The organism is Algoriphagus marincola DSM 16067 (assembly GCF_000429405.1).
Taxonomy (GTDB): domain Bacteria; phylum Bacteroidota; class Bacteroidia; order Cytophagales; family Cyclobacteriaceae; genus Algoriphagus; species Algoriphagus marincola.
The window spans coordinates 1,296-231,981 of record NZ_KE386899.1 but is presented as its reverse complement, the minus strand read 5'-3'; the positions used below and the strand labels follow the sequence as shown (position 1 = coordinate 231,981).

211 protein-coding genes and 2 tRNA genes (1 of these 213 running past the window's edge) are annotated in these 230,686 nt (G+C 42.9%); 90 read left to right on the top strand and 123 right to left on the bottom strand.

Annotation, left to right across the window (positions count from 1 at the left end):
• Window positions 1-510, top strand: the 3' portion of a protein-coding gene (locus G457_RS0119965; RefSeq protein WP_026948039.1) for a response regulator. Its footprint begins 123 nt before the window's first position; 510 of the gene's 633 nt are visible here — the last part of the coding sequence; its start codon lies off the left edge, out of view; its stop codon occupies window positions 508-510.
• 148 nt (window positions 511-658) lie between these two features.
• Window positions 659-934, top strand: coding sequence for a hypothetical protein (locus tag G457_RS0119960; protein ID WP_026948038.1), 276 nt, complete (start codon window positions 659-661; stop codon window positions 932-934).
• 13 nt (window positions 935-947) lie between these two features.
• Here the strand turns inward: G457_RS0119960 and G457_RS0119955 are convergent, their stop codons facing one another.
• The 5 genes from G457_RS0119955 to pyrF all read right to left on the bottom strand — a co-directional run bounded on the left by G457_RS0119955 (window position 948) and on the right by pyrF (window position 5,943).
• Window positions 948-1,811 carry a nucleoside phosphorylase gene (locus tag G457_RS0119955; RefSeq protein WP_026948037.1) on the bottom strand — a complete coding sequence of 288 codons (864 nt, stop codon included), beginning with the start codon at window positions 1,809-1,811 and terminating at the stop codon, window positions 948-950.
• A complete protein-coding gene (gene trhO / locus G457_RS0119950; protein WP_026948036.1) occupies window positions 1,783-2,787 on the bottom strand; it encodes an oxygen-dependent tRNA uridine(34) hydroxylase TrhO in 1,005 nt (334 codons plus the stop codon). The genes G457_RS0119955 and trhO overlap by 29 nt, the downstream gene beginning before the upstream one ends.
• 156 nt (window positions 2,788-2,943) lie before the next feature.
• Entirely contained in the window at window positions 2,944-3,579 is a 636-nt protein-coding gene (locus G457_RS0119945) for an acetyltransferase (protein WP_026948035.1), read from the bottom strand.
• A 54-nt stretch (window positions 3,580-3,633) separates the two neighbouring features.
• Entirely contained in the window at window positions 3,634-4,929 is a 1,296-nt protein-coding gene (locus G457_RS0119940) for a DUF2851 family protein (protein ID WP_026948034.1), read from the bottom strand.
• A gap of 198 nt (window positions 4,930-5,127) precedes the next feature.
• Entirely contained in the window at window positions 5,128-5,943 is an 816-nt protein-coding gene (gene pyrF / locus G457_RS0119935; protein ID WP_026948033.1) for an orotidine-5'-phosphate decarboxylase, read from the bottom strand.
• 226 nt (window positions 5,944-6,169) lie between these two features.
• On the opposite strand from pyrF, the gene G457_RS0119930 reads away from it, so the two are divergent.
• The 3 genes from G457_RS0119930 to G457_RS0119920 are packed head-to-tail and all read left to right on the top strand — an operon-like array spanning window position 6,170 to window position 8,014.
• A complete protein-coding gene (locus G457_RS0119930) occupies window positions 6,170-6,394 on the top strand; it encodes a hypothetical protein (protein WP_026948032.1) in 225 nt (74 codons plus the stop codon).
• Between the two features lie 50 nt (window positions 6,395-6,444).
• The gene (locus G457_RS0119925; RefSeq protein WP_026948031.1) at window positions 6,445-7,611 is read left to right on the top strand and encodes a hypothetical protein; all 1,167 of its coding nucleotides are present in this window, start codon (window positions 6,445-6,447) and stop codon (window positions 7,609-7,611) included.
• Between the two features lie 22 nt (window positions 7,612-7,633).
• Window positions 7,634-8,014 (top strand): hypothetical protein, encoded by a 381-nt coding sequence (locus tag G457_RS0119920; RefSeq protein WP_155847202.1) that lies wholly within the window; start codon window positions 7,634-7,636, stop codon window positions 8,012-8,014.
• On the opposite strand, the gene G457_RS22015 is transcribed toward G457_RS0119920, so the two are convergent.
• Both G457_RS22015 and G457_RS22010 read right to left on the bottom strand, forming a co-directional pair.
• Window positions 8,007-8,885: a lysylphosphatidylglycerol synthase transmembrane domain-containing protein gene (locus tag G457_RS22015; RefSeq protein ID WP_035484404.1), complete on the bottom strand. Its 879-nt coding sequence runs from the start codon at window positions 8,883-8,885 to the stop codon at window positions 8,007-8,009. The genes G457_RS0119920 and G457_RS22015 overlap by 8 nt on opposite strands.
• A gap of 132 nt (window positions 8,886-9,017) precedes the next feature.
• Window positions 9,018-10,016 carry a glycosyltransferase family 2 protein gene (locus tag G457_RS22010; RefSeq protein WP_051260930.1) on the bottom strand — a complete coding sequence of 333 codons (999 nt, stop codon included), beginning with the start codon at window positions 10,014-10,016 and terminating at the stop codon, window positions 9,018-9,020.
• 118 nt (window positions 10,017-10,134) lie between these two features.
• Here G457_RS22010 and G457_RS0119905 point away from each other — a divergent pair, with 118 nt between their 5' ends.
• The gene (locus tag G457_RS0119905; RefSeq protein ID WP_026948029.1) at window positions 10,135-11,793 is read left to right on the top strand and encodes an ArnT family glycosyltransferase; all 1,659 of its coding nucleotides are present in this window, start codon (window positions 10,135-10,137) and stop codon (window positions 11,791-11,793) included.
• Between the two features lie 46 nt (window positions 11,794-11,839).
• Here the strand turns inward: G457_RS0119905 and hpf are convergent, their stop codons facing one another.
• The 5 genes from hpf to atpD form a co-directional block, all read right to left on the bottom strand.
• Window positions 11,840-12,145: a ribosome hibernation-promoting factor, HPF/YfiA family gene (gene hpf, locus G457_RS0119900; RefSeq protein ID WP_024284692.1), complete on the bottom strand. Its 306-nt coding sequence runs from the start codon at window positions 12,143-12,145 to the stop codon at window positions 11,840-11,842.
• A gap of 35 nt (window positions 12,146-12,180) precedes the next feature.
• Window positions 12,181-13,065: a tyrosine-type recombinase/integrase gene (locus G457_RS0119895; protein ID WP_026948028.1), complete on the bottom strand. Its 885-nt coding sequence runs from the start codon at window positions 13,063-13,065 to the stop codon at window positions 12,181-12,183.
• A gap of 153 nt (window positions 13,066-13,218) precedes the next feature.
• On the bottom strand, window positions 13,219-13,413 hold the full coding sequence (gene rpsU, locus G457_RS0119890; RefSeq protein WP_024284690.1) for a 30S ribosomal protein S21: 195 nt from the start codon (window positions 13,411-13,413) through the stop codon (window positions 13,219-13,221).
• 190 nt (window positions 13,414-13,603) lie between these two features.
• On the bottom strand, window positions 13,604-13,849 hold the full coding sequence (gene atpC, locus G457_RS0119885) for an ATP synthase F1 subunit epsilon (RefSeq protein ID WP_026948027.1): 246 nt from the start codon (window positions 13,847-13,849) through the stop codon (window positions 13,604-13,606).
• Between the two features lie 83 nt (window positions 13,850-13,932).
• Window positions 13,933-15,435, bottom strand: coding sequence for a F0F1 ATP synthase subunit beta (atpD, locus tag G457_RS0119880; RefSeq protein WP_026948026.1), 1,503 nt, complete (start codon window positions 15,433-15,435; stop codon window positions 13,933-13,935).
• Window positions 15,436-15,825: 390 nt separating this feature from the next.
• Between atpD and G457_RS0119875 the strand changes: the two genes are divergently transcribed.
• The 6 genes from G457_RS0119875 to G457_RS0119850 are packed head-to-tail and all read left to right on the top strand — an operon-like array spanning window position 15,826 to window position 22,584.
• Entirely contained in the window at window positions 15,826-16,698 is an 873-nt protein-coding gene (locus tag G457_RS0119875; protein ID WP_026948025.1) for a heme/hemin ABC transporter substrate-binding protein, read from the top strand.
• Window positions 16,695-17,756 carry a FecCD family ABC transporter permease gene (locus tag G457_RS0119870; protein ID WP_026948024.1) on the top strand — a complete coding sequence of 354 codons (1,062 nt, stop codon included), beginning with the start codon at window positions 16,695-16,697 and terminating at the stop codon, window positions 17,754-17,756. Before G457_RS0119875 ends, G457_RS0119870 begins: the two co-directional genes overlap by 4 nt.
• A complete protein-coding gene (locus G457_RS0119865) occupies window positions 17,756-18,565 on the top strand; it encodes a heme ABC transporter ATP-binding protein (RefSeq protein WP_026948023.1) in 810 nt (269 codons plus the stop codon). The genes G457_RS0119870 and G457_RS0119865 overlap by 1 nt, the downstream gene beginning before the upstream one ends.
• Window positions 18,562-19,608 carry a hemin-degrading factor gene (locus G457_RS0119860; protein ID WP_026948022.1) on the top strand — a complete coding sequence of 349 codons (1,047 nt, stop codon included), beginning with the start codon at window positions 18,562-18,564 and terminating at the stop codon, window positions 19,606-19,608. The genes G457_RS0119865 and G457_RS0119860 overlap by 4 nt, the downstream gene beginning before the upstream one ends.
• 42 nt (window positions 19,609-19,650) lie before the next feature.
• Entirely contained in the window at window positions 19,651-21,948 is a 2,298-nt protein-coding gene (locus tag G457_RS0119855; RefSeq protein ID WP_026948021.1) for a TonB-dependent receptor, read from the top strand.
• 27 nt (window positions 21,949-21,975) lie between these two features.
• Window positions 21,976-22,584 (top strand): HmuY family protein, encoded by a 609-nt coding sequence (locus G457_RS0119850; protein WP_026948020.1) that lies wholly within the window; start codon window positions 21,976-21,978, stop codon window positions 22,582-22,584.
• Window positions 22,585-22,638: 54 nt separating this feature from the next.
• Here G457_RS0119850 and G457_RS0119845 read toward each other — a convergent pair whose 3' ends face one another.
• Entirely contained in the window at window positions 22,639-23,136 is a 498-nt protein-coding gene (locus G457_RS0119845) for a C40 family peptidase (RefSeq protein ID WP_051260929.1), read from the bottom strand.
• Window positions 23,137-23,303: 167 nt separating this feature from the next.
• Here G457_RS0119845 and G457_RS0119840 point away from each other — a divergent pair, with 167 nt between their 5' ends.
• Both G457_RS0119840 and G457_RS0119835 read left to right on the top strand, forming a co-directional pair.
• Window positions 23,304-24,650, top strand: coding sequence for an MBL fold metallo-hydrolase (locus G457_RS0119840; RefSeq protein ID WP_026948018.1), 1,347 nt, complete (start codon window positions 23,304-23,306; stop codon window positions 24,648-24,650).
• A gap of 142 nt (window positions 24,651-24,792) precedes the next feature.
• On the top strand, window positions 24,793-25,032 hold the full coding sequence (locus G457_RS0119835) for a hypothetical protein (RefSeq protein WP_026948017.1): 240 nt from the start codon (window positions 24,793-24,795) through the stop codon (window positions 25,030-25,032).
• 92 nt (window positions 25,033-25,124) lie between these two features.
• On the opposite strand, the gene G457_RS0119830 is transcribed toward G457_RS0119835, so the two are convergent.
• Window positions 25,125-27,284: a S9 family peptidase gene (locus tag G457_RS0119830; protein WP_155847204.1), complete on the bottom strand. Its 2,160-nt coding sequence runs from the start codon at window positions 27,282-27,284 to the stop codon at window positions 25,125-25,127.
• A 157-nt stretch (window positions 27,285-27,441) separates the two neighbouring features.
• Here G457_RS0119830 and G457_RS0119825 point away from each other — a divergent pair, with 157 nt between their 5' ends.
• From G457_RS0119825 to G457_RS0119810, 3 genes are all read left to right on the top strand, one after another.
• Window positions 27,442-28,428, top strand: a complete 987-nt coding sequence (locus tag G457_RS0119825) for a D-alanine--D-alanine ligase (RefSeq protein ID WP_026948015.1) — start codon at window positions 27,442-27,444, stop codon at window positions 28,426-28,428.
• 416 nt (window positions 28,429-28,844) lie between these two features.
• Window positions 28,845-30,008: an AIR synthase related protein gene (locus G457_RS0119815; RefSeq protein ID WP_026948014.1), complete on the top strand. Its 1,164-nt coding sequence runs from the start codon at window positions 28,845-28,847 to the stop codon at window positions 30,006-30,008.
• 3 nt (window positions 30,009-30,011) lie between these two features.
• The gene (locus G457_RS0119810) at window positions 30,012-31,361 is read left to right on the top strand and encodes a neutral/alkaline non-lysosomal ceramidase N-terminal domain-containing protein (RefSeq protein ID WP_026948013.1); all 1,350 of its coding nucleotides are present in this window, start codon (window positions 30,012-30,014) and stop codon (window positions 31,359-31,361) included.
• On the opposite strand, the gene G457_RS0119805 is transcribed toward G457_RS0119810, so the two are convergent.
• Together G457_RS0119805 and G457_RS0119800 are read right to left on the bottom strand one after the other, a co-directional pair.
• Complete coding sequence (locus tag G457_RS0119805) at window positions 31,358-31,951, bottom strand: class I SAM-dependent methyltransferase (protein ID WP_026948012.1); 594 nt, start codon at window positions 31,949-31,951, stop codon at window positions 31,358-31,360. The genes G457_RS0119810 and G457_RS0119805 overlap by 4 nt on opposite strands.
• 4 nt (window positions 31,952-31,955) lie before the next feature.
• Entirely contained in the window at window positions 31,956-32,786 is an 831-nt protein-coding gene (locus tag G457_RS0119800; RefSeq protein ID WP_026948011.1) for a UbiA prenyltransferase family protein, read from the bottom strand.
• A gap of 90 nt (window positions 32,787-32,876) precedes the next feature.
• Between G457_RS0119800 and G457_RS0119795 the strand changes: the two genes are divergently transcribed.
• The 3 genes from G457_RS0119795 to G457_RS23120 all read left to right on the top strand — a co-directional run bounded on the left by G457_RS0119795 (window position 32,877) and on the right by G457_RS23120 (window position 34,961).
• Entirely contained in the window at window positions 32,877-33,512 is a 636-nt protein-coding gene (locus G457_RS0119795) for a GDSL-type esterase/lipase family protein (protein ID WP_081701488.1), read from the top strand.
• A gap of 91 nt (window positions 33,513-33,603) precedes the next feature.
• Window positions 33,604-34,818 carry a 6-bladed beta-propeller gene (locus G457_RS0119790; protein ID WP_026948009.1) on the top strand — a complete coding sequence of 405 codons (1,215 nt, stop codon included), beginning with the start codon at window positions 33,604-33,606 and terminating at the stop codon, window positions 34,816-34,818.
• A 20-nt stretch (window positions 34,819-34,838) separates the two neighbouring features.
• On the top strand, window positions 34,839-34,961 hold the full coding sequence (locus G457_RS23120; protein WP_262900077.1) for a hypothetical protein: 123 nt from the start codon (window positions 34,839-34,841) through the stop codon (window positions 34,959-34,961).
• A 159-nt stretch (window positions 34,962-35,120) separates the two neighbouring features.
• On the opposite strand, the gene G457_RS0119780 is transcribed toward G457_RS23120, so the two are convergent.
• Window positions 35,121-35,372 (bottom strand): hypothetical protein, encoded by a 252-nt coding sequence (locus G457_RS0119780; RefSeq protein WP_026948008.1) that lies wholly within the window; start codon window positions 35,370-35,372, stop codon window positions 35,121-35,123.
• A 105-nt stretch (window positions 35,373-35,477) separates the two neighbouring features.
• On the bottom strand, window positions 35,478-36,440 hold the full coding sequence (locus G457_RS0119775; protein ID WP_155847201.1) for a sugar-transfer associated ATP-grasp domain-containing protein: 963 nt from the start codon (window positions 36,438-36,440) through the stop codon (window positions 35,478-35,480).
• A gap of 373 nt (window positions 36,441-36,813) precedes the next feature.
• Here G457_RS0119775 and G457_RS0119770 point away from each other — a divergent pair, with 373 nt between their 5' ends.
• Window positions 36,814-37,305, top strand: a complete 492-nt coding sequence (locus tag G457_RS0119770; RefSeq protein ID WP_035484396.1) for a thermonuclease family protein — start codon at window positions 36,814-36,816, stop codon at window positions 37,303-37,305.
• 84 nt (window positions 37,306-37,389) lie between these two features.
• Here the strand turns inward: G457_RS0119770 and leuB are convergent, their stop codons facing one another.
• From leuB to ilvD, 9 genes are all read right to left on the bottom strand, one after another.
• Entirely contained in the window at window positions 37,390-38,457 is a 1,068-nt protein-coding gene (leuB, locus tag G457_RS0119765) for a 3-isopropylmalate dehydrogenase (RefSeq protein ID WP_026948005.1), read from the bottom strand.
• Window positions 38,426-40,012: an alpha-isopropylmalate synthase regulatory domain-containing protein gene (locus G457_RS0119760; protein WP_026948004.1), complete on the bottom strand. Its 1,587-nt coding sequence runs from the start codon at window positions 40,010-40,012 to the stop codon at window positions 38,426-38,428. Before G457_RS0119760 ends, leuB begins: the two co-directional genes overlap by 32 nt.
• 8 nt (window positions 40,013-40,020) lie before the next feature.
• Window positions 40,021-40,611: a 3-isopropylmalate dehydratase small subunit gene (gene leuD, locus G457_RS0119755; protein WP_026948003.1), complete on the bottom strand. Its 591-nt coding sequence runs from the start codon at window positions 40,609-40,611 to the stop codon at window positions 40,021-40,023.
• A 106-nt stretch (window positions 40,612-40,717) separates the two neighbouring features.
• The gene (gene leuC, locus G457_RS0119750) at window positions 40,718-42,124 is read right to left on the bottom strand and encodes a 3-isopropylmalate dehydratase large subunit (RefSeq protein ID WP_026948002.1); all 1,407 of its coding nucleotides are present in this window, start codon (window positions 42,122-42,124) and stop codon (window positions 40,718-40,720) included.
• 2 nt (window positions 42,125-42,126) lie between these two features.
• A complete protein-coding gene (locus G457_RS0119745; protein WP_026948001.1) occupies window positions 42,127-43,635 on the bottom strand; it encodes a 2-isopropylmalate synthase in 1,509 nt (502 codons plus the stop codon).
• Window positions 43,636-43,659: 24 nt separating this feature from the next.
• Window positions 43,660-44,703, bottom strand: a complete 1,044-nt coding sequence (gene ilvC / locus G457_RS0119740; protein ID WP_035484392.1) for a ketol-acid reductoisomerase — start codon at window positions 44,701-44,703, stop codon at window positions 43,660-43,662.
• Between the two features lie 39 nt (window positions 44,704-44,742).
• Window positions 44,743-45,243: an acetolactate synthase small subunit gene (gene ilvN / locus G457_RS0119735; protein WP_026947999.1), complete on the bottom strand. Its 501-nt coding sequence runs from the start codon at window positions 45,241-45,243 to the stop codon at window positions 44,743-44,745.
• Window positions 45,244-45,255: 12 nt separating this feature from the next.
• Window positions 45,256-46,938 carry a biosynthetic-type acetolactate synthase large subunit gene (gene ilvB / locus G457_RS0119730; protein ID WP_026947998.1) on the bottom strand — a complete coding sequence of 561 codons (1,683 nt, stop codon included), beginning with the start codon at window positions 46,936-46,938 and terminating at the stop codon, window positions 45,256-45,258.
• A 20-nt stretch (window positions 46,939-46,958) separates the two neighbouring features.
• Window positions 46,959-48,641: a dihydroxy-acid dehydratase gene (gene ilvD, locus G457_RS0119725; RefSeq protein WP_026947997.1), complete on the bottom strand. Its 1,683-nt coding sequence runs from the start codon at window positions 48,639-48,641 to the stop codon at window positions 46,959-46,961.
• Window positions 48,642-49,150: 509 nt separating this feature from the next.
• On the opposite strand from ilvD, the gene ispE reads away from it, so the two are divergent.
• The 3 genes from ispE to G457_RS0119710 are packed head-to-tail and all read left to right on the top strand — an operon-like array spanning window position 49,151 to window position 50,563.
• Entirely contained in the window at window positions 49,151-49,957 is an 807-nt protein-coding gene (gene ispE, locus G457_RS0119720; RefSeq protein ID WP_026947996.1) for a 4-(cytidine 5'-diphospho)-2-C-methyl-D-erythritol kinase, read from the top strand.
• Between the two features lie 41 nt (window positions 49,958-49,998).
• Window positions 49,999-50,244: a ribbon-helix-helix domain-containing protein gene (locus G457_RS0119715; protein ID WP_026947995.1), complete on the top strand. Its 246-nt coding sequence runs from the start codon at window positions 49,999-50,001 to the stop codon at window positions 50,242-50,244.
• Window positions 50,231-50,563, top strand: a complete 333-nt coding sequence (locus tag G457_RS0119710; protein WP_026947994.1) for a type II toxin-antitoxin system PemK/MazF family toxin — start codon at window positions 50,231-50,233, stop codon at window positions 50,561-50,563. Before G457_RS0119715 ends, G457_RS0119710 begins: the two co-directional genes overlap by 14 nt.
• On the opposite strand, the gene G457_RS0119705 is transcribed toward G457_RS0119710, so the two are convergent.
• Genes G457_RS0119705 through tgt form a run of 3 tightly spaced genes read right to left on the bottom strand, consistent with a single transcriptional unit; the run spans window position 50,560 to window position 53,677 of the window.
• Entirely contained in the window at window positions 50,560-51,471 is a 912-nt protein-coding gene (locus tag G457_RS0119705; RefSeq protein WP_026947993.1) for a DMT family transporter, read from the bottom strand. The genes G457_RS0119710 and G457_RS0119705 overlap by 4 nt on opposite strands.
• Complete coding sequence (locus tag G457_RS0119700) at window positions 51,472-52,545, bottom strand: LptF/LptG family permease (RefSeq protein WP_026947992.1); 1,074 nt, start codon at window positions 52,543-52,545, stop codon at window positions 51,472-51,474.
• A gap of 1 nt (window position 52,546) precedes the next feature.
• Window positions 52,547-53,677 (bottom strand): tRNA guanosine(34) transglycosylase Tgt, encoded by a 1,131-nt coding sequence (gene tgt / locus G457_RS0119695; protein ID WP_026947991.1) that lies wholly within the window; start codon window positions 53,675-53,677, stop codon window positions 52,547-52,549.
• Between the two features lie 108 nt (window positions 53,678-53,785).
• Between tgt and G457_RS0119690 the strand changes: the two genes are divergently transcribed.
• The 8 genes from G457_RS0119690 to G457_RS0119655 all read left to right on the top strand — a co-directional run bounded on the left by G457_RS0119690 (window position 53,786) and on the right by G457_RS0119655 (window position 64,189).
• Window positions 53,786-54,919: a glycosyltransferase gene (locus G457_RS0119690; RefSeq protein WP_026947990.1), complete on the top strand. Its 1,134-nt coding sequence runs from the start codon at window positions 53,786-53,788 to the stop codon at window positions 54,917-54,919.
• Window positions 54,910-55,521, top strand: coding sequence for a sigma-70 family RNA polymerase sigma factor (locus tag G457_RS0119685; protein WP_026947989.1), 612 nt, complete (start codon window positions 54,910-54,912; stop codon window positions 55,519-55,521). Before G457_RS0119690 ends, G457_RS0119685 begins: the two co-directional genes overlap by 10 nt.
• A complete protein-coding gene (gene rsmG / locus G457_RS0119680; RefSeq protein ID WP_026947988.1) occupies window positions 55,521-56,165 on the top strand; it encodes a 16S rRNA (guanine(527)-N(7))-methyltransferase RsmG in 645 nt (214 codons plus the stop codon). The genes G457_RS0119685 and rsmG overlap by 1 nt, the downstream gene beginning before the upstream one ends.
• Window positions 56,166-56,363: 198 nt before the next feature.
• Window positions 56,364-60,656 (top strand): DNA polymerase III subunit alpha, encoded by a 4,293-nt coding sequence (gene dnaE, locus G457_RS0119675; RefSeq protein ID WP_026947987.1) that lies wholly within the window; start codon window positions 56,364-56,366, stop codon window positions 60,654-60,656.
• A 119-nt stretch (window positions 60,657-60,775) separates the two neighbouring features.
• Window positions 60,776-61,096, top strand: a complete 321-nt coding sequence (gene trxA / locus G457_RS0119670) for a thioredoxin (protein ID WP_026947986.1) — start codon at window positions 60,776-60,778, stop codon at window positions 61,094-61,096.
• 67 nt (window positions 61,097-61,163) lie between these two features.
• Window positions 61,164-62,198, top strand: coding sequence for a tRNA 2-selenouridine(34) synthase MnmH (mnmH, locus tag G457_RS0119665; protein WP_026947985.1), 1,035 nt, complete (start codon window positions 61,164-61,166; stop codon window positions 62,196-62,198).
• Window positions 62,191-63,231: a selenide, water dikinase SelD gene (gene selD, locus G457_RS22005; RefSeq protein ID WP_051260927.1), complete on the top strand. Its 1,041-nt coding sequence runs from the start codon at window positions 62,191-62,193 to the stop codon at window positions 63,229-63,231. The genes mnmH and selD overlap by 8 nt, the downstream gene beginning before the upstream one ends.
• Before the next feature lie 46 nt (window positions 63,232-63,277).
• The gene (locus G457_RS0119655; RefSeq protein ID WP_026947984.1) at window positions 63,278-64,189 is read left to right on the top strand and encodes a TolB family protein; all 912 of its coding nucleotides are present in this window, start codon (window positions 63,278-63,280) and stop codon (window positions 64,187-64,189) included.
• Here the strand turns inward: G457_RS0119655 and G457_RS0119650 are convergent, their stop codons facing one another.
• The 9 genes from G457_RS0119650 to cmk all read right to left on the bottom strand — a co-directional run bounded on the left by G457_RS0119650 (window position 64,190) and on the right by cmk (window position 72,376).
• On the bottom strand, window positions 64,190-64,744 hold the full coding sequence (locus G457_RS0119650) for a DUF502 domain-containing protein (RefSeq protein ID WP_026947983.1): 555 nt from the start codon (window positions 64,742-64,744) through the stop codon (window positions 64,190-64,192).
• A gap of 178 nt (window positions 64,745-64,922) precedes the next feature.
• On the bottom strand, window positions 64,923-65,543 hold the full coding sequence (locus tag G457_RS0119645; RefSeq protein WP_026947982.1) for a 3-keto-disaccharide hydrolase: 621 nt from the start codon (window positions 65,541-65,543) through the stop codon (window positions 64,923-64,925).
• Window positions 65,544-66,009: 466 nt separating this feature from the next.
• Complete coding sequence (nqrE, locus tag G457_RS0119640) at window positions 66,010-66,621, bottom strand: NADH:ubiquinone reductase (Na(+)-transporting) subunit E (RefSeq protein ID WP_026947981.1); 612 nt, start codon at window positions 66,619-66,621, stop codon at window positions 66,010-66,012.
• 15 nt (window positions 66,622-66,636) lie between these two features.
• Entirely contained in the window at window positions 66,637-67,320 is a 684-nt protein-coding gene (locus G457_RS0119635) for an NADH:ubiquinone reductase (Na(+)-transporting) subunit D (protein WP_026947980.1), read from the bottom strand.
• A gap of 29 nt (window positions 67,321-67,349) precedes the next feature.
• Window positions 67,350-68,117 (bottom strand): NADH:ubiquinone reductase (Na(+)-transporting) subunit C, encoded by a 768-nt coding sequence (gene nqrC, locus G457_RS0119630; protein ID WP_026947979.1) that lies wholly within the window; start codon window positions 68,115-68,117, stop codon window positions 67,350-67,352.
• A complete protein-coding gene (locus tag G457_RS0119625; protein ID WP_026947978.1) occupies window positions 68,104-69,303 on the bottom strand; it encodes an NADH:ubiquinone reductase (Na(+)-transporting) subunit B in 1,200 nt (399 codons plus the stop codon). The genes nqrC and G457_RS0119625 overlap by 14 nt, the downstream gene beginning before the upstream one ends.
• Window positions 69,304-69,306: 3 nt before the next feature.
• A complete protein-coding gene (locus G457_RS0119620; protein ID WP_026947977.1) occupies window positions 69,307-70,659 on the bottom strand; it encodes a Na(+)-translocating NADH-quinone reductase subunit A in 1,353 nt (450 codons plus the stop codon).
• Between the two features lie 132 nt (window positions 70,660-70,791).
• Window positions 70,792-71,688, bottom strand: coding sequence for a 4-hydroxy-3-methylbut-2-enyl diphosphate reductase (locus G457_RS0119615; protein WP_026947976.1), 897 nt, complete (start codon window positions 71,686-71,688; stop codon window positions 70,792-70,794).
• Complete coding sequence (cmk, locus tag G457_RS0119610; protein ID WP_026947975.1) at window positions 71,669-72,376, bottom strand: (d)CMP kinase; 708 nt, start codon at window positions 72,374-72,376, stop codon at window positions 71,669-71,671. The genes G457_RS0119615 and cmk overlap by 20 nt, the downstream gene beginning before the upstream one ends.
• A 119-nt stretch (window positions 72,377-72,495) precedes the next feature.
• On the opposite strand from cmk, the gene ade reads away from it, so the two are divergent.
• The 3 genes from ade to G457_RS0119595 all read left to right on the top strand — a co-directional run bounded on the left by ade (window position 72,496) and on the right by G457_RS0119595 (window position 75,756).
• Window positions 72,496-74,124 (top strand): adenine deaminase, encoded by a 1,629-nt coding sequence (gene ade, locus G457_RS0119605; RefSeq protein WP_026947974.1) that lies wholly within the window; start codon window positions 72,496-72,498, stop codon window positions 74,122-74,124.
• A 145-nt stretch (window positions 74,125-74,269) separates the two neighbouring features.
• The gene (locus G457_RS0119600) at window positions 74,270-74,509 is read left to right on the top strand and encodes a hypothetical protein (protein ID WP_026947973.1); all 240 of its coding nucleotides are present in this window, start codon (window positions 74,270-74,272) and stop codon (window positions 74,507-74,509) included.
• A 62-nt stretch (window positions 74,510-74,571) separates the two neighbouring features.
• Window positions 74,572-75,756, top strand: coding sequence for a DUF4221 family protein (locus tag G457_RS0119595; protein ID WP_026947972.1), 1,185 nt, complete (start codon window positions 74,572-74,574; stop codon window positions 75,754-75,756).
• Window positions 75,757-75,894: 138 nt separating this feature from the next.
• On the opposite strand, the gene G457_RS0119585 is transcribed toward G457_RS0119595, so the two are convergent.
• Both G457_RS0119585 and G457_RS0119575 read right to left on the bottom strand, forming a co-directional pair.
• Window positions 75,895-77,475, bottom strand: a complete 1,581-nt coding sequence (locus tag G457_RS0119585; protein ID WP_026947971.1) for a peptide chain release factor 3 — start codon at window positions 77,473-77,475, stop codon at window positions 75,895-75,897.
• A 164-nt stretch (window positions 77,476-77,639) separates the two neighbouring features.
• Window positions 77,640-78,875 (bottom strand): sensor histidine kinase, encoded by a 1,236-nt coding sequence (locus G457_RS0119575; RefSeq protein WP_026947970.1) that lies wholly within the window; start codon window positions 78,873-78,875, stop codon window positions 77,640-77,642.
• Window positions 78,876-79,022: 147 nt separating this feature from the next.
• Between G457_RS0119575 and G457_RS0119570 the strand changes: the two genes are divergently transcribed.
• Window positions 79,023-79,493, top strand: a complete 471-nt coding sequence (locus G457_RS0119570) for a Dps family protein (protein WP_026947969.1) — start codon at window positions 79,023-79,025, stop codon at window positions 79,491-79,493.
• A gap of 117 nt (window positions 79,494-79,610) precedes the next feature.
• Here G457_RS0119570 and G457_RS0119565 read toward each other — a convergent pair whose 3' ends face one another.
• The 9 genes from G457_RS0119565 to G457_RS0119525 form a co-directional block, all read right to left on the bottom strand.
• The gene (locus G457_RS0119565) at window positions 79,611-80,918 is read right to left on the bottom strand and encodes an ABC transporter permease (protein WP_026947968.1); all 1,308 of its coding nucleotides are present in this window, start codon (window positions 80,916-80,918) and stop codon (window positions 79,611-79,613) included.
• Window positions 80,911-81,804, bottom strand: a complete 894-nt coding sequence (locus tag G457_RS0119560) for an ABC transporter ATP-binding protein (protein WP_026947967.1) — start codon at window positions 81,802-81,804, stop codon at window positions 80,911-80,913. The genes G457_RS0119565 and G457_RS0119560 overlap by 8 nt, the downstream gene beginning before the upstream one ends.
• 7 nt (window positions 81,805-81,811) lie before the next feature.
• Window positions 81,812-82,699, bottom strand: a complete 888-nt coding sequence (locus G457_RS0119555; RefSeq protein ID WP_026947966.1) for a hypothetical protein — start codon at window positions 82,697-82,699, stop codon at window positions 81,812-81,814.
• An 81-nt stretch (window positions 82,700-82,780) separates the two neighbouring features.
• The gene (gene dnaJ / locus G457_RS0119550) at window positions 82,781-83,890 is read right to left on the bottom strand and encodes a molecular chaperone DnaJ (RefSeq protein ID WP_026947965.1); all 1,110 of its coding nucleotides are present in this window, start codon (window positions 83,888-83,890) and stop codon (window positions 82,781-82,783) included.
• A gap of 5 nt (window positions 83,891-83,895) precedes the next feature.
• Window positions 83,896-84,474, bottom strand: a complete 579-nt coding sequence (locus tag G457_RS0119545) for a nucleotide exchange factor GrpE (protein ID WP_035484387.1) — start codon at window positions 84,472-84,474, stop codon at window positions 83,896-83,898.
• Between the two features lie 77 nt (window positions 84,475-84,551).
• Window positions 84,552-85,547: a GTPase ObgE gene (obgE, locus tag G457_RS0119540; protein WP_026947963.1), complete on the bottom strand. Its 996-nt coding sequence runs from the start codon at window positions 85,545-85,547 to the stop codon at window positions 84,552-84,554.
• A 69-nt stretch (window positions 85,548-85,616) separates the two neighbouring features.
• Complete coding sequence (locus G457_RS0119535) at window positions 85,617-86,189, bottom strand: adenylate kinase (protein WP_026947962.1); 573 nt, start codon at window positions 86,187-86,189, stop codon at window positions 85,617-85,619.
• Window positions 86,190-86,207: 18 nt separating this feature from the next.
• Window positions 86,208-86,741 carry a hypoxanthine phosphoribosyltransferase gene (hpt, locus tag G457_RS0119530; protein WP_026947961.1) on the bottom strand — a complete coding sequence of 178 codons (534 nt, stop codon included), beginning with the start codon at window positions 86,739-86,741 and terminating at the stop codon, window positions 86,208-86,210.
• Between the two features lie 3 nt (window positions 86,742-86,744).
• Window positions 86,745-87,653: a M20/M25/M40 family metallo-hydrolase gene (locus G457_RS0119525; RefSeq protein WP_026947960.1), complete on the bottom strand. Its 909-nt coding sequence runs from the start codon at window positions 87,651-87,653 to the stop codon at window positions 86,745-86,747.
• 170 nt (window positions 87,654-87,823) lie between these two features.
• Between G457_RS0119525 and G457_RS0119520 the strand changes: the two genes are divergently transcribed.
• From G457_RS0119520 to G457_RS0119500, 5 genes are all read left to right on the top strand, one after another.
• The gene (locus G457_RS0119520; RefSeq protein WP_026947959.1) at window positions 87,824-89,110 is read left to right on the top strand and encodes an OmpA family protein; all 1,287 of its coding nucleotides are present in this window, start codon (window positions 87,824-87,826) and stop codon (window positions 89,108-89,110) included.
• 115 nt (window positions 89,111-89,225) lie between these two features.
• On the top strand, window positions 89,226-90,518 hold the full coding sequence (locus tag G457_RS0119515; RefSeq protein ID WP_026947958.1) for an OmpA family protein: 1,293 nt from the start codon (window positions 89,226-89,228) through the stop codon (window positions 90,516-90,518).
• 65 nt (window positions 90,519-90,583) lie between these two features.
• On the top strand, window positions 90,584-91,228 hold the full coding sequence (upp, locus tag G457_RS0119510; protein WP_026947957.1) for a uracil phosphoribosyltransferase: 645 nt from the start codon (window positions 90,584-90,586) through the stop codon (window positions 91,226-91,228).
• Window positions 91,229-91,232: 4 nt separating this feature from the next.
• Complete coding sequence (locus tag G457_RS0119505; protein ID WP_026947956.1) at window positions 91,233-92,174, top strand: calcium/sodium antiporter; 942 nt, start codon at window positions 91,233-91,235, stop codon at window positions 92,172-92,174.
• An 87-nt stretch (window positions 92,175-92,261) separates the two neighbouring features.
• The gene (locus G457_RS0119500; protein ID WP_026947955.1) at window positions 92,262-92,720 is read left to right on the top strand and encodes a hypothetical protein; all 459 of its coding nucleotides are present in this window, start codon (window positions 92,262-92,264) and stop codon (window positions 92,718-92,720) included.
• Here G457_RS0119500 and sdaAA read toward each other — a convergent pair.
• A complete protein-coding gene (gene sdaAA, locus G457_RS0119495) occupies window positions 92,709-93,617 on the bottom strand; it encodes an L-serine ammonia-lyase, iron-sulfur-dependent, subunit alpha (RefSeq protein WP_026947954.1) in 909 nt (302 codons plus the stop codon). The genes G457_RS0119500 and sdaAA overlap by 12 nt on opposite strands.
• Before the next feature lie 152 nt (window positions 93,618-93,769).
• Between sdaAA and G457_RS0119490 the strand changes: the two genes are divergently transcribed.
• The gene (locus G457_RS0119490; protein WP_035484384.1) at window positions 93,770-94,504 is read left to right on the top strand and encodes a hypothetical protein; all 735 of its coding nucleotides are present in this window, start codon (window positions 93,770-93,772) and stop codon (window positions 94,502-94,504) included.
• Between the two features lie 54 nt (window positions 94,505-94,558).
• Window positions 94,559-95,437, top strand: coding sequence for a lipoyl synthase (gene lipA, locus G457_RS0119485; RefSeq protein WP_026947952.1), 879 nt, complete (start codon window positions 94,559-94,561; stop codon window positions 95,435-95,437).
• Between the two features lie 55 nt (window positions 95,438-95,492).
• On the opposite strand, the gene panB is transcribed toward lipA, so the two are convergent.
• The 4 genes from panB to G457_RS0119465 are packed head-to-tail and all read right to left on the bottom strand — an operon-like array spanning window position 95,493 to window position 99,029.
• Window positions 95,493-96,314, bottom strand: coding sequence for a 3-methyl-2-oxobutanoate hydroxymethyltransferase (gene panB, locus G457_RS0119480; RefSeq protein ID WP_026947951.1), 822 nt, complete (start codon window positions 96,312-96,314; stop codon window positions 95,493-95,495).
• Between the two features lie 4 nt (window positions 96,315-96,318).
• Complete coding sequence (locus G457_RS0119475; protein ID WP_026947950.1) at window positions 96,319-96,810, bottom strand: phosphoribosyltransferase family protein; 492 nt, start codon at window positions 96,808-96,810, stop codon at window positions 96,319-96,321.
• 56 nt (window positions 96,811-96,866) lie between these two features.
• Window positions 96,867-97,793 carry a ribosome small subunit-dependent GTPase A gene (gene rsgA, locus G457_RS0119470; RefSeq protein ID WP_026947949.1) on the bottom strand — a complete coding sequence of 309 codons (927 nt, stop codon included), beginning with the start codon at window positions 97,791-97,793 and terminating at the stop codon, window positions 96,867-96,869.
• Window positions 97,794-99,029, bottom strand: a complete 1,236-nt coding sequence (locus tag G457_RS0119465; protein ID WP_026947948.1) for a 3-deoxy-D-manno-octulosonic acid transferase — start codon at window positions 99,027-99,029, stop codon at window positions 97,794-97,796. It abuts the gene before it with no gap.
• 157 nt (window positions 99,030-99,186) lie between these two features.
• On the opposite strand from G457_RS0119465, the gene G457_RS0119460 reads away from it, so the two are divergent.
• Together G457_RS0119460 and G457_RS0119455 are read left to right on the top strand one after the other, a co-directional pair.
• Window positions 99,187-99,672, top strand: coding sequence for a low molecular weight protein-tyrosine-phosphatase (locus G457_RS0119460; RefSeq protein WP_026947947.1), 486 nt, complete (start codon window positions 99,187-99,189; stop codon window positions 99,670-99,672).
• Window positions 99,665-100,537, top strand: a complete 873-nt coding sequence (locus G457_RS0119455) for a fructosamine kinase family protein (protein ID WP_026947946.1) — start codon at window positions 99,665-99,667, stop codon at window positions 100,535-100,537. Before G457_RS0119460 ends, G457_RS0119455 begins: the two co-directional genes overlap by 8 nt.
• Window positions 100,538-100,564: 27 nt before the next feature.
• Here G457_RS0119455 and G457_RS0119450 read toward each other — a convergent pair whose 3' ends face one another.
• Together G457_RS0119450 and G457_RS0119445 are read right to left on the bottom strand one after the other, a co-directional pair.
• The gene (locus G457_RS0119450; RefSeq protein WP_026947945.1) at window positions 100,565-101,692 is read right to left on the bottom strand and encodes a Gfo/Idh/MocA family protein; all 1,128 of its coding nucleotides are present in this window, start codon (window positions 101,690-101,692) and stop codon (window positions 100,565-100,567) included.
• A 122-nt stretch (window positions 101,693-101,814) separates the two neighbouring features.
• Window positions 101,815-103,077, bottom strand: a complete 1,263-nt coding sequence (locus tag G457_RS0119445) for an aspartate kinase (protein WP_026947944.1) — start codon at window positions 103,075-103,077, stop codon at window positions 101,815-101,817.
• A 58-nt stretch (window positions 103,078-103,135) separates the two neighbouring features.
• On the opposite strand from G457_RS0119445, the gene fbp reads away from it, so the two are divergent.
• Window positions 103,136-104,173 carry a class 1 fructose-bisphosphatase gene (fbp, locus tag G457_RS0119440; RefSeq protein ID WP_026947943.1) on the top strand — a complete coding sequence of 346 codons (1,038 nt, stop codon included), beginning with the start codon at window positions 103,136-103,138 and terminating at the stop codon, window positions 104,171-104,173.
• Window positions 104,174-104,233: 60 nt separating this feature from the next.
• The gene (locus G457_RS0119435) at window positions 104,234-105,400 is read left to right on the top strand and encodes a PQQ-dependent sugar dehydrogenase (protein ID WP_026947942.1); all 1,167 of its coding nucleotides are present in this window, start codon (window positions 104,234-104,236) and stop codon (window positions 105,398-105,400) included.
• A 43-nt stretch (window positions 105,401-105,443) separates the two neighbouring features.
• Here the strand turns inward: G457_RS0119435 and G457_RS0119430 are convergent, their stop codons facing one another.
• From G457_RS0119430 to G457_RS0119420, 3 genes are read right to left on the bottom strand one after another with little or no spacing between them, the layout of a single operon-like run.
• The gene (locus G457_RS0119430; protein WP_026947941.1) at window positions 105,444-106,502 is read right to left on the bottom strand and encodes an NAD(P)H-dependent glycerol-3-phosphate dehydrogenase; all 1,059 of its coding nucleotides are present in this window, start codon (window positions 106,500-106,502) and stop codon (window positions 105,444-105,446) included.
• Window positions 106,480-108,177 carry a 1-acyl-sn-glycerol-3-phosphate acyltransferase gene (locus G457_RS0119425; RefSeq protein ID WP_026947940.1) on the bottom strand — a complete coding sequence of 566 codons (1,698 nt, stop codon included), beginning with the start codon at window positions 108,175-108,177 and terminating at the stop codon, window positions 106,480-106,482. Before G457_RS0119425 ends, G457_RS0119430 begins: the two co-directional genes overlap by 23 nt.
• Before the next feature lie 56 nt (window positions 108,178-108,233).
• The gene (locus tag G457_RS0119420) at window positions 108,234-108,737 is read right to left on the bottom strand and encodes a DUF4199 domain-containing protein (RefSeq protein ID WP_026947939.1); all 504 of its coding nucleotides are present in this window, start codon (window positions 108,735-108,737) and stop codon (window positions 108,234-108,236) included.
• A gap of 142 nt (window positions 108,738-108,879) precedes the next feature.
• On the opposite strand from G457_RS0119420, the gene G457_RS0119415 reads away from it, so the two are divergent.
• Window positions 108,880-109,854: a polyprenyl synthetase family protein gene (locus G457_RS0119415; RefSeq protein ID WP_026947938.1), complete on the top strand. Its 975-nt coding sequence runs from the start codon at window positions 108,880-108,882 to the stop codon at window positions 109,852-109,854.
• A gap of 24 nt (window positions 109,855-109,878) precedes the next feature.
• On the opposite strand, the gene G457_RS0119410 is transcribed toward G457_RS0119415, so the two are convergent.
• The 5 genes from G457_RS0119410 to G457_RS23005 form a co-directional block, all read right to left on the bottom strand.
• Entirely contained in the window at window positions 109,879-110,961 is a 1,083-nt protein-coding gene (locus G457_RS0119410) for a glycoside hydrolase family 43 protein (RefSeq protein ID WP_026947937.1), read from the bottom strand.
• 109 nt (window positions 110,962-111,070) lie between these two features.
• A complete protein-coding gene (gene thrC, locus G457_RS0119405; RefSeq protein WP_026947936.1) occupies window positions 111,071-112,369 on the bottom strand; it encodes a threonine synthase in 1,299 nt (432 codons plus the stop codon).
• Between the two features lie 8 nt (window positions 112,370-112,377).
• A complete protein-coding gene (locus G457_RS0119400) occupies window positions 112,378-113,307 on the bottom strand; it encodes a homoserine kinase (RefSeq protein ID WP_026947935.1) in 930 nt (309 codons plus the stop codon).
• Entirely contained in the window at window positions 113,307-115,754 is a 2,448-nt protein-coding gene (gene thrA / locus G457_RS0119395; protein ID WP_026947934.1) for a bifunctional aspartate kinase/homoserine dehydrogenase I, read from the bottom strand. The genes G457_RS0119400 and thrA overlap by 1 nt, the downstream gene beginning before the upstream one ends.
• A gap of 71 nt (window positions 115,755-115,825) precedes the next feature.
• Window positions 115,826-115,999, bottom strand: coding sequence for a hypothetical protein (locus G457_RS23005; protein ID WP_211230244.1), 174 nt, complete (start codon window positions 115,997-115,999; stop codon window positions 115,826-115,828).
• A gap of 155 nt (window positions 116,000-116,154) precedes the next feature.
• Here G457_RS23005 and G457_RS0119385 point away from each other — a divergent pair, with 155 nt between their 5' ends.
• Complete coding sequence (locus G457_RS0119385; RefSeq protein WP_026947933.1) at window positions 116,155-116,574, top strand: META domain-containing protein; 420 nt, start codon at window positions 116,155-116,157, stop codon at window positions 116,572-116,574.
• A gap of 1 nt (window position 116,575) precedes the next feature.
• On the opposite strand, the gene G457_RS0119380 is transcribed toward G457_RS0119385, so the two are convergent.
• Genes G457_RS0119380 through G457_RS0119370 form a run of 3 tightly spaced genes read right to left on the bottom strand, consistent with a single transcriptional unit; the run spans window position 116,576 to window position 118,171 of the window.
• Window positions 116,576-117,031 carry a hypothetical protein gene (locus tag G457_RS0119380; protein ID WP_026947932.1) on the bottom strand — a complete coding sequence of 152 codons (456 nt, stop codon included), beginning with the start codon at window positions 117,029-117,031 and terminating at the stop codon, window positions 116,576-116,578.
• The gene (locus G457_RS0119375; RefSeq protein WP_322786351.1) at window positions 117,028-117,507 is read right to left on the bottom strand and encodes a nuclear transport factor 2 family protein; all 480 of its coding nucleotides are present in this window, start codon (window positions 117,505-117,507) and stop codon (window positions 117,028-117,030) included. Before G457_RS0119375 ends, G457_RS0119380 begins: the two co-directional genes overlap by 4 nt.
• Window positions 117,494-118,171: an SDR family NAD(P)-dependent oxidoreductase gene (locus tag G457_RS0119370; protein WP_026947930.1), complete on the bottom strand. Its 678-nt coding sequence runs from the start codon at window positions 118,169-118,171 to the stop codon at window positions 117,494-117,496. Before G457_RS0119370 ends, G457_RS0119375 begins: the two co-directional genes overlap by 14 nt.
• 55 nt (window positions 118,172-118,226) lie before the next feature.
• On the opposite strand from G457_RS0119370, the gene G457_RS0119365 reads away from it, so the two are divergent.
• The gene (locus tag G457_RS0119365; protein ID WP_026947929.1) at window positions 118,227-119,120 is read left to right on the top strand and encodes a mechanosensitive ion channel family protein; all 894 of its coding nucleotides are present in this window, start codon (window positions 118,227-118,229) and stop codon (window positions 119,118-119,120) included.
• On the top strand, window positions 119,101-119,439 hold the full coding sequence (locus tag G457_RS0119360) for an MGMT family protein (RefSeq protein WP_026947928.1): 339 nt from the start codon (window positions 119,101-119,103) through the stop codon (window positions 119,437-119,439). Before G457_RS0119365 ends, G457_RS0119360 begins: the two co-directional genes overlap by 20 nt.
• On the opposite strand, the gene G457_RS0119355 is transcribed toward G457_RS0119360, so the two are convergent.
• Window positions 119,436-120,881: a sodium:solute symporter gene (locus G457_RS0119355; protein WP_026947927.1), complete on the bottom strand. Its 1,446-nt coding sequence runs from the start codon at window positions 120,879-120,881 to the stop codon at window positions 119,436-119,438. The genes G457_RS0119360 and G457_RS0119355 overlap by 4 nt on opposite strands.
• Window positions 120,882-120,934: 53 nt before the next feature.
• Here G457_RS0119355 and G457_RS0119350 point away from each other — a divergent pair, with 53 nt between their 5' ends.
• From G457_RS0119350 to G457_RS0119315, 7 genes are all read left to right on the top strand, one after another.
• The gene (locus tag G457_RS0119350; protein WP_026947926.1) at window positions 120,935-121,228 is read left to right on the top strand and encodes an ATP-dependent Clp protease adaptor ClpS; all 294 of its coding nucleotides are present in this window, start codon (window positions 120,935-120,937) and stop codon (window positions 121,226-121,228) included.
• Between the two features lie 11 nt (window positions 121,229-121,239).
• Complete coding sequence (recR, locus tag G457_RS0119345) at window positions 121,240-121,860, top strand: recombination mediator RecR (RefSeq protein ID WP_026947925.1); 621 nt, start codon at window positions 121,240-121,242, stop codon at window positions 121,858-121,860.
• Window positions 121,861-122,002: 142 nt separating this feature from the next.
• Window positions 122,003-122,079 (top strand) — tRNA-Ala (locus G457_RS0119340).
• 172 nt (window positions 122,080-122,251) lie between these two features.
• Entirely contained in the window at window positions 122,252-122,503 is a 252-nt protein-coding gene (locus G457_RS0119335) for a GIY-YIG nuclease family protein (RefSeq protein WP_026947924.1), read from the top strand.
• A 467-nt stretch (window positions 122,504-122,970) separates the two neighbouring features.
• The gene (locus tag G457_RS0119325) at window positions 122,971-124,542 is read left to right on the top strand and encodes a PKD domain-containing protein (RefSeq protein ID WP_026947923.1); all 1,572 of its coding nucleotides are present in this window, start codon (window positions 122,971-122,973) and stop codon (window positions 124,540-124,542) included.
• A gap of 5 nt (window positions 124,543-124,547) precedes the next feature.
• The gene (locus G457_RS0119320; RefSeq protein ID WP_035484379.1) at window positions 124,548-124,970 is read left to right on the top strand and encodes a hypothetical protein; all 423 of its coding nucleotides are present in this window, start codon (window positions 124,548-124,550) and stop codon (window positions 124,968-124,970) included.
• Between the two features lie 20 nt (window positions 124,971-124,990).
• The gene (locus tag G457_RS0119315) at window positions 124,991-125,263 is read left to right on the top strand and encodes a hypothetical protein (protein WP_026947921.1); all 273 of its coding nucleotides are present in this window, start codon (window positions 124,991-124,993) and stop codon (window positions 125,261-125,263) included.
• An 11-nt stretch (window positions 125,264-125,274) separates the two neighbouring features.
• Here G457_RS0119315 and G457_RS0119310 read toward each other — a convergent pair whose 3' ends face one another.
• Together G457_RS0119310 and G457_RS0119305 are read right to left on the bottom strand one after the other, a co-directional pair.
• Window positions 125,275-125,952, bottom strand: coding sequence for a DUF2461 domain-containing protein (locus G457_RS0119310; RefSeq protein ID WP_035484376.1), 678 nt, complete (start codon window positions 125,950-125,952; stop codon window positions 125,275-125,277).
• Between the two features lie 54 nt (window positions 125,953-126,006).
• The gene (locus G457_RS0119305; RefSeq protein WP_026947919.1) at window positions 126,007-127,302 is read right to left on the bottom strand and encodes a UDP-N-acetylmuramoyl-tripeptide--D-alanyl-D-alanine ligase; all 1,296 of its coding nucleotides are present in this window, start codon (window positions 127,300-127,302) and stop codon (window positions 126,007-126,009) included.
• Between the two features lie 91 nt (window positions 127,303-127,393).
• Between G457_RS0119305 and G457_RS0119300 the strand changes: the two genes are divergently transcribed.
• The 8 genes from G457_RS0119300 (at window position 127,394) to G457_RS0119265 (ending at window position 137,321) form a co-directional block, all read left to right on the top strand.
• Window positions 127,394-129,463: a T9SS type A sorting domain-containing protein gene (locus G457_RS0119300; RefSeq protein WP_026947918.1), complete on the top strand. Its 2,070-nt coding sequence runs from the start codon at window positions 127,394-127,396 to the stop codon at window positions 129,461-129,463.
• Between the two features lie 65 nt (window positions 129,464-129,528).
• Window positions 129,529-131,235: an amidohydrolase gene (locus G457_RS0119295; protein WP_026947917.1), complete on the top strand. Its 1,707-nt coding sequence runs from the start codon at window positions 129,529-129,531 to the stop codon at window positions 131,233-131,235.
• Window positions 131,236-131,315: 80 nt separating this feature from the next.
• On the top strand, window positions 131,316-131,609 hold the full coding sequence (locus G457_RS0119290) for a type II toxin-antitoxin system HigB family toxin (protein ID WP_026947916.1): 294 nt from the start codon (window positions 131,316-131,318) through the stop codon (window positions 131,607-131,609).
• Between the two features lies 1 nt (window position 131,610).
• On the top strand, window positions 131,611-131,967 hold the full coding sequence (locus tag G457_RS0119285; protein ID WP_026947915.1) for a helix-turn-helix domain-containing protein: 357 nt from the start codon (window positions 131,611-131,613) through the stop codon (window positions 131,965-131,967).
• Window positions 131,968-132,449: 482 nt separating this feature from the next.
• Complete coding sequence (locus G457_RS23000) at window positions 132,450-132,599, top strand: hypothetical protein (protein WP_211230243.1); 150 nt, start codon at window positions 132,450-132,452, stop codon at window positions 132,597-132,599.
• Window positions 132,596-133,453, top strand: coding sequence for a hypothetical protein (locus tag G457_RS0119275; RefSeq protein WP_026947914.1), 858 nt, complete (start codon window positions 132,596-132,598; stop codon window positions 133,451-133,453). Before G457_RS23000 ends, G457_RS0119275 begins: the two co-directional genes overlap by 4 nt.
• A gap of 187 nt (window positions 133,454-133,640) precedes the next feature.
• Window positions 133,641-136,571, top strand: coding sequence for a S9 family peptidase (locus tag G457_RS0119270; protein ID WP_026947913.1), 2,931 nt, complete (start codon window positions 133,641-133,643; stop codon window positions 136,569-136,571).
• 90 nt (window positions 136,572-136,661) lie between these two features.
• Complete coding sequence (locus G457_RS0119265) at window positions 136,662-137,321, top strand: DUF3575 domain-containing protein (protein ID WP_026947912.1); 660 nt, start codon at window positions 136,662-136,664, stop codon at window positions 137,319-137,321.
• Window positions 137,322-137,424: 103 nt separating this feature from the next.
• On the opposite strand, the gene G457_RS0119260 is transcribed toward G457_RS0119265, so the two are convergent.
• From G457_RS0119260 to G457_RS0119250, 3 genes are read right to left on the bottom strand one after another with little or no spacing between them, the layout of a single operon-like run.
• Window positions 137,425-137,709 (bottom strand): hypothetical protein, encoded by a 285-nt coding sequence (locus G457_RS0119260; protein WP_026947911.1) that lies wholly within the window; start codon window positions 137,707-137,709, stop codon window positions 137,425-137,427.
• 55 nt (window positions 137,710-137,764) lie between these two features.
• A complete protein-coding gene (locus tag G457_RS0119255; RefSeq protein ID WP_026947910.1) occupies window positions 137,765-138,511 on the bottom strand; it encodes a P-loop NTPase family protein in 747 nt (248 codons plus the stop codon).
• 5 nt (window positions 138,512-138,516) lie between these two features.
• Window positions 138,517-138,840: a hypothetical protein gene (locus G457_RS0119250; protein WP_051260925.1), complete on the bottom strand. Its 324-nt coding sequence runs from the start codon at window positions 138,838-138,840 to the stop codon at window positions 138,517-138,519.
• 234 nt (window positions 138,841-139,074) lie between these two features.
• Between G457_RS0119250 and G457_RS22000 the strand changes: the two genes are divergently transcribed.
• Together G457_RS22000 and G457_RS0119240 are read left to right on the top strand one after the other, a co-directional pair.
• Window positions 139,075-141,459, top strand: a complete 2,385-nt coding sequence (locus G457_RS22000) for an outer membrane beta-barrel family protein (protein WP_051260924.1) — start codon at window positions 139,075-139,077, stop codon at window positions 141,457-141,459.
• A gap of 70 nt (window positions 141,460-141,529) precedes the next feature.
• Complete coding sequence (locus G457_RS0119240; protein WP_026947908.1) at window positions 141,530-143,710, top strand: DUF5916 domain-containing protein; 2,181 nt, start codon at window positions 141,530-141,532, stop codon at window positions 143,708-143,710.
• Here G457_RS0119240 and G457_RS0119235 read toward each other — a convergent pair.
• The 3 genes from G457_RS0119235 to G457_RS21990 form a co-directional block, all read right to left on the bottom strand.
• Complete coding sequence (locus G457_RS0119235; RefSeq protein WP_026947907.1) at window positions 143,707-144,273, bottom strand: pyridoxamine 5'-phosphate oxidase family protein; 567 nt, start codon at window positions 144,271-144,273, stop codon at window positions 143,707-143,709. The genes G457_RS0119240 and G457_RS0119235 overlap by 4 nt on opposite strands.
• Entirely contained in the window at window positions 144,273-144,455 is a 183-nt protein-coding gene (locus G457_RS22635) for a CPXCG motif-containing cysteine-rich protein (protein ID WP_026947906.1), read from the bottom strand. Before G457_RS22635 ends, G457_RS0119235 begins: the two co-directional genes overlap by 1 nt.
• A gap of 219 nt (window positions 144,456-144,674) precedes the next feature.
• A complete protein-coding gene (locus tag G457_RS21990; RefSeq protein ID WP_035484370.1) occupies window positions 144,675-147,791 on the bottom strand; it encodes a WD40/YVTN/BNR-like repeat-containing protein in 3,117 nt (1,038 codons plus the stop codon).
• A gap of 250 nt (window positions 147,792-148,041) precedes the next feature.
• Between G457_RS21990 and G457_RS0119220 the strand changes: the two genes are divergently transcribed.
• A complete protein-coding gene (locus tag G457_RS0119220; RefSeq protein ID WP_026947905.1) occupies window positions 148,042-149,184 on the top strand; it encodes an ATP-binding protein in 1,143 nt (380 codons plus the stop codon).
• Between the two features lie 204 nt (window positions 149,185-149,388).
• On the opposite strand, the gene G457_RS0119210 is transcribed toward G457_RS0119220, so the two are convergent.
• The 4 genes from G457_RS0119210 to clpB form a co-directional block, all read right to left on the bottom strand.
• Window positions 149,389-150,501 carry a hypothetical protein gene (locus tag G457_RS0119210; protein ID WP_026947903.1) on the bottom strand — a complete coding sequence of 371 codons (1,113 nt, stop codon included), beginning with the start codon at window positions 150,499-150,501 and terminating at the stop codon, window positions 149,389-149,391.
• The gene (locus G457_RS0119205; protein ID WP_026947902.1) at window positions 150,494-151,153 is read right to left on the bottom strand and encodes a hypothetical protein; all 660 of its coding nucleotides are present in this window, start codon (window positions 151,151-151,153) and stop codon (window positions 150,494-150,496) included. The genes G457_RS0119210 and G457_RS0119205 overlap by 8 nt, the downstream gene beginning before the upstream one ends.
• Window positions 151,143-151,700 (bottom strand): RNA polymerase sigma factor, encoded by a 558-nt coding sequence (locus tag G457_RS0119200; protein WP_026947901.1) that lies wholly within the window; start codon window positions 151,698-151,700, stop codon window positions 151,143-151,145. Before G457_RS0119200 ends, G457_RS0119205 begins: the two co-directional genes overlap by 11 nt.
• Before the next feature lie 123 nt (window positions 151,701-151,823).
• The gene (gene clpB / locus G457_RS0119195; protein WP_026947900.1) at window positions 151,824-154,448 is read right to left on the bottom strand and encodes an ATP-dependent chaperone ClpB; all 2,625 of its coding nucleotides are present in this window, start codon (window positions 154,446-154,448) and stop codon (window positions 151,824-151,826) included.
• A 218-nt stretch (window positions 154,449-154,666) separates the two neighbouring features.
• Here clpB and G457_RS0119190 point away from each other — a divergent pair, with 218 nt between their 5' ends.
• A complete protein-coding gene (locus tag G457_RS0119190) occupies window positions 154,667-154,927 on the top strand; it encodes a DUF6364 family protein (protein ID WP_026947899.1) in 261 nt (86 codons plus the stop codon).
• Window positions 154,924-155,343 (top strand): type II toxin-antitoxin system VapC family toxin, encoded by a 420-nt coding sequence (locus G457_RS0119185; RefSeq protein ID WP_026947898.1) that lies wholly within the window; start codon window positions 154,924-154,926, stop codon window positions 155,341-155,343. Before G457_RS0119190 ends, G457_RS0119185 begins: the two co-directional genes overlap by 4 nt.
• Window positions 155,344-155,390: 47 nt before the next feature.
• On the opposite strand, the gene G457_RS0119180 is transcribed toward G457_RS0119185, so the two are convergent.
• Window positions 155,391-156,641, bottom strand: a complete 1,251-nt coding sequence (locus G457_RS0119180; protein WP_026947897.1) for a dipeptidase — start codon at window positions 156,639-156,641, stop codon at window positions 155,391-155,393.
• A gap of 170 nt (window positions 156,642-156,811) precedes the next feature.
• Here G457_RS0119180 and G457_RS0119175 point away from each other — a divergent pair, with 170 nt between their 5' ends.
• The 3 genes from G457_RS0119175 to G457_RS23115 all read left to right on the top strand — a co-directional run bounded on the left by G457_RS0119175 (window position 156,812) and on the right by G457_RS23115 (window position 159,727).
• Window positions 156,812-158,542: an alpha/beta hydrolase-fold protein gene (locus G457_RS0119175; protein ID WP_026947896.1), complete on the top strand. Its 1,731-nt coding sequence runs from the start codon at window positions 156,812-156,814 to the stop codon at window positions 158,540-158,542.
• Between the two features lie 2 nt (window positions 158,543-158,544).
• On the top strand, window positions 158,545-159,429 hold the full coding sequence (locus tag G457_RS0119170; RefSeq protein ID WP_026947895.1) for an SMP-30/gluconolactonase/LRE family protein: 885 nt from the start codon (window positions 158,545-158,547) through the stop codon (window positions 159,427-159,429).
• A gap of 169 nt (window positions 159,430-159,598) precedes the next feature.
• A complete protein-coding gene (locus G457_RS23115) occupies window positions 159,599-159,727 on the top strand; it encodes a hypothetical protein (protein WP_282705558.1) in 129 nt (42 codons plus the stop codon).
• Here the strand turns inward: G457_RS23115 and G457_RS0119160 are convergent.
• Together G457_RS0119160 and rbsK are read right to left on the bottom strand one after the other, a co-directional pair.
• Window positions 159,724-160,728, bottom strand: a complete 1,005-nt coding sequence (locus G457_RS0119160; RefSeq protein ID WP_026947894.1) for a multidrug DMT transporter permease — start codon at window positions 160,726-160,728, stop codon at window positions 159,724-159,726. The two genes, G457_RS23115 and G457_RS0119160, sit on opposite strands and share 4 nt — an antisense overlap.
• 18 nt (window positions 160,729-160,746) lie before the next feature.
• Window positions 160,747-161,649, bottom strand: a complete 903-nt coding sequence (gene rbsK, locus G457_RS0119155; protein ID WP_026947893.1) for a ribokinase — start codon at window positions 161,647-161,649, stop codon at window positions 160,747-160,749.
• Window positions 161,650-161,866: 217 nt separating this feature from the next.
• Here rbsK and G457_RS0119145 point away from each other — a divergent pair, with 217 nt between their 5' ends.
• From G457_RS0119145 to G457_RS0119135, 3 genes are all read left to right on the top strand, one after another.
• Window positions 161,867-162,868 (top strand): acyl-ACP desaturase, encoded by a 1,002-nt coding sequence (locus G457_RS0119145; RefSeq protein ID WP_026947892.1) that lies wholly within the window; start codon window positions 161,867-161,869, stop codon window positions 162,866-162,868.
• An 85-nt stretch (window positions 162,869-162,953) separates the two neighbouring features.
• Window positions 162,954-164,249, top strand: a complete 1,296-nt coding sequence (locus G457_RS0119140) for a Zn-dependent hydrolase (protein ID WP_026947891.1) — start codon at window positions 162,954-162,956, stop codon at window positions 164,247-164,249.
• Between the two features lie 71 nt (window positions 164,250-164,320).
• Complete coding sequence (locus G457_RS0119135) at window positions 164,321-165,181, top strand: pirin family protein (RefSeq protein ID WP_026947890.1); 861 nt, start codon at window positions 164,321-164,323, stop codon at window positions 165,179-165,181.
• On the opposite strand, the gene G457_RS0119130 is transcribed toward G457_RS0119135, so the two are convergent.
• From G457_RS0119130 to bshC, 10 genes are all read right to left on the bottom strand, one after another.
• Entirely contained in the window at window positions 165,178-165,951 is a 774-nt protein-coding gene (locus tag G457_RS0119130) for a Rossmann-like and DUF2520 domain-containing protein (RefSeq protein ID WP_026947889.1), read from the bottom strand. The two genes, G457_RS0119135 and G457_RS0119130, sit on opposite strands and share 4 nt — an antisense overlap.
• A 78-nt stretch (window positions 165,952-166,029) precedes the next feature.
• Window positions 166,030-167,427, bottom strand: coding sequence for a dihydrolipoyl dehydrogenase (gene lpdA / locus G457_RS0119125; protein WP_026947888.1), 1,398 nt, complete (start codon window positions 167,425-167,427; stop codon window positions 166,030-166,032).
• A gap of 114 nt (window positions 167,428-167,541) precedes the next feature.
• On the bottom strand, window positions 167,542-169,074 hold the full coding sequence (gene odhB, locus G457_RS0119120; RefSeq protein WP_026947887.1) for a 2-oxoglutarate dehydrogenase complex dihydrolipoyllysine-residue succinyltransferase: 1,533 nt from the start codon (window positions 169,072-169,074) through the stop codon (window positions 167,542-167,544).
• A gap of 64 nt (window positions 169,075-169,138) precedes the next feature.
• Entirely contained in the window at window positions 169,139-171,928 is a 2,790-nt protein-coding gene (locus tag G457_RS0119115; RefSeq protein ID WP_026947886.1) for a 2-oxoglutarate dehydrogenase E1 component, read from the bottom strand.
• A gap of 133 nt (window positions 171,929-172,061) precedes the next feature.
• A complete protein-coding gene (locus G457_RS0119110; RefSeq protein ID WP_026947885.1) occupies window positions 172,062-173,015 on the bottom strand; it encodes a hypothetical protein in 954 nt (317 codons plus the stop codon).
• 18 nt (window positions 173,016-173,033) lie between these two features.
• A complete protein-coding gene (locus G457_RS0119105; RefSeq protein ID WP_248602885.1) occupies window positions 173,034-174,656 on the bottom strand; it encodes a SusD/RagB family nutrient-binding outer membrane lipoprotein in 1,623 nt (540 codons plus the stop codon).
• Window positions 174,657-174,698: 42 nt separating this feature from the next.
• Window positions 174,699-177,914: a SusC/RagA family TonB-linked outer membrane protein gene (locus G457_RS0119100; RefSeq protein WP_026947883.1), complete on the bottom strand. Its 3,216-nt coding sequence runs from the start codon at window positions 177,912-177,914 to the stop codon at window positions 174,699-174,701.
• Window positions 177,915-178,488: 574 nt separating this feature from the next.
• A complete protein-coding gene (locus tag G457_RS0119095; RefSeq protein ID WP_051260923.1) occupies window positions 178,489-178,995 on the bottom strand; it encodes a hypothetical protein in 507 nt (168 codons plus the stop codon).
• Window positions 178,992-179,564, bottom strand: a complete 573-nt coding sequence (locus G457_RS21985) for a 5-formyltetrahydrofolate cyclo-ligase (RefSeq protein ID WP_035484365.1) — start codon at window positions 179,562-179,564, stop codon at window positions 178,992-178,994. Before G457_RS21985 ends, G457_RS0119095 begins: the two co-directional genes overlap by 4 nt.
• Window positions 179,561-181,165 carry a bacillithiol biosynthesis cysteine-adding enzyme BshC gene (bshC, locus tag G457_RS0119085; RefSeq protein ID WP_248602884.1) on the bottom strand — a complete coding sequence of 535 codons (1,605 nt, stop codon included), beginning with the start codon at window positions 181,163-181,165 and terminating at the stop codon, window positions 179,561-179,563. The genes G457_RS21985 and bshC overlap by 4 nt, the downstream gene beginning before the upstream one ends.
• Window positions 181,166-181,312: 147 nt before the next feature.
• On the opposite strand from bshC, the gene G457_RS0119080 reads away from it, so the two are divergent.
• From G457_RS0119080 to mnmD, 3 genes are read left to right on the top strand one after another with little or no spacing between them, the layout of a single operon-like run.
• The gene (locus tag G457_RS0119080) at window positions 181,313-182,557 is read left to right on the top strand and encodes a M16 family metallopeptidase (protein WP_035484363.1); all 1,245 of its coding nucleotides are present in this window, start codon (window positions 181,313-181,315) and stop codon (window positions 182,555-182,557) included.
• On the top strand, window positions 182,554-183,036 hold the full coding sequence (ispF, locus tag G457_RS0119075) for a 2-C-methyl-D-erythritol 2,4-cyclodiphosphate synthase (protein ID WP_026947879.1): 483 nt from the start codon (window positions 182,554-182,556) through the stop codon (window positions 183,034-183,036). Before G457_RS0119080 ends, ispF begins: the two co-directional genes overlap by 4 nt.
• Window positions 183,033-183,722: a tRNA (5-methylaminomethyl-2-thiouridine)(34)-methyltransferase MnmD gene (gene mnmD, locus G457_RS0119070; protein ID WP_026947878.1), complete on the top strand. Its 690-nt coding sequence runs from the start codon at window positions 183,033-183,035 to the stop codon at window positions 183,720-183,722. The genes ispF and mnmD overlap by 4 nt, the downstream gene beginning before the upstream one ends.
• 13 nt (window positions 183,723-183,735) lie before the next feature.
• Here the strand turns inward: mnmD and G457_RS0119065 are convergent, their stop codons facing one another.
• Window positions 183,736-184,434 (bottom strand): SDR family oxidoreductase, encoded by a 699-nt coding sequence (locus G457_RS0119065; RefSeq protein ID WP_026947877.1) that lies wholly within the window; start codon window positions 184,432-184,434, stop codon window positions 183,736-183,738.
• Between the two features lie 133 nt (window positions 184,435-184,567).
• On the opposite strand from G457_RS0119065, the gene G457_RS0119060 reads away from it, so the two are divergent.
• A complete protein-coding gene (locus tag G457_RS0119060) occupies window positions 184,568-185,857 on the top strand; it encodes an amidohydrolase (RefSeq protein ID WP_026947876.1) in 1,290 nt (429 codons plus the stop codon).
• A gap of 54 nt (window positions 185,858-185,911) precedes the next feature.
• Here the strand turns inward: G457_RS0119060 and G457_RS0119055 are convergent, their stop codons facing one another.
• The 12 genes from G457_RS0119055 to G457_RS0119000 form a co-directional block, all read right to left on the bottom strand.
• The gene (locus G457_RS0119055; RefSeq protein WP_026947875.1) at window positions 185,912-186,670 is read right to left on the bottom strand and encodes a Spy/CpxP family protein refolding chaperone; all 759 of its coding nucleotides are present in this window, start codon (window positions 186,668-186,670) and stop codon (window positions 185,912-185,914) included.
• Between the two features lie 122 nt (window positions 186,671-186,792).
• On the bottom strand, window positions 186,793-187,107 hold the full coding sequence (locus G457_RS0119050) for a hypothetical protein (protein WP_026947874.1): 315 nt from the start codon (window positions 187,105-187,107) through the stop codon (window positions 186,793-186,795).
• Entirely contained in the window at window positions 187,094-187,597 is a 504-nt protein-coding gene (locus G457_RS0119045) for an RNA polymerase sigma factor (RefSeq protein WP_248602883.1), read from the bottom strand. Before G457_RS0119045 ends, G457_RS0119050 begins: the two co-directional genes overlap by 14 nt.
• Window positions 187,598-187,646: 49 nt before the next feature.
• The gene (locus tag G457_RS0119040; RefSeq protein WP_026947872.1) at window positions 187,647-188,303 is read right to left on the bottom strand and encodes an outer membrane beta-barrel protein; all 657 of its coding nucleotides are present in this window, start codon (window positions 188,301-188,303) and stop codon (window positions 187,647-187,649) included.
• A 121-nt stretch (window positions 188,304-188,424) separates the two neighbouring features.
• Window positions 188,425-191,247 (bottom strand): carboxypeptidase-like regulatory domain-containing protein, encoded by a 2,823-nt coding sequence (locus G457_RS21980; RefSeq protein ID WP_051260920.1) that lies wholly within the window; start codon window positions 191,245-191,247, stop codon window positions 188,425-188,427.
• On the bottom strand, window positions 191,237-193,843 hold the full coding sequence (locus G457_RS0119030) for a carboxypeptidase-like regulatory domain-containing protein (protein WP_026947871.1): 2,607 nt from the start codon (window positions 193,841-193,843) through the stop codon (window positions 191,237-191,239). Before G457_RS0119030 ends, G457_RS21980 begins: the two co-directional genes overlap by 11 nt.
• A 214-nt stretch (window positions 193,844-194,057) precedes the next feature.
• Window positions 194,058-194,270: a hypothetical protein gene (locus G457_RS0119025; RefSeq protein WP_024284501.1), complete on the bottom strand. Its 213-nt coding sequence runs from the start codon at window positions 194,268-194,270 to the stop codon at window positions 194,058-194,060.
• 11 nt (window positions 194,271-194,281) lie between these two features.
• Window positions 194,282-195,820 (bottom strand): glutamate--tRNA ligase, encoded by a 1,539-nt coding sequence (gltX, locus tag G457_RS0119020; protein WP_026947869.1) that lies wholly within the window; start codon window positions 195,818-195,820, stop codon window positions 194,282-194,284.
• Window positions 195,821-196,128: 308 nt separating this feature from the next.
• Entirely contained in the window at window positions 196,129-196,494 is a 366-nt protein-coding gene (rplS, locus tag G457_RS0119015) for a 50S ribosomal protein L19 (RefSeq protein WP_026947868.1), read from the bottom strand.
• 50 nt (window positions 196,495-196,544) lie between these two features.
• Window positions 196,545-197,261 carry a tRNA (guanosine(37)-N1)-methyltransferase TrmD gene (trmD, locus tag G457_RS0119010; protein ID WP_026947867.1) on the bottom strand — a complete coding sequence of 239 codons (717 nt, stop codon included), beginning with the start codon at window positions 197,259-197,261 and terminating at the stop codon, window positions 196,545-196,547.
• A gap of 3 nt (window positions 197,262-197,264) precedes the next feature.
• On the bottom strand, window positions 197,265-197,795 hold the full coding sequence (gene rimM, locus G457_RS0119005) for a ribosome maturation factor RimM (RefSeq protein WP_026947866.1): 531 nt from the start codon (window positions 197,793-197,795) through the stop codon (window positions 197,265-197,267).
• A gap of 14 nt (window positions 197,796-197,809) precedes the next feature.
• Complete coding sequence (locus G457_RS0119000) at window positions 197,810-198,379, bottom strand: 30S ribosomal protein S16 (RefSeq protein WP_026947865.1); 570 nt, start codon at window positions 198,377-198,379, stop codon at window positions 197,810-197,812.
• A 144-nt stretch (window positions 198,380-198,523) separates the two neighbouring features.
• Here G457_RS0119000 and G457_RS0118995 point away from each other — a divergent pair.
• Window positions 198,524-198,595: transfer RNA gene (locus G457_RS0118995), tRNA-Arg, on the top strand.
• Window positions 198,596-198,716: 121 nt separating this feature from the next.
• On the opposite strand, the gene G457_RS0118990 is transcribed toward G457_RS0118995, so the two are convergent.
• From G457_RS0118990 to G457_RS22430, 3 genes are read right to left on the bottom strand one after another with little or no spacing between them, the layout of a single operon-like run.
• Window positions 198,717-199,112 (bottom strand): response regulator, encoded by a 396-nt coding sequence (locus G457_RS0118990; protein ID WP_026947864.1) that lies wholly within the window; start codon window positions 199,110-199,112, stop codon window positions 198,717-198,719.
• A 1-nt stretch (window position 199,113) separates the two neighbouring features.
• Window positions 199,114-200,238 carry a response regulator gene (locus tag G457_RS22435; RefSeq protein WP_051260918.1) on the bottom strand — a complete coding sequence of 375 codons (1,125 nt, stop codon included), beginning with the start codon at window positions 200,236-200,238 and terminating at the stop codon, window positions 199,114-199,116.
• A gap of 4 nt (window positions 200,239-200,242) precedes the next feature.
• A complete protein-coding gene (locus G457_RS22430) occupies window positions 200,243-203,938 on the bottom strand; it encodes a PAS domain S-box protein (protein WP_026947863.1) in 3,696 nt (1,231 codons plus the stop codon).
• A 306-nt stretch (window positions 203,939-204,244) separates the two neighbouring features.
• Here G457_RS22430 and G457_RS0118975 point away from each other — a divergent pair, with 306 nt between their 5' ends.
• Complete coding sequence (locus G457_RS0118975; protein ID WP_026947862.1) at window positions 204,245-205,912, top strand: formate--tetrahydrofolate ligase; 1,668 nt, start codon at window positions 204,245-204,247, stop codon at window positions 205,910-205,912.
• Between the two features lie 72 nt (window positions 205,913-205,984).
• Here the strand turns inward: G457_RS0118975 and G457_RS0118970 are convergent, their stop codons facing one another.
• The 10 genes from G457_RS0118970 to G457_RS0118925 all read right to left on the bottom strand — a co-directional run bounded on the left by G457_RS0118970 (window position 205,985) and on the right by G457_RS0118925 (window position 217,024).
• On the bottom strand, window positions 205,985-206,638 hold the full coding sequence (locus G457_RS0118970) for a hypothetical protein (RefSeq protein ID WP_026947861.1): 654 nt from the start codon (window positions 206,636-206,638) through the stop codon (window positions 205,985-205,987).
• 26 nt (window positions 206,639-206,664) lie between these two features.
• Window positions 206,665-207,447, bottom strand: a complete 783-nt coding sequence (locus tag G457_RS0118965; protein ID WP_026947860.1) for an SDR family NAD(P)-dependent oxidoreductase — start codon at window positions 207,445-207,447, stop codon at window positions 206,665-206,667.
• On the bottom strand, window positions 207,440-208,099 hold the full coding sequence (locus G457_RS21965; RefSeq protein WP_051260917.1) for an acetoacetate decarboxylase family protein: 660 nt from the start codon (window positions 208,097-208,099) through the stop codon (window positions 207,440-207,442). The genes G457_RS0118965 and G457_RS21965 overlap by 8 nt, the downstream gene beginning before the upstream one ends.
• A gap of 6 nt (window positions 208,100-208,105) precedes the next feature.
• Window positions 208,106-208,867, bottom strand: a complete 762-nt coding sequence (locus G457_RS0118955; RefSeq protein ID WP_026947859.1) for an SDR family NAD(P)-dependent oxidoreductase — start codon at window positions 208,865-208,867, stop codon at window positions 208,106-208,108.
• Window positions 208,868-208,917: 50 nt separating this feature from the next.
• Window positions 208,918-210,636, bottom strand: coding sequence for an IlvD/Edd family dehydratase (locus tag G457_RS0118950; RefSeq protein ID WP_026947858.1), 1,719 nt, complete (start codon window positions 210,634-210,636; stop codon window positions 208,918-208,920).
• A gap of 78 nt (window positions 210,637-210,714) precedes the next feature.
• Complete coding sequence (locus G457_RS0118945) at window positions 210,715-211,716, bottom strand: glycosyltransferase family 61 protein (RefSeq protein WP_026947857.1); 1,002 nt, start codon at window positions 211,714-211,716, stop codon at window positions 210,715-210,717.
• A 10-nt stretch (window positions 211,717-211,726) separates the two neighbouring features.
• On the bottom strand, window positions 211,727-213,031 hold the full coding sequence (murA, locus tag G457_RS0118940) for a UDP-N-acetylglucosamine 1-carboxyvinyltransferase (protein ID WP_026947856.1): 1,305 nt from the start codon (window positions 213,029-213,031) through the stop codon (window positions 211,727-211,729).
• On the bottom strand, window positions 213,032-213,655 hold the full coding sequence (locus tag G457_RS0118935) for a DUF4290 domain-containing protein (protein WP_232724789.1): 624 nt from the start codon (window positions 213,653-213,655) through the stop codon (window positions 213,032-213,034).
• A gap of 97 nt (window positions 213,656-213,752) precedes the next feature.
• The gene (locus G457_RS0118930; RefSeq protein ID WP_026947854.1) at window positions 213,753-216,011 is read right to left on the bottom strand and encodes an ATP-dependent helicase; all 2,259 of its coding nucleotides are present in this window, start codon (window positions 216,009-216,011) and stop codon (window positions 213,753-213,755) included.
• 140 nt (window positions 216,012-216,151) lie between these two features.
• Entirely contained in the window at window positions 216,152-217,024 is an 873-nt protein-coding gene (locus G457_RS0118925; RefSeq protein ID WP_282705557.1) for a lysophospholipid acyltransferase family protein, read from the bottom strand.
• Between the two features lie 73 nt (window positions 217,025-217,097).
• On the opposite strand from G457_RS0118925, the gene G457_RS0118920 reads away from it, so the two are divergent.
• From G457_RS0118920 to G457_RS0118885, 7 genes are all read left to right on the top strand, one after another.
• Window positions 217,098-217,691 (top strand): sigma-70 family RNA polymerase sigma factor, encoded by a 594-nt coding sequence (locus G457_RS0118920; protein ID WP_026947852.1) that lies wholly within the window; start codon window positions 217,098-217,100, stop codon window positions 217,689-217,691.
• Between the two features lie 12 nt (window positions 217,692-217,703).
• Entirely contained in the window at window positions 217,704-217,979 is a 276-nt protein-coding gene (locus tag G457_RS0118915) for a mycothiol system anti-sigma-R factor (protein ID WP_024284483.1), read from the top strand.
• Between the two features lies 1 nt (window position 217,980).
• Window positions 217,981-218,553 (top strand): guanylate kinase, encoded by a 573-nt coding sequence (gene gmk / locus G457_RS0118910; protein ID WP_026947851.1) that lies wholly within the window; start codon window positions 217,981-217,983, stop codon window positions 218,551-218,553.
• A gap of 3 nt (window positions 218,554-218,556) precedes the next feature.
• Window positions 218,557-219,123: a nicotinate (nicotinamide) nucleotide adenylyltransferase gene (gene nadD / locus G457_RS0118905; protein WP_026947850.1), complete on the top strand. Its 567-nt coding sequence runs from the start codon at window positions 218,557-218,559 to the stop codon at window positions 219,121-219,123.
• Between the two features lie 520 nt (window positions 219,124-219,643).
• Window positions 219,644-220,342 carry a 6-bladed beta-propeller gene (locus G457_RS0118895; RefSeq protein ID WP_026947848.1) on the top strand — a complete coding sequence of 233 codons (699 nt, stop codon included), beginning with the start codon at window positions 219,644-219,646 and terminating at the stop codon, window positions 220,340-220,342.
• Between the two features lie 54 nt (window positions 220,343-220,396).
• On the top strand, window positions 220,397-220,702 hold the full coding sequence (locus G457_RS0118890; protein ID WP_026947847.1) for a hypothetical protein: 306 nt from the start codon (window positions 220,397-220,399) through the stop codon (window positions 220,700-220,702).
• Between the two features lie 189 nt (window positions 220,703-220,891).
• Entirely contained in the window at window positions 220,892-222,673 is a 1,782-nt protein-coding gene (locus tag G457_RS0118885; RefSeq protein WP_026947846.1) for a glycoside hydrolase family 15 protein, read from the top strand.
• A 112-nt stretch (window positions 222,674-222,785) separates the two neighbouring features.
• On the opposite strand, the gene G457_RS21960 is transcribed toward G457_RS0118885, so the two are convergent.
• From G457_RS21960 to G457_RS22425, 3 genes are all read right to left on the bottom strand, one after another.
• Complete coding sequence (locus G457_RS21960; protein WP_248602882.1) at window positions 222,786-225,188, bottom strand: OmpA family protein; 2,403 nt, start codon at window positions 225,186-225,188, stop codon at window positions 222,786-222,788.
• A 2-nt stretch (window positions 225,189-225,190) separates the two neighbouring features.
• The gene (locus G457_RS0118875) at window positions 225,191-226,165 is read right to left on the bottom strand and encodes a PorP/SprF family type IX secretion system membrane protein (protein ID WP_026947845.1); all 975 of its coding nucleotides are present in this window, start codon (window positions 226,163-226,165) and stop codon (window positions 225,191-225,193) included.
• 132 nt (window positions 226,166-226,297) lie between these two features.
• Window positions 226,298-230,686: DUF7507 domain-containing protein (locus tag G457_RS22425; protein ID WP_155847200.1), on the bottom strand; the 4,389-nt coding region annotated here is incomplete at its 5' end.

Here is a 230,686-nt window from a genome sequence, read left to right as displayed (position 1 = left end):
GCATTAGATGCCATCGTAGACAGTCAGCCTCCGCTTGCTATTCTAGACTTGGAAATGCCCGAAATGACCGGTCTGGAGGTAGCAGCGGATTGTAAAAAGTTAGGCTTAAAAACCCGAGTAATTCTACTGACCCTTCACAAAGAATTGAAATTTTATCAGCAAGCGAAGGAACTCAACATCAGTGGATATATCCTTAAGGAATTTGCTCTCAATGACCTTCGAAAAGCCATTGACACCGTTCTATCTGGACAGGAGTTTTTCAGTGAAAAACTATTTGAAGGTCTGAAAAAGGAAGATTGTCTCTCTGACCATTCTTTGACCCCTTCTGAACTCAAAATTCTCCGCTTGATTGCAGATGGTCATTCGACCAAGGAAATTGCCGAGCAGCTTTTTATTTCTGAGCGAACGGTTGACAAGCATCGTTCAAATATTATTTCCAAGCTTAATCTGGAGAAAAAGCACAACTCCCTATTGATCTGGGCACAAAACAACAAGGATAACCTGTACTAAGCATAGCGCTTATATTTTATTTTTTAAAGCAGTTTTCTGACTCTCAAAAGCAGTTTCTACGCTGTAAGACTGAAAAATAGGTATTTCTACGTATTGTTAGATGTACGGTGATTTCATAGGTTTGAATATCATTAATCATTTTTAAGCTATGAAAATTTCAAGTCAACTTGGAAATTTTAAGATAATTCAAACTATCAAGGATAGAGACGAATTATTGATTTTGGGCAGTTGGGCGGACTTGGTCAAACTCTTTGATAGCAAGCGGACCTTTCGAGTTAATGAGAATCAAAACTTGTTTGGTATATATGTTTGCAAGCAAGAGTGTGCTGAGTTTTTGACTAGGATTCTACAAGACATTGATTACCACGAATGGGAAGATTTTCAATTGGAAAAATCTTCCCTCTCTCGTCGGTATCTCGCGTAAGGGTGATCACTTTTTAAGCAACGAATAATTCTAAGGCTGTGTGGATCAACGTATCCACGGTTTTTGCAGCATTTTTATCAAATTCATTTTTGGGACGATTCGCTACGATAGCATTCAGGCTTAGCATCTCATGTCCAAGAAGTCTTCCCATGGCATAATAGCCCGCCGTTTCCATTTCGAAATTGGTTAGCCTTTTACCCTTTGATTCGATAGATGACAAGCTAGAAATCATATCTTCAAATCGAGGTTTTAATCGAACTTCCCTTCCCTGGGGAGCATAAAATCCGGGACAAGTCAGGGTGACACCTCTAAAAAATCGTTTATCGAGCTTACCAAGCAAATCTGATGAAGCCGATGCCTGATAAGGCAAAAAACCAAGCCCCAACTCCTGTCTAATCAGCTCTGCTATGGATTGATCTTCGGCTAAAAATGGGTAAAACTGCATCAAGGTATCCATTCCTATCCCTATTTCAGAGGCCAGTAGACTTCCTACCGGGATATCCGCCTGCATACTACCTGATGTTCCTAAACGGACGATTTTCAAAGCAGTCTTTTCATCCTTGATAATTCGATTTTCAAGGTCTACATTGACTAAAGCATCCAATTCTGTCATGAGAATTTCGATATTATCCGTACCCATTCCCGTACTCATGACTGTCACCCTCTGCCCCCGGAGATAACCCGTATGCGTCACAAATTCACGCTTTTGCTTTTTGATTTCTATCCGATCAAAATACTGGGAAACCTGAGCAACCCGATCCGGATCGCCCACTGTAAAAACAAGTGAAGCCAGGTCTTCTGGCTTCAAATGCAAATGATAAATACTTCCATCCGGATTGATAATCAACTCAGATGCAGGAATCCTGTGTTTCTCCATGTAGTTTTAAGATCTGATCCTTATTTGGCTTTCGGTGAAGTCCTTTATAAGGATTGTAACCGTTGGTGTTTTTTTGATAGTATCCTGTACCATCATAGGGACGCTTCTCGGGATGCTCTTTGCACTCAGGAGAGCAAGCACCTTCCAATTCCCATCCGCATGATTCACAGATAGGCACATGGATATTGCAGACCGAGTTGGCACAATTGACCATGCGGTCGGAGGCAGTACCACAGACATGACACTTGGATACGATGGTCGGATTCACTTTGTTGACATCTACAGCGATCCGATTGTCAAAGACATAGCATTTACCTTCGAAATCCTCCCCGCCTGCTTCCATTCCGTATTTGATAATGCCACCATGAAGCTGGTAGACATCTTCAAAACCCTGCTCCAAAAGAAATGCGGATGCCTTTTCACACTTGATTCCTCCAGTGCAATAGGTCAGGACTTTCTTGTTTTTCAAATGCTCCAGTTCCTTCACTTTTTCTGGGAAATCCCTGAAATTGTCAATATCCAAAGTGAGTGCATTTTTGAAGTGCCCTAACTCATGCTCGTAGTTTGAGCGGACATCCAAAATGACCACGTCTTCCTGATCTTTGAGCATTTTAAACTCTTCCGGCTCCAAATGTTTCCCAGTGCGGACATTGGGATCCAAATGTCGAAGGGAAGAATGCACAATTTCCGGCTTATACCTTACGTGGATTTTAGTGAAGGCATGCTTATCATGATTATCTATCTTGAACTCAGTCTTGGCAAATCGAGGATCGGCATGGACATAGGCCATGTACTTTTCACAATCCTCTTTCAGCCCGGAGACCGTTCCATTCAAGCCCTCATCTGAAATGATGATTCGACCCCGGATGTTGTTTTCCACGCAAAATAGGTGGTGCTGCTCCCTGTACTCTTCGGGGTTTTCGATTTTTGCATAACAATAGTACAGGAGAATTTGGTAATCGTTGTTTTGTTCCATAACTGAAGCCCTGTTTCGGCAGGGTGTTTGGTTTTTGTTTGATGTCCGATGCCGGATGTCCGATCATTCACTTCATTGTTCAGTATTCGACATTCAGCATTCGATTTTTATTTCCTCTTAAATTTCCTCGACAAGGGAAATGGCCTAGGTCCTTTCTTACTTAATTTTTGCTGCTGGATTACCAAAGACCGTCTCATTAGCTCCAACAGAAGAAATCACGACCGAACCGGCTCCAATTCGCGCATTTTTTCCAATGGTCACTCCCGAGACAATGGTTGCTCCAGTACCGATAAAAGCACCTTCTTCGATCGTTACCTCCGAATTGATAATGCTTCCTGCACCTACTTGTACGTAGTCACCCATCTTCACATGATGATCTATGATCGCTCCGGTATGCAAAATACAATGCTGGCCGATTTCAGTACCTGTACCGAGGGTAACCCGCGCATTGATAAAATTGCCATGGCCAATCGCTGCATCACTGGAAATAAATGCTGTACTATGAATCGCATTGACCGGCTGTACCTTGCGTCGCTCATTCAAAAGCTCCACAATAAACTTCCGGTACTTGGCATCGTCGACCGCGACAAAAGCCTCGGTTTTCTTTCCAATCAGTTTCAGAAACCCATCATCTTCCGGATGTCCCAAGACAGGAACGGTATTGATTTCAGAGCCATGCAACTTTTCATCCTCCTCGAGAAAGCCATAGACCACCGCTTCATTGCTATTGAAAATCTCCAAAGCGGGCTGAGCTATTCCTTTTGCTCCAAATATGATGACTGGTTTATCCATTTTTCTTGATTTTGGAATGCAAAAGTACAGCAATTCATCTCGACCGCCAAAAAATCAGCCCTTTGTCGACTTGATCAAACTTTGGGCGATTTTGCATTGGAGGCATTTCTTAGGCGAACAATAGGTCCGGAAAAGACCTATCATCCCTTGGGAATCGAAGGCGTTTGCCGCTTTCCAGTCAGCTGACTCAAACTTTCGAATGATAAAATTCCGCTCTGCGGGAATCTCTTGAAGCAGATCAAAACATCGCTCCTTCCAGTCTGGATTTTGAAAATAGCGACCGTAGGCAAACCACAGCGGCATCACAAAATTGATTGTAAGTAACTGCAAGACAGTACCAGAGATGCCTCTAGAGGCCATTTTTTCAGAAGACTTACCAAAAGAATAATGATATAACCAATAATCTGAAGTCTGGACTTGCAATAGTTTTTTGAAGGAAGCAAAGTCACGGGAATCTTCCATCACAGCCTGAAGTAAATTGGGAGCTTTGGCTAAGATTGCTGCGAGTTGGGCAATTCGGAGAGTAGGGAAATTACTGGGACGAACTCCCATAAAATTCCAGTGCTGCCGGAGCAGCTGATCTTGCCAACCGAACTTTTTCTGATAAAAATCATACTCCCGAATCAGGTACTGCACGTAGGGTTCTTCCGTTTTTTCGGGCAGTAGCCCCGCCAAGCCAAAAAGCATGGCTTCCACTGCTGACAATTGGTTTCTGTGCTTTTGAAGTGTCTTATAGGGTAATAAGCCCGCCAATTGCAACATGGGCTCCGCGTTGGTTTTGAATCCAAAGCATTGAAACAGCCACCGATAAGCCGTCTCTTCCCAGTCTCCTTTTGTTTGATCCAGAATTTGTAAAATCTGTTCTGATTTTTGATGCAAGCGTTCTACCAGAGCCTTTTCCAAAGCTGAAAATCGGATGATTTCGGGCACCTGAGACAAAGCGTGACTACAAGGCAAGTCCTGATCATAATGCAGTAGCTGCTCGTAATTCCGCCAGATTTCCAGAAAGATCCTTCCGTCGAGTTCCAAAGTCGGTATCGATGTGCCGTCTTTTCGTAGTGCAGGCTTGTCATCTTTCCAGACCACATGGAGGATGACCGAATTGTAGGCTGAATCTCCGTTGTGTGCATGCTGCTTCCACTCCGAAGCCAAGCGATGCACCTCCACGTGCCCATGGAATGTCACACCGTCTAATATTACCGTGGCATCTTTAAAATCCGGACCTTCTCCTAGATTGTGAATTCCTACGTTCAGAATTTGGACCGATTGTCCATCTGTGATTTGGAGGCCTTTCCGGTCAAAGTATTGATACTTCCAGACGAGTTGTAAAAAATCTTCTTTAAAATTCATAAGCCTGAGGGCTAAAAGCTTATGAAAATAAATATTTCAAACTAAAGACGCAAATATTCCTTTTAGAAAGTGCTTGTGCCGCTGTGAGTGTCCGCACTCACAGCTAGTCAAAAAAATCAAAATTAGAACACAAAGCATCTATTTCAGCCTTTTAAAAACGTGAGTGATGAAACTCATATTGGCAAGCAATAAATTTTCTTAGATATACTTTTGAAGCAAGTTTTTCATTTCCTCCTGAAGCTTTTTTGCTTCCCTTCGTGCTGCTTTCGCAAAGTCTTTTTCACCCGAAGCGTAAATAATCCCCCGACTGGAATTGACCAAAATCCCACAAGAAGAATTCATTCCATATTTGGCAACTTCGGAAAGACTTCCACCTTGAGCCCCTACACCCGGTACCAGAAAGAAATGATCTGGAGCTGATTTGCGGACCTCGCCAATCAGCTCGCCACGAGTTGCCCCGACCACAAACATGAGGTTTTCCGGGCTTCCCCAATCCTGGCTTTTTTCTAAGACGGATTGATAAAGTGGCTTTCCAGCCTTGTCTTCGATCAACTGAAAATCCATCGAACCGGCATTGGAAGTCAAGGCGAGCAAGATTACCCACTTATTATCAAACTCCAGAAATGGCGAAACTGAGTCTTTTCCCATGTAAGGTGCTACTGTGACAGAGTCAAAATCCATGGACTCAAAAAAGGCCTTGGCATAAAGTTTTGATGTATTCCCGATATCCCCACGCTTGGCGTCAGCAATGGTAAAAATATCATCTGGGATCAATTCTTCTACCCTGGCTAGCGTATCCCAACCCTTTGCCCCTAGCGCTTCAAAGAAGGCAATATTTGGCTTGTAAGCCACTGCAAAATCAGCTGTCTCCTCAATAATTGCTTGGCAAAAACTAAAAATCGGATCAGGCTCAGCAAGTAAATGACGAGGAATCTTCTCCAAATCCGGATCAAGACCTACACAGAGAAAGGAAGATTTTTGCTGGATTTGGGCGAATAATTCGGATCGGGTCATGGTGCTATTTAGGATTTGGACAAAAGTAAGGAATCCGAGCGAGTTCGAAAACCCCCGAAAAATACCCACTTTTGGGTATTGACTTTTAAAAAAACAGTTTTTATAGAACTAAGTTTTGGATAATAATAATAATAATAATAATATGTTGTGTTGTCTTTAGTTATCAGGAAGGTCCTGAGGATGAGAGATAACCTTGGCCAGGGTGTTACATTTAAACTGAAACATCATGAAAAAAACAATTTTAATTTTCGGTCTTGCATTGGTTGGCTCAATCCCCATTTCCAATGGACAATCTTGTAACGTAACTCCCATAGCAGGGAAAACTTATGTTGCAGGGTTTTGTATAGAATTAATCAATCAATGTATTCAGCTACCTGCACCTCCTCCAGGCGAGGAAGGACTGCCTGGAGACTGCTTCGTTGAAGTGGAAACACCATCTATAGGTGGATAATTAATTGTAATTGTTCCTCCCTGTTCTTGGGAGGAACTTACCTATTAAATATGAAATTCAAATCACTTAGTCTCTTTCTTTATTTCGTATTAGCTGCTAGTATTCTTTCGTGTCAAACAGATAAATCCAATGAAAGCAAGCTTGCCGAGTCAGAAAAATTACAAATACGCCTTGAAAAGACGATTTCATTAGATATTTCCGGCGGGTTCCCTAAGCTGCAAGGAAACCCGATTTTTTTTTCTGACGAGAATGGGTCCTACTTCTATATTCAGACCAATGATGGAATAGGCACATTTGATCTTAGCAAGGGAGGATTACCTGTATCTAATCTTAAATTAGAGGAACTAGAAGATTATAGAGGAGATAGAACAACTGGTCAAAACAGCTTTATTCCTTACGAGAAAAACAGCTTTCTCTATTTTGACAAAAAGGCAAGAGAAATTTCAATTTTCGAAGAGGGAAAATTTACCAAGAGCCAAAAGCTAGCTCGAATCGCAATGGAAAGCCCGAATCCCCTTATAGGTGTTCTCCGCTTTGCTTTGAAAACAGACAAAATCGTATCCGCACTCAATATGCTCGAGCTATATGGAAAGCCTCCTTTCGAATATTCTAAATCGGAAAACACGATTGGTGTATTTTCAAAAAATCTAGATGAATTCCAATCAGCTCTTCCTTTACCCGAAGAATATTTGGGAAAGAAAGTTAATGCCTATGACTTATTGATTTCGATGGACTTTGACCCAAGAGCAGGTGAGTACATCCTGAATTTTCCAATTTTGGATGACTTAATCATTACAAAAGATTTTGAGAATTATCGAAAACTAAATGCTAGCCCAAAAGAGAACTTTGTGAGCTTAACCAATCGATCTGGGATAAACTTTGGAGAATGGAAAAAGGAATACTATACAGAAAACAGTTTCTTTACAACTTATTTTGATCCTTTTAGAGATCTTTATATTCGGCATTATCGGGAAGGGTTGTCAGAGGAAGATTATGAATCTTTGGCTGCAAACTCCTATAAAATGTTTGACCCAAAGAATAAAAACTTTCTTTTGTTTATCGACAAGAACGGGCAGCATTTGCATAAAATGGATGTTTCGGAATACAATCATTTGTATATTCATTTTGGAAAAGAAGGAATGTATATCTTAAATGATACTGAATTAGAAAATGAAGATTCGCTTACCTTTAGCCTTTTTACTATTGAAAAAAATTAAAGTGAAATTCCCGCTCTTCTTCATGCCAGTCTTTGTTTTTTTGTCGGCTTCATGCTATTCCCAAGATATTTCTGGGTCTTGGAGATGGTTTGAAAAAGAAGACCAGTCTTTCTCCATCAATTTAGAAAAGCCGACATCAGAGTTTCGCGATTTCGATTATATCGGTGAGCATTGTGGAGTTGCCTTCAATGGCGATCGCATGGATTGTACTTATGAATCTTATTCTATATTCTTAAAAAAAATAGACCAAAATATCTTTGCGGGAAGAATTACAAGTGCCTATTCCTTGACCGATTTTGAAATTCGACTAACCTATTTGGAAGAAGACAAAAAGATACTTTGGGAAGTGACGAAGGAAAGCGAAGGACTTTTTTATTTTCCGACAAAAGTTGTACTTAAATAATACCGTTTTCTTTCAAATCTACTTTTACCAAAGCCCCCACCAAAGAAACCACGGCTGTAATCAAAAAAAAGATCAGACTGAAAGCCACTGCTGTGGCCTCCTCGATTCCTGCATACTGATGGGCATAGACAAAGACCAATTCACGGGCTCCTACACCCCCAATCGTCAGCGGAAGAACCGCCACGATGGAAGAAAGCAAAAAGACCAATTGGTAAGCCAGAATCTTCTCATCGATCCCCAAAGCCATCAAAATAAACCAAGCACAAATCAACTGGGTGATTTGTCCTGCAAAGGACCATAGATTAGCTGACCAAAAAGAAGGAAGAAAATCCTTGAATCCCAGCTTCTGCACCAACCAAAACACTGGAATAGTCAAAATCAATCCTGCGATCATCAGGCCATTCCAGAGCCCACTTTCCAAAAAATCCAATTTCACATCAACAAGCAGAAAGAACCCGAAAAGTAAAAACACAATGGCTACCAAGCCTCCCAAGCGATCCAACAAAGCGGCCTGCACGAGCTTTTTGATAGATACCTGATAGTGCCTATTCAGCAAATACACTTTATATCCATCCCCTCCGATTCCTCCCGGCAGAAATAAATTGTAAAACATTCCAATTTGGTAGAGTTTCCAGTTTTTCCATTCTGAAAGCTGAAGGCCGATGTTTTTGAAATAGTGATTGAGGCGAAAAGCCGTAGCGACTTTGCTCAATACAAAAAGTATCACAGCAGGAATCAACCAGATCCACTGAATCGTTTTCAGGATTTCAAAAAGTTGGGTTGTATCAATCTTTCGAAAAACCAGATACAAAGCCAATCCGGTGAGGATGAGTTTGAGGAGTGTTTTCAGCTGGTTTTTGTATTGTTGCAACGTATATTGGATTATTTCGTCACTGCGAACCCCGAAGGGTGAAGCCCGCCTACCGGAGGACAAGTAGTCTCATTGGTTTTCTTTTTACAAAAAAGATTGCTTCGTCGTACCTCCTCGCAATGACGCTCTTCTTTAATCATCTATTTTTCCAGAAGCAGGATCAAAAAGTTCTTCACCTTTCACTTCCTGCTTTTTCCCTTCAAAAACCGACCTCACCGTGTAGGTCTTCTTATCCTGGGATTCGAAATAGGTTCTTACAATAATCTCCGCGATGATCCCAGTCGTGATCAACTGAATTCCCCCCAAAATCAGAATAAAACCCAAAATCATGATCGGTCTGCCCCAGATATCCTCACCCAGTAGTTTCAACACCAAGAGATAAAAACTTATCATGGATCCAACCAAAAAGGACAAAAGGCCAATTCCTCCGAAAAGATGAATCGGGCGTTGAAGGTATTTTTGGAAAAAGAGCATCAGAATCAGATCTGACAATACCTTGAAAGTCCGACTCAATCCATATTTGGATGTTCCATGGATTCGTGGATGATGCTTGACGTCCATTTCCGTCATTCGAGCTCCCTGCTCCTTTGCTAGGACAGGAATGAAGCGGTGAAGCTCTCCATACAATCCCATATTTTGAGCGATCTCTGCCTTGTAAACGCGGAGTGTACAGCCGTAGTCACTCAGGTAAACCTTGGTAGAATTCCGGATGATCCAGTTGGCGATTTTGGATGGAATCTTTCTTAGGACAAATCCGTCCTTACGCTTGGCGCGAACTCCGGCCACTACATCCCAGTCCTCATCGATAGCTTTTTGGAGCATTGCAGGGATATCCGTCGGGTCATTCTGAAGATCCCCATCCATGGTGACAATGTACTCACCCTTGGCATGATCAATTCCTGCTGCCAAAGCTGTAGTTTGCCCAAAATTCCGGTTGAAGATGATGAGTTTCGTCCGCTCATTGGCATACTTTTTCACCTCCGAGACGGTCCCATCCGTAGAGCCATCCTCGACAAGGATCAATTCGTAATCCAAGTCTTGAAGTGCTCGGTAGCATTGGTCAAGAAGGGGTTGAATATTTTCTTCTTCATTGTAGACCGTCACGACTACGGACAAAAGTGGCTGGCTCATAGGATAAAATTTGGTCAAAAATACTCCAAAAAGCCTGCCTTGACAAAAAAGCCTTGTCCCAATTCCAATATCCAAAGAAAATTCTGAAACTGCTACGTTTGAAAACTTATCTTTGCGCATGCTTTTGTCCTCTTCCAGCGAGCTAAAAATCAACCCATGGATTCTGATGGCAGCCTATTGCTTGTTGGTTGGTCCGTTTGTTCTGAATTTTCACATGCATTACCCAGATGAGATTTACTATCGGGATGCTGCGGTCAAAATGCTTCAAAATGGAGACTATCTGACGACCTATCTGGGAAGTGGAGAACTCCGATTCAAGAAGCCCATTCTTACTTATTGGGCGGTTTTTGCCGGGTTCAAGCTATTTGGGGTAAATGAGTTTGGATCTAGGATATTCTTCTTGCTTGCCGGTGCAGGGACCGTGGGACTCACTTTCCTACTCTCAAAAATTCTTTTTGCTGACAGAAAGATCGCTGGACTCTCGGCCTTGATTATGGTTGCTAACCCGGTGTTGATTCTTTCCTCAGGACGATCGATTCCTGATGTATTGCTGGTTTTGACTATGACTTTGAGTGCTGTTGGCTTTGTAGGCTTACTTCGTGATGGGGAAAAAGCTCATTCAAAATTCATTTGGGCGATGTATTTGGGATTGGCTTTGGCCTTTGAGGTGAAAGGACTTCCTGCGGCCGCTTTAGGATTTCTTGGGATTCTCGTACTGCTATTCAATCCCTGGAACCGAGTATCATTGAAAAAGCTATTCCACCTGCCTGCTCTCCTACTAAGCATGGCGATCGCGCTTTTTTGGTTTGTCGCCATGTGGAAAATCCACGGCCCTACCTATCTGGACAGTTTCTTGGAGGACCAAGTAGGGATCCGCGTTGCTTCCCGCTTTCTCTTGATTTTACAAAATGGACTTTTAGCACTCCTGCTACTCCTGGTAATGTTTATTCCTTGGATCCTACTTATCGCTCCTAAGTTTAGACAAACAATCAAAAAGGCTTGGAAAGAAAACCCTCAGTTTTTCCTGTTTGCAATTGTGTGGGGCTTGGCGATTTTGGGAATGGGTGCTCTGACCAGTAAATTTTATGAAAGATACTTGCTTCCAGTAGCACCAGTATTGGCTGTTTGGATTGCTTGGATTGGAATCAAAAGCGGGATTTTGGAAAGAATAAAGTCGCTAAAGGTGGCTTCTGTATTTTTCTTGTTCCTGATTTTAGTTTTGACAGGAGTCAGTCTTTGGATCAACTTCGGATTGGTGGGTAATTTTTGGCTTCGGCTTCAAGCAGGTCTTGGTGTTATTTTCTTGATTTATGCCATTTATACAGGCTTGAAAACCTCGGAGAAGCTTCCAAAAATTATTTCTTACACCTTCTTAATGATTTTTTTCCTATTGAGCTCAATCACCTATCATATCTCTCTCCCGCATCAAGGAACTCAAGCTGCAAGCCTAATCCAAGCTGAAAATATTCGAGAGCCAATTGCTTTTTATGGAAATCTCCATGCCGGAAGCAAAATCCGCATGAGCCTAGGCCCGGATTATAAATTGATCGATCTCCCTAAAAGCCAATGGCAGGCTGATGTGACAAAGTACCAATTTATAATTTTGGAAGATCGCTGGCTTGAAGAGATGGATTTGACAGTATACGAGGTAAAAACCGCCTCTCGGAATTGGGACTCCAAGGCTATCCCCAATCTACTTTCTCAGATCCACAGGGCTGATTTTGAGGAATTGCTGGAAGCCAACAGTAAAAAGTATTATTTGCTGCGCAAAAAATAACCCCGGAGGGTGAATCCGGGGTTAGAGTTAAATCTGATTTTTGGGTTTATTGCTTGGCCAAGACTACTTTTTCCTTGTACTTCTTGATCTGTCTTCTCAAGCCTTCCACCGCCTCATCGGCAGCCGCTTCGAAAGAGTCTGTTTGATGCTTTGCAAAAAACTGCTTGCCAGGAACATTCAGTTTTATTTCAACGATTTTATTTTCATTTTTTTCGTTTTTGTCCAATCTCATGAATACTTCCCCGTCAATAATCCGGTCATAATAGGTGTCCAGTTTGTCAGCTTTTCTCTGGATAAAATCAATCAACTTCTGATCTGCATCGAAGTGAATAGAGTGCATTTGCAGTTTCATAGCATTTAGCATTTTAGGTTGAACAATTAATTACATTATGCTTTAGGATGTGCCTGTTCAAACACAGCCTTCAGTTTTTCCATGGAGTTGTGGGTGTAGACTTGGGTAGCCGCCAGATTGGCATGTCCCAATAGATCTTTCACCGCATTCAGATCTGCCCCCTTATTGAGCAGGTGTGTCGCAAATGTGTGTCTCAGCACGTGTGGGCTGCGTTTGCTAGTCTGAGCAAAGCGATCAAGATACTGCCGAACCGTGCGATAGACCATCATGGGATAGCTTTGTTTACCTGAATTTGTTACGATAAAATAGGGATTTTGGCCCAAATCCGAAAACCTTTCCTCAAATACTTTTCGGTAAGAAATAATATTCTGAATAAGGCCTTTAGAAAGCGGGATTACCCGTTCTTTCTTTCGTTTCCCGAGTACCCGCACCTGCATTTGCGGTAAATCCAAGTCAGACCATCGAAGGCCCATCAACTCAGACAATCTCACTCCGGTCAAGTACAGAAATTCCAAAATCATCTTGTCCCGCAATCCTTCAAATCCTGGCTCGTAAACGTCCGATTCTAAAACGTCCTGAATGCTGGATTCCTGTACAAATTCGGGGAGTTTTTTCGGGTTTTTAAGACTCTTTAACTTATAGGTAGGATCTTGACTGATACGCTCCTGTCGAAGTAGAAATTTATAGAAAGAGCGAAGGGTTGCAATTTTCCGATTGACTGAAGTGGTGCTAAGTCCCTGCTCCACCAAATCAATTATCCATGCCCGAATCTCCGAATGGCCTGCCAAACTCAAATCAGATTGCTCAAAGGAAAGTGAAAGGAATTCCTGAAACTGAAGTAGATCCCGCTCATAGGCCTCCACCGTATGGGGACTGCTACGTTTTTCGTATTGGAGGTAACTGACAAAAGAGTCGATCATCTGGCCTGAAATTGAATTTTAAGATAGCAGAAAAAAAGGAGACTATCTTCTGACAAAAGTCACAAATCGAAAAAGCATATTAGAAAGTGATAACCAAAAAAAACAGCTATCCGAATGGATAGCTGTCTCTGTTTTTTATGATAAGGAATACAATTACTTGTTTGCTTCCTCCTGCATCCGCTGTTTGTAGGCAGCTTTGATGACTTGATCTCTTCTTTTGACGGAAGGTTTGGTGAAAGCCTGACGGGCTCTAAGCTCGCGAACCGCACCGGTTTTGTCAAACTTCTTTTTAAAACGCTTTAGCGCTTTCTCGATGGATTCGTTTTCTTTTACGTTTACTATGATCATATGTGTACACCCCCTTTCGTGGGGCAAAGGTAAGAGAATAATTTAAAAATTGGAAGATTGTTGAATTTTAAAACAAATTAGGCAAAGACCTTTTCGAAAACTACTTTGATCCTTTTGCCAACCAAACCTTTATATAAAAAAAAGTCCAACCCTTGAGAGTTGGACTTTTTTTCTATCTAAACATAGCAGCTCAACCAATTACTTTTTCGGCTAGAACCACGATGACATTGTTTTTCACTTCTACCACACCACCATCTACGATCAGCGACTGCTTTCCTTCAGGAGTGGTAAAGGAAACCGCGCCTTTGGCCAAAGCAGAAACAATAGGAGCGTGACTATTCAATACCTGAAATGCACCCGATGCTCCAGGGAAGCTCGCTTCAGATACTTCTCCTTCGAAGACTTTCTTATCCGGTGTGACAATTTCTAACTGCATATCTTTTTCGTTTGATATAAACACGAAAAGTAATCGGAACAGATCTAAATTCTTACCGATTACTTTTCATCATTTGCAAATTCTTATTTGGTCTCAGCAAGCATTTTCTCACCCTTAGCAATTGCATCTTCAATGCTACCTACTAAGTTGAAGGCTGCTTCTGGAAGATGATCTAATTCACCATCCATGATCATGTTAAAGCCTTTGATGGTGTCTTTGATATCTACCAATACACCTTTCAGACCTGTAAACTGCTCAGCTACGTGGAATGGCTGAGAAAGGAAACGCTGAACTCGACGAGCTCTGTGTACGACTTGCTTATCTTCTTCAGAAAGTTCTTCCATACCCAAGATCGCAATGATATCCTGCAATTCTTTGTATCGCTGAAGAATCTCCTTCACACGCTGTGCACATCCGTAGTGCTCTTCTCCCAAAATATCTGGAGAAAGAATTCGCGACGTAGAATCCAAAGGATCCACAGCTGGATAGATACCCAACTCGGCAATCTTTCTTGACAATACCGTAGTAGCATCCAAGTGAGCGAAAGTCGTCGCCGGAGCCGGGTCAGTCAAGTCATCCGCAGGTACATAAACCGCCTGTACGGAAGTAATGGAACCGTTCTTGGTAGATGTAATTCTTTCCTGCATGGCACCCATTTCGGTAGCCAAAGTAGGCTGATAACCTACCGCTGATGGCATACGACCAAGAAGTGCGGACACCTCGGAACCAGCTTGCGTAAATCGGAAGATATTGTCGATAAAGAATAGAATATCCTTACCAGCTCCATCACCTTCACCGTCACGATAATATTCAGCCAAAGTCAATCCAGTCAAGGCTACTCGAGCACGTGCCCCAGGAGGCTCATTCATCTGACCGAATACGAAGGTTGCTTTAGAATCTTCAAGTTTCTTCAAGTCAACTTTAGAAAGATCCCATCCACCTTCTTCTTCTAGGCTATGTACGAAGTCTTCACCGTATGTCACGATACCAGACTCGATCATTTCTCTCAAAAGGTCATTTCCTTCACGGGTTCTTTCACCCACACCGGCAAATACAGATAGACCTGAGTATGCTTTCGCGATGTTATTGATCAATTCCTGAATCAATACTGTCTTACCTACACCGGCACCACCAAACAAACCAATCTTACCACCTTTAGCATAAGGCTCGATCAAGTCGATTACTTTGATACCCGTATAAAGTACCTCGGTAGAAGTAGAAAGATCTTCAAATCTTGGTGCAGATCGGTGAATAGGAAGACGCTTGCCCGCAGGTACCTGAGGAAGACCGTCAATCGCTTCACCTACCACATTGAAAAGACGACCTTTGATCGCTTCTCCGGTAGGAACAGAGATAGGCTGACCCATATCTTTCACTTCCATGCCACGAACCATCCCTTCGGATGAGTCCATCGCGATCGTTCTTACTCGGTCCTCACCTAGGTGCTGCTGTACCTCCATGACGACCACTTGGCCGTTCTCTTTGGTCACTTCCAGCGCGTCTAGGATGTTTGGTAGCTTACCGCCTTCGAAGGAAACGTCCACTACGGGGCCGATTACCTGCGTTATCTTTCCAATATTTGCCATTTGATTTGATGAAATGTAAAAAGGATGTGCTTTTTGAATTCGTGCGCAAAATTAATCAATAAAGACTAATACCAAAGGATATTTGGAAAATTAATCCTTTCAAATTCAAAGACATTTAGAGCCACCGACTTTCGAGTCCCAAATGAAATTTCCTTTTATTTCGGACACATGATATAATAATAGTATCTATTGAATCTCTTACCCTCTTTTCGCTTAGATTTTTTCCAGTCAATGAATGCTTTAATATAAAAGAAAAACCGATCCAATTGCAATACAGGCAAATGCATAAATAATTTTTGCTTTTCGATAAGGATATTCTATTATTTTTTATTTGGATTGAATCTAATTAGCAATTACTTTTGAGTCGTTATTTCAATTCAATCTAAATAAATGAGAAAGCTATTTGCTTCTTTGACCATCCTTCTAGCGGCTTTTGCCTGTGGTAGTCCAGAAAAGACTGAAGTGTCTTCAGAGACAACAACGCCAAAAATCATTACTGCCGGGGGGACTATCAGTGAAATTGTGGTTGGTCTGGGACTCGGTGACCAAATCATTGCTACAGATCGCACTTCTACGTATCCTGAATCGCTTCAAAGCCTGCCTAGCATTGGATACCGAAATCAAATCAAAGCAGAAGGGATTCTTTCCTTGGGCCCCGATATGATTCTGGTGGAAGAAGGCTACCTCAATGAAGAAGTAATCGCTCAGATTCAAAGTATCTCTACGATCAAATTGGAAGTCTTCCCTAAGACACAATCTAAAGAGGAAACCATTGTCCTGATCCAAAAGATTGCTGCTTTTTTTGAATTGGATCAAAAAGGTCAAGAAATGATCGCTGAGCTGGAAGAAGATCTACAAAATCTGAATGATTTTCTTTCTACTTCTGAACCAAATGGAAAAGCCGCTTTCGTTATGGCCAGAGGTCCTGAGTCTTTATTCATCGCTGGTGATGGAAGTTTTTCTGAGACCATGTTCTCCATTGCTGGTTTGGAGCAGGTGGAAACAAATTTTGAAGACTTTATTCCTTTGACGCCTGAGGCTTTGATTAGCCTAAATCCGGATTACTTAATACTATTCGAATCAGGTCTCGAAAGCCTGGGAGGAAAATCCGGCTTGACCAAAATACCCGGAATCACCGAAACTACGGCTTTTCAAAAAGATCAAATCATCGCGATGGATGGATTATATCTATCGGGCTTTGGTCCGCGAATGGGAAAAGCAGCAATTGAACTCGCAAAAGCAACAAGAACGCTAAAGAATTGATCGCCGGACTATCCATATCGAAGAATTCCTATCAGGCCTTGGTGCTTTCAGTACTTGGAATAGCATTGGTTTTAATTATGCTGCTTTCTCTGTCTCTCGGAGCATATGCCATTCCTTTTTCTTCGGTATTGGCTATTCTAGGAGAGCAATTTGGATTAAGCTTGGAAGGAGTAGACCGAAGTGCAGCTAACGTACTCCTGCAAATCCGACTTCCCCGAATCATCATTGCTTTATTAATAGGTGGTGGATTGGGCATAGCCGGAGCAGCACTTCAGGGATTATTCAGAAATCCTTTGGTAGAACCTGGACTAATCGGGGTAAGCAGCGGAAGTGCTCTCTTCGCAGTAGTCTTTATTGTCTTGATCCCCGGTCTGGCGGGTAGCAGTAATTTGATTCAAAATCTAGGTATGCCGCTTTTTGCCTTCTTGGGTGGATTGACACATGTTTGGGCTGTCTATCAATTGGCCAGAACTCAAGGAAGGACAGATACAGCAACTCTGATTTTAGCAGGCGTTGCAATTAATGCCCTTGCCGGTGCATTGATTGGCCTCACGCTATTCTTTGCTGATGATTCCGCATTGCGAAGCTTTACCTTCTGGAGTTTGGGAGATTTGGGAGCCTCCTCTTGGAGCAAATTCCCCGTAGCGATTTCCCTCATTGGCATTCCTTCGATCATGCTGATGCTGGAATATCGAAATCTGAATGCCCTTTCTCTCGGCGAGCGGGAAGCCTTTCACATGGGAATTTCCGTACAGCGTGTCAAAATAAAAATATTGATCCTCTCCGCACTGATTGTGGGCGTCGGGGTATCCCTTGCGGGAATGATAGGCTTCGTCGGCCTAGTAGTACCACATTTGATTCGAATTGGATTTGGAGCTAATCACCGCTTGGTATTACCCGCCTCTTTTCTGCTGGGAGCCATCTTATTAAATGTTGCTGACCTAATGGCTAGAACCGTCGTCTCACCGGCTGAATTACCTATTGGGGTTTTGACGGCACTGATTGGTGCTCCTTTCTTTATTTATCTGATTTTCAAACTCAACAAAATTAACTCCTAATGCTGCAAGCCGAGGACATTCACTTTTGTATCAGACAGTGGCCTATCGTCAAGAAGGCAAGCATATCCGTCAATCCAGGTGAGATTTTGGCTGTCTTAGGTCCCAATGGAGCCGGAAAATCTACCCTATTCAAAATCCTTGCAGGGGAAATCTCCTGCACCCGAGGACAGGTAGATTACAATGGCCAAAACCTCCGGGCTCTAAAAACCCAACAATTGGCCAGTGTCCGAGCAGTGATGCCACAGCATTCTACGGTAAGTTTTCCATTCACCGCCCGAGAGGTGGTTGAATTAGGCCTGCCTAAAGATTCCAAGAAGAATTCAGAAAAGAATATCCGTGAAGTCATGGAGCTGACAAAAGTCCAACACTTGGAAGACCGGCTCTATCAACAGCTTTCTGGAGGGGAAAAGCAGCGCGTGCAGCTGGCCAGAGTGCTAATCCAGATTTGGGAGAAAAAGCCCTTCCCACGTTACTTGCTTTTGGACGAACCAACTTCAAGCCTAGACATTTCCCAGCAGCACATTGTCTTGGATATTCTTAAAAAACTAAAATCTCAAAATATAGGCGTATTGATCGTACTGCATGACCTGAATCTAGCAGCACATTACGCAGATCGAATTGCCATTGTAAAAGATGGCTTAATCGCCGGAGTAGGCAAAGTGGAGGAAGTCTATTCCGAAGCCCTCCTTTCTGAAGTATTTGATCATCCGATCCGACTAGTCAAAGATCAGGAAACCCAGCAGATCTTGGTCAGTAGCAATTCCACCTTTCATTCAGATCTAAAAATCTCAAAACAAGCACAAGCATGAACACCGCAATCGAAACTTCCACTCTCAAGCAAGCTTGGGAAAACTTAAAAGAGCAAGAGCCAAAACTTCGAATTCGTGACGCTGCCAAAAAATTAGGCGTTTCTGAAGCCGAATTGTTAGCAACAGGAGTCGGTGAAAATGTGATCCGACTATCCGAGGACTTTGTGGAACAGCTTGAAAAATTTCCAAAACTGGGTCGGGTGATGTCCTTGACACGAAATGAAGGCTGTGTATTGGAGCATAAAGGCACTTTCCAAAAGATCGAGATACATCAAGCTGGCCCTCAGAAAATCGCTACGGTAATCGGACCAATTGAGCAGCGAGTATTCTTCGGAGGATGGAAATTTGGCTTTGCGGTAGTTTCAGATACTCCACGTGGCCCGATGTTTAGTCTTCAGTATTTTGACAAAGCAGGTGATGCGGTGATGAAGGTGTTTTTGCAAGAGGATTCTGATTTTGACTTCTCTGAAGAATTGGTCAAAGCACATACCCACGCTGACCAGTCCTCTGATTTGGTAACTGAGACATTCGAAAAAGCAGAATATGTCAACAAGGAAGATTTGGATTTTGAAAGCTTCAGTTCCGATTGGGAAAATATGAAAGACACCCATGATTTCTTCGGAATGCTTCGCAAATATAAATTGAACCGACTCAATGCAGTCGAATGGATCGATGATAAGTGGGCTTATGAAGTGGATCGGCTTTCTGTAAGAAAAGTGGTTGAAGTTGCTGCGGAAACTAAGTTGCCCATTATGATTTTTGCAGGTAATAAGGGAAATATTCAAATCCACCAAGGAAAGGTAAAAACCATCAAGCAATTGGGAGATTGGCTCAATGTCATGGATCCTGAATTTAATATGCACCTCAATGAATCCGTTGTGGACCGTGCCTTCGTAGTTCATAAAAATACGACTGAAGGATTGGTCTCTGCTCTCGAGCTTTTTGATATGGAAGGAGAAATGGTGGCTCAGTTCTTTGGATTGCGCAAACCTGGAATTCCTCAAAAGCCCGAATGGAAAGCAATTCTCGACAGTTTGAACTAAATCAAACAAGCGGAGCTACAACTCCGCTTAAATTTTAAACCTATGTTTAGAATTAATCTAATTAAAATAACAGCTATTTTTCTTCTAATTCCCCAACTTGTATTCGGGGCTTTTCAAGAGGGGGAAAAGATTATTCTGGATGAAAAGGGTAATCCAATTCCCTTCGCCCTAGTCAAAGTGGACGGCCAAAAACCTTTATCTGTGGATGAAAATGGGCAAGTAGATTCTCCTTCGAAAGGTTATCGTGTGGTGGTTTTTGCACTCGGCTATGAAACCCAGCAACTCACTTGGGAAGAGTGGCTAGCATCCGAGAAAATTATTCTTCAAGAGAAAACAGGAAATCTTCAAGAAGTGGTAGTGGCAGCCACACGAACTGAGCGAAGTGTGGAAGACCTTCCCATGCCGGTGACTGTCTTGAATACAGAGAAAATTCAGGAAACAGGGGGAATGCGCCTTTCGGAAATTTTGCGTGAGCAAACTGGCCTCCAAATCGCCTCCGACCATGGCGCAGGACTGCAGATGCAAGGGCTCGACTCTGATTACATCCTGATTCTTTTAGATGGCGAACCATTGATCGGTCGTACAGCAGGCACCTTTGATTTAGACCGCATCTCCGTTTCCAATATTGAGCGAATCGAGATTCTAAGAGGCCCCTCCAGTGCCCTTTATGGAAGTGAGGCAATGGCCGGAGTCGTAAACATCATCACCAAAAATAACTCGGGACAGCGCAAAGCGGATATTGCTCTACGCCATCGATCTTTCAACAGTTGGAACCCATCGCTCGAACTCGGTACCGGAGGAGAAAAGTGGGATGCAAATGTATTCTTGGATCACTTCCAAACAGAGGGTTTTGACTTGACTCCAGAAACTATCGGACAAACTCAAAACCCCTACAAGGCTACTACTGCTCAGGTGAAAATTAATGGAGAGCTAGCTCCAAAATGGGATTTGAGTCTATTCGCCCGAGGCTATTCAGAAACTTCAGACGGTCTGATGCAAACAGGCGGCGCAGCCAATCCTGAGCTTTTGGAAATGGACAATGCCCGCCGGGACATCAACCTCAACCCTACTCTTCGATTCAAGCCCAATGAAAAGTGGCTTTTTACACTCAGAGGGATGAGCTCTTGGTTTGGTACGAATTCAAACACCCGATTTCAATCCAACGGAGAAGTTTTCGATTTGCAGGACTTCCAGCAGTTTTATCATCGGACCGAACTTCAGACAGACTATCAAATCAAACCCAATCAGCTCTTGACACTAGGCTTGGGGCAGTTGATCGAGACGGTAGAAGCGACTCGATACGATGATTTGAATCGTTTCGATGCAGGCTACTTTTTCCTACAGCATCAGTGGGACCCAGGGCAGCGGGTGAATGTAGTCTCTGGCCTACGGGCGGACTTCCATAGCCAATATGGCAATCGACTCAGCCCAAAAGTTTCTGGACAGTACAAGATTTCTGAAAAACTCAGTTGGCAGGCATCTGTCGGGGCAGGCTTCAAAGCTCCTGATTTCCGCCAACTCCTCTTGAACTTCAACAATGCTGCCTCGGGATACTATGTTTTTGGAGCCACTTTAGCACAAGAAGGAATTGCAAGACTTCAAGAGCAAGGCTTGGTGGCCCAAATTTTATTCGACCCATCTACCTTGGGGGATTTGCAGGCCGAGACTTCCTGGGCATTCAATACAGGATTTCGATGGAAAGCTAGCGAAAGAGCCAACCTGCAGGTAAACGCCTTCAGAAATGCCATTGACAATCTGATTGAAACGGCGCCAATTGCACAGCTAAACACGGGTCAGAATGCATTCTCCTATTTCAATGTGCGAAGTGTCATCACCCAGGGAGTAGAAATAGACGCCTCCTATCAAGTACTCGAAAACTTATCTCTGAGTGCAGGTTATGCCTTTTTGGATACTCGTGATTTGGATGTGGTGGACCGAATTAATAATGGGGAAATTTTCAAGCGAAATAGCCAAAATCAAACCCGAAGAGTCACTCTGGCGGATTACGGTGGCCTGTTCAACCGAAGTCGCCACAGCGGAAACTTCAAGATCAATTACCGAGAGTTGAAAACCGGAATTGACTGGGCCTTGCGCGCCATTTACCGAGGTAAGTTTGGCTTTGCTGATCGCAACGGCAACCTCATCCTAGACGATGAGAGCGAATATGCCGATGGTTGGGTTTCGGTCAATCTTACTGCCTCCAAAACCCTTTCGAACGGGATATTCTTAGAAGCAGGCGGAACCAATTTATTGAATACAGCCACCCCTGCACAACCCAATAATCCCGGCCGAGTGCTTTTCCTAGGGATTAAAATTCCAGTATTAAACCTTAAAAACTAATAAATTATTTTAAACCGAGTAAAACAAATGAAAACTATCCAAAAACTCCTCTTTACAGCAGCTATTTCAGGCTTCTTGTTTTCTTGCGACAGCAATGATGATCCACTACCAATTGTTCCTTTGGAAGCAACTTTGGTAGAGGATTTAGCTGCACCCAATGATGTCATTGACAGGACTACTGGAGAAGTGACTGAAGAGCGACCTTTCCAGTTTTTCAGCCTAGAACAGAATGCCCTAGTATCTGAAAACGAAGATTGGGATTTAGCATTCAAAGGAACGACCATTCGGGTTAACAGCAGTAAAAATGTAAGTGCAGCTGTGGTCAATGGTATCTTTGAAGAAATCACCGAAGTGCCTGCAAATGCCACTTTTGCTACCGATACAGAGAATAGTTTTGCGATCCCAACGGGAAGCGGTAATGGCTGGTATAACTACAATCCGGCTACTTTCACCGTGACACCTATTCCAGGTCGAGTTATTTTGGTGCAAACCACAGCTGGCAACTACAGTAAGATCGAAATTCTCAGCTATTACAAAGGAAACCCACCTGCAGATCAGATCAATCCAATGACCACTCCGAGTGCTCATTACACCTTCCGGTTTGTGTTGAGGCCTGATGGCACTACAAATCTTTAATTTTAATTCATGGGGCTATTTTATAAACAGGAGCGCTTAGTAAGTGCTCCTTTTTTATTCCAGCAATCTTCTTGCAAATAAAAAAGCCTTGTTCCAATAGCGATTGCTTAGATAATCCTCCGATACGCCGAGTGAAGTAGATGCATGGATAAAGCGAATATCTCCCTTATTCACTTCTGTGACAATTCCTGCGTGGGTCACTCTTTTTTTCCGCCTGCTTGTTGCAAAAAATAATACATCTCCGGGTTTTAAGTCTCTTGTATTGACTTTTACTCCCTGTTTGGCCTGATCTGCCGACATGCGAGGCAAATTGATCCCCACTGAATAAAATGAGTGGAAAAGTAAGGCCGAACAATCCATTCCTGCCCTTGTCGTCCCGCCAAACTTATAGGGGGTGCCGTAAAAGGATTTTGCTGTACTGATGACCTTGAAAGCCGGGTCATCTTTTGCTACTTTTGAAGACTTGCAGGAGGCAAATACAAAAACGAATAAAAAAATTAAGGCCCAATTGATTCCGAGGCGATTCTGAATAGAAAAATTCCGATAGTTCATGGAACCAATTTTAAAGACTAATCCTTTGTGATGCAATGCTTTTTCAGAAATATTATCGAATAGAAATCGCAACCTGATTAGAAGGATGTTACGTGACATGCATCACCAAAACTGACTTTTGTCAGGTTTTACCTTTGTGGTATCAATTCAGAAAAAACTTATACAACATGAATATCCAACAATTTTATGACGAAGGATTGGCCCATGCCAGCTATGCCATTTTAAGTGAAGGAAAAGTAGCACTCGTAGATCCAGGGAGAAATCCTCAGCAGTACTACGATTTTGCGGAAGCAAATAATGCAAAAATCGTTGCGGTAATCGAAACGCACCCGCATGCTGACTTCGTAAGCTCTCATCTTGAATTTCATCAAAATGAGGATGCAACAATCTATGTTTCTAAGCTTGTAGGAGCAGAATACCCACATACAGGATTTGACGAGGGAGATTCTTTTCAGATGGGTAAGGTTACTTTCCACTCCATTCATACTCCAGGTCACTCTCCAGATTCTATCAGTATCTTATTGAAGGATGAAAATGGGAAAGACCATGCATTATTCTCAGGAGATACCCTTTTCATCGGAGACGTAGGACGACCTGACTTGCGTGAAAAAGCTGGAAACATGAAAGCTCAGCGTGAGGAATTGGCGAAAATGATGTTCCACACGGTACAAGACAAATTGAAGCCTTTGGCGGACGATGTCATTGTATATCCAGCACATGGTGCAGGTTCGCTTTGTGGTAAAAACCTCAGTGATGCCCGTCAGTCAACCATCGGTGAGCAGCGAGCAACTAACTGGGCATTTGGAGATGTAGACGAGCAGACTTTTGTGAGTTCTCTTCTAGAAGGACAGCCGCACATCCCAAAATACTTTGGCTACGATGTAGATATGAACAAAAAAGGTGCTCCTGCCTACCAGCGATCAATTTCTCAGGTGAGCATTTGGCAAGCAGGTTCTGCCATTCCAGAAGGATCCTTGGTTATTGATAGCCGTGAGCAGGATAAGTTCCGTGCAGGACATGTACCAGGAGCTATCAATATCATGAACGGAGGAAAATTTGAAACTTGGTTGGGATCCATCGTAGGACCTGAGGAGAAGTTTTTCTTGGTAGCAGATACAGAAGCTGAGTTGGAGATTTTGATCTTCAAAGCTGCAAAAATCGGCTACGAGCAATTGATCAAAGGTGCAGTAGTCAATCCAGCAGGAATGACTGCCACCGGAGAAGAATTTGATGTAGAAGCATTCAAGATGAACCCAGATGCGTACACCATCGTGGATATCAGAAGCGCTGACGAGCACAAAAACACACCGATTTTCGAGTCTAGTATCAATATTCCTCTTCATGAATTGCGTGAGCGAGCAAATGAAATTCCAGCTGATAAGCCAGTTTTGGTACATTGTGCAGGTGGATACCGCTCGGCTGCTGGATCAAGCATCGTATCAGGCGAAATGAATAATACGGAAGTATTGGACTTTAGTGAGGCTATCAAGGACTTCCAAGAAGCCGTTCACTAAGTACAGCTAAACCAACAATCAAAGCCCCAAGAAAACTATCTTGGGGCTTTTTGTTTTTGGAGTATTTCACGGACTAATTCAAAAAATCACGCATTCCCCGAACCATTTTGATTAATTTGGAGTCAGAAGTAAAAACAAGTTCATGAGCCGAGAAGAATTCAGCGATATGCCTCTACACCAAAAGATCAAGACCCTCTACCTAGAGGGTACCTTCGTGGTGGCTATTCGCTATTACCGGCACAAGGTGAATCTGTATCTGTTGGAAAATGATTACGTAGAGGTTTTTTATAATCACAAGGAAGACAAGATTGATAAAATTGACTTTTTACCCCGGGACCACAGCCGGATGAAATTTTATCTTGATCAGATTAAGTTGGCTTGATTTCTCGCGAAGGTGCCACGGCGCAAAGTGTTTTTCACAAAAAAAACCGCAGAACTCAGGCCCTGCGGTTTTCTGTCTTTTTTTAAAATCAATTACAGTTTTCGCTTCAAGAAATCCGTCATTTGGGTGTACAAATGCCAAGTGGTATTGCCTCCGTAGATTCCGTGGTTTCGGTTTGGATAATAGAAGGTCTCAAACTGCTTATCCGCCGTAATTAAGGCATCAACCAAATCCACCGTGTTTTGGAAATGAACATTATCATCACCCGTACCATGAATCAGTAGAAAATTCCCTTTTAACTTGTTCACATGAGTGATCGGGCTATTGTCATCATAGCCTGCAGGATTGAGTTGCGGTGTCTGAAGATAGCGCTCAGTGTAAATCGTATCGTAGTATCTCCAAGTGGTTACCGGGGCAACGGCAATAGCTGCTTTAAACACATCATTACCGATCATTAAGGAAAGGGAAGACATGTATCCTCCATAAGACCAACCCCAGATGCCGATTCGGCCCGGATCTACGAAGGATTGCTTCGCAAAATATTTCGCTCCTTCTATCTGATCTATAGTTTCTAATTTCCCAAGGTTCGCATAGGTAGCATGCTTGAAGTCACGACCCCGGGCTCCTGTGCCACGGTTGTCTACACAAGCTACGATATAACCCTCAGCCACCAAAGCCTGATGCCAAAAGTCACGGGTACCACCCCAAGAGTTCAATACATTCTGAGATCCTGGACCTCCATAGACATACATCAATACTGGATATTTTTTATTCGGGTCAAAATCTGCCGGCTTGATCATATAGCCGTTCAGTGAAGTACCATCCACAGTAGGAAAAGTGAAAAACTCCTTCTTTCCAAGAGCATAATCTTTCAGGGTTTCCTCCAACTCGGCATTTTCTTCCAACGTTTTTACAGGCATACCGTTCGCCTCGCAAAGCACTACTTTTTGCGGGATCTTAGTAGTAGAGAAATAATCGATAAAGAAACGATGATCCGGACTCATATTGATTCGGTGCGTACCGGATAGTGGAGTTAGGGATTTTTTACTTTTCCCATTCAAATCCACCACATAAAAGTTTCGCTCAAGCGGAGAAGCTTCAGTGGACACAAAGTAGATCTTCTTCCCTTTTTCATCTACTCCTACCAACTCAGTAACTTCCCAGTTACCTGTAGTAATTTGCTTGATCAAGCTTCCATCCATAGCATGATGATAGATATGCTTGAAGCCATCCTGCTCCGATGTTCGAATAAAGCTTTTTCCATCACTTAGATATTGGAGATTATCATTGTAATTCAGATCCACATAGGTCTCTGATTTCTCCGAAAGAATCAATTTACTTTCTCCAGTTCTGGCATTAGCATGAAAAAGATCCAATTGGTTTTGAAGACGGTTTAGCCGAATAAATGCCAATTGGTTGGGATCTTGTGTCCAGTAGATTCGGGGAAGGTAAATATCAGTCTCTGAACCAGCATCCATTTTCTGGATATTACCAGATATCAAATCATAGACATGAATACTAACCTCCGCATTCTTTTCTCCTGCTTTGGGGTATTTGAATCGGTAGTCTGCCGGATAAAGCGGCCCCCAGAGTTGCATATTAAACTCAGGAACACTGGTCTCATCAAAGCGGATAAATGCGATTTTCTTCCCATCTGGAGACCATTTGAAAGCCTGTGCCATGGAAAACTCCTCTTCATAGACCCAATCTGCGGCTCCATTGATAATCTTGTTCCATTCGCCGTCTTGAGTGATCTGAGTCGTCTCATTACTTGACAAATCGACCATGAATAGGTCATTGTCCTTGACGAAAGCGACCTTGTTATTGTCAGGTGAAAGTGTTGCGTAAGAGATTTTCTCTCCATCTGCGAGTTGCTGCTTTTCGCCAGTAGCCATATCAACCACATAGAATATCCCCTTGCTCGATCTTCGGTAGATAGACTCCACATCAGATGCAATCAGCGCTTTGGACTCATCCGTATTGAAGGAATAGGAAGTAAATTTGACTCCAAGCGCCCTACCATCTAATAGGACTGCTTCTTCCTCTCCAGTTGCAAGATTGATCTTGACTACCATGGGAGAGCCAGCCCGATTCACCAAACTACTGTAAAATTGCCCGTCTTTCATCCAGTTGATGCCATAGACAGATTTTTGGGAGAAGGTGCCTTTTTTAAAAACATCCTCAAGCGTTACTTTTTTTAAAGCCTGTGCTTGTAGCAAGGAGGCTGTGCTGATCAAAACCAGTAAAAGCATACCGGTCTTTTTCAAACTTTTAATCATATCAGAATAAATTTGGGGTAAATGCGTGAATTAACAGGGACGAATATAAGAAAATAAGGCGCTGAAGGGGCATTATCTTTGGAGGGTTTGGATAAATTAAGCTACTTCGCATATTCATTTTACTCCAGCTATGAAGAAAAAAATCGCCCTCGTTACAGGCGGATTTACCGGTGAGTCGGTGATCTCCTTGAAAAGTGCAGCAGTCGTGGAAAAAACCATTGACCGAACTCGATACGATGTCTATAAAATCCTAATTTATCCGAGTGATTGGCATTTTATCTGCGATTCTGGAGAAAAAATTCCAGTAGACCTGAATGATTTTTCTATCACTATTGGCGATGAAAAAATCACCTTTGACGGGGTGTTCAACATTCTTCATGGTTCACCAGGGGAGGACGGAAAGCTTGCCGGATATTTTGACATGTTGGGAATTCCCTACACGACCTGCGACCAACTCACCTCTGCCATCACGATGAACAAGGGCTACACCAAAGCGATTGTAGACGATATTCCTGAGCTTCACATCGCCAAATCGCTTCAATTATTTGCGAATACTGCTGAAAACAAAAAACGAATAGAATCTGAATTGACGCTCCCACTTTTTATCAAACCGAATAATGGAGGAAGTTCGATAGGGATGAGCAAGGTGAAAACTTGGGAGGAACTTCCGAAGGCTTTGGAAAGTGCCTTTGCAGAAGACAAACAGGTCTTGGTGGAGGAATTTGTATCCGGTAGAGAATTTTCGATTGGGGTTTTTCGGGGAAAAGGTACAATTACAGTTCTTCCAGCCACCGAAATCGTTAGCAGCAAGGAGTATTTTGACTTTGAGGCCAAGTATACCGCAGGAGTCACGGAGGAAATCACTCCAGGTCGAATGAACGAAGAAGAGGCTACGCGTGTCAGCCGAATCGTCGAGAAAGTCTACGAAAAGCTCAACTGCAAAGGAGCTGTGCGAATTGATTACTTTTTAGAGAAAGAAAGCGGGAAATTTTACTTTATCGAGATCAATACTGTTCCCGGGCAAACAGAAACAAGTTTGATCTCCCAACAAGTCCGAGCTGTAGGCATGGAAGTGAAAGACTTTTACACCCAATTGATTGAGGAGATGTTTGAGTGAGGGGGAGGGTGAGTTGGAAGATGGAAGTTGGAAGTTGGGAGCTCGAAGTGCAAAGTCGGGAGTAATAAGTAAATAGTGAGTGGTAAGCAGCAAGTAGTGGATTATGATCATGGGGCAGCTCAAAATATCTCGTGGAGCTTATCTTAACTTATCTTACTGAACGAAGTGAAGCATATCTTTCAGCATGCCTTTTTCATAGAGCGAAGCGAGATATATTTCTGCCTTATTTCGTGAAGCCTATTTCATCGAGCGTAGTGCAAAATATCTTGTGAGGCGGAGCCGAACCTATCTTGCTGAACGAAGTGAAGCATATCTTGCCGCAGGCCTATTTCACCATATACATATTTCCCACAAATTCCTTCCTCAATGAATCGGAATACTTAACTTTGTTTATTGGTAACCAATCCCAAATCTCCATGAACGAGCGCTATATGCAGCGCGGTGTTTCCGCCTCCAAAGAAGATGTGCATCAGGCCATCGCAAACCTTGACAAAGGCCTTTTTCCAAAAGCATTCTGCAAAATCGTCGAAGACACCCTGGGCAATGACCCGGAATACTGCAATATCATGCATGCAGATGGCGCAGGAACCAAGTCTTCCCTTGCATATCTCTATTGGAAAGAAACAGGAGACTTAAGCGTCTGGAAAGGAATTGCTCAGGATGCCATCATCATGAATACCGATGACCTGCTTTGTGTGGGTGCGATCAATAATATTCTTGTCTCCTCTACTATCGGAAGAAATAAAAACTTAATCCCAGGAGAAGTCATTTCAGCCATTATCGAAGGCACAGAAGAAGTACTTCAAATGCTTCGTGACAAAGGAGTCAACGCAATACTTACCGGAGGAGAAACAGCCGATGTGGGCGACTTGGTGCGTACCGTAATTGTAGACAGTACGGTCACATGTCGCATGCGAAGAGAGGATATCATTGCCAATGACAAAATTCAGGCAGGAGACGTCATTGTTGGTTTAGCTTCTTTTGGCAAATCCAACTATGAAACTGAATACAATGGTGGAATGGGAAGTAATGGACTAACCTCTGCCAGACATGATGTTTTCAATAAACTTTTGAAGACGAAGTATCCGGAATCTTATGACCCTGCAGTGCCGGAAGACTTAATTTACACAGGGAAATACAACCTGACTGATCCAGCTCCTGGAGCTCCTTTGGATATGGGCAAGCTCGTGCTTTCCCCTACCCGGACTTACGCCCCCATCATGGTGGATGTGCTCAATTACTTAAGACCGCATATTCACGGATTGGTCCATTGTTCTGGAGGCGCACAAACCAAAGTGCTTCACTTCATCGAAAATCTCCATGTGATTAAAGACAACCTCTTTGAGACCCCTCCACTTTTCAGAATCATTCAGGAAGAAAGCGGCACGGACTGGAAAGAAATGTACAAGGTTTTCAATATGGGACACCGAATGGAAGTTTACCTAGACGAGCGCTATGCCGAAGAAATCATCGATATCGCAGAATCCCACGGCGTAGAAGCTCAAATCATTGGTCGGGTCGAGGCATCTACCGAGAAAAAGGTAAGCATCCATAGCCCTTATGGGACTTATGAATACTAATTCATGAACTGGAAATCTATTTTTATCACTTTTGGAAAGGTCCTTCTCGGGATCTTTCTGTTTTTGTTGCTGGTAGCAATTTTCACCCTTACTCGTGTAGATCGATCGCCAATCGAGGAGCAAGAATTTTATCAAAAAACCCTCCAAAGCCTTCAAGACTTACCTATTAAATCTACCCAAGGAAACCTTTGGATAGCAGGATGGGCCAAGGCAAATATGACGCCCGCTAAGCCGATTGACTTAGTAGGATATGCACCAAGGGGACCTTATGATTTTGTTCAGGATAGCAGCTTTGTCAAGAGTATCTTCCTCAGCAATGGAAAAAGCAGCATTGCTTGGATAAATCTGGAGCTTTTGATTGTCCACCCTCACTTGGCAAAATCCATAGAAAGCGCAGTCAAAAAAGACTTTCCGGAGATTTCCCAGGTGATTTTCACTGCTACCCATACACACTCTGGAATGGGGGGCTACATGCCGGGACCGGCCGGCGAACTGGCTTTTGGAGGATTCAAAGAAGAGATCGTGCAAATGATGACTGAGAAAAGTTTAGAAGCTATTTCTAAGGCAAAAATGGAAATGGATACTGTCTCCATCACCTACCGGAAAGCAGATGCCGGCGAGTTGCTTGCCAACCGATTCATCAAAGATGGCCCGACAGACCCCTTTACCCGTCAGCTGATTTTCACCCAAAAATCTGGTCAAAAAGCCACCTTGATCACCTACTCGGCTCATGCCACTTGTCTCAGTTCGAAATTCATGGGGCTTTCTGGGGACTATCCTTTCTACCTCATGAAAACCCTGGAAGAAAAAGAGTTTGACTTTGCACTTTTTGCTTCCGGGACAGTTGGTTCTCACCGCCCGATTGCCCCGGGAAATCAGGTAAAGGATATTCAGGAATACGCCTTTCAACTAGATTCTGTCAATCGCTTGAAAATGACTCGGTACGCTACGATTCGAAATACAAGCATGAAAAATGCCCGGTTGGATATTCAACTTCGGGAACCGCACCTTCGGATTTCGGACAATTGGAGAATTCGTCCCTGGCTTTTTGACTGGCTGGTAGGAGACACCAATGCACATTTCGATATCACACAAATTGGGAATACACTTCTGATCTCTTCTAGCGGTGAAATATCTGGGGTATTTTATGAAAAGTGGGAAAAACTAGCCGAATCAAAAGGTCTTAACTTGATCATCACAACTTTCAATGGAGGCTACATTGGCTACATCACGCCCGATGAACTCTATGACAAACACTTTCACGAAGTGCGGGAAATGAATTGGTATGGGCCTGGGAATGGAAAGTATTTCGACGATATGATCACAAAAATCATCGAACAAAGCGGTATTTAATCCTTTACCCAAACTTGCGCCCGAATCCAGCCATTTTTCCAAACTTTTTCCTCTTTCAAAATCCAGCCCTGAGCACTCAGCCAGGATATGTGATCCGGAAGATCCTTTCGACAATGTCCTGCCACCAGTCGAAAAAAAGCTATCATCAAAGCAGTGATAATGGACTGCCGGACTGAATCTGTTTTGAAAAAATCAGATAGGATCACCATTCCTCCGGACTTGAGATTTTGATCCACTCGATGAAGAAATTTGGAAATTTGTTCATCTGTAAGCGTGTCCAAAACAAAAGGCAATAGAACTAGATCAAAGGGTCCAGAACTTCGGAAACTCCCTAAATGAAAAGAAAGCTCACTGGATTGAAGGTTTTCTTTTGCCTTGTTCAACATGGATTCGGAAAGCTCCCAGTATTCACCAGAAAGTCGATCTTGAAATTCCCGGTAGTCAAACCCATCACCTCCACCAATTATTAGTGTTTTCCCAGAAAGATATTGACTCAAAAAATGGGCATTTGCATGAGATAGTTTCTTCCCAAAAACCAATCTTGAAAGTGGTCTGTAAACCCTTCCCACCAAACGGTAGTTATCTTTCATCCCGCTAGAGTAAAATGAGCAATAAAAGCGGAAGTGAAAAAGCCCATTCCATACTTAGCCGCTTTTCTTCCAAAGTCCAATGAGATTTACGGAAAGTGAGCCAGTGAATCAAAGTCATCGCGAGGAGAAAAACACCAAAAATTTTGAAAAACGATGGGGCAAACACCAATGTCAAAAAATTTCCTCCCAGAAGCACCGCACTGATAGCATAAATGATCCTTTCCAACCGATCAGCCCCGAAAGACCTTGCAGCAGAAAAAAAGCCAGCCTGCTGATCTTCTTCCAGATCCAAAAAAGACAAAATAAACAAGTTGTAAATAGCTAAGAGTAAATAAAGCGTGAAAAACACCCAAAACCAAAGCGTCCTATCTAAGGCATTCGCAGTCAGTAAGGGTAAAAATGAAATCCCCAATACGTAAAAGAATGCAATAGAGACCTCTTTCATCCATCCCATCCCAAACTTCCAAATCACCACCCGAGCAAACAAAATAACAAGGCCAAGCGCCAAAACAGACTTCATTTCACTCCCCCATCCAAACAACCAAAATCCTCCGATAAGACCCATAAAACCAAGGGACAATACTCCGAATATCAACACCTTTTTAGCCTTTTGATGAAAAAACCTTCTTGAAGAAAATAGTCGGTTTTCCTGAGCGTCGAGTACATGATCTAAATTATAGATACACCAAACGGCAATTCCCAATAGTATATAAGAGGGGAGTTCTATGGATACATGCAAGAGCTCTGAAAAAAACAGCATTCCAGCCATAGCGCCGGACACCACATCCAAGGAGAGCCACGAAATCCACAAAAGCACTTTATTGAAAAATTGCATTCCGTAAAAATACAGGGACAAAGACCAGAAACAAGGAATTTTGATTGGCCAAAATTTCCTATTTTTCAAAAACCAAACCCATTAAACCTTATGATGAAATTAGTTTTATTCTTTCTATCCTTTGCCTTCTCAAGTGCTCTTCTTGCTCAAGAGCCAATCAAAATCGCCTGCGTGGGCAACTCTATCACACAAGGACCCGGAAGAGATCATCCGGACAGTTACCCCCTTCAAATGCAGGCTATTCTTGGTGATACCTATGAAGTCAAAAACTTTGGAGTCAGCGGAAGAACGCTTCTTCGAAAGGGGGACTTCCCTTATTGGAACGAACCGCAATTTCAGGAGGTAAAGGACTTTGCTCCGGACATTTTGGTCATCATGCTAGGCACCAATGATTCCAAGCCCCAAAACTGGGCCCACAGTTCAGAGTTTAGACAGGATTATTTGGATATGATCTCGGAATTCAAGGCGAATATGCCGAAAGACGGAAAAGTCTACGTGATCATGCCCGTGCCTGTGACTAAGGATAATTTTGGAATTACAGCTGATGTAATGAATAATGAACAGCGAATGATGATCATCGATATCGTCAAGTCCAGCGGTTCTGAAATGATCGATTTGTACACTCCTTTGATGGATAAGGCAGATTTGCTTCCAGATGGAGTCCATCCAAACACAGAAGGTTTGGGCATTATGGCAGCCACAGTCGCCCGAGCGATTAGACTATAAAATTCTTGAGAAAAAAGCCGGAAAATTTGAAACCTTCACCGGCTTTTTTACTTTTATGTTTTTAGTATTTATTCTTCTAACTATTATTTAAATGAAGGTATATCCAATCTTACTTCTAGCTGTATTAATCGGTATTTCTTCCTGCAGTTCAAATTCTGAAAACGAACCAACCGACGAATTTCCAACTTTCGAGATTAATGATAAAATAGTCCAGAGCCCAGAAGAGACTTTGGCTGAAGTGGAATTTATCCCACTGAAAATACCGGAAGGGACACCGATCCAGTTTTTTGGCTTTGATCCGAATATGGCTGTCTCTGAAGATCGGATATTCTTGAACACAGATCCTTATATGAATCCTTCCCTTCATGAATTTGACCTGAAAGGCAATCACATCCAATCGATCGCCAGAAAAGGTGGAGGACCAAATGAATATGAGAGTATAGACAAATTAGGATTGAATGCCGAGGGGAACTTAATGGTGGTTTCCAGGGCTTCGCTTTTGGAGTTTGATGAGAAACTAGATATTCAAAAAAGATTCAATCTCCGTCAAGTCGGCTCCTATTTCCTAATTGATTTTCATCCTCTCGATGAAAAAAAGTGGCTCGTTGCTTTAAGAGGAACAGACCCAGAGGAGGACGACTTTTTCAAAAATTTTGCAGTTTTTAATAGTGACTCATTGACCTATGACTTCCTAGACCTGAAATCCTACCCAGCTTCAGGAAGTGGAGAAGCGGGTTCACTGGTACCCTATGAAGAAGGGTTTTTGTTGAATTTCGGTGCTTCTGACACAATATTTTATTATTCAAAAGGTGACATTCAGCCAATCTTAAGTTTCAATTCGGGAGATAGGAGTATGCCACATGAAAGCCGGCTTCAACCAGAAGACAAGGCAGATGAAGAACTGGAGCGAATGATTGCCACGCAGACTTATGATTTTTACTTCGGCAATGTGGAAGTAGCCGGAGAGACCATCAATACGCAAGTTTTTGGAATTACACCAAAGCCATTAAGTCCTTCTGAACTGGAGGAAATGGAAGAAATACCGGCAGATTTTCCGGTTTATGAGCTTTTTTTCCATCCAAAAAAGCAGCAAATCAAAGCTTCGAAGATAGTACCTGGTCTGGGAGGATTCCCTTTTTCAGATGGAGAGTATTTTTACCGACTGCTCTACACTGAAACTTGGAATTCAATGCTGGAGTCAAAACATTTAGGAGAGAAACACACGCAGGCACTTCAGCTTGCTTCAGAGCAACTCGCCGACATGGAAGATCCAATTGTGATCCGATATAAAATCAAATGGGACTAAGCATTTTGAGGTGAAAAAGTATGAATATATGGAATCTTGCCAGTACCCAATTTACTTTGCTGATTTTGCTGGAAGCCGGAAGAATGAAGATCGAAGTAGCCGGAAGCGAAACCTTGTGGCTTATTTCACTCCGTATTCTGTAATGTTTTCATATGTCTAAAATTGATTTTCAAAGGTCATATGGAATCTCGCGGGGTTGATAGTGATACCAGTGTGTGATGCCCACATCATGCCTGCCTGCGGAAGGCAGGCTCGATTTCATATCGGCAGAAAGGCGGATAATCATAGAAAAAGTCAACTGATCATAAAACTCTCGACTCTGAAAACAGGTCATAAGCAGCTACCAGCAATTGCCTTTCAGGCGAGGTCCCATATCGTGAATAGGAATGTATCTGTGATCGCTCCTCTACATATATTGGCACATAGGTATTTTCGATTTCATCCCAAATTACTAGTAAATAGGCATACGGAATCGGCTTTTCCCGGCCGATTTCAAGCCATTGCTCGAAGAGGTCTTCAGAAAGTGATTGGGGATATTCGGGACTATCAAACATGAATTTTATTCTAAAAGCTGATTAAGAATATTTTATCAGGAAACTTTTTCAAAACCTAAAAGCCCCCTATAGGAGAGCTGTCATCTAGGTGAGGCAAATACAGCATCACATCTTTTTCCAGAGATTTTCCCAACCTAAGCCCTTGAAATGAGGCCCTGTACTTGCTTCTGAATAGATAATTCCGGGATAATCTGTATTCCACTCCATAATTTTGATTTCTCCGGTATCAGTTACCGCAACATCCCAGGCTATCAATTGAAGGTGTGGAATTTTATCGTGTAGTTTTTCGCAGCATTCAACCATTTTCCTGTAGTATGGAACCGCACTGTCTGAAAAAGGAAGTCCACTTTCGGGATGTGAGGAATAGCTTTCCCAACCTGAAGTGATCCCCACTCCAATAAACTCACCATTCTCCAAATTAATAGGAACTCGAATGGAGTCTTTACTATCGATGACATCTACCCCTTTTTGCCCTACTCTCAGACCAGATAGTATATTCCGGGCAGGATTTGCATTGCGCTTAAGCGTCGTAATACGTATGGTGGCAACAGCACTTGGACTCAATTCCTGCAAAAAGGAATGCTGGATAATGGGTGCTTGGATTACCGAATTTCCAAAGGCCTTAAAATCAAAAGCATCAAACTCTTTCGACGTTAATTTAATAACTCCCTGTCCCTGAAAAGAGAGATCTTGCTTGATAAAAATATAGGGATAATCTTTGAAGCAGGCTGTCTTAACTTCTTCTAAAGAGACCTGTTCTCCAGAAAGCAAAACCCAAGTTCCATTGACAAAATAGGCTAAGTCAGGAATTAAGTCTGTTTCTATGATGCGTTTGGATAAGGTTTTATAAAGCGAAATACTCCTGAGGTCACCATTTACAGCCCGAGGAATGATCCTACCCATGTAATTATCAGGAATCCACCCTTCTAAAAATTCCCCGCGAAAAGAAGTGTAAACCTGAAGCCACGGAGAAAAGGATTTCGATCCTAGCACATCTTGGGAATACTCATCACATTGTCTCACCAAGTCATCAGAAAGTCCTTTACCCTGTTTAGCCAGTGAATCCAAGGCAAGTATTGCTTTATCATTAATTTTCTTGTCGAAAAGAGCATTCCATCTCTTTTGCCTTGACTTTCTATATTCTCTCTTTATGAGCTGTATGAGTTTCAAAATGAAATGCCTTTAGGTTGGATCTGAAGATTTATTATTCTTTCTCAAACATAGAGAAAATCTAATTTATCACATCTCTAAATCTTTTAATTGGACTTATTCCTCTCGATTGATTCATTTGAAGAAAACAACACTATCCAGATGACAACTATCAATACAAACCTTATTTCATCTATCGACACTCATCTTTAATTTGGCTTGATTGTATGACATTTAATGACCAATTCCAGGGAATATTTTTATTCAAAAACCCAGATTAGTAATTTTCAGCATGCAAGAAAACCGACGAATATTTAACCTTCTCTACCTCCTACTTTTTATAGGTTTATTCTTTTCAAATGAGTTAAACGCCCAGCAAAAAACCGGACTGCTCCGGGTGAGCAAGGTAGTGGATGGAGATACTTTTTGGCTGATCAATGCCCGGGGAGAGGAGGAAAAAATCCGGCTTATCGGAGTGGATAGTCCTGAGGCTCGGAATGCAGGCCGGGCGAAAAAAGAGTATTTCGGTGCCGAGAGTTCTGCCTTTGCCAAGCGGATGCTAGATGGAAAAAGGGTTCGACTGGAATATGACGCACAACGTAAAGATCGCTATCAGCGAACTTTAGCCTATGTCTATCTGGAGGATGGCACTTTTTTCAATGCGCTTCTCGTTCGTGAAGGCTATGCGACAGTGGCCACCTTTCCTCCCAATGTGAAATATGAGAAGCTATTCATTCGTCTACAACGGGAAGCTCGCTCGAAAAAGAAAGGTCTTTGGAAGTGAAAAAACCACCCCATTTCTGAGGTGGTTTTCAATGAGACTCGAGACAGCAAATTTCGAACAGCTACACTTTTGCAAGAATTGGAATTACCCCAAAATCTTCGCTGCCAGCCAGTCACCCACTTGGGAGGTTTTATAGGCAGTTCCTCCGTCAGCAATATCCTCGGTCACATAGCCCTCAGCCAAGGAAAGATTCACCACATCAGAAATCGCATCTGCCTCAGCTTTCATATCAAAGGCATACTCAAACATCATCGCAGCGGACAATACAGTAGCCAATGGATTGGCGATATCCTTGCCAGCTGCCTGTGGATAGGAACCGTGAATCGGCTCAAACAACTTAACCTTCGATCCTAAAGAAGCTGATGGCATCAAGCCCATAGAGCCGGAAATCACAGAAGCTTCGTCAGTCAAAATATCTCCAAATAAGTTTTCCGTGATCAAGACATCATAGGCTTTGGGCCACTGAATCAGGCGCATAGCCACCGCATCTACAAATTCATATTCGACTTTCACATCAGGATACTCAGCTGCCAATTCTTGCACGGTTTCCCTCCACAATCTGGAAGTGGCCATGACATTGGCTTTGTCCACACAAGTCAGCAATTTTCTCCGTTTTTGTGCAGCTTCAAAACCCATTCTGGCCAAGCGTACAATCTCTTCTTTGCTATACACATTGGTATCGAAAGCCTTGGTACCTTGCTCATTCCGGCCTCTCGGCTCACCGAAGTAAACCCCACCGGTCAATTCTCTAAAGAAAACAAAATCCACTCCATCCACGCGCTCCAATTTCAATGGAGACTTATGAACCAAGGAAGGAAAAGTAAAGGTCGGTCGGACATTGGCAAAAAGCCCTAATTTCTGTCTCATTCGAAGCAAGCCTTGCTCTGGACGAACCTTTGCTTTCGGGTCATTGTCGTACTTCGGATCGCCAATGGCTCCAAAAAGGACAGCATCTGATGCTGCACAAATCTCATGCGTAGCATCCGGATAAGGGTCACCCGTCGCATCGATAGCGCAAGCGCCTACCAGACCTTCCTTGAAGGTGATTTGATGTCCAAATTTTTGGCCAACAGCCTTCACAACTTTGACAGCCTGAGCAATCACCTCAGGTCCGATGCCGTCACCCGGCAACAGCGCGATATTCATTTCCATAATAAGTGGATTCTTCTTTTTTGGGTTGGTAATTCATGTTTTCGATGATGTTGAGCATTTTTTCAGTAGCCATCATCGCCGCTACGGTTTGGTCAGGGTCAAGTCCCTTGGTCTTAAATATTTTTCCATAATCCCAGGTGACTACCGTCTCCACAAAGGCGTCGGTCTTTCCTCCCGGAGGAATAGAAACATGGTAGTCGATCAATCTTGGAAGTTCCCGACCGAGGGATTTATAGATTTTTTTGAGGGCCTTCATAAAGGAATCATACTGGCCATCCCCGGTAGCACTTTCATCGTAAAACTTCCCGTGGATATTCATCCGAAGTTGTACCGTGGGCTTTAATCCCTTCGAATGAGTCATGTGATAGCCCTCGATACTGATGTGCTTGGAAATAGAGTTATTTTGTAGGACATCCGAAATGATATAAGGCAAATCCTCCGTGGTCACTCGCTCCTTTTTGTCGCCGAGTTCAATAATTCGCTGGGTTACCTTGGTGAGTTCATCTTTCTCTAAAGAAATACCCAGCTCCTCCAAATTCTTCAGAATATTTGCCTTCCCGGAAGTTTTGCCCAAAGCATATTTCCGCTGCCTTCCGAATCGCTCCGGCATCAGGTCATTGAAATAGAGGTTCTTTTTATTGTCTCCGTCAGCGTGGATTCCGGCAGTTTGAGTGAAGACATTTTCACCCACGACAGGCTTATTTGCAGGAATATGCTGCCCTGAAAACTGCTCTACCAGCTTGGATACACGGAAAATCTTTTGCTCCTGAATACCGATTTCTAACTCAGTAAAATCCTTGATAACAGCCACTACAGACTCCAAAGGCGCATTTCCTGCTCTTTCCCCTAATCCATTGACCGTCGTGTGAATTCCGGCTGCACCATGAAGAATAGCCTCCATGACATTGGCCACAGAAAGATCGTAATCGTTGTGTGCATGAAAGTCAAAATGTGAATCAGGAAAGCGGGAAACGATTAGCTGGAAATAATCTTTGACCTCTTCCGGAGAAAGCAGTCCCAAGGTATCAGGAAGCATGATTCGCTTCACCGGCTGATGATCAAGAAAATCGATCAGATCTAAGGTGTATTCCTGGGAATTCCGCATCCCATTTGACCAGTCCTCGAGGTACACATTAACTTCAATCCCCTTCTCCTGGGCATAGTTAATGCAATCCTCGATTTCTGAAAAATGCTGCTCAGGAGTCTTTTTCAGCTGATGAACCAAATGATTGAGTGATCCTTTCGTGAGTAAATTCAGCACTTTGGCGCCAGCTTCCTCGATCCAATCTACTGAAACCGGTGTATCTACAAAGCCCAAAACTTCCACCTGATGGAGATATCCTTTTTGACCAGCCCATTGAGTGATTTTTTGCACTCCTTCCAACTCACCTTCAGAAACTCTGGCAGAAGCGACTTCAATCCGATCTACTTTGAGTTCTTCCAACAGCAACTTGGCTATTTGGAGTTTTTCTGAAGGCAAAAAGGAAACCCCTGAGGTCTGTTCGCCATCCCTCAGCGTGGTATCCATGATCTCTATTCGTCTATTTGCCTTCATAGGTACTTTTATCTTGAAGCTTCGAATGCTTCGATTTCAGAAGACATGTTTAGCAGGTAGTCGATATCATCGAAGCCATTCTGCATGTTGGCTTTCTTGTATTCATTGATGTCGAAGGACTCAGATTCTCCTGTGGAAAGCAAAGTGATTTTTTGCTCAGGCAGGCTGACTTCGATCTCGGTCTTGGGATCTGCCTCAATCGCATTGAATAGTTTATCAGCAAATTCGGGAGAAATTGTCACCGGGAGGACTCCAATATTCAGACAGTTATTTTTGAAGATATCTGCGAAAAAGCTGGAAACCACACAGCGAAAGCCATAGTCATATAGTGCCCAAACGGCATGCTCCCGGCTGGAACCGGAGCCGAAGTTTTTACCAGCAACCAGAATTTTACCAGAATAGGTAGGATCATTGAGTACAAAATCCTTTTTGGGATTTCCCTCCACATCATATCGCCAGTCTCGGAAAAGGTTGTCTCCAAATCCCTCCCGTTCGGTCGCCTTCAAAAAGCGAGCAGGGATGATTTGGTCAGTATCCACGTTTTCGGTCGGCAATGGAACTGCCGTATCACGGAGTATGGTGAATTTATCGTAAGCCATTTTTTGATAGTTCAAAGGTGATAAAGTTGGAAGGTGGAAAGGTTAGCTTAGGCTTTAGGTAAAACCTTAGCTCAATCCCGTATTTCGTTTTTCCAACCTCGTATTTTCAATTTGTAAAGACTTCCCGGGGATCAGTAATTCGGCCAGTAACCGCCACAGCCGCCACGGTCAATGGAGAGGCAAGCATCGTTCGCGCTCCTGGACCTTGACGACCTTCGAAGTTTCGATTAGATGTAGAAACCGCATATTTTCCAGCAGGAATCTTATCATCGTTCATGGCTAGGCAGGCAGAGCATCCCGGCTGACGAAGTTCGAAACCAGCTTCTTCCAAGATTTTTACCAAGCCTTCCTCATGAGCGAGCTTTTCCACTTCTCTGGAGCCGGGTACAATCCAAGCGGTGATATTATCCGCTTTTTTCTTACCCTTGACGAATTGTGCTACTGCGCGTATATCTTCAATTCGTCCATTGGTGCAGGATCCAACAAATACATAATCGACTTGCTTTCCTTGGACCGGTTCACCCGGCTGGAATCCCATGTAATCCAGAGATTTGAGATAGGATTTTTTATTGGAGCCTTCCATCCCATCTGTAGTCGGAATAGAGTCTTTGACCTTGATCCCCATTCCCGGATTGGTTCCGTAGGTGATCATCGGCTCAATATCTGCTGCATCAAAGGTCAGTTCCTTGTCAAAAACCGCTCCTTCATCCGTTTTGAGTGTTTTCCAATAAGATACTGCTCTATCCCAGTCATCTCCTTTAGGGGCGTATTGTTTCCCTTTAAGAAAAGCAAAAGTGGTCTCATCCGGAGCAATCAAACCTCCTCTGGCGCCCATTTCGATGGACATGTTGCAAATGGTCATCCGAGCTTCCATGGATAGATTTCGGATCGCCGAACCTGCATATTCCACAAAATAGCCGGTAGCCCCAGCTGCTGAGATTTTAGAAATAATGTAGAGAATGATGTCTTTGGAGGTTACTCCTTTTCCAAGTTCCCCCTCCACAGAAATCCGCATTTTCTTTGGCTTGGACTGCATGATGCATTGAGTAGCTAGGACCATTTCCACCTCGGAAGTACCGATACCAAAGGCTATCGCTCCAAAGGCTCCATGCGTAGAAGTATGTGAGTCTCCACAAACGATAGTCATCCCGGGTTGGGTAACTCCCAGTTCCGGTCCGATTACATGGACAATTCCGTGATGAGCAGACCCCAAATCATGAAGCTCAATGCCGTATTTTGCGCAATTCTGACGAAGTTTCTCCACCTGCATTCGAGAAAGCTTGTCTTTGATCGTCTGATCCTGATCGATTGTCGGGACATTGTGATCTGGAGTTGCTATTGTCCTATGCGGATATTTTACCCCGATCCCTCTTTTCTCCAAATTCAAGAAAGCTACAGGGGAAGTCACTTCATGGATAAAATGCTTATCAATGAAGAACACATCTGGCCCGGCTGGCACCGATTTGACCACGTGGGAATCCCAGATTTTATCAAATAATGTTGTCTTTTCCATAATTAGGCAGTCACGTATTCTTTGACTGGTATTTTGTTTAATGCATCCACAAACGCTTGAGCAGATGCCAATACAATGTCTTGGTTTGAAGCAAAGCCATAGTAAGGCTTTTCGGATTTGATGACCCTCATGTGAACTTTTGCCACGTCATTGGAGCCATGGGTCATGGCTTGAATCAGGAATTCTTCCAAATCAACTTGTGGCTGAACTACCTTCTCGATAGCTGTCAATACAGCATCTACCGGACCAACCCCGGTTGCAGAAGCTTCATGGGATTCATTACCGATTTTCACTTTTACTTGAGCATTGATCTCACCATTGGAGGAATAAGTCACCTCTTCCAATTCGATGAAATTGGATTCATCCATATACTTTCCAACGAGCTCGAGTAAGTCCTTTCTTCCAATGTCACGTTTGGAATCTGCCAATAGCAAAAACTCTTCGTACACTTTGCGAAGCTCTTCTCCTTCCAGTTCGACTCCCAATGCATCCAAGTGATGCTTCAAGGCAGCTCTTCCGGATCTTGCAGTCAAGACAATCGAAGACTCCTCCACCCCGACCTCTTTTGGATCAATGATTTCGTAGTTTTCTCTGTTCTTCAAGACACCGTCCTGATGAATCCCTGAGGAGTGAGCAAAGGCATTTCTACCGACAATTGCCTTATTGGGCTGCACAGGCATATTCATCAGTTTGGATACCAATCGGCTGGTATGGTAGATTTTCTGCGTCACGATATCCGTGTGTACCGGAATGGACTGATGACATTTGATGGCCATGACCACCTCTTCCATGGAAGTATTTCCGGCACGCTCGCCAATTCCGTTGATCGTCACTTCGACTTGCCGAGCGCCATTTTGGACACCGGCCACAGTATTGGCCGTAGCCATTCCCAAATCATTGTGACAATGGGTGGCTATGATAGCCTTGTCGATATTGGGTACCCGATTTTTGAGATTTGCAATGAAACCCCCATACTGCTCTGGCAAACAATAGCCCGTGGTATCCGGAATATTCACTACAGTAGCTCCGGCTTTGATGACCTCCTCGATGATTTTACAAAGAAAATCAGGCTCCGAACGCCCAGCATCTTCTGCGTAAAACTCCACATCCTCCACAAACTGCTTGGCAAATTTCACAGCTGCTACTCCACGGCGGATGATCTCCTCCGGAGTGGAGCGGAGCTTGTACTGAATATGATAGGGAGAAACCCCAATACCTGTGTGAATTCGGCCTTTTTTGGCATACTTGAGTGCCGCTGCAGCTACTTCGATATCCTTTTCTACCGCACGTGAGAGGGCACAAATGATCGGATTGGAAACAGCTTTCGAAATCTCCTGTACAGAATTGAAATCACCTGGGCTAGAGATGGGAAATCCTGCCTCAATTATATCAACTCCTAGTTCTTCTAGAGCCTTTGCCACGATAATTTTCTCCTGGGTATTCAGCTGACACCCTGGCACTTGCTCCCCGTCTCGCAGGGTCGTATCAAATATCCACAGCTTCTCACTCATGATCTTTGGGTTTAGGTTTGGGGTTTAATTATTTTCTGGTCTCAACTGTCGGACGACCGCACCGGCCTGCCACATTTCTGACTCACGCAATTCTTTCAATTCGGCCTCCAGCTTTTCTCTATAATCTGACTTCGAATTAGAGTCGATGGATTTTTGAGCTTCTTGTCCTGTTTTGACAGAATCATACAGGGCCTCAAAAACAGGCTTGGTAGCATCCCGGAAAGGCTTCCACCAATCCAATGCACCTCGTTGAGCCGTGGTGGAGCAGTTGGCATACATCCAATCCATTCCATTTTCTGCTACCAAAGGCATCAAAGACTGTGTCAACTCCTCTACTGTCTCATTGAAAGCTTCGGATGGAGTATGACCATTTGCTCTCAAAACCTCATATTGGGCTGCGAAAATCCCTTGGATCGCTCCCATCAAAGTTCCTCTTTCGCCAGTGAGGTCAGAAGTAACTTCACGGTAAAAATCTGTTTCGAAAAGGTATCCTGATCCTACCCCAATACCCAAGGCTACGACACGGTCCTTAGCCTTGCCAGTTGCGTCTTGGTAAATTGCATAGGAGGAGTTTAATCCACGACCTTCTACAAACATCCTTCTCAAAGAGGTCCCAGATCCTTTTGGAGCAACCAAAATCACATCCACATCTCCTGGAGGTATGATACCTGTTTTATCCTTATAAGTCACACCAAATCCATGCGAGAAGTATAATGCCTTTCCAGGAGTCAGGTGTTTTTTGACAGTTGGCCAAAGGGCAATCTGTCCTGCATCTGACAGCAAAAACTGAATGATCGTACCTTTTTCACAGGCCTCTTCGATCTCAAAAAGCGTCTCGCCAGGAACCCACCCGTCCGACACGGCTTTATCCCAAGTTTTGGAATTTTTACGCTGACCTACGATGACGTTGAATCCATTGTCTTTAAGGTTCAAAGCCTGTCCTGGGCCTTGGACACCATAGCCAATGACTGCGATCACCTCATCCTTGAGTACTTCTCTGGCTTTCTCCAGTGGGAATTCCTCGCGGGTCACCACATTTTCTTCAACATTGCCGAATTTTAATTTCATGATTCTAAAATTAGGTTTAATAGATTGATTTTTAATGTTTTATGATAAATACTGATCAATTGTTCGCATTCGTTTCGCGACAGCAACTCTGCCTGATCTTGCAAATTCGAGGAGGCCATAGCCCTTCAGAATTTCCAGCAACTCCTGGGTTTGTTCTTTATGTCCAGCTACTTCCAGCACGACGAATTCCTGCTCTGCCGAAATGATTTTTGCATGATGCTGTCGAATGATTTTCTCTAAGCTTCCATCCAAGCGAGCAACAGGGATCTTGTAAAGTGCAATCTCCTGATAGACCACGCCGGAATCTTCATGATAAAATGCCTTGATGACATCGATGATTTTCTCGATTTGATTGACGAGATGAACTACCATTTCTTCGGAAGTAGTCACTTCAATCGTAATCCGATGAATCCCATCCACACTGCTTTCAGAAGCAGTCAAGGCATCGATATTGATCCCTCTTCGAGTGAAGATGATAGTGATCCGATTGAGAATTCCGATGAAATTCTCCGTAATGACGAAAATAGTATAGCGTTTCATAGGGGGATTCTTTTAAGAAAGTCGGACTTCTTCTACCGAGCATCCGGTAGCGATCATCGGGAATACATTATCTTCTTTCTCAACCACCACTTCCAAGAAATAGGGGCCGTCATGAATCAACATATCTTCAATAGATTCCGTGAGTGTATTTCTTTCGGTTACCTTCTGGGCTTTAATTCCGTAGGCTTCTGCCAGTTTGATGAAATCCGGATTGTCCAATTCAGTGAATGAGTAGCGTTTATCAAAAAACATTTGCTGCCACTGACGGACCATTCCCAGGTAATTATTATTGAGCAGGACAATTTTGACGGGCGCCTTGGTCTGCATGATAGCACCCAACTCCTGAATGGTCATCTGAATACCTCCATCACCAACTACACAGATTACCTGTCTGGAATAGTCATGAAGCTGTGCTCCTAAAGCCGCTGGAAGTGCAAAACCCATAGTCCCTAAACCTCCTGAAGTAATCTGGGTCCGTGTCTTCTTATAGTGAAAATAGCGCCAAGCAATCATTTGGTGCTGTCCCACATCGGTTACCAAAACAGCATCATCTGCCTTGTAGCGATTGATTTGACTGATTACCTCACCCATGGTAAGGCCCACTTTGGTCGGTGTGATATCATGCTGCATCACAGCTTCCTTTTCCATCTGCTCCAACTCACGAAACTTCCCCAGCCATTCCGGATGGGACCCTTGCTCTACTGCTTCGGTTAGCATGGAAAGACTTTCCTTACAATCTCCTAATACTCCTACTTCCACCTTGACGTTTTTATTAATCTCAGCGGCGTCCAGTTCCAGATGAATGACTTTTGCCTGTTTGGCGTAGCGCTTCAGGTCTCCGGTTACCCGATCGTCAAATCGCATCCCGACCGCAATGAGAACATCACATTGATTGGTCAGGAGGTTGGGAGCGTAATTACCATGCATACCCAGCTTGCCCACGTAATTTGGATGATCCTCTGAAAGTGCCCCTGATCCCAAAAGGGTAGATGCAGCAGGAATACCTGTTTTATCCAAGAAAAACTTCAACTCTGTCTCAGCTTTCCCCAAAACCACGCCCTGTCCAAAAAGTAAATAGGGCCGCTTAGCCTCTTTGATCAATTCTGCAGCTTTCTGAATTGCATTTGGGTCTATTGGCTGATGAACTTTGTAAGACCTGAAGCCCAAGCAAGGAGTGTAATTCATCTGCCCGAAGTCTACTTGAGCATTTTTTGTAATATCAATCAATACAGGTCCGGGACGTCCAGACCGAGCTATATAAAATCCTTTTGCAATCGCAGGTGCAATATCCTCCACTCTTCTCACCTGAATATTCCATTTCGTCCCAGGCATAGAAATACCGACCACATCTGTCTCCTGAAAGGCATCTGTACCCAAAAGATGTGCGGCAACTTGCCCAGTAATACAAACCAAGGGTGTGCTGTCGATCTGCGCATCAGCCAGCCCCGTGATCAAATTAGTCGCTCCGGGGCCTGAAGTAGCCAAGCAAACTCCTACTTTTCCTGAAACCCGGGCATAGCCTTGTGCTGCGTGAATAGCTCCCTGTTCATGACGAGTCAAGACGTGCTTGATCTGCTCATGATAATCGTACAGGGCATCGTATACAGGCATGATTGCACCTCCAGGATACCCAAAGATAATTTCTGCCTGCTCTGCGATTAGGGACTGCACAACTATGTCTGCCCCACGAATCATGGATTCTTCCTTCATAGACTTTAGAATTTATCGGTTACGCAGCCTTCTGATGCAGTTGCCACGAGTTGATTGTATTTTTTAAGGGTACCCTGCAGTCCTTCAATTTTCTTGGGTGACCAGGATTTTTTGCGTTCCGCAAACTCTTCTTCACTCACTTGCACTGAAAGCTCAAAATTATTCGCATCGATTGTGATGATATCTCCGTCTTTCAATAGTCCAATGGGACCTCCGCACCAAGCCTCAGGGGTAACGTGTCCCACTACAAAGCCATGCGTTCCACCGGAAAATCTTCCGTCAGTAATTAGAGCTACATCTGAACCGAGGCCCGCTCCAATGATCATGGAGGTTGGTTTAAGCATTTCTGGCATTCCAGGAGCTCCTTTTGGACCGACATTTCGAACTACCACTACATCTCCAGCCTGCACCTTGTGATCCCGTATGGCATTATTGGCCTCCAATTCAGAATCGAAAACTTTGGCTGGACCTGTGAATGAAACCCCTTCCTTTCCAGTGATCTTCGAAACTGCCCCTTCAGGAGCAAGATTTCCCTTGAGAATGCATAGATGACCTGTTTTCTTAATGGGCTGATCGATTGGCCGAATACAATTGACCAAGGATGGTATGATAGGGTCGATATTTTCCAGATTTTCGGCTAAAGTCTTCCCGGTGACGGTCATACAATCTCCATGGAGCATTCCTTGATCTAGCATAAATTTCATGAAAGCTGGAAGCCCACCTTGTTCATGCAAATCTTCCATCAGGAATTTTCCGGAAGGTTTGAAGTCACCTAACAATGGGGTGATATCATTTACAGCTTTAAAGTCTTCAAGTGTAAAGTCTACTCCAGCCGTACGCGCAATCGCCAGGATATGCATCACTGCATTGGTACTGCCTCCTAGCGCTACGATAACCCTTACAGCATTTTCAATGCTTTTTCGAGTGACGATATCTTTGGGCTTAATGTCTTTTTCAAGTAGGATTTTGATGTATTTGCTGACCTCTCTACACTCTCGGAGTTTCTCAGGGGAGTTGGCAGGATAAGAAGCAGAGTAAGGAAGAGACATCCCCATAGCTTCTGCAGCAGATGACATGGTATTGGCAGTATACATCCCTCCACAGGCACCTGCACCGGGGCAGGCATTTCGGATCACTCCATCATAGTCTTGTTCTGAGATGGTTCCTTGAATCTTTTTCCCAAATGCCTCAAATGCAGAGACGATGTTCAGTTTCTCACCTTTATAATTGCCCGAGGCAATCGTCCCACCATAAACCATAATCGATGGGCGGTTGATGCGAAGCATTCCCATGATCGCCCCGGGCATATTTTTATCACATCCTGCAACTGCCACACAGGCATCAAAGGAGTGACCTAAAATGAATGACTCAATCGAATCTGCAATGATCTCTCTGGAAACCAAGGAATAACGCATCCCCAGTGTCCCCATGGAAGTACCATCCGAAATCCCAATGGTATTGAAAACCAAACCGGTCAAATCATGCTCTTGAGTAGTTGATTTGATCTCGGCAGCAAAGTCATTGAGGTGCATGTTGCAGGGATTGCTTTCATAGCCACAGCTTGCAATTCCTACAAAAGGCTGCATTAACTTCTTATCAGATAGACCAGTGGCATATAGCATAGCTTTGCCTGCCGGATGCTCGGGATTATCAGAGATTTCCCAACTATATTTTTTAAGGTTTTTCATAGGGATATAAAAAAAGTGCCTTCATGTAATGAGGCACTTACAGATTTTTTATTTTGATATAGTCTAGTGCCTCACCTTAGTATCCTAGGAGAATAATAATGCTAAGCAAAAAGACCACTCGATTCATAGATTTTGGGTTGAACTGCTGTGAATTCGAAATTTTGTCAAATTTAAGTTTCATGGAGGAGACTAACAATATTTAATTCGCTTAAAAATCTTTAACGCAGAATATAAATTATCGCAATATGATTTTTTATAGAATTTTATTCTTATATAAGAACTTTTTATGCTTATTATTCTATTTGAAATATATTTTTTTTCAAAAAACAGAATTTTATACTGAATTGACTTTTTTTTAATAAAAAGTGAAAAAGATTCCATTTTTATCAACCGAAGGGATCAATCGCCTTATTTTTCCTAATCTTTCCAAGATTAACTTAAAAATATTCAAAGATCGAATTGTAAACTTTTCAGTCCAAAATCCACTTAATTTGCGGAAAGCTCTCGACATGATCACTTTCCCTAATGCAAAAATCAACCTCGGACTGCATATCCTAGGAAAAAGAAAGGATGGATACCACGAAATCGAAACTTGCATGGTTCCAATCCCACTTCTGGATGCTTTAGAAATCATCTTGGATAAAAAAGGCGGCTGGGAAAGCACCGGAATCCCAATCCCAGGTGAGGCCAAAGATAATTTGATTCTAAAGGCTGAGAAGCTTCTTCGAAAGGACTTTCAAGGACTCCCCAATCTCAAAATCCACCTTCATAAAAATATACCAATGGGTGCTGGTCTTGGCGGGGGTTCGGCTGACGGAGCTTTCGCCTTGAAATTGATGAATAATCTTTTTGACCTCCATCTCGATGACTACTTTCTAGAAGAATATGCCGCACAGCTCGGAAGCGATTGTCCTTTTTTTATCGAGAATACACCAAAAATCGCCCGTGGTCGGGGTGAAATCCTCAGTACAGCAGAGGTATCTCTTGCAGGAAGCTATCTAGTCTTAATCAATCCGGGAATTCACATCGGCACCAAAGAGGCCTACTCAGGCGTCCACCCTACTGCTCCCAAAGCGAAGATTGAGGAAGTGTTAGCAGACCGAAGTAGATGGAAAAATGAATTGGTCAATGATTTTGAACAAAGTATTTTTAGAAATCACCCTGAAATAGCGGCCATCAAAAACCAACTGTATCAAGCTGGTGCCTACTATGCAGCTATGTCCGGTTCCGGTTCCAGTGTATTTGGTCTTTTTGAAACTAAGCCAAGTAGAATTGATTATCCTGGTAATTATTTTTGCCTTGAAAAAGAACTTTAAAAACGTATTTATTATTATATTTACAATAAACTTCAAATAAAATGGCTACGTTCACAAGTTCTCTCCCAGACGATCTCCTTGAAAAAATTTCTTCAGAAGCTTCAAAACTATCAATTCCAAAAAATAAGCTGATCGAAAAAGCCTTACGGGCATATTTGGATTATTTGAAGCGTATTGAATATGCTAAATCTTACAAAATGGCCTCTAAAGATCCAGATATTCTAGAAATGGCAGAAGAAGACATGGGGGAATACTTCAAGCAAATAGAAGAAGATGAAGCAAGGTGAAATCTGGTATGCAAGATTAGACCCTGTAATTGGATCAGAACAAGCCGGGTATCGACCTGTGGTCATTTTGAGTGGAAACCTGTTAAACACTCATCTCCAAGTCGTTTTGGCAGCGCCTTTAACAAGTAAAATCAAAGGATTCAAAGGGAACCCAATTTTACAACCCACTGAAAAAAATGGATTAAAAGTAGATTCAGAGATTATGATTTTTCATTTAAGGTCAATATCCAAACAAAGACTCAAGACAAAAATTGGAGAGGTTGAAAAAAAACAAATCAAACTTGCTATTGAGACTTTAAATGATATCCTCCATTTCTAACCCAAAGTCCTGACAGCCTTTCTCCGCTTATTCCAGTAATTCAGCACAGGATAAATCAAAACCGAAACCAGAATGATCAAGGTCCCCAGATAAAACTCAGGGGTCATTTTTTCCTTTTCTCCAAAGATCAAAACCGCCAAAACAATTCCATAAACAGGTTCCAGATTGATCGTCAAATTGATTGAAAATACGGTCAGTCGCTTCATCAAATCCACCGAAACGGAAAAGGCATAGACAGTACACACCCCTCCTAAAACCAGCAACCAAAACCAATCCATCCCCTGCCAAGTCCATTGAATACCAGCTCCATCAGTCAGCCAAATCGAATAAACAGGCATGAATAATAAAATTGCCAAACAGGCCCCCGTCATCTCGTAAAAGGTAATTTGATAGGGATCGTGACGCTTGGTCAGTCGGCCATTAATCACAGAAAAGCAAGCCGCCAAAAAGGCCGAAGCCAAAGCCATCGATAGGCCAAGCCAATAGCCTGTTTCAAATTTGAAAATGACCAAGAGCCCGGAGATCACCAGTAAACCCAATGCCACCTCATACCACTTGATTTTTGCTTTATTGAAAAAAGGCTCAACAAACGCCGTCCAAAGCGAGGTCGTAGCCATTCCAGCTAAGCAAACGGAAACTGTGGAAACTCTTGCTGACCAAAAAAACAGAATCCAGTGCAAAGCAATCAGCACCCCGGTACCCAATACCTTCCACATTTGATGTGGGGGAATCCAAATATTTTTCTTTTTCCATACAAAAAGCAAGGCCACTCCAACCGAGGCGATGAGGGTTCGGTAAAAAACCAATTCCAGAGCTGGAAGCGAAATCAACACTCCGAGAATAGCTGTAAAACCCCATATCAAGACAATGAGGTGGAGTAAAAGATAATCTTTCAGGGAAGCCTGCATTTATCGCGGGACGGTTTTATAAAGCACTAGACCTACCGAAGCAAAAATGATATTGGGAAGCCAAACCGCAAAAATAGGGTACTCCGAACCATTTTCGGCAAAGGTTCTAGATAGAATAAATAAGAGAATGTAGATGAACGCCATCAAGAAACCCATAGCAATTTGAAAGCCTGAGCCACCCCGTGTCTTGCGCGCAGACATAATTACCCCTATAAAAGTCAAAATCAAGGCAGCAAAAGGAGACATAAAACGGACGTAGCGCTCAATCTTGTAATAAGCGACATTATCCGCTCCACGATCCTCCAATATCCGGATTTGACGGCTGAGCTGTGGTAGTTTGAGTGTCTCGTGATGATTTTCCGGTACGCCAAAGTCTTGAGGAACGATCGAAAGGACCGTGTCCAACTCAGTACCCACCGTCCACTCCTCTCCTTCCTCTTTCAATTCCCGAAGTCTCCAATTTTTCAGCGTCCAGGCATTCTTAGCCGTATCCCATTCGATTCGGTCAGAAGAGAGCTTGGCCAGCATCTCTCCGTCTCGGATCGTTTCTAAGGTGAAATTATAGCCAGTGTTGTTGGTTTTGAAGAATCGACTCAAATAAGCATAGCTATCCTCCCCTACTTTGATGTGAATATTTTGCTCACTTTGAGCGGCACCCTTTTCAAGATAGACCAAGCGAAAAACGGTCAGATTCTCAGTGGCCGTGGGGAGCACCCAGCCATTCAGAAGAAAACTGGCTCCGCCAATCAGCGCTGCAGAAAATAGAAAAGGAAATAGTAACCTGACAAAACTAACTCCACTCCCTAAAATGGCGATAATTTCCGTACGCCCGGCCATTTTGGAGGTAATGAAAATCACCGAAATAAAGACCGTAATGGGTGTCAGGAGATTATTCAAATAGAGCCCATAGTTTCCCATGTATCTGAGTATCTCCCCGGTTGGCACTTGATTTTGGATGTATTTGTCATTTTTTTCCGTAAAATCCAACACCAAGACCACCAAAATCAACATCAAGACCACAAAGAAATAGGTCTTCAAAAAATCCTTGATGATGAGTCGATCGATCAGTTTCATGTCAGAGACGGGTACTTACTTTTTTGACCATCTGGTTTTTCCAGCTAGCAAAATCACCGGCTAAAATATGATTTCTTGCCTCTTTTACTAACCACAGATAGAAGGCCAAGTTATGTACGCTGGCGATTTGTGCAGCCAAAATTTCCTTAGAAATTGTTAAATGCCGCAAATAAGCCTTGGAATAAAAAGTACTCGCATAATTTCCTATGGCTGGATCGATAGGAGTGAAATCATCTTTCCACTTTTCATTTCGAATATTGATTATCCCTTCTGAGGTAAAGAGCATCCCGTTTCGGGCATTTCGCGTCGGCATTACGCAGTCGAACATATCGACCCCAAGTGCGATGCATTCCAGAATATTCGCCGGAGTTCCCACCCCCATCAGGTAGCGGGGTTTATCCCTCGGCAAAAGGTCTGTGACGATCTCGGTCATTTCGTACATCATTTCAGCAGGTTCTCCTACAGAAAGACCACCTATTGCATTTCCTTCACGACCTTGCTCGGCGATGAATTCGGCACTTTGCTTTCGCAAATCCTTGTAAACAGATCCCTGTACAATGGGAAATAGTGTCTGATTGTAGCCGTATTTTCCTTCCGTAGAGTCAAATCGTTCGGTACAGCGCTTAAGCCAGCGATGCGTCATTTCCATGGACTTGCGAGCATAGCCATACTCGCAAGGATAGGGCGTGCATTCATCAAAAGCCATGATGATATCCGCTCCGATAGTCCGCTGAATATCCATCACATTTTCTGGAGTGAAATTGTGCTTTGATCCATCAATATGGGATTTGAAGGTTACCCCTTCTTCTTTAATCTTTCGTGTCCCAGCAAGCGAAAAAACCTGATACCCTCCCGAGTCCGTCAAAATCGGCCGATCCCAGCCATTGAATTTGTGAAGACCTCCGGCTTTTTCCAAAATATCCAATCCTGGCCGCAGATAAAGATGATAGGTGTTCCCTAGAATAATCTGAGCTTGAATATCCTCTTTGAGTTCCCGCTGATGGACTGCCTTGACAGTACCTGCCGTTCCGACTGGCATAAAAATGGGTGTCTCGATCTTCCCATGGTCTGTATCCACCAATCCTGCCCGGGCTTTGGATTGAGGATCTTCCTGTGCTAAAGTGAACTTCATCGAAGGATTATTTTGATTCGTCGGCCAAACAAGAGCCTAGACAAAATTATCTCTTTATTCCTAAACGAATGCTGAAATTGATTTTATATTTGCCGAGCACAAAAAACTATGGCCCTTCTTTTACTCTGGATTTTATTTGGACTTGGCTTTTTTATTCAGCTGATTTATTTGTTACCCATATTTGGGAAGGTCGCTTTCTTCAAGGCAAAACCAGACAGTAATTCTGAAAATACTGAAGGTGTCACAGTTGTGATCGCCGCACACAATGAATTCAAAAATCTAAAACGGCTCATCCCCATACTATTTGAGCAGGATTACCCCAACTTTGATGTCTTGGTGATCAATGATCGAAGTAGGGATAGAACAGGGCGTCTTTTGGAAGACCTGATGAGTCAGTATCCCAAACTCCGTACGGTCACAGTAAAGTATACTCCCGATCATGTCACCTCTAAAAAATATGCGCTTACTCTCGGTATCAAAGTGGCCAAAAACGACGTCATCTTATTGACCGATGCAGATTGTATACCTACCTCCGATCAGTGGATTCGTAAAATGACCCAGCCCGTTAGAAATCAAAATATGACCTTTTCGATTGGGTATGCCGGCTATGAGCAGCAAAAGGGATTCCTAAACCGATGGATACAATTCGAAACGCTCAAAACTGCGCTTTTGTATCTATCCTTTGCCAAGTGGAAAAGCCCATTTATGGGAGTAGGGAGAAATCTTTGCTACCGGCGTAGTTTTTTCATGGAAATCAAAGCTTTCAAAGACCTTTGGCATTTCGAAGGCGGTGACGATGACCTATTGATAAACCGTTATGCCACCGGAAAAAACACCCGTGCGGTTTTGGATGCTGATGCAAGGACTATTTCTATTCCCAAAGAGAACTGGAAAGATTACTTTTCTCAGAAAAAAAGACATTTAAATATCGGAAAGCACTATTTGACGCAACACAAGCTAAAAATCGGTTGGTATGCCTTTTCCCACCTTTTATTCTGGGTTGGGGCCATAGGTTTATTTATTTATTTGGCTTTGGAGCAGAAATGGGAACAAATTGCGATCGTTTTCGGTATATTTCTCATGAGGCTTCTGTTACTCGCTTGGGTATTTTCCAAGGCCAACAGAAATCTCAATGGTCAAAAAAATCCATCAAACACCTTAATCAATGACTTTTTGTATTTAGGTTATTTTTGGATTTTGGGACCAATATCCCATCAGTCAAAGGACATCAAATGGAACTAAACCAACGTGGATTTTCTAAGAAAGCGCTCGAAGACTTCGATCTAATCGATCAAGCCGTAGAGGAAAAGGATCAGCAAGCTTATGCAGCTTTGATGAAGCGGTACAAGAAGGCTGTTTACTTCATGATCCTCAAGATGATCCGAGATGCCGATGATGCTGAAGATTTGACCATGGAGGCATTTGCCAAAGCCTTCAAAAACCTACATCGATTTAAGAAAGACTATACTTTTTCCACCTGGCTTTTCAGGATTGCCACCAATAATGCCATCGATTTTATCCGTAAGAAAAAGCTCAAAACCATGAGCCTCAATACCACCATGTCCGATGACAGCGGCAACTCAGTAACCATCGATGTGGAAGATGATGACAACAATCCTCAAGACGAATTCATCAAGTCTCAGCGGATCGAAATGGTCAGGATTTTTGTCGATAAGCTACCTGCGAAATACCGAAAACTCGTACAACTTCGGTACTTTGATGAGCTTTCCTATGAAGAGATCGCCCAAGAACTCGAAAAGCCACTCGGAACGGTCAAGGCACAATTGCACCGCTCCCGGGAACTATTATATGAAATCGCCTCAGGCAAGCAAAAACACATCTAATGAACTCCGGCACCCAGCTGATTCTTTCCTACTTTCCTAACCTGACCGAAAAGCAAATCGAGCAATTCGATCGCTTACAAGAGCTATACGAAGATTGGAATTCCAAAATCAATGTAATCAGCCGAAAGGACATGGATCAGTTTTACATCCATCATGTCCTACACTCATTGGGGATTGCAAAAGTGATGGGATTTCAGCCAGGCACGAAAGTGCTTGATATCGGTACGGGCGGAGGGTTTCCTGGAATCCCATTAGCCATTCTTTTCCCTGACACCCATTTTCATTTGGTGGATTCCATCGGAAAGAAAATTACCGTGGTCAAAGAGATTGTCCGAGCTCTCAAACTGAGTAATGTAGAAGCCCAACAAGCCCGGGCGGAGACATTAGTAAGGAAATATGATTTTGTGATCAGCCGTGCCGTCACTCGTATGGTCAATTTTTATCCTTGGGTCAAAGGAAAAATCAAGCGAGAGGATTTTAATGAATTCCCCAATGGTATCCTTTACCTCAAAGGAGGCGATGTGGATGAGGAAATGGAGGAAACAGGCAAATCCTATGTAACCTACCACTTAAGCGACTATTTCAAGGAAGATTTTTTTGAGACCAAAAAGGTGGTCTATATGCCTTGGGAGGATAAAAGGTAGGTTTATGTATTGTTGAAAGTTTAAAAAATAGACCCTGCTTTTGTTTCTTAAGCACACTTGAATTTTCTCAAATTTCGATTAGAGAGTAAATTCTGATTCACTGTCTATTTAATACAATCTTTCCCTGACAATTCCCGCCGCATCACTTTTTTGCATCCTTCAAATGACCTAATTTGAAGCCTCAATTCTCTGTGCTGTATGTATATTATTTTCGATACCGAAACCACCGGTTTACCCCGCGATTACAATGCTCCCATGTCCGATTTGGACAACTGGCCCCGCCTGGTCCAGTTGGCTTGGCAACTGCATGATGCTAAGGGTAAACTGATATCCAATCACAATTACATTGTCAAGCCAGAGGGCTTTACTATACCTTATAATGCTGAGAAAGTTCACGGGATTTCGACCAAGCGAGCTCTCGCTGAAGGACATGACCTGAAAGAGGTTTTGGCGATTTTTGAGAAGGATGTAGCTGAGGCCAAGCATCTGGTCGGTCATAATATCGAATTTGATATTAACGTGGTCGGGTCTGAATTTATCCGTGCTGAGCTTGGCATGCCTTTGACAGCCAATCAGTTGGACACGAAGGATATTTCTACCGAATTCTGTGCGATTCCTGGAGGTAAAGGCGGAAAATTCAAATGGCCTACCCTCACTGAATTGCATCAAAAACTATTTGGAAAAGGCTTTGGCGATGCGCACGATGCCGCCTATGATGTAGATGCTACGGCACGCTGTTTCTTTGGCTTGATAACCCATGGAGTACAAAAGCCCGAGGAAGGTATCAGCATCCAGGAAGTCGTCTATGAAGCGCCCGATCTGGCCGAAGCAAATTTCGCTCAGGCTAAAGACGAACAGAAAGTTGCAGCCAAGGAAGTTCTGAAGCAAGCCGGCAAAGCGGATATCTCTGAATTGGTCGATGTACCTTTTACACATCTCCATGTTCATACCCAGTATTCAGTTCTACAGGCTACGTCGGAAATCCCCGCCCTGATCGCCAAGGCAAAGTCCATGAATATGCCTGCCATCGCTATGACTGATCATGGCAATATGATGGGAGCCTTCAATTTTGTGAAATCTGCCATGGCCGCAGATATTAAACCCATTATCGGCTGTGAATTCAACCTATGTCGGGATCGAAAAAACAAATCCAACAAGGATGATGGATACCAAACGGTCCTACTAGCCAAAAATAAGGCTGGTTATCACAATCTCGCCAAACTAGCCTCATACGCCAATATTGAGGGTTTTTATTACCTCCCAAGAATTGACAAAGAAGTACTTGTGCAGTACAAAAGCGATCTCATCGCGACCACTGGCGGTCTCTGGGGAGAGATTCCTTTTTTGATTTTGAATGTGGGCGAGACGCAGGCTGAGGAAGCTTTCATCTGGTGGAAAGAGCAGTTTGGAGAGGATTTCTACGTCGAGCTCAACCGACACGGGATTCCTGAGGAGGAAAAAGTCAATGAAGTACTTTTAGAATTTGCCCGCAAATACAATGTGAAGTATTTCGCAGCAAACAACACCTATTACAATGACAAAGCAGATGCTAAAGCGCATGATATTTTGCTTTGTGTGAAAGACGGTGAATTGGTGGAAAAGCCGAAGAAATACATCGGAAAGCGAGGAAGGGAATATCGATATGGACTTCCCAACGATGAATTTTACCTTAAGTCTCCTGAGGAGATGAAAAAGCTTTTCGCCGATCTTCCAGAAGCCATCGAATGTACGCACGAGATTGTCGAAAAAATAGAAGCCTACAAGCTTGCCCGAGAAGTACTACTTCCAAAATTTGACATCCCTGAGGAATTCAAAGACCCTCAGGATGAAGTGGACGGTGGCAAGCGAGGAGAAAATGCTTTTCTTCGTCACCTGACTTATGAAGGAGCTAAAAAACGATATAGTGAAATCACGCCGGAAATTCAAGAGCGCCTGGATTTCGAATTGGAGACTATCGAGCGAACAGGCTATCCGGGTTACTTTTTGATTGTGCAGGACTTTACCCGAGCAGCTCGGGATATGGGCGTATCAGTCGGTCCAGGTCGGGGTTCGGCAGCAGGATCAGCCGTTGCTTATTGTATTGGAATCACGAATGTGGATCCCATCGAGTATGATCTCCTTTTTGAGAGATTCCTAAATCCGGATCGGGTATCCCTTCCCGATATTGATATTGACTTTGATGATGAAGGTCGTGGACGGGTCATCGACTATGTGATCAAAAAATACGGTTCCAATCAGGTAGCCCAAATCATCACCTACGGTACCATGGCCGCCAAATCAGCCATCCGAGACACGGCGAGAGTTTTGAACTTGCCCCTCCAGGAAGCAGGCCGACTGGCAAACTTAGTCCCTGACTTGAAATTGAAAGTGCTTTTTGAGTTGGCTAAAAATAAATCTGCCTTGGCGGATAAACTGAAGGGCCAGGGTGAACTGATCCAAAAAGCCGAAGAACTACTGAAAATCGCGCAGGGTCAGGATGATTCTGCCAAAACAGTGAATCAAGCTACCGTATTGGAAGGCTCTGTCCGAAATGTAGGAATTCACGCCTGTGGTGTCATCATCACGCCGGACGACATCACCAATTTTGTTCCGGTAGCCTTGGCCAAGGATTCTGAGATGGTTTGTACCCAGTTTGACAACTCCGTAGTAGAGTCAGCTGGCTTGCTCAAAATGGACTTTTTGGGACTCAAAACTCTCACGCTGATCAAGGATGCGATCAAAATCGTGAAGGAACGGCATGGGATTCAGCTTGATGCAGATGCTTTTCCGATAGACGACCAGAAGACTTATGAGCTTTTTCAGCGGGGTGAAACAGTCGGGATTTTCCAGTACGAATCCGCTGGTATGCAAAAGTATATGCGGGAACTGAAACCAACTGCATTTGCCGATTTGATCGCGATGAACGCCCTCTATCGTCCCGGACCTTTGGCCTACATTCCCGAATTTATCGATCGAAAGCATGGCAAAAAAGAAATCAGCTATGACCTCGATGATATGCAAGAGTATCTCGAGGAGACCTACGGAATTACAGTCTACCAAGAGCAAGTGATGTTGCTTTCGCAAAAATTGGCTGATTTCACCAAAGGTGAGGCCGACGTACTTCGAAAGGCCATGGGTAAGAAGCAGAAAGATGTCCTCGATAAAATGAAACCCAAATTTATCGAGCAGGCAGCTGCAAAAGGCCATGAGCCTAAAAAGTTGGAGAAAATCTGGACAGACTGGGAAGCTTTTGCCTCCTATGCCTTCAATAAATCCCACTCGACCTGCTATGCTTGGGTAGCCTATCAGACGGCCTATCTCAAGGCGCACTATCCGGCAGAATACATGGCTTCTGTCCTCAGCAACAACATGAACGATATCACGCAGGTGACTTTCTTCATGGAGGAGTGTAAGCGGATGGGAATTCCTGTTTTGGGACCAGATGTCAACGAATCCAAAGGTGGCTTTACGGTAAACAAAGATGGTGAAATCCGATTTGGAATGGCTGCGATCAAGGGGGCTGGTGGTGCTGCGGTAGAAGAAATCATTCTTGAGCGTGAAAAGAATGGACTTTATACTTCCTTCTTTGAATTTGCGAAGCGGGTGAACCCAAAAGTGCTTAACAAGAAAACGATGGAAGCTTTGGCAATGGCAGGAAGCTTTGATTGCTTTCCGGAGTACCATCGCCGCCAATACCTCGAGGCTCCTGAAGGCGACATCACCCTGATCGAGAAAGCAACCAAGTATGCCCAACGCCTACAACAGGAAAAAGAAAGCTCGCAAGTAAGTCTTTTCGGCGGAGCAGGCGGAGGAATGGACGTGCCTGTGCCTTCGGTTTCTCCGATGGAGCCTTTCTCCCAGCTTCAGCAGCTGAATATCGAAAAAGAAGTGGTCGGGCTTTACATTTCAGGTCACCCACTCGATCAGTACAAATTGGAGATTGAGTCTTTCACCAACTGTAGTCTGTCGGAACTCAACGATCTCCCTGCTTTGCAAAGCAAAAAGGATATCAACCTTGCCGGTGCAGTCACTGACTTTGCCCATCGTACTACCAAAAATGGGAAGCCTTTTGGGACACTAACCTTGGAAGACTATCAGGGAGGCTTTACTTTCTACCTTTTCGGAGAGGATTATGTGAAATTCAAAGAGTATTTCATGAAAGGCTGGTACCTCTTTGTGAAGGGCGGAGTCAGTCCGAAGAAGTGGAATCCCGACGAATTGGAGTTTAAGATTTCATCCGTCATGTTACTCTCTGAGGTTCGGTCCAAAATGGTCAAAGGGCTTCGCGTCAACATTGACTTGGATGACCTGAATTATGATCTAATGGAAAAGCTAGAATCCATTACCCAAAAGTACAAAGGGGAAGCAAAGCTTTATTTCAACGTCATTGACCGACGAGAAAATATCAGTCTGGAGCTCTTTTCGAAGCGCTTCCTAATCGACCCTAGTGAAGAGCTGATTAAGGAACTACAAACGATCCCTGACATCGTCTATAAGATCATGAGTGAGTAATTGTAAAAGTCTGACTATGACTCATAGAGAATTTTTTAAACACAATTTGAACTTATTGAAGATACATAGACTTTCTCTGATATATTTGAAAGATTGAACCGAACTAAACACATCAAATAATGGCAAAAGCAATAGAAATTACTGACGCAAATTTTGAAGAAGTCATCAAATCAGAAAAACCAATCCTAGTGGATTTCTGGGCAGAGTGGTGCGGACCTTGTAAAATGATCGGACCTATCGTAGAAGAGCTCGCAGGAGACTACGAAGGCAAAGCTGTCATTGGAAAAGTGGATGTAGATTCCAATCCAAGCGTAGCACAGGCATTTGGCATTCGCTCTATTCCTACCCTTCTATTCTTCAAAGACGGGCAGATTGTAGACAAGCAAGTAGGCGCAGTACCTAAAGCTATCCTTAGTCAGAAATTAGAAGCTCAACTCTAATTTCTACTTCAAGTATTTGAGATGCCACCGGAGTGATTCGGTGGCATTTTTTTATCTTCGTAGGTCTATGAACGAAACGCTGATTACGCTTTCTGATTTTTTTGAGCTTCGCAAAAGCCTACCCATTGTCGATGCTAGAAGCGAGGGGGAGTTTGCGCAAAGCCATATTCCCAGAGCTATCAATCTACCCATTCTGAATGATCAAGAGCGAAAAATCGTCGGAACACTTTACAAGGAAAAGGGCAGTGAGGCTGCAACACTGAAAGGTTTTGAGTTGGTGGGACCTCGATTTCATCAAATTCAAAAAGCTGCGATTGAAAAATTTCCCGAAAGAAAGATAATCCTTTACTGTTGGCGGGGCGGAATGCGCAGTCAGATTTTATCCTGGCTATTAGAAATGGTCGGATTTGAAATTTTCCGTATCAAAGGAGGATACAAAACCTACCGGACCTTTACTTTCGAAGAAGTCCGAAAAAGCAGAAAGCTCATCGTTTTGGGTGGCAAAACCGGAACCGCAAAAACCCTTTTACTTCAATTGCTCAAATCATCTCAAGAGCAAGTAGTCGACTTGGAGGACTTGGCCAATCATAAAGGTTCTTCCTTTGGCGGAATCGGACAGCCTCCCCAGCCTACCGTAGAGCAATTTGAAAATTTACTGGCTGAAGAACTCCTGCCTTTTGTTGGGGAAAAAGCCATTTGGGTAGAAAACGAAAGCCGAAGAATCGGCCGGATTATCCTTCCGGATGCATTTTTCGAAGAGATGAAAAGCAGCCCACACATCGATATTCAAAAATCGCTGGAAGAGCGGACCACTCACATTGCAAGTGAGTATGCAGAGCTACCTCAGGATTCCCTGAAAAAGGCCGTCCTGAGACTGCAAAAGAAACTGGGAGGACTTCGAACGCAGGAAGCTTTGGATGCAATAGATGCAGGAGAACACACAAAATGGATCCAAAATCTTTTGATCTACTATGACAAAACCTACGAATTTGAGTTGGATAAGCACCCGAAGGATCGAACGGTTTCTCTGGATCTCTCCGGCCTAAGCTTGGACCAACAGTGCAAACTTTTACTAAAAGCAAAAGAAAAATTCTATGAATGATACCCCTATCAGATTGACCGAATGGAGTGAAGGCTCTGGCTGCGGCTGCAAAATCGCACCTGCCATCCTGGATCAAATTCTTTCAGCCAGCAACTCTTTCAGCCAAGCTGACCCCAACTTACTCGTCGGTAATTCCGGCAAAGACGATGCGGCGGTGTATCAAGTGAGTGAGGATATTGCTATGGTCAACACCGTTGACTTTTTCACTCCAATTGTGGACGACCCTTTTGATTTTGGACAGATCGCCGCTGCCAATGCGATCTCGGATGTCTATGCCATGGGTGGAAAACCCCTATTTGCGAATGCGATTCTGAGTTGGCCGGTGGAAAAACTTGCACCCGAACTGGCAGCCAAAGTCATGAAAGGGGCAAAAAGTATCTGTAGCAAGGCTGGTATCGAACTCGCAGGAGGTCATAGCATCGCTGCCAAGGACCCGATTTTCGGACTTTCAGTGAATGGAACCGTACATCCCCGTAAGATCAAAACCAATCAGGGAGCTAAAGAAGGTGACCTGATTTTTCTGACCAAGCCGCTCGGAATCGGGGTATTGGCTACGGCATTGAAACGTCAAAAAATCCAAGACCAGGATTATGAGAAGCTGGTAAATACAGCCTGCCAATTAAATAAAATCGGGGCTGTCTTAGGAAATCATGAGGAAGTACATGCCATGACAGATGTGACGGGATTTGGGCTGTTGGGACATTTGATCGAAATGGCAGAGGGAGCTGGACTTTCAGCAGAACTAGCGATTGGTCAATTACCATTGATTGAGGGAATTCAGGGCTATATCGATCAGTTTATTTTTCCAGATAACACCTACCGAAACTGGAACGCTTACAATACCAAAACAGAAGGAGTCAAGGGCATGGATCTGGTCAAACTCTGTGATCCACAGACCAGCGGAGGGCTCTTGATTGCTGTTTCTCCAGATAATAAAACTTGGTTTGAAGACACGCTAAAACAAGCCAATCAAGGAGCTTGGCAAATCGGAAGCTTCACCGGAAAAAAGGAATTTACAGTAAAGGTAGGTTAGGTCAGGATTGGGTTTTGTAAATTAAAAGCAACAAACCTAGCCTAAAATGAACCTAAGAATCAGCAATCTCCTGTTTTCAATATCCCTTTTCTTTACTTTCTTATCAGCCATGGCCCAAGTTCCAGCATCTATCGAAAGCGAATTAGTCATTTTGAATGTAGAAACACTGGAGCAAAAAGTGATTTTGAGAGAAAAACGACACTTCGAAGCTCCAAACTGGACTCGGGATGGAGATTATCTCTTGATTAATCCCGCTGGAAAACTTGAAAAAATTGATTTGGAAGGGAATAATTTGGGGCCGATTTTCCCAGGTCAAATCACTCGGATCAACAATGACCATGGCTTGAGTTTTGATGGGAAGACCATCGTTTTCAGCAAAAATGAGGAAGGAATGGGTTCGCGTATTTACACCATTCCCACAGCAGGCGGAACGGCCAAACTCATCACCCCTAAGTATCCCAGCTACTGGCATGGAATCAGTCCGGATGGAAAGACACTGGTATATTGTGCAGAAAGAAATGGTGCTTGGGATATCTGGGCAATCTCGACCCAAGGTGGCGAGGAAGTTCGATTGACCGATGCGGAAGGGTTGGACGACGGCCCGGAATATTCTTACGACGGAAAGTGGATCTACTTCAACAGTCATCGGACGGGCAGGATGCAAACTTATCGGATGAAAACCGATGGAAGCGGGCAAGAGCAACTGACTTTTGATGACTTGGACAACTGGTTTCCCCACCCATCGCCGGACAATAAAAGTGCTGTGATAATATCCTACCTCAAAGATCAAAAAGGTGCCCATCCCTTCGGAAAAGACGTGAAGCTTCGACTACTCAATGTAGAAACCAAAGAAATCAGAGACCTTACCGATGTTTTTTATGGAGGCCAAGGCACCATCAATGTGCATTCTTGGTCACCAGATGGAGATTGGATTGCTTTTGTGAGGTATTATAGATAATTACCTCAAACTCGACACTCCTCCCGAAACCATAAATTTCATCACATCGGTACTTTTGACTCCTTTGAGTGGTTTGATTTTGTCTTTGGGCACCAAAAAAACATTGCCGGATACGTTGTAGCTATGTGGAAAATACACAGCCACTAATTCAGGCTCACCGATATTGGACATGTCTTCCTGTGTGATAAAGCCCAATCGGGATAAGTTCTCCGAAATTTGTACAATTACCGGGCTGCTAAACTTCTTCTTTTCACCTACAAAAGCACCCATCAGGTCTTTAATCGAGGTATAGAGCAAATTCACCAAAGGAATCTTAAACACTCCCCGCTCAAACCACTCAAAAAATGGCTTAGTAAAGAACAAACTCGCCAGATAGCCGATAAAAGTAATCAAGGCAAGAACCATCAGAATCCCTATTCCGGGAATAGGCACAGGAATCAGACCATCCAAAAAGATAAAAATCGCATAAATCACATAGACTGTCACTGCCAATGGAGTCAGAAACAGTAAGCCTCTCAGAAAGTAGGATAGGATTCTTTTATAGGTAAATGCCATAAGGGACGGAATTCAAAATATCATATTAGTCTAATGACTTTTTTGTCAGGCTGAGCGAAGTCGAAGCCTATTCTCTATTTTTTTTGTTTTTCAATCTAAGTTCTTATCAAAAGGAGCATTAAAAACAAAATAGGTACCATGGATGAACTGATCCTATTCAACACCTCAACTCAATTTTTTATTCCAAAACCCTAATCTTCACACTGCGGTAATAAATCACGGATTCTGGATCATGTGCCTGCAAAGCAATGGTCCCCGAGCTGAGCTTTTTGGTTCCCAAATCACCGCTTCTCACCTCCGACTCATCATACTCATTGATAGTCTCTCCGTTGATTTTCACAGTGATTTGATCTCCTTGGACGATCACATGCTCCGTGTACCATTCCCCATCCTCCACGTAGACTTCACGTACGTCTTGGAAGGAGTACACACTCCCAGTTTTTCTCCAGTCGGAATGAGATTGATTGACCTGAATTTCATAACCTACATTGGGCCAGCCATTTTCTTGATATTCTGTATGAATAAATATTCCCGAATTTGCCTTGGGCATGGTTTTCACTTCCACCATCAACTCAAAATTCTTAAAATCATGATTTCCTACTGGACCCATATAGAAAGCATGGGCACGCGGACCGTCCACTTTGATCACTCCATCTACAACTTGGAATGATTCAGGGTTTTCGGAAACCTTCCAACCATCCAGATTTTCTCCATTAAACAACTCAATCCATTCTCCGGATTGAGCAAAAGAAAGCTGGGAAATGAGAAAGAGGATTAAAAATGATATGGGCGTTTTCATATGTTTATGATTGTTTTTTTATGGTCATATGGAATGCCCTACCCCGATGTATCGGAGCATTACCCTGTGTGAGTTCTCATGGGCATTTGATAGCGTGAGATAAGGTTTGAAACAGTAAGATACTACCTGTAGCGGTAGCATTCCAAACCTCTGAAAAATAAATAGTCCTCGGGATGCAAATAAAAAATTCGTCATTGCGAGGCTTAACATTTAGGATAATGTACAAAACCAGATGACAGAAGTTTAAAATTAAGCAGCTGTTTTAGTCACCCTGAGCGGAGTCGAAGGGTCCTCGACTCCGCTCGGACTGACATGAACTTAATTTGCACAATATTATTTGTCATCGGTAAGGAAGTGAAGCCTTCCAATTTTTACAATTAAGATCACCTGCCCTCCGGGAGGCGGGCTTCGTTTCTCTCGCGATGACGAATCAATAATGTGTATCCTATAAAAGGAATTCTAATCCTTAAAGGTCAATGCCCATAAAGGACATAAATGCGATTCCCATCAAACCGGTCAAAAGCATGGTAATACCCAAACCTTTCAAACCATTAGGAACTGCAGAATACTTTAATTTCTCTCGAATAGCAGCCAAAGCTACAATGGCCAAGAAGAATCCAGTACCGGAACCGAATCCGTAGACAGCAGATTCAGCCAGAGTATAGTCTCGCTGAGCCATGAAAAGAGATCCACCCAAAATCGCACAGTTCACAGCGATCAAAGGCAAGAAGATCCCCAATGCACCGTAAAGAGCAGGAGCGAACTTTTCAACGACCATTTCCACCAACTGAACCATCGCAGCAATAATAGCGATAAACATGATGAATCGAAGGAAAGTCAAATCAACAGAAGCCAAATCTGCAGTAACCCATGTCAATGCACCTTCTTTCAAAACATACTCATTCAAAAGCCAGTTAACCGGAACCGTGACGGTCAATACGAAAATAACTGCAGCTCCTAGTCCAAGGGCAGTACTTACTTTTTTGGATACAGCAAGGAAAGAACACATGCCGAGGAAGTAAGCGAAAACCATGTTGTCGATAAAGATCGACCGAATACCTAAATTGAATAATTCCATTTCTTCTACCGGGTTTTAGTGTTCTACATAGCCTGTCTTGGTACGCTGTACCCAGATGATCAATCCAAGGATGACGAAAGCTCCCACCGGAGAAACCATCAGACCATTGGTGGCTAATTTGAAATCAGGACCAAAGATGCTAGAAACATAATCGAAAATAGGAAGTCCAAATACAGAACCTGAACCCCACAACTCTCTGAAGAATGCTACTGTCAAAATGATCCAAGAGTATCCAAGAGCAGAACCAAAGCCATCCAAAACAGAATCGTAAGGCTTGTTACCGAGTGCAAATGCCTCTAGACGACCCATTACAATACAGTTGGTAATGATCAGACCTACGAAAACTGAAAGCTCCTTGTACATATCAAAAGCAAAAGCTTTCAAAACCTCATTTACAAGAGTTACTAGAGATGCTACTACTGCAAGCTGTACGATGATTCGTACTCGGCTTGGGATGGTATTTCTCATCAATGAGATGACCAAGTTGGACATAACCATTACGAATATTACCGAGATAGCCATTACCAATGTTGGCTTCATCTGGGTCGTCACTGCCAAGGCAGAACAGATTCCCAATACCTGAATGGTGATGGGATTATCATCCACTAATGGGTCACTAATCAGTCTTTTTCTACGCTTCGAAAGTAAAGCCTCAGCCGGCTTTTTTTCGATTGCTTTTTCTACAGTTTCTGTACTCATATCAATTAGATTCAGTGAAGTGGAGAATATTAATTTACGACCGCTAGGGTTGTAGATGATTTTTTAGAATCGATGAATGCTTTGTAATGACCTAAGTAATTACTCAACATATCGTTGACACCATTTGCAGTAATGGTAGCTCCAGACATTCCGTCTACTTTATGAGGTTCACCAGTGTAATCTTTTCCTTCACCCTTTTGCATACTAACGGCGACTAGCTCGCCTTGCTCATTGAAGATCTCTTTGCCTACAAATCGCTGCTGTACACCAGACTCGGTGATTCTAGCTCCCAAGCCTGGAGTCTCTCCAGCATGGGCGAAAGTCACACCACCAATGGTATTCATATCAGTATCTAGGGCTACGAAACCCCAAATAGCATCCCAAAGTCCAGCTCCATAAACAGGGAAGATGTAAGATTGTACCGCTTCCGCATTTCCTTCTTCATGGAAGATGAATACTGGAAAGAGTCTTTCTTCTACTGGCTTCTTGTAGTTTTTACCGATATCCACGCTCTCAGCGGTAACAGGAGTTCCACCCTGTTCGGTTACTTCATTTCCCTCGATATCAACTACTACAGTAGCGATATGAGAGTTGTAGAAAGCATTGATTTCCTCAGCTTTCATAGAGCCAATTTCCTCTGCGGAAATTACAGCACCTAGAATTTGCTTCTTTTTATCCAAAGCCTCTGCTTCTTTCTGAAGTGGACCCAGGACTTGGGAAGTCCCAGATAGCAGAAGACCCAATACAACGGTCAAAATGACCGAAAATGTGATGATATATGCGTTAGACTGTTGCACGTTGTAACCTCCTTGTTTTGTTTGCTTTCACTACGTAATAGTCAATCAATGGTGCGAAGACGTTCATCAAGAGAACGGCTAGCATAATTCCTTCTGGATAAGCTGGATTGGTCACTCGGATGATAATGGTCAAAGCACCAATCAAAAATCCATAAATCCATTTACCAGTTTCAGTTTGTGATGCTGATACGGGATCAGTAGCCATGAATACAACACCAAAGGCCAAACCACCCATCACCAAGTGCAAGTGTGGAGCCATTGCCATAAATTCATTAGCTGCAAAGAGATTCATTACTAATCCCATTACATAAGCACCCCCAAATCCAGATACGATGATTTTCCAGCTAGCTACACCTGTACCGATCAGAATCACAGCTCCGATCAAAGCCATCAGAGTAGAAGTCTCACCAATTGATCCTGGAATCCAGCCCATGAACATATTCATAAAGCTAAAGTCGGCTCCGATCGATGCATTGTGCTGTGCCAAAGCCTGACCTGCGTCTACACCTTCCACACCGGCATTGTATGCAACTGCCAAAGCTGTCGCTCCAGAATAACCATCAACAGCAGTCTTGTCTGCCAAGTAAGTCCAAACTTGATCTCCGGAGATTTGGGCAGGATAAGCAAAATACAAGAATGCTCGCGCAGTCATAGCGACGTTCAAAATATTCATGCCTGTACCACCAAACACTTCCTTACCAATCACCACAGCGAAAATTGTCGCTAGCGCTACTTGCCAAAGCGGAATGTATGGAGGCATGACTAGGGCAATCAACATTCCTGTCACCAAGTAACCCTCTGAGATAGGGTGGTTTCGGATGACACAAAACGTGAATTCTGTCAAAAGTCCTACTGCGTAGGAAACGATCAGAATAGGAAGAACTGAAATTGCGCCAAATACTGCTTTATCGATCCAAGTAGCTGCTTCACCACTCGCCAGAAAATGCTGGTGTCCGATATTCAGGATACCAAAAAGCAAAGCTGGAACCATAGCGATCACTACGGTGATCATCACTCGCTTTAGGTCGGTCGCATCTTTGATCTGAGCACCTTTGGCCTTGGTAGTCAAGTCCGGTGCAAAGGCAATCGTGCGGTGACCTTCATAAAGCGTGTAAAACTTTTCCCATTTGCCGCCCTTTTCAAAGTTCGGCTTAATACTATCGAAGAGATTTTGTAATGCCTTCATATTTTAGCTATACATTAATAATTCTATCCCACTTCTTACCAACTCCTGCAAATCATTCTTAGAAGGATCTACAAATTCACATAAAGCCACATCTTCCTCTATGATCTCATAAAGACCAAGTTGCTCCATCTCGTCAAAGTCCTCCGCGTGGATTGCTTTGAATAGGTAGGTTGGAAGAATGTCCATTGGAAGCACTTTTTCAAATACACCGGAAACTACAAAAGGTCGCTCCTCACCGTGCGTATTGGTGTCTACTTTGAATTCTCCTTTGTTGAGGAAAGAAAGCATCCCGATCGCCTTGTGGAAGCTGAGTTTGGAAGTGGTAGGTTTCAACCAACCCAAAAACTCTTCATAATCGCCTTCTGGAATGACGGTGATTTGATTGTGATAATATCCCAAATACCCTTCCATGGAGATTTTCTCACCGGTAAGAACGTTTCCGGAAATCACACGGATATGACCGCTTTGTAGATTTCCTTTCACATAATTAGTAACGGCTGAGCCAGAAATGGTTTTCACATAACCTCGCTTGGATAATTCAGACCCGGTAAGCACGATGATTTTGGAGGCATCATACTGTCCTTCCAAAACCAACTTTCCAATCTGAACTACTCCCACTGGATTGACTGTCCAAACCAAATCACCTTTATTGATTGGGTCAAGGTGATGGATCTGCACCCCTACGTTTCCGGCAGGATGAGGGCCTGAGAATCGGTTGATTTCTACATTTTTTGCTTGTAAAAATAATGAAGAACCCTGCTCATCGCCATTAATGTTGAGGTGAACCTTTCCACTAGTCAATTTGGTCAATGTATCTAGGCCAGCCTGGAAGTAAGCTTCTTGTCCTTGAAGAACGAAAGCCATATCAGGAGACAAAGGGTTGGTATCGAAAGCCGATACATAAATCGCCTTTGGCTCATCAGCAGGATTGGCAATGACTCCGAAAGGACGCTGAATGATATGAGGCCAAACGCCTCCTTGGGTTAAGCGGTCCACTAAGGTCTCGCGATCAATTTTGCTTAGATCAATTTTGCCCAAATCCTCGTAGGCAACTTCCTTGTCAGCCAGAATTCTAATTTCTAGAAGTTTGCGCTTTTCACCTCGCTTGACCTCGATGATCTCACCGGATACCGGGGCTACAAACTTGACCTGTTCCATGGCTTTGTCGAAGAAGATGGGTGTCCCCGCTTTCACGGTATCTCCTTCATTGACCAATACTTTCGGGCGCTGTAGGCCTACAAAGTCTGTTGGCTTTAGGGCAAAGGTTTGAGCTGGAGCGAATTCAACCATTTCTTTGGCTGCCTTACCTACCAGATTGATATCAAAGCCTTTCCTCAGCTTGACGGTTTTTGACATATCTTATTGTAAAATGGGCTTTTGAAAAACGCCCCAAATCTAATAAATAACCTTTTTATTTTGAGGTTAATTGGGTTTTAATCTTGCAACTTTATGACAGATGGAGCAGAAAAGCTACTTATAGCTTGGCTATCAGGCCATCAGGGCATTTTCTTCTAAGGATTCGAGGTGCTCTTTGACCTGCTCCATTAGCCACATAGGCGTAGAAGTAGCTCCGCAGATCCCTACTCTATCAGTAGTTTCAAACCACTCTGGTTGAATTTCTGTTTGGTTTTCTACGAAAAAACTTCTTGGATTTTCTTCGAGACATACCTGATAAAGTGCTTTTCCATTGCTGCTTTTCTTCCCAGAGACGAAAACAATCACTTCGTTTTCCTGCGCAAATTTGCGCAATTGAGGCTCTCGGTTTGACACTTGCCGACAAATGGAGTCATTGGCATTGAAGTCTACTTCAGTAAGTTCACCCTTAGATGCCTTGATTCGCTCCTCGATTTTCTGAGAAAGCTCATAAAAGCCTTTGGTACTTTTGGTGGTCTGACTGAATAGTGTCACCGGACGATTGAAATCAATTTTCTCCAAATCAGCATCCTCCATCACCACAATAGCCTTCTCTAGCGTCTGCCCGGTCAATCCAATCACCTCGGCATGACCTTTTTTGCCATAAATAACGATTTGACCGTCTTCCCGCTCCATTTTATCAAAAGCCGTCTTGACTCGATGCTGAAGCTTCAGCACTACCGGACAGGAAGCATCGATGAGCTCGATGTTATTTTCGATGGCGGTTTTGTAGGTCTCGGGTGGCTCTCCATGTGCACGGATGAGGACCTTACAGTCACTTAATTCGGAAAGCTGATCCCGGTCGATGACGACCAATCCTTTTTCGGCTAGCCGCTTGACCTCCATATCATTGTGTACGATATCGCCCAGGCAATAGAGCTTATCCGACTGCTCCATCTCGTCTTCTGCCATTTTGATGGCAAACTCTACCCCAAAGCAATAGCCTGAATTCTTATCGATGGTTACTTGCATAATCTTCCGTCTGTTTGATTCTTTGCTCTGCCAGGTGCACGATCTGTGCCACTTGCTCCGCAAAAGTCAAATTACTTGTATCTATTTCCACTGCATCCGCCACTTTCATTAATGGGCTTTCTTTGCGGTTGCTGTCAATTTCATCACGCTGACCAAGATTGGCTTTGATATCCTCTAGGTCAACCAATTCACCCCTTTCGATCAACTCCTGCTGCCTACGAAAGGCTCTCGTATCCAGATTGGCTGTCATAAATACCTTCAACTCAGCATCTGGAAAAACCACCGATCCGATGTCTCTCCCATCCATGACCACGCCTTTTTTCCTCCCTAAACGTTGCTGCTGCGCTACAAGTTCTTCCCGGATTTCTTTCACCTTCGCAAAGTCACTTACCCGCTCCGAAACTCGCATGCTACGAATCTCTTTCTCCACATTCAAGCCGTTGAGACAGGTCTCCTGCTGTCCTGAATCTGGATTGGGTTGAAACGTTATTTCAAGATCTTGAAGTCCGGATTTGACGTCCTTGGGATTAGTTGGAGAAAGATGGCGATTCAGAAAATGTAGGGTTGCCGCCCGATACATGGCTCCGGAGTCTATATAAGTATAGCCTAAATCCCGGGCCACAGCTTTCGCCGTAGAACTCTTTCCGCAGCCGGAATATCCATCAATTGCAATGACTATTTTACCCATCCAAAAAGTAAGCTTCCCCCTTTTAGTTTTCTGGGGCAAATATAGTAGTTTTAACACAAATGACAGGGAGATTCGAAGGAATTCCTGTTTCTTGTGATTGAAATTAAAACCTGATTTTCATGACTATCCAAGCCCAACTCGTCGATATCCATCAACGTCAAATCCGCTCTGTAAACCTTACTATAAAGGATGGTCAAATCTCAAAAATCGAGGAAATAGCGACTGATTCTAGCCTTCCCTACCTGATGCCGGGGTTTATCGATGCCCACGTCCATGTGGAATCCTCCATGCTGGTCCCTTCGGAATTTGCGCGCTTAGCTGTGGTACACGGAACTGTTGCCACCATCTCCGATCCGCACGAGATCGCCAATGTCTGCGGAATCGAAGGGGTCGACTACATGATAGCAAATGGCAAGCAGGTACCCTTTTACTTTTTCTTCGGTGCGCCGAGTTGTGTGCCAGCTACCCCATTCGAAACTGCCGGAGCGGAGATCGATGTACAGGGAATCGAGGAACTCATGAGTCGTCCTGAGATTCTCTACCTCGCCGAGATGATGAATTGGCCTGGAGCAGTCAATAGGGATCCGATTGTGATGGAGAAGATTGAGATTTCCAAAAAATATGGCAAACCCATCGATGGACATGCACCGGGATTAATGGGAGATCAGGCCGAAAAGTATGTATCCGCAGGGCCCAGCACGGATCATGAGTGCTTCACCTATGAAGAAGGGCTAGGCAAAATCAAACTCGGAATGAAAATCGCCATCCGGGAAGGTTCGGCTGCCAAAAACTTTGAAGCGCTGATCGATCTGATCGATGAATACCCGGAAATGATCATGTTCTGCTCCGACGACAAGCATCCTGACAATCTGGCCATTTCACATATCAATGAACTCGCCGCCCGAGCCGTGGCCAAGGGAAAAGATCTTTTTGATGTGCTACAGGCTGCCTGTCTGAATCCCATCGAACATTATTCATTGAACGTAGGGCAAGTAATAGCCGGAGACCCAGCAGATTTTATCCTGATGAAGGATCTGGAAAAGTTTGAAGTGCTCGCCACCTATATCAAAGGACAAAAAGTAGCCGAATTCGGAAAGACACTGATTCCAAGAGTCAACAATGAGGTGATCAACAATTTCCTCACCTCGCTCAAAAAACCCGAAGATTTTCGAATTCCTGCCTCCGGCACTAAAGTCCGAGTCATCGAAGCCTTGGATGGGCAATTAATCACCCCTGAGATCGAGGGGGAAATTTTGATCCGGGATGGCTTTGCAGAATCCAATCTGGAAAAGGATATTTTGAAAATCACGGTGGTCAATCGCTACGAGGATGCTCCTCCTGCGGTAGCTTTTATCAAAAACTTCGGATTAAAAACCGGAGCCATCGCCTCCTCAGTCGGACATGATTCCCACAATATCATAGCCGTGGGAATTGATGATGCATCTATTTGTAGAGCAGTCAATCTCCTGATCGAGGCAAAAGGCGGCGTATCGGCAGTTTCAGGAAAAAAGGAAGAAATCCTTCCACTCCCCGTAGGAGGCATTATGTCTCCCGAAGACGGCTATCAGGTGGCCGAAGCTTACACCCGAATTGACCGAATGGCCAAGGAAATGGGCTCCACCCTAAATTCTCCCTTTATGACACTAAGCTTTATGGCTTTGCTGGTGATTCCGGACTTGAAGCTGAGTGATAAGGGCTTGTTTGATGGGCGGAAATTTGAGTTTTGTGATCTGTTTTATGACTTCTAATTAATTTTTTAAAATATTTTATCCAATTAGTTGGTTTTTTTTCGAACCTATTACTTTGGTAGAAATCTTCTAGGCCAAAAGATCAAATCTGTGAAATTCTAGGCATTCCCAAAACAAAATCAATTTTCAAACTTAAACTTTAGCAATGATGAGAAAACTGTTTTCATTAGTAGCCATACTAGCATTTGGTTACTCGTTAGCCCAAGCAGGAGAAATTAGGAGAGTTTGCACTACTTCTTCTCAAGCTTCCCAAAATATGGGTAAATGCAGAGTTTCACCCTACAATGATGGCGACATGTGCTTCTTTGACAATGGCACTGGAACTCCCTGCAATGGAACCTTAGCAGCTGAAAAAAAAGATCCTCCACCAAATATGGGTGGTTAATTTAGAAAACTAACAAACCCCTCATCTTGAGATGAGGGGTTCATGTAAATTAAATTGAATCGATGAAAAGACTGATCTATCTATTCTTATTTATTTTGAATTCTTGTGATCAAAAAGTAGAAGAGATAAGCAATTATCAAGAAAAAAATGGAAGAGATTACACAAAAATTTTTGAATTTGATACCGTCAAGCAGTTGAAGTTTAAGCTGGAACCTCCCATACGCTATATGACCAATTCCATCTCATCTTCAATAATTGATGGGGAAGAAATCATCAGCTATTTGGATTCGGATAATCAATCGATACTAACATTTAGTAGTAAATCCGGTGAATTATTGAAAAATATTCCCCTTGAAATTGAAGGCCCAAATGGTGTTGGGAATATTGGATATATATCTGCCCACTATTACCTTAATAATGATTCAATTTTCCTTTACAATAGGCAAGTTAGCCCTCTCTATTTGATAAATAGTAAAGGTGAGATCAGAAGGAAATATAAAGTTACTGACTATTCAGGAGCCTCAAACTTTCCGGTCCCTAATAGTTCTACGATGAGTCCCATTCATTTTTGGAATAATAGCCTTCTCTTCTCTTGTGGAATTCAAAATTATGAAGAAGATTTTACAGGATATCCAAGTCTATTGCAGTTGGATTTGAATGATGGTGAGATAGATTATCTATCTACATTCCCTGAGATTTATTCAAAGGCTTTTTGGGGTGCTTACTTCAAATATGATCCTAGCATCGCATTAAATACCAGAAAGAAAGAGGTGATTATTAGTTATCCGATTGATCATAATGTCCACGTTTTTAACTTAGAAAGCGGTTTAGTTAAGCAGTATTATGTTGGTTCGGAATTTTTCGAGGAAATACCTCCATATAAAAATGATCCGTCATTTTTTTTGAAAAGAAACCCAAGTGAAAGAGATGAAAATGAGACTAATCATGCTTTCTCAAGTTCTGAATACCGGGGAATTATCTATGATGAATGGAGGGAGCTTTTTTATAGAGTTGCCTTGATCAGACCCTCTATCGAAACAGTGATTTCAGGTGATAGAAGATTTTCATTTTCAATAATTATTTTCAACGAAAACTATGAAAAGGTAGGCGAAACCAAATTGCCTAATGATAAATATGATCCTTCGTCCATTTTCCTTACCAGGGAAGGATTAGCAGTCTTCAGAAAAGACCTTTACTCAGAAAATGAAGACATGCTTGTCTTTGATGTGCTACTTCCAGAGGACTAAATTGAAGAAATATGGCTTTGCTGGTGATTCCGGCCTTGAAGCTGAGTGATAAGGGCCTGTTTGATGAGCGGAAATTTGAGTTTACAGAGGTGTTTCAATAATACACTCGAATAAATTGAAACCCTTGGAGAATGAATATCAAAACTCCGAAGTAAAGTGAAACTCAATTTCAGGATAATTGTCCTGAACCATTTGAAGCCAGGCATTGGATTCGGCCATAAAGACTAGCTTACCATCCTTATCATGTGCAATGTGACGGTTTTTGGATCGAACAAACTCATCCAATTGCTTTTTATCCTTGCTACTGATCCAGCAGGCTTTGTATAGATTCATCGGATGAAATTCCACTGTGGCATTGTATTCATTTTTCAATCGGAATTGAATCACTTCAAATTGAAGCTGACCCACCGTACCGATCACCTTTCGAGACCCCATATCGAAGGTAAATAGCTGCGCTACTCCTTCTTCCATCAGTTGCTTCAGGCCTTTTTCCAACTGCTTGGTCTTCATCGCATCCTTGTTGACCACTTCGCGGAAAATCTCCGGAGAGAAGCTCGGGATTCCTGTAAAAGTCAAATCCTCTCCATCCGTGATCGTATCCCCGATCTTCAGATTTCCCGTGTCATACAATCCTACAATATCTCCCGGGAAAGCCTCATCGATGATCTCTTTATCCTGTGCCATAAACTGGGTCACGTTGGAAAACCGTAGCGGCTTTGGGCCACGAACATGGTTGTAAGGCTTATTCCGCTCAAATTTTCCTGAGCAAATCCGCAAGAAAGCAATCCTATTTCGGTGATTGGGATCCATATTGGCGTGGATCTTAAAAACAAACCCCGAAAACTTGGATTCATCCGGAGTCACTTCGCGAACATCGGTTTGTCGGCTTTTAGGTGCAGGAGCGATTTTGATAAACGTGTCCAGCATTTCATTCACCCCGAAATTGTTGACCGCTGATCCAAAAAATACCGGTGCCACCTTTCCTTCCAAGTACTCCTTGGGATCAAAATCAGGATAGACTCCCTCGATGAGTTCCACATCTTCGCGAAGCTGATCTGCGAGGCTGTTCCCAATCAAGCGATCCAATGATCCATCTTCCAAGTTTTCAAAGACCTGTCGATCATCACTGAGTTTGCGCTGGGAAGGAGTGAATAGGTTCAGTTTTTTCTCATACAAATTATAAACTCCCTTGAAGCTTTTACCCATTCCAATAGGCCAAGAAAGCGGCCTGACTTTGATATTGAGTTTTTCCTCCACCTCATCAAGCAAGTCATAAGGGTCTCTACCCTCCCGATCTAGCTTGTTGATAAAACAGATCACCGGCGTATTCCGCATTCGGCAGACCTCCATGAGCTTTTCAGTCTGAATCTCCACCCCTTTCACACAGTCGATAACCATAATCACGGAATCCACTGCAGTCAAGGTACGATAGGTGTCTTCGGCAAAGTCCTGGTGACCCGGCGTGTCCAGAAGATTGATTTTAATGTCTTTGTATTCGAAGCCCATGACCGAAGTCGCCACGGAGATACCTCGCTGCTTCTCGATTTCCATCCAGTCAGATTTGGTAGCCGTATCGATTTTGTTGGATTTGACGGCGCCTGCCGTATTGATTGCTCCACCGAAAAGGAGTAGCTTCTCAGTCAAAGTGGTCTTTCCGGCATCCGGGTGAGCAATGATGGCAAATGTTCGGCGCTTTTTGATTTCGTCTTTCAAACTCATGGATTGTAAATTTCAGGGGGCAAAGGTAATTAAAAAAGCCTTTAGGACTTTTTTAATTACGAAATACGAATTACGAAATACAAGGCCTTTTTTGATAGTTAGCCAGTTCTAACAACTTTGGGATTGGCTTTAGTGCTTTTAATAAGCACGTACCTCGTATTTCCTCAATATTCCAAAATCCCCTCTGTCACAAACTGCTCTGCTCCCTCAATGGTACTATGCAGGATGATGCGAAAAGTGGTACCATTTCCGATTTCGGAAGTTTTGACAAAAATTCTTCCACCATGATAGCCTTCGATGATGCGCTTTGCCAGCGTCAAGCCCAGTCCCCACCCCCGCTGCCTGGTAGAGAATCCTGGGTTAAAGACTTTTTTAAAATTGCGCTTTTCGATCCCCTTTCCGGTATCGCTAATATCCACGATCACGAATTTGTCACTATCCTGGAGGATATCGATCTCAATCCGCCCCTTTCCTTTCATGGCATCCACGGCATTTTTGCAGATATTTTCGATGACCCATTCGAAGAGAGGCTTATTCATCATGGCATCGAGATTTTGCGAGTCTGCATTGATGATGAGATCCACCTTCGTAGAAATCCGAGGTCGGAGATAGTTGATTGTCTCTTCGATTGCTTGATAGAGGTTTTCGGATTGGATGACTGGCTTACTGCCGATACTACTGAAGCGCTCCGTGACCATACGAAGCTTCACCACGTCCTTGTCCATTTCCGTGATGATTTCCTTGTTTTCTTCCCACACAGGCGAATTTCGCAGATAGTCAATCCAGGCCATGAGTGAAGCAATGGGCGTTCCTAGTTGGTGGGCAGTTTCTTTGGTCAGGCCCGCCCAAACCCGGTTTTGCTCTGCAATTTTGCTTTGATTGAACAGTGCATAAGCCAATACCCCAAAAATCAAGATCACGGCCAGCTGAACGTAAGGATAATAGCGAAGATTGGTTAGTAGCTCCGAATTGCGATAAAAGATCTGAATATCTGCTTCCCGCAGCAAAATGGGCTCGTATTCTGCCTTCATCTCTTCCAGCTCCTCGGCAAGGATCTTAGTCGAGTCTTGGGAGGAAGCATTTTTCCTAAAGGGAATATTTCGAAACTCCAATGGAGCTCCACTTGCATCCACCATGATGATGGGAATGGAGTAATTTTGCTGAATGATCTCCTGATTAATAAAGGACAGATTATCCGCGTTGCTTGCCGCATACTCCAAAGCACTAGATAGCAATTCAATTTGCCTTCGCTCCCGAGCTTTCAACTCCTCCACCAAACGATTGGTATACCAGATGGACCCCGCTCCTATCAAAATAGACAGGGCGACTACCAGCCACTTCACCTGTCGTCGGTTTTGGTAAAAATCTATGGAAGTAAGATCCTGAAAACGGTTTTTCATCGGGAGACTCTTGCTGATATATTTTAACTATTAACTCTCAGATTCGATAGAAAGTGTATGATAGCTATAGAAATTATCAGTTGGTATCAGAGGGTAATTTTTAGTAAATTTAAAGTATTAAATGAAAGACAAAAACAAACAAACAATATGAAAACGAACGACATAGGATTAGAGGTAAAAGATACCGCGATTTTGGTGGATAAGCTCAACACCTTATTAGCCAACTATCAGATCTACTATCAAAACTTGAGAAACTTCCATTGGAACGTTAGCGGACCCAATTTCTTTGAGCTTCATGCGAAATTCGAGGAATTATACACCACCGCAAATGAAAGTGTAGATGAAGTAGCAGAACGAATTCTAACATTGGGTGCTAGACCTTTCTCTTCGTACGGCGAATACATCGAAAACTCCTCCATCAAAGAGGCATTGAAAGTATCCGATTCCAAGCAAATGGTAGAAATCACAAGGGATAATATCAATACGCTTTTGGATATTGAACGAGGAGCTTTGGAAGCTGCCGCGACGCAAGGCGATGAAGGTACAGTCACCTTGATGAGTGATTACATCACAGCCAAAGAAAAGGTAGTTTGGATGCTCTCAGCATACCTTAGATAGTCATCAAAAGACAATCATCAAAAATCCTGACCACTGATGGTCAGGATTTTTTTTTGAAAACTCTAGTTTCTTTTCTCTTGACTCTTGTTTCTTAGCTCTTGACTCTATTTTTAATTCTCAATTACTGGTCTTGATCCATTTCCAAAGGGTTTTGTAGCTAGGCTTGGTGCCATGCATCAGAATCCCGATCCGATAGATTTTTCCTGCCAACCAAGTAGTGGCCAAAAAGCCCAAGATCAATAATCCCATCGAAAGCAAAAGCTCCCAGAATGGAACCCCGTAGCTGATCCTACCCATCATAGCGATTGGAGATGTAAGTGGCACAATTGACAGCCAAAAAGAGGTGGTACTATTAGGATCTTGAAGCACAAACACAAACAATCCCATGTAGGCTACTATCAATGGAATAGTCACCGGCAGCATAAATTGCTGCGCATCTGAAGGTGCATCCACTGCAGAACCTATCCCAGCGAACAAGGCACCATAAAGTAAATAGCCTCCAAGAAAATAGAATACGAAAGCGCCTACTAGGGTGACGAAATCAATTCCTTGAATTACCGCTAATATTTCACCAAGTTCTCCATTTGGTACAGCTTCACCCATGTCTGCCTGAGCCATTTCCAGGGCTTGCTGCTGGGGCATCTGCATACCCAAAAACCCTGTCACCACGGTGGTCAGCGTCCCAATTAAGACAATCCATATCAGCAGTTGGGTCAAGCCAACTCCTGCAATTCCGACGATTTTACCCATCATCAACTGAAAAGGCTTCAGAGAAGAGACGAGGATTTCCACGATTCGGCTGGACTTTTCCTCAATCACACCTTGCATGATTTGATTGCCGTAGATGAAAATGAACATGTAGATCAAAATACCAGCAAGAAACCCGATAGCATAGTTGACGGTGGCATCGGACACCCGCTCGCCTCCTTCTTCATCGAGAGTAATTGCCGTCACATCGACGGAAGTACGGATTTCTGAAAGGATTTGGGGGTCTATCCCCGAGTCATAGAGGCGCTGATCTTCAATTTTTTTGCGAAGACTGCTCTCCAAATAGGAAATCAAATTCATATTTGGGTTCTCTTCACCATAATAGGTGATGCCTTTCGGATCTTTTAGATCGATTTTAGGAATGAGTAAAAATCCATATCGATCTCCTTTTTGAACTAGCTCCTTTGCTTCCTCCACATTTCTGTCTGAAAAAGAAAAAGCGTATTGATCTGAGCTTTCCATGAAGAAGAGATTGTTTTCATCTACCACTTCGATGATCCGAAGGGATTGATTTTCCTTTTCCTCCACAGCTATCCAAATAAATATCCCCATTATCGCAGGAAAGATTAATGGAGTCAGGAGCGTGGCTAGCAAAAATGATTTTTTCTTCACTCGAGATAAGTACTCGCGCTGAATGACTAACCAAATTTTATTCATAATCCCTATTCTTTACTTGGTGGATAAAAATCTCTTCCATACTTGGAATCTTTTCTTGAAATCTGGCCACTTGCCCCATCTGCATGAGTTCTGCTAGCAATTCATTTGGGGTTTTGCCCTCCAAGGCTAGAGAGAAATGCCAAAGCCCTCCATCCTCTACAGCTTTCCAAGCGGAAGGTAGAGGAGCTTGGAGATCTTCCAAAGTGACATGAAAAATATTTGGGCGATAACTTGACTTTACCTCTCGGATACTTCCGTCGAGGATCTTACGGGATTTGTTGATCATCGCCACCTGATCACAAAGAAGCTCCACGGACTCCATTCGATGTGTACTGAGTATGACCGTGGTGCCCCTCTCCTTCAGCTCCAAAATCTCATCCTTGATAATCTCCGCATTGACTGGATCAAACCCAGAAAACGGTTCATCCAAGATCAATAATGCCGGTTCATGAAGAATAGTAGAAATGAACTGAACCTTCTGAGCCATCCCTTTGGAAAGGTCCTCGACCTTTTTTTCTCTCCAACTGAGCATGTCCATTTTCCCAAGCCAAGTATTGATTCTAGATTTGGACTCTGCTTTGCTCATCCCTTTCAGTTGAGCAAAATACAGCATCTGATCCCAAACTTTCATTTTCTTGTAAAGACCACGCTCTTCTGGGAGATAGCCTATTTGGGAAATATGATCTGGAGCGAGTTTTTTACCATTGATACGGATCTCACCTGAGTCGGCATCGATGATTTGGTTGATGATTCGGATCAGGGTCGACTTACCGGCACCATTTGGACCAAGTAATCCAAAAATCACCCCTTTGGGAACATGCAGATCCACGTCTGTCAGGGCGCGGTTTTTCCCGTAGGTTTTATTTAGTTGTTTTATTTCAAGCATGGTGGTTTTATTCGACTTTGAGCGAACCTACGCCAACGTCTATGGTCAGATCCATCAACTTTGGATCATCAGCCGAAAAGCCTCTGGTCACGTAGGTTTCACTATCTATTTGTCGGAGGTATTTTGGCAGGGAGGTCCGGCACATAGCCGTTGTTTTCATTTTGATCCTGACTGGATAATTTTCCGAAGGAATCTTGAGGTATAGCGAACCGGCACCAACAGCAGCGATTACTTGGCACTTGGAAGCCATACCATCACTGAAATTTAGGTTAATTTTACCATAATTCACCTCAAAAATCATTTTATCCGCATTCGAAAAGTTGGCGTCACGGATATCAACCGTCCCCATATTTAAAGTTACCAACAGGGTATCCATCAAAATACGATTGGGCTCTCGGTCACTATAATGAATGAGGACGTCTGCACTGGCACTTTGCACCTTGAGTTGACTGACCGGTAGATTTGCCAAATCAATTTCTGCCATACCGACACCTAAATTAAAATTTAGATGATACAGGTAATTAGATCCTAGTCCTATATCCCAAGAATGTCCAAAATCGTCCTTTGAAGTAGAAAAAATCTTAGAAGTGAGGCTTCTTCCTAGATTATCAGATTGGATATTTTTATGACTGAGTTCCGCGTGCAAGATCCTATCAGCAATCCAATGATCAAAAACCGGTAGAATATTCACATTATCCAAATGCCCGTGAATTTGCACGGGTTCGGTGGATCGGGATCGTTTAAGGTGAGTGGTGCTTTTGTATGAAGAAAAATCAAGCTGCACCATTTCAAAGCCTTCTTTCTCGGGAGTCCTAAACTCCTTGACCAATTGTGCCTTGCTTACGCCTATCCCACTGATGATTCCAATAAGAAGCAGACAGAATTTTTGAAGCATACGGATAGGTTACGAGCTGAACTTTGAAAAGGTTTTTTAAAAATATAAAAAAAGCCAGAATTGCATCTGGCTTCTTAAATTTTAGAAAAACTCTTTCATCTTATCGAAAAATGACTTTTCCGAATTACCCGGGGCCGGCTTGAAGTTGGGAGACTCTCGCAAGGCTTCCAAGGTCTGCCGCTCCTCCTTTGTAAGTTGGGTTGGAGTCCAAACATTGACCATGATCAATTGATCTCCTCGAGAATAGCCATTGATATCTTTGATCCCTTTTCCTTTCAATCGCAGCATCTTACCACTTTGTGTACCTGGCTCGACCTTAATCTTCACCCGACCGTCGATAGTCGGTACTTCTACTGATGCTCCCAAGGCTGCATCTACAAATGAAACATACAGGTCGAAGATGACATTATTGCCATCTCGCTGCAATACCTTGTCCTCAATCTCCTCGATGACAATCAACAGATCTCCAGGGATTCCACCCGGAATTTCATTTCCTTTTGTGGACATGCTGAGCTGCATCCCTTCTGCCACACCGCCAGGGATATTGATAGAAATCACTTCTTCCTTGACGATCAATCCTCTAGCGTCAGCCTCAGCGGGTTTTTTATCAACAATCTGACCACTTCCTCCACAAACTCCACAAGTGCTGGCAGAGACCATTTGGCCCAACATGGTATTGACCACCTTTTTGATCTGACCTGTTCCTTGGCAAGTAGAACAAGACTTGAAAGTAACTCCAGGTGCGACTACATGACGTTTCACCTTGATTTTCTTTTCTACACCATTGGCGATTTCCTGCAGGTTCAATTTCAGCTTGACACGTAGATTGGTGCCTTTCTTGGTACGTCGGCCACCACCACCGCCTCCGCCGAAGAAAGAACCAAATCCTCCACCGCCGAAGATGTCTCCAAACTGGGAGAAAATATCTTCCATATTCATTCCGCCTCCGCCGAATCCACCATTTCCACCAAGTCCTTGGTGACCAAATTGGTCGTAGCGTTGACGCTTTTCAGGATTGCTCAATACCTCGTAGGCTTCCGCTGCTTCCTTGAATTTTTCTTCAGCTTCAGGATTGTCTGGATTTTTATCTGGATGATATTGGATGGCCAATTTTCTATATGCTTTTTTGATCTCATCCGCTGATGCAGATTTACTGACACCCAATATTTCGTAATAGTCTCTTTTTGCCATGATTTTTATGCTCCTGTTACCACCTTCGCATATCGAACTACCTTATCACCTAAGGTATATCCCTTCTCCACTACGTCAATCACTTTACCTTTCATTTCTTCACTTGGCGCTGGTATCTGTGTAATGGCTTCCTGTGTTTCTGCATCGAATGGATGACCAATTTGATCCTCCATGACTTTCAAGCCCTTGGATTCCAAGACATTTACAAATTTTTGAAAAATCAAATGATTGCCTTCTCTCACCTTTCCTGCATCGGATTCATTTTCAGAGGCTTTGAATGCTCGCTCAAAATCATCCACCACAGGAATAAGATCCCGGAGCACCTCTTCTGAAGCAGTTTTGATCAAATCAAGGCGCTCTTTGGCGTTTCGCTTTCTGAAATTCTCAAAATCTGAATAAAGTCGTAGATATTTATCCTTCATCTCTGCAAGTTCACCCTGCATTTTAGCCAAAGGATCCAAGTTGCTTTCGGGCTCCTTTACGGGTTCTTCTTGAGCTACTTCTTTATCGTTTTGCATCTGTTCTTTTTGATCAAGAACCTCCTCGTTTGCTTGCTCGCTCACTTCTTCTTTATTTTTTTTCATTTGAATTCAAACTAAAGTTCAATCTCCCTCTAGCATCAATATGCTTGCCATCACCTCAATTCTGACAATCTGACACATCATTCTGCATGAATGGCCTGCCAAATCATGTCTTTGAGTCGGTCAAGGTTTGTTTGGGTCACGGAGGAAATGAATACTGCAGGTATTCCCTCAGGAATTTCAGCCTGCATTTCCTGCATCAATTCCTCATCTAATAAGTCAGATTTGGAGATTGCCAGCAGACGCTTTTTGTCCAGCAATTCGGGATTATATTTTTCTAATTCTCCCAAAAGAATCTGGTATTCTTTTTTGATCTGATCTGCATCAGCAGGAATAACAAAAAGTAGAATGGAATTTCGCTCAATATGCCTTAAAAATCTAATCCCCAATCCTTTGCCATCTGCGGCACCTTCGATGATTCCAGGAATATCTGCCATCACAAAGGATCGGTCATCACGATAGGATACCACACCGAGATTTGGGACCAAAGTCGTGAAAGGATAATCCCCAATTTCAGGTTTGGCGGCAGAAACAGCCGAAAGTAAGGTAGACTTGCCGGCATTGGGAAAGCCAACAAGCCCCACATCTGCCAAAAGCTTAAGCTCAAGAATAATCCACTCCTCTATTCCCTCCTCACCAGGTTGGGCGTAGTGAGGAGCTTGATTAGTTGAAGACTTGAAATGATGATTGCCCAATCCACCTCTTCCTCCTTTGGTCAGGACTACCTCTTGCCCATCTTCCGTTATTTCAAATCGCTTTTCACCTGTCTCGGCATCTTTGGCTACTGTACCGAGCGGCACTTCTAAGATGACATCTTTTCCGTCTGCTCCTGTCCTTCGTCCACCTTCTCCAGACTTTCCGGATTCAGCTATTACATGTTTTTTATATTTCAAATGTAGAAGTGTCCACATTTGGGTATTCCCCCGAAGGATGATATGCCCCCCTCTACCACCATCTCCACCGTCAGGTCCTCCTTTGGGCACATGCTTTTCCCTTCGGAAATGCATGGAGCCTGCCCCACCAGCCCCTGATCGTGAGCAAAACTTTACGTAATCGATGAAATTGGACTCTGCCATAATAGAAATAAAAAAGCTAAGCTGATGGCTTAGCTTGTTAGATTCACAAAGGTAAGGAATATCAGGAACTTAATAGCTGTCAATCACTTCACTGATCTGACCAAAGATGCTATCAATTGCCCCTACTCCATTGATATTGGTAAGTTTGTCCTGATTTTGATAGTAAGAAGCAACTGGAAGTGTCTCATCTAGGTAAACTTTTATTCTGGTTTGGATTTTCTGATCATCCTGATCGTCTACTCTTCCGGAAGTTTTTCCTCTTTCTTTGATTCGAGCTTTTAAAACATCCTCAGGTACCTCAAGCGCAATCATTCCGTCGATTTTCATCCCATGTTTGGCTAGCATATCATCAAGTGCTTCTGCTTGAGCAGTAGTCCGAGGAAATCCATCAAAAATGAACCCTTTGGTATCTTGGGTAGATGCAATCTTCTCTTCCACCATTCCGATGACCACCTCATCCGGCACCAATCTTCCCTCATTCATATATTTTTTGGCAAGATTACCTAGCTCTGTGCCTTCGCCAAGATGCTTACGAAAAAGGTCCCCAGTAGAAAGGTGGGTGAGACCGTATTTCTCGATGATTTTTTCACTTTGAGTACCTTTTCCCGCTCCCGGAGGGCCAAACAAGACGATATTACGCATCCTTTATTCTTTAAATTTTCAATCAATTACTTGGTAAATATCAGGCAGGTTTCGACCTAAGTCATCATAATCCAGCCCATAACCGACGACAAATTTATTCGGAATTTCAAAACCGACATAATCAATCGGGTAATTAAACCGGAAAGCATCTGGTTTGTAAAGCAATGCTACTATTGAAACAGAGCTCGGTTTTAGGTCTTCCAGCTCTTTTTTGAGGTGATAAATACTGTTACCTGTGTCAACTATGTCTTCTACAATAAGAATATCCCTTCCTTCAAGTTTTTCCTTTATTGAAAGGGAAATTTGGGGTTTGCCAGTGGAATGAAATCCTTCATAGGACTGTAGTCTTATAAAAGACACCTCTAATGGAAGGTCAATCGCTCTCGATAAATCAGCCATAAAAACAAAGCAACCTTTCAATACTCCAAGCAATACAGGATCTTTTCTTACAAAATCTTTTTTTATCTGAGCTCCCAGAGAAGAAACTCTGGACTCAATCTCTTCTTTGGTCAGAAATATTTCAAAAGATTTATCATGGATTTTTTTACTCATATATTAAAGGTGTTTCATTAAATATTGGTGCATTTTAATCATTGAGTCCAAATCTGCTAGGGAGACCTTCTCATCCGGGGAATGAACATTATCCTCCGCCGCTCCTACGAAGCACCAATCTATTGGATAAGGAGAAAATTGGATTTCTCTTCCATCACTTCCTCCTGAAGCCTCTACCTCCAACTGAAAAGGTATTTTACTTTGTGTAGCTAAAGCAATTACGCGGTCGATGAATTTTCTTCGAGGAATGTATCGGTCCCGGATGGAAATAGCTACGCCCTCGTGAGGAACTACCCCTTCAGTCACCCAAGTAATATCCGCTATCAGAGCCTGTCGAATTGGATGATTTTCTTGGATAAACTTAAGAAGAAAGGGCATACTTCCTCCACCGTGTTCTTCATAAGTACTAAATACGACCCATCCATGTTCTAAATTTTCGCAAACTTGTAATGCTGTATAAAGCCCAAGTCTATTATCTAAATACGCAGCTTGAATAAATTCCCCATCCACTCGGATATTCTGAGCGAATGATAAATAAGTGCCTGGTTGAATGGGACGTTGGAAATCGTGAAAGAGGGAATCATTCTCAACTTTTAATCGACATTCAATCGGACCCAATTCATCCTCTCCAATTAACAGCATCCCGTCTTCAGTTTCAGGCCCACCCACTGGAATTAATTGATTTTCATACCGGGTCATAAACCCTATTGTATCCATATGCGCAAAAAGTGCTGTTCTAGGATTTCCAAATTTCAATAAGATACAATCGTGGAAATCTTCCCCAGAATAAATTTGCGGGCAAACTTTCCAGTCATTCTTTCGTTGTTCTATCGTATCTAAAAGGAATTGGCCGATTTGGGATTCGTTTCCCGAAACACTTGATTGTTTTAAAAGATGATGCAAAATTTTCATTCTGGCATAAATTATGTTACATTTTCATTAATATTTGAAAAAATCTATTGTAATATTTATTTCCTTAATTGGGAATTAAATAATTCATCTAGATTTGCAGTAAGTTAAAAGTTTATAAATTTGTACTCACATCAATCAAACACTTAAAATTTGGACAAAAATTTTTTGTTATGAAAAAACTAATACTCTCAACATTAATGGCAGGTGCTTTAGCTATTGGAGCTAATGCACAGGAATTCGACAAGTGGTCGGTAGAAGTTGGAGGTGGCTTTAACAAGCCAATGGCTCCGCTTAATCGAAACTTCTTGTCTCCTACCCTAAACCTAGGCCACATCGAATTTGGCGCCCGGTACATGTTCAACGAAAAGTTCGGTCTTAAGCTTGACTACGGATTTGGATCTATGCGTGAGGCGCGTGGTGCTGATTCCCAAAGCCAAGAGTTTGACACGAAGTATTTCAGATTGAATATGCAGGGTGTTGCTAATGTGGGAAGAATCATGAATTTCGAATCTTTCTCAAGATCCTTCGGTCTTCTTCTACACGGTGGAGCGGGTATTGGTCTTGTTAACCCAGAAATGAACACTTTCAACGATTTTGACGACAATGTTTACACACTGATCTTCGGAATCACACCACAGTTGAAGCTTTCTAAAAACATTGCTTTAGTAGGTGATATTTCAACTATCCTTAATGGTCGTCAGACTGTTACTTGGGATGGTGCTGAAGCTATCAGACCTGATATTGACAATGGATTCTACGGAGCTAACGGTACTTGGTGGACAGGAACCCTTGGATTGAATTTCTACCTTGGATCTAATGACGAGCATGCTGATTGGTATATCGCTGCTGACAAATATGCTACCAAAGAAGAACTTGCTTCTCAGATCAATGGTATCAAAGATATGTTGAAGGACTCTGACGGAGACGGTGTTCCAGATTATTTGGATAAAGAGCCAAACACTCCAGCAGGTGCTCGTGTAAATTCTGCAGGAACTACTCTTGACTCTGATGGTGATGGAACTCCAGATCATATGGACAACTGTCCATTCCAGCCAGGCCCTGCTTCTACAAACGGATGTCCTGTAGTAGAAGAAAGAGAAGAAGTTGATTACTTGAAGAAAGCGATCAATGATGGTTACGTAAACGTATTCTATGCATTCGATAGTGCTAAGCCGCTTGGCTACTCCGTAAGTGCTGCTAATTATGTCGCTAACTTCCTTAAGAGAAATCCTGGAGTAAGTGTTGAAATCAAAGGATATGCTGATGAGCTAGGTCCAGAAGATTACAACATGAAGCTTTCTGAAAGAAGAGCAAAAGCAGTATATGACCTAATGGTTGCTGCAGGAGTAGATGCTTCAAGATTGTCTTACAAAGGATATGGCGAAGATACTAGCGTAGACAAGTCATCTGCTGATGCTCGTCAAATGGCGAGAAGAGCCTCTTTCGAAGTAAAATAATCAGAAAAATACTCTTAAAAACCCACATGTTTCCATGTGGGTTTTTTTGTTTTAACTCAAATGAATAAAAATCCATATTTTTGGAAAATCATCCTACTCAATCAATAATTTCAAAATGAAAAAACGTTTCCTAACCATCTTAATTTTGGTCGGTACTTGTTTGGCGTCAGTTGCCCAACAAGACTTCAATCGATGGTCTCTTGAGATAGACGCAGGCTTCAATAAGTCTATGTCCCCACTATCTAGAAATTATCTTTCACCCACCTTAAATATCGGGCATGTGAATCTTGGAGCCCGCTACATGTTTAATGAGTATTTTGGGGTAAAAGGGGATTTAGGTTTTGGAAGTTTTTCTGAAGCTAAGGGTGTAAGTCTACCTTTTGATACTGATTATGTTCGGGTAGACCTCCAAGGCGTAGCCAATTTTGGTAGAATGCTAAGCTTCGAGTCTTTCGCACCGAAACTTGGATTTTTGGGACATCTTGGTGCAGGATTTGGAAGAATGACTTTTGATGAGGGAGCACTACCATCTGAACCTGACTATCACTACAATATTATTTCTGGATTGACAGCACAATATCGTATAAGTTCAAGGATAGCTCTCAAGGGAGATATTTCAATGATTGTTAACGGGCGACAGACCTATACTTTTGACGGCCGCATGTTTAATGCTCCATTTCAACCTATTGTTCCTGAAAATCCATTTGTCCATGCAACTGGAGTCTGGTGGACAGGTACTTTTGGGGTGAATGTATATCTAGGTTCTAAAGAAGAACATGCTGATTGGTACATTGCAGCTGATCGCTATGCTACCAAAGAGGAACTTGCCTCTCAAATCGGAGAAATTAAAGATATGCTCAAGGATTCTGATGGAGACGGGATTCCTGACTACTTAGACAAAGAGCCAAATACTCCAGCAAATGCACGTGTAAACTCTTCAGGAATTACGCTGGATTCAGATGGAGACGGGTTAGCAGATCATGAGGACAACTGTCCATTCCTTCCAGGTCCATCAGCGAACCAAGGATGCCCTATTGAAGAAATCAGCGAACCCATCGATTACCTTCGAAAGGCAATTGACGATCAATTTGTAAACGTATACTTTGGATTCGACTCATCCAAACCGCTTCAGTATTCAGTTTCTGCAGCTCAGTTTGTATCAAACTTCTTGAAGAAGAATCCAGGGATTTCACTGGAAATAATGGGCTATGCAGATGAATTAGGCTCAGAAGATTATAATATTAAACTTTCTGAAAAAAGAGCTAAAGCTGTCTATGACTTGCTGATTGCCTCAGGAATCGATAGTAGCCGAATCAGCTATAAGGGCTACGGAGAAGATACAAGCGTCGATAAAAATTCTGAAGACGCAAGACAGATGGCCCGAAGGGTTTCATTTAACCTGAATTAAAAAAGATCATAGATTCAAAAACCCAGCTTACTCCTAAGCTGGGTTTTTTCTTTTAAATTCGCTTTATGTTTGTTTTATCAGAAACTCCTTCAATTGCCTCTCAATTTCTTTCAGAATTAAGAGACAGAAATATTCAAACTGATTCAATGCGGTTTCGAACTAATTTGAGAAGGTTGGGTAATATTTTAGCTTATGAACTTTCCAAAAATCTGGAATATAAAGCAGTAGAAATTGAAACCCCTTTAATGAAAACTAACGTATTGCAACTCGATGAGCAAGTCGTTTTGGTTTCAGTACTTAGAGCCTCCTTACCTTTCTATCAGGGTTTTTTGGACTTTTTTGACAAAGCAGAGAATGGATTTATCGGAGCTTATAGACAGGAAGGAAACAAGGATGATCTTGAAATAAATCTTGGTTATTATGCCAGCCCAAACCTTGAAGGGAAAACTCTGGTAATCGTGGATCCAATGCTTGCCACAGGAAAATCCTTCATCAAATCTCTTGAAAGCCTATTCATCAACGGTAAACCCAGAAAAATCCACATCGCGGCTGTAGTCGCTGCACCTGAGGGGTTAGCCTATATCAAAGAAAACTTATCTATCCCTCATCAAGTGTGGATAGGAGCACTGGATCAGGGCTTGAATGAGCAAGCATATATACTACCTGGTCTAGGTGATGCCGGAGACTTAGCTTTCGGCCCAAAACTTTAAAATCATGACTGAATATTTGCTATTAATAGCAGGACTTGCCATTCTATTGTTAGGCGGGAAATTCTTGGTAGATGGTGCCTCGGGAATTGCTGTCAAGCTAGGAATGAGTGCGGGGCTGATTGGTCTGACGATTGTAGCATTTGGAACTTCAGCACCTGAACTTTTGGTGAGTATCAATGCCGCTCTGAAAGGAAATAGCGATATATCCATAGGAAATGTGGTAGGATCAAATATTGCCAATCTAGGTCTAGTCTTAGGACTTAGCGGACTCTTTTACCCAACCAAAATCACCAAACGACATATTCGTTTCGAATATTTAATTACATTGATTGTCACTGGTGTTTTTTATCTCGTGAGTGTAAATGGAATGGTAGACCTCTGGGAGGGAATCGCCATGTTCATTGCCTTTGTCAGCTTCAATATTTATCTCTTTTGGTTGGAAAAAAAAGGAGTAGTGAAGGAATCCAAAGAGGTAGAAGAGGAAATCGAACAAGTCAAGAATTTCCCTTGGTGGAAAGCTATCCTTTTCTTTTTCGGAGGAATTATAGGCTTGTATTTTGGATCAGACCTTCTAGTGGAAAATGCAGTTTTGATTTCTCGTAATTTTGGAGTCTCTGAACGGGTGATAGGTGTGACCATCATAGCCATTGGTACAAGCCTTCCGGAATTGATCACCTCAATCATGGCCGCATTGGCCAAGGAAACGGATATGGCCCTAGGAAATATCCTCGGGAGTAATATTATGAATATCCTTTCCATCATTGGTATTACTGCCATAATTGAACCCATAAGCGTAGCCGATGAATTTATCCGAGTTGATTTTTGGTGGATGATTGGAATTACAGTTTTATTATTTCCATTGATCAAAACCAAAATGCAGATTTCAAAAATGGAAGGAAGTATCCTCTTCTTGACCTATTTGGCATACATGTTTTTCCTTCTATGAAATCGAGCATGATGTGTGCATCCCACACTTGTATGACGATCAACCAAGCGAGATTCCATATGACCTCTGAAAATCAATTACAGACATATGAAAGAGTCAATTATCAGCCTTCTAGGAATCTATTTCCTCTCTTACTTCAAATTTATTGCTGGGCCTGTACTAGCACCTGCTGCAGGTTTTGGGGTGGTGACCACCATCTTAGTAACAGTGGCAGGAATGATGTCCAGCGTTTTGATTTTTACGCTTTTAGGGAAAAAGTTTAAAGAGAAGCTCCTATTACGCATCAGAAGGAGAAAACCAATTTTTACCCCAAAAAATAGAAAGATCGTAACCTTATGGAAAAAATACGGTGAAATCGGAATTGCCTTCCTGACGCCACTGATTTTCACTCCGATCGGAGGAACTTTGATCCTGGTCTCTTTCGGTTCCAAAAAACGACAGATCTACTTCCACATGCTATGGAGTGCTATTTTTTGGGCTACAGTATTTAGCCTGAGTATCGATCAAATTCTAGAAATTCCTTTCTTCAAGGCCCTAATCGGGTAACTCCTCATCTGGTAAAATTTCAATATCTTGGATCAGTACGCGTTCGGAAATTTGCTGACCGGTAAGTGTGGCAGCCAAGCCTCCTAGAGCTGTTTCCTTGTAGCGACTTTCCATTGAAGCTCCAATCTCTCCCATAGCCTCTATGCACTCATCTACAGGAATCACAGCTGATACTTGCGCCAAGGCAATTTGAGCTGAGCTAAAAGCAATACTAGCAGCGCTGGCATTTCTGACTACACAAGGGACTTCTACTAACCCAGCTACAGGATCACAGACTAAGCCTAGCATACATTGTATGGTGATAGCTACTGCATTAAAAACCTGGTCTAAAGAACCTCCCAAGCAGTAAACTATCGCACCCGAAGCCATTGCTGCAGCAGAGCCAGTTTCTGCTTGGCAACCTCCTACTGCACCCGCCAAACTCGCTTTTTGCTCAATAATCAAAGCGATTCCTGCACCTACCAAAAGGCCCTCTGCAATCTTTTCATCAGATAATCCATGAATCTCCTGAAGTGTAACCATCGTACCCGGTAAGATCCCGGATGCTCCTGCAGTCGGAGCTGCGACTACCCTTCCCATACAAGAGTTTACTTCCTTTGCAGCTAAAGCTCGACTGATTAATTTTTGAAATTCTGGAGATAGTACCGTCAAGGGATGATTGAAAACCTTTTTGGCTCCATTATCTATCATTCCAGACCTAGACTTCATGTCTTTTTCCAGTCCGGTATGAACTGCTTCCTTCATCACTTGGTAGGCTTGAAGCAGGCCAGCATGAATTTTTTCTGGAGTTGCCCCTTTTTGCTCACATTCGTATTCAATGACCGATTGAGGCAATGAAACATCCTTTTCTTCACAGTAGGACTTCCATTCCCGAAAACTGTTGAATAAAAAACACATAGTAATTTGGGTTAATTGGGTCTAGGAATCTAGAATTACCTGATTAATACATAGATTAAAATTCCAGATAGGCACTTTTTATCACGAGTCTAAACTCTTACTTTTAATTTTCAGTTAAATAGATAACCAAAAATAGGGTAATAAAAGCTCCCATGATATCAATACGTATAAAATTCATTTTGGCTCTCTTTTTTGCAGCTTCCTTTTCAGAAGTTTTAGCGCAACGAGAAGATGTCGGTAATTATGAATACGATAAAGAGTTCATTTTTGGGCTAAATAAAAATACCAATGGAGGTCTGATTGGAGGCCTGATGTTTAAAGTTGGCACAAGGATATCTGATGAACAGTTCAGCTTCTTCGCTGTAGAGCTAGCCAATGTCAAGAATCCCAAGGAAGTCCGCTACAATACTGTATTAGGCAATAGTTACATCTTTGGAAAATCCAACTATCTATACTCCATACGACCACAATATGGGAGGGAAGTGATTCTTTTCCGAAAAGCACCAAATCAAGGTGTGCAGGTCTCTGCCTTGGCTGCGGTTGGTCCTAGTATTGGTTTGATCGCCCCGTATTACATTGAATATGCAGTAAATAGACTGGAAACAGTAAGAGAACAATATAACCCTGAAGTACATCAAAGCCGATTTAATATTCTTGGAACGGGAAGATTGTTCGAAGGACTTGGGGAATCTCAACTTGCAATAGGAGCTAATGCAAAAGCAGCCATCAATCTTGAATTTGGAGTCTTCAGAAGCAATGTCACCGGCTTGGAACTAGGATACATGATTGAAGGTTTTAACAAGGAAATTCCATTGATACCCACTGCTGAAAATCGTCAGTTTTTCCAAGCTGCCTATTTCACCTTCTATTACGGATTCCGAAAATAGACTGGTGGTATTTCCCAGAATAAAATTTAATTTTGACCCTGAAAATCCAATAGAATGATAGAATTACCCGTAATATCCGAGGAATCAACTCGCAGAAAAAAGCCTAATTGGCTGAGAGTCAAGCTTCCAGTGGGTAAGGAGTATGCCAAAGTTCGCAAACTTGTCGATCAACATAAACTTCATACGATTTGCGAAAGTGGAAACTGTCCCAACATGGGTGAGTGTTGGGGAGCTGGTACTGCTACCTTTATGATTTTAGGAAATGTATGTACCCGATCTTGTTCCTTCTGCGCTGTTGCGACAGGTAGACCACCTGAGTATGATGAAGACGAGCCAAGAAGGGTGGCTGAGGCCATCAAATTGATGGGGGTTAAGCATGCAGTAATCACCTCGGTCAATCGAGATGAGCGTAAAGATCGCGGTGCCGAAATTTGGTATCAGACAGTTGTACAGACCAAAGCGCTTTCTCCAGAAACAACCATAGAAACACTTATTCCTGATGTCAAGGCAAATTGGGATGCATTATACCGAATGATCAGTGCAGGACAGGAAGTCGTTTCTCATAATATGGAAACAGTGGAAAGTCTTTACAGAAGAGTAAGACCTCAGGCTAAATACAATCGTTCTTTGGAGCAGATTAAATTGACCAAAGAGTATGGAAAACGAACCAAGACTGGTATCATGCTAGGCCTTGGAGAAACCAAAGATGAGGTTTACAAAGCCATGGATGATTTGGTAGCCCATGGATGTGATATCCTGACATTAGGACAATACCTCCAACCTACCAAAATGCATATTGAAGTTGCAGAATTCATTCATCCGGATCTTTTTGATCACTATCGTGAGGAAGGATTGAAGAGAGGATTAAAATATGTGGAGTCAGGCCCACTTGTCAGATCCTCCTATCATGCCGAGCGGCATGTAAATGTTTAAAAAACCAAAAGCCATCTTCTCAGATGGCTTTTTTGATTTATAAGTATTCAGTAAATCAATAGCTTTCAGACTTCGTAGGAAATTTTCTATCCTTCACGTCTTTTATATAGTTTTGGAAGGCTTCAGTCATTATAGACTGAAGGTCAGCATATTGCCGCAAAAAGCGTGGCTTAAACTCCTGAGTAATCCCCAGCATATCGTGCATGACCAATACCTGACCATCTACATCGGGACCTGCTCCTATTCCAATCACCGGGATTTTCACAGATTCAGCCACTTTCTGTGCCAAGGCAGCAGGTATCTTTTCAAGGACAATCGCAAAGCATCCGCATTGCTCTAGCATTTGTGCATCTTCCAAAAGCTTCTTTGCCTCTGCTTCTTCCTTTGCTCTGACAGTGTAGGTCCCAAATTTATAAATAGACTGAGGAGTCAAACCCAAGTGCCCCATGACGGGGACACCTGCACTTAGAATTCTGCTAACTGACTCTTTGATCTCAGAGCCCCCTTCTACCTTGACGGCATGGGCACCGGACTCTTTCATGATTCGGATAGCAGATCGCAATGCCTCCGAGCTGTTTCCCTGATAGTGTCCAAATGGAATATCTACCACAATAAAAGCTCTTTTGACTGCTCGCACCACCGAGGAGGCATGATAAATCATCTGATCCAGAGTGATAGGAAGTGTAGTCTCATGCCCTGCCATGACATTAGAAGCCGAGTCTCCTACCAATACAATATCAATGCCTGCACTGTCCACTATTTTTGCCATCGAAAAATCATAAGCGGTCAACATCGAGATTTTCTCCCCGCTATCCTTCATCTCTTGAAGAATATGGGTAGTGACTCGTTTGACCGAAGAAGAGGAGTGAACAGACATGATATCAGTGTAAGTGTACAGAATAGCTTGACGAGGAAAGATCTACTCGGATGTGCTCATTGAGCGTAGTAGAGAGTTCAAAACCTGTGTAATCAGGTCTTAAAGGAAATAAACCATGGGCTCTATTTACCAAAACAGCCAACTCCATTTTACTAATTTCCTCCTGCAAAAATGGCTTCATTGCATAAGCCACAGTCCTACCTGTATTTAGGACATCATCTACGAGAATCAGGCTCTTCCCTTTTAAATCCAGGTTTTGGGAAAGTGAAATCTTAGAATTAGCAACATCAGACTTATCCAATTGTACCTCCAATTGTTCTACCTGCAATTCGGATATATGACTTAGCTCTTTAGCCAAAAGCTCAGATAGGATCAAACCCATACCAGTCACACCTGCGAAAACAACACCTTTCGTGTGAAGATTACGCTCGTAGATTTCGAAAGCCATCCGGGTTATTTTCTGCCGGATTTGTTTGTCGTTGAGTACTTCGCTCATGATAAAATTTTGAAAATGAAAATTAGGCCTATTTGACTTGCTTTCAAAATCAATTTTTAGCGATGGCTTTCCTCCTCCTCCAGCATATTCAGATAGCTCCGATATCTGCTAGGGTGAATTCCCCCTTCTTCTAGCTTTTCGAGTACGACACAGCCCGGCTCATTGACGTGTCGGCAATTGTGAAACTTACAATGACCTAAATAGGCTCTCATCTCTGGAAAATAGTGGGAGAGCTCATTTTCTTCGATATCCAAAATCCCAAATTCCTTGATCCCAGGAGTATCAATCAGATCTCCACCTCCATCAAGTTCAAAAAGTTCTGCGAAAGTCGTGGTGTGAACTCCCTTGCTGCTAAACTTGGATATTTCTTGGGTGCTTTGCTTTGCTTTTGGCACCAACTTATTCAAAAGTGTAGATTTCCCTACTCCAGAATGCCCCGCTATCAGGGTGGATTTCCCTCGAAGTAACTCTTGGAAACGGGACGAAAGGTCCTGATCACTTTGAGCAGAAATTTCTATCACAGGAATATCCAGAGGATCATAAATTTCATGCAAGTTCTCGAGCCATTCTTTGCCTTTTTTCTTCGATTGCAGCAAGTCCATTTTGTTGACTACAAGTATGGCAGGGATCCTGAAACTTTCTGTACTGACGAGAAAGCGATCGATGAATCCAGTAGAGGTCCGGGGTTGCTCCATGGTGATGATCAACATGGCCTGATCCAGGTTACTGGCAATGATATGAGAAAAGTGTTGATTTCGAGTAGACTTGCGGATCACATAATTTTCACGTGGTAAAATACTCCGAATGACAGCAGTTTCCTGTCCCGGTTCAACATCAAGCTCAACCCAGTCTCCCACGGCTATAGGATTGGTAAGCTTCAAGTCTTGCTGCTTGAATTTCCCCTTTAACCTTGCCTGAATGTACTTTCCTTCGGCGTTCACCGTGTACCAGCTACCAGTGGATTTGATTACTCTTCCCTTCATTTATTGCAAGTTATCGGTAAAAACCAAAATTCTTTCAGTCGCACCCCGATTGCTTTCTACCCAGGAATTTGCTGAAATCCTACTTCTCTCCAAGTTTTCTGGATTCTTTAAAGAATCAAAAACAGTTTTTAGTGCTGAGAAATCCTCCACTTCAAATCCACAACCCTGTTTGATTGACTCTTGAGCCTCAGGAAATTTTCCTACTTTTCGAACCCTCCCAAAAATAACAGGAGCGCCAAAGCCAATCGACTCCAAGATATTGTGTAAGCCCTCTCCGAATGCACCTCCTACATAGGAAACCTGTGCAAACTGATACAAAGAGGCGAGCATTCCGATGGTATCAATAATTAGCACCTCCGTGGTTTTCTTCTGATCCCAGGAGGTATAAAATTGACATTTGGCCTTTATTTGAGATTCCCAACTTTGCATTGGCCCAGGGTTCATACTATGCGGAGCAATGATCCACTTGAAGTCTATATTTTGATTGATCAAAGGAATGAGTAAATCCATATCTTCTTGCCAAACAGAACCTAGAACGACCGCAGGCTTTTCCCCTAGCCAAGTTTCGATTTGGGGGAATCTCTTCGGAGCCCTAGCGGTCTCCGCTACCCGATCAAAGCGAGTATCACCAACTCTTGTGTAAGATTGAAAATTGATTCCTTCAAGGAGCTTATCACTTTCCTCATTTTGAGTGAAAATATGGTCAAAGAAAAATATTGGAGCTCTGAAAAATCCCTTTCGCCTAAAATAAACCTGATCTTCCCGAAAGCTTGCAGAAATCAAGTGGAGAGGAATACCACGAGAAGAGCTTTCTTTGAGAAAATTAAACCAAAGATCATACTTGACGAAGTAGATAATGTCCGGCCGAACGATATCAAGAAATTTCCTAGCATAACTAGGCCTGTCAAGTGGCAGGTAAGTGATAAAATCAAGGACCGGCTCATTCTTTTTTGAGATTGGCTCAAATCCTGAAGGTGAAAAGAAACTGACCAAAATCTGTACTTCAGGCTTTCGCCGCTTCCATCCGCTCATCACCGGCATCGCCTGCTCATATTCCCCCAAAGAGGCGACATGAAACCAGATTACAGGTCTTTCAGGATCAAGAACAAAAGTTCTCAATCGCTCAAAGAGGCCTTCCCTCCCCTTTACAAAATCAGCGATCTTAGTAGAAAATATAGCTGCAACTGGAAAAAGAAATTCCACCACCCGAAGAAAGAAATTGTAGATCCATTGCATGGCTAAAATTAAGCTTTCCCTAGAGAAGATTTAAAATTAGTAGCTTCTCATTCATATTTTTTTAAAAATATGGGTGCTCTTTTGTTCGATTACATTTAAAAATTTTTAATTTCAAAGTTACCTCTTGGGTAAACTTTAAAATGAGAATGCAGAATACATGATTAAGGTTCTTTTTGTCTGTCTTGGAAATATTTGCCGATCGCCTCTAGCTGAAGCAATTTTTAATCATAAAATCCATAACAAAGGGCTTGATTCTTTCTTCAAGTCTGACAGTGCTGGCACTTCTGACTTTCACATCGGGGAGCTCCCTGATGAACGGACTATTCGCTGTGCAAAACATTACGGCATGTCGATCAAACATCGTGGGAGGCAAGTAAACCGTGTGGATTTCCGTGAGTTTGATTACATCATCGCCATGGACAATCAGAATCTCCAAAATCTAGATAAACTTAAAATCAGATATGGTTTCCCCGACAAAATCATCTATCTCATGCGGGATTTTGTGGAGGAAGAAAAAGGCCAACCAGTCCCAGACCCCTATTATGGCGGTGAAGAAGAATTCCACAAAATCTATGATATCTTAGATCGGGCCATAGAAGACTTTTTACAGGAATTGAAAGAACGACATCAGCTTTATGCTTGATTTGAATGGGATTTATGAACAAATTCTTTTCCAGACACTAGGCCCTTTGGCAGAATTTAAGTCTGCCACACTCATCGCTGCAGGCAATCACAACCAAGGAATCAGACTTGCCTGTTCAGAGGGTACATTTTTTCTGAAACTCAACTTTGATCACGAAAAAGATATTTTAGCACGTGAAGCTCAAGGCTTGGATCTGCTGAGAAAATCAACCTTCCTGAAGGTACCGGAAGTCTACGGGTATGGTCGAGTAGAAGATTACAATTATTTGCTCACAGAGTTTTTAGCTGGCGGTAAAAAGCAACCCAACTACTGGGAAAATCTTGGCATCGGATTAGCCCATCTTCACCTGACTCAGCGGGAGACTTTTGGTTTGGAATCTGATAATTTCATCGCTTCCCTCTATCAAAAGAATCCCGATACAGATGACTGGCTAGACTTTTTTATTGAACAGCGCTTGGAACCACTTCTTGGAAAAGCATATTTTGACCGCTTGATTCCTTTGGATTTTCTGAAAAAATTCCAGGAAATCTATCCCAAACTCGAAGGTATTTTTCCAAAAGAAAAACCATCACTCGTACATGGTGATCTTTGGAGCGGGAATGTAATACCCACAGATTCGGGGGAACCGAGCCTGATCGACCCTGCCATCTATTTTGGACACCGGGAAATGGATCTAGCTTTCAGCAGATTGTTTGGGGGATTTGACCGGCAATTCTATGATTCCTACGAATCAGCCCTTCCCCTGGAACCGGAATTCGAGTCGAGAATTGGAGTTTATAATCTGTACCCCCTTTTGGTTCACCTCAATTTATTCGGAGAAGCCTATCTGCCGGGAATTCAAAAAATCATTAATCGCTTTCAGTAGAGCCATCATTGTTTTGGGGAATTAATCCTAAACCAAATCAACCTTTCCGCCCGTTTTCACTGCTTTATAAATCGCGTCGATGATGACCATATCTTTCAATCCTTCCTCTCCATCTACTGGGATCGATGCCTTCTTCCCATCCAAAATAATCGCCGCCATCTCATCCATCTGGGTAGTTTGATGGGTTACATGAGGTTCATCCAATGGCCCTTGATGTGTACGTCCCTTGATTGGTCCATAGCCTGTGGAAGGTTGCATTTCGGCATATCCATTGGTTCCATTGAGGAAGAACTTATCCAAATAATTCATGCTATACGTCGAAAGACAAGAAGCTACAACCCCTGAAGGAAAACCCATTTGGAAAGTGATGGTCTCATCGACCCCTTCCTTAAACTTTACAGGGTCTGTTTTGACTTCTTGAGCTGTAACCCAAATAGGCTCCTCTCCTACCATATATCGGGCACCATTGATAGAATAAATCCCGATATCCATCATTGCTCCACCACCTGCTAACTCAGCATTGAGCCGCCATTGATTCGGATCACCAATGCGGAAACCACTCAGCCCTTGGAAAAATTTAATTTCCCCAAATGCACCATCTCGCCTCATATTGACCACTTTTAAAGTATTTGCCTCAAAATGCATCCGGTAGCCGATTAGCAAATGAACTCCAGCTTTTTCACAAAATCCCACCATTTCCCTCGCATCCTTGGCATTGATTGACATGGGCTTCTCACAAATCACATGCTTTCCGGCTGCAGCCACTCCCAATGCATGCGGTTTATGCAAAGCATTGGGTGTGATGACATAAACGGCATCAATATCAGGATTGTCTTTTATCTGATGGTAGGTCTCGTAATTATAACAATTAGCCTCAGGAACAGCATATTTTTTACTCCAGGACTCCAGTTTGGAAGGGGTACCACTGATCAATCCTGTTATTTTTGCACGCTTGCAGCTTTGCATTGCATCTGCAACACGAGCTGCATAACTCCCCAATCCCATCAAGGCTACTTTCAAAACAGGACCATCTTGAACGGGTCTGATAGCAGCAAATTTTTTTGGCGATCCCCCTGAAAAACTTTCAATTTTTGGCACCGCAATAGCAAGTGCTGAAAGGCCTGTCTTGAGCAAAAATGATCTTCTTGACTTCATAATCTTTTCTTTTTTTGAAGGTTTCATGAAAGACTTTTTCTAGAAAGGCTTCATGTAAAATGAGAGCAGGAATGAAAATACAAAATTCCTCCCAAAGAAGACTATTCCATTTCTTCTCCGCACTATCTCCTGACAATTTGGAAAGCATGTCGGCTACTTTGTTCCAATAGCACTTCCCGGTCTTTAGTAAATAAATTCAGATCAGCCAATTGAGGATTTAAAACAGTCAAAAGCTCCAAGCCATCATTGTAACGAATGGTAAAACTGCCTTTTAAAGCTAAAATCAATTTTTCCAGTTTAAATAGCTGATCATCCAAAACGAGGGAAACACCCATCGCAGTGGTCTGAAAAAGATTAACCTGCAACTTTAACTCATCTAACTGCTGATAGATCACATGAATATGTGACTCATTGAGAAAAGTGAAATCCGTAACCCGGAACGTGACCAATATCTGCTTTTGCTTCAATATAATCGTAGGTAACAAATTAGGAGCTCCTGTATCATGGATCTTGGTACCCGACTCATCCGGCTTCAAAAAAGACCTGACAAAAAGCGGAATTTTACGATTGGCAAGAGGCTTGATCGTCTTTGGGTGAATCACGGTAGCTCCATAAAATGTCATCTGGGCGGCCTGAAGGTAATCTAATTCATCAAAAAGCACCGATTCTGGGAAAAGCTTTGGATCTGCATTGAGTACTCCGGGCACATCCTTCCAGATAGTCACTGATCGAGCATCGAGACAGGATGCCAATATAGCCGCGGAGAAATCCGATCCTTCCCTTCCCAAAGTAGTGGTCTTTCCCCCAGAATCACTCCCTATGAAACCCTGAGTTATTACCGGAAACTTTTCCAAAACAGGTTCAAGCATCTTTTTTGACTTCTTTCTGGTTTTCTCCCAATCCACATTTGCAAAGCGAAAATTAGAGTCTGTTTTAATCAACTCCCTGGCATCCTGCCAGACCACAATCAACCCTATTTCACAGAGATACTCTGCCACAATCAGACTGGAAATCAATTCTCCAAAGCAAATTATCCGATCGTAGGCCTCATCATAATTCTCAGGGCTGATGGGCTTTTCGAGTTCATGGCTCAGTTGAACAAAGAGATTTTCTACTCTGGAAAATACAGGATGGCCAGAAGGAAAAAGCGCTTGGCATATTTCCAAATGAAAATTTTTTAAAATTGTATAATTTGAAGATATATCCAAATTACCCAATCGAAGCTGCAGTAATTTTTCCAGTGCATTGGTCGTCTTCCCCATTGCTGAAATGACTAAAAGCGTCGAATTACGCAATCGATTACGCAAAATTTCAGCTAAGTTTTTTATAGATTCAGCATCTTTGACAGATGCTCCACCAAATTTGAAAACGATTGTTTTTGCCATCCAATTTTCTTTCTAATTTCGAGAAGAATATAAACCCAAATATTGTACTTTTCTAATAATGAAAATTAATCCTTATCAACCCGATCAGAGTGGCATGGCCTACTCTGTGGGCACCACCCTTGATCGCTTTATCAAATTCAAACAAAGCGATTTTCCCTTTGCCTCCGGAGAACTCTCCCAACTTTTGCGAGATATTGCACTTGCAGCAAAGATCGTGAACCGGGAAACAAATCGTGCAGGCCTAGCCAATATTGGCGGGGCTTTTGGTCAAACCAATGTCCAAGGCGAAGAGCAACAAAAGCTGGATGTGATCGCCAATATCCGATTTATGCGCGCACTGAGCAAAGGAGGCGAAGTCTGTGCCATTGTTTCTGAAGAAGAGGATGCTGTCATCGACCTGAAAAACAAATCCGGCAAATACGTCGTGGCCATTGACCCTTTGGACGGCAGCTCAAATATTGACGTAAATATCAGCATAGGGACGATTTTTTCAATTTACAGACGAAAGACTCCACTTGGAAGTCCCATTCAGATGGAAGATATCATGCAACCGGGTTCTGAGCAGGTAGCAGCAGGATATGTACTCTATGGTTCTTCTACCATGCTTGTGTATACCACAGGATTTGGGGTAAATGGATTTACCTATGAGACCAGCCTGGGCGAGTTCTTTCTTTCACACCCACAAATTAAAGCGCCGAAATCAGGAAAAATCTATTCCATTAACGAGGGATTGGAGCTAGATTGGCAGGAAGGCATCAAGAATTACATTGATGAATGTAAAGCAAAGCGATATGTGGCCCGCTATATTGGGTCTTTGGTGGCTGACTTTCATCGAAACTTGCTTAAGGGAGGCATTTACCTGTATCCAGCGACTAAAAACAACCCCAATGGTAAGCTTCGATTACTATATGAAGCAAATGCATTGGCCTTTATTGCAGAGCAGGCAGGAGCAAAAGCTACGGATGGAAAATCCAGAATTTTGGATATCGTTCCCGACTCGCTTCACCAGCGTACACCACTATTTATCGGCTCAGAAGAAATGGTTGACCAAGCGATCAAGCACATCGAAAAATCGAAGATCTCTGCGACCGTTTAAAACCATTCTGATTGAAATTTGTACTAGAAACTGTACCTTCGGATTTCAAACCTAAATGATATGAACAGATACAATCTTTGGATATTGATCGGTGCTGGAATGCTATCCACTGTTTCCTGCGCAACAAAGGAAGCAGATGATATCAATCAGCCTCAGCCAGTAGATCCTACTTTCGCACAGCAAACTGAAAAGCATTTAATCAAAGTAGATACACTATTCACCGAATTTGAGAGCCCATGGGGTATGACTTGGCTTTCGGATGGAAAAATGCTCGTAACTGAGCGAAAAGGTGAAATATTGATTTTCGATAATGATGAATTCACCGGTCAAAAAGTGACAGGTCTTCCGGAAGTTCATGAAGTAAATCAAGCAGGTCTTTTGGATGTCGCAGCACATCCAAATCATGCTGAGAATGGCTGGATTTACATTGCTTACGCAAAGCCATTCCCTGACAATAAAGGGGCTTTAACGATTATGCGTTTCAAGCTTGATGACAACAATAATGCAATTGATCAGGAAGAGATCATTGTTGCCATGCCTGAGTGGGAAGGTGGACGTCACTTTGGAAGCCGGATCGTATTTGATAATGAAGGCTACCTCTATTTTTCCAATGGAGACAAAGGAAATAAGCCTGAAAATGCACAAACCTTGACCAACGCTCATGGGAAAGTTCACAGAATTCATGACGATGGTAGAATTCCTGCAGACAATCCTTTTGTCAATGAGGAAGGCGCAGTAGGTTCTATTTGGTCTTATGGAAATAGAAATCCACAAGGATTATATTTTGACAAAGCGAATAACAGACTTTGGGAAGCAGAGCACGGCCCTATGGGTGGTGATGAACTCAACCTGATCGAAAAAGGAAAAAACTACGGTTGGCCAGTGATTACTTACGGGCAAAATTACGATGGAACACCAATCACTGAAATCACCGAAAAAGAAGGGATGGAACAGCCTGTCACCTACTACGTGCCATCAATCGCAACTTGCGGTATGACTATGGTCACTTCTGACAGATATCCCAACTGGAAAGGAGATATTTTGATAGGTGCTTTGGCAAAAATGCACATCAACCGAGTAGACATGGATGGAGCAACTGCACTTTCACAAGAGGTAATGTTCCAAGACATCGGACGAGTGAGACAAGTATCTGAAAGTCCGGATGGATATCTTTACGCCATCACAGAAGGAACAGGCCTGCTAGTCAAACTTCTCCCTGTCGAATAAAACCAACAAAAAAGCTCTTCAAAATGAAGAGCTTTTTTTATGTCTATACGAAGTCAACATCCACGTTGAAAGGGTATTTCATCAGAAACTGAAGTGCTTCCTCTATCTCCAGATCTTCAAACAAAACCCGGTACAGGTTTTCTGTAATTGGTGCTCGTAAATCTGATGCCTCCAAAAAACCTTTGATAATTTTCACAGTATTAATTCCCTCTGCCACTTCTTCCATTTCATCTAGGATCTGAGGTAATTTTTCTCCCTTTGCAAGGCGATAGCCTACCGTGAAATTTCGAGAATTCACCGAGTTGCAAGTGGTCACCAAATCCCCCACACCAGCTAGCCCAAAGGCTGATTTCACACTACCTCCTAAGGCACGACTTAAATGAACCATCTCCACCATCCCACGGGAAATAAGTAGCCCTCTGGCATTTTCTCCTAAACCCAATCCTGCCAGTGCTCCTGCAGCTATGGCAATGATATTCTTCAATACCCCACTTAGCTCTACTCCGATGATGTCGGAATTGCCGTAAACCTGGAATTTTTCAGATCGAAGCAAACGCTGACCTTCCAAAATCACCTCGTTGAACTTAGAAGCAATCACCGTTGCTGCAGGTTGACCTTTGGAAAGCTCCTTTGCGATATTCGGTCCGGCTAGGCAACCCACGCGAACTGCCACAGTCTCTTTCTGTAGCACTTCGCTCATGGTCAGAATGCGGTTACGGTCAAGGTTTTTCACCTCATCCAAACTTTGCCCTTCAGGCAAATCCAGACAAAGTCCCTTCGTACCGTGAATGACTAAATGATAGGGCTGAAGGAAAGGAGAGAATTTCCTGGCGACATCCTGAAATGCCGAACTGGGAACCATGAAAAAAATGGTTTGGCAGGATTCACAAAGCTGCTGAGGATCCTGTGTAGCCACAATGGATTCATGCATTGATTTGCCCTGCGCTGTATGATTTTCATTGATCTCTGCAACGACCTCAGCATTTCTTGCATAAACCAAAACTTGGTTTTTTTCAGCAAGCATATTGGCGATGACGGTCCCAAAAGAACCTACGCCTACTACACCGATCAATGATGAATCAGAAAAGGTTCTCGAGCTCATAGCCGTGTAGTCTATTGTGATAGAAATAAAGTAAACTCATGTCCTCGGTCACTATTTGACCTTTTTTATTTCGGATCAAAGGCCGCTTGGCATGATACATCCCCACGTTATCGAGTCCATGAGCGATAATTTCCTCTAGACTTCGCTTCATGTGTGGAGCAATTTTGATCAATCCCTGATCACGAAGAATTAGAATCTGATCATACACTCGCTGACAAGCATCCTTGAATTCCTCATATTCAATAAAAATTTCCTCTTCTGGCAATCTAATCAAGTCAAATAGATCCAATTTGGAGTTTTTGGCTTTGATGAGTTCGAATGCTGTAAAGGCTACCAAATGTGAGCTAAACACCCGATTGATCCGGTGAAACTCCTCTACAATTCTCCTTCCGAGCATGTGGGTGTATTCTTCCTCTCGCTGAGAATCCACAGTCACCTTTCCTCCGGACCTGAAATAATGACTGGTATCAATCACTCTTCCATGCTGATCCAAGCTCTCCCCCTTTTCGTTGACATAATTTCCCAGAACATCCATTGCTCTCCCTACCGAAACCGAAATATCTGAACCCTTGGTAAAAAACTTGACGAGGAACTTCGAGATTTTGTAAGAAGTAGAGAACTCATCATTCTCTTTGTAATAGCGCTCCTGCCCGGTGATACTTAAGTGATCTCGTATTAGACTAGGCGCCTCCAAGACAAAGTGATAGTTGATCGTGACGGGTACCACGAAGATTTTACCTGAAATCCCGGTGATGCCCTCCTGATAATTATTTCGCTGGGCTTCAATAGCTGTGCTAAGTAAGCCCAATTTGAGTTTGCTCTCAATCATACCGCTTCGGCTACGTGTGCCTCCAGGGAAAAAGAGCGAATGACACCCGAACTGAATAGCCTCTTTGGAATAGGTTTTTAAGGTCTCCAAGTAGACCAAATTCTTTTTTCGACGATCTACTTTATATGCTCCAAGCGCATTCATAAAGTAGGCAAAAATGGAAATATTGAAGAGATTCAATCCAGCGCCATAGATAAATGGAGGTAATCCTAGCACTGAAATAATCCACCCAATAAGAATACTATCCAGATTGGAAAAGTGAGTAGGAACCATCACAATGGTGCCTTTTGTAGCCAAATCTCTGAGTTGATCGGTTTCCCCAGTGATTTGTATCTTATCCTGTAGGGTGTACTGATTGGAAAAAATGGATCGAAATCCTTTTACCCGGGCCGCATTGAGCAAGCGTGCAAATCCAAAGGTGACCACGCTCCGAATAAACTTGTAATGCTGATGCTTAAAATTGCTGGCAATTTCCTCTGAATACCGGGAAGTAATGGATTCTAATATTTCCTTATAAATCGCTTCCCTTTGCTTTTTGGAAAGGCTTGTCTCCGAACTCGCATGAAGAAGAGACTCTTTGACTTTTCCCCAAAAGGCTCCCTCATCATCTGGGTCCACCACCCATGGATTTTGCTTTATTCGAAGCTTCTCTCTATAGCGGGTAGTTTCCAGCTCTTCCTTCAATATTTCCATATTATTGGAAGTAAGCTTCAATATCCGACCTTGAGCATTTTCAGATACTTTTTTGACAAATTCCTTTCGCTCACGCGCCAATTTGACAACGGGCCACTCATCCTTACTAGGAAGGATGGGATCGTATTTGTGCTTGATATATTTTTCCTCCAAGGGGCAGATTGATTAGAAAAATCAAAGATACATAAATAGAATTAGTCAGATTAGGATTAGCTGGCAGAGGGCATAGGTGTACCTTTTTTTGATTTCACCAAAAAAGCTACGACCAAGGAGGTAATCAAACCCATAATGAAGGCTCCTATATTGGCTTGGATGATATAACTTTTCAAATTGAAAAACTCCTCTGCAGCGCTTCTCTCCATGATACCAGTGCTTACTGAATATTCGATCACATTGGAAAAATAGTAGGGAGTAATGTAAGTAGAGGTGATATACTGACTCAATGGAGTAAGCAAGGCCACAATCAAGGTAATGATCATCCCCGATACGAAGCCTTGTTTGAAACTCAAATGTCCTCCATAGAAATTCTTCTTTTTGTCCCGAAGAGCCAACACATAAATCAGAATCGAAGGGATAGCTACCAAATTGGTATAAGTGGCATGATCGGCAATCTTCTCATCGTGCCAACCCATGGATTTCTCAAAGACCATCCAAATCAGCATCATAGCCACAAAAATTAGTGCCCATTTAATTTCAATACTTAGCTTTTTCATCGTAGTGGGGATTATGATAAATCAATAAAATACAAAATACAGAAAATCCATAAACGTTTCGGGATGTAGACCGTTTGTCAGTAAAGCCAAAAGATTTCTTGCACTGCACCCAAAGCATGCTATTTTTACGCTCGCATTCCTGATGAAACCTGACCTCAAACAAATCCAAGTCCCAATTGCTGCCGAAATGATTGAATTCGAGCAGAAGTTTAGGGATTTTATGAAGAGCAAAGTCAAGCTCCTTGACCACATCACCAATTACATTGTCAAGCGCAAGGGTAAGCAGATGCGTCCCATGTTTGTGTTTTTGACAGCTGGTGTCTGTGGACAGATCAACGACTCTACCCACAGAGGAGCTGCGCTTATCGAACTCCTTCATACAGCTACCCTAGTTCATGATGACGTAGTGGATGATGCGAACTACCGCCGGGGATTTTTTTCTGTAAATGCACTCTGGAAGAACAAAATCGCCGTTTTGGTAGGGGATTACCTTCTGTCGAGGGGGTTACTCCTTTCCGTGGACAATGGAGACTTTAATCTCTTGCAGATCGTCTCCAATGCCGTAAGGGAAATGTCAGAAGGTGAACTTCTGCAAAGTTATAAAGCCCGAAAACTGGATGTAGACGAAGATGTTTATTACGAGATTATCCGACAAAAAACAGCCAGTCTCATCGCCTCTTGCTGTGCAGTTGGCGCATCAAGTGTGGGAGCGGACTTGGAGAACGTAAGCAAAATGCGTGATTTCGGAGAAAAAGTCGGGATGGCTTTCCAGATCAAAGATGATCTTTTCGACTACGGGGAGGATGAAATCGGTAAACCCGTAGGGATTGATATCAAAGAGAAAAAGATGACCCTTCCTCTGATCTATGCTCTTAGAAATGCAGACTGGTTAGAAAAAAGAAGAATTATCTCCCTGATCAAAAACAAATCAGAAGATAAGAAAGCTGTAGCTCAGGTAATTGACTTTGTGAAGAAAAGCGGTGGACTGGAATATGCCAAAGGGAAGATGAATGACTTCTATCAAGAAGCTTTGGATATCCTAAAGGACTTTCCTGATTCCGAATTTAAGACATCCCTCAAAGACCTCGTCAGTTACACCATCGAACGTAAGAAATAAGCCGGACAGAATCCGGCTTTTGCATTACTTCATGGGATTGATAGTCTGAATTTTTCCATCAGGTAGGTGAGTTAGCTCAGCCATTTTGATATTCCGAAGTGGAGTCTCTCCTGATAGCTCAGTATCATGGTAAAAAAGATACCATTTGCCCTCAAACTCTACAATCGAATGGTGATTGGTCCAGCCCTGAACTGGTTCTAAGACATTTCCCTGGTAAGTAAAAGGACCATAAGGGCTGTCTCCAGTTGCATAAGCGATAAAATGGGTGTCACCGGTAGAATAGGACAGATAGTATTTTCCTTCGTATTGATGCATCCAGGCTGCTTCAAAGAACCTCCGATCATTGTCTCCTGCTTTGATTGGCTCACCATTTTCATCCAAAATCAAAACTTCCTTTGGCGTCTCATCGATTTCAGTCATCGACTCAGAAAGCTTGGCAATGTATGGCATTAAGGCTTTTTCGTCTGGTGCTGGAATACCATCTGTTGGACCTTTTCGTCCTTCTACCAGCTTTTGATCTTCATACCATTGAAGCTGACCGCCCCAGATTCCTCCCCAGAGAAGATAGTAATCATCGCCATCCTGGAAAGCTGAGGGATCCATGCTGAAAGTCCCGGCAATAGGCTCAGGTTCCGCTTGAAAGGGCCCTTCTGGCCGGTCTGAGATCGCTACCCCAATTTTGAAAATATCCTGCTTGTCCTTGGCAGGGAAGTAGAGGTAATACTTCCCATCTTTCTCTGCTGCATCCGGTGCCCATAGCTGACGGCCTGCCCAAGGCACATCCTCGAGTTTGAGCGCAACTCCATGGTCGGTGACTGGTCCTCCCGGACTTTCCATAGAAAACACATGGTAATCCTTCATGTCAAAATGCGAACCCATGTCATCTTGAGCTACATCGGTTTCAATATCGTGCGATGGATAAATGAAGATTTTACCTTCAAAAACATGGGCTGAGGGATCGGCGGTGTAGATGTGTTCAACAAGTGGGGGATGAGCGAATTCAGAAGCGGTGGAATCGGCCTCGACTGTCTGAGTAGTTTCTTGAGGCTGGGAACAGGCGATTCCTGCAATGACCAGCAAACTAAGGTAAGGGATTGATTGACGCATGGTTAGATTAGGTTTGAAATAGAGGTTGAAAATAGTGAAGGATATTGGTTTTCGAAATGCAAAACAAAAAGTAGGATGGTATCAAATGATACTATCACTTTTTATTTCATCAATCCAACCCCTCCAAAAACCCCTTAAACTCATCAAATCCTTTTCCCATCGGGATCACCTGTTTTTCTCCTTGCAGAAAAACCGCCAATCGCTCCGGTAGCACCAATTTTTCTCCCAATGCTTCCTCCACCACATCCCGGAATTTACCCGGATGGGCCGTTTCCAAAAAGACTCCCACATAACCTGGATTTTCGGCCATATAGTCTTTCAAACCCAAATATCCCACTGCTCCATGAGGGTCGAGTATATATCCCTTTGGCTGTATTGCTTGAATGCCCTCCACCGTTTGCTCATCGGTGTAGAAATACCCTTTCACGTTTTCCCGTAACCGCTTCTCATCTCCTTCATATAGCGCAAGAAGCCTTGGGAAATTACTTGGATTGCCCACGTCCATAGAATTGGACACAGTCGGGATGGAGGGCATGGCCTTAAAAGGTGAGCCATGCAAATATTCGGGAACTACCTTATTTACATTGGTTGCTGCCACAAACTGTGCTATCGGCAGGCCCATTTGTTGTGCTAAAATCCCAGCTCCGATATTCCCGAAATTCCCGCTTGGAACTGCAAATGCAACTTTTTTACTCATTTTAGGCAACCGGGAAAAAGCATAGAAATAGTACAGGGATTGCGGAATCCACCTTGCTATATTGATGGAATTTGCCGAGGTCAGCATCAGCTTTTCATTTAATTCCCTATCCAAAAAAGCCTGCTTCACCAAGGTCTGACAGTCATCAAAGACTCCCTCCACCTCCAAGGCGGTTATATTTTGCCCCAATGTGGTAAACTGCTTCTCCTGAAGTTTACTGACTTTTCCTCTGGGAAAAAGAATAATCACTTCCACACCTGGAACGCCCAAAAAACCATTGGCAACAGCACTTCCGGTATCTCCTGAGGTAGCAACCAAAACTCGAAGCGTCTTACTTTTATCTTCGACAAGCATACTCATCAGTTTGGAACAAAACCTTGCTCCTACATCCTTGAAAGCCAAAGTAGGTCCATGAAACAGCTCTAGGCTATACACATCTTCCTCCACCTCCACAATTGGTGCATCAAAACTGAGTGTATGATCAACCAACTCATGAATCTGCTTTTCGGTCAAATCCTCTGAAAACAAAGCCCCGATCACCGCATAGCCGATTTCCCGAAAGCTCATTTCGGACATTTTTTCGATCAGGTCATTTGGCAAAACAGGAATCCGCTCGGGCATATACAGCCCATTATCTGGTGCCAAACCCTTGATTACGGCCTCGGAAAGACCAACTTGATGCTTATGGTTATTGGTGCTGTAATACTTCATACTGTGGTTTATTCAATTACAAAAGCTCCACGGGTATTGATCGCTGAGTGATAGGCATCTACTCCGAGCCCCATAGATTCATAGACCTTTCGAGCCGCTGAAATAATTCCGGGGATGGAACTCTCCCCCTGACATAGGGAAAAAAGGGTTGGTCCAGAACCTGAAATACCCATTCCGAGTGAACCAGCTGATTTGATTGCTTCTCTTACCTCATAAAATCCGGGGATCAACACTGCTCGATAGGGCTCGGCTATCACATCCCGCAATGACCTTGATATCAATCCATAATCGGATAGAAAAAGCCCAGAAACCAAGCCACCAACATTTCCTGATTGTATGGTGGAATATTTTAAAGGAATTTGGTCCCGAAGAACTGAGCGGGAATCCTCTGTCCGGAGTTCATAATGCGGATGCAAAAGCACACACTGCAAATCCTTCGGAACTGGCAACTTGATCACGTCGAGTGGATGGTAATCCCGGATCAGGACAAATCCTCCCAATAGACTAGGAGCGACATTATCTGCATGACCAGCACCGCAGGCAACTTTCTCAGCTAAGATCGCAAAGGGCAGCAGATCTTTTTTCTCCAATGGGTTTTCTAGGAATTCATTCACAGCGACCAAGGCCGCCACGGCACTGGCAGCACTTGAACCCATTCCAGACCCGAGTGGCAGCCCTTTTTCTAAATGAATATCCAATCCAAGACGGATTCCCAACTCATCCAAAAGAGCCTGAATGGCTACCGAACAGGTATTTTTAGCAGCATCCAAAGGCAATCTACCCCCGTCTCCTGTGATTGAAACTACCCTAAGCTCTTGGCTATTATTTTCTATGAGCTGCACGCTATCTCCCATACCTTCTATAGCAAAGCCAAGAATATCAAAGCCACAGGAAACATTGGCTACAGTAGCTGGCGCAAAAGCTTTGACAGTTCGCATCACTCGCGGGTATAGTTTCCGATTCGAATTACATCTGCAAATACACCCGCGGCAGTTACATCTGCCCCGGCACCTGGCCCTCTGATGATCATCGGCCGATCAAGATATCGCTCTGTGGTGAGTAGAATCATATTATCACTGCCACTCAGGTTACTAAATGGGTGCGAAGCAGGAAGTGAATTTAGCCCCACTTTCGCCTTCCCATTTTCAAGAGTAGCCATGAATCGAAGTTTTTCTCCTTTAGCTTCTGCAGTTTTGAGTAAGTCTGCGAAACCTTTATCATGACCTTTCAATTTTTCGAAGAACTCCTGTACTGACTCAGCAGATTGACAATCTTCCGGCACCATACTTTGCACCGTGATATCTTCAAATTCTAGTCTTTGCTCTGCCTCTCTTCCCAGGATCAAAATTTTTCTAGCTACATCCATCCCACTCAGATCATCTCGAGGATCTGGCTCAGTATAGCCTTTCTCTTTAGCAGATTTGACCACTTCGGAAAAAGGGTCTCCCTTTTCCAATTCGGAAAAAATAAAATTCATTGACCCACTCAAAACTGCCTCAATTCGGATCACCTTATCCCCGGATAGCATCAAATCCTGCAAGGTGTTAATGACAGGAAGTCCTGCTGCAACATTGGTTTCGTAGAGGAATTTCACCCCACGCTTCTTCGCCAGCTTCTTGAGCTCCAGGTATTGCTCCATGGTTCCAGAGTTGGCTTTTTTGTTCGGAGTGACAATGGCCACTTTCGCCCCCAAGACACGAGAATAGGCATCCGCTACTTCTTGACTTGCCGTGCAATCCACGAAAACAGAGTTAGAAAAGTTCATTTCCTCCATTTGTCGGACAAACTTCTCCATATCCATTTTCTGATCCTTCTCGGACAAATCATAGCCGACCTTCAGATCAAATCCATCCTCATGAAAAGCCATAAAACGACTATTAGCCAAACCGTGGATTTGGATGTCCAGCTCGCTTTCCTCTCGAAGTTTTGCTTGCTGGATCGCGATCATTCGCATCAGGGCTTTTCCAATCAAGCCAGTCCCTACCAAAAAGACGTGAAGCACCTTGTTTTCTGAAAGGAAAAAGGCTTCATGCAGGGCGTTCAGAGCCTTTTGCAAGTCCGGCTGAGGAATTACGGCCGAAATGTTCAGCTCTGAACTTCCCTGAGCAATTGCAGCCACGTTGATGTTATTCCGACCCAAAGCCCGGAACATTCGCCCGGAAGCACCCGGGTTTTGCTTCATATTTTCTCCCACCACTGCAATGGTCGAATACCCATGAAGGAGGGATACTTCCTCCATTTCATTGGATTTGATCTCGTAGAAAAATTCTTGCTCGATTACTTCTTTGGCTAGATATGCCTCACTGGTTTTGATCGCGAGACAGATGCTATGCTCCGATGAAGCTTGAGAGATTAGGACGATATTGACTTTGGCCTCAGAAAGGGCTTTAAATACCCGACTTCCGGCAGTCCCATCCAATAAAGCAGCTCCTTGAACAGTCACAATGGAAATATTGGACATGGAACTGATACCCTTAATCAGCGGGCCATTGGTCACATCCCCATTAATCAAGGTTCCCGCATTTTCAGGTTCAAAAGTGTTTTTGATCCTAATCGGAATATTCCGCTTCATCGCCGGCTGCATGGTTGCCGGAAAAATCACTTTAGCACCAAAATGAGAAAGCTCCATCGCCTCATTGTAGCTTAACTGAGGAATGGTGAAAGCGGTGTAAACCAAATTTGGATCTGAAGTCAAAACTCCGGATACATCCGTCCAAATCTCCAAATCATCTGCTTCCAAGGCTGATGCAAAAATCGCCGCGGTATAGTCTGAACCAGACCTTCCCAAGGTAGTGGTCTCTCCTTTTTCGGTCGACGCAATAAATCCGGTAATTACTTTTACCCCATCATAATTCAAAAAATACTGACGGATCAATGCATTGGTTTTTTCAAAATCAACCCTTGCCTGCCCAAATCGATCATTGGTACGAATCACTTCTCGTGCATCGAGAAAGCGGCTTTTCACGCCCTTGGCAGTCAATGCTTCTGATAAAATGAATGCAGAAAGCCGCTCCCCAAAACTCACTACATAATCCAGCGTCCGAGGGGAATTTTCTTTTATCAGATAGATACCATGAAACAAGTCCTCCAATTCATTGAATCGGACTTTTACATAAGTCATGACGGTAGACTGATTTTGTACGGCGATGAGCTGCCGGACCATATCCAAGTGCTTTTCCTCCAGTGTCTGAAGCAAATCCCGGTAGACCTGATCCCCTTCCCGGGCCATCTTGGCAATGGTCAGTAAAGTCTCCGTGACTCCACCAAATGCGGAAAAAATTACGGCTATTTCCTGTCGCTTCAGTTTATCCTGAATGATGGAAAAAACCTGTTTAATTGAATCTGGATTCGCTATGGACGAACCACCAAACTTGATGATTTTCATGATTTACTTTGTGATTTGATGAGAAATATGGCAAAAGCCAAAAAGGGCGGAGGTAGAAAATAGAAACGGGATTACCCCGTAATGATGGTCGTCATCATGGTCTTGCTGATTCCAAAAAAGGTAAAGCCCCAAGAAAGTCGTGGGGTAAAAGCCGGTAAAAATGGTGCAATCATGGACTTTTTCATAGCAAGGATAGCATTTGCAAGTTTAAGCCTCCATTTTCTTTTTGCCAAGCATTCACCCATTTATCTTTCAAATTGGCAGAAAAAATAGCCTTTAAATAGATTTTTTCTAAAAGAAAGATAATGGATCACCCAAATATTTTTTCGAAAACCGACTTTCCTATAAAATAAAAATGAAGTAAATCCGCTATTTTAGAGTGAACCAAATCCAGATTTCCATGAAAAAAGCACATCTATTTTCGATAGCCTTGGTTTTTATTTTGTTTAGCGGCTGTAGCAGTGTCAAAAGTCTGAATCCACTAAGCCTCCTTACTGGAAATAGTTGGGCCCTTTCTTCCCTACTAGGTCAAGGTCTAGATCTATCACAATTTTCCGGTGGAGTCCCTTTTCTCAACTTTATGGATGATGGAAAACTAACTGGTTTTTCGGGTTGTAATAATTTCAATGGAAGCTTCAAGCTCGAAGGAACTGACCTCAACCTAGACCCCGGTGCCATGACTCGAAAAGCCTGCCCTGGAACAGGAGAGCAGGATTTTATTTCCGCACTGAGTCAAGTTAAAAACCTTAAGGTAGGCAAGGATAAATTGACACTACTTGATGGAGCAAAAGAATTGATGAGTTTTGTCCCGAAAAATTAGCTTAGGCAATCAGTTCAACGAGATTCTCTTTTCCTTTGAACAGGACTTTATCGCCACTGCCTTTTCCCATGACACTCTGTGCCAAAGGTGATGCTGCACTGATCAAATAAACGCCTTGCTCATTGACCGTGATTTTACCAACTGCGGCGGCGATGAGAAAGTATTCTCCGGCAAGGCGGATCAAAGACCCTTCTCTGATATTTGGGCTTTGGCTTTTTACGCTTTGCACCCGATAAATTTCATCCAAAAGGTTGGAATTGGAGGTAATTTGAGATTCTACCTGTCTCAGATCCTGGGTAAGCATTTCCCTACCGGTTTCGAACTTATCTCCGGCACTGCTTTTATCATCTTCCAAAATTCCATCAGAAATAGCTTTTCGCTCTTCTTTCAATTCCTGGATTCTTGTTTTGAGGATCGAAACGGCCTGTTTGAATACCTCTTCTTTGTTCAAGCTCATTGGTTACATCCCTCTTTCCGACGGGTATCGATGATATAGGAGATTTTCCATCCTTCAGCAGTGCGGACAAGTTGAAAAGAATTGACCCCACAGTGGCTGAATTGATCATTCACATAAAATTCATAAGGCGTCCAAGCTGCAGCAAGGTCTCCGTCTACTTTGATTTGATAGTCCAGAATCCGCTCATCCAGGTTTACATCTTCTGGCGTGGTGGCGATCCGGTTCACAAAATCAGCGACTGAATTACTTCCAAGAGTACTCCCATTTTCACCTGCTACCACAGTTTGCATAGGTGCTGTTTCTAAAAAGACCGCACCCGCGGCAGCACCGTCTTTGGCACGCATGGCATCAAAAAGCTGCTCGATCACCTTTTGAACCTCCATCTCTGGAGTCTGGGCCATTGCCTGCTTTTGAAGCCCAATCATCAAGAAGGCCAAGATTACTACTAAAACATTTTTCATATTATACTTCACCATAAAGTTTGAAAGTCATATTTCGAAGAGCAGCATTATTCACTGCATAGTGCATGGCTTCTGCAATTTCGTCAGGGCGAACCCATTTCGAAAAGTCTGAATCGGACATAGATTCTCTGTTTGGGGGAGTATCAATGATACTTGGAACGAAAACATGAGAACGAATAGAAGTATCCTGTGTAAAACTTGCGACCATTTCCGCTAGATTAATAACCATGCTTTTACTCATTGCATAGGCAAAAGTTCCTGCCGCATCCACTAGCTGTAAAGCTGGCCTTGCACCTACAAATAGAAAAGTGCCTTTATTCTGCTTTTGCATCAAGGGAAGAAAACCTTTGACTAAGTGAAAGGCACTGTAAAAATTCAGCTGAATCATTTGATCTAAGTCTGCTTTTGAGGTTTCTTCCATAGAACCCATCGCAAATCCTCCTACCAAAAGTGCTAATGCATCCAGGTCATTGTACTGCAATTGATACTCTTTGACAAAAGCCTCAACTGCCGCTTCATCTGCGACATCTACCTCATAACTATCGTCTGCCTCTTCTACTTCTTCATTTTTTCCGGGCTGTAATAAGGCAATGACCTTGTAGCCCTCTCGTTTGAATTTTTCTACGACAGCCCCTCCCAAATTACCCGCAGCACCTGTGACAATAATATTTCGAGTCATTCCAATTTTAATGGTTGATAATTCCTAAAATTAACTGTTATTTTTCGATTCTATTATGAATGATATAAAAACCAGTATACGAAGCAAAGAGAACAGGAGAAGAGGTTACTTTTTTCTCAAGTTGATCTTATTGATTCTCTTACAAATAGCCTATGTGGCAGATACACCTGTGCATCGATTTTTGGAAGAGCATGCATCCCTCACCAATCTACTCCGGGCTGGTATTTTTCTGCTGAGTGCACACTTGGTTATCTCTCTTGGCCGGTTTATCACTTTGGGGTTTTATTTAAAGAAAACTGCAGAGACAAAGGTTCAGCCCAATTTCGTCCTTGGAATCAACCGGATAGCCACGATCCTGAATTTCTTTGCCTTCCTTATTTCCTTGATGCTTGCCTTTGGAATCAGACCCTTGGAGTTTTTGACTTCCATCACTATTGTCGCAGCTGCTATTGCGCTACTTACAAAAGAATACATCACCAATATCGTAAACGGTTTGATCCTGATGTTTTCAGAGCAGCTGGAAATAGGAGACAAAATCAATGTGGGTAATAAAACGGGTTTCATTCGGGATATAACGCTCATGAATACGGTCCTAAAAAGCGAAACAGGTGAATTGATTTTCATTCCCAATTCCATGATACTATCCACCGATGTGGTGAATTATTCTAAAAACAATACGCACCAAGTCGTTTTCGATGCAGAAATCCCCTACTCCAGTGATTTACAATTGAATCAATTGGAGGAGAGCCTCACACAGGTTTTGAAAGAATATGGAGATCTCGTGCTGACCGAAGGTGCCCAACTGAATATCCTGGAGCGAAAGTCCGATAATATCCTGATGCGCTATCAATTCCCTATTCGGTCAGGTGAAAAAATCAAAGAAGCGCAAGTCCGTAAGGCCATCAATCAATCCTTTTTGAACTGGAAAAATGAGCACAAAAAAGTCTAATTATTTTGATCTTGTCTATCAGGTAGTGCGCGAGATTCCTCCCGGAAGAGTATGCACCTACGGAACAATCGCTCATTATTTGGGACTCAAAAGCGGGGCTCGAATGGTGGGTTATGCTATGAACGCGGCTCATACCCTACCGGACGTTCCAGCCCATCGAGTCGTAAATAGAGCAGGAGTTTTGACCGGAAAGCATCACTTTGCCACTCCTACCCGAATGCAAGAACTATTGGAACTGGAAGGAATCCATGTAGAAAAAGATCAAGTTCAGGATTTCGACAAGCTTTTTTGGGATCCGGAAAAAGAACTCGGGCTTTAATTCTTTTGACGGAAAAGATACAGCCCCAAAAACATCAAGAGACCATTCAAAATCAAAGCCTCAAACCCAAACTTATACCCCCAAAACCATCGCTCTGAATTTGAGCTAATGAAAAAGGTAATCAGAGGGGCTGCTACAGCTAGAAATGGGACCATATTATCCTGAACTTTCATTTTTGTGAACAATCCAAAAGCATACAATCCCAGAAGAGGCCCGTATGTGTATCCCGCAATGATAAATACCGAATTGATCACACTTTGATCATTGATCCAGTGAAAGATCAGGATAGCCAAAAACATGATAAACGTAAAAGCCAGGTGGACTTTTTTTCTGACTGACACCTGTCTGTCCTTTGGATATTTTCGCTCGATTTCTAGAAAATCAATACAAAAGGAAGTGGTCAAAGCAGTAAGCGTGGAGTCTGCGCTGGAGTAGGCTGCCGCCGTTATTCCCAGGACAAAAATGATTCCTGCATAGGCAGGAAAATGCTGCGTCGCCAAAAATGGGAACAATTCATCTGATTTCTCGGGAAGTGCAAGCCCTTGCGTCTCCGCAAAAAGATATAACATTACCCCCAGTCCCAAGAAAAGTAGATTTACAAAGACCAAGATGATTGTAAACCAAAACATATTTTTCTGAGCATCCCCAATATTTCTACAGGTCAAGTTTTTTTGCATCATATCCTGGTCCAGGCCAGTCATGACAATAGTGATAAATGCTCCAGAAATAAACTGCTTGAAAAAATTAGTCCCGGCTTTCCAGTCCCAATTAAAGATGGAAGACCTCGAGTCTTCGGATACCCGACTGAAATAATCTGAGATCCCTGAAAACTCCAATGCATCGCCGACCACAATGATGCAAACAACCACCGATGCAAGCATGAAAAAAGTCTGTAGCGTATCGGTCCAAACCACCGTTTTGATCCCTCCCCGGTGGGTGTAAATCCAAATAAGGCCAACTGTAATTAGGACCGAAACCCAGAAGGGAATTCCTAAGGAATCAAAAAGAATCAACTGTAAAACTGATGCCACCAAGAAAACCCTTAGAGATGAGCCTAAGGTCCGCGAAAGAATAAAAAAGAAAGCACCAGTCTTGTAACTGTAAAAGCCAAATCTATCCTCCAAATAGGTGTAGATCGAAATGAGATTCAATCGATAATATAAAGGCAATAGAACCTTAGCAATTGTAAAATAGCCGAGCGTGTATCCAAGTACAACCTGGAAATAATAAAAATTAGTATTGCCAACTTCACCCGGAACTGAGATAAAAGTGACTCCAGAGAGCGAAGCCCCAATCATTCCAAAAGCCACCAAAAACCATGGAGATTGCCTATCACCAGTGAAAAAGGTATCTGAAGTCACCTTTCTTGATGTCAACCAAGAGATGACAAAAAGCAACAAAAAATAGCAGGCGATAACAATTAGTACTGTTTGTGGATTCATAAAAGAGAAGGCTTGAAACCGCTAAATTTGACCATTATTCTTAATTTTGCAATATGATTTACCTTCAAAACGATCTACCCCAGCTGGAGGAAGAAGAAATTTTAATTGAAGATTTGCTGGACCTGGAGGAACATGACCTAGTTGTATTCAATGACGATGTGAATACTTTTGATCATGTCACCCATGTTTTGATGAAAGTCTGTAAGCATACCCGAGTACAGGCTGAGCAATGCACATTAATCATTCATTACAAAGGAAAATGTGCTGTCAAAAAGGGGAGTTTCGAAGATCTGAAACCCATGTGCGAAGCGATCCTTGACGCAGGAATTCAAGCCACCATTACTTAATTTCCACTTTTGTGAATCTCCCTTCAAAACTAATCGAGGATGCCGTTACCGAAATATCCAGACTGCCAGGCATCGGCAAGAAAACTGCTCTTCGACTCGCCCTTCATCTTCTTAAACAACACGAAGCTCATACAGAGGCATTGGCGCTATCGCTGACTCGAATGAGGCAAGAAATCAAATATTGCAAGACTTGCCATACTATCTCCGATGATGAGGAATGCAGCATCTGCAAAAGTCATAAGCGTGACTCGTCTACCATTTGCGTGGTAGAAGATATCAGGGATGTACTAGCTATCGAAAACACCAATCAATACAATGGGAAATATCATGTTTTGGGCGGTGTCATATCACCTATTCAAGGGATTGGACCCGAGGAATTAACCATCGAATCGTTGGTAAATAGAATTTTAGAATCTGCAAAAAGTGAACCGGTTAAGGAAATCATTTTGGCGCTAAGCGCTACCATGGAAGGAGATACCACTGCTTTCTACTTGGGCAAAAGACTAAAAGAAACAGGCGTAAGTATCAGTACTATCGCAAGAGGAATCCCTGTAGGGGGTGAACTGGAGTTTACAGATGAAGTCACCTTGGGAAGAAGTATTATGACCCGGATTAATTATAGCCAAGAGTAATTAAATATTTGTGGGTATTAAATCCAGTTCTATATTTGCAACTCAAACAAGGGGGATTAGCTTCTCGATAGTCATCGGGACTAAAGCGTCCCGAAAGCATTCGGGAAAGTCATCGGTTTGAAAACTGAAATATGGAAAAATTGGGGGATTAGCTCAGCTGGCTAGAGCGCTACACTGGCAGTGTAGAGGTCATCGGTTCGACTCCGTTATCCTCCACCATAAAAGCTTCTTAATAGAGAGGCTTTTTTTATTTAATACCATCTGAATTAGCCCATCTCGATAGCTGTAGGATGGTCAGAGCGTCCCGAAAGCATTCGGGAAGGTCATCGGTTCGACTCCGTTATCCTCCACAAAGGCTTGCAAAAACTGCAAGCCTTTTTTATTTTTAGTTATGTACTTTGTATATATTCTTTATAGCTCAAAAACTGACAAATACTATATCGGCTCAACTGATAATCCGGAAGCAAGGCTCAGGCATCATAATTCAGCATCGACCCCATCAACTAAAGCTGGAGCGCCTCTCTGGGAAATCAAATACTTAGAAAAATATTCAGATAGATCCTCTGCCCTAAAACGGGAATTGGAAATCAAAAAAAAGAAAAGTAGAAAATATATCGACTGGCTGATTAGCTCAGCTGGCTAGAGCGTCCCGCTAGCTAGCGGGAAGGTCCCCGAAATACTTCGGGGCAAGCTATCGGTTCGACTCCCTGCCTTTGCCGGCAGGCAGGCGTTATCCTCCGCTGTCAAAGCTTCTCGAAAGAGGAGCATTTTTTATCTACTAAAGCTTAGTTGAATAGGACTGCAGCTGATTGGTTCATTTGGGATTTTGTTCAAACACCTTTTTTCAAGCTATCTCTCCAAAAAGATTAGGAGAATAGCTTTGGCGGATTCTACCCTGGCATAACTCCAAAACTCATTTTTTTTGAATACAGTTAAAAAAAACAATTTTCTCATAAAGTAAAATGGGACCAACGTCAAAAAAAATACTGCTAAACAACCTTTTAATGATACATAGGAATAAGTAGATAACTCATGGATTACCAATGACTTAAATCATTTTTTAATGTTAATCTGTTTTGTACATTTGGAACCCAATTAGGATTAAGTGAAGTGAAACGGAAAGGCAATATTTGGCTAATATTTGGGTTATTCTTTTTACTGAATACCGCCGGAGAGGTATATGCCCAATGTCCTCAGAATAATTTCGTTGTGGATGGCTTTCAGTTACGGGATTCAGATGGAAACCCTTTCACAGTCACTGACGAATATGAACTTGGAGAAGAAATCAATGGAGAACTCTGGACTATTCTAGGAGGCTCTTCAACTAATGGATATAACCTGAGATTCTTTTTTGATATTGTTATCAATGACGTTCTAATCGCAGATGAGCAATACGAATGTCTTTTTTCTGGTGTACAAGCCCAGCAAAACGTTTGGATTAAGGTTCGGGATTTTACTTGGAATTGGGGGGATGTGGTAGACATTAAAGACATTTTCATCTATTGGACCACGGGTACAGCCGATCCAAATTCTACTTGTGTCATTAGCACCAAAAACAACATTAACTCACAATGCTACGGCAACCTTGAGGGCTTTACTGCTGCTGTCCCATTATTTCCAAAATTCGATTTCCAGTCTAATGGGATTTGTAATACCACCATTGAATTCACTTCGCAAACTATAGGGGGATCACCTCCATACAACTATACATTCGAATGGGATTTTGACGGACTAGGGACTGCTACCGGACCAAGTCCAGTTTTTGATTTCCCTTCTACAGGCACCTACACTATAGGACTTACCGCAGATGACGGAGTGACAACTACTACCATCTACAAGGATATTTTCATTGATCCTAACTTTGGTATTCTGGTGACTATTTTCCCTACAAAAATCGATGATGATACCGGGATCATTTATGTGGAAAGTGTCACTGGAGGTACGGAGCCTTACAGCTTTGTATGGACAGGACCTGATGGTTTTTACAGTACAAATAGAAATATATTCGGCCTGAGCACAGGCTTATATACACTGACTGTGACCGATGCTAATGGATGCTCTCAAACCGTGGAATACTTTCTAGATGTTGCTTCTGTTCTATCCTTAGATCTTTCCTACTTTGTAGGAGAATGGTCTCCAAAAACAGGAAAAGTAACCCTCAACTGGGAAACGAATAGAGAAATAGAGCCTGGCACTTTCGAAATTCAAAGAAAAAATAGTGGTGATGAGCCTTTTCAAACAATCGGAACCATTCAAATTCCTAATTCAAAAACTGAAACGACTACTTACTCATTTCAAGACACAAATTTCCCCTTTAATCAAGACCACCTCTATTACAGAATAAGAAAAAAAACAGAAGAATTCGATTATTACAGCTCTGTTCTCTTGGTAAAACGAGAGATACCCAAAGAGATGATACCCAGTTGGACTTTATTTCCAAACCCAAGCTATGCAGGTCAAAATTTAGAGTTAGCCTATCTGGGAAAAGAAAAAATCTCAGGAGGAAATGTGAAACTACGCCTGTTGAATACTACGGGTGAGCTAAGAGAAAAAACAGTTCCACTCCCCACAACTTCAAGGTTCATAATTAATTCGTATTTTGGGTATCTCCCAGCTGGCTTCTATATTCTGGAATTACAGTGGAACAATCACTCTGAGCAAATCAAAATACTTAGAAATTGAGCTTTATGAAAACAATAAGACTTCAAGCCATCACTTTTTTGATGGCTATTTTTTTTCTCTCTTCCTGCTCCTGTCAGCCTGAGGACATCCTAAAAATAGCGTTTAAGGGAATGGAAAAAATGGTGGGAGATGGGTTTGTTCCTTCGGATGAAATTCGCGCTTTAGGTGATTTCCAAGGCACCTCTGTGAATTTGAAGCGGACAAATGATGAATCTATAATTATTCTTAAATTGGAGAATGGAGATCCAAAGCTATTGGGAGACTACCCCGAAGTACTTGCCAGAAAATGTGCTGAAATCTACCTCAGAGACTTTGAAAATTCTGAAAACTATGAAAAAATCGTGGTTCAATTTATCCAAACTGATCCCTTAAACCCGGATAATTTTGCCATGCAAGAACACGAATTCCAAACCAAAGATTTTCTCTAAGCCATCAAACCCCAGATACTATGAACATTCCTGAAGAATTCAAAAAACCACCTCTGACGCTTGGTGATTGGATCATTAATGTTTTGATATCCAAGCTGCCTCTAATCGGATTCATTATGTTGATCGTTTGGGCAGTAGATAAAAATACCGATGTCAACAAATCCAATTGGGCCAAATCCGAATTGATACTTCGCTTGATCGGATTTGTGATCGGAATTATCATCTTCTCCGTGATTGGATTCGGGTTTTTAACAGCCTTTTCTGAGAACGTGAATTGGAGTGATTTTGATTAATCCCTCAAAAATTAAAGTAAATCCGAGCCGTCCTCGACTTCTTCAACAGCCTTTTCCAGAAAGTCCAAAAAGGGCTTCATAACGGAAAACCCTCGGAAGGCAAGGTTCAGAAAATTACCCGAGTTTACATCCTTGTCTGCAATTGGGCTGGAAACGATGAAGCTTTTCATCCGAAGAAATTCGATATATGGATGATCTGCATCATAGTCTCTTGGACTTGTCTTGAGCTTATCTCCTTCGATGGTGGGAAACAGTTTGACAAACTCCGGTTCGCTGAGAATTTCCGTTAACTCAGCACCGGAGTAATCAATTTCCTTTCGAATTTTCTTCAGTGTTTCTGCCATTGGCATCCAAATGCCTCCTGCAAAAAATGAATTGCCGGGCTGAATATGAAGGTACCAGCCGGGTCCCTCAGATTTCTTTCCTTTTGGGGAAAAATAGGCTGCAAAGTTGGTTTTATAGGGATCCTTATTAGCAGAAAAACGGATATCTCGGTTTTGCCTGAAAACACAGTCTTTTGGCTTGAAAGCAGACAGTGCCGGCTCGAGTTCTGAGAGATTCTTTAACATGACCTCCACATCCTCTAAAAATTCTTTTCGATTTGACTGATACCAATCTCGGTTGGCATCCATCCAATCTTTGTGATTGTTTTCAGCGAGAGATGAAAGAAAGTCTAGATAAGGCCTCATAATTTCTAGTTTGATAATGGATGGATCTTTTTAACCCTTAGAAAAAGAGAGAGTTTAAATAAAATCAACCAAGCCTTCCAACTTCATCCCTCTACTTCCCTTGATCAGAATCATGTAGTCTTCAAGCTGACTGTCCTGAAGCCAATTTCGGAATGAAAAAGGATCGGGAAAATACAGGGCCTTCGGTGCCTTAGTGAGTGCAGAAACGATGAGTTTTCCTGTGAAACAAACTTTATCAAACTCATACTCGCTGACTATCTCTCCTAATCTTGCATGCTCCGCTTCGGCATGCTCCCCCAGTTCAAACATATCCCCTAGAATGATCATTTTGTGCTTCTTACCCTTCATCTGTCCGAAGGTCCGAATCGCTGCTTCCATGCTTGATGGATTGGCATTGTAGGCATCTAAAATGATTAAATTACTCCGCATTTCGATCAATTGGGAGCGCATATTGGAAGGCTTGTAATTCAAAACGGCCTCCACTGCTTGATGCATATCCACTCCAAAAAACTTCCCGATAGTAAGCGCAGTTGCAATATTTCCAAAATTATAAGCTCCGATCAGGGAGGATAACTGCTCCCCATCTACCCCCTCGACAGAAAACTTTACAAAAGGATCGGCACTCAAAAATTGAATTTCGCAAAAATCCCCTTTGGAAGGATACAAAACGGGCTCTTTGAATCGCTTGACCATATTGATCAAGATCGGATCCTGACTGTTGATGAAAACCGTCCCTTTATTTTCTCGCAAGTGCTGGTAAAGCTCTGTTTTTGTCTTCAAAACACCTTCAGGCCCACCCATTCCCTCTAAATGAGCTTTCCCAATGTTGGTAATGAAACCATGTGTGGGTTCGGCAATTTCACAAAGCTCCTGAATATCTCCCTGCTTATTGGCTCCCATCTCGATGATGGCCAGTTCGTGATCTTTCTTGAGAGAAAGCAAAGTCAAGGGAACGCCGATGTGATTATTAAGATTTCCGATTGTAGCCAAAGTCTTGAATTTGGTCTTCAATACAGCATTCAGCAGCTCCTTGGAAGTAGTCTTTCCATTGCTACCGGTAAGGCCAATGATAGGTATGTCGAATTGATGTCGATGATAATTGGCCAATTTCTGCAAGCAAACCAAAGCATCTTGACAGATAAAATAGCGCTCATCATTTTCCAAATAGTATGCGGGGTCATCGACCACCACTCCAGAAGCACCCATTTCCAAAGCCTTGGCAGCAAATTCATTTGCATCGAAATTTGGACCTTTCAGGGCGAAAAACAGATTTCCTTGTTCAATTTTCCGTGTATCAGTACTGACTCCTGTACTTTTGAGAAAAGCTTCGTATAGGGTGATGATATTCATGACTTAATTTTAATAGTCCAAAATAAGCGAATCCATCTCATTTTTGGCTTTTGGCAACGTTTTATCTTTAAATTCGGTTTAGAATTTAGCCATGAGAAGATTACTCCTACTTTTTTTTATCCTACTCTTATCATTGACTAGTCGGAGTCAGACTACTTTTACTTTTGATAAGAGCACAGCAGTCAATCTGGAAGGCAAGACTTTAAGCTCCCCTTGGAGTGGCGGAATCAATTCAGCTCAAATCCAGACCATTGATCTAAATGGTGACGGAGCGGAAGAGTGGGTCATTTGGGACATCAATTCCCGGCAACTCTCGGTCTTTGAAAAATCAGGGGAAGAGTTTATCCATCAACCTGAATGGGCCTACTACTTCCCGGCGGATATCAGTGGTTTTTTGGTCCTGGCCGACTTTGATGCTGATGGCAAGAAGGACTTATTCACCTCCACAGCCAGAGGTATCAAAGCATACCAAAATACTTCTTCCGGCAACACCATTTCCTTTGAACTGGCTCAGGACTTTCTTCCATTGGATAATGGATCAAATATTCAAGCCAATAATCTCGACACACCGTTGATTCAAGATTTAGATGGAGACGGAGATCTAGACTTGGTGATCTTCAATTTTGCTTCAGGGGACTATCTGGAATTCTATGAAAATACATCAATAGATCGAAGTGGCAGCCCGGATATCGACGGCTTTGCTTTTCCAGTGAGGCATTGGGGATTATTTGAAATCTGTGCCTGCGGTGATATCTCTTTCGGACAGACTTGTGCTGGCATGGATTTAAGAGTTAGTTCTACTGAAAATGCCCGAATCCAGCACGCTGGCGGCCATTCTCTTCTCTATCAGGACTGGGATGGAGACGGTATTTCCGATTTGCTTTTAGGCCGCGATGAGTGCGATATCTTATACTTCCTTCCTAATAAAGGAACAGAAACCGATCCCCTTTTCGACGAATTTTCAACCAGTCTTCCAAGTCTCGGCGAGCTCCCTCGATTCCCTGTTTTCCACAATCCGGAGCTGATCGATGGAAACCTGATTATCAGCTCTAATTCTAATGAGGCCTCCATCGTTTATGGGGTTGATTTTTCACAATCGATTCTTTCTTTTGACGGAAACACCGGCCCTATTTTGCAGGATCAGATCTTGGATTTGGGAGAAAATACAAGGCCTTTTTTCCTTGGAAATCAAAATGGAGGAAAACTCTACCTCAGTGCCAATGTGACCCGTAAAGGAGAAGTATTGGGTGAAATCCTTGAATTCGATTTCCAAAATGGAGCATTTGAGGAATCACTCTCTCTTTCAAATGTGGGAGAGTTGGGACTTACCGAAATTCAATATTTAGAGTTTACCGATGAATCCAATCAAACCCATCGACTCCTGACAGGAATCCGTTTTGAAGGAAATATCCCGAAACAACGGATTTTTGAACTTCTCAACAACCGATGGACTGAGATTACTCTTTCAGGATATGAACCGAATCGGGGAGATTATTTAGCCTTTTTCAACTACCAAAATCAGGATCATCTGCTGGTGGCAGCTCAAAATGGAGGTTTGGATTTGTACAAAGTCGACTTCGAAAACAAATCAGCCCAATCACTAGAAAGCGATTTTCTGGGCTTTCAGGACAACCCTGCCAATAGAAACTTGACCGTGGCAATCAAGCTTGGTGATCAACCCGGACTCTACACCGTGGATCAACGTGGAATTTTGAGCTACATCCAAAACTTCATGCAACAAAGTCAGCGGGAAGAAGTCCAAATACAAATTGGAGGTGAAAACTATCCGACTCGCCTCGGCAGAAATACCTGGATTACCTTGCTACCGGATGTTTTGGGAGGTAATCCAGATTTGATTTTAGGTACGCGAGCCGGTGGATTGATTTATCTCAAGGCCTCGGAATCCGCCATTCCTCCAAGTGAAGGGATTCAGCTAATTATTTATCCCAACCCAACACTAGGGCCTGTAAAAGTCATTTCCAATCAGTCTGGGACAGGACGTATCGTCAATGCTTTGGGCCAGGTGATTTTATCAGATATCAGCCTAGAGGCTGGACAGGAATTGGAGATTCAGTCAGACTTTTACACACCGGGACTTTATATTTTTCAGCTTCAAACTAACAACCGTAATTCTATATCAAAAAAGTTCTGGGTAAGGTGATTGAGATTAGTTTTGTTTGGATAGAGGAAATAACCTAGCTTTCCATACAGAATAAACACCAACTTATGAGACATATTTATTTTCTGGCCTTTTTGGCCTTTTTCGGATTTGCCTGTAATAGCGGCCCAGAAAATCCTGCTGATAAAATTTTTATTAACGGTACCATCTACACCGTGGACGAATCCAATCCGAAGGTCGAAGCAGTAGCCGTCAAAGATGGAATGATTCAGGCCATTGGTTCATCTGCTGAAATCCAGAAATTAGCTGGTGAAAACACAGAAGTCATCGACTTGGAAGGTAAAACCATGACTCCGGGATTTATCGAATCGCATGCACACTTGATGGGAATCGGCTACAACAAGCTGGAGCTTGACCTCATGTATGTCAAAACCTACGATGAGCTGGTCGAAAAAGTAGCCGAGGCAGTTGCCAAAGCCAAGCCGGGAGACTGGATCACAGGCCGTGGCTGGCATCAGGACAAGTGGATCGAAAAGCCCGAGAAAATGGTCAAAGGTTTCCAAACCAATGAGCCTTTGAATGAAGTATCTCCAGACAATCCGGTATTTCTTCGCCATGCTTCCGGTCATGCATCCTTTGCAAATTCTAAAGCTTTGGAATTGGCTGGAATTGCCAATCTAAAAGGCGAAAGACCAGGTGAGGTCGAAGGCGGAGAAATCATCACCGATGAATTAGGAAATCCCACCGGAGTATTGACCGAAAGAGCCTCCTATCTCGTGGCTCGATTGGTTCCGGAAGAAACTCCTGAACGAGCGGAAGAAGCTTTGACATTGGCATTGCAAGAATTGGTAGAGAAAGGAATCACCTCTTTTCATGATGCAGGTTCTGGTCAGGATGTAATCGATTTGGTTCAGAAGTTTAAAGACGAAGGCAAACTCACGGTTCGCCAATACATCATGCTAACAGGCCGTCAGCCAGAGCTTTTGGAGGAATGGTACAAGAAAGGTCCAATGATAGACTCCGAAGATCACCTGCTGACTGTGCGTTCTATCAAGCTAAACTGTGATGGAGCATTAGGACCAAGAGGTGCCTGGTTGCTGGAAGATTATGCGGATAGACCAGGTCATCGGGGACATGAGACGCTTCCCATGTCTGTCGTAACTGAGGTATCTGAAAAAGCCTTACCGCTTGGTTTTCAGGTTTGCTCTCATGCTATTGGAGATCGCGCTAATCAGGAGATTTTGGATAGATATGAAGCAGCTTTTGCCAAATTCCCAGATGCGACCGATCACAGATTCAGAATTGAGCATGCCCAGCATTTGCATCCGGATGATATTCCGAGATTCGGGGAATTGGGAGTGATAGCGGCCATGCAGGCCATTCATTTGAGTTCGGACCGTCCTTGGGCCATTGATAGACTTGGAGAAAAGCGCATCATAGACGGAGCTTATGTATGGCAGAAGCTTTTCCAAACCGGAGCGAGAATCTGTAATGGAACGGATGCCCCTGTAGAGCCGGTAGATCCAATTCCTTCCTTTTATGCCTCTGTAACCCGTAAGACTTTGGAAGGACTTCCTGAAGGAGGCTATGAAGGCGATCAAAAAATGACCCGTGAACAAGCATTGAAGTCCTACACTTTAGACGGTGCCTATGCCGAGTTCGAAGAAGATTTCAAAGGTTCAATTGAAGTAGGTAAAGCAGCGGATTTCACGGTCTTTGATCAGAACATTATGGAGGTAGCTGAGGATGAAATACTAAAAACCCAGGTTGCTATGACCGTGATGGGAGGACAAGTGGTTTTTAAAAGACAATAATTAAGGCCTCTCAAAGTTAGTTGAATTTTAAAAAGTTCCCTTTATGGGAACTTTTCTTATATATTTGAATTTAGAAACATGTGAGAATAATTGCAGAACGGACTTTGCGAGAATTTTGGGAAAAACATTCCGATTCTGAACAACAGCTAAAAGCTTGGTATCGAGAAGCTGAAAAGTCCCAATGGAGTAATATCCACGATCTAAAAAGAGCGTATCCAAACGCCAGTATATTGGGAGAAAGTAGAGTAGTATTCAATATTAAGGGGAATCACTACCGATTGATTGTAAAAATCAATTTTGAATTTCAGTTATGTTGGATTCGCTTTATTGGTACTCACGCCGAGTATGACAAAATCAACGCAAATACGATCTAATATGAATATCAAGCCTATCAAAACTGAAACAGATTATCAAAAAGCACTGATTCGCCTTGACGAGATTTTTGATGCTCAAAAGGGAAGCAAGAAAGGAGACGAACTGGAAATACTTTCTATTCTAATCGATCAATATGAAAAAGAAAATTTTCCGATTGATCTACCTGATCCCATCGAAGCTATCAAGTTTCGAATGGAGCAGATGGATCTCAGAAATAAAGATCTTGCTGAGGTGGTAGGAAATAAAAGTCGGGTAAGTGAAGTGTTGAATAGAAAAAGAAAACTTTCGCTGGATATGATTCGAAAACTGAACACCTATCTTCGAATTCCTACAGAGGTGTTGGTTCAGGAATATTGATCCCATTATTTATTTGATTTTTGTTTAGGCTTACTTTTTCAAATTCAAGAACAGCATAGCAATAGAGTACCTTAGGATAAAATACTAAAAACCCAGGTTGCGATGACCGTGATGGGGGGAAAGGTGGTTTTCAAAAAGTAATGGGTAGAAATCTGAATTCAGATTGTAAGTTGTTGGACCTTCCAGGATTTAAAAACCTAGAAGGTTTTTTTAATCACCTCATTGCAGAAAAGCAACATAAAATCTACCCTGTGGACAGCGAGAATTTTTTAGGTTGGCAAGGGCCTTGATGCATTAACCTAGGATATTCATTCTCCATGGAGAGTACTTTGCAGGGACTAGGTACCATCGAATATATCTCAGAGACTTAATTACTAAATCTCTTATGCCTATCAATCAACAAATAAATCTTATCAGAGTAAAAATATCCTGTTAACTTGTTCGTTCAAGAATTTATTAATTGAACCTTATCAATCTGCTCTATGAAATCGAGCCTACCTGAAACAGACAGGCATGTCGAAAGTGACACACACTGGGATGCCCTGATTGACCGGGGAACTTATGCGAGATTCTCCCGAATCAAGTTCGGGACAAGCTATCTGACCTCTAAAAAACAAATTATAAACAGATGAAAAAAAGATTTTGGATAACGCTTCTTCTCCTGTTTCCCATTTCATTTGCTAGCATTTCTTTAGCCCAAAACACCCAAGAGTCCCGAACCTACTTTCCTGGAAATTATTCTACACAACCCATCATTACCTTCAAAGAAGGCTTTTTGAATCAAACCACCTACTACTTGGATGGGCAAAAATCCAATCCCGCAGAAGTAGCGGCCTTACTAAATTCTGTACAAAGTGAAGAGTTTAGATTTTCCGCCTACCAGCGAAAAAAGAATTGGGGTACTGCCATCAATCTCACAGGCTTGGCAGTAAGTATCGGTTCGGTTGCCTATCTATTTACCAACGAAATCACCCCGGCCAATGTCCGCCCTTGGTTTTGGGTAACTTTTGGTGGAGGAGTTGTACAGGGGACTGGGAGTATTCTGATTCGGGATGCAGACAGAAGAATCCGACGTTCGATCAATGATTTCAATGCCTATCATTATTCTGGAGGTGCAGATGCATTTCTGAGCATGGATATCATGGATGGTTTTTTGGGTCCAAAAATAAATGTCTACGAAGGTCCCATGCAGCTGGAAAGGGATCAGGTTCTAACACGATTTCAATCCAATCCGGAAGCTTTGCAGCTTTATGAGGAGGTTCTGAGAAGAGAAAAAGTAAGCACAGTAGCCAATGTAGTCAACTCAGCTCTAGGGATCGGGATTTTCTTCCTGGCAGTTGGTTTCGAATCCCAGTCTTCCAGTCAGAATGATCTGCTGATCCCCTTGACATTCACAGGAGTTGGGCTGAATATTTTTTCAAGATTTTACGAGCGAAAAACAAGAAATCTTACCCGAGAGGCCCTATACAAGTACAATTATCAGTAAGCCCAAAGACGACACATCAACAAAATTGATGAAACCGGGAAGAGATAATTAAGAGCTTCCGGCGATATCGGTATAAAATTCATTTTCGAAGATGCAATAATGTTGCTTTTTTGACTAGTTCTGACAAAATCACACAGGACTATCCTTTATTTTCCCTAATTTCCTGCTTCAGAAAAAAGATTTACCAATGATCAAAAGACACTTACTCACACTCTGGGCACTTTTCCTTGTTGCCAGTTTGGCAATCGCCCAAGACACCAAACCCATTACCTGGAAAGACATCCCCACCTGGAAATACATGCCAGGTTCAGCCTTTCAGCTCTCCCCCGATGGACAATGGATGGCCTATGGGCTTGTTCAGCTGGAAGGGAATGGAGAAATCATTCTTCAAAAAGTGGGGGACGAGGACTCCAAAAAGACTTTGAAAATCGGTTCGACCAGTTATCCTTCCATGCAATTCAGCGAGGATGGAAAGTGGTTTGCCTACACCGAATACCCGACTTTCTCTCAGAAAAAAGCCAATGAAAAGAGTAAAGGAAAACCGCTCAAGAACAAGGCTATTCTAGTCAAGCTGGGCACTGATGACAAAAAAGAATTCGAAAATGTTTCGAATTATTCATTCAATGGGGAAGCGGCGACCGTTTTAGCTATCAACCTATCCAAAGAAGGCAATGGAGATGCAAGAGGCTCGGATTTATTGATTTACCACCTCAATTCCGAGAAAGCACTCAACCTGGGTAATGTGGCTGATTTTTCCTTCAATAAAGCAGGGAATTACCTTGCCTACACGGTAGATGCAGCCAATCAATCCGGAAATGGTTTGTATTTGATGAATGTAGCAGCCAATAGCATGCAGATCTTGGATTCTGATAAGGCTTCCTACCGTTCCTTGGCTTGGACTGAAAAAGGAGATGCCTTTGCTGCTTTGAAAATGGTCAAAGACAAAAAGTACAAACAAGATAAGGGTCAGGTCATAGGTGTGAAAAACCTAGCCGCTCCTCAAGTGACGGTTTATAATCCGGAAAAGGATTCGGTCAATTTTGATCAAGACTACACCATTTCGCAAAACAGAAGACCTATGTGGTCTGAGGATTTGACTCGTCTGTTTTATGGCATTCACCCATTGGTTTTAGCCGAGAAAAAAGAGGAGGATAAGGAAGTGGACCAAGATTCGGTCAAGCAGGCTGAAGCTGAGGCCATGAAAAAAATCATGGCGGACACTACCATCAAATCCATCTCTGACCTCCAAAAAGCCATCGCCAAATTGGACTCCGGCAAGGTCAAAGACAAGAAGGAAAATGATGCCGATACTCCCGACATGACTATCTGGCACTGGAATGACAGCCGTCTTCAGTCAAGACAGCAGGTCATGCAGAATCAGGACAAAAACTACAGTTTCTGGGCCATGTATGATGTCAATGCAGGTAAGCATATTCAATTACAGGACAGCAGTATGCGTGACCTGAATATCCTAGACAAGCAGCGTTATGCCCTAGGAGCTGATTATTCAGCCTACGAACTGGATATGAATTTGGATGGACAGCGTTATCAGGATTTTTATATCGTGGATTTGAAAACCGGTGAGAAAAAGGAGCTTTTCAAGAAAATGTACCTCCCCAATTATTCTTCTTTTCCTCGTGAATCCCCGGATGGCACCAAATTGATTTATGGACTTGATGGCCATTACTACATCTATGACATTCCTACCGGCCAAAGCCGAAATATCACAGAGGGAATGCCCGTTTCCTTTATTAATGTCGAGGATGATCACAATATTGAAAAACCACTTTATGGAGCCTTGGGCTGGAGTTCGGACAGTAAATACGTTCTTCTCAGAGATGGATGGGACATCTGGCAGGTTCCTGCCATGGCTTCCAAGGAAACTCCCATCAATTTGACCGTAAATGGGAAAACCAACCAGATTCGCTATCAATACAGATTTGGTTTGGATCCTGAGGAAAAGGGCATCGACCTTAGCAAACCTGCATACATCCGCATGTACGGAGAGTGGACCAAGAAATCGGGTATCTCCCAGCTTTCTCCTGCCAAAAAAGGAGGAATGACCCCGGGTGCCAAGGTTTTGATTTGGGATGATTTCAATGTCGGTAATCTTTCCAAAGCGAAGAATGCAGAAACCTATTACTTCTTCCAGGAGAAATTCAACCAACCTACGCAGGTGTACTTGACAGACGCATCCCTTTCTGATCCCAAGCAAGTCACAAACAATGCTCCGGATGCAGAAAAATATGCCTGGTCTGCCGGAACTATGCTAATCGATTATGTCTCTGACAAGGGTGACAAATTGCAGGGTACGCTCTTTTTACCAGCTGGCTATGTGGAAGGCCAAAAGTATCCAACAGTAGTGTACTACTACGAAAAACTATCTCAAACCCGTCATAACTGGTCCAACCCAGGATACAGTGGAACAGGTTGGAACCCTAACGTCTATACTTCCAACGGATTTGCGGTCTTTATTCCGGACATCGTATACAAACTGGATGATCCGGGCATGTCTGCGGTTTGGTGTGTGATTCCTGCTGTGAAGGAAGCCATCAAAACAGGAGTCATTGACGAAAACAATATCGGAATCCACGGGCACTCTTGGGGTGGCTATCAAACTTCCTTCCTGATCACGCAGACGGATATGTTTAAGGCTGCTGCTGCTGGAGCTCCTTTGACCAATATGATTTCCATGTATGATTTGATCTATTGGAATTCGGGTGGTGGAAACATGTCCATCTTTGAAGCTTCACAGGGTAGATTCCGTGGTGGGCCTTGGGAAAACTGGGAAGCTTACGAGCGAAACAGCCCGGTGTACCATGTAAAAAATGTCAGCACTCCTCTCCTACTTCTGCACAATGACAAAGACGGAGCAGTGGACTTTACCCAAGGCATCGAGTATTATTCGGCCTTGAGAAGATTGAAAAAGCCAGTGGTAATGATGCAATACAAAGGCGAAAATCACGGTTTGAGTAAACTGGAAAACCGCAAGGATTACAGCGTGCGAATGATGGAGTTTTTCGACCATCATCTAAAAGGTGAAACTGCACCGGACTGGTGGAAAAGCGGAGTGAATCTGCTAGATCTCGAAGAGCATCTAAAGGAAAGAGCTTTTTAGCAGAAGTAAGAGAATAGAAAATAGAAGCAAGAGAAATCCCCCGGTAGAGCTATCGGGGGATTTTCTTTGAAAAGCTTTCTATTTTTGGTCATGCTACGAATTCTAACCCTGACTTTTTTTATCCTTGGCGTGGTGAGTACCTCCCAAGCCCAGCAGGATCTGGGGTTAGAAAAGCAGGTTTTGATAAAAGTATCACCTCTGAGTTTCTTCGAACCGGAGACGATCATTATCCAGGGAGGATTGGAGTATTTTTTCAGCAAGCAAGTCAGTATTCAATCTGAAATAGGAATAAATGGGGGACTATTCGGAATGCCAGCAGGAAGAGGGAAAAATGAGAATTTTGAAATTTGGCGGAGTAAAAGTGAGCTAAAATTCTACTCTAAAAAATACTACTGGGCAATCGAATTTTTTGTAGTCAATAAGGATTTTATTCGCCTCGACGACCACTACACTCCATTCAAGCAAGAAATTCATTACGATCGGGCTCGAATTGAATTTCAGGTATTTGGAGGAGGTCTGAAGTTTGGAAAGCAGCTTTTCACGTCCAAGAATATAGTCATGGACATGTATGGAGGTTTGGGGATACGAAGTAGGTTTCGAGATGTGCAAATCATAGAGTTAGCTGAATTCCAAAGCCGGGAATTTTTTGAAATCGGGAGCCCTTTCGCAGAGCGCTATAGATTTACAGGTTGGGATGCTGTGCCCCAACTTTCACTGGGAATGAAGTTGGGAATTCTTCCGGGTAAATAATCTTGCGTTGTGAGAATTGATAAAGCTGGACCTACAGCTATTGAGACTACTGTATATCGCCCTGCTTTATACAGGACATTTGATAGGACTGGAAAGCTGATATTCACTCATTCCCCTGCAGATTCAGATTATTGAGCCCATTCCAGGCGATCATTTCTTCTTCTGCAATCTCCATAGCTTTGACCACGTATTGAAGGCTTTGTATATTGGGATCAGAGGCATGATCAAAATCGCTGGATCTAAAAGAGAAAAGCTCTCCTTCATCAAACAGCTCATCGATATCTTTGAATTCGGAAGCCATTGCCACATTGATCAATGTTGTAAAAACCTGGATTTTAGCATTTTCTAAAGCTTCAAATGCCTCTTTTACTTTTTCCTGATAGTTCATCTTTCGATTAGTTTAAGTAGAAATTCCATTTTTGGTTGGCTTGAAGGGCTTGCTTTCACCCTAGGTAGTGGTGATAGGCCGACCGAAACTCAGATTTGTATCGGGAATGGACTTCCAAGGGAACCAAACCGAAAATCGGGTATTTGTCTAAGAGTGCAGTAAAAGCTTCCTTGAAATTATCGAACTCTTCGATGTAGACCACTCCCTCTTTTTTCTCAAACTCAAAGTCAGGCTCAAAGTCAAAATACCCATTTTCATCCGTAGTGAAGAAAAACCGATCCTGACTTCCCTTTTTGAATCGGAAAAAGCTGATCGTGCCTCCCTGCCAGCCAATTTCACAAATCCGGTCAAAGTCCAGATTGAACTCCACATCTTCCAGCACTCCCATGAAGATGAGTTCGGTATCCTCTTTTATTTTTGATGAAGGAAAATAGGCTAATCCGGCTTTTTGAACCCGGTTCCAAGCCTCATCCGCTTCACAAGTCAGCGCAATCACCTCGGTTCTTATCCCCAGAGATTTAGCTTTCTTGATCATCGCAAAAAGCCCATCATCATAGCTATCCGTGTAGTACTCGACTACTACTTCTTCCCCCTCCATCAGGGCCATAAATGCTTCGCTGCAGGAGGCATTGATTGCTTGCAGCTCCTGATCCCCATCTTCCATCGCTTGATAGCTCCCAAAAAGCTCTTTTGCTTTCCTCGCTATATTGAAAATGCAGACCTCTCTCTTTTCGGCATACTCCCGCTCAATAAAACTACTCTTTCCTACCCCACTTGGCCCGATGACAAATATTACTTTCATGACAATCAGTGGTTCTTGGCATAATCCCACATCACTCCCCAGATGTCATGATAGGCAGACAGTTTGTCTCGCTGCTCCGGGTTCTGAGCGATGGCATTTTTGAAATTTGGATAGTCTATTTCCCACACCTGCTTAGAAATGACCGATACCGCTTCCTGTTTACTGACATGGACCCGGTAGCCATAGTCTGCTTCGGGAGTTTCGATGATGCTTTCCTTCGGAAAAAGTGATTCCAAATCCTTTTTTACCCGAGCTCGAAAAAGTACCTGATCTGGCTTGTCTCTATGCTGTACGATAGAAACAAACCCATTTTTACTGGCAATCCACATTTTGATTTTGAATTGATTACAGGAATAAATCTACGGGCAAAAGAATTATCGAACTAACTTTTGACAGTAAGTGTCGCTGAATAGTTGTGATAGCATTTATTAGATCCCTGCTTTTTTCAACTCAAAATTTTCTCCTGCCATTGATCAAAAAGAGAGGTTATATCCCCAAATAACGAGGTAATTTTGAATCCCAATTTGGCAGACCAACCATTTGCCCTCCCAGCCTGAAAACCTATGCACCGCCCAAAAAGCCTCCTTCGGTATTACCTTGCCGTTTTTGCACTATTTCTTTTAGAAAGTAGTACTGCTTTCTCTCAAGGGAAACTACGAGGGATGGTTCAAGACCAAACCTCCAAACAAGCCCTGCCTTTTGCCTCAGTAGCCGTTTATTCAGAAAGAGACAGTCTGATTGGAGGTGGAATTACAGAAGACAACGGAAGCTTTTCCATTGACCTTCCTTTGGGAAAGTTTTATGCTTTGGTGGAGTTTATGGGTTTTGACTCCTTCAAAAGCTCAGTCTTTGAGCTCTCCAAAGCAAATGCAAATGTCAACTTAGGAACTGTCACCCTTCAAGCATCTGATCAGAAACTGGATGAGGTAGTCGTCCAAGGCGAAAAGACTTTGATGGAGCTTTCTCTGGACAAGCGCATTTTTAATGTGGGGAAAGATTTGGCAAATGCCGGAGGTACCGCCACGGATATTTTGATGAACTTACCTTCAGTAGCAGTAGATACCGAAGGTAATGTCAGCCTTCGCGGCTCCTCCAATGTCCGGATTTTGATCGACGGAAAACCTTCTGGACTCGTCAGCTTCAAAGGCTCTTCAGGGCTCAGACAGCTGCAAGCCAATATGGTAGAGCGGGTCGAGGTCATCACCAATCCCTCCGCCCGTTACGAAGCCGAAGGCATGGCTGGAGTCATCAACATCATCCTGAAAAAAGACAGTAATCAGGGTTTTAACGGTTCCTTTGAGGTGATTGCAGGTACCCCGCTCAACTTGGGTTTTTCCACCAATCTGAATTACCGTAAAAACCGCATCAACTGGTTTATCAATTACAGCTTCGCCCGACGCTATCAGCCCTACGTCAGTGAGCAGTATCAGGAAGTTTACGAAAACGGTGAAACACTCATTCTCAGTCAGGCCAATGCCGGTGAACTCCGAGGCTGGAACAATAGCATCCGGGGAGGACTCGACTATTTTTTCTCCGAGCAAAGCATTTTCACCGCTTCCTACCTCTGGAGGAGAACTGACGGTAGAAGAATCACCGACATCCGCTACGACGACTACCTGAATTCTCTGGACAACTTCCAAGGCTATTCCCTACGCAGGCAGGATGAAAAGGAAAAAGAGCCCAACTCCGAGATCGCTTTGAACTACAAGCGGACTTTTGGGCAAAAAGGACATGAATTGACCGCCAATTTTACCTATCTGAACTACTGGGAAAATTCCGATCAGCTTTTTACCGAGTTCCGATTTGATGCCAATGGACAGCCTGTACCTGAGGAAGATTTGGTTCAAACTTCACTAAATGATGAATTTGAAAATCAGTACCTCTTTCAGCTGGATTATGTCAAGCCAATCGGTTCGGAAGGCAAATTTGAAACCGGACTTCGGACCAGCTTTCGGGAAATGGAAAATGACTTCATCGTCTCCGAAGAAAACGAAAGCGGAGAATTGGTCCCTTTGCCCGGACTGGACAATATTTTCCTCTACAATGAAAATATCCTTGCTGCCTATGGAATTCTCGGCAACAAAACCGGAGACTGGACCTATCAGGCAGGGCTTCGCGTAGAGCATACCGATGTGGAAACCATCCTTGCCGAAACCAACGAGCGCAACCCCAGAAACTACACCAATCTTTTCCCAAGTGCTCATTTGACTTACAATATCTCTGAGGAAAACGCTTTCCAACTCAGCTACTCTCGAAGAGTGAGAAGGCCGGTTTACAATGACCTCAGTCCTTATGTGACATTTTCCGATCAGCGTAATTTCTTCAGCGGTAATCCGGACCTCGACCCGGAATTTACCGATGCCTTTGAGTTGGGGCACATCAAGTATTTCGAGAAAGGAACCCTGTTTTCCACCGCTTACTTCCGAAATACAGTAGATAAAATCGAGCGGATCCGAACAGTCAATGAGGAAGGTTTTGCGACCACTTTGCCTTACAATCTGAATGGGGAAAAATCCTTTGGCCTGGAATTCAGTGCCGATTACCGGCCCAAAGACTGGTGGAAGCTGGATTTGAACCTGAACTTCTTCCATGCTGACATTGACGGAAGCAATGTGCAGGCAGATTTTGAGGCAAGGACTACCTCATTCCTTGCCCGGCAGACTTCCAGATTCACCTTGGATGGAGGTTGGGATTTGCAGCTGCGCGCAAATTACGATGCCCGTCAAAAAACAGCTCAGGGAGTACGAAAAGGCATCTTTTTCATTGACCTTTCTGCAAGTAAGCAAATCATGCAGGAGCGAGGCAGGCTGATATTGACTGCCAATGATATCTTCAATTCCCGAAGAAACCGCTACATCATCGAGGGAGAAAACTTCTTCACCGAAGGAGACTCACAGTTTATCCGACGCCAGATCAATCTGACCTTCTCCTACCAAATCAATCCATAAAACCCTTCCTTTTGCGAACCTGACACTGAAATCCAAGCCATCCTTTCTCAATTTTGGGAGGCTAAATGCCATGCTCCGATTTACCGCTTCACTTCTCTTCCTTTCCCTGGTTTGCAATAGTCAAGTTCAGGCTCAAAAAATCAATGATGCCTACCGCCTCCACATGAAGCGGGCTACATCTCCGATTTTGATCGACGGAGTGATGGATGAGCAAGCTTGGGAAGATGCTGAGGTGGCCTCCGACTTTTTTATGATCACACCGATGGATACCAGCTTTGCACAGGTGCAGACGGACGTCCGGATGACTTACGATGATCAAAATCTATATCTCATCGTGGTCAATCATCATCTGTTGGAGGGACCTTACATGGTCGAGTCGCTTCGAAGAGACTTCTCTTTTGGTAAAAACGACAACTTCCTGCTATTCATGGACCCATTTGATGATCAGACCAACGGCTTCACCTTCGGCGCAAATGCCGCCGGAGCCCAATGGGATGGAATCATGTTCAACGGAGGATCGGTGGATTTGAGCTGGGATAACAAATGGACCTCTAAAGTCAGCAATTACGAAGACAAATGGATCTTTGAGGCGGCCATTCCTTTCAAGTCCATCCGCTACAAAAAAGGCATCAAAGAATGGGGAATCAACTTCTCCCGACTGGATCTAAAAGCCACCGAAAAATCAGGCTGGGCGCCCGTACCCCGTCAATTTCCTTCAGCTTCTTTGGCTTACACAGGCGTATTGGTTTGGGATGAGGCCCCTCCGGAGGCCGGAGCCAATGTTTCCGTCATCCCCTACCTGCTGGGAGGGGTGTCCAAAGATTTCGAATCGGAGGGAGAAACCCAGTATCGGAGGGAGTTTGGAATGGATGCCAAGATTGCCCTGACTTCTTCATTGAATCTGGACTTGACGGTGAACCCGGACTTTTCTCAGGTAGAAGTGGATAGGCAAGTAACCAATCTGGATCGTTTTGAGCTATTTTTCCCCGAGAGAAGGCAGTTTTTTCTTGAAAACGGAGACCTCTTCGCCAACTTTGGCTACAGCACCATTCGGCCCTTTTTCTCCAGAAGAATCGGTCTCAATGCGCCCATCCAATTTGGAGCCCGACTCAGTGGAAAGATCAACAAGGACTGGCGTATAGGTGCCATGAATATGCAAACTGGAGCCGTCGACTCAGAAGGCCTTCCTTCCCAAAACTTCACAGTCCTTTCTCTTCAAAGGCAGGTTGGTGCCCGCTCCAATATCACCGGCATCCTGATCAACAAGCAATCCCTGAACTACAACCCGGACCCCGAATCTGAGCATCCAGTCTACAGCCAATTCAACCGCAATGCAGGTCTGGAATACAATTTGGCTTCCTCCAATAACCTTTGGACAGGAAAAGCCATGGTGCTGAAAAGCTTTGGGCCGGACGGGACACAGGAAGGCTTTGTCCATGCCGCCAATCTCCGCTACGCTTCAGGAAACCTAACCTGGAATTGGCAACATGAGTATGTGTCTGAAAATTACACTGCTGAGGTGGGCTTTGTACCCAGAAATGGCTTTTACAAGATAAGCCCGACGGTAGGTTATCGCTGGTTTCCCAAAAGCGAAAAAATCCTTTCTCATGGACCCGATGTGGGAACTACCTTCTTTTTCAATACTACGGGCGAACAAACCGACAATACCACCTATGCAGCCTACAATGTCAAATGGAGAAGCCAAAGTACATTCATGCTTTGGGCAGGTTATGATTTTGTAAAGCTGCAACGGCCTTTTGACCCAACCAATTTCTCGGGAGAAACCCTGCCCGCAGGAACCATTCACACTTGGAGAGCATGGGGCACCGAGTATGCTTCCAAGCCTCAAAGTCTATTCACTTACAGCTTCTCCACTCGGATGGGTGGCTACTACGCCGATGGGGATCGGTACAACATCAGCACCGAGCTGGGCTATCGATTCCAGCCCTATGTCAGCATAGCCATGAGCACCAATTACAACCGGATCGTGCTGCCTGAGCCCTGGAATACGACCAATTTCTGGTTGGTCGGCCCTAGGGTAGATGTGACGATGACCAACACGCTCTTTTTCACGGCCTTTGTACAATACAATGAGCAGATCAAAAACATCAACCTGAATACCCGCTTCCAGTGGAGATTTCAGCCGGCTTCGGACTTATTTATCGTGTACACAGATAATTATCTACCCGCACCATTTTATACCAAAAACCGCTCAATCGTGCTGAAATTCACCTATTGGTGGAATGTTTAGGGTACCAACCAAGCCCCTTTCCAATCCTTATCCTTGGAAAACATCAATCGAAGATGTCCTTTTCTTCGAAGCTGTAAAACCTCGATTTCCAAAGGCTCCAACTCCAAAACGCAGAAAAAGTGATTTTCTAAATCTCCTTGGTTCCATCCTTCCTGAGGACTAGAAATGGGTGTTCCCGGAGCTTGGGCAGCGGTATATTCTGACCTTCGGTGGGCAGGGATTGCTTTCCAGATTTCTTTAGCCAAATCATCCTGAAAATGAAGCTTAGCCAGAGTCTTTACCCGTACTTGAACCTGCTTTTTGGGATGGTAAAAATGAAGAGAAGCATTCGGATTTTGCTGTAAGTCCGAGCACTTTTCAGACCGATAATCGGTGTAGACAAAGAAATTAAGGTCTTCATTGACTATCCGCAGAACCACAGTTCGTACGGAAGGAAATTCGCCTGGAACCGTCCCCAAATTAACCCAATGAAAGGGATGCTTGGCATCTAATGCCCCGCGATGTAATTCGTGCTTGACCGCTTGCCAGATTTCTTCCAAAGTATCTGTATCCTTAAAAAGCATTATTGTTCGATGGAATTTGCTTCAAAATAGACCAATTCTCCCTCTTCAAACTCAACCTGAAGCTCAATGGGATTGCAGCAAACTTCGCAATCCTCAATGTACTCCTGCCTGGAAACCGAGGGATCAAGCAACATGGAAATCTCCTGAAAGCAATGGGGACATTGGAAGAAATGTTCATACATGGAAATAAAACAGGTAAAAGGGTAAAAAGTTAAGGCCTGGATTACAAACCCAAGCCTTATTTTAATTACAGCTATCCTGCTTTTGGAAAAGCAAGACAGCTTGTAACGTTATCGCGAGTGAAGCGAAGCCCGCCTCCCGGGGACAGGAGATCTCTAACTAAAATGAGATTGCTTCACTTCGTTCGCAATGACGATTATTACCGAAATAATCTTACCTCCTTAATCCTTCTTCGGCCCTAAAATCGGAATTTTTTGGTCGATAATGGACTTTTCTAAGGCTTGGGTAGAAGCCATTACCCCTTCGACTTGCCCTTTGACTTTTTCATAAACATCCATAAGATCTTTGACTCGTTGCTTTTGGCCCTCGGTGATCGGAGGTTCACCTTCATTGATTGCTCCATAAATATGCAAGAGGTCGGCATCCAGTTTATTCGGGAAATTAATCACATCCTGGAAGGTCTTCTGCTTAGTCTGAATCAATTCTGACTCAGCTTCATCGATAGCGGAAATGACTTCCTTGGCCTGAGTATGCCAAGCCTCATACTTTTCTGAATCGACTCGACTTTGCAAATCTGTGATCTGTGTGCGAATACTGCGTAAATCTTCAGCCATCGAACGGGTATCAATGATCGCTTCTCGAAGGCTCGTCAACTGAGCATCCTGCTCTTGATACTGTGCAGCTGTAGCGGTCCATCTTGGGTCGGGCTTTACTTCTATTCCCTTGCTGATCTTCTGATCCCCATAGCGCATCACGAGCTTGTATTTGCCAGGAATCACTCGCTGAGCCGAAGAACCGATTCCTGAAAACACACCTTTTACCGATTCAAAAGACTCCAGACTCAAATCCCAATTCATGCGGTTCATACCCGTCTTCTTTTTGATTATTCCTGTTTTGGCATCCGAATCAGTCGTGAATTTGCGAAGCACTTTTCCGCTCATATCCTGAAATTCTGCTTCCAAAAGCACCGAATCCACATTTTCCTTTAAGTAATACATCACTGAAAATCCAGGATAAGGATTCTGCCCTACTTGTGGATTATTTCCACGGAAAGCAAAATCACGAATCGCAGCCTCAGGTTCGTAAACGTAGAAGTCAGCCTCTGCAGCAGCTTTCAATTCATACAATGGATTCAAATCATCCATAACCCAAAATGCCCTTCCAGAAGTAGCAATGACCATGTCATTGTCCTGAATCATTAGGTCATTGATGGGCACTATCGGTAAATTCTGCTGGAATTTTTCCCATTGTTGCCCTCCATTGAAAGAGACATAGAGACCCGTCTCTGTACCTGCATACAGCAAGTCCTTTTGGTTAGGATCTTCCCGTACTACCCTTACAAAAGCTTCCTCTGCTATTCCATTCACCAAGCGGGTCCAAGTGGCGCCGTAATCGGTCGATTTGAAAATATGAGGGGTGAAGTCATTGTATTTGTAACTGGTAAAGGCCACATAAACGGTCGCTGGATCATGAGGAGATACGTCGATCTGATTGACCATGCCTTCCGGAGTATTGGGGATGGTGATATTGGACCAGCTTTCCCCTCCGTCTTGAGTCACATGAAGCAAACCGTCATCCGCGCCTGCATACAAAACGTCCGGAGTATGCGGAGATTCTGCCAAATACATAATCGTATGGAAAACCTCTCCGCCAGCACCCTCATTGGTAATCGGACCTCCACCATAATCCAGATTGGCAGGGTCATTCTTGGTCAGATCCGGCGAAACTTCCTCCCAGCTTAATCCTCGATTGGTCGTCTTCAAGATCACATTTCCGGCATGGTAAATCACCGAAGGATCATGCTTGGAAGCAATGATAGGTGCATTCCAGTTGAATCGATACTTGACTTCAGCTGGCTTGGAAGCCAAACCTTGGTAAGGATAGGCCATCACATCCTTTTCCTGCTTGGTCTTTGCGATCCACTCCGTGATGATGCCCTGATAACAGCCTGAATAGATATAAATGGGGTTTTTCGGATCGAAGGCAGAAAAAGCAGACTCGCAGCCTCCAACGGGATAAAACTCCTCCCAACCAATTCCTGAACCATTGGCACGGGAAGCAATGGATACGGACGAGTTGTCCTGCTGACCTCCATAAATGCGATAAGGGAATTGCTGATCCACATTTACCCGATAGAATTGAGCAGTAGGCTGATTATCCTGACGGGACCAATTTTTACCGCCATCGATAGATACGTTTCCTCCCCCGTCATTGGCATTAACCATGTATTGGGGATGCTCCGGATTGATCCAAAGCTGATGATTGTCACCATGACGGGTTCGGAGATTGACAAATGTCTTCCCCCCATCCTTGGACTCCACCAAAGGCGCATTCATAATGTAAACTGTCTCCGGCTCGGTAGGATGAGCCAAAATATGCATGTAATACCAAGATCGGGCCCGAAGGAGTCGATCCTCATTGACCAATTTCCAAGTTTTCCCCGCATCATTAGATCGGTAAAGCCCACCGTCTTCGGCTTCGATGATAGCCCAGACGATATTGTTATTGGCACGGGAAACGGATATTCCGATTTTCCCCATCACTCCTTTAGGAAGACCTTCGCTAAGTTTGGTCCAGGTTTTTCCCATATCCGAGGACTTGTAGATTCCTGAACCCGGGCCTCCACTCTGTACCTTCCAGGGAAATCTTCGATGATCCCAATAGGCAGCATAGATCATTCGTGGATTTGTCATATCCATGCTCAGATCCGAAACACCGGAATTTTCATCCACATAATGGACTTTCTCCCAAGTTTCCCCTCCGTCTTCCGAGCGGTAGATTCCCCGGGCATCGGTCGCGCCGTATGGACTTCCCTGTCCACCCACGATGACTAGGTCAGGATTGCTTGGATGAACTACAATCTTGGAAATCTGTCGGACCTCAGAAAGCCCTATGTGCTTCCAGGTTTTTCCTCCATCCACTGATTTGTAGACTCCATCTCCATGAGATGTCATCACTCCTCTGACAGGCGCTTCTCCCATTCCTACATAGACTACATTAGGATCGGACTCTGCTACAGTGATAGCACCGACAGAAGCAGTTCCGAAAAAACCATCGGAGACATTAAACCAGCTTTCACCGGCATCGGTGGTCTTCCAGACACCCCCGACCGAACCTTGATAGAAAGTCATGGGTTCCTGAACTACTCCTGCCACGGCCGTAGCCCGACCTCCACGGAAAGGTCCGACGAGACGAAACTCCATGGCATTATAAAGGGCGGTGTCATAAGTGGCTTCTTGAGCCGGCTCAGATTTCTTTTTGGATTTCTGTGAAAAGGCGCTTTCGGGTGAAAAAAGCAAAAGCAACCCTAGTAAAAGAGGGCTAAATTTTAAACGCATGATTGATTGGGTTTGGTGGTAAGCAGTAAGTTACAAAAGGCTAAGAAAAATCAGAGTAGAAAGCTAAAATTAGCTTTCTCAAAAGCAAACAACTGACGGAATTTACATGAATTAGGTCAACTGACTGACGGAATTAACATTAATTGCGTCAAATAACTGACGGAATTAACATAAATTACGTCAACTTAATTTGGATTTATTGAATGAATGAGTCAATTTTAGACTGATATTCAGTGATATAAGATATTTAATGGTAATTTATCCAAGAGCGATTCAGGAAGTTTTTGAAAAAAAGCTAAGACCCAACAAGGTGCTGATGCTGATCGGCCCAAGAAGAGTGGGAAAGACTGCCTTTATCCGAGACTTTATTTCCCAATGGAAATCAGAAGAAACACTCACCCTAAACGGCGATGACGTCTCAGACGCGGCATTGGTTCAGGAAAGGTCTGTCTCAAATTATACCCGATTGCTGGCAGGTAAAAAACTGCTTGTCATCGACGAGGCGCAGCATATACCTGATATTGGGATGACTCTAAAGCTAATCGTAGATACCATCGAAGGAATTCATGTGATCGCTACGGGATCTTCAGCTTTTGATCTTCATCAGCAAGTGGGTGAGCCACTGGTCGGACGGAAAAACACCCTTTACCTTTTTCCTTTAGCTCAAATGGAATTCAAAGAGCGGGAAGATTATAAGACCACGTTGGAAAAGCGTGAAGAGCGACTAATTTTTGGAGGCTATCCTGAGTTAAACCAATATCCGGACTGGAAAGATAAAGAGGATTATCTCTACCAAATCATGAATGATTATCTACTGAAGGACATTTTGATGGTGGACGGAATCAGAAACTCAGAGAAGCTTTATTCCTTGCTGAGACTTATCGCCTTTCAAGTGGGGAAAGAAGTCTCACTAGAAGAGCTGGGCCGTCAACTCAGCATGTCCAAAAATACGGTAGAACGATACTTGGATATGCTATCCAAAGTTTTTGTGGTATACCGAATAGGCGGATTCAGCAAAAATTTGAGAAAAGAAATCGTCAAAAACAGCCGTTGGTACTTTTATGACAATGGCGTACGAAATGCCTTGATTCAGAACTTCAATCGTCTGAATCTAAGAATGGATGTGGGAGAATTATGGGAAAACTATTTGGCAGCTGAGCGCCTGAAATTCCAGAGCTATACTCAAATGCGCTGCAATAATTACTTCTGGAGAACTTACGATCAGCAAGAATTGGATTGGGTGGAAGAAGAAGGTGATCAATTACGAAGCTACGAATTCAAATACTCCCTAAATAAAACTCCAAAAGCCCCTACTGCTTGGTCAAAAGCCTATCCTCAAGCGCACTTTGAAGTGATTCATTCGGGAAATTATTTGGATTGGATTGGGGGATAAAAAGAACCCCAATCTACTTTCAAAACCTGTATTAAAAAGTGATTTAGAATTGATTAACTCTACCACCAAAACCGGATCCATCATTGAAAATGAAAAGGCTTCAAATCCAGAATTTTCAAGGCTTAATCTATGCGACTCCTTACCCTTGAACTCTGCAACCGAAGTAGAAATTATTTAGAAAAAAAAAAGACCTAAATCCTTAAATTATCTCCCTGGAATTAAAGGAAAACTGATTCCTATTGAGTTTATCCAGTCGCTATCATTGGAGCCTACAAAAACCTCATACTTGATCCTGAATGAAGATTTTACAAGTACATCCAAACCGAACTTATTTTTATTAAACTCAAAAAATGAACCCGTATCATCACCAACAAACCTTCCATAAAAAATACTTACAGGTGTATCTTTGACCCCGAAAAGCCAGCCAACATTAATAAATGAAGAGTTATCCAATTGAACTTTATTTTCTTGATTTCGACTGAAAAACTGGTAAAATTCGGCTCCAATAAATACTCCATGGCCAACTTGTGTCCATTTATTGAATTTATTGGTTTTGAACACCAAAGAAACCTCCTCTCTGAAAGGAAACTCATTCCCCAGCAAACTAGCCCCCATACTTATATCAAACCCAATTGTAGCTCCGTTGGCTTCGAAATTACCATAGGTGACAATTCCAATATCACCAGATTCGTCTATAGTGATATCCTTATTAAATGTTCTTTTTTCATACTTTTTGAACCAGTCGTTTTCTAGTGCTTCTTTCTTGATTATCTCCGAAAAACCGGCATCTTTCAACACCAGGAGCTCATCGATTTCACCTAAATACAGATTCACTTCTAGCATTTCCTTTTGATAAGTAAAAATAATTTCATGGCGAAAAACAGGTAAAAGGCCTCCCTCAAATCTCTTGAATCGAATCTCTTCTCGATCTTTTACTCGAACCTCGTTTGACCTTGGGCTGTAGCGAATCTCATAAGGTTTAGTGTCTGTGTCCAACCCTAATTGATCGATAAGCTCAAAAAAAGAATCTATATCCTTTTCAAAACCAGCAAAATTTTCAAGCTCTACAATATTTAAAGCTATGATTGATAGTTTTTTCTGCCCTTCCAAATAAATCCCCAAAGTATCATTAACCCTTCTAAGTTCAATATCATCCGCATTATAGGAACGTTGAGAGGATTTATAATTAATAGTTTCCCCTGTCTGTATGAGGTTGTATTCAGGTATCATTGGCGGGTTCTTCTCTGTAGTTTGTGCAGATGTATGAGCCCCAAAAAAGAACAAAAAGCCGAAAAAATATATGCTGATATTATTCATTTTTTCCTTTGATCAGTTGGTTATAAATAGATGTTGATTTTTGCCCGGTAGATGCTTGCAATGGATAAGTCTCCAATTCTTGTAGCAGATTAAATTTTTCTACAATTAAAGTTTGATCAGGCGCTTTCGATTTATCCATTTTTTGGAGACTCCTCTTCAACCGCATAGCAGCTGGACTCAATTTCTTCTCTTCTTGCCCGTCATTATACAACTGCTCGTTGGTAGCGATTTCGAGCGGTTTTACAGGTTCAGCAACAATGCTTTTGAAAATTGGTATTTCATCAGATATCCTTTCCTTCTCTCCTGGCTCTATTTCTATTTCTTTGACCTCAGTTTTCTGCACAGGAATTCTTTTTTCAATCAAATCTGGAACTTGAAACTCCAAAACTGGATTTTCAAGTTCTGGAAAATCATGGACTGAATTGCTAACTATTAAATCGATTTCTTGACCTGTGATTTCAACAGGTTTTGAATTTTTTAGGAAAGGAAGGCAAAAACCAAGAATCACCAATGCGGCTACCATCCATGGCCAAAAAATACTTAATCTGGATTTTTTCTGTGTTTTAATATTTTCCCAAATCAGTTCCTTCCGGAAATCGATACCTTCCGGCAAAGCAGCTTTCTTATCAATATTTTTTATATCAAGAGGCATAATTCAATCCTTTTTTTATGATAGTTTCTTTCAAAGCAGCTTTTGCTTTGCTCAGTTGAGACTTGGATGTACCCTCTGTGATACCCAACTTCTCTGCGATTTCTTTATGGGTATATCCTTCTATTTCAAATAGATTGAATACTGTCCGATAGCCCTCAGGCAGATGGAGAATCAATCCGAACAGCGTATCCGCACTCAACATGTCAATAACATCTTCATGATTTGAAATCAAAGATTCATCTGGCTCAACCATGAGCGGTGCTTTATTTTGCTTTCGCAAAAACATAAGACATTCATTGATCAAAATCCGCTTGAGCCATACTTCAAAAGAGGCCTCACTTCGGTATTCAAAACTGTCCAAGTTGGCAAAGGCTTTGGTAAACCCACTGCTCAGCAAATCTTCTGCATCTTCCTGAACTTTCACATATCTCAGACAAAGCAAAAACATCGGTCGAGCATAGCTATCAAATAGGTATCGCTGGGCCTTTTGATCTCCTTTCCTCGCTTTACTGATGATTTTTTCTTCCAAGACAGACTTGATTAGCATTCCTTTCTCTTAGAAATGCAATTCCCTCTATTGAGGTTGCCTTTATCCAAATAATTTTTGTATTAAAAACAAAAAAACCCGAAGCCTTTCGACTTCGGGGATCAATTGCCTTATCATTTTAGCTTATTCCACCTCTACAGCAGAATCCACATTCTTAAAGTAAACCTGCTTATCGGCATCCAAATCTACCAAAACAGCCGAGTCATTTTTGATGTAGCCTGCCAAAATCTGCTTGGAAAGCTCATTCAAGATCAGACGCTGCATGGTTCGCTTCAGCGGTCGTGCACCAAACTGCGGATCAAATCCAACTTCTCCTAGAAAATCCAATACCTCCTTGGTCGCCTCAATCTCGATATGGGACTCGGCCAGACGGTTTTGAATTTCTCTCCATTGGATATCGACGATCTTTCGGATGATCTGCCTGTTCAACGGCTCAAACATGATCGTTTCATCGATTCGGTTTAGGAACTCTGGTCGTACGGACTTTTTGAGCAGGTCAAATACTTCCGCTTTGGTTTTTTCCAAAACCTCTTCCTTATTCCAATCCTCCATGGATGCGAATCGCTCCTGAATAAGATGTGAACCGATATTAGTCGTCATGATAATGATCGTATTCTTGAAATTAGCGATCCGGCCTTTATTGTCCGTCAATCTCCCATCATCCAATACTTGTAGAAGGATATTGAAGACATCCGGATGGGCCTTTTCGATCTCGTCAAGTAAGATTACTGAGTATGGCTTTCTTCTCACCGCTTCAGTCAATTGACCGCCCTCATCGTAGCCCACGTATCCCGGAGGCGCTCCCACTAATCGGCTCACGGCATGTCGCTCTTGATATTCGGACATATCGATTCGAACCATCGCGTTCTCATCATTGAAGAGATATTCAGCTAAGGCTTTCGCCAATTCGGTTTTACCCACGCCGGTTGTACCCATAAAGATAAAGCTACCAATCGGACGCTTCGGGTCTTGCAAACCTGCTCGACTTCTACGTACGGCATCGGAAAGCGCTGCAATTGCTTCTTTCTGACCTGCCACTCGTCTGCCCAATTCATCCTCCAAATGCAGTAATTTCTCCCGCTCTGATTGGATCATCTTTGAAACCGGTATTCCGGTCCATTTGGAAACGACTGAGGCAATATCTTCCTGATCAACCTCCTCTTTCAAAAGTGGAGACCCTGCCTGCATTTCGGCTAATTGGGTTTTGAAGGATTCAAGCTTTTTCTCGGCTTCTCCAATTTTACCGTATCGGATTTCGGCAACTTTTCCAAAATCTCCAGCCCGCTCGGCTTGCTCTGCTTCCAGCTTGAACTTATCGATATTCTCTTTTTCACGCTGAATACCCATGATTACCGCTTTCTCGCTTTCCCACTTGGCCTTTACAGACTGCCGCTTCTCGGAAAGCTCAGCGATTTCTTTGCTCAAAATAGCCTCTTTATCCTTGTTCTTTTCTCTTCGGATTGCCTCGCGCTCGATTTCCAATTGCATGATTCGACGATTCAGCTCATCCAATTCCTGAGGCAAGGAGTCAATTTCCATTCGAAGTTTGGCGGCAGCCTCATCCATCAAATCGATAGCCTTATCGGGCAAAAATCGATCAGAAATATAGCGTTGCGACAATTCCACCGCAGCAATGACAGCATCATCCTTGATCCGTACACCATGGTGAAGCTCGTACTTATCCTTGATTCCTCGAAGGATGGAAATAGCATCGGCTGCATCCGGTTCATCTACGATCACAGCCTGGAATCGACGCTCCAGTGCTTTATCCTTCTCAATGTATTTTTGATACTCCTTCAAGGTAGTGGCTCCGATAGCATGGAGTTCGCCACGAGCCAAAGCTGGCTTGAGCAAGTTGGCAGCATCCATAGCTCCTTCCCCTCCGCCTCCGGCTCCGATCAAGGTGTGAATCTCATCGATAAAGAGAATAATCTCCCCATCCGAGTCTGTCACCTCTTTGATCACGGCCTTAAGTCGCTCCTCAAATTCTCCCTTGTACTTGGCGCCTGCGACTAGCAAACCCATATCCAGTGAGATCAAGGTTTTACTTTTCAGATTTTCCGGTACATCACCGGAGACGATTCGCTGCGCGAGTCCTTCGACAATAGCCGTCTTACCCACACCCGGCTCACCGAGTAGGATGGGGTTGTTTTTGGTTCGTCGGGCCAAAATCTGCAGCACTCGCCTGATTTCTTCATCACGGCCAATTACTGGGTCGATTTTACCCTTTTTGGCCAATTCGTTCAGGTTTTTGGAATACTTTTCCAAAGCCCTGTACTTGCTTTCTGCGTTGGGATCAGTCACTTTATTTCCTTTTCTTAGTTCCTTGATAGCTTCGATCAGTGGCTTTTCAGCAATACCCTGATCTTTCAGTAGTTGTGCGGTTGCATCGCTTCCCGCCAAAATCCCCAAGAGCAAATGCTCAATAGCGACGTATTCATCCCCGAAAATATTGAGATAATCTTTGGCTTTGGTCAAAGCCTGATTGGCAGCACCGGATAAATAAGGCTGCTGATTAGCACCGCTGACTTTGGGGAGTTTACCCAACTGCTCTTCCAGCTTTTGGGTTAGTTGTTGCTTATTGGTACCGAGTTTCTTTAAGACAAAATCGGTGACATTCTCGTCCTCTGAGAAGATTCCTTTCAGCAGGTGTGCAGGCTCGATGGTGGGTTGCCCCATGCTCATCGCCAACTCAACGGCCTTCTGAATCGCCTCCTGAGATTTGATGGTGAATTGCTTAAAATCCATGTATTGATAGTGGTTTAGTTGCTTTCTTTTTGATTACAATCACCTATTAGCAAATCAAAATCCAATTACATTTTTCGGACAAAATGGCTGAAAAAGAAAGCTTTTAAGAAAAAAAGTAGAAAAAATGACAGGTATTCCTTCTTTCCAAAAATCTTACGGAAGTGATAGATTGTCGTATAAAAATTATAAATTTGTACGTCAAATAAATTTTCTAAATCATGGACAGCAAACTCACTATTCGTCTCAGTACTGATGTAATCGAAAGGGCAAAAAAATATGCTTCAGAGCGAAAAACCAGCTTATCAAAGTTGATAGAAACTTATTTGGATGGCATTTCTCAACCAAAAGAGGAAGAAGAGTTCGACCAAAGTCAAATTAGCCCACTAGTCAAAAGCTTGATGGGGGCGGCAGGACCTCTTCCTGAAGACTACGACTACAAAAAAGAGTACAGAGATTATCTAGAAAAAAAGTATCAATGAAAAAAATCTTTGTTGACACCAATATTTTGATCGACTTTTTGACCCAAAGAAAACCTTTTGACATCAAAGCAGGGGTCATATTTTCCTTAGCAGAAAAAGGAAAAATAAGCTTGGGAGTTTCAGCCTTATCCATAGCCAACACCCATTATCATCTCTTAAAAAATTTGACACCTGAATCTACCAAAGAGCTGATAAGGAAATTCAAACTTCTTCTTCAAGTACACCCTCTTAATGAAAAATTCATCGATCTAAGTCTAAATATTACAGACTTCCGTGATTTTGAAGACGCACTTCAATATTTCACTGCCTTGGAATATGGGTATGAAGCTATATTAACAAGAAATCTCAAAGATTTTAAAGGATCAAACCTGCCAGTTTTTGATCCTTCCCAACTCCTAGAAGTTCTAAAAAAATAGACCCTGCCGAAAGTCAACTGGGTCCATTTTTAGATACTTTTTTAATATTATCTCTGACTAGCCGCATAATCCTCCACAGCCTTCCAAACTCGGAAAATATTTTTATAGCAAATCTTTTCAATATCCTCTTTGGAATACCCTCTTTTCAAAAGTTCAGCAATTAGATTGGGGAACATGGAAACATCTTTCAAGCCAGTAGGTAAAGAATCCCCTACCCCATCAAAATCCGACCCAAAGCCTACATGATCGATCCCTACTAAACTCACCACATGATCAATATGGTCGGCCACCCGCTGTACGGTTGGGAATGGGTTATTGGCTGCAGAATATTCTGCCGCATAAGCTCTAAATGCCGAATCGCTTCGACTGAGACCATTGTCCACCATGTAATTCACTAAGTGCTCCCGAACCTTGGACGAACCTGCGGCATAGGCAGAATCAATGAATGTTCCTCCAAAATTGATCATCATCACTCCTCCATTTTCTGCCATGGCCGTGATCAACTCATCACTCATGTTCCGCTCAAAACCGGGAGTGAATTTTCTAGCTGAAGAATGGGAAGCAATTACTGGCACTTTTGTAATCGCCAATGCATCCCGGAAGGTATTGTCCGACACATGACTCAAGTCCACCATAATTCCCACACGGTTCATTTCAGCAACTACCTTCTCTCCATATTCACTCAAGCCTCCATGAGTCCCGGTAGTATCATAGCTGGCATCACCGATCAGATTATCCTTCCCATGAGTCAAAGTGATGTAGCGAATTCCTCTTTTGTGAAAGTATTCCACATTAGCCAAGTCATCTTCAAGGCCTGAACCATTTTCCATCCCCATAGGCAGAGAGATCAGTCCTTTTTCAAAATTAGCCTCTACATCAGCCGGGCTATAGGCCATGGCAAACTTATCCGGAAAAGTATTTGCCAAACGCTCCGTCATCAAAATCAAGGAATCAGCCAGCGCTTTGGAAGCTCCCGGAATAGCCTGATTTCCTGCCGGAATATAAATTGACATGAATGGGGCATCCAAACCGCCCTCCTTGGAGCGAGGATAGTCAAAATTTCCATCAGGAGTTCGAACAGATACGTCCAAAATTTCTCGCTGAAGGGTAAAACCTCCCACTTTCATTCGATAGGGAAGATCCACATGGCCATCCACCATGATAGTGGATTGGGCAATCTCCTGCGCCAGTTCCAGGCGTTCAGCATCAGAAAGTTGCGTGTAGTCTATTTCGGAATTTTTTGGCTCGCAGGAGAATAGAAGTCCTGCTGCGGCAATAAGGCTTAAATATTTGTTCATAACGTGGTTTTTCTATGATGGTAAGATACTAGCTTTCTGACACAACTAGCCAAAATATCCACAAATGGTGGATTACACCGAAGAAATGTCTATTGATGGTTTAAATTTTATCCCTTCGCCAAATAAACAATTGATTTTGCGTAAATTCCATCACATTAAATGCAGCGTCTATGAAAAATCTTCTCTTGGTGATTTTGGGCATTTTCCTTCTAGCCTCCTGCCAATCACCCAGTAATTCAAACATATCAGTCTCCATTGCCTCAGAGCTTCAGGAGGACGTGAAAGACGGACGTCTTTTGTTGATTTTTTCTACCAATCATGATGCCGAGCCTCGATTTGGTATCAGCGATAATGTCAGAACCAATCAGGTTTTTGGGATGGATTTTGAAAATTATCAGTCAGGTGAAAGTATAAACTTTGACACGGAGAGTTTTGGGTATCCAATCGAATCGCTTTCAGAGATACCGGAGGGAGAATACACCGTTCAGGCCTTTATTCAAAAGCATGAAACCTTCGTCAGATCAGACGGCCACACTGTCAAATTACCCATGGATCAGGGAGAAGGAAGACAATGGGCACGAGCCCCAAAAAACATTTATTCCACACCCAAAAAAATCAATTGGAACGGCAATTCCAGCCTAGAATTGGTCATCGATCAAATCATTCCCCCTGTCAGCGAACCAGAGGACACCGAGTACATCAAGCACATCAAAATCAAAAGCGAATTGCTCTCTGAGTTTTGGGGAAGGGATATGTATCTGGGGGCACACGTATTACTTCCGGAGGGCTTTGATGAAAACCCCAATCATTACTATCCCTTGATGGTATTTCATGGACATTTTCCTTCAGATTTTGGTGGCTTTCGTACGATTCCACCTGACCCAGAGCTGGGAGAGGATGATTACAGTGCACGATTTGGGATCTATGGCTATGAAAAAATGCAGCAACAGGAAGCTTATGATTTCTATCAGCAATGGATTTCCCCGGGTTTCAAACGCTACATAGTGATAGAGATCCAACATGCAAATCCCTATTATGACGACAGCTATGCTGTAAACTCCGAAAATCTGGGGCCTTATGGTGATGCCATCACCTACGAATTAATTCCACATATCGAGGAGCAATTCAGAGGTATCGGAGAAGGTTGGGCAAGATTTCTTTACGGTGGATCTACGGGAGGATGGGAAGCACTGGCTGTTCAGGTAAAATATCCAGACGAATACAATGGCTGTTTTGCGGCTTGTCCTGATCCGATTGATTTTAGGGCCTACACCTCTGTAAATATCTATGAGGATGAAAATGCCTATTACCAAGATGGACATTTCAGAAATACGCTTCGCCCCGGTCATCGGAACTATCTGGGCCATGTAGATGCTATGCTTATAGACATGAATCACCGGGAATTGGCCCTAGGCGGAACGAAGAGCCGTTCTGGCGATCAATTTGACATCTGGCAGGCAGTTTTTTCCCCCGTTGGAGAAGATGGGTATCCAAAGCCAATTTGGGATAGATACTCAGGTGATATCGATCCAGAGGTGGCCGAATATTGGAAGGAAAATTACGATCTTCGCCATATCATGGAGCGGGACTGGAGTACTTTAGGTCCCAAACTCGAAGGCAAGGTGCATATTTACTGCGGAGATATGGACAATTACTACTTAAACAACGCCGTGTACTTAACAGAGGATTTTCTGGAGAATACCGAAAACCCTTACTTTGGAGGTGAAGTTGCTTATGGTGATCGCGCCGAGCACTGCTGGAATGGAGATCCGGATTTGCCCAATTATATCACCAGATTGCGATACAACACCATGTATTTGGACAAAATACAAAAGCGCCTGGAAGCATCTGCACCATCAAACTTTAATCTGAATAACTGGACTTTAATTAAAAACAACTAACCATGAAAACTTATTTAAAAACAGCAATTTATGGAATCGGAGCAACCATGCTTTTCGCTCAATGCTCCCCACAAAAAACTACCGAAACGGAAGAAGTGATGGTAGAAGAAGAGGCAAAAACACCAAGCTTAACGATGCTTTGGGAAACCGAAGCATCCCTAGAAACTGTAGAGTCAGTTCTTTTTGATGAGGCTTCAGGGAAGATCTACACATCAAATATTTTTGGACAAAACCCACAAGAAAAAGATGGAAATGGCACCATCTCAATCCTTGGCACGGATGGAAGTATTGTAGAGCAAACTTGGGTTAGTGGATTGAATGCTCCAAAAGGAATGGCCATTGCCAATGGAAATCTGTATGTAACAGATATCGATGAATTGGTAGAAATCAATTTGGAATCAGGAGAAATCACCAATAAATGGACCGTCGAAGGAGCTGAATTCCTTAATGATGTAGCCTCCCACAATGGCGTTGTGTATTTCACGGATATGAATACTGGCAAAGTCCATAGCTATCAGAATGGGGAGATCAGCACAATTTCCGAAGGACATGATTCAATCAATGGTATAGCTGTAAGTGCTGATGGTACAATTTATGGGCTGGATGCATCAGGTCTGAAAAAGTGGAATGCTGATGGATCAGTCGAAATCGTCAATTCGGCTGTAACCGGTGGTGATGGATTGGTGATTTTAGGTGATGGCAACTTCGTAGCGTCCAGATGGCAAGGAGAAATATGGTTTGCTTCTGCCGAAGATCAAACCAAAATGCTAGATACCAAAGCTGAAGAATCCAATACAGCTGACATTGGATACAATCCTTCCGAAATGGTGGTTTATGTCCCTACCTTCTTCAAAAATAAGGTGGTCGCATACAAATTAGATTATTGATCAAACCAATTTTGATCCAAATCAGATCGGATCAATTGATAGGCTTGTCTTATCAATTGATCCGATTTTTTTTAAACCCGGATTATCCATTAGAGTCTGTAGTAGCCTGTCCCGATTAATATCGGGAAGAGATCAAACCGCAATAAAATCAATCCGCCTGAGGCGGAGAATGAGGCATAGCACCGCTAAGGTGATTGAGCTAAATGCAGCAAAGCGATTGATTTTGTCCGCCGCGGCGGATGGGCTCGTAATACCTGTGCGCCGTGGCGTAGGAAGTCTAATGCATATTTCGGGTTAAATCAAGCGACTGAGAATAATCAAGCCCAAACCCATGAGGAAAAACACAAACATCATGATCAATTGGGGGATGGTACTTTTGGGAGCATCTTTGAATTCTTTCCAAATAAAAACTCCCCATGCAGCTGCCACCATGGTAGCACCTTGACCTAGTCCATAGGATATGGCAAAGCCTGCTTTTTCCCCGGAAATCACATTCAATACCATCCCTAGACACCAAATGAGCCCGCCAAGCCATCCAATGCTATGAAGCTTTAAATTACCTAAGCGAAAGTAATCCAAATAAGAGACGGGCTTTCCTTGGATAGGTTTATACATGAAAAATGAATTCCAGAGAAAATTGGAGCCCAAAACACCCAAGGAGAAGATAAATACCGCCGAATAAGGAGTCATTGAGCCTTCAGCAGGATTGCTAAAGTCTGTAGAAATGGATGCTGCTACAAAGCGATAGAAAAATCCCATCAAAACCCCACCTGTCAAAGCCAGCAAGATGCCTTTGATCGGAGTCTTATTTTGGCTTGCCGTCACCTGACGATAGGCCAAGGCATCCAAAATTATCGCCAAAACCACCAGAAATACGCCAATGAATAGGAGCACGGGATTACCTAGCGGATCTGCCAAGTAATTGATCAACACTCCCAAAACCAGAGCAATCCCAATTCCCACGGGAAAGGCTACAGCCATTCCTGCAATGTCAATTGCGGCAACGACGAGGAGATTTGCAAGATTGAATATAATACCGCCCAAAATCGCTGAGCCTATGGAACTTGAGCTCGCCTGAGATAAGTCTTCAAAAAACGGTCTTCCCTCCGAGCCCATTGATCCCATAGTCAGTCCTAAAATGAGTGAGGCTAATACGATTCCTATCGCATAATCCCAATAAAACAGCGGAAAGGACCATGATTTAGACGCAAGTTTCTGGGTGTTGGCCCAGGAGCCCCAGCAAAGCATGGTGATAAAGCAAAAGAATACTGCCAGTAAATAGGATTCGGGAAAAAACATAGCTTGGGATTTAGATTTTTAAATTGAAACTTCTTTTCGGAAAGGTTGCGAGACCTGCGCCCCCATCCGGGTCACTGAGATAGCTGCGGCCTGAGAGGCAAACTTAATAGCCTCATCAAAAGCTCTTCCTTCAGCCAGAGCCACCACAAAGGCGCCATTAAATGTGTCCCCGGCAGCAGTGGTATCGATGGCTTTTACTACAGGAGCAGGCGTATGAAACTGCCCTTTTTCTCCCAAATAATAGGACCCCAGAGCACCGAGGGTAATCAATACATTTTTTACTCCTTGGCCAGTTAGAATTTCGGCTGCACGCTTTGCTGTGTCTATTGAATCAACTTTTTCACCCGTCAGATAACTAGCTTCATGCTCATTGGGCGTGATGAAATAGAGCTTTTGAAGTAGTTTTTGAGGTAAATCCGTCACCGGTGCAGGATTGAGAATCATCTTTTTTTGATGCCTGAAAGCCAGATCTGAAAGCACCTCAATGGTGCTTAGTGGTGTTTCCAATTGGGCTAAAATCAAGTCAGAAGACCGAATTAACTCCTCCGCTGACAAGATATCTTCTGGCAGTAAATTCGCATTCGCACCGGATGCAACTGAGATAGAATTTTCACCATTTTCATCCACTAGAATAAGTGCCACTCCGGTAGCAGCAGTTGAATCGATAAATACGTGCTTGGTATCTAATCCGTAGGTTTGATATTCGGCCAATGCTTGCTTACCAAAGGCATCATCACCTATTTTAGCCAAAAAGGACACCTGTCCACCAAGTTTTGCGGCAGCCACAGCCTGATTGGCTCCTTTTCCTCCTTGAAATTGAAAAAATTCACCCCCGGTGACAGTCTCACCTGGCTTAGGAAGTTTTGTAGAGCGAAGAACCAGGTCAGTATTACTACTACCAACAACCAAAATTTTTAACATATCGTGGTTTTTTTTCTAAAATAATGAAATGCTGAAAAACACTTCTCAAAATTGAAATATGAATCGATAGACCTAGCTCTAAGAAAACATCATTTTGCTTGAATCTATCCGCAGCCATTCAGCCTGAAATTTGTCCTTTACTTCAATAAATTTAATTCCTGAGGAAATTGTCCGTACCTTTATTTTTGATATAAATCAATTCAGAACCTATTAGGAAATGAAAAAATCAGAAAACATCAATTACGAGCTGGAAAAGAACATGGAGGTTATCTCCCAGTTGGACGATATCGTGGGGGACGCCGTAGACAATATCCTGGTAGATCCTGATAAGTGCTGGCAACCTTCAGATTTCCTACCCGATTTTCAAAACCCAGAAGTCTTCGAAGAGGTAAAATTGCTTCAAAAAAGAGCAGAGGGCATCCCAGATACTGTATTGACTTCTTTAGTTGGAAATATGATTACAGAGGAAGCCTTGCCTTCCTACCAGACATACTTTAACCTTTTGGAAGGTATAAACGATGAGCGATCTTTGCTTTCGCCATCAGGTTGGGTTCGTTGGTCCAAATCCTGGACTGCCGAAGAGAATCGTCATGGAGACCTGCTCAACAAATATCTTTACCTCACAGGAAGAGTAGATATGGGCGCGGTAGAACGAACCATTCACAGACTCTTAGCAAATGGGTTTGATCCTAAGTCCGAATCCGATCCATATCAGGCCATGATATATACTTCTTTTCAGGAGAGAGCTACAAAAATATCCCACGTCAATACCGGTAAATTGGCAGATAAGGCTGGAGATCATGTGCTTTCAAGAATCTGTAAAACCATCGCTGGTGATGAAGCAAGACATGAAAAGGCTTATAAGACTTTCATGAACAAAATCTTCGAAATTGATCCAAGCGGAGCAATTGTCGCATTTGAAAAAATGATGCGAAAGCAAATCGTGATGCCTGCTGTATTGATGGGAGAAGGTGGTAGTAGACCATCTTTGTACAAAGACTTCTCAGAAATCACCCAAAAAGTAGGAATCTACACAGGTTGGGACTATGCCCGAATTATTCAGCACCTAGTTGACCATTGGAAGGTGGAAGCGCTGACAGGATTGAATGATGTGGCTGCCAAAGCTCAGGACTATCTCTCAAACTTGGCCGATCGATATATGCGTCTCGCTGACCGGATGAAAGCACCGGATGAAGTTCGACTCGCCTGGCTCAAATAATTCCAGAGTCCTTCCTTTTTTGGGAAGGACTTTTTTATTTTCAGAAAAATATTTCACATGACATCGACACGACTGAAATAAACTTATGAACCTTAGATTCACCACCCTTTCTATCATTTTTACCTTAGTTTTCAACCCCATCTTTGGCCAAGATATTCGAGTCAATTCAAACCGACTCGATTCTACGCTAATGCAGCTAGCTACTTTTGGCAAAAATGAATTTGGAGGTTCCGACCGGGTCGCTTATTCTGATTACGATGTAAAAGGAAGGGCTTATGTCATTGATTTGATGAAAAAAGCCAGTTTGGAGGTAAGCATTGACTTTGCAGGGAATATCATCGGAAAGAAGGCTGGAAAGAACCCCAAATTAAAACCCATAGCCTTCGGTTCTCATATCGATGAAGTCCCAAATGGTGGGGACTATGACGGGCCTGTTGGTACACTGAGTGCCATTGAAGTCGTTCAATCTCTCACCGAAAATAAGATTGTAACTAATCACCCACTTGAAGTGATTATTTTCGCCAATGAAGAAGGAGGAGTGATAGGAAGTCGCGCTTTGGTTGGCAGTTTAAGTAAAGAGGCTCTTCACGTGGTCAGTAATGCGGGAATCACTCACTATGAAGGAATCAAAAAATTAGGAGGGAATCCGGATAGAATTCCTGAATTAAAAAGAAAACCTGGAGACCTAGCCGCATTTCTAGAGCTACATATAGAGCAAGGGGCCAACCTATTCAAAGAAAAAATAGATATCGGAGTGGTGGAAGGAATAGTAGCGATTCAGTGGTGGGAGTTCACCTTTAAAGGATTTGCCAACCATGCAGGGACTACACCGATGGATCTTCGTCAAGACCCTATGCTTCCAGCTGCTAAGTTTATCCTTGCTGTGAATGAAACAGTTCGATCAATCCCGGGAAGACAGGTAGGTACAGTAGGAAAGATCGAGGCCAAGCCAGGTGCAGGAAATGTCATCCCGTCTGAGGTTACCTTAAACCTGGAAATTCGAGACCTCTCTTCGGAAAAAATTTGGTCCATCTATGACCAACTCGAAGAAAAAGCAAAGACCATTTCGAAGGAATTTAATACCTCAGTTTCGATCAATCATATTGAAGTTGCCTCAGACCCGGCTCTGGCTGACCCCAAGATTCGACAGATCATTCAGGAAAAGGCTAAAATACTCGGATTATCTACATTAAGTCTTCCCAGTGGAGCTGGACATGATGCTCAGGAAATGGCAAAAATTGCTCCGATGGGTATGATTTTTATCCCCAGCAAAGATGGTATTAGCCATTCACCGCAAGAATTCTCCAGCAAAGAGGATATCGAAAATGGAGCAAATGTTTTGCTTCATACGATTCTAGAGCTGGATAAAAAACTCCAATAAGAAGCCCAAGTTCCCTGAACCTTTTACAAGGTTTTTTAATTACATGTATATACATTAAATAAGATTTTAAAATGGATTTACGAAAGATCAAGAAAGTTCACGGTTCTGAATATCGCCCTATTGCAGATCTGATCACCTATAGCCCCATGCCCACAAGAAGTTTGGACATGATTGATCCTTTTTTATTTCTCAACCATCATGGATTTCAAAAGTATCCTCAAAATAACCATGGCTTGCCTTTCGGTCCACATCCTCATCGTGGAATGGAGACCGTCACTTTCATCCTAGAAGGAGATATCATGCACAAGGATTCTTCAGGGCATAAGTCTGTCATTGAAGCAGGCGGAGTCCAATACATGACTGCTGGAAAGGGATTGATTCACGCAGAAGTATCCAGCTCTGAGTTCAAGAAAAATGGTGGTGATTTGGAGATACTCCAACTTTGGCTGAATCTGCCTGCCAGTAAGAAAATGCTTTCCCCAAAATACGTTGGTCTTCAAAAAGAAGAGATTCCGTCTTTCGATCTGAATGAAGGAAACGTAACTGTCCAACAGCTTTTTGGCGAGTGGAATGGTGTGAAGGGCGCTTTTGAGGGAAATTTTCCGATCTCAATGAGTACGATTTATTTAAAAAGCGGGGGCTCTTTTGAAAAAAACATCCCGGAAAATGAAAATATCTTTTTCTACATCGTCAGAGGAAAAATCAAAGTTAATGGTGAAGAAGTCCCATTTAGACACCTAGTCGAGTTTGCTAATCAGGGAGAAGCCTTGAAGGTCGAAGCATCAGAAGATTCCGTTGTCATTTTGGGACATGCCTTGCCATTCAACGAGCCTGTGGTAGCTCAAGGACCTTTCGTGATGAATACCGAAGATGAAATCCGGGAAGCCTATCGAGACTATCAGCGTGGAAAGTTTGGTAGCTGGGATGGCTAAGAATCTATGATGTCCTGAGAGATCAAACGGTAGATTTCTGCTATTTCGGGATTATAATTCAAAAAACGGTGATGCTCTTCAAGTGTCTCATAGTCTTCCCGAATAGCAGGACCCGTTTGTGCTTTCTTGGCTCCTATTTGCAGGCTTTTTGAAATGGACTCAATAATCAGTGGCTTCATCATTTCAAAATCAAGCCCCTGTCTTCGCATGATTTCCTCGGCTATTCGGATCATGTGATTGGTGAAATTACTTGCAAAAACCGCTGCTATATGGACCGCTTTTCGATCTTTAGAACGAACAAAAAAGATATTATGCGAGATGGACTTTGCTACTTTTCTCAGGATTTTAACAATTTCCTGATCATCAGATTCAATCAAAATCGAAACATCCGATAAGTCCATTTTCTGACCAGCCGTAAAAGACTGCAAAGGATAGAAAATACCTGTGTAAGTAGCTGAGGAGTAGTTTAAAATATCAAGTGGCATCGTTCCCGAAGTATGCACTAAGATACTTTCCTCAGGCAAAATCACCGCATCTGCTACATCAGGAATAGCATCATCTTTTACTGCCAAAATAAATAGTTGGGCTTTACTTTCTGAAAAATCAAGATCATCCTTGGGTATCGCAGCGTAAAGCCTTTCGGTGACCCTTTTTGCTCCTGACAAGGTTCGTGAATATACCTCGGTCACCTGATGACCGGCATTTTCCAATGCAGGGGCCAAATGCCAAGCCACATTTCCTGCTCCTAAAAAAGCTACTTTATAAGTCATGGGTGAATAAAGCCATTTTTCCTAAAAAAAGAAAAGCCATCTCCCGTGAGGAAGATGGCTTAAGCTCATGTACATCAATCAAATGTGCAGCGCTCGATTCTCTGTCGCTGCCAAACAGGCTTCTTTGAATGCCTCTGTATAGGTAGGGTGCGCGTGTGACATTCGAGCAATATCTTCTGCTGACGCACGGTATTCCATAGCTACAACCGCCTCTGCAATCATATCGGCTGTACGAGGACCAATCATATGTACGCCTAGGATTTCATCAGTCTCAGCATCTGCCAATACTTTTACAAGTCCATCGGTATCCATCGAAGCTCTTGCTCGACCTGAAGCCATAAATGGAAATTTGCCAGCTTTATATTTTTTGCCATGCTCTTTCAATTGCTCTTCCGTGTATCCCACAGAGGCAACCTCAGGCCAGGTATAAACCACACCAGGAATCAGCAGGTAATTGATATGGGGCTTTTGCCCTGCAATGGTTTCTGCCACAAAAACGCCTTCTTCTTCCGCTTTGTGTGCCAGCATAGCACCCTTGACAACATCGCCGATAGCGTAGATGTGAGATACAGAGGTCTGTAAATGATCATTTACTTCAACTTGTCCTCGCTCATTGACTTTGACACCGGCAGCTTCTGCATTTAGGCCATCCGTGTAAGGTCTTCTACCAATGGAAACCAAAACATAGTCCCCTTTCAACTCAACATTCTCTCCTTTGCTGTTTTCAGCAGTTACCGTAACCTCTTTACCCTTATTCTCAACGGCAGTTACTTTATGCTTGAGATAAAAATCAAATCCAAGTTTCTTAAGTGACTTCTGAAGCTCTTTACCCATGGTTTTGTCCATCGAAGGAATCAAAGAGTCCATGTACTCGACCACAGAAACTTTAGCGCCCATTCGGCCATAAACCGACCCCAGCTCCATTCCGATTACTCCACCACCTATGATGATCAAGTGCTTTGGAATTTCTTTCATCTTCAAAGCTTCTGTAGAGGTGATCACCCTTTCCTTGTCGATCTTAATGAACGGCAAAGAAGCAGGCTTAGAACCAGTGGCTATGATGATATTTTTACCTTCAATTTTTTCTTCAGAACCGTCATCTTTTGTCACCTTGATGGTATTGGCATCTACAAATGAGCCGACTCCCTGAAGCACGTCGATCTTGTTCTTTTTCATGAGGTACTGAATCCCATCCACATTTTGCTTGACCACATCCTCTTTGCGGGCAATCATTTGCTTCAGGTCAACCTTCAGGTTACTTAGGTTAATTCCATGAGTCTTAAAAGTGTGCTTTGCATTATGAAAATGCTCAGAAGAGTCCAATAAAGCCTTGGACGGAATACAGCCTACATTTAAGCAAGTCCCTCCCAAAGTTGGATATTTTTCGATAATGGCGGTTTTCATGCCCAATTGAGCACCCCGGATAGCGGCGACGTAGCCTCCAGGTCCTGAACCAATTACTATTAAGTCGTACATTATTTTTTAGATTTTAGATGCTAGAAGCAAGACATAAGACCAAACCTCCAGCTAAATGAACGGGCTGATATTATCTGCCCTTCGTATTTCGTATTTCGTAAATCGTAATTCTTCTTATACTCCAAAAAGCAATCGCTCGGGCTCTTCGAGAAGCTGCTTGACACGTACCAGGAAGCTCACCGATTCTCTACCGTCGATAATTCGGTGATCGTAAGAAAGGGCTACATACATCATAGGCAAAATCTTCACTTCACCATTCACAGCCATTGGCCGCTGCACGATATTATGCATGCCTAAAATTGCCGATTGAGGTGCATTAATGATCGGGGTGGACATCATGGAGCCAAAAACACCTCCATTAGTAATGGTAAAGGTACCACCTGTCATTTCCTCGATGGAAAGCTTATTGTCTCTAGCCTTGGTAGCAAGGCGAACCACTTCTTTTTCAATCTGATCGAAGCTCATTCCCTCGGCATTTCGAATGACTGGAACGACCAATCCTTTTGGTGCAGAAACCGCTATTGAGATATCACAGAAATCATGGTATACGATTTCATTTGCATCAATTTTGGCATTGACTGCTGGCCATTCTTGAAGAGCCACGCATACTGCCTTGGTGAAGAAGGACATAAACCCTAGCCCTACTCCATGTTTCTCTTTGAAAAGCTCTTTGTACTTGGAGCGTAGGTCCATGATTGGCTGCATATTGACCTCATTGAATGTAGTCAACATCGCAGTTTCATTTTTCACTGATACCAGTCTCCTTGAAACTGTTCGACGAAGAGAGGACATTTTTTCGCGCTTCTCTTCTCTTGATCCTGGCACTCTCACTGCTTCTTGAGCTGGAGCTGACTCTTTCTTCTCCTCCTTCGCTGGAGCAGCTGCTTTCTTTTGAGCATTTTCAGCATCCTCCTTAGTGATTCGACCATCTTTGCCTGTTCCTTTTACTTCTTCAGGTTTGATGCCTTTTTCTGCGAGAATTTTAGACGCAGCAGGAGATGCATGGCCGGTTGCGTAGGACTCTTTGGATGGGGAAGTTGAAGTTGAGGCTGCGGATTCAGCTTTTGAATCAGAAGAAGATTCGGCAGGCTTACCTTCCATGATCTCGATTTTACAAATCAATCCTCCAATTTCTAAGGTATCGCCTTCCTTGGCTACATGTCTCAAAATACCTGAACCCTCTGCCGGTAGTTCGAATGTAGCCTTATCGGAGTCCACTTCTGCGATGATTTCATCCAATTCCACATAATCTCCATCCCCTTTAATCCAATTGGCCAAAGTCACCTCTGTGATTGATTCTCCCACGGTAGGGACTACCATCTCTTTTATTTCTCCTGTGCTTTTGGCGGAATTGCTCTCTTTTTTTCCCTCAGAATCAGAAGGTTTATTTGTATCTGTCACTACAGAATTGGTAGATTCGTCGATTACACAGATGACTGCCCCAATCTCTAGGGTGTCGCCTTCTTCTGCCTTAATTCGAAGTGTACCTGCTGCTTCAGCGGGAAGTTCAAAAGTAGCTTTGTCTGATTCGAGTTCGCAGAGTACCTCATCCATTTCGACTTGGTCTCCATCCTTCTTGAACCACTGTCCCACGGTCACTTCCGTGATAGACTCTCCAACTGCGGGAACTTTGATTTCTTTGCTCATGAGATTGTTGTTTTAGCTTCTCCCCTACAGGTCAAAGCATCAAAAGATTATTTCGGATTGGGTATTAAAGTTTTAAGGCTTTGTTGATGATAGACTTCTGCTCCTCTACGTGTACCTTATTATATCCTGTGGCAGGAGATGCAGATACCTTTCTGGCTATGACATCCATTGGAAGTTCTTTGTGAAGCAGTCTTAAGATATAGGTCCAATAACCCATGTTTTCCGGTTCTTCTTGAACCCAAACGACCTCAGCACCTTTGTAAGGCTTTAAGGCCTCTAAGATTTGCTTTTTAGGAAGTGGATGCAATTGCTCGACTCGGATTATTGCAACTTGATCAATTTTTTCCTTTTCTCTTACCTCCTCTAGGTCATAATAAACTTTGCCTGAGCAAAGAATAACACGCTTCACTTTTTTAGGATCAGCATTGGAATCTGTGATGATTTCCCTGAATGAACCACTAGTAAACTCATCCAGCGGAGACATTACTTTAGGATGACGCAGGAGGGATTTCGGAGACATCACCACACAAGGTTTTCTGAATTCCCATGCCAATTGCCTTCTCAAAAGGTGGAAGAAATTAGAAGGTTCGGTAATATTTGCTACCACCATGTTGTATTCAGCAGAAAGCTGCAAGAAGCGCTCTGGTCGAGCATTGGAGTGCTCTGGACCTTGTCCTTCATAGCCATGCGGTAATAACATCACGAGACCATTTTGCTTTTGCCATTTTGATTCTCCAGAAGAAATAAACTGGTCGATCATCGTTTGGGCACCATTAGCGAAATCTCCGAACTGTGCTTCCCAAATGGTCAACGAATTTGGATTTGCCATTCCGTAACCATACTCAAAGCCCAAAACGGCATACTCAGAAAGCAAGGAGTTGTAAATGGAGAATTTTCCTTTGCGCTCCGGCATTTCATGAAGTGAGTTGAAAGGCTGATTGGAATTCGCATCATGGATGACCGCATGACGGTGTGAGAATGTTCCTCGCTGTACATCCTGACCTGTCAGTCGGACTGTCTTTCCTTCCAAAAGAAGGGAGCCATAAGCCAAAAGCTCCGCCGCAGCCCAGTTCAGGGACTTACTATCGAAAAACATATCCTTTCTTTGCTTCATCTGAACTTCAATCTGCTTGATAGCCTTGAAGCCTTTTGGAATGAAAGTAAGTGCTTTTGCTACTGTCTCTATAGCTTCCGAACTAACTCCGGTTTCTGGAGACTTATCAAAATCCTCTGGTTTAGACCTCCTTAAGGTACCCCACTCCCTCTCGAACTTGGTGGCTTGGTAAGGCAAAGGTTTTTCCTTGACCATATTCAATCGATCCTGAAGCAATTGTCGGAATTCTTTATCCATTTGCTTCGCGATTTTAGCATCAATATCACCTCGCTCGGTCAGCTTTTTGATGTAGACCTCACGTGGATTCGGGTGCTTGGAAATAATATTATAGAGCTCCGGTTGAGTAAATTTCGGCTCATCTGATTCATTGTGACCATGACGACGATAGCATACCATATCCACAAAAATATCCTTGCCGAATTTTTGTCTGAATTCAGCTGCTAGCTTCGCTGCAAAAACCACTGCTTCTGCATCGTCTCCATTCACGTGAATCACCGGTGCATCGATAATCTTTGCTACATCAGTACAATAAATCGAGGATCTCGCGTCATCAAAATCTGTAGTGAAACCAACCTGATTATTGATCACAAAGTGAATAGTACCTCCGGTATGGTAACCTTTCAGCCCAGCCATTTGGGTAACTTCATAGACAATCCCTTGCCCGGCCACAGCAGCATCCCCATGGATCAAAATCGGCAGTGCCTTGGTTGCATCACCTTTGTGCTCTGAATCAATTTTGGCTCGGATAAATCCTTCTACCACTGGATTTACAGCTTCCAGATGCGAGGGATTTGGTGCCAACTTTAGGTGTATTTTTTTGTCCTGTGGAGTGACGATATCAGAGGAGTAACCCATGTGATATTTCACATCTCCATCACCCATGGTCAGATCAGGCTTTGCTGTTCCTTCAAATTCAGAGAAAATTTGTTCGTAGGTTTTACCCATGATATTGGCAAGCACATTCAATCTACCCCTGTGTGCCATTCCTATCATCACCTCTTCAGCGCCTAAATTGGCAGCACCATTGATAACTGCATCCAAAAATGGAATAGTACTTTCACCACCTTCTAGTGAAAAACGCTTTTGACCAAGGTATTTGGTATGGAGAAAGTTTTCAAATACAACAGCCTGATTAAGCTTGAAAAGGATACGCTTCTTTTCTTCAGTACCTGGATTAAAAGCCAAAGCCTCCTTTTCAACTTTGGTCTTAAACCAGTCTAATATTTCAGGATCTCGAATATAAAGGTATTCGAATCCCATTGATCCTTCATAGATCTTCTTTAATGCACTGATGATATCAGACAACTTAGCTTTACCGATCCCTATCTCACTACCAGCTTGGAATTCAGTATTCATGTCTGCATCGCCAAGGCCAAAATCCTGTGGATCGATCAGTGCCTTTCTATCTCTTCTTTCACGAACTGGATTTGTTTTAGAACGCAAATGAGCTCTGGACCGATGAGCATGAATCAAGGCCCGGACCTTAATCTCCTTAGGCAATTGCTCCATATCCATGATAGTACCGGGAGTTGCTAAAGAACCATTTTTTGCTGTACTGGACGATGAAGCTGCTGCAGCAGATCCGTTATCCTCTTCACCGTAATTGGTCAAGGCGAAATCGAATCCATCAAAAAATTCTTTCCAACTTGGATCTATTGATTCAGGGTCAGATTTATAAGATGCATAAAGCTCATCGATGTAAGAAACGTGTGCGTTTGCGATATACGAAAATTTGTCCATGGTTATTTTGAATAGGCTCAACAAAACTAGCCTTTATCAATGATATTAAAAAACTGGATATTCGTTTATTCAAATATACTTAAAGAAAAAAATAGCGGTATTTACATACCGCTATTTTTCAAATTATTAGAACTTATCTCAACTGAGGCCAAGGTTTGCCATCATTTGATTTCACAGTTACTAAACCTGTTTCTCCATCGGAGTTTAGCCATTGGAAGACAAGATTATTAGCATCGACACTTACAACGGTCATGCTATAGGAAGCACCGTACTTATCAGCACCTGTCATTGACAAAGCGCCGCAAGCATCATTGATTCTAACACTTCCACTTCCCCAAGAATCACCGTAGCAATCCCAGAATCCGAAAGTACCATCTGTGATCCTGTAGGCACCTGGAGCAGAAGCTACAGGACTCCAGGTTGTAGTACCGGTAATAGTACCAGCGCAAGAACCATAAACAGATTCCATGTTAGACTGTTCAAACTCATAAGTACCTCCCAAATCAGAAGGACAAATTACTGCTACGTTATAAAAGAAAGGTGAGGCATAAAAAGGACTACCCTTCACGTTTGCATCAGCATTAGAGTCCGTAAACACTCTTCCAAACTTATCATTCAGAACAAGCCTAAATTCAAAAGCATCTGCACCTTCAATATCCGCAGGAGTAAGACCTAAAGCTTGGATAGCGTCAAGTGCAGGGATTTCAAAGGAAGTTCTTAAGAATCTAGATTCTGAATTAGGTTGGAAATCAGAAGCCTGAAGTGTACGAACCAATACATCATCCGTACCTATAGCAGGAATATATTCCAATCCTACACCTGGAATCAATCTTCTATGTCTAACTCTAATTTCAACGGTTTCTACAGTCGCTCCATCCTCAGCATCTACGGCTTCAAGTGTGAGCGCAAACTTAGAATTGGCTAAATCAAAGAAATTGAACGAGGTGCTTGTTCTAGAAATAGTTCTAAGATAAGCTGCTGTATCAAAATCACTGTACGGAATATTTGGCTCAACAAAGTCTCTACAGGAACTCAAAAAGACTAGAGCACTCAAAAACAGTCCGAAACTATATTTTAACATTTTCATATTTTTCAAATTTTTCGGTTAATAAACCCAAGCGTTACCAGCTGGATTAGTATCCCAGAACACCTGTACCGTTTGATCTGCCTTCTGAACAGCATTATTGTTCGTAGTCAGGTAGTTTAATGGATAGAAGAACGATCTTGGGAAATTACCAAAGTTTTGCTGTAGGCCTGGCTGCATATTATCAGGCTGACCTGTTCTTCTGTAAAGGTTAAATGCCTCTACACCATTACCATAAAGCGCTAACCAATATTCTCTACCAATAATTCTCATTTTATCAGTGTTCGTACTAGCAGAAGAATATTCATTCGAAATATAACTTACGTAGTTAGTTACTTGCTGTGCGTAAGCATCATCAGGTGTGAAACTTCTAATAGTTGAAGCTTCAGGAGTAGATGTAGCAAACTCCCTTACGAAATTCATGCTTTTCTCAATACCTGAAGCGAGATAATCAGCTGGATCGCCAGAGGTACCCAAGAAAAGCGCTGCTTCAGCAAGCATGAAATCAACATAAGATGCCAACATAATCGGATGAATACCTGCACCTTGCGCACCAAGTGTGATATTATTTACTGGTGCAGCAGAATCATCGTCAAATCGGCCACCTGCCGGATAAACACCCCATACACTTCTTCTAAGTCCATCTGGTGGAATACCATCCGGATTCAAGTGATCACGTCCCCAATATCCTCTTTCACCGGGAAGGCAATAAATGAACCCATTTGCTAGATAGTGCGCTGGAGGAATAGTGCCTATACACTCTATTTCATCAGGGTCAGTACTATTTACTGTTGTCTGACGATAGATATAATATCTTGCACGTGGATCATCGAAACCTTTAGCTTCAGTCAAGTGCCACATATAGTAAGTAGACTGATAGTCACCACCGCCACTGACATAAGTTCCTGTAAATCTAGGATGACGCGAATCTGGATCAGCACTTGTAGTACCAAACTGGAAAACAAAATCATCACCTTCTCTTAACAAGTTATTACTAGCTATCAATGCATTGATCGCGGTAGCTGACTCGGAGGAGTTTACAAGTCTTGTATTTACATAGTACCTTAACTTCAAGGTATTCACCAGCCTTGTCCACTTTCCATAATTTCTACCATAGTAAAAATCATTTGGAGAACCAGAGGATTCAGGGGCACTGAAATGAGCCTCAGCTTCGTTTAGAAGTGCTAGAGCATCACTATATACTTGAGCTCCTGGATCAACATTCGGAAAGAAATTACTTGGATCAAGAGCCTCTCTGTAAGGAACATCACCATAAGAATCCACCAAGTGGAAAAGCACCATTGCTTTGATAGTCTTTGCAATTCCTAAATGCCTCTGAAGATTTGATTCTTCTGCAAGTGGAACAAGAAAATCGATATCAGCAAGAATTCCAGCGTAAGCATTAGACCAATATCCATTGGTAGTGGTAGGAGTGTAAGCTCCTTCATACTGAGCACTACCTTGATTGATCATTCTTGTCAATCGCATTCCATCGTCACCAATAGTATTAAATACACCTTGGTATCCTAATTGAATGCTATTTAATAGGAAGTCAGGGTTAGCTGTACTAGCATTTACCGCATTTGGATCTTCCTGTAAGTCAAGGTCACATGAAGCAGCAAATACCATAGATGCTGCGATCATAAGACTATATATTTTTCTTTTCATAATTCTACAGTTTTGGGATTAGAATGTAAGCGTTACAGTTCCACCAAATCTTCTGGAGCTAGGACCAGTTACAAAGTCAAAGCCCAAACCATTACCTACACCAGTTCCTAACACGTCCACATCATAGTTCATGTTTGGAGGGAAGTTAAGTGCAAGGAACCAAAGGTTGGTACCGCTCAATGCGATAGATGCTCTCTTGAAAGGAGTCTTAGCCATCAAGTTCATAGGTATATCATATCCCAAGGATACCTCTCTCAAACGAATCATAGATCCATCGAATACGTTTGGTTCATCTGTTGCACCCTGATATCCTGCAAAGAAGTAGTTAGATGCAGTGATTTGGATATCATTTGGAGTTCCATCCTCCTTCACACCTGGCATGATGAAGGTAAGTTCTCTATCTACAACAGGATCTTTCGTCACACCCCTTGCAAGCGTTGCAGTAACTGTGTTAGAGAACACAGCACCCTTATGACGGTATTCCATCATGGCGCTTAAAGTGAAGCCTTTCCAAGAGAATGAGTTGATCCAAGATCCATTCCATGCTGGGTTAGGATCTCCCAAGGTAACAAGGTCAGCAGAAGGCTTGTAAAGACCATTCGCCAAAACAATTGGCTCACCAGTTTGCTCATCTCTTTCGAATCCGATACCCTTGATGACGTTGAAAGGTTCTCCAGGCACTGCAAAGTTACCTAAGGTTGTAAATCCAGCAACTACGATTTGATCCAAACCAGCTCCCAATTCCATTGTAACTGATCTATATAGACCCCAGTTGATGGTAGAGTTCCAAGTAAATCCTGAAGCAGTAGATACAGGAGTTACAGTAGCTTGGAATTCAACGCCTCTTGTACGAATCTTACCAATGTTAATTGCAGTGGAAGTAAATCCAGTTGCAGGATCAATTGGAGATTGAGTGATCAAATCTCTGGTATTCTTCTCATAGAGTGATAAATCAAATGTCAACTTGTTGTTGAACATGACTCCTTCCACTCCAAACTCAATTTCCTCATGAAGTTCAGGCTTCAAGTTAGGGTTACCTAATGTATTTGCAACTGCATGTGTTTGAGATACAGTTCCATCTACATCAAATGCACGAGAAGTTTGAGCTAATACGTTTCTAGTTCTATATGGTCTTGGGAAACCGGCAGAAGTACCATAACCTAAACGTATTTTCAAATCATTCACGGTGCTACTATTCCAATTGAAAGCAGTTCCAGGAATGAATGAAACAGAAGCACCCGGATAAAGAATTCTTCTATTCTCCGGCTCTACAGTAGAGGTCCAGTCATTACGAGCAGAAAGGTTAAGGAACAAATAGCTATCATAATCCAAGGTTACGTTAGCATAAACTCCCATTCTTCTCTCCTCTTGGGTAAAGTTCATATTTCCACCTCCAATAGCATTTCTACTTGCAGAGGTTTCAAAGTTTTGGTGACGGAAAAGACCGAAGGCCAATTGACCTTGGGAAGAGATTCCAGATTGAACATAGCTGTCATAACGACTATTTCCACCTATCAAAGCAGACATACCAAACTTGTCTGAAAACTCTTTAGTCCAAGTCAATACCAAATCTTGATTCCAGATAGTATTTCGAATATTAATTGTAGTATATAAACCTGACTGTACTGCCTGAGAACCACCTAAGTGACCTTTATTATACTTCGACTCTTGAGTTTCTGTATAAGTATCTAAACCGATTCTGTAGGTTAAAGATAGGTTATCATTTAAGTCGTATATCAGAGAGGTTGAATTAAAGAATCTGGAAACATCAGAAGTATTCTGATAGTATTTGACCAGCCATAGCGGATTCAAAATTCCATTATTATTTCTATAATAAGTAGGTCTCTTGGTCACCGGATCTTCGAAAGGAAGACCTCCCAAGTCAATGGAACGTGGCGTAAACAAAACCTCTGCGAAGGCAGAAGGAATACCACCACTAGCACCAGAACCAAAGGCTGCGTTTACAGGTGGGGATTCCAAATCTGTGATAGCATAAGTGAAAGATGACTTAACAGTCAGCTTATCGGATACTGCAGAATTGATACCCAATCCAAAGTTATATTTCTTCAAATTGTTGCCTGGAGTAAATCCATCTTCATCTGTGTAACCGAAACTAGCACTATAACCGGTTCTGTCAGAGCCACCTGCGATTTGAACAGATGAATTAGAAATCAAGCCAGTTCTGAAGAAAACCTCGGAAGGATCAGCATAAGCCTTATACTCATAATCGATTGGAGTACCTCCTACAATTCCATCTACCCAAAATTGAGGGAAAGCTTCTCTTACGTATGCCACACCTGACACCGCATATGGATGCGGAATAACTCTTCCTTCATCCATTCTTGGACCGAAGTTGGAGAAGAATAATCCCGGAGCCTGCTGGAATCCATTACCATAAATCTGACCATAAGTAGGAAGCGAAGCTGCCTCATTGGTAAATACAGATTGATTGATAGTCACTTCAGCAGCCTTTCTTTTAGAGGAACCAGACTTGGTAGTGATCAAAATTACACCATTTCTACCTTGGTCACCGTATAGTACGGTAGCAGAAAGACCCTTCAATACAGAGATATTCTCAATGTTGTTAGGGTCAATATCCAAGAATCGAGAAGAAGTTGTAGTACCACCCGTTGTAAAACCATTTTGGGCGTTGGTGCTTGTGTTGAAAGGAACACCATCTACTACGAACAAAGGCTGGTTAGAACCAGTCGCAGATGAATAACCTCGGATTACCATGTTAGTACCCGAACCAGACATACCATTAGTAGAAGTGATATTCACACCTGGTACTTTTCCTTGCAATACACGTGCTACGTCTTGCTCAGGTCTGTTCTCGAGTTGCTCATTACCTACAGAGGTAACTGCATAACCCAAGGCCTTTTTCTCACGCTCGATACCAATCGCCGTTACTACCACTTCGGATAGTTGCTCGGCATCAGTAGTGAGCGTCACATTAATCACGGTCCGGTTGCCAATGACCTCTTCCTTCGTTTCTAGACCTACGAAGGAGAAAATCAGCACCGTGCCTCCATCTGGGACACTGATGGAATAATTACCATCCAAATCGGTGGTAGTACCCACAGTTGTACCCTTCACGAGGACAGTTGCACCTGGCAAGCCAAGTCCATCTTCGTCGGAAATTACCTGTCCGGTAATTACCCGCTGCTGCGCCGACACCTCATAGCTGAGGGTCATGGTGAAAAGCGCAACAACAAAGAGTAAAGCTTTTCTCATAAGGTATTTAGTTTAGTTGATTTGTAAAGAAAATTCCTTTCTGTGGAATTTCAAAATTTCGAAATTTTGGAAAATATATTAAAAAAGGATATTTTAATATTTAAATATTTATATTTATAGTTTAATCAATTGAAATATCTAATCATTTATTGGTTTTTTATAATTATTGAGAAAAAAAGAAGAATGAACGGTAAAAATTTGGTTTGCACGGCTTAAAAAGATGATTATTTGGATCAAAGCCCGGTATTAAGAAATTTTAACTGTTTCACTCAAATTATTTAACATTCGCAAAACAATATTTGGCCAAAGCAATTTTTTCGAATAATTAAATAAAAATTTACTGCTGAAAATCAGGGAAAAAATTTAATTGATTTTTGTCAATCTGAATTTTTAAGAACTTTTAGACCCCTATTAGCTAAGAATTAAAATAAAATTCTGATTGCTATATTTGAAACAAAAAAAAGATTCAAAAATTTAAAAAAAATCAAATTCTGGGTCTAATTCTTTTGAGAAACATTAGATTTTTTGCTGAATCAACAAAAGTCAGTTTATTTTTTTATCAAAAATCGAAATTTTAAAGAGAATATCTCAGAGTCAAGGCTGCTTCATCTTCCCATAACTTTGTAAAGTCTGTAAAATTATAAGCAGGCTTCCAATATAAGCCTACATAGAAGTTACTTCGGTTAATATTATACTCTAAACCCACTATCGCATCTACCCCAAAGACATTGTAATCTCGATCAATTTTATAAACCCAGGGTGGTTCTCCTTTGCCATCTTTCCAAATCCCATAATGGGCACCCGCTCCTACATACCACTCTAAACCCTCAAACTCTCGAATATCCCAGTGATGCTCGTAAAGTACGGCTGCCACCCAGCCTTTCCATCGATTATAAACCAATAGGTCAACTGCCCCAGTTTCTGAAATAAACTGCTTCACTGTAGCTCCGACATTAGTGCCTCCGGTAACTCCCACCATGGTATTGTAGCTGCCAACTTGCGAAAATGCAGGGCATATCAATACGAAGCTTAAACCAAAAATCAAAAGTGCTTTTTCCATCTCCTCTCTTATAATGATCAAAATGTAAAGATTTTTTCAGGAGTTATGCAAAAATCTAAAGGAATATCATGACTCTCATAAGGCAATGACGGCTCTGGTGCAAAGTAGCTTAAGCCTACTTTTACCGGATCGAAATCAATGTTTGCCAGAAATTTATCATAATACCCTTTCCCAAAACCAATTCGATAGCCTGACCTATCATAAGCCAAGAGGGGAAGAAATATCAAAGAGAATTCCTGAACCTCCACCTCTTGGTAATAATTTGGAAAGGGGATTCCCCAGGTTGATGTTTTAAAAGAAGTATTAGGCTCTAAAAAAATAGTCTCCATATCGAGACTTTCAGAACTGATTTTTGACGAGTAAACATCCCACCCATTCTCCCAAAACCATTCAATCAAAGGAAAGGTATCCACTTCCTTCTGTTTTTGGATTGGTAGAAAAAGATGAACCTTTTTCGGAAAATCCCCGCTCTTCAACCAATCAATCGCTCGAGCTTTAATTTTCTGATCAAGATCCATTTTATCCTGATCGCTCAGTGCAGCTCGCTTCTTTTTATACTTCTCCCTGATATACTCCTTGCCAGGAATCATAATTCAATCACAATCATGGAATAGTCGAGCGGATCAAAGGCTTTGTAAAGCTTCTCCAAAAACTCATCATCAGCTAGATAAAACTGCATCATATTCACCACTCGCTCTTGTGGAGTACCGCCTGGGGCGGCATAATCCAAAATTGCCCTCGCCCGCTCAAGAGAAATATGTTGCCTTCTCTCCTCTGCTTTTCGGAGTTTGCGACTCATTTGATCGAGAATCTTCAGAGAACGCACTTTTGCAGCTTCAAATGATTGCTCTAAGCTCTTCTCAAGACTTTTAGCTTGCTTTCCCTTCTCTTCATAAAGCGCTGCAAGGGTAGTTCGCTCATTTACCAAACTCACATCAATCGATGCGTGCTTGGCCACAAATGATTTCTTCCACTCATCAAAGTCCTGGAATAGGCCCTCCACTTGCCAGTCCAATTGCTCCAGCTTTTTCTCAAAAAGCGGCTCTAGCACCAGTGCAAAATTTCGAGGTAAAAGAACTGGAACCGGAACTTTGAAATGATCAAACACTCCTTTCAATTGCAGCCAATAAACTGTCTCGGAAGGTCCTCCCAAGTAGGCAAGGTTTGGTAAAATAGTCTCCTGATACAGTGGGCGCAGGACTACATTTGGACTAAAACGCTCCGGATGCTCCTCGATGAGTTGCTCGATCTCAGATTTAGAAAATCTTAATTCGGTATTCAGCACCACATATTCATCCCCTTGTTGCTCAATTCTCTCTCTGACCCCTTCATCCAAGTAAAAGAAGTTGATCTCTCGAGGAAAAATCTGCCCGCCATAACCCAAAGATTCCAAAGACTCGGTTTTCAAAACAGCTTCCCTATGAGGCGTATGAGAGAATAAATCATCCCGCATTACCTCCTTGAAAAGCGACTTGAAGCTTACCTCTTGGGCATCTACAATCAACAAGCCCTTTCTCCCAAAAAGCTCATGTACATACTTGCGGACAGCTTCCTTCAGGGTCTTGGAAGAACCATAGGCATCCTTGAACACATCCGCTGCAAAAGGAACAGTCTTGGCAAATTCCTTGAAACTTGCATCTAGCTCAAAATTTCCAACGGCGCCGCTTTGGTTGGTATTCCATTGATATTTTTTCCCATCAAGCTTGAAATAATTGATTTCATCAAAATCATGATCTTCAGTAGCCATCCAGTAAATCGGCACAAAATGGTAATCAGGATATGCTTCCCGGAGTTTTTCGGCCAAGCGAATGGTACTGATGATTTTATATATAAAGTATAGCGGCCCGGTGTATAGGTTCATCTGATGACCTGTGGTCACAGTAAAGGTTTTGGAATCAGCTAGTTTCTGAAGCTGTAATTTTTCCTCTTCAAAAAGTTCGATTTCGGAATACTGTGCAGTCAAGGTATCGCATAAAACCTGACGATGTGTATCAGAGAAATGCTTTTGTTCAATGGCTTTTTGGAAGCTCTCGATTTTAGGCAAATGATTGTAAAAAGGTCTTAGCTCAGCTTTTCCTTCGATGTAGTCAAGAAAAAAATCAGAAAATTGATTCGTCTTTCGCAGGTCAATACAGTGATACTCCATGGATGATGAATGGTGGATTTTCGATAGCAAACTACTGATATTCATTCAAAGTTCGGCTTTTTTATGAAAATCCATGGAGACTTACATAAGCGGAAATCTTTTGGCGATAAATAAATAATCCAAATCAAATCCCCTTTTTGACTGTTGTAATTTGAAACCAAAAAAATTCAAAAAAGCGTAGCTTTGCTTTCCATGAGATTTCGATACGAAAGACATTTTCTCGACAACGGACTGGAAGTAATTATTCATCCGGACCCAAATTCCAAAATAGCTGTTTTTAATCTCCTGTATAAGGTAGGTTCAAAAGATGAAATACCCGGAAAAACCGGCCTGGCGCACTTTTTTGAGCATTTGATGTTTGGTAGCTCGAAAAATGTACCGGTTTTTGACCGGGCACTCGAGCGGGTAGGCGGTAATTGCAATGCTTTTACCAGCCCTGACATCACCAATTATTACATGACACTACCATCCAGCAATTTGGAAACAGCTTTTTGGTTGGAGTCTGATCGGATGTTGCAGCTCACTTTGGTGGAAAAAACCATCGAAACGCAGCGGAAGGTGGTCTTGGAGGAATTCAAGCAGCGCTATCTCAATCAGCCCTACGGTAATACCTGGCATCTGCTCCGTCCTTTGGCCTTCCATTCCCATCCTTACCGTTGGCCCACTATCGGAGAAACCACAGAAGACATCGTCAATTACACAGAAGACGATGTTTGGGATTTTTATAAAACACACTACGCTCCTAATCGAGCCATCTTAGCTGTCGGGGGAGGCGTGAATCCTAAAGAAGTACTGAAGCTGGCAGAAAAATGGTTTGGCTCCATACCAGCCTCGGCTCAAGCACGCCTAGAATCCACGAAAGAAAAAGAGCAAAAAGAGCGACGAGCACTAACTTTCCAAGCAAACGTGCCTACCGATGTGCTCTACAAAACCTATAAAATGCCAGGCAAAGGAGAAGATGGCTACCTAGAAGCGGATCTGATAACCGACTATCTGGGATTTGGAAAGTCATCCCCCATGGAGCAAAAGCTGGTGAAAGGCCGAAAAGAAATTGCCTCAGCCGGAGCTTATATTTTGGGAAGTCAAGATCCCGGTTTATTGGTATTTAGTACCCGGATGGATCCAAGTTCCAGCAGCGAAGTGGGAGAGGCTATATTGGATGAATTTTTAGCTGATTTTCTCAAACAAGGAATAGACGATCATAGTCTTCAAAAGATAAAGAATCAAGGAGAGGCCATGAAAACTTATGAGTCCATTCAACTGATCAATCGAATGATGAATCTTGCCATGTATGCAAATATGGGCCATCCTGATCTCTATTGGGATGAGTTTGATCGCAAGTCATCCATCGGAACAGACCAGGTAATGGATTGGGCAAATCGACTACTCCGACCTGAAAAATCTAGTGTTTTACATTATCAAAAAGAAATATCATGACTCCCTTTCGAATAGGATTTGGATACGATGTACATCAGCTGAAGGCTGATCAGGATTTTTGGTTAGGAGGGATCAAAGTTCCCCATACCAAAGGCGCAGTGGGACATTCTGATGCAGATGTACTCATCCATGTGATCTGCGATGCCCTACTCGGCGCAGCCAATATGCGGGATATTGGTTACCACTTTTCAGACAAAGACCCAAAATTCAAAGGAATTGATAGTAAAATTTTACTAAAAGAAGTGATGGAACTGATCCGAAAGGAAGGATTTGAAATTGGAAATTTGGACACTACCATCTGCCTTCAAAATCCTAAAATCAATCCACACATCCCAGCAATGAAAACTTGTCTGGCAGAAGTCATGGCAGTGGACGAATCGGCAGTTTCCATCAAAGCCACGACCACCGAATGGTTGGGTTTTGTAGGAAGAGAAGAAGGTGTATCGGCCTATTGTGCAGCTTTGATTTATAAAGTATGAGCGAGAAAGTAAAAATCATAACTACCGAAGATGGCTCTCACTCCCTCTATCATGAGGATTTGAAAGAGACCTATCACAGTTTTCATGGGGCCTATCGTGAATCGCTCCATGTTTTTTTACTCTACGGCTTGGACTCCTGGCTAGCCAATAATCCTAACCGGTACCCACTTCGGGTATTTGAAGTGGGTTTTGGTACGGGGTTGAATGCCTGGCTGACGCTAGTCTGGGCAGAACAGTATCAAATACCTGTCCTTTACCATACGATTGAGCCTTTTCCCCTTTCGGAAGAAGTGTATTCCCAATTGAATTTCATTCATCAGAATGATGCCATCTGGCATTACCATAAATACTTTGAGGCTCTGCACAAGGCAGCTTGGAATGAGGGTGGGCCTCTTTCTGAATACTTCAATTTCAAGAAAGATCAAGTATCCTTGGAAGAGGCACAACTCTATCCTTCGGATGTCGTATTTTTTGATGCATTTGCGCCAAGCAAGCAACCGGAGCTTTGGGAAAAGACCATGCTGGAGAAGGTGACCAAGAGCATGCGCCCTGGCGGACTTTTCACGACCTACAGTGCCAAAGGACAGCTGAAACGAGATCTTCGTGATCTAGGATTAGAAGTAGAATCTCCTCCAGGACCTCCGGGTAAAAAAGAAATGACCCGAGCTTGGAAGTCGGGTCAATAAAGAATTCGATTACTTATTTCTTTCCTTTGGGCCGAAGCGGTCTGCACTCCACATCCGCTACAAAGTAATTCGGGTGCGTCTCTAGCGTCTGCACGATGGTCGTAGCCACATCCACCGGACGCATCATATTTTCGTGGGCATTCATTCCGGGTATTTCGTCAAAGAAATTGGTCTGCACTGACCCCGGATAGATGGTAGACACCTTGATACCGAAGTCCCGCAATTCCATATACAAGGAATGGGAGATCCCTCGGACGGCATGCTTGGTGCCTACGTATCCGGCAAATTGATTGACACCGTTCAAGCCGGCAATCGAAGCTACATTGATGATATGGCCTTCGTCGGCTTGTTTCATTGCGGGAATCAAGCGCTTAGTGGTATAGAATATTCCATGGACATTGGTATCAAACATCGCTTTCCAATCCTCAGAAGAAAACGTCTCGGTAGGTCCTGCTATTCCAAACCCGGCATTATTAATCAAAATTCGGATATCCTGACCCAGCTTTTCAACGGTAGTGCGGAAAGCAGCATCCACTGAGGGCTCTTGAGCCACATCGCATTTGAAAAAATGAAAATTCTCATGATCTAGTTCGGGCTCGTTTCTGCCCCAGCCCGAGACGATTACTCCTTTTTCCAGTAAAATCTTAACGACTTCCAGTCCAATTCCTTTACTGACTCCTGTGACTACTGCGACTTTATTTTTAATATCCATGATTCAATTTGTTTAGATAAGAGTAAAACAGATTTTGGGCTTTTGGTTCGATGAAAAGGGAATTTTTCATAGTGCTAAACAAAATTGCTTTGAAATAAATAACTTGCTCTCAAACCATCAACCAAATTTTATAATGAATAAATTAACCATTGTTCTGTTTTTGATTAGCGGAATGGCATTTTCCCAGTCCAAACTCAGATCTGATATAGACCAAAGAGCAGCTGAAATCGAAGATAAGGTCATCGAATGGAGGCGGGATATTCACCAAAATCCAGAATTAGGAAACCAGGAATTTAGAACTGCTAAGAAAGTTGCAGATCACCTCCGTAGTCTTGGTATCGAGGTCACAGAAGAAGTAGCAGTGACCGGCGTAGTCGGAGTCCTTCGAGGAGGAAAACCAGGTCCAACGGTGGCGCTTCGGGCGGACATGGATGCACTACCCGTGACTGAGCGGGTAGACTTACCTTTCAAATCCACCGTGACTGCTACCTACAATGGTCAGGAAACTGGCGTCATGCATGCCTGTGGCCATGACACCCACGTGGCTATCCTGATGGGCGTAGCAGAAATCCTAGCAGGGATGAAAGATGACCTTGCAGGAAATGTCAAATTCCTTTTCCAACCCGCTGAGGAAGGAATAAACGAACCCGGGGTTGACTCTTGGGGAGCAAAGCAAATGGTCGAAGAAGGAGTCATGGAGGACGTGGATGCCGTATTTGGCTTGCACATCGGATCACAAATGGAAGTGGGAAAAATCGGCTATCGATCCGGTCCTGCCCTAGCAGGTGTAGATGAGTTGGAAATCACCGTGCACGGTACCCAAGCGCATGGTGCTTCCCCTTGGTCAGGCGTGGATCCGATTGTTACCTCTGCCCAAATCATCAATGGATTCCAGACCATTATCGCTCGGAATGTGAATATCACTGAGGCTCCGGCTATCGTGACAGTAGGTGCAATCCACGGAGGCATCAGACATAATATCATCCCCGAAAAAGTCGATATGATCGGAACCATCCGGACTTTTGGAGATGAGCAGCAGGCATTGGTTCACAAACGAATCACTGAAATAGCCACTCATATCGCTGAAAGTGCCGGGGCGAAAGCAGATGTAAGAATCAAAAAAATGTATCCCTCAACAATTAATGATCCTGAGCTAACAGAGTTGATGGGTCCAACCATTTTGGCAGCTGCAGGTGATGGCAATGTACTTACCAATCCGCTGATCACCGGAGCTGAGGATTTCAGCTTTTATCAGCGAGAGAAACCTGGTCTATTTATCTCTTTGGGAGGTATGAAAAAAGGTGGCGACCCAACCAAAACTCCCTCACATCATACTCCCGATTTCTATATCGATGAAAGTGGCTTTATACTCGGCCTAAGAGTGATGAGCTATTTCGTAGTAGACTATATGGGAATGAATTAAACCAAAAAAGGAGACTCTAAATCAGTCTCCTTTTTCATTTTAAACCATAATCAATTACTTAATTTTTGCCTTTGCACCTTTCTTCAAAGTGATGATGATTACGCCATTTTTTCCTTTCTCACCATACAATGAGGTAGCACCTTTATCTTTCAGCACATTGATACTTTCAATATCATTGGGATTGATATCTAGTTGCTCCATGGATGATTTCTCTATGGTTCCATCATCAGATTTGATTACGAATAGCGGCTGATCCCCATTACTACTTCCCGCAACTACTATATCTACCTTTGATGATGGGCTAGTGGTAGAAAAAGTAGAAGCGGAAGGATAACCAATCACTACCTTTTGGCCGGAACGAAGACTTGAGACTCCAAGTGTACTTGAAGCACTTCCCGAGCCAGAACTTCTGAATCCATAGAGTCTAGTAGTTTCACTCAATTTCTCGATTTGTTCTTCATTCAATTCATTTTTGATGGCGACCAAGGTACTAAGTTGCTTTCTCTTCAATTGCGCCTCATACTTTAGAATCATATCCAGTACTGTTAGCACCTTTGTTTGATCTATTGGCCTTTGCTCAAGGAGCTTTTCAAGCTCAGCATTAGTAGCATCCAAGTCCCATTTGAGCGTAGAGAATTCCCCGGCATTATCAGCATGGATTTTTTTGATTTTAGTGGCTTGAGCATCTGTCAGGTTGATCTTTTCCCTGGCTTCCATGATTTGGTCAGCTGAGTACAAGTTCTTTTTGAAAATGTCCTGAGCCATCGTCAGGGACGAAAGCAGGAAAAGGGCGGTTACAAATAAAGGTTTCATCTGTTTATAATTTGATTTTTAGTGGTCAGATGGAATGCCCTACCCCGATGTATCGGGGCATTTCCCTGTGTGAGAAGCAATTCTCATGGGCATTTCATAGGTTTATAAATAGTTGGTTTAGCTTAGAATTCGGTAAGTAAAGAGGAAGTACTGGACTCCCAGACATCGATGTAGGCTTTTTCTTCTATTATGAACTCCTGCTCATCGTTTTCATTTTCTTGAAGGGAAATGATAATCACCTCAGAAGGTGCTTCTGCGACCGGCTCCTGCCGTGTCAAGAGAAATCCGCCTAGCAGGACTGTGGCCGCGATTCCAATAGGAATCCACCAATTGAAGCTTCGTACCTTCGTCTCCGGAAATTCGGGAATTGGGATATTTTGATCCTGCTTTTTCATGTCTGAGAAAAAGTTTTCTATCAGTTGATCATTTTCCATCATATTCCAAGTTTTGAGATTTTACGATTAATTCTTTCAGCCTCTTTTTTCCGCGATCGTAATGTGTGCGCGCGGAGCCTAGGCTTATTTGAAGGACATCGGCACTTTCTGCGATTGTCAATTGGTGGTAAAAGACCATCAACATGACTTCACGCTGCATGGGTGAAAGCTGCATAAGTAGTTTCTGGTAATCCAGCTCCTCTTCATTTTCAGTCGGCTCATCCTCCAAATCATAATTTTCTTGTAATGCCACCCAATTTCCTTTCTTTCGGAGTTCGTCGATAGCTGTGAAGCGAATCACCGAAAATAACCAGGGTTTTACTTTTTCGACCTGTTGGAGGCGTGCCTTACCCTCCAAAATCTTCAAATAACAAATCTGCAAGACATCCTTAGCTAGCTCATCCTCAAAGCCACAGCATTGACGGGCCCAGAGATAGGCTTCCCGATGATGGTTTTTGAGTATATTTTCTAGCTCGCTGTGGTTCATCTTCATCTTGTAATCGTAGACTTTACGAAAAATATGACAGCGGGCGACAGATTTCTTAAGGATTTTCTCTGACTCGGAAGAGATATGCCAAGGAAAGCTCCAAATTGGTGGAATTCATATCAAAAATTCGATCCTGCCCCTCCGGATTAGTGAAGTCATAGGCAAATCGGAATTCCACCGCAAGGGTGCTTTTCCCAAAAAGCTTAGAAATTCCAGCGCCTGCATTTAAGCCATACATAAAACGATTGGGTCGATCTTCCGGCCCGCCATAGGTAGGGATCTCAGGAGTCGCAGCACTGGTGAATTCCCGCTGCACATCTCTTGCATTAACTAGAAAACCCAAGTGAGGCCCGACTTTTATTTGAAACCTACCTGATCTACCCGCATAAAAAGAGGCAAAAAAAGGCACTTTCAGGTAGTCAAATTCTGTCCGATTTTCAGGAAGGGTCACGGCATTTTCATTGATCTGTCGAAAGCCCAAAGTGATCCATTGCAGGTTCATTTCTATCCCGGCATTCTTAGAGGTGAAATGCTCCACGACAAGCGCAAAAGTAGGTCTGACAACACTCTCGGTGCTTTGTGATCGAAAATTGGCTGCCGGCTGATAGGAGTAGGACGAAGAGGTGTATCCAGCCCGAAAACCCACACTAGTCTGAGGGAAGGCCTCAAAAGCCAAGAAAAGCATCAAAAAAGCCAAGAGTATTTTTTTCATGTACTATAATTCGTTTTTCCAAGGCCACATGGAATCTTCGCCTATGGCCAATCGCAAGTTTTACAAGAATCTCGTTGTATGAAAGCTACATCAACCTCTTCAACTTCAGGCTGGCTCGATTTCATTTTTCGGATGAATTGATCGTAAAGGTGCCAGAAATCGGCTTTCCGTCCAAGCTAAGCCCTCGGATTTCAACAGTCATCGGTCCCCCAGAATCATTGGTGAAAAAGCTCAAAACAACCTCTCCGGACTCATCGGTTACTAAGTTCCCATTCCAATAGAGGGTCCTTCTTAGATCCTCATCTACTTCCTCACCCCCTTCATAAGCTACCTGATAAAAGCTTCTGGGAGGCTCGTAACCCTCAATTACAAAATTTGAAACCGAAGAAGTCAAAACTGGATTAGCTTGATTACTTAGACCTTCCTTAAGATAGACCGCTATTACCCCATTTCTCCCCTGATCCCCCAGCATTGAAACAGTCCTTGAGACGATTTCAACCCGATCGATATCATTGGGATTGATATTTCGGAGATTATCAGCCGCAGTCGCGCCCGGCGCGGTCACCAAAATAGCCCCATCTACCATGACGAGTGGCTCCATGGAACCGGAGACCGAGGTAGCGCCTCCACGAAGCCGGATTTGCTGCTGACCCGAAGCCCCCGCTACGGTAACACGCATTCCTGGCACATTTCCCGCCAAGCTATTCACTAGGTCCACCGAGCTGCCCGTAGCCATCAGTTTGTCGGAAGTCACCACGAAGTCTGCTCTTCCATAGATCGCCCTGGAGGCTTCCAAAGATTTATCCTCCACCTCAACAAGCTCAAGATCCTCTGTCTTCAATTCTTCTTGAGAAATCGACTGATAGGTAGGATCTATCGTGAGCTCTGGCCAATTCACAGATGGAAAGGCTGCCAAAGGCGCAGCCAGGTTCTCGTCCAATTTAATCTCAGAAACAGGCCTTCCACGGGAATCCGTGGCTTGAATGGCTAGCCTCAAGGGACCATAAAATTCCATTCCCTCCAATTTGAATTGACCGCTTCTATCTGCTTCCAACTCAACGATTCCTTCAAAATTATTGACAAATACCGTAACAGCCCCCGAAGTCCCTTTTCCTTTTTGATCCAAGATCAATCCGCTCTGCTCCAAATTAGTCTCTATCGGGTATGAGAAACGCTCCAATCCTATGTTGTCAGGTATTTTCTCCAAAGCCAGTGCTTCTTCTGCAGGCTTGATCTCTGGAAAGCTTTCCACTTGAGCCTGATCAATGACAGAAACTGCCAATCGCGCTGAAAGTGCCCTACCAGCCTCATCCACCGTTTTAATTTTCAGTTGAATTTTTTCCCTTGGTCCAGCTTTCTCCGGATTTGCTTCCAACAAAACATTTTTGGATTTCAAGGCTAGTTTGGACCCGGATTCTAGCATTTGATTGGGTCGTAGGATTGGAAGGGGCTTTAAGAAGAGGTGGTCTGGACCATAGTTTCGGTTCCAGTTGGTGTATGCTCTTAGATAATACTGATTATCCGTTAAACTATCCGGGATGTAAAAGCTCCCCCCAGCTGTACCGTTGAAGATTTTATACTTCTTTCTGAAAACAAAGTCCCGATCGGCAGACACCAGCTCCACATGCAAGACCTGACTCAATTGCTTCTTGAGATATGGATTTCCATAATTGATAAAAGCCTGAAAAAAGACTTCTTCCCCAGCTTGATAGTAGGGCCGATCTGTGTGCAGGTAAACCCGCTCTTGATAGTTTGCGGCTGTTTTATCTAGATTCCGCAGTTGGATAGCGCGTTCGGCATCATAGTCCAAAGGCAACATGGAGGCGACACGTCTTCTATCCATATCACCGGAAAACACTACGTCTTGAGAGTTGAGAATCATACCATTTTCACGGACTCTTACCCGATCTCCGTTGACTTCTATCCAAGAAATGGGATAAGGCGCGTCTTTGTAAGTATTGACAATTGTGTAGCCCTTTTCGTAGTGAATTTCTATTCTTCCCTTGAGATAAATCCAGTATTCACCGGGACGGTCAGCCGCTGTCACCAGTTGATCAGGCTTGTAAGGAATGACTGATTTACCCAATTCATCGGCAAAAATATCCGAACGCATATTTCGGGAATCTGCCGCACTCGGCCGCTCTCCATACAGGTAAAAACCCTCCTTTTCATGAGTACCAGAGATCATGGCTCGGAACATATTCTGCGGAGATTTGGAATACACGTCCATACGATTCTGATCCCATTGCTGCTCCTGTTGATCAGACTCAGCTTCCAGCTCCTCAAATCTTGCTGCTCCCGCAATCCGATAATTAACTGGATTATCATAGAACTCCTGCAAATTGAAGGTGATTTTATAGCCCAAATATTGATTGAGGATTTCGATAGGCAGCTGGGAACTTGCCAAAAAAGTATTTCGCTCTTCTGATTCAGGAAAGTCCACTACCCAGGGGTTGGATATTTCGGTTTTAGCCGCAATGGCATCATTCCCAAGAAAAAGGTTTTCAAATTTTCGGAGATCTCGCTCCCAAGCCTTATCCCGTTTGGCCTTGATTTCCACATCCGAGAGCTCTGTCTCCAAAGGTTCCAAAGAGACATTCAAGGTCAGCTTGCCACCAGGGTTAAGCGTGACCTGTTTGGTCGTGGCTTGGTAACCCAAAAATGAAAAACCTACTTCCAGCGAACCCGGCGCAAGGTCGGTTAAGGTGAATACCCCATCCAAATCCGAGGTAGTAGAAATGGTGGTATTATTGACAAAAACATTGCAAAAGGGAAGTGTCTCACCCGTGTCAGCGTCTTTGACCGTTCCAGTCACGGTGGCTGTTTGAGAGTATACTAGAAATACCTGAGTAGTCAGGAGTGCTACTAGCAGAATAAGTTTCTTCAAAGGAATGGGAAGTAATTGAGGCTCCAAATTAGAAAATGTCAGCTGATTAATCCTCATTTAAAACGAAGGTCCCGTAAATGGGTTCACCAAGGTCAGTCATCCCTCTGATTTCAACCAAGAAAGGCCCTGCAGTTTCATTCAAATCAAATTCTACCGGAATCGAAAGGGTATTTTCATTTGAAATCAAGGAAGGACTCCAAAATAGCGTGGGTTTAAAAGGCCCCAAAAATGGAAAATTCTCTCTTGATTCTTGTGCTTTGCTGAAATTCATGTAGCGCTGAAAACCTTCAAATTTAAAGAGATTGAAGTTGTTTTGGGTCTTTGCGAGTTCCGCTCCTGTTTTTAGAAATATAGAAATTAAGCCATTTCTTCCCTGATCACCATACTGAGGTACCAACCTTCGAATTACCTCCACACGATCAATGGCAAAGACATTTATCCCTTCCAATACATTATAGAAGGATCTACTCGCCCCACCAGAGATTGTACCTCCTGAAAGGCCGTTTGCTGGAGTTCCATTTATCAAAATCAAAGGTTCTCCTCCTCTGAATCTTACCGACATATTTGGTGGAGAACCCACAACTTTCATTCCGGGAACCTTTGCCATCAAGGCATAAATAAACTGAACTGTTGAGCCCACTAAATTCAGTTCTTCACTTTCGATAACATTGTCAGGAATTCCATAGATCATGGCACCAAAATTTTTATCCTTTTTAGCCTCAACTTCTGCTGCTTCGAGAAGTATTTCTCCTTCAGCCAAAGGCTTAATAGGCATAATATCCTTGTCAGGAAGTATTTCCCTTGACACTACTTCTGGAAAATCCATCGTCAAATCAAGCTCCTCACTTGGATAAGATTTGAGATCGAGCTTTATGTTCCGAATTGGCTGATTCAGGACACTTGTTGCTTTAAGGGTAATCTCAAAGTCTTCCTCAAACCCTAAAGATGAAAAAGCAAAAGAGCCATCTTTTTCTGATCTGATTTTTCGTTCGTCATCGTACCCATTTATAAAAGCTTGGAGAGAACCTCGAATAGGATTCCCTTCATCGTCTTGTAACACACCCTCAAGATCAAAACCCCGCTCTATCGAATAGTTGAAATTCTCAATCTCACCTTTGGGATTTTTTTCTGCTAGCTGCTCTTCTATTCCCCTATTCTCTGGGACATACACCGCTTGCTTTAAATCCAAGACAGCAAGTGAAAAATTTGCATTGATTGGATTTCCTTCATATGAAGCAATCATCACATTCAAAGTGACTTTTTCTCCTGCCTTATAGCTTTGCTTATCGGTGAAGACCTTTACGTTTTTCGATTCTAAGCCTCCTGATGAAGCTTTAGGCTGGCTAAAATGATCCAGAATCTGAATTGGCAAAATATGCTCGGCTTGCTTATAGTTTAAGCTCCAGGTCGTATACGCCCTTACAAAAAAGTTACCCGTTTCGGAGAGATCCGGCAGGGAAATTTGGCCGGCGCTAAAGCCATCGGTGATCTTAAATACCTGGTGTGACCAAATAAAACCCACTGTATCGATCAGCTCAACATGCAACACTTTACTTAAGTCTTGAGCAAGAACAGGATTAGTATAGCCAAGGTATGCTTTGAACAGGATTGTCTCTCCTGGCCAATAGTGTCTTCTATCTGTGTGAAGATAAATCCGCTCTTGCATGGTTTTGGCACTCTTCTCCAAATTTGCCAAAGCAAAAACCCTATCGGCATTAAAATTTTGAGGAACTGCATAGATCGGATTAGTTTCAAAAAGCTCTCCCCGCCATTGCAATTTTGACCAATTAGTCGGTGCGCCATTCAGTTTCACCTGAAGCTTTTCTCCCTCATAAAACATCCTTCCCCTGCTACCGTCTTCACCCACTATTTCCAGAGGTTTGTCAAAGCTTAATAAATACTCTCCCTCTTGATCTGAAAAAGAGACCTCCGGGTTGGGATTAGAACCAAAACTGGCAAGTTCCCCAATCATCAATTGAGAAAGTAAATAAGTCGGACTTTGCTGATGGATCCTTAGCCGATTGCTCCGCCTTGTTTCTATTCCTCCATCTTCCGCTAGGTCAAAGTAGGAGTAATCAAGCAATTGGGGCTCTTCATCCTCCAAAATAAAGGGCTTGAAGTAGACGGTGACCAAATAGCCGGTTTCTCTATTAGAAAAGTAAATGGGGCCTAGAGAAGATACCTGTGTTTTCTTACCGGGTCGTTTTTCAAAAATTAATTGGTCAGAATTCAAAAGCTCCACCTGCAATGCACTGGGATGCTCACCCAAAAACTTTTTCTCCACCGCATTTTTAAACTTTTTGAGTTTGCCTTTCGAGAAATCAGAAGGTGTAACCCCAGCAAAAGGATCAGGTTCTAGGGAGAATACGAGCTTTTTTGTTTTTCCGGTCGAGGCCGAAATAATTTGAGATTGGGAAATATACCCACTCCCTTTTACGAGAATTTCCCATTGACCGTCTTGGATATTAGTTAGCAAAAACGTCCCCACAGAATCAGAAAAAGTCTGATAGGTCGTATTATGGATAAAAACATGGATATCCTGCAAAGGCATACCCGTATTTTTATCGAGTACTTCTCCTTGTATCCGGCTTGATTGCGCAAAAACCAAGGAAAGCGGTAGAAAAAGAATCAAAAATAAAATAGAAATCCTCATGCTCCTGCTAAAAAAACAACGGATGAATTAAACTGCATCTCTAATAAATAAAAAACATGTATAATTCCGAAGAAATTAAAAGAAAAAATTCTGTTTAAGGTTTTGAGGCTGTCTCATAAGACTTTCATGATTTCGATCCGCTGCAGTGGAGAGGCCCGCCTCCCGATTTTGATTGAATCGCGATAACAGTACATCCAAACCTGAGAAAGACTCTTTATTCCTCTTCATCGGATCCTCGCTTGATATCATCCAAGTCTTCCCGATCTTTCAGTTTTTTGTCTTCAACATTTTTATTCAAAAACTCATTGATCTTATCAATCGGAAAAGAAGAAGATATCTCTCCAAAAGGATCTATTTCCATCTTAAAACCCTTCAGGTCAGAATGGACCTTTGGATCTTCTGGTTTTTTCTTTTTTCGCTTGCTCATTGCTTTACTACTTATTCTGGACGGGGAAGGTTTTTGATTGCAAACTGAATGCGGTTTGCTACTTCACCTGCACCTAAGATAGCAAATATCTCCATCAAATCCGGGCCTGCCCCGACACCTGTCACAGCCAATCGGACGGCTTGCATAATCTTGCCCAGTTTGATTTCCAGTTCATCTGCAGTCTCTCCGAGTAGGGTTTTAGCGACTTCGCTATCATAAGTTCCCTCAAATTTCGAAAGCTTCTCAGCATAAGCCGAAAGTACAGCTACTGCATCTGCATTCCACTTTTTGGAGGCTACCTGCTCATCAAATTCTTTGGGAGCATTCACTAAAAAACGGCATTGAGTCCACATTTCCCCTGGGAAGGTCACGCGCTCCTTGGTCAATGAGACTATTGCCTCTGCCTTATTTGAGTCTAGCTCTACCTCATCTTTTTTGGCTGCTTCAATGACAAAGTCAGCCAAATCAGCATTTGAACGAGCCCGGAGGTATTGTTCATTATACCATTTAGCCTTGGCTATGTCGAATTTGGCACCGGCTTTCCCAATCCTCTCAATACTGAAAGCCTCTACCAATTCCTCCTTGGTAAAAAGCTCTCGCTCATCGCCCGGGTTCCAGCCCAAGAAGGCCAAGAAATTCAATAAAGCTTCCGGTAGGTATTCTTGCTCACGGAATCCCATGGCCGAGTCTCCGGTCTCCTCGTTTTTCCAATCAAGTGGAAAAACAGGGAATCCCATTCGGTCACCGTCTCGCTTGGATAGTTTTCCATTTCCGTCAGGCTTCAGCAAAAGCGGCAAATGGGCAAATTCAGGCATGGTATCTTCCCATCCAAAATACTTGTAAAGTAAAACGTGTAGCGGTGCTGAAGGCAACCATTCCTCTCCACGAATCACATGCGTAATTCCCATGCGATGATCATCCACGATATTAGCCAAGTGGTAGGTTGGCATTCCATCAGACTTCATCAACACCTTATCGTCCAAAGTGGAGGTATGAACCATTACCCACCCACGGATTTGGTCATGAAAGCGTACTTCTTCTTTTCGAGGGATTTTAACTCGAATCACATAAGGCTCCCCAGACGCCAATCTTGCCTTCACCTCATCCTCAGGCAATGTCAGGGAGTTTTTCATCTGTGTACGGGTGATACTGTTGTATTGAGGCTGTACGACTCGAGCTGCAGTCAGTCGCTCGCGCATAGCTTCGAGCTCTTCCGAAGTGTCAAAAGCGTAGTATGCATGCCCTTTTTCTACCAAGTCAAGCGCATATTGCATGTAATCAGCCTTCCGCTCAGATTGCCGATAAGGCCCTACATTTCCTGGATTCCAGGGACTTTCGTCAGGTGTAATCCCGAGCCATTCGAGGGATTCACGAATATATTCCTCAGCACCTGCCACGTAGCGAGCCTGATCGGTATCTTCTATGCGAAGCAGGAATTTTCCCTGATTCTTTTTTGCAAAAAGGTAATTATAAAGGGCAGTACGTACCCCTCCGATATGTAAAGGCCCTGTAGGTGACGGGGCAAATCTTACGCGAATTTCTCTACTCATGAGTGATTGATTGTCTTAAAAAAACAGGCAATAATGGAGATTGTTCCCCCATCCCGGCTGCAAAGGTAGGGAAAAATGATGGCTTCTGTAGTGAAAAAGGGGATTTGAAAAGGCAGGAGTCTTAAGATTCATCCGTCGCTTTTAATTCATCATTTACCCAGCTTTAGCCCAAAAAGACCCTTACCATTTACTACCCACTCTTATTTCCTTAGATGGACTCAATGCGCGAAATAATCAAACCCTACGCAGGAGTCTAAAACAAAAAAAGGAACCCATTTCTGAGTTCCTCTTTATGATTTTTGGAAAGCTTAGTGCTTCACCTGAATCTTTTCCTTGATACGAGCAGCTTTACCCTGACGTCCTCTCAAGTAGAACAATCGGGCTCTTCTAACTCTACCTTGTCTCAATAGATCGATCTGCTCGATAGATGGAGAAAGGATAGGGAAGATACGCTCTACACCGATACCGTTGGATACTTTTCTTACTGTGAAAGTCTCTCCATTGGAATTCGGGTTTTTACGCTGGATGACAGTTCCTTGGAACTGCTGGACTCTCTCCTTATTACCTTCCTTGATTCGTACGTGTACGTTGATGGTATCACCAGCTTTGAAAGAAGGGAATTTGGCTCTCGCCTCGCTGTATTCCGCTTCTACGATTTTCATTAGTTCGCTCATAGCTTCTATATTTTATGCTTTCGCTGTTTGGCCAACACGTGGCTTGTTATTTACTTTTTCCGTTTACTTGTTTCGCTATCCCCCAAACCTGACTTTGCCCATAGATCGGGTCTTCGTTCACGGGTTCGGCGAACCGATGCTTCAAATCTCCATTCATTGATCTTTGCTTCATGCCCTGAGAGCAATACCTCTGGAACTTCCATCCCATCCCACTCAGCAGGACGAGTATAGACCGGTGGTGCAAGCAAGTCATCCTGAAAAGAGTCAGTCAATGCAGACGTCTCATCATTTAATACTCCAGGTATCAGACGAATAATAGCGTCAGCCACTACAGCTGCTGCTAGTTCTCCACCCGACAGCACAAAATCACCAATACTGATTTCTTTGGTAATGAATCGATCTCTCACACGCTGATCTACTCCTTTATAATGACCACATAAGATCATCAGGTTTTTCTTCAGCGATAGAGAATTTGCCATAGGCTGATCGAATGTCTCCCCATCAGGCGTCATATAAATAATTTCATCATATGTTCGCTGACTTTGGAGATGTTCGATGCACCGGGCAATTGGTTCGACCATCATGACCATTCCTGCACCTCCACCAAAAGCATAATCGTCTACCTGCTTCTGTTTGCCAGTTGCAAAGTCTCGCAGGTTATGTACCCTGACAACTGCCAAGCCTTTTTCTTCTGCTCTTTTCAGAATAGAGTGTGAAAATGGGCCTTCCAGCAATCCCGGTACCACGCTGATGATGTCAATATGCATATCTCAGTCTTCCAGATAAATGTCAAGCAATCCTTCGGGCAATCGACAGAAAACTTTTTTTGCTGCCTTGTCCACCTTGATGATGATTCCATCCTGGATGGGAATGAGAACCTCTTTTTCTTGATGGATGACCCCGATAAGGTCTTGGGTGTCCAAGTCGTAGATGGTTTGCACTTGGCCCAACGAGCCATGCACCTCATCTTCTACTTCAAACCCGATCAATTCGTGAAAATAGTATTGGTCTTCATCAAGTTCAGGTAGTTCAGATAGTGGAAGATATACTTCCGAGCCTACCAAATCCTCCACCTGTTCGATACGATCCAGTTCTTCAATTTTCGCAAGTGCCTTATTACTTGCCTGTAGCACAAAGTGCTCCAGAAAATAAGGGACTAAGCGGCCATTTCGTTCTAGAAAGATGTGCTCAAGATCTTCGTAATCTTCAGGAAAATCCACATCGAGCACGACCACTATTTCACCACGGAGTCCATGAACTTTCGAAACATAGCCTAATTGGAAGCATTGTTCCTTGTTCATGAATCAATATACTATTAAGCTTGTGGAGCTTCGTCGCCTTCTGCGGAAGCTTCAGGAGCTGATTCTTCTGCGGACTCTTCAGCAGGAGCTTCTGCAGCGGCAGCGGCTTCAGCAGCAGCTTTAGCTTCTTCTTCTCTTGCCTTGATAGCGTCCAAACGAGCCTGATTCTTTGCAGCTTCAGCTTCAAGAGCCTTCTGACGGGCTTCGTCTTTTGCCTTACCGATAGAATCAACCTTGCTTTGGATTTTAGTTTCTTTTTCCTTCAACCAAGCTTCGAATTTGGCATCAGCCTGTTCTTGCGTGATTGCACCTTTTACTACCCCGATTTGGAGGTGTTTTTTAAGCATGACTCCTCTGTAGGACAGCATAGCCTTCACGGTATCGGTAGGCTGGGCTCCGTTCAACAACCACTGTAGAGCGCGCTCATTGTTGATGTTGATCGATGCAGGGTCTGTGTTCGGATTGTAAGTTCCGATCTTTTCGATGAAGCGTCCATCACGTGGAGCTCTTGCATCAGCGACAACCACGTCATACATAGCCATTTTTCTTCGGCCTCGACGTGCTAATCTGATTTTTACTGACATAGTTTATATTTGTTTGTTTAGTGGATGGAGCCCGTCCATCCTAAATTTGGAGTGCAAAGATAGGGTAAATCTCTGAATCCCCATAAGTTGGACTGATTATATTTATTGGTTTTTTGGCATTTCTCGTATCTTGCGAGTCCCTTTGGCCCCGTAGTTCAATGGATAGAATAGAAGTTTCCTAAACTTTAGATACAGGTTCGATTCCTGTCGGGGCTACTACTTTCCTAAATATTATACCCCGAAGGCAGTTTGGATTTTTTTTGATGCTAAGCTAGGATTGAACAAAAAAGCATTCGCTTTATGTGATCAGAGGATTGTCATATTTAGCCACAGCCGTTCAGCTAAAAAGAGTCTTATCCTTCAATCCAATCAGATAATCAATAGCTAGCGGTTTTTCCAAAAAATCAATAATGGAAGCATAGTTCTCAGCTTTGATCTTATCGCCTTTATCTACCGATGAAGTCACCAAAATTACTTTTATGGTATCAAATGACCCTTTTGATTCCAAAAACTCCAAAACTTCCCACCCATCCATAATAGGCATATAGATATCAAGTAAAATCAAAAATTTTGATTGGGAATCTTCATTTTGCTTAAAAAACTCCACAAGCTTTTCAGCGTTTTGAAAATGCTCAGGATGCACATTAAAGCCCAACTTTTTTAGTGACCAATTATGAAGAAAGATGAATTGAGGATCATCATCGACCACTATTATTTGAAAGTCACTTTTCATTCTATCCTAGGGTTACATTAGTTTTTGACTGGGCCACATTGGACTTTTCAGATATCTTCCTGATTATTTGATCTAGTTCATACGAGGAATCCTTGATAATCTTTAAAAAACTAGCCGTCTCTTCATCCATTCGAGAACTAAGCTCATCATCAATTAAATCAATTACCCCCATCATTCTTGCAAGGGGAGCCCTCACCTCATGTGATTGGGACCAGGCAATCTCTTTGAAAATTTTGTTTTGATTTAGGATTGTTTCAATCTGCTCGACTTTTTCGGTTACATCCCTCAAGAAAACAACTGTCTGAATTTTATTTAACACCTCCATACTCACAAAGGAAGTTTCCATTATTCTACATTCTCCAGAATTGATTCTAATCTTTCGCTCTAGAAAAAGAGTCTCACTCTTAGAGCTCAGCTGCTCTTTGATCTTAAAGTAATAATCATCAGAATAATCACAATCCAAATCCTTTATACTTAATCCTCCTAGTTCTTCCTTGGTATATCCTAGAATTGCTTCTGTTGCTGGATTGCACTCAAAAAAGTTGGAAGGCTCTTCTTCCTGAAGATTAAAATAGAGAATCGCATCGAAGCTTGAATTGAACAATACCCGGAAATATCTTTCTCTCTTTTCGGTAAGATCCAAAGCAGCCTTTAGATAGGCTGTCTTTTCTTCTACCATTTCCTCTAAAATGATGTTTTGATTTTGTAGTTGATCCAATACGACTGATGCCGTGATAAGATTTTGAACCCTAGATATCACTTCCCTGATATCAAAAGGCTTTGTCAAAAAATCATTAGCTCCCAGGTCAAACGCCTGATGCTTACTTTCAGATGAAATATCAGCTGTCAATACCAAGATGGGCAAAGTATCCTTTTCGGAATCTTTCCGAATGGATTTGATCAACTCATACCCACTTATATGCGGCATCATCAAATCAATGAGAAGGATGGCCGGCTTTTCAGTTTTAAGTTTCGGGAGGAGTTCTCGCTCATCTGTAGTGGACCAAATGTTTCCAAATCCAGCAGATTCAAGTACATTTTCTAAGAGAATCAAGTTCTTGATCTGATCGTCTACAATAAATATCCTAGACTCAAGAATGGACTCTTTTAAGGGTTTTTTAATCATTTCACTACAAATATTCGTCAACAATCTTACTAAGCAAGTCCATTCTCATTGGCTTGGTAATGTAACCCTCTGCTCCAAGCTTTTCCATTCTTTCCATAGAATGATTCGTCGCATCTGCACTCACAATGATAACAGGAATGTCTTTAAGTGTTGAATTTTTCTTTAATTCTTCTAAAATTTCAGAACCATGGACCTCTGGTAGATTAAGATCGAGAAGGATGATTTTTGGGTGATATTCAGTTGCCAACTGAATGGTTCCTTCCATAGTCATGGTCCAAATTAGTTGGATTTCGGGGTCAATCAGTTTAATGAACTCTTGAACCATCTCAATGTTTGTGGGATTATCTTCCACCAATAGAATAGTAGGTTTTGAGGGTTTATTATTGGGTTTTCCCTTTTGCGAGAAATCTTCCTTCAAAAGATCCCTGTAGGAGGACTTTTGAAGTGGTATTTCTACCCAGAAATCACTTCCTTCTCCGAGATTACTAGATACACCAACAGTCCCTCCCATGAGCTGCACTAATTTATCCACCACCGAGAGTCCCAAACCAGTTCCTTCGATTGAAGAAGTCGAGTTTCTTCCTCTTTCGAAAGGAGTAAATAATTTAGGAATGTCTTCTTCAGAAATTCCTACCCCAGTGTCCTTGAAATGAATTTGAATAAACTCTTGATCCTCTTCTCTATTCGTAAGTTGATATTCTATACTGATACTACCATTAGGCTTATTATATTTTATTGCGTTGTTGATTAGATTGATTATGACCTGTTTAAGTCTTTGCAAATCAGCAATGACAAATAGTTTTTCAATACTCAACGAGGGAGTGCTTATGGATATAGAATTCCGAAAGGCTGCAGTTCGGACAGAATCCACCACCTCACTTATCAAGCTTTGAAGCTCGACGGGCTCAAGAGAAACTTCGATATGGCCAGCCTCTATCCTCGATATCTCCAATACTTCATTGATAAGATTCAAAAGATGGTTTCCGCTTTCCAGAATAAAATTCAGGTTTCTTTTTTGACTATCTGATAAATTGGACAGTTGGAGTATTTGTGCAAATCCAAGTATGGAATTCAAAGGAGTCCGTAATTCATGACTCATTCTGGATAAAAATTGGCGCTGGGCCTCGTTTGCCCTTTTTGCATCTAATATAGCCCCTTCGAGTACTTCGTTGGTTATGGAAAGCTCTTGGGTTCTTGCAGCAATTTTTTCTTCCAGACTTGAATTGAGATTTAGGATCTCTTCCTGATACTTCTTGCTATCTGAGATATCCTCATAGAACAATAGTAGTTTGTGGAATTCGCCAGATAAATTGGAAATCGGAGAAACTGTTAGCTTAAACCATACTACCTTTGAGGAAACTTTACTGACAAGTTTAATTTCCTGGCGATAAGGAGGAATCCTTTTCCCCGAACTCTTATTCTCTACTAGATTACTTGCATATTCACTTAACTTATCTAGTGGGTAATCAAAATAATCCCGAATATTTCCAATAGCTACTCCATTTGGGAGATCGACTTCCAGAATATTTACAAGAAGCTCTTTATATGCTGCATTATAATATTCAATATCTCCATCAAATGAAATAATTTTGGTGGGAGTATTGCTCTGCTCGATGGCCTCAGATAATTTCTTGATCTCTAATTCCGCGGTTTTACTTTCTGTGATTTCAATATCTGAGCCCTGATACTTTAGGATCTCTCCCTTCTCATTCAAAACAGGCTTTACTGTGCGGTTAATCCATATAATCTCTCCGTCTTTGTGTTTACCCTGAAGATCAAAGGCTACAGGTTTGCCTGTATTGACTTTATCTTTAAAGCCAATAAGGCATTCTTCTATATCTGAGGTACCACAAAAGACATTTAGTGCTTTTTTGCCTATCAACTCGTCTTTTTGATAGCCATAGACAGTTTTAGAGGCCTCACTTACATACAGAAACTTCCCCTCCAGATCGATTTCCCAAATGACAGATCCACTAAGTGAAGTGATTTCCTGAAATCGTTTTTCGCTCTCAATCAACTGATCACTTGCTTCCTTTTGAGCGGTGTAGTCTATACCTATGCATTGGACTTCTGAAGGGTTACCAGCTTGATCTGTTACACAAGTAATTTCCCAAAAAGTATTACATATTTTTTTGTCTACAGTATATTTATCTAACTCGACTTTAAAAACCTGATCTGGATTTTTAATACATTCCTCTACTACCTCTCTGATCCTTCCCCAATGGTATTCACAGATTGATTTGAGGATAGTTCCCTCTTCATCTTTTGCGTCAAATAAAATTTCTCCGAATCTCTGTTCATAAACAGGGTTATAATAGGTAGGTCTACCCTCAAGGTCTGTCCAGACAATATAAGTTGATTGAGACTCAAGCAAGAGTTTAAGCTGGGACTCACTTTGTTTAATCTCCCTGAGCTTTTCAGACGCATCTATAAATTGAAAAATAATAGTGCTGATAGCTTTGAGTAGAGGGTATTCCTCCGGAATAAAACTAACCGATTCAGTAATATAGACAACTACCTCGCCACGGACCTTTCCATTGACGACTATATCTTCTTGAATCTTCTTGGATGTCTCCTTAAAATTGGCACTTTCAAACCTTTCCGAATCAAAATTGATGACAGCAAAGGTCTCATCCGGTTCAAAAAAGCCTGGTGGGATGATGTCCACAGCTTCAGAAAGAAACTCCTTTACCGAACCATTGTAAAATTCATGAGACAGAGCAGATATTCCATAAATTGACTTGAGCTCTTTAAGGCGTTCAAAAATATCTCGCTCCCTTTTGAATCTTTCCTTTACCCTTCCATAAATCCCGACGAATATATCTAAAACCCTGAACTCCCTTTGGCTATATGTGTGCTTGCTCTTGACCCAATCTATTCCCACAAAACTTACACATTCATTTCCAACCATTACAGGTATGGCTAATATGCTTTGTATTCCCTGAGGCTCTAAGGCTTGTCGTAATTCGTCATCTTCATTCAGCAAAGAAACATCAGACACAGACATTATCTTTCCCTGCCGATGAGCATCTGTCCAACTTTTCAAACCTTCTAGAGGCACATTTTGCAAAGTATCTATATAAGGCTCAATCTCATTTGCACACCATTCAAATGTTTTGGAGGTTTGATCATTTTCCCAATCATAATCAAAAATATACATCCGATCCGCTTCCAAGAACTTCCCGAGCTTTTCCAGACTTCTTTGAATAAATTCACCAACCTGATCCTCAGAAAGATGTATAAATGAGGAGGAAACCGAAACTAGTGTTTCGTGAAGGACAATTTCTTCCCTTAAGTTTCTTTTTGCTATGATTTGATCTGTTATATCGACAAAAGTGGTAAAGACTTGAGAAGGTTCTTGCTCATCCTTCAAAAAAATTGGGTAGGAATTGACTAAAATCCAAGTATAATCATTCTCCGTAGGATTGAAAATCCCCATTTGAACCTTGTAAACAGGCTTCCCAGTTTTCAGAGATATCATGGCGGGATGCCTTTCCCCAGGAAAATCTGAACCATCAGGATGAATAGTATGCCACCTAGGATCGACTGACTCCATCCCTATCATTTGGTCCAGACTTAATCCTAAGAGCTCTTCTGCTGCAGGGTTGGCATCGAATATTAAGCCATTTTTATCTTGGAAAACTACACCTTCGGCTAAATGGTGATACCAATTTTTATATTCAAACTTATCTACAGTCATTGATCTTTAGAATTACTTTTTTGATGTCAGAAACACCCCTGTCAATATTAAGACCTTTATTGAACAAAATACACATTTGTATGAAATAATAAAGATTAAATATCCTCATTATCCATTTGGAGATAACTATCCCAATACCTCGCTGGTCTCCGTGAATGATGTTTCAACTTACTATTTAATATAAAACATCATCTGTAAAAATCTACTGCTCCCGATCCTGTTCTTTACTGATTTATCTCATGTTTTTTAGCTTGTATTATCAGGGAATTCCCAAGGATTTTATTCTTGTTTTGATAAAAAAAAGAAATGAACGATCTAGACATAGCCAAATCAGTCCCTCCCCATCCAATCCGACTTATTACCCAAAAACTTGGTCTACCAGAGGAAAAAATTGAGCCATACGGTAAGTTCAAGGCAAAGCTGGACTTGGAGTTGATTCAGGAAGAAAAAGTTCAGCAGTCAAAGTTGATTTTGGTCACTGCCATCACCCCAACTCCGGCAGGTGAAGGTAAAACTACCGTGACAATAGGCCTTAGCGACGCACTCAATGATCTCGGGAAAAACTCAATTGCAGTGATTCGGGAACCAAGTTTGGGGCCTGTATTTGGACTGAAAGGAGGAGCTGCCGGAGGCGGGTGGTCACAAGTGATACCTATGGAGGACATCAACCTCCACTTCACAGGAGACTTCCATGCCATCGAAAAGTCCAATAATCTCCTGGCGGCGCTTTTGGACAATGCCATTCAAAGCAAAGTCAAAAACCTACAAATAGATCCTCGATCCATCCTCTGGAAGCGAGCCATGGATATGAATGACCGAGCCCTTAGAAATATTGTCTGTGGACTAGGCGGTAAAAGCGGTGGTGTTCCCAGAGAAACAGGTTTTCAGATCACGGCAGCTAGTGAAGTAATGGCTATTCTATGCATGAGCCAAAACCTAGAAGATCTAAAAAACCGCTTTGCGAAAATCTATCTGGGGGATCGATTAGACGGTAGTCCTGTATTTGCCTCAGATCTCAATGCGCAAGGTGCAATGGCAACCCTCATGAAAGAAGCTATCAAACCCAATATCGTACAGACCTTAGGCCATCATCCCGCCTTGATTCATGGGGGACCATTTGCCAATATTGCCCAAGGCACCAATAGCATCCTAGCCACCAAAATGGGTATGAGCTTAGGAGAATATGCTGTGACGGAAGCTGGCTTTGGCTCTGATCTAGGTGCAGAAAAGTTTTTTAATATCAAATGCCGGGAAGCTGGCATTTCTCCAAAGGCGACTGTCTTGGTAGCTACCATTCGTGCTTTGAAATATCACGGAGGCAAGCCTCTCACTGATTTGGAAACAGAGGATTTGGAAGCTTTAGAAAAGGGCCTACCCAACCTCGAACATCATTTGGAAAGCCTCAAAAAATTTGAAATCCCCGTGGTGGTGGCTATCAATGTTTTCAAAAGCGACACGGAAGCTGAAAAGAAATTATTGATAGACTTTTGCAAAAAATTGAATGTACCTGTAGCTCTCAGCGAAGGCTGGGAGAAAGGGGGTAGTGGCTGTTTGGGTTTAGCCAAACTAGTCATCCAAGAAGCTGAAAATTGCAATCGCTCCTTCAAACCCACCTACGAGCTGGAAGACTCTGTGGTCGATAAGATCAAAAAAGTAAGCCAGAAAGTGTATGGTGCATCCGATATCATCCTTAGTCCCAAAGCACAAAACCAACTCAAGAAAATTGAAAGTCTTGGGTATCAAAAGCTTCCTATTTGCATCGCAAAAACTCAAAAAAGTATCAGCGATCAGGAAAAGCTGATCGGAAGGCCGCGCGACTTCAAGATCACAATTAGAGAATTCGAATTTGCCGCAGGTGCCGGCTTTCTTATCCCAATGGCTGGCGAAATTCTCCGAATGCCCGGGCTCCCTGCAAAGCCAGCTGCTGAGTCAATGGATATTTCTTCAAATGGGGATATAAATGGGTTGTTTTAAGACTCAAGTCAGCAGAAATTTCAAATCCAACAGGACCCCACTAAAAAAAGTCGGGCCCTTTTAGATTTTGAGTTATTCCACCGTCACATCTGTAAACCAAATGAAGCGGTTTCCCTCTCCATCTTTATGCATGGTGGCTAATTGAATAGGTCCAAAATCATGGACATCCTCCCAAGTCCAGGTTCTGCCTTCTGCGCCATTTTGCCTTCTAAACGTCCATTCAAGAATTCGGTGATTTTCGTCCAAATACAAATCATAAGCATCTCCCGGTGTATACCCATCAGCAGAATTGTAAACTACTGTCAGTTTGGTGGAGTTGGTTTGATGTAGCGGAGTAGGCACGTTCTCAGCGACTTCGTATTCATACCCAGTATCCCAGGCCAGTTGGAAAGGCATCATGAGCCAATATTTATCATTTATAAAGCCTTTATCCGCATCAGGCAATGAGTCTGAAGGCATGTCCAAGCTGTAGGTATAAGTAGTATCCGGACCCGAATAACCCACTTCATTATTTTGGATATCCCAAGACCAATTTCTTGAAAAGACATTGACCGAATCACGCTGTACATTCCAAGTGTAGGAGATTTTTTTCACCTGATCAAAGTTTTCAATACCGTAGGCTTTGGCCACTTGAAAAGGAAGCGTTTCCGGATATTCCTGTTTTTGATCCTTGGAACAGGAAAAAGCAAGCAAGCTGACTACAAGAACGAGAAGAAAGTTTTTCATATGATTGATGGTTTAAGAAAGCTAACTTACTCAGAATTAGCTTTGTTTTTTACCCATCCTCTGAGTTTTTCTAATTCTATCCATTGATAAATGGGCAGTATGATGGGAATAACCCTATTCATCAATCGCATTAGAGCAAACAAACGAGAGGGAAAAATCCTTTTCTTTCCTTTTTCCAGACCTCTGAGAATTCTTCTTGCGACGGTTTTCGGATCTTGAACGGGGAAAGCCTTGGGAATATTTTTACCGGCATGATCAAAAAAAGCTGTCGCTGTAGCGATAGGAAATACAAGTGTCAATTGTTTTCCGCCTTCACTCCATACTGTTCTCGCCCACTGTAGCAGGGCCGATTTGGTAGCTGCATACAAGCTGTATCCGGGCACTGCCCAATAGGACATAGCTGAAGCAATGATGACATGATGACAAGAAGCCTGTTTTTCTTGTAGCTTCATTCCCAGTTCAATTGGACTAAAGGTATTCAACTGGAATAGTGCATCCATTTCCTTCCAGTATTGTGTTTTGGCCGGACCATATTCCGCTTTACCCGCATTGGCTATGACTAGATCGATTTGAAAGTTATTCTGATCCAGCCATTCTATAATCAGATCATTTGCTCCCTTGACGGCCAAATCAACTTGTTTGGTTTTAATTTCAGAAAACTCCCGCCTTAACTTCTCTAGTCCTAAATCCGAAATATCTACTGCGTATACTTCTGCTCCTTTTTCCAAAAGTTGAATCAAAAGCGCTTTCCCAATCCCCGAAGCAGCACCTGTGATTAGCACTTTTTTATTTTTGAAAAAATCACTCACGGATACTCGGCTTTGGAAAATGAATCTGAAAGGGACGGATATGTACGGCCAATAAAGGCTTTACCTGATTGACAGAAGGAAAGAAATCTGCCTTGATATTATTAAAATTGACTTTCGCCAACTTCCCCCTTCCTTTTCCTGAAGGTTTGGTGAAAAATTCTTTTCCCTCCCACTGCTGATACAAATCGATAGGGAGCAAAGCTGTACTCGCCGGAAAAGAGAATCCAAATGGACGAATCGAACAATCAAAAAAAACCTGATTTCTAGATTTTACACGCACTTGTATTTCTCCATCACTTTCCTCCCAGTCAAAGTCCATGGTCTCTTTCGGGATGCCCCAATTAGCCCGGCCATTCATCGTGCTGAGATCGGAGTCTACAAAAATCTTGGTAATGGATTGCTTTCTATGCTTTCCGAATTTTCCAGGAATCAAGAGCAATTCCCGATAAGGTCCCACGGGACTTTCGGTATAATTCACCAGCATCAAATACCCCAATCCTCCTTCAAATTGACCTTTAAGGTATCCCGGAATTTGACCATTTTCTTCTACCCACTTTTTCGGAAACTTAAAAACCAGAATAATCCCCTCCCCTTTGAGGTCCCACGGTGGTGGAAATTTCTGAAAATCTTCATTTTTCGGGGAGGCTATCATGGGCTATCAGGAGTAGGGAGAGGGACTCACGGCTGTCCAGCCTCCGTCAATGATCAAAGTCTGTCCTGTAATGTGGCGAGCAGCATCCGAGAGCAAAAAAGCGGCGGCTTCCGCGATATCCACCGTAGAAGCAGGTCTGCCTGTTGGAGTCAACTTGGACCAAGTGGCGGCATACTCGGGGTCAGAAGTAGTGCGTTCAGTGAGAGTTGCTCCAGGAGCGATGGTATTAACGCGAATCCCCAAAGGAGCCAATTCTAAGACTAGATTTTTGGCAAGCATCTCAGTAGCGGCTTTGCTCATGGCATAAGCTGCTAAATTTTCATGGCTTTGATGACCTGTGACTGAAGAGGTAAGCAAAATGGAACCTCCTTCTTCTTGCTCTTTCATAACTCTCGCAGCAGCTTGAACGAGAAAAAAGGTTCCTTCCTGATTTACCCGCATTACTTCTCGAAAATCCTCCCTGCTATACCCCAAAAAGCTTCCAAAGAGTGTGATTCCGGCATTTGCGACAACTTGATCTAATCTCCCAAATGTTGAAAGTGCAAGTTGGACCATCTCTTCGACCGTCTCTTGACTTGCTGCATCTCCTGAGCAACCAATAATACTTCCGCTATTCATTCGGGAAAGCGTAGCGACCGATTCCTCAACCAAACCTTTTTCTACATCATTTAAAACAACCTTCCCTCCTTGTTCCAGAAGCTTCCTAGCTATTTCCAGACCAATTCCCTGTCCTGCCCCTGTGATGATGGCTACCTTTGATTTTCCCATTGGAAATAAATTATTCTAAATGTAAAAAATCCAATTTATTGAAGTCACGCTTAATGCGAATCACGCTTAACCTCCGAACCTGAGCTTCCTTGTAAGAAATCAAAGTCTACCCCGTCATGAGCCTGATTGACTTGATGAAGAAACAAGTTGACATAGCCCCGTTCATAGGGTAATTGAGTAGGTTGAAAGGCGTTTTTACGCTTCTCCATTTCCTCATCGGAAATCAGCAAATTCAAACTTCGATTTGGCACATCGAGCTGAATCATATCTCCATTTTGCACCAAAGCTAATGGCCCCCCAATGGCAGACTCCGGGGACACGTGCAAGACAACTGTACCGTATCCCGTCCCACTCATTCGTCCATCGGAAATTCGTACCATGTCTTTGATTCCCTTTTGGAGGAGTTTGGCAGGAAGTCCCATATTTCCAACCTCAGGCATTCCTGGGTAACCTTTAGGACCCACATTTTTCATCACTAAAACAGAGTTTTCATCAACCTCTAAGTCTGGATCATCAATCTTAGCCTTATAATCGTCTATGTCTTCAAAGACCACAGCCTTGCCAGTATGAGTCAGGAGATGGGGACTCGCAGCCGAGGGCTTGATCACAGCACCGTTTGGACAGAGATTTCCTTTCAGAACCGCAATTCCTGAGTCCGGCTTGATGGGTTTTTCTAAAGTTCCGATTAGTTCTCGGTCATAGCATTCTGCCTTCTCGATATTTTCACCTAGCGTCTTTCCATTGACCGTGATGCAATCAGTATGAAGTTTGGATTGGATTTCCCGCATGACCGCGGGAAGGCCTCCGGCATAAAAAAGGTCTTCTACCCAATGCTCCCCCGAAGGCTGAACATTAGCAATCAAAGGCACTTTGGAAGAAAAATGATCAAAATCTGTCAGATCCAAATCGACTCCGATCCGACGTGCTATGGCTGTAAGGTGAAGGATAAAATTGGTTGATCCTCCAAGTGCTGCATTGACCATGATGGAGTTTTCAAAGGCCTTACGTGTCAAAATCTGACTCATTTTGAGGTCTTCCTTGACCATCTCAACAATCCGCATTCCTGCCATATGGGCCAAAACTTTTCTTCGAGAATCAGCCGCTGGAATGGTAGCGTTATCTGGCATTGCTAAGCCCAAAGCCTCCACCATGGCAGCCATCGTAGATGCTGTACCCATCGGAGCACAATGCCCTCTTGAGCGGGACATCGCAGCCTCGGCTTCTATAAACTCTTCCTGAGAAAGTTTTCCTAATTTATATTCTTCGGCAAACCTCCATACATCGGAAGTACCTATTTTTTTACCCTTAAATCTACCTACGAGCATTGGACCTCCTGATACGACCAAGGTCGGCAAGTCTACCGAGGCCGCTCCCATGACCAAGGAGGGAGTTGTCTTGTCACAGCCGCACATCAGGATCACACCATCCATTGGATTGGCTCGGATGCTTTCCTCCACATCCATGGAAGCGAGATTTCTGAAAAGCATGGCTGTGGGCTTGATGGAGCACTCTCCAAGAGACATCACCGGAAACTCAAGAGGAAAACCTCCGGCTTCCCAGATTCCTTGCTTGATTGACTCCGCTAATTCTCGGAAATGTGCATTACAGGGAGTAAACTCTGACCAGGTGTTACAGATACCGATTACAGGTTTTTCACCTTCAAATAGGTGATGAGGTAATCCTTGGTTTTTCATCCAAGAGCGATAGATAAATCCGTCTTTTCCGGTTCGACCATACCACTCCTGACTCCGGAGTTTTTTCTTTGCCATAGGTTTTTGGGTTTGAGTAAAATCTGGCAGAAGATAGGAAAAAATGAAGATTTCTGCGAACCTTAGATGGATATCGGTTTATTCTTTAATCAATTGATCAACCAAGTTCTCTAAGGACTCTACATCAACTTTGAAATTAGCTAGGATGGTGTCTTTTTCAGTCCCTTCGTTTAGCGTATAGTAGTACTCGTGCCCTAGGACATTGGCGAGATTGAAATAACACTGATTTTGGTCATCCTCGTGATTTCTTAATTCAACCACTTTACTTCCCATCGGCAAAAAAAGCATATTGGTAAGTGCTGCCCCATGCAAAGAGATAAAAATAGCTGTCTCACCCATCAATTCGATTTGCTTCTTCACCGAAAGCTTTTCGGCATGATAGATCACAAAACCCTTTTTATTTAGACACAGCTCCACTTCCTTTTCATTCAAAACCCTACGTTTGGGGGCCAAGCTTCTACTAATGTAGATTTTGCGGTGCGGGGTTCTTGAGATTTTGGAAAGTCGGTTTCTAGTCTCTAGCGTGTATTCCGGGTGAAAGTGTGGAAAAACAGCTGTACGTGATGTCAAAACCAATTTTTTGACTTTAAGATTTTCAAATGAAGAATAAAAGATGGCTTTGATTCCTAATAACTTGAGGCTTTGACTGACAAATGGAAGCTTTTGGTAGGATTCATGTAAGATGACTTGACCGGTCACCCCTTTTTCTAACCCTTGCCAAATTCTCGGTAAACAATCCGTCATCCAATGAAAGTAATTGGCACTCCATTCATCCTTGATCCAAATGCCACTTTCGATTGTTCGCCATTTCCTAAAAGCACAATTCAACACTCTTTTTCCCAAGGGAAGTACACCTAATCCATAAACATGGGTATGGGAAGCAAAGAATTTCAGCTCTTTCCAAGAAAAAACCGTATCCTGCAAAATCAGAGCATCATTCAATACCCAGCAGGGCTGTATAATAAAAGATGATTGGAGCCATTCGTTAAATAAAGGCTTATCTTCCTTCCTAACATTGGAAGGGAGTCCTCTCTGTACTCTTATTTCTTCCTCAAGGCCCTCTTCTGGATTTAGCTCCATTGAAAAATTGTTACAATCGCTCTATATCTGCTCCTAGTGCGTTTAATCGCTCATCAATATACTGATATCCTCTATCAATTTGCTCAATATTATCAATAATTGATGTACCATTTGCCGACATGGCGGCGATTAATAAAGCAACACCTGCGCGAATATCAGGTGAGGTCATACGTATGCCTCTCAAGGGATACTTCCTATCCAATCCTATGACCGTGGCACGATGTGGATCGCAAAGAATAATCTGGGCTCCCATATCGATCAATTTATCCACGAAAAATAAACGAGATTCAAACATTTTCTGATGCACCAGTACCGTACCCTTTGCCTGAGTAGCAGTCACAAGTACGATGGAAAGCAGGTCAGGAGTAAAGCCCGGCCAAATCTGGTCGGCTATAGTCAAAATAGAACCGTCAATGAAAGTCTCTATTTCGTAATGATCTTGCGCTGGGATAAAAATATCATCACCTCTGAATTCCATTTGTATACCCATTCTCCGGAAAGTATCGGGAATGATTCCAAGCTTGGGAATTTGACAGTTTTTGATGGTGATCTCAGATTGAGTCATTGCTGCCATTCCAATAAAAGAGCCGATCTCAATCATGTCCGGAAGCATGGTATGAGTGGTACCACCCAGCTTATCCACTCCTTCGATATGAAGGAGATTGGACCCTACACCTGTTATTTTTGCCCCCATGCGATTAAGCATGTCGCAAAGCTGCTGCAGATAAGGTTCGCATGCAGCATTATAGATAGTCGTTTTCCCTTCGGCCATGACCGCTGCCATCACGATATTTGCCGTACCAGTTACTGAAGCCTCATCCAAAAGCATATAAGTGCCTTTTAGATTTTTTCCATCGATATGGAAAATCTCTTTCTCAGCATCATACCTGAATTCAGCTCCTAGCTTTTGAAAGCCGGTGAAGTGAGTATCCATTCGTCGACGTCCGATTTTATCTCCTCCTGGCTTAGAAAGCTTTCCTGTACCAAAACGAGTCAAAAGCGGACCTAAAATCATCACTGAGCCTCGAAGTGCAGAGGCTTTTTTCAAAAAATCTTCTGTTTCTAGGTACTCGAGGTTGACCTCATCTGCCTGAAAAGAGTAGGATTCGGGACCGAGTTTGGTGACTTTCACACCCATATCGCTCAAAAGCTCAATGAGTTTATTTACGTCACGGATATTGGGGATTTTGTGAATGGTGACTTTTTCTCCTGTCAAAAGTACTGCGCAAAGAATTTGAAGCGCTTCATTTTTTGCTCCTTGTGGAATGATCTCGCCTTTAAGCTGATTTCCACCCCTTACCCGAAAAGATGCCATTTAATTTCGACGTTTTTTGTTATGTCCTCCGTTTCGACGGCGATTGTTGCCGCGCTTGTTTGATTTTCCACCTCGCTCCTCATGGGTAGGCACTTTGAAATCACGTCGCGTATTGGATTCGAAAAGCGCGTTTTCTTTCACCTTTTCCAAGTCAATATGGAGCTTTCCCCGAGAGAGCGTTTTGATATCATCAATGATGATGCCATCGTCGAAATTATCTCTGTTCCAAGTGGAGTGAAAACTTCGCATCAGCTGTCCGATGTAAATGATCGCAGCTTCCTGCTCCTCGTCATCTTCGATTTCGATCGCCTTTTCGATCAGCTTTTCGATATTTCTGCCGTAATGCTTGAATCGTACTTCCCCTCTAGGATAACCTATTGGAAGGGGTTTTTTGCCGAGTAATTCTTTTTCGGGCATGGGGAAAGGCCCATCCACATCCAACTTGAAGTCAGACATAATATAAATATCATCCCAAAGCTTTTGATCATTTTCCTGCTTGAGGGTTGGATTCAGCTGCTTGATAATATCTATGATCGTATAGGCACTTGCAGTACGCTTTTCCCGGTCTTCAATCCCGCAGACATAGTCCACGAGGCCTTGAATGTTTTTTCCGTATTCTTTCAAAATGAGATTGTGTTTAGTCTTTTCTTCTATTCAAACATCCCTTCTAAAGCCTAAGTTATGGCAACAAAAAATCACCAAAAGGCCGGAAGTTTGACAATTAGTCTATAATTCGAAGCTTGGCAAAGCTAAGTAATAATGTCTTCTCGCCAAAATGCTCAAACTGAATGGTTGCCTTACGGTTGAGCCCATCCACCTCAATCTTCAAAACCTTCCCAAAACCGAACTTAGGATGCTCTACTAGCTGACTCTCCTGCAGGTTGTTGGTGTTACTCGGCTTGAAGTCCGGACTAGGGGTATGCACCTTCATATTGGAAGGCATGCGCGTCTCGGGTTTTTTCTTAATTCCTATAAACCCAGAACTTCCTGGCAAACCTTCCCGACGAAAAGCACCCGGCATCTCACGAGTAGCCTGTCGCTTGTTGACTTTGATACAATCCGGATCGATCTCCTCCAAAAAGCGACTCGGCTCACAATTCAACAGTCGACCAAAACGGTATCTGGAAAGTGCATAGGTAAGATAAAGTTTTTCCATAGCCCGAGTGGTCGCTACATAAAACAGCCGCCGCTCCTCCTCCAAATCTTCCCGGCTTTGCATCATCATCTGAGAAGGAAACAAATCTTCCTCCATGCCTACCACAAATACCTGCTTAAATTCCAGCCCTTTGGCAGAGTGAATGGTCATCAGCGTAATCGCGTCTGTGGTATCTTTATCCCGATCATTATCGGTAAGCAATGCAATCTCCTGAAGGAAGGCTCCCAAGCTTTTGTCTTCATTTTCTTCATTGTCAACATACTCTTTGATTGCATTGAGCAATTCCTGGACGTTTTCATAGCGATTGAGCCCTTCGATGGTTTTATCTTCATAGAGCTCCCGCAGCAAGCCACTTTGCTTGGCAATGGTATTGGCGGCTTCAAAGGCATCTTTTCGCTGTACTTCTATCTGAAAGGCTTTGATCATGGTGGCAAAATCATCCACTGATGCTCCTGCACGACCACCTAGGAAACTATGGGCATTTTGCACCACCTCCCAAAGAGGCACATCATGATCGTAGGCTGACACCAGGATTTTTTCCAGAGAGGTATTACCTATCCCTCGTTTGGGATAATTGATAATCCGCTTGAAAGCTTCTTCATCCACCGGATTCACCGTGAAGCGCATGTAGGCCATCAAGTCCTTGATCTCCTTTCGCTGATAGAAAGACAGCCCGCCTACGATTTTATAGGTAAGGTTCATTTTACGAAGTGCCTCTTCCATAGCCCGGGATTGGGAGTTGGTCCGGTAGAGAATCGCAAAATCACTGTTGTCCAGCTTTTTATTGTTTTTCTCCTCAAAAATGGTTGTAGCCACTACCCGCCCTTCCTCGTTGTCGGAGGCGGCCTTGATGAGTTCGATCAGGTCTCCATCAGGATTGGAGGTCCAGACGGTCTTTTTAAGCTGGGCTTTGTTTTTATCGATGATGGAATTGGCGGCTTCTACGATGGTCTTGGTGGATCGATAATTTTGCTCCAGCTTGACGACAAAGAGATCCGGATAGTCCTTTTCGAAGTTGAGAATATTCTGAATATCCGCCCCACGGAAGGCATAGATACTTTGAGCGTCATCCCCTACCACACAGATATTTTGGTGAACAGCCGCCAACTTTTTGGTGATGAGGTACTGGGAAAGATTGGTGTCCTGAAACTCATCCACCATCACATATTTGAATCGCTGCTGGTATTTATTCAATACATCGATGTGATCTCGGAAAAGCACATTGGTATTGAAAAGCAAATCGTCAAAATCCATAGCCCCAGCCTTGAAAAGCCGGTCTTGGTAGCGCTGATAGATATCGCCCATTTTGGGTTTCATCGCAGCCTCGTCATCTGCTTTGACAAAAGGGTCAGCTTGATAGGCTTGCCAGGAAATCAATCGGTTTTTGGCACCTGAGATCCGCGAAAGCACGACACTGGGCTTATAAACCTTTTCGTCCAATCGCATTTCCTTGACGATGGTGCGGATCAGCGATTTCGAATCGTCCGTATCATAAATGGTAAAATTGGAGGGATAGCCGATTTTTTCGGACTCTACCCGAAGGATTTTTGCAAAAACTGAGTGAAAAGTACCCATCCAGGTATTTCTAGCTTCCAAACCGACTAGCTTCTCGATTCGATGCTTCATCTCACTCGCGGCTTTATTGGTAAAAGTGAGGGACAAAATCTGAAATGGATCTATTCCTTTGGCATAAATCAGATGTGCAATCCGGTAGGTCAGCACACGGGTCTTTCCCGAACCCGCACCGGCAATGATCATCACCGGTCCGTCCGTATGTTCTACCGCTTCGCGCTGAGGGGGATTGAGTTCTTCTAGGTAATCCATTATTTAAAGTAGCTAGTAGCTAGATTATAGTAGCAAGTATTTAGTAGCAAGATGAAAGAAGTTAGAATCAAGAAACAAGAGTCGAGGAATTAAACTTTTTGAAATTTTTCAATTTTGAAATCTTCCAATTTTCCAATTCATCATATCTTCCATCGCTTGTGACTCCAAAGGTACATGTCCGGTTGTTCTCGAATATTTTCTTCCAGCATTTCGCAGAATCGATCCGTGATTGAGTGCGGCTTCTCACCCTCATAGGGCGGACTAGCCAAAGGAACATATTCATAACGATAATGCCCTCGTTTGACTTTGATCATCTTCCCATAGTGGACGTGCAAGTTCATCTTTTTCGATAAGAATTCAGCCCCTTCGAAAAAGACTGCCGGCCGATTTAGAAACTCACGCTGGTACCGATTTTCTGAAGAGGGCGGCCTCTGATCAGATCCCAAAAGCACGATCCGAGGATCTCTGCCCAAGGTAAGCATCCCACGTCGAAACTCCTTTTTCTCTGTCACAAATCCGCCAAATCGTGTCCTGATTTTTTTCATCAGTTCGTTGAAGAAGGGATTATTCACTTTGAGGTAAATAGTCTCCACGGGCACCTCGGTGTAGAGATTGGTACCCACCACTCCCCACTCCCAATTGAAGATATGCCCGGCCATCATCAGCGAGCTGACTCCGTTTTTGACTGGCTGATCAAGATCCGGCTGATTGACAATGACAAATCTGCTGCGGAATTCTGCTTCCGAAATTGTCAGGATTTTGATGGTTTCGGCAAATGTGTCAGTAAAATTCCTGTAAAAACGATTTCGGATCTTTTTTCGCTCTGTATCAGAAAGCTCAGGAAAAGCATGAAGGAGATTTTCATCAATCACCTTTTTCCGATACCGAATCACAAACCGGGCAATCAGATAGAGAAAGTCCGTGAGTAGGTATAGAATAGAAAGCGGAAGTCGGGAGAGAAGAAGAAAGAAAAACATGCCTGAAAGCGTCGAATACAATCGAACTGAGGACACAAAATAAAGGAAAAGCGGGGAAAAGTTCCCGAATCCTAGTTATAATTTCACCCAATGATTACTTTTGAATCTTATGTCGGATAGTCAGCGCAGAAAATATACGCAGGAAGAGAAAAACATCATCTTTGACGGGGAGTTTATGCCACACATCGACTCCATGTACAATTTTGCCTTCCGGCTCACCTTCGATGAGGACGATGCCAAGGATCTGGTACAGGATACCTATCTGAAAGCTTATCGCTTCATCAATTCCTTCGAACAGGGAACCAACGCCAAAGCCTGGCTGTTTCGCATCCTGAAAAACAGTTTCATCAACGAATACCGTAAGAAGTCCAAGCAACCTGCTAAGGTAGATTATCAGGAAGTTGAAACTTATTATAACTCTGATGATGTTGACTTTCAAGGAACTACTGATCTGCGGGCTGATTCGGTGAAGGATATGCTCGGAGATGAGATTTCCAATGCGCTCAATGCCTTGGCGGTTGACTTCCGAACGGTGATTATTTTGGCGGATCTGGAAGGCTTTACCTACGAGGAAATGGCCAAGATCCTGGATATTCCGATCGGAACTGTACGGTCCAGGCTTCACCGGGCCAGAAATCTATTGAAGGACAAGCTCCGGGGCTACGCACAGTCCATGGGCTACAAGACAGACGAAGAGGATTAAAACGAATACCAAATGGAAAACAACGGAAAAGAAACTTCCGAGGAGCGGAAAGTGAGCTGTGGTGATGTGAGCAAATGCTTTCAGCTGCTAGAAAGTATCCTTGACGGAGAAATGGGTGAAGAGGGTAAAGAAGTCCTCAAAGAAAAACTGGACAAATGTCAGCCTTGCTTTGAGCATTTTCACTTGGAGCAGGCCATCCGGGAAGTACTTAAAACGAAATGCACCAAACAGCCGGTGCCTACCCAACTCGCTGACTCCATCCGTCAGATGATCCACGAAAGCAAATAAAATGACCGCAGGAAAAGCCATCATTTTTTCGGCCCCCTCAGGTTCGGGGAAGACTTCCCTTGTCAAACACCTCATCCAGCATGTGCCCAATTTGGGCTTTTCCATCTCCGCCTGCACCCGGGATCGTCGAGGCAGGCATGAAGTTCACGGCAAGGATTATTACTTTTTATCCCAGGAAGAATTCAAGCAAAAAATAGACGAAGACGCCTTCATCGAATGGGAGGAAGTCTATGCCGGCAACTTCTACGGTACGCTCAAAGAAGAAATCCAACGCATTTGGGATTCGGGAAAAGCCGTCATTTTCGATGTAGATGTCAAAGGCGGACTAGCTCTCAAAAAATACTTTGGCGATCAGGCTTTGGCTATTTTTGTCAAAGTGCCTTCGCTGGATGTACTCAAAGCCCGGCTCAACGACCGGGGTACCGAATCCGAAGAATCGCTTTCCAGACGGCTTTTTAAGGCAGAGTTTGAGATGAAATTCGAGCCGCAGTTTGATGTGACGATAGTCAATGATGACTTTGCCAAGTCTTCCGCTGAGGCAGAAAATCTAGTTCGTGAATTTCTAGCCTCCTAAGCTTTGAAAATCGGGCTTTTTTTCGGCAGCTTCAATCCCATTCACCTGGGTCATCTGATCATAGCAGAGACGATTTACGACCGAACGGACTTGGATGAAGTGTGGTTTGTGGTCAGTCCTCAGAATCCGCTGAAAAAGCGAAAATCCCTCATCCATGAATTTGATCGGCTGCGTATGGTGGAGCTGGCGATCGAAGATAATTTCCACTTTCGGGCCAGCGATGTGGAATTTCACATGCCCCGCCCGAGCTACACCATCGATACCTTGACTTATCTCAGTGAGCAATATCCACAGCATCGGTTCAGCATTTTTTTGGGTTCAGATAATCTCAAGCAATTCAAAAAATGGAAAAACTACGAGCAGATTCTCGAGCACTATCAGGTCTATGTCTATCCCCGTCCGGGAGAAAAAGTGGACTTTTCACATCCCTCGATCATTGAAGTAGATGCCCCCCTATTGGATATCTCGGCGACCTTTATCCGGGAGGCGATACAGCAGGAGCGATCGGTGCGCTATCTGCTGCCTGATGCAGTGGTGGACTATATCCGAGACAAAAAACTCTACTTCTAGCAGATTATTTACCGTCTGCAAAAAAAAACGCCACTGATGGAAAAAATGAATGTTTTCTGGAGTTAAAGTTTGCAATTGAAAACTAAACTCAATATGTTAGTTTCATCTTCGATAATCGAAGTAACTTTTGGCCAAAGGTTTTTAAACTAACAAAACCAATAAAAACATGAAAAGGGTATTGTTTGGATTAGCCTTTATTGGGGCTATGGCGTTTTCGGGTTCTATTCTCTTCGCACAAGGAATGGAAGATCCTGGACAGGGAGGTGGCTTTGAATGTAAAATTGAACTTCTGAAATGTAATTGGTACAGTTCTGAAACTAGACAAATTTGTCACCAAAATGGAGATGGTTTAAGCTGTATTTGTGGTCAATCGACAAATTGTCCCTAATCCCTTCCCCGTTGGTTTCTTACTAGCGGGGTCTTTACCCTCAAATAAAACTTAATGTCGAAAAAATTACTTTTTCTTTATTTAATCCTTTTCACCTCTTTTTGTTCGTGTAATAAACCCAAAAAATGTGAAATGGATTTAATCATTCCCCCTGAGAACCTAGGAAAAACTGCCGTAAGTTCACTTGTGGATAAAATTCAAATATCGCCATTAAGCGGGGACCCAAATTTGCTCCCGCTTGAAGCAGATAGAGTAGATTTTTCAAAAAAATTAATGGTCATAGGCGACTTTACATTTTCTCAAAATGTATACGCTTTTGAAAACACAACAGGGAAGGCAATAAATATACCCGTAAAGAAAGGGGATGGTCCAAATGAAATTCATGCAATCAATGACTTTTGGTTGGATTCAACTATTTTATATGTGCTTGATGGAGTTAAAAGAAATATTGTGCCTTTTGATTATTCCACAGGAAGTTTTAAACAACTCGAAAAAATCAAATTAGAACTCCCGTTGAGAAGGTTTGCCAAAACAAACTCTGGATTCGTAGGACTTACTGGTGGAGGGCAGGATAGCGCCTTAGTATTTCTGGATCAATATGGAAATCTAATCTCCTCACATTTACCAAATTCAATCGAATTCTTACTAGTTCCAACAAATCCCTTTCATAAAATGATGAAAGGAAATGAAACACTCGTATTATTTCACTCATCGTTTAACCCAGAGATAATAAGAGTTGACAATGGAAAACCAGAATTATATTCTACTATTAGTTATGAAGGTGAAAAAGTCAAAAAACCTCAAAACATCAATTTTAAAAAGAACCAGTAGGGTTTTAATCAATTTCGAGAAACTTTAATTAATCAACCCTCACTTTTCAACTTAATGGGATTCGCACCAGAGCAGTTTATTCTTTTATTTTTTCTTCAAGATTCAGCCAGGCTTGTATTATCTAATTCAGTAAAAGGAAACACATTCCGAATAGAAAATCTGATAAACGACCTCAGCTTTGATCAACAACCTTTTCCAAAAATAATAGGAACAAATGGGCCAAGATTCCTAGCATTAATTGCATCAGATCAAATAAACAAGGATGACTTAAATTTTTCAGGGTCAGAACTAGAAAAAGCTCTTAAAGCATACCCCGATACTCCAGTATTCTTACTAGAATTTGAATTAAAAACATTCTAGAGATACAAAGATACTTTTTGTCTTACCATCAGGTCTTTTTTAGACAGTATCTTGAAACTTAAAAAGTTTAAAAATTATCGCTAGAAAATTTAGATTAGGAAGAGGAATTTTGCTTCCCTTCCCCTTTTTTGCTTATTTGCCTTTGACCCAATAGCCGCACTTTTTTCTCAAACCTAAGTAAACATTCCAATGAACAATCACCTCTACGAATCCGGCTTGATCGGCAACTGTGCCTATATCGCCCATATCGAAAAGGACACCAATATTTCCTGGCTTTGCATGCCGCGTTTTGACTCAGATTTTATTTTTGGTGGGATGCTGGACCGGGAAAAAGGCGGGAAATTCACCATTCTACCTGCCTCAGGAGAATACAGCTCCGCACAGATTTATGTGGAAAATACCAACGTACTGGAGACTATCATCCGAAATGGAGACGAGTCCTATAAAGTCACTGATTTTGCTCCACGCTTCAAAAATTACGATCGCTATTACAAGCCCTTGATGCTGATACGGAAGGTAGAACCGATTGCTGGTTCGCCGAAGATTCAGATTTGCTGTCAGCCTGTCACCGATCAGGGTCGGGTACAGCTCACTCCCAGTCAGGGAAGCAATCATATCCGCTATATGGGAATCGATCAGGAGCTACGGCTTACCACCAATGCGCCTTTGACTTATATCTGTGAAAGTAAACCTTTTGTACTTCAGCGACCTGTCTACTTGGTTCTCACCTATGGTAGGCCTTTGGAAGCTCCCATCGAAACTACCTCAGAGCGCTTTCTTCAATCCACGACCGACTACTGGAGATCCTGGGTGAAATCTACCAGTATCCCTAATTTCTCTCAGAGATTGGTCTTGCGATCTGCCTTGATTCTGAAAATCCACCAATTTGAGGACACCGGTGCGATCATTGCCGCCTCTACCACTTCACTCCCAGAGTCGCCTGGTAGCACCCGCAACTGGGACTACCGCTACTGCTGGATACGGGACACCTACTATACCCTCACCTGCTTCAATAGCTTGGGACACTTCGAGGAGTTGGAGAAATACTTTGATTTCATATTTAATCTTCCTACTGGACCCGACGGTCGCTATCAACCACTCTATTCCATTACAGGAGACTGGCTGCTTACAGAAGAAATCTCCGAACTGGATGGGTACTTGGGTAATAAACCAGTTCGATTTGGCAATCAGGCCTACACCCACATCCAAAATGACCTGTATGGTCAGGTATTGGTTTCACTCTTGCCCCTTTACTCCGATCAGCGATTCACGGAGTCGGAGCGTATCCATTCAGAGCCCTTAATCATGAACCTGTTGGATAAAATCGAAGCGACCATGCACGAAAAAGACGCGGGATTGTGGGAGTTTCGAAATCTGGCGCAGGAGCATTGCTACACCTTCCTCTTTCACTGGGCTGGTGCCAATGCTGCGGCTAAAATCGGCATTCGCTTGAAAAATGAAACCATGTATCAAAAGGCTATCTACCTGCGTGATGAAGCCATCAAAAAAATAGAAGCCTGCTACCTCCCCGAGCGCAAAGCTTATGCACAGGCTATCGGATCCAAGCATATGGATGCATCTACGCTTCAATTGATCACCATGGGCTATTTTGGGGATGATATCGAGCGGGCTAATGAGCACCTAAAGGCACTGGAAGAAGACTTGCTCGCCAAGGATTTTCTTTTCTACCGCTACAAGCACATGGACGATTTTGGGGTACCGGAGACGACCTTTTTGATTTGCGCTTTTTGGTATATCGAAGCTTTGGCCTGTGTCAATAGATTGGACGAGGCCATCGAGGGCTTTGAGACCCTCGTGAAGTATTGTAATCACTTGAGTCTATTCTCTGAGGATGTAGATCAAGCTACAGGCAGCCAATGGGGCAATTTCCCTCAGGCTTATTCTCACGTGGGATTGATGAATGCAGCTTTTCGAATCGGCAAGAAATTAGATAGACCGAATTTTCTTTAACCCTTATCGAGGAAAGATCCATCGAGTAAGCTACTATCTAAATTCTAAGATCGCTGAAGGCAAAAAAAAGGCGAGTCTCAAAAGACTCGCCCTCACTCACATCAATCTAAAATTACATGGTATCTACTTTCTTTCTTCTTCCTGTGTAGGAGAAGCCTGATTTCCCTACCCGAAGTTCTGTACGTCTGTTGAGCTGATGCATGGCAGGAGTACAAGTCACTTCGTTGCAGTTGTGGATTGGCTGGGTTTCACCATACCACTGATGCTCCATACGATTCTCTTCAATGCCTCGCTTCATCAGATAATCCATCACTACTTTGGCGCGACGCTCTGACAATCCCACATTGTAATCATCAGAACCTCTCTGGTCAGTATGTCCTTCGATGTAAAGCATCAAGTTTGGCATACGCTGTAGCATGATGGCAGTCCGCTCGAGTTCCTTCTTGTGTACCGAACGTAGCATGGACTTATCAAAGTCAAAGTAGATAGTAGGGATCTCATTGATCTCGTCCTGAAGCATGGTGAAGATATCCTCTGGATTACAGAAGTCCATTCCGGTAAGTTCTGTAGGCACATCATATTGCTTGGTCGCATCAGGGAAGGCTTCGAGTACCAATTCAGAACGTCTGTTCAACTGATGATCTGCTTCGGGACATGGAACTCCATTGCCACAATCATTCACCAGATTCTGCTCTCCAAACCACTCCAAGCGAATTCGATCAGGAGAGATATTGTATTGAGCCATGTATTCTGTCACAGCCTTCGCACGGTTGTTTGAAAGTGTAATGTTGTACTCATCTGATGCTCTAGAGTCTGTATGTGAAGCCACCAATAGATCTAGGAAGTTATATTTTTTCATGATCTCCGCAATCTTATCCAAGGCAGGCTTGGCGTCCTCACGGATCGCGTACTTATCCAAATCATAATAAACGATATCCACAAATACCGGCAGCTGATATGGAATCGGAGACAATTTATACTCTCGCTTCACAGTATCGCCTTCAAATCCTTTGGTAGTGATGGAGTTATCCGTAATGGAGAAATATCCTGGTTTGCTAATAGTCAAAGAGAAGTCGCTTTCCGGCTCAAGTTCTGCGGTCAAAGCTCCTTGATTCATTTGAGTAGTGACATTACCATTCTGTGTGTTATCACGCATGGTAGCCATATAGCTATCGGTTACCACTAAGCCATCACAGTCGATTACTCTAGCCAGGAATTGCTTGAAGGCATCCTCCATTACATAAAGATCATCAAGCCCTTCTCCTCCTTTACGGTTGGAAGAAAGGTAGATTTCACCATTTTCAAGCTCTCTGTAGCCAAAATCATCTGCGACAGAATTAATTGGCATGCCCATATTTTTCACATTAGAGGCTGTACCGTTAGAAAAATCAGCCACATAGATATCCATCCCTCCTACTCGTGGATGTCCTGTGGATGAGAAATAAAACTTATCGTCTTTTCTAAAAGGGTGAGTTTCGTTTCCTTCGGTATTGAGTGGTGCTCCAAGATTTACTGGTGCAGTAAAATTCATATCTGCATCGTATTCAGAATAGTAAATATCATAACCACCTATTCCATCCGGCATATCAGAAGCGAAATAAAGTCTTTTTGCCTGCTCATCTACAAATGGATGCATGACAGAATAATTCAGAGAATCATTGAATGGAAAGGCCATGAATCCTTCCAATTGACCGTCCTCATTTACCTTGCTGTAATAAATCTCTGATTGTACGGCGATTTGTCTGTCACCTTTTGCCTTCTTTATATCCCGAGTCACAGAATAAAACAGCACCCCGGCCTCTTTAGCATAAGACGGATCTGCAAAGTTCTTCGTACCGGGCACATTGGAAACTATTTTAGACACATTCCCTTCTGTGTCTTGTTTGTAAAGTGAGAAATATTGACGCCCAGTGTAATCACTTTTTTCTTCACTGAAAAACTCATTCTTGTAGTCAATTCGGATACCGGGCATTTTCTTAGTAGGCATTTCTCCTCCTCGGTCAGAAACAAAATACTTATTTCCTGCTGCATCCTGAGCAACCACAAAATCAGATCCTTCAGAATTTAGACCTTCTGCCGGCTGGATATTTACTTTTTTCTGAGTCTCCGGAGAAATGAATGTTTCTAAATAACTCATCAAAGAATCAGGAGAAACATTTCTTCCCCTCAAATCGCTCTTTCCTGCTTCTAGTTTTCCTGCCTTTTGGGCTGCAGACAACAGGCTGATATAGTCTTCCCGTGAAGCATCATCTTCATAGGAAACGGTATTTTTCCACCATTCTAGAGATTTGTCATAATCTCTTACAACATCATAAGCCTGAGCGGTTTTTTTCGCAGTCTCATAATTGGGCTTCTTTGCATATGCCTGCTCATAAATATCGATGGCACGCTGGTAGTTCATTAGATCCATTTGTCCATCAGCAAATCTCACCTTACTCTTTTGAGCTGTGGCTTGCTGACCGAATCCTAAAAATAAACTAGCTGTGATACTTAATATGGTCAATGTCTTTTTCATAATCAGAACCATCTTTGATTTTTCATTACTGCTCTTCTTGGAATCATGTAGAATCCTACAGAAAGTTCATGAGAATTACTTCTGAAATCCTGCAGTACGTTGAGGTTATGATCATAAGCATAACCGAGTCTTATTCTATCTGTAGCGAAAATTTCCACAATCGCTGCAAAAGCATTTCTATTGGAAAGATTTTCTGGAAGGTTGTCATTCCAAATCTTCATATTGGATCTATAAGAACCTCCTAGCCAAATTCGCTCTCCAAATAAGAACATCGCATTGATGTCATAATTGGTTGGAGCTCCTTTCACCTCCTTGATTAAGAAACTCGGCTTGAACTTCACCGTACTTCCTAAGTCAAAGAGTGCACCTGCTGTCAAATAATAATGAAAGTCATGGTAGGCAAGAGCCACATCCTCTCTTTCAAGGGCTCTTTTACCTATCATATTGTATACACTGAAACCAGCATAGAATTTTGAGGTGTGGAAGAAAAGTCCAGAATTCAAGTTGGGAGTGAATAGATTAATTCTACCATCAGGAATTTCTGAATCAGGAAAATCATTAGGATCCAGCATACTCCCATCAATAGCGTATTCGGTCACCCCGGCACTTACCCCCAAACCTAGGTAGCTATCCCGTCCCGTTTGGATACGATAAGCGTAGGTCAGCAAACCTCCGTTGGTCCGCGCTGGCCCAATGTTATCTGACAAAATGGAGAAACCAAACCCCATGGTGCCTTCATTGGCGCTTAGGTCAGCGGTGACCGTAAAGGTTTCAGGTGATCCAGGGAAGCGGATCCACTGCGACCTGAAGGTGGATTGAATGTAGGGCTCTCCCTTGTAGCCAGCATATCCCGGATTGACATGCAATCCATTGAAAATGTACTGACTAAATTGGGGAAGCTGCTGCCCAAAAGTCCCCCCCGTGGCCATTAAGGCTAGTAGGAAGGTTATACCGATGATTTTAAAAGTAGTTTTCATCTGCTTGTTATTTGAATTTTGGAGGTCAGACCTGCCTTACAAAGACAGGGATAATCTCGCATGGCTGCCCCGAGGACTTCGAGGAATTCTAAGAATATTTTCAGCCATGCTCGATTTCATAACGCTTCTTGATTAATCTTCTTTAATTACTTGGATCCAGCCTGTAAACTCATGCTCTCTTCCAGATCGGTCTACCGTTCTCAAGACGAAGAAGTATGTTCCTGAAACTTGTCCTGGTGCATTCCAGTCGTTTCTGTAATTCTCCTGCTCAAGGACATGGTCCCCGTATCTGTTAAAGATAGTTATTTCATTGCTTACAAACTTACCTAGTCCCTTGATCTCGAAAGAATCATTGTCTCCGTCGTTGTTCGGCGTAATAACATTCGGTATTCTGAATGGTAATACTTGATTCACATCGTCGTCTTGGTTGTTGGTAGTATCGACATCTTCTTCTTCAGCTCCCACTGTTGCGATGTTTGTGATCGTTCCGGCATCACCTGCCTGTACCCTCACTCTGAAGACAATTACTCCGTCTGCTGGTAAGAATGGTACATTCCAAGTAATTCTACTTCCCGCCACCGCTGGCGTACCTACCTGAATCTGCTCGTCATTCGTAAATACTACGCTCGAGCTTAGGTAAGTGACACTTGCTGGCAGCTCATCCACGATCTCAACATTGGTAGCTGGAGTGCCTCCGATATTTCTTACCGTGATCTCATACTCAAACTCATCGCCTTCGTAGATTTCTACTTCGAAGCTGGTCTTCTCTACTGAGAGATCAACCTGATCGTTCAGTAATCTGAAGAATACCAAGGCATCGTCATTGTTATCAGGGAAGGCTGTCTCTCTGAGTACATATCGCAAGGTGTAAGCTCTCGCCTCATTTACATTTGGTATCAAGCTCAATTCACCGTTATCATCGATCAATAGACCTATCACGCCGTCCAATTCAGTGAATTCGAAGTCCACATCAGCAGGGTCTGGACGCTGACCTTCCAGAAGGTCATTGTCAAGGATATTTCCAAGCAGGCCGCCGTAGCTGACGAAGTAGTCTCCAAAGTCATCATCATTAGCGATGATCTCAACCTCTGCCTGCACACATACCCAACCAAAGTCCATATCTAGATGTACTCGAGAATCTGAGGAGACTGTTCTAGAGACCGTATCATCAGTGGTCAATCCACATCGTTCTTCGAAGCGTATTGAATTGATATCTGTCATTCTTCCTCCTTCATTTGGAAGATTCTTAACAAGTCCCGTTGCTGCCATTGCAGATGCACTAGCTAAGAGAACCGGATCAGCAGTAATTACAGCATTATATTCACCATAAATCGCTCCTCCTTGATCATCAAACATATCATCCTCAGTAGCACCTGGTCTCTCTCTCCAGTATCCGAGAATACCCACAATTACATTTGCATCGTATCCGTTTGGCCCTGTGACGCGGATATTACCGCCATCTGTAGTACCTGCTAGACCAGCTTTGTTCAATTCTCCCTCATTCTCAGGTCCGTCGTATCGACCATCACCGTTCAAGTCAAACCACTCCCATTCACTGATTGAAATAGGACCTGCAGAAAGATCGTTCATGGTTACCTGACCATCATTATTGGCATCGAACCACTCGTTCTGGATACCATCCTGATTAAGATCATACCATACGAAGTCTCCAAGCACAACACCATCAAATGGTGCATAAGGGAAGTCTTCGACTACTGGCACACAAACCTCTACCTCTCTGAAAGCTAGCGAGCTCTTCTGGAAGTTAAATAGACCCTGTGCATTCAAGTTGGCATCCTGAACTTGTATCAAATAGTTACCAGTTGGAACATCTTTGAAGACGTAACGTCCCTCTGCATCCGTGATGACAATCAAGGTCTCACCAGGAGTGTCCCCTTGTGGAATCAAGGTAATCGGAACATTTGGTAATGGCTGATCTGTTCTATCATCTATCAGAACCCCAGTTATTAGAGTATCATCAATACAAGTTATTGGAGTCTGTGTGAAATCTGTATCCGTCACACCTTCACTTCCATCCTCAATCTCACCGGACGCTGATGCAAAATTCAATATTGGTTCTTGTAGCGCAATATCTTCTATTGTCACCACATAGGAGCCAGTGAATGTAAGCGTTTCGCCAACTTTCAAGATATCTATCATTTCCTGAAGCTCGATCAAACCATCATTGACTTCAACATTGAATAAATCAACATTACCGGTGTTGGTTACGGTGAGGGTGTAGGTAATGACATCTCCCTCATTCTCTACAAATTCAACATTTGCAGTTTTTACCAAGTCGATTTCAGGCTGAGGAAATACCTCATCATCTTCATCTATAGTGATCTCTACAGAATCCTCATCAGAAATCTGAGTACCCTCTTCACCAGAGATTGTACCTACCACTGTTGCAACATTTATTAAAGTGGAAGAATTAAGGTCATCTTCTTCTACAGTATAAGTGGTGGTGAGTTCTTCAACCTGTCCAGGATTGAGTGTTCCTAGATTTACATCCAATCCTGTAAGAGGATCATTAACCGTCACATTCGTCAATGATACATTTCCTGTATTTGTAACTGTAAGAGTATATGTGATTTCCTGACCTAGCTGAGTAATAACCTCTGTATCAGCTGTCTTTGTAATTTCAACCCCAGGATTAACTCGAATTGGAGTTTCTATCTCTGTATCATCTTCAGGATCTTCTCCATCAGGGCTTTCTCCTTCTGTCAAGGCTGTGTTCAATACAAATCCTGCATCCACATCAGCCTGAGTCACCTCGTAGTCGGTATCTACAGAAGTTGATGCGCCAGGTGCCAAAGTACCCACATTCACATCCAAGCCAGTCAATGGATCCTCTACCGTTACATTGGTCAGGGTCACATTACCTGTATTGGTCACAGTCAGGGTATAAGTGATTACATCACCTGCCTCGCTCACCTCGGCTCCGTTGTCCGTCTTAATCACTTGGATAGATGGATTGCGAATCGCTTCAACTACCGCATCATCCTCGTCGGATACCGGAGTCTGTCCGGAGAATGCAAATACATCCGCTACGTTCAAGATCGATCCGTTGTCGATGTCAGCCTGTGTCACCACATAAGTGGTCTCTCTCACAACTACCTGACCCGGTACCATTGATCCGACATTCTCACTGAAGCCTGTCAACGGATCATTGATCGTCACACCCGCAAGAGTCGTGTTACCTGTGTTGGTGACTGTCAGGGTATAAGTCACTTCCTGACCCGCTGCATCTACCGAGGTAGGATCAGCTGTCTTAACCATGGTGATGCCTGGTCGCTGAATCGCTTCAACTACCGCATCATCCTCGTCGGATACCGGAGTCTGTCCGGAGAAGGCAAATACATCCGCTACGTTCAAGATCGATCCGTTGTCGATGTCAGCCTGTGTCACCACGTAAGTGGTTTCTCTCACAACGACCTGACCCGGTACCATCGATCCGACATTCTCACTGAAGCCTGTCAGTGGATCATTGATCGTCACTCCTGCAAGAGTCGTGTTACCTGTGTTCGTCACTGTCAAAGTATAGGTCACTTCCTGACCCGCTGCATCTACCGAAGTAGGATCAGCTGTCTTATCCATGGTGATGCCTGGTCGCTGAATCGCTTCAACTACTGCATCATCCTCGTCGGATACCGGAGTCTGCCCGGAGAAGGCAAATACATCCGCTACGTTCACGATCGATCCGTTGTCAATGTCAGCCTGTGTCACCACGTAAGTGGTTTCTCTCACAACGACCTGACCCGGTACCATCGATCCGACATTCTCACTGAAGCCTGTCAGTGGATCATTGATCGTCACTCCTGCAAGAGTCGTGTTACCTGTGTTCGTCACTGTCAAAGTATAGGTCACTTCCTGACCCGCTGCATCTACCGAAGTAGGATCAGCTATCTTATCTATGTTAATACTTGGATTCTGAGGAATTACTACCTCAGTACAAGTCTCACAATCAGTGTTTGGCTCTTCTACCGGTGTAGGATCAGAAGACTCATCTTCTACTACCTCATCAGTAGGTGAGGTTCCTTCAGCCAAGGCCAAGTTCACCACATATCCGTTATCAATATCCTGCTGCGTCAACTCATAGGTCGCAGTGAATGTCGTATTGTCACTTTCTCCAGGAGCCAAGCTGATCGGTCCGCCATTCACAGTTACCATTGGGTCTGTTATTGTGATGTCACTCAAGGTCACATTTCCAGTATTGCTCACTGTGAAGATGTATGTGATTGTTTCACCTACATTTCCGAAACCATCCTGATTCTCATCATTAAAGATTCCATCTTTCAACAATTCGATAGCAGGTTGTTGGCACAGGTCGATAATCAGCGTATCCTCATTAGACACCGTCTCATCGTCTGTGGTTACTTCTGCAGTGTTCTCGATAGATCCCGCATCCACATCATCCTGAGTTACGGTATAAGTCGCCTCGTATGTCCAAGTCTCATCCACGTCCAGCTCACCGTCTTGGTCAGTGTCTCCACCTACAAAGCTGATCGCTGAAAGTCCTTC

What these genes read in the sequence shown, in the direction of transcription:
- G457_RS0119960 (WP_026948038.1), top strand. Translation starts at nt 659, where the DNA reads ATGAAAATTTCAAGTCAACTTGGAAATTTTAAGATAATTCAAACTATC.
- G457_RS0119955 (WP_026948037.1), bottom strand. Translation starts at nt 1,811, where the DNA reads ATGGAGAAACACAGGATTCCTGCATCTGAGTTGATTATCAATCCGGAT.
- trhO (WP_026948036.1), bottom strand. Translation starts at nt 2,787, where the DNA reads ATGGAACAAAACAACGATTACCAAATTCTCCTGTACTATTGTTATGCA.
- G457_RS0119945 (WP_026948035.1), bottom strand. Translation starts at nt 3,579, where the DNA reads ATGGATAAACCAGTCATCATATTTGGAGCAAAAGGAATAGCTCAGCCC.
- G457_RS0119940 (WP_026948034.1), bottom strand. Translation starts at nt 4,929, where the DNA reads ATGAATTTTAAAGAAGATTTTTTACAACTCGTCTGGAAGTATCAATAC.
- pyrF (WP_026948033.1), bottom strand. Translation starts at nt 5,943, where the DNA reads ATGACCCGATCCGAATTATTCGCCCAAATCCAGCAAAAATCTTCCTTT.
- G457_RS0119930 (WP_026948032.1), top strand. Translation starts at nt 6,170, where the DNA reads ATGAAAAAAACAATTTTAATTTTCGGTCTTGCATTGGTTGGCTCAATC.
- G457_RS0119925 (WP_026948031.1), top strand. Translation starts at nt 6,445, where the DNA reads ATGAAATTCAAATCACTTAGTCTCTTTCTTTATTTCGTATTAGCTGCT.
- G457_RS0119920 (WP_155847202.1), top strand. Translation starts at nt 7,634, where the DNA reads ATGCCAGTCTTTGTTTTTTTGTCGGCTTCATGCTATTCCCAAGATATT.
- G457_RS22010 (WP_051260930.1), bottom strand. Translation starts at nt 10,016, where the DNA reads ATGAGCCAGCCACTTTTGTCCGTAGTCGTGACGGTCTACAATGAAGAA.
- G457_RS0119905 (WP_026948029.1), top strand. Translation starts at nt 10,135, where the DNA reads ATGCTTTTGTCCTCTTCCAGCGAGCTAAAAATCAACCCATGGATTCTG.
- hpf (WP_024284692.1), bottom strand. Translation starts at nt 12,145, where the DNA reads ATGAAACTGCAAATGCACTCTATTCACTTCGATGCAGATCAGAAGTTG.
- G457_RS0119895 (WP_026948028.1), bottom strand. Translation starts at nt 13,065, where the DNA reads ATGATCGACTCTTTTGTCAGTTACCTCCAATACGAAAAACGTAGCAGT.
- rpsU (WP_024284690.1), bottom strand. Translation starts at nt 13,413, where the DNA reads ATGATCATAGTAAACGTAAAAGAAAACGAATCCATCGAGAAAGCGCTA.
- atpC (WP_026948027.1), bottom strand. Translation starts at nt 13,849, where the DNA reads ATGCAGTTAGAAATTGTCACACCGGATAAGAAAGTCTTCGAAGGAGAA.
- atpD (WP_026948026.1), bottom strand. Translation starts at nt 15,435, where the DNA reads ATGGCAAATATTGGAAAGATAACGCAGGTAATCGGCCCCGTAGTGGAC.
- G457_RS0119875 (WP_026948025.1), top strand. Translation starts at nt 15,826, where the DNA reads ATGAGAAAGCTATTTGCTTCTTTGACCATCCTTCTAGCGGCTTTTGCC.
- G457_RS0119865 (WP_026948023.1), top strand. Translation starts at nt 17,756, where the DNA reads ATGCTGCAAGCCGAGGACATTCACTTTTGTATCAGACAGTGGCCTATC.
- G457_RS0119860 (WP_026948022.1), top strand. Translation starts at nt 18,562, where the DNA reads ATGAACACCGCAATCGAAACTTCCACTCTCAAGCAAGCTTGGGAAAAC.
- G457_RS0119855 (WP_026948021.1), top strand. Translation starts at nt 19,651, where the DNA reads ATGTTTAGAATTAATCTAATTAAAATAACAGCTATTTTTCTTCTAATT.
- G457_RS0119850 (WP_026948020.1), top strand. Translation starts at nt 21,976, where the DNA reads ATGAAAACTATCCAAAAACTCCTCTTTACAGCAGCTATTTCAGGCTTC.
- G457_RS0119845 (WP_051260929.1), bottom strand. Translation starts at nt 23,136, where the DNA reads ATGAACTATCGGAATTTTTCTATTCAGAATCGCCTCGGAATCAATTGG.
- G457_RS0119840 (WP_026948018.1), top strand. Translation starts at nt 23,304, where the DNA reads ATGAATATCCAACAATTTTATGACGAAGGATTGGCCCATGCCAGCTAT.
- G457_RS0119835 (WP_026948017.1), top strand. Translation starts at nt 24,793, where the DNA reads ATGAGCCGAGAAGAATTCAGCGATATGCCTCTACACCAAAAGATCAAG.
- G457_RS0119830 (WP_155847204.1), bottom strand. Translation starts at nt 27,284, where the DNA reads ATGCTTTTACTGGTTTTGATCAGCACAGCCTCCTTGCTACAAGCACAG.
- G457_RS0119825 (WP_026948015.1), top strand. Translation starts at nt 27,442, where the DNA reads ATGAAGAAAAAAATCGCCCTCGTTACAGGCGGATTTACCGGTGAGTCG.
- G457_RS0119815 (WP_026948014.1), top strand. Translation starts at nt 28,845, where the DNA reads ATGAACGAGCGCTATATGCAGCGCGGTGTTTCCGCCTCCAAAGAAGAT.
- G457_RS0119810 (WP_026948013.1), top strand. Translation starts at nt 30,012, where the DNA reads ATGAACTGGAAATCTATTTTTATCACTTTTGGAAAGGTCCTTCTCGGG.
- G457_RS0119805 (WP_026948012.1), bottom strand. Translation starts at nt 31,951, where the DNA reads ATGAAAGATAACTACCGTTTGGTGGGAAGGGTTTACAGACCACTTTCA.
- G457_RS0119800 (WP_026948011.1), bottom strand. Translation starts at nt 32,786, where the DNA reads ATGCAATTTTTCAATAAAGTGCTTTTGTGGATTTCGTGGCTCTCCTTG.
- G457_RS0119795 (WP_081701488.1), top strand. Translation starts at nt 32,877, where the DNA reads ATGATGAAATTAGTTTTATTCTTTCTATCCTTTGCCTTCTCAAGTGCT.
- G457_RS0119790 (WP_026948009.1), top strand. Translation starts at nt 33,604, where the DNA reads ATGAAGGTATATCCAATCTTACTTCTAGCTGTATTAATCGGTATTTCT.
- G457_RS23120 (WP_262900077.1), top strand. Translation starts at nt 34,839, where the DNA reads ATGAATATATGGAATCTTGCCAGTACCCAATTTACTTTGCTGATTTTG.
- G457_RS0119780 (WP_026948008.1), bottom strand. Translation starts at nt 35,372, where the DNA reads ATGTTTGATAGTCCCGAATATCCCCAATCACTTTCTGAAGACCTCTTC.
- G457_RS0119770 (WP_035484396.1), top strand. Translation starts at nt 36,814, where the DNA reads ATGCAAGAAAACCGACGAATATTTAACCTTCTCTACCTCCTACTTTTT.
- leuB (WP_026948005.1), bottom strand. Translation starts at nt 38,457, where the DNA reads ATGGAAATGAATATCGCGCTGTTGCCGGGTGACGGCATCGGACCTGAG.
- G457_RS0119760 (WP_026948004.1), bottom strand. Translation starts at nt 40,012, where the DNA reads ATGAAGGCAAATAGACGAATAGAGATCATGGATACCACGCTGAGGGAT.
- leuD (WP_026948003.1), bottom strand. Translation starts at nt 40,611, where the DNA reads ATGGCTTACGATAAATTCACCATACTCCGTGATACGGCAGTTCCATTG.
- leuC (WP_026948002.1), bottom strand. Translation starts at nt 42,124, where the DNA reads ATGGAAAAGACAACATTATTTGATAAAATCTGGGATTCCCACGTGGTC.
- G457_RS0119745 (WP_026948001.1), bottom strand. Translation starts at nt 43,635, where the DNA reads ATGAGTGAGAAGCTGTGGATATTTGATACGACCCTGCGAGACGGGGAG.
- ilvC (WP_035484392.1), bottom strand. Translation starts at nt 44,703, where the DNA reads ATGAAATTAAAATTCGGCAATGTTGAAGAAAATGTGGTGACCCGCGAG.
- ilvN (WP_026947999.1), bottom strand. Translation starts at nt 45,243, where the DNA reads ATGAAACGCTATACTATTTTCGTCATTACGGAGAATTTCATCGGAATT.
- ilvB (WP_026947998.1), bottom strand. Translation starts at nt 46,938, where the DNA reads ATGATTCGTGGGGCAGACATAGTTGTGCAGTCCCTAATCGCAGAGCAG.
- ilvD (WP_026947997.1), bottom strand. Translation starts at nt 48,641, where the DNA reads ATGAAAAACCTTAAAAAATATAGTTGGGAAATCTCTGATAATCCCGAG.
- ispE (WP_026947996.1), top strand. Translation starts at nt 49,151, where the DNA reads ATGATCACTTTCCCTAATGCAAAAATCAACCTCGGACTGCATATCCTA.
- G457_RS0119715 (WP_026947995.1), top strand. Translation starts at nt 49,999, where the DNA reads ATGGCTACGTTCACAAGTTCTCTCCCAGACGATCTCCTTGAAAAAATT.
- G457_RS0119710 (WP_026947994.1), top strand. Translation starts at nt 50,231, where the DNA reads ATGAAGCAAGGTGAAATCTGGTATGCAAGATTAGACCCTGTAATTGGA.
- G457_RS0119705 (WP_026947993.1), bottom strand. Translation starts at nt 51,471, where the DNA reads ATGCAGGCTTCCCTGAAAGATTATCTTTTACTCCACCTCATTGTCTTG.
- G457_RS0119700 (WP_026947992.1), bottom strand. Translation starts at nt 52,545, where the DNA reads ATGAAACTGATCGATCGACTCATCATCAAGGATTTTTTGAAGACCTAT.
- tgt (WP_026947991.1), bottom strand. Translation starts at nt 53,677, where the DNA reads ATGAAGTTCACTTTAGCACAGGAAGATCCTCAATCCAAAGCCCGGGCA.
- G457_RS0119690 (WP_026947990.1), top strand. Translation starts at nt 53,786, where the DNA reads ATGGCCCTTCTTTTACTCTGGATTTTATTTGGACTTGGCTTTTTTATT.
- G457_RS0119685 (WP_026947989.1), top strand. Translation starts at nt 54,910, where the DNA reads ATGGAACTAAACCAACGTGGATTTTCTAAGAAAGCGCTCGAAGACTTC.
- rsmG (WP_026947988.1), top strand. Translation starts at nt 55,521, where the DNA reads ATGAACTCCGGCACCCAGCTGATTCTTTCCTACTTTCCTAACCTGACC.
- dnaE (WP_026947987.1), top strand. Translation starts at nt 56,364, where the DNA reads ATGTATATTATTTTCGATACCGAAACCACCGGTTTACCCCGCGATTAC.
- trxA (WP_026947986.1), top strand. Translation starts at nt 60,776, where the DNA reads ATGGCAAAAGCAATAGAAATTACTGACGCAAATTTTGAAGAAGTCATC.
- mnmH (WP_026947985.1), top strand. Translation starts at nt 61,164, where the DNA reads ATGAACGAAACGCTGATTACGCTTTCTGATTTTTTTGAGCTTCGCAAA.
- selD (WP_051260927.1), top strand. Translation starts at nt 62,191, where the DNA reads ATGAATGATACCCCTATCAGATTGACCGAATGGAGTGAAGGCTCTGGC.
- G457_RS0119655 (WP_026947984.1), top strand. Translation starts at nt 63,278, where the DNA reads ATGAACCTAAGAATCAGCAATCTCCTGTTTTCAATATCCCTTTTCTTT.
- G457_RS0119650 (WP_026947983.1), bottom strand. Translation starts at nt 64,744, where the DNA reads ATGGCATTTACCTATAAAAGAATCCTATCCTACTTTCTGAGAGGCTTA.
- G457_RS0119645 (WP_026947982.1), bottom strand. Translation starts at nt 65,543, where the DNA reads ATGAAAACGCCCATATCATTTTTAATCCTCTTTCTCATTTCCCAGCTT.
- nqrE (WP_026947981.1), bottom strand. Translation starts at nt 66,621, where the DNA reads ATGGAATTATTCAATTTAGGTATTCGGTCGATCTTTATCGACAACATG.
- G457_RS0119635 (WP_026947980.1), bottom strand. Translation starts at nt 67,320, where the DNA reads ATGAGTACAGAAACTGTAGAAAAAGCAATCGAAAAAAAGCCGGCTGAG.
- G457_RS0119625 (WP_026947978.1), bottom strand. Translation starts at nt 69,303, where the DNA reads ATGAAGGCATTACAAAATCTCTTCGATAGTATTAAGCCGAACTTTGAA.
- G457_RS0119620 (WP_026947977.1), bottom strand. Translation starts at nt 70,659, where the DNA reads ATGTCAAAAACCGTCAAGCTGAGGAAAGGCTTTGATATCAATCTGGTA.
- G457_RS0119615 (WP_026947976.1), bottom strand. Translation starts at nt 71,688, where the DNA reads ATGCAAGTAACCATCGATAAGAATTCAGGCTATTGCTTTGGGGTAGAG.
- cmk (WP_026947975.1), bottom strand. Translation starts at nt 72,376, where the DNA reads ATGGGTAAAATAGTCATTGCAATTGATGGATATTCCGGCTGCGGAAAG.
- ade (WP_026947974.1), top strand. Translation starts at nt 72,496, where the DNA reads ATGACTATCCAAGCCCAACTCGTCGATATCCATCAACGTCAAATCCGC.
- G457_RS0119600 (WP_026947973.1), top strand. Translation starts at nt 74,270, where the DNA reads ATGATGAGAAAACTGTTTTCATTAGTAGCCATACTAGCATTTGGTTAC.
- G457_RS0119595 (WP_026947972.1), top strand. Translation starts at nt 74,572, where the DNA reads ATGAAAAGACTGATCTATCTATTCTTATTTATTTTGAATTCTTGTGAT.
- G457_RS0119585 (WP_026947971.1), bottom strand. Translation starts at nt 77,475, where the DNA reads ATGAGTTTGAAAGACGAAATCAAAAAGCGCCGAACATTTGCCATCATT.
- G457_RS0119575 (WP_026947970.1), bottom strand. Translation starts at nt 78,875, where the DNA reads ATGAAAAACCGTTTTCAGGATCTTACTTCCATAGATTTTTACCAAAAC.
- G457_RS0119570 (WP_026947969.1), top strand. Translation starts at nt 79,023, where the DNA reads ATGAAAACGAACGACATAGGATTAGAGGTAAAAGATACCGCGATTTTG.
- G457_RS0119565 (WP_026947968.1), bottom strand. Translation starts at nt 80,918, where the DNA reads ATGAATAAAATTTGGTTAGTCATTCAGCGCGAGTACTTATCTCGAGTG.
- G457_RS0119560 (WP_026947967.1), bottom strand. Translation starts at nt 81,804, where the DNA reads ATGCTTGAAATAAAACAACTAAATAAAACCTACGGGAAAAACCGCGCC.
- G457_RS0119555 (WP_026947966.1), bottom strand. Translation starts at nt 82,699, where the DNA reads ATGCTTCAAAAATTCTGTCTGCTTCTTATTGGAATCATCAGTGGGATA.
- dnaJ (WP_026947965.1), bottom strand. Translation starts at nt 83,890, where the DNA reads ATGGCAAAAAGAGACTATTACGAAATATTGGGTGTCAGTAAATCTGCA.
- G457_RS0119545 (WP_035484387.1), bottom strand. Translation starts at nt 84,474, where the DNA reads ATGAAAAAAAATAAAGAAGAAGTGAGCGAGCAAGCAAACGAGGAGGTT.
- obgE (WP_026947963.1), bottom strand. Translation starts at nt 85,547, where the DNA reads ATGGCAGAGTCCAATTTCATCGATTACGTAAAGTTTTGCTCACGATCA.
- G457_RS0119535 (WP_026947962.1), bottom strand. Translation starts at nt 86,189, where the DNA reads ATGCGTAATATCGTCTTGTTTGGCCCTCCGGGAGCGGGAAAAGGTACT.
- hpt (WP_026947961.1), bottom strand. Translation starts at nt 86,741, where the DNA reads ATGAGTAAAAAAATCCATGATAAATCTTTTGAAATATTTCTGACCAAA.
- G457_RS0119525 (WP_026947960.1), bottom strand. Translation starts at nt 87,653, where the DNA reads ATGAAAATTTTGCATCATCTTTTAAAACAATCAAGTGTTTCGGGAAAC.
- G457_RS0119520 (WP_026947959.1), top strand. Translation starts at nt 87,824, where the DNA reads ATGAAAAAACTAATACTCTCAACATTAATGGCAGGTGCTTTAGCTATT.
- G457_RS0119515 (WP_026947958.1), top strand. Translation starts at nt 89,226, where the DNA reads ATGAAAAAACGTTTCCTAACCATCTTAATTTTGGTCGGTACTTGTTTG.
- upp (WP_026947957.1), top strand. Translation starts at nt 90,584, where the DNA reads ATGTTTGTTTTATCAGAAACTCCTTCAATTGCCTCTCAATTTCTTTCA.
- G457_RS0119505 (WP_026947956.1), top strand. Translation starts at nt 91,233, where the DNA reads ATGACTGAATATTTGCTATTAATAGCAGGACTTGCCATTCTATTGTTA.
- G457_RS0119500 (WP_026947955.1), top strand. Translation starts at nt 92,262, where the DNA reads ATGAAAGAGTCAATTATCAGCCTTCTAGGAATCTATTTCCTCTCTTAC.
- sdaAA (WP_026947954.1), bottom strand. Translation starts at nt 93,617, where the DNA reads ATGTGTTTTTTATTCAACAGTTTTCGGGAATGGAAGTCCTACTGTGAA.
- G457_RS0119490 (WP_035484384.1), top strand. Translation starts at nt 93,770, where the DNA reads ATGATATCAATACGTATAAAATTCATTTTGGCTCTCTTTTTTGCAGCT.
- lipA (WP_026947952.1), top strand. Translation starts at nt 94,559, where the DNA reads ATGATAGAATTACCCGTAATATCCGAGGAATCAACTCGCAGAAAAAAG.
- panB (WP_026947951.1), bottom strand. Translation starts at nt 96,314, where the DNA reads ATGTCTGTTCACTCCTCTTCTTCGGTCAAACGAGTCACTACCCATATT.
- G457_RS0119475 (WP_026947950.1), bottom strand. Translation starts at nt 96,810, where the DNA reads ATGAGCGAAGTACTCAACGACAAACAAATCCGGCAGAAAATAACCCGG.
- rsgA (WP_026947949.1), bottom strand. Translation starts at nt 97,793, where the DNA reads ATGAAGGGAAGAGTAATCAAATCCACTGGTAGCTGGTACACGGTGAAC.
- G457_RS0119465 (WP_026947948.1), bottom strand. Translation starts at nt 99,029, where the DNA reads ATGCAATGGATCTACAATTTCTTTCTTCGGGTGGTGGAATTTCTTTTT.
- G457_RS0119460 (WP_026947947.1), top strand. Translation starts at nt 99,187, where the DNA reads ATGATTAAGGTTCTTTTTGTCTGTCTTGGAAATATTTGCCGATCGCCT.
- G457_RS0119455 (WP_026947946.1), top strand. Translation starts at nt 99,665, where the DNA reads ATGCTTGATTTGAATGGGATTTATGAACAAATTCTTTTCCAGACACTA.
- G457_RS0119450 (WP_026947945.1), bottom strand. Translation starts at nt 101,692, where the DNA reads ATGAAGTCAAGAAGATCATTTTTGCTCAAGACAGGCCTTTCAGCACTT.
- G457_RS0119445 (WP_026947944.1), bottom strand. Translation starts at nt 103,077, where the DNA reads ATGGCAAAAACAATCGTTTTCAAATTTGGTGGAGCATCTGTCAAAGAT.
- fbp (WP_026947943.1), top strand. Translation starts at nt 103,136, where the DNA reads ATGAAAATTAATCCTTATCAACCCGATCAGAGTGGCATGGCCTACTCT.
- G457_RS0119435 (WP_026947942.1), top strand. Translation starts at nt 104,234, where the DNA reads ATGAACAGATACAATCTTTGGATATTGATCGGTGCTGGAATGCTATCC.
- G457_RS0119430 (WP_026947941.1), bottom strand. Translation starts at nt 106,502, where the DNA reads ATGAGCTCGAGAACCTTTTCTGATTCATCATTGATCGGTGTAGTAGGC.
- G457_RS0119420 (WP_026947939.1), bottom strand. Translation starts at nt 108,737, where the DNA reads ATGAAAAAGCTAAGTATTGAAATTAAATGGGCACTAATTTTTGTGGCT.
- G457_RS0119415 (WP_026947938.1), top strand. Translation starts at nt 108,880, where the DNA reads ATGAAACCTGACCTCAAACAAATCCAAGTCCCAATTGCTGCCGAAATG.
- G457_RS0119410 (WP_026947937.1), bottom strand. Translation starts at nt 110,961, where the DNA reads ATGCGTCAATCAATCCCTTACCTTAGTTTGCTGGTCATTGCAGGAATC.
- thrC (WP_026947936.1), bottom strand. Translation starts at nt 112,369, where the DNA reads ATGAAGTATTACAGCACCAATAACCATAAGCATCAAGTTGGTCTTTCC.
- G457_RS0119400 (WP_026947935.1), bottom strand. Translation starts at nt 113,307, where the DNA reads ATGCGAACTGTCAAAGCTTTTGCGCCAGCTACTGTAGCCAATGTTTCC.
- thrA (WP_026947934.1), bottom strand. Translation starts at nt 115,754, where the DNA reads ATGAAAATCATCAAGTTTGGTGGTTCGTCCATAGCGAATCCAGATTCA.
- G457_RS23005 (WP_211230244.1), bottom strand. Translation starts at nt 115,999, where the DNA reads ATGGGTGAATGCTTGGCAAAAAGAAAATGGAGGCTTAAACTTGCAAAT.
- G457_RS0119385 (WP_026947933.1), top strand. Translation starts at nt 116,155, where the DNA reads ATGAAAAAAGCACATCTATTTTCGATAGCCTTGGTTTTTATTTTGTTT.
- G457_RS0119380 (WP_026947932.1), bottom strand. Translation starts at nt 117,031, where the DNA reads ATGAGCTTGAACAAAGAAGAGGTATTCAAACAGGCCGTTTCGATCCTC.
- G457_RS0119375 (WP_322786351.1), bottom strand. Translation starts at nt 117,507, where the DNA reads ATGGTGAAGTATAATATGAAAAATGTTTTAGTAGTAATCTTGGCCTTC.
- G457_RS0119370 (WP_026947930.1), bottom strand. Translation starts at nt 118,171, where the DNA reads ATGACTCGAAATATTATTGTCACAGGTGCTGCGGGTAATTTGGGAGGG.
- G457_RS0119365 (WP_026947929.1), top strand. Translation starts at nt 118,227, where the DNA reads ATGAATGATATAAAAACCAGTATACGAAGCAAAGAGAACAGGAGAAGA.
- G457_RS0119360 (WP_026947928.1), top strand. Translation starts at nt 119,101, where the DNA reads ATGAGCACAAAAAAGTCTAATTATTTTGATCTTGTCTATCAGGTAGTG.
- G457_RS0119355 (WP_026947927.1), bottom strand. Translation starts at nt 120,881, where the DNA reads ATGAATCCACAAACAGTACTAATTGTTATCGCCTGCTATTTTTTGTTG.
- G457_RS0119350 (WP_026947926.1), top strand. Translation starts at nt 120,935, where the DNA reads ATGATTTACCTTCAAAACGATCTACCCCAGCTGGAGGAAGAAGAAATT.
- G457_RS0119335 (WP_026947924.1), top strand. Translation starts at nt 122,252, where the DNA reads ATGTACTTTGTATATATTCTTTATAGCTCAAAAACTGACAAATACTAT.
- G457_RS0119320 (WP_035484379.1), top strand. Translation starts at nt 124,548, where the DNA reads ATGAAAACAATAAGACTTCAAGCCATCACTTTTTTGATGGCTATTTTT.
- G457_RS0119315 (WP_026947921.1), top strand. Translation starts at nt 124,991, where the DNA reads ATGAACATTCCTGAAGAATTCAAAAAACCACCTCTGACGCTTGGTGAT.
- G457_RS0119310 (WP_035484376.1), bottom strand. Translation starts at nt 125,952, where the DNA reads ATGAGGCCTTATCTAGACTTTCTTTCATCTCTCGCTGAAAACAATCAC.
- G457_RS0119305 (WP_026947919.1), bottom strand. Translation starts at nt 127,302, where the DNA reads ATGAATATCATCACCCTATACGAAGCTTTTCTCAAAAGTACAGGAGTC.
- G457_RS0119300 (WP_026947918.1), top strand. Translation starts at nt 127,394, where the DNA reads ATGAGAAGATTACTCCTACTTTTTTTTATCCTACTCTTATCATTGACT.
- G457_RS0119295 (WP_026947917.1), top strand. Translation starts at nt 129,529, where the DNA reads ATGAGACATATTTATTTTCTGGCCTTTTTGGCCTTTTTCGGATTTGCC.
- G457_RS0119285 (WP_026947915.1), top strand. Translation starts at nt 131,611, where the DNA reads ATGAATATCAAGCCTATCAAAACTGAAACAGATTATCAAAAAGCACTG.
- G457_RS23000 (WP_211230243.1), top strand. Translation starts at nt 132,450, where the DNA reads ATGAAATCGAGCCTACCTGAAACAGACAGGCATGTCGAAAGTGACACA.
- G457_RS0119275 (WP_026947914.1), top strand. Translation starts at nt 132,596, where the DNA reads ATGAAAAAAAGATTTTGGATAACGCTTCTTCTCCTGTTTCCCATTTCA.
- G457_RS0119270 (WP_026947913.1), top strand. Translation starts at nt 133,641, where the DNA reads ATGATCAAAAGACACTTACTCACACTCTGGGCACTTTTCCTTGTTGCC.
- G457_RS0119265 (WP_026947912.1), top strand. Translation starts at nt 136,662, where the DNA reads ATGCTACGAATTCTAACCCTGACTTTTTTTATCCTTGGCGTGGTGAGT.
- G457_RS0119260 (WP_026947911.1), bottom strand. Translation starts at nt 137,709, where the DNA reads ATGAACTATCAGGAAAAAGTAAAAGAGGCATTTGAAGCTTTAGAAAAT.
- G457_RS0119255 (WP_026947910.1), bottom strand. Translation starts at nt 138,511, where the DNA reads ATGAAAGTAATATTTGTCATCGGGCCAAGTGGGGTAGGAAAGAGTAGT.
- G457_RS0119250 (WP_051260925.1), bottom strand. Translation starts at nt 138,840, where the DNA reads ATGTGGATTGCCAGTAAAAATGGGTTTGTTTCTATCGTACAGCATAGA.
- G457_RS22000 (WP_051260924.1), top strand. Translation starts at nt 139,075, where the DNA reads ATGCACCGCCCAAAAAGCCTCCTTCGGTATTACCTTGCCGTTTTTGCA.
- G457_RS0119240 (WP_026947908.1), top strand. Translation starts at nt 141,530, where the DNA reads ATGCTCCGATTTACCGCTTCACTTCTCTTCCTTTCCCTGGTTTGCAAT.
- G457_RS0119235 (WP_026947907.1), bottom strand. Translation starts at nt 144,273, where the DNA reads ATGCTTTTTAAGGATACAGATACTTTGGAAGAAATCTGGCAAGCGGTC.
- G457_RS22635 (WP_026947906.1), bottom strand. Translation starts at nt 144,455, where the DNA reads ATGTATGAACATTTCTTCCAATGTCCCCATTGCTTTCAGGAGATTTCC.
- G457_RS21990 (WP_035484370.1), bottom strand. Translation starts at nt 147,791, where the DNA reads ATGCGTTTAAAATTTAGCCCTCTTTTACTAGGGTTGCTTTTGCTTTTT.
- G457_RS0119220 (WP_026947905.1), top strand. Translation starts at nt 148,042, where the DNA reads ATGGTAATTTATCCAAGAGCGATTCAGGAAGTTTTTGAAAAAAAGCTA.
- G457_RS0119210 (WP_026947903.1), bottom strand. Translation starts at nt 150,501, where the DNA reads ATGAATAATATCAGCATATATTTTTTCGGCTTTTTGTTCTTTTTTGGG.
- G457_RS0119205 (WP_026947902.1), bottom strand. Translation starts at nt 151,153, where the DNA reads ATGCCTCTTGATATAAAAAATATTGATAAGAAAGCTGCTTTGCCGGAA.
- G457_RS0119200 (WP_026947901.1), bottom strand. Translation starts at nt 151,700, where the DNA reads ATGCTAATCAAGTCTGTCTTGGAAGAAAAAATCATCAGTAAAGCGAGG.
- clpB (WP_026947900.1), bottom strand. Translation starts at nt 154,448, where the DNA reads ATGGATTTTAAGCAATTCACCATCAAATCTCAGGAGGCGATTCAGAAG.
- G457_RS0119190 (WP_026947899.1), top strand. Translation starts at nt 154,667, where the DNA reads ATGGACAGCAAACTCACTATTCGTCTCAGTACTGATGTAATCGAAAGG.
- G457_RS0119185 (WP_026947898.1), top strand. Translation starts at nt 154,924, where the DNA reads ATGAAAAAAATCTTTGTTGACACCAATATTTTGATCGACTTTTTGACC.
- G457_RS0119180 (WP_026947897.1), bottom strand. Translation starts at nt 156,641, where the DNA reads ATGAACAAATATTTAAGCCTTATTGCCGCAGCAGGACTTCTATTCTCC.
- G457_RS0119175 (WP_026947896.1), top strand. Translation starts at nt 156,812, where the DNA reads ATGAAAAATCTTCTCTTGGTGATTTTGGGCATTTTCCTTCTAGCCTCC.
- G457_RS0119170 (WP_026947895.1), top strand. Translation starts at nt 158,545, where the DNA reads ATGAAAACTTATTTAAAAACAGCAATTTATGGAATCGGAGCAACCATG.
- G457_RS23115 (WP_282705558.1), top strand. Translation starts at nt 159,599, where the DNA reads ATGAGGCATAGCACCGCTAAGGTGATTGAGCTAAATGCAGCAAAGCGA.
- G457_RS0119160 (WP_026947894.1), bottom strand. Translation starts at nt 160,728, where the DNA reads ATGTTTTTTCCCGAATCCTATTTACTGGCAGTATTCTTTTGCTTTATC.
- rbsK (WP_026947893.1), bottom strand. Translation starts at nt 161,649, where the DNA reads ATGTTAAAAATTTTGGTTGTTGGTAGTAGTAATACTGACCTGGTTCTT.
- G457_RS0119145 (WP_026947892.1), top strand. Translation starts at nt 161,867, where the DNA reads ATGAAAAAATCAGAAAACATCAATTACGAGCTGGAAAAGAACATGGAG.
- G457_RS0119140 (WP_026947891.1), top strand. Translation starts at nt 162,954, where the DNA reads ATGAACCTTAGATTCACCACCCTTTCTATCATTTTTACCTTAGTTTTC.
- G457_RS0119135 (WP_026947890.1), top strand. Translation starts at nt 164,321, where the DNA reads ATGGATTTACGAAAGATCAAGAAAGTTCACGGTTCTGAATATCGCCCT.
- G457_RS0119130 (WP_026947889.1), bottom strand. Translation starts at nt 165,951, where the DNA reads ATGACTTATAAAGTAGCTTTTTTAGGAGCAGGAAATGTGGCTTGGCAT.
- lpdA (WP_026947888.1), bottom strand. Translation starts at nt 167,427, where the DNA reads ATGTACGACTTAATAGTAATTGGTTCAGGACCTGGAGGCTACGTCGCC.
- odhB (WP_026947887.1), bottom strand. Translation starts at nt 169,074, where the DNA reads ATGAGCAAAGAAATCAAAGTTCCCGCAGTTGGAGAGTCTATCACGGAA.
- G457_RS0119115 (WP_026947886.1), bottom strand. Translation starts at nt 171,928, where the DNA reads ATGGACAAATTTTCGTATATCGCAAACGCACACGTTTCTTACATCGAT.
- G457_RS0119110 (WP_026947885.1), bottom strand. Translation starts at nt 173,015, where the DNA reads ATGAAAATGTTAAAATATAGTTTCGGACTGTTTTTGAGTGCTCTAGTC.
- G457_RS0119105 (WP_248602885.1), bottom strand. Translation starts at nt 174,656, where the DNA reads ATGATCGCAGCATCTATGGTATTTGCTGCTTCATGTGACCTTGACTTA.
- G457_RS0119100 (WP_026947883.1), bottom strand. Translation starts at nt 177,914, where the DNA reads ATGAGAAAAGCTTTACTCTTTGTTGTTGCGCTTTTCACCATGACCCTC.
- G457_RS21985 (WP_035484365.1), bottom strand. Translation starts at nt 179,564, where the DNA reads ATGATTCCTGGCAAGGAGTATATCAGGGAGAAGTATAAAAAGAAGCGA.
- bshC (WP_248602884.1), bottom strand. Translation starts at nt 181,165, where the DNA reads ATGAATATCAGTAGTTTGCTATCGAAAATCCACCATTCATCATCCATG.
- G457_RS0119080 (WP_035484363.1), top strand. Translation starts at nt 181,313, where the DNA reads ATGAGATTTCGATACGAAAGACATTTTCTCGACAACGGACTGGAAGTA.
- ispF (WP_026947879.1), top strand. Translation starts at nt 182,554, where the DNA reads ATGACTCCCTTTCGAATAGGATTTGGATACGATGTACATCAGCTGAAG.
- mnmD (WP_026947878.1), top strand. Translation starts at nt 183,033, where the DNA reads ATGAGCGAGAAAGTAAAAATCATAACTACCGAAGATGGCTCTCACTCC.
- G457_RS0119065 (WP_026947877.1), bottom strand. Translation starts at nt 184,434, where the DNA reads ATGGATATTAAAAATAAAGTCGCAGTAGTCACAGGAGTCAGTAAAGGA.
- G457_RS0119060 (WP_026947876.1), top strand. Translation starts at nt 184,568, where the DNA reads ATGAATAAATTAACCATTGTTCTGTTTTTGATTAGCGGAATGGCATTT.
- G457_RS0119055 (WP_026947875.1), bottom strand. Translation starts at nt 186,670, where the DNA reads ATGAAACCTTTATTTGTAACCGCCCTTTTCCTGCTTTCGTCCCTGACG.
- G457_RS0119050 (WP_026947874.1), bottom strand. Translation starts at nt 187,107, where the DNA reads ATGATGGAAAATGATCAACTGATAGAAAACTTTTTCTCAGACATGAAA.
- G457_RS0119045 (WP_248602883.1), bottom strand. Translation starts at nt 187,597, where the DNA reads ATGAAGATGAACCACAGCGAGCTAGAAAATATACTCAAAAACCATCAT.
- G457_RS0119040 (WP_026947872.1), bottom strand. Translation starts at nt 188,303, where the DNA reads ATGAAAAAAATACTCTTGGCTTTTTTGATGCTTTTCTTGGCTTTTGAG.
- G457_RS21980 (WP_051260920.1), bottom strand. Translation starts at nt 191,247, where the DNA reads ATGAGGATTAATCAGCTGACATTTTCTAATTTGGAGCCTCAATTACTT.
- G457_RS0119030 (WP_026947871.1), bottom strand. Translation starts at nt 193,843, where the DNA reads ATGAGGATTTCTATTTTATTTTTGATTCTTTTTCTACCGCTTTCCTTG.
- G457_RS0119025 (WP_024284501.1), bottom strand. Translation starts at nt 194,270, where the DNA reads ATGAGCAAGCGAAAAAAGAAAAAACCAGAAGATCCAAAGGTCCATTCT.
- gltX (WP_026947869.1), bottom strand. Translation starts at nt 195,820, where the DNA reads ATGAGTAGAGAAATTCGCGTAAGATTTGCCCCGTCACCTACAGGGCCT.
- rplS (WP_026947868.1), bottom strand. Translation starts at nt 196,494, where the DNA reads ATGAGCGAACTAATGAAAATCGTAGAAGCGGAATACAGCGAGGCGAGA.
- trmD (WP_026947867.1), bottom strand. Translation starts at nt 197,261, where the DNA reads ATGCATATTGACATCATCAGCGTGGTACCGGGATTGCTGGAAGGCCCA.
- rimM (WP_026947866.1), bottom strand. Translation starts at nt 197,795, where the DNA reads ATGAACAAGGAACAATGCTTCCAATTAGGCTATGTTTCGAAAGTTCAT.
- G457_RS0119000 (WP_026947865.1), bottom strand. Translation starts at nt 198,379, where the DNA reads ATGTCAGTAAAAATCAGATTAGCACGTCGAGGCCGAAGAAAAATGGCT.
- G457_RS0118990 (WP_026947864.1), bottom strand. Translation starts at nt 199,112, where the DNA reads ATGAAAAGTGACTTTCAAATAATAGTGGTCGATGATGATCCTCAATTC.
- G457_RS22435 (WP_051260918.1), bottom strand. Translation starts at nt 200,238, where the DNA reads ATGATTAAAAAACCCTTAAAAGAGTCCATTCTTGAGTCTAGGATATTT.
- G457_RS22430 (WP_026947863.1), bottom strand. Translation starts at nt 203,938, where the DNA reads ATGACTGTAGATAAGTTTGAATATAAAAATTGGTATCACCATTTAGCC.
- G457_RS0118975 (WP_026947862.1), top strand. Translation starts at nt 204,245, where the DNA reads ATGAACGATCTAGACATAGCCAAATCAGTCCCTCCCCATCCAATCCGA.
- G457_RS0118970 (WP_026947861.1), bottom strand. Translation starts at nt 206,638, where the DNA reads ATGAAAAACTTTCTTCTCGTTCTTGTAGTCAGCTTGCTTGCTTTTTCC.
- G457_RS21965 (WP_051260917.1), bottom strand. Translation starts at nt 208,099, where the DNA reads ATGATAGCCTCCCCGAAAAATGAAGATTTTCAGAAATTTCCACCACCG.
- G457_RS0118955 (WP_026947859.1), bottom strand. Translation starts at nt 208,867, where the DNA reads ATGGGAAAATCAAAGGTAGCCATCATCACAGGGGCAGGACAGGGAATT.
- G457_RS0118950 (WP_026947858.1), bottom strand. Translation starts at nt 210,636, where the DNA reads ATGGCAAAGAAAAAACTCCGGAGTCAGGAGTGGTATGGTCGAACCGGA.
- G457_RS0118945 (WP_026947857.1), bottom strand. Translation starts at nt 211,716, where the DNA reads ATGGAGCTAAATCCAGAAGAGGGCCTTGAGGAAGAAATAAGAGTACAG.
- murA (WP_026947856.1), bottom strand. Translation starts at nt 213,031, where the DNA reads ATGGCATCTTTTCGGGTAAGGGGTGGAAATCAGCTTAAAGGCGAGATC.
- G457_RS0118930 (WP_026947854.1), bottom strand. Translation starts at nt 216,011, where the DNA reads ATGGATTACCTAGAAGAACTCAATCCCCCTCAGCGCGAAGCGGTAGAA.
- G457_RS0118920 (WP_026947852.1), top strand. Translation starts at nt 217,098, where the DNA reads ATGTCGGATAGTCAGCGCAGAAAATATACGCAGGAAGAGAAAAACATC.
- G457_RS0118915 (WP_024284483.1), top strand. Translation starts at nt 217,704, where the DNA reads ATGGAAAACAACGGAAAAGAAACTTCCGAGGAGCGGAAAGTGAGCTGT.
- gmk (WP_026947851.1), top strand. Translation starts at nt 217,981, where the DNA reads ATGACCGCAGGAAAAGCCATCATTTTTTCGGCCCCCTCAGGTTCGGGG.
- G457_RS0118895 (WP_026947848.1), top strand. Translation starts at nt 219,644, where the DNA reads ATGGATTTAATCATTCCCCCTGAGAACCTAGGAAAAACTGCCGTAAGT.
- G457_RS0118890 (WP_026947847.1), top strand. Translation starts at nt 220,397, where the DNA reads ATGGGATTCGCACCAGAGCAGTTTATTCTTTTATTTTTTCTTCAAGAT.
- G457_RS0118885 (WP_026947846.1), top strand. Translation starts at nt 220,892, where the DNA reads ATGAACAATCACCTCTACGAATCCGGCTTGATCGGCAACTGTGCCTAT.
- G457_RS21960 (WP_248602882.1), bottom strand. Translation starts at nt 225,188, where the DNA reads ATGAAAAAGACATTGACCATATTAAGTATCACAGCTAGTTTATTTTTA.
- G457_RS0118875 (WP_026947845.1), bottom strand. Translation starts at nt 226,165, where the DNA reads ATGAAAACTACTTTTAAAATCATCGGTATAACCTTCCTACTAGCCTTA.